This window comes from Sodalis sp. C49 (assembly GCF_046352915.1).
Lineage (GTDB): Bacteria > Pseudomonadota > Gammaproteobacteria > Enterobacterales > Enterobacteriaceae > Acerihabitans.
In genome coordinates this window covers 2,421,011-2,651,696 of record NZ_CP163303.1, presented here as the reverse complement: position 1 = coordinate 2,651,696, position 230,686 = coordinate 2,421,011, and the positions used below count along the sequence as shown (strand labels likewise).

Annotated in this window: 187 protein-coding genes, 6 tRNA genes, 3 rRNA genes, 2 pseudogenes, 1 riboswitch and 1 other annotated feature (1 of these 200 only partly in view); of the genes and pseudogenes, 120 read left to right on the top strand and 78 right to left on the bottom strand. The window is 57.2% G+C overall.

What is annotated here, in order from left to right; all coding sequences use genetic code 11:
- Positions 1-1,466: the end of a carbamoyl-phosphate synthase large subunit gene (gene carB, locus ABUK12_RS11970; protein WP_410016456.1), read on the top strand. The gene continues 1,759 nt to the left of window position 1, outside the view; 1,466 of the gene's 3,225 nt are visible here — the last part of the coding sequence; the start codon falls outside the window, past its left edge; the stop codon is at positions 1,464-1,466.
- A gap of 95 nt (positions 1,467-1,561) precedes the next feature.
- Here carB and ABUK12_RS11965 read toward each other — a convergent pair whose 3' ends face one another.
- The 5 genes from ABUK12_RS11965 to speFL all read right to left on the bottom strand — a co-directional run bounded on the left by ABUK12_RS11965 (position 1,562) and on the right by speFL (position 6,494).
- The gene (locus ABUK12_RS11965) at positions 1,562-2,176 is read right to left on the bottom strand and encodes a LysE family translocator (RefSeq protein ID WP_410016455.1); all 615 of its coding nucleotides are present in this window, start codon (positions 2,174-2,176) and stop codon (positions 1,562-1,564) included.
- Between the two features lie 165 nt (positions 2,177-2,341).
- Positions 2,342-2,545: a type II toxin-antitoxin system Phd/YefM family antitoxin gene (locus tag ABUK12_RS11960; protein ID WP_410016454.1), complete on the bottom strand. Its 204-nt coding sequence runs from the start codon at positions 2,543-2,545 to the stop codon at positions 2,342-2,344.
- Between the two features lie 51 nt (positions 2,546-2,596).
- The gene (gene potE / locus ABUK12_RS11955) at positions 2,597-3,916 is read right to left on the bottom strand and encodes a putrescine-ornithine antiporter (protein ID WP_410016453.1); all 1,320 of its coding nucleotides are present in this window, start codon (positions 3,914-3,916) and stop codon (positions 2,597-2,599) included.
- A gap of 18 nt (positions 3,917-3,934) precedes the next feature.
- Positions 3,935-6,097, bottom strand: a complete 2,163-nt coding sequence (speF, locus tag ABUK12_RS11950; RefSeq protein WP_410016452.1) for an ornithine decarboxylase SpeF — start codon at positions 6,095-6,097, stop codon at positions 3,935-3,937.
- Between the two features lie 313 nt (positions 6,098-6,410).
- A complete protein-coding gene (speFL, locus tag ABUK12_RS11945; protein WP_410016626.1) occupies positions 6,411-6,494 on the bottom strand; it encodes a leader peptide SpeFL in 84 nt (27 codons plus the stop codon).
- Positions 6,495-7,296: 802 nt separating this feature from the next.
- Between speFL and ABUK12_RS11940 the strand changes: the two genes are divergently transcribed.
- From ABUK12_RS11940 to folA, 3 genes are all read left to right on the top strand, one after another.
- The gene (locus ABUK12_RS11940; RefSeq protein ID WP_410016451.1) at positions 7,297-8,085 is read left to right on the top strand and encodes a threonine/serine exporter ThrE family protein; all 789 of its coding nucleotides are present in this window, start codon (positions 7,297-7,299) and stop codon (positions 8,083-8,085) included.
- The gene (locus ABUK12_RS11935; protein WP_410016450.1) at positions 8,082-8,546 is read left to right on the top strand and encodes a threonine/serine exporter; all 465 of its coding nucleotides are present in this window, start codon (positions 8,082-8,084) and stop codon (positions 8,544-8,546) included. Before ABUK12_RS11940 ends, ABUK12_RS11935 begins: the two co-directional genes overlap by 4 nt.
- Before the next feature lie 106 nt (positions 8,547-8,652).
- A complete protein-coding gene (folA, locus tag ABUK12_RS11930) occupies positions 8,653-9,135 on the top strand; it encodes a type 3 dihydrofolate reductase (RefSeq protein ID WP_410016449.1) in 483 nt (160 codons plus the stop codon).
- A 58-nt stretch (positions 9,136-9,193) separates the two neighbouring features.
- Here the strand turns inward: folA and apaH are convergent, their stop codons facing one another.
- The 6 genes from apaH to lptD all read right to left on the bottom strand — a co-directional run bounded on the left by apaH (position 9,194) and on the right by lptD (position 15,934).
- Complete coding sequence (apaH, locus tag ABUK12_RS11925; protein ID WP_410016448.1) at positions 9,194-10,042, bottom strand: bis(5'-nucleosyl)-tetraphosphatase (symmetrical) ApaH; 849 nt, start codon at positions 10,040-10,042, stop codon at positions 9,194-9,196.
- 2 nt (positions 10,043-10,044) lie between these two features.
- On the bottom strand, positions 10,045-10,422 hold the full coding sequence (gene apaG, locus ABUK12_RS11920) for a Co2+/Mg2+ efflux protein ApaG (RefSeq protein ID WP_410016447.1): 378 nt from the start codon (positions 10,420-10,422) through the stop codon (positions 10,045-10,047).
- 14 nt (positions 10,423-10,436) lie between these two features.
- The gene (gene rsmA / locus ABUK12_RS11915; protein WP_410016446.1) at positions 10,437-11,255 is read right to left on the bottom strand and encodes a 16S rRNA (adenine(1518)-N(6)/adenine(1519)-N(6))-dimethyltransferase RsmA; all 819 of its coding nucleotides are present in this window, start codon (positions 11,253-11,255) and stop codon (positions 10,437-10,439) included.
- Positions 11,248-12,240, bottom strand: coding sequence for a 4-hydroxythreonine-4-phosphate dehydrogenase PdxA (gene pdxA / locus ABUK12_RS11910; protein ID WP_410016445.1), 993 nt, complete (start codon positions 12,238-12,240; stop codon positions 11,248-11,250). Before pdxA ends, rsmA begins: the two co-directional genes overlap by 8 nt.
- Complete coding sequence (gene surA / locus ABUK12_RS11905) at positions 12,230-13,525, bottom strand: peptidylprolyl isomerase SurA (RefSeq protein WP_410016444.1); 1,296 nt, start codon at positions 13,523-13,525, stop codon at positions 12,230-12,232. Before surA ends, pdxA begins: the two co-directional genes overlap by 11 nt.
- A 66-nt stretch (positions 13,526-13,591) precedes the next feature.
- The gene (gene lptD / locus ABUK12_RS11900) at positions 13,592-15,934 is read right to left on the bottom strand and encodes an LPS assembly protein LptD (RefSeq protein WP_410016443.1); all 2,343 of its coding nucleotides are present in this window, start codon (positions 15,932-15,934) and stop codon (positions 13,592-13,594) included.
- Between the two features lie 182 nt (positions 15,935-16,116).
- On the opposite strand from lptD, the gene djlA reads away from it, so the two are divergent.
- Entirely contained in the window at positions 16,117-16,932 is an 816-nt protein-coding gene (djlA, locus tag ABUK12_RS11895) for a co-chaperone DjlA (protein WP_410016442.1), read from the top strand.
- Positions 16,933-16,962: 30 nt separating this feature from the next.
- Here the strand turns inward: djlA and rluA are convergent, their stop codons facing one another.
- The 3 genes from rluA to ABUK12_RS11880 form a co-directional block, all read right to left on the bottom strand.
- A complete protein-coding gene (gene rluA / locus ABUK12_RS11890; protein ID WP_410016441.1) occupies positions 16,963-17,616 on the bottom strand; it encodes a bifunctional tRNA pseudouridine(32) synthase/23S rRNA pseudouridine(746) synthase RluA in 654 nt (217 codons plus the stop codon).
- Between the two features lie 43 nt (positions 17,617-17,659).
- Positions 17,660-20,566 (bottom strand): RNA polymerase-associated protein RapA, encoded by a 2,907-nt coding sequence (gene rapA, locus ABUK12_RS11885; RefSeq protein WP_410016440.1) that lies wholly within the window; start codon positions 20,564-20,566, stop codon positions 17,660-17,662.
- 170 nt (positions 20,567-20,736) lie between these two features.
- The gene (locus ABUK12_RS11880) at positions 20,737-23,109 is read right to left on the bottom strand and encodes a DNA polymerase II (protein ID WP_410016439.1); all 2,373 of its coding nucleotides are present in this window, start codon (positions 23,107-23,109) and stop codon (positions 20,737-20,739) included.
- Positions 23,110-23,306: 197 nt separating this feature from the next.
- Between ABUK12_RS11880 and ABUK12_RS11875 the strand changes: the two genes are divergently transcribed.
- Positions 23,307-24,074 (top strand): DedA family protein, encoded by a 768-nt coding sequence (locus ABUK12_RS11875; RefSeq protein ID WP_410016438.1) that lies wholly within the window; start codon positions 23,307-23,309, stop codon positions 24,072-24,074.
- A 9-nt stretch (positions 24,075-24,083) separates the two neighbouring features.
- Here ABUK12_RS11875 and ABUK12_RS11870 read toward each other — a convergent pair whose 3' ends face one another.
- From ABUK12_RS11870 to sgrR, 5 genes are all read right to left on the bottom strand, one after another.
- A complete protein-coding gene (locus ABUK12_RS11870) occupies positions 24,084-25,490 on the bottom strand; it encodes a S8 family serine peptidase (protein WP_410016437.1) in 1,407 nt (468 codons plus the stop codon).
- 1,137 nt (positions 25,491-26,627) lie between these two features.
- Complete coding sequence (thiQ, locus tag ABUK12_RS11865) at positions 26,628-27,365, bottom strand: thiamine ABC transporter ATP-binding protein ThiQ (RefSeq protein WP_410016436.1); 738 nt, start codon at positions 27,363-27,365, stop codon at positions 26,628-26,630.
- Positions 27,349-28,938, bottom strand: a complete 1,590-nt coding sequence (gene thiP / locus ABUK12_RS11860) for a thiamine/thiamine pyrophosphate ABC transporter permease ThiP (protein ID WP_410016435.1) — start codon at positions 28,936-28,938, stop codon at positions 27,349-27,351. The genes thiQ and thiP overlap by 17 nt, the downstream gene beginning before the upstream one ends.
- Positions 28,939-28,948: 10 nt before the next feature.
- Positions 28,949-29,929 (bottom strand): thiamine ABC transporter substrate binding subunit, encoded by a 981-nt coding sequence (thiB, locus tag ABUK12_RS11855; RefSeq protein ID WP_410016434.1) that lies wholly within the window; start codon positions 29,927-29,929, stop codon positions 28,949-28,951.
- A gap of 47 nt (positions 29,930-29,976) precedes the next feature.
- Positions 29,977-30,094: riboswitch (TPP riboswitch) on the bottom strand.
- Between the two features lie 122 nt (positions 30,095-30,216).
- Positions 30,217-31,896 (bottom strand): HTH-type transcriptional regulator SgrR, encoded by a 1,680-nt coding sequence (gene sgrR / locus ABUK12_RS11850; RefSeq protein WP_410016433.1) that lies wholly within the window; start codon positions 31,894-31,896, stop codon positions 30,217-30,219.
- A 95-nt stretch (positions 31,897-31,991) separates the two neighbouring features.
- Between sgrR and sgrT the strand changes: the two genes are divergently transcribed.
- Positions 31,992-32,165, top strand: a complete 174-nt coding sequence (sgrT, locus tag ABUK12_RS11845) for a glucose uptake inhibitor SgrT (RefSeq protein ID WP_410016432.1) — start codon at positions 31,992-31,994, stop codon at positions 32,163-32,165.
- Positions 32,166-32,883: 718 nt separating this feature from the next.
- Here sgrT and leuD read toward each other — a convergent pair.
- From leuD to leuA, 4 genes are read right to left on the bottom strand one after another with little or no spacing between them, the layout of a single operon-like run.
- Positions 32,884-33,486 carry a 3-isopropylmalate dehydratase small subunit gene (leuD, locus tag ABUK12_RS11840; protein ID WP_410016431.1) on the bottom strand — a complete coding sequence of 201 codons (603 nt, stop codon included), beginning with the start codon at positions 33,484-33,486 and terminating at the stop codon, positions 32,884-32,886.
- A 12-nt stretch (positions 33,487-33,498) separates the two neighbouring features.
- The gene (gene leuC / locus ABUK12_RS11835; RefSeq protein ID WP_410016430.1) at positions 33,499-34,899 is read right to left on the bottom strand and encodes a 3-isopropylmalate dehydratase large subunit; all 1,401 of its coding nucleotides are present in this window, start codon (positions 34,897-34,899) and stop codon (positions 33,499-33,501) included.
- Between the two features lie 5 nt (positions 34,900-34,904).
- On the bottom strand, positions 34,905-35,996 hold the full coding sequence (gene leuB / locus ABUK12_RS11830; RefSeq protein ID WP_410016429.1) for a 3-isopropylmalate dehydrogenase: 1,092 nt from the start codon (positions 35,994-35,996) through the stop codon (positions 34,905-34,907).
- Between the two features lie 2 nt (positions 35,997-35,998).
- A complete protein-coding gene (gene leuA / locus ABUK12_RS11825; RefSeq protein ID WP_410016428.1) occupies positions 35,999-37,576 on the bottom strand; it encodes a 2-isopropylmalate synthase in 1,578 nt (525 codons plus the stop codon).
- Positions 37,577-38,166: 590 nt separating this feature from the next.
- On the opposite strand from leuA, the gene ilvI reads away from it, so the two are divergent.
- Together ilvI and ilvN are read left to right on the top strand one after the other, a co-directional pair.
- The gene (gene ilvI, locus ABUK12_RS11820) at positions 38,167-39,885 is read left to right on the top strand and encodes an acetolactate synthase 3 large subunit (RefSeq protein ID WP_410016427.1); all 1,719 of its coding nucleotides are present in this window, start codon (positions 38,167-38,169) and stop codon (positions 39,883-39,885) included.
- A gap of 2 nt (positions 39,886-39,887) precedes the next feature.
- Positions 39,888-40,385: an acetolactate synthase small subunit gene (gene ilvN / locus ABUK12_RS11815; RefSeq protein WP_410016426.1), complete on the top strand. Its 498-nt coding sequence runs from the start codon at positions 39,888-39,890 to the stop codon at positions 40,383-40,385.
- Between the two features lie 779 nt (positions 40,386-41,164).
- Here the strand turns inward: ilvN and ABUK12_RS11810 are convergent.
- Positions 41,165-41,443, bottom strand: a complete 279-nt coding sequence (locus ABUK12_RS11810) for a hypothetical protein (protein ID WP_410016425.1) — start codon at positions 41,441-41,443, stop codon at positions 41,165-41,167.
- Positions 41,444-41,577: 134 nt separating this feature from the next.
- On the opposite strand from ABUK12_RS11810, the gene cra reads away from it, so the two are divergent.
- On the top strand, positions 41,578-42,582 hold the full coding sequence (cra, locus tag ABUK12_RS11805; RefSeq protein ID WP_410016424.1) for a catabolite repressor/activator: 1,005 nt from the start codon (positions 41,578-41,580) through the stop codon (positions 42,580-42,582).
- A 103-nt stretch (positions 42,583-42,685) separates the two neighbouring features.
- Here the strand turns inward: cra and ABUK12_RS11800 are convergent, their stop codons facing one another.
- Entirely contained in the window at positions 42,686-43,129 is a 444-nt protein-coding gene (locus ABUK12_RS11800) for an L-alanine exporter AlaE (RefSeq protein ID WP_410016423.1), read from the bottom strand.
- 859 nt (positions 43,130-43,988) lie between these two features.
- Here ABUK12_RS11800 and mraZ point away from each other — a divergent pair.
- The 15 genes from mraZ (at position 43,989) to lpxC (ending at position 60,978) form a co-directional block, all read left to right on the top strand.
- Positions 43,989-44,447 (top strand): division/cell wall cluster transcriptional repressor MraZ, encoded by a 459-nt coding sequence (gene mraZ, locus ABUK12_RS11795; protein WP_331119622.1) that lies wholly within the window; start codon positions 43,989-43,991, stop codon positions 44,445-44,447.
- 2 nt (positions 44,448-44,449) lie between these two features.
- Positions 44,450-45,394: a 16S rRNA (cytosine(1402)-N(4))-methyltransferase RsmH gene (rsmH, locus tag ABUK12_RS11790; protein ID WP_410016422.1), complete on the top strand. Its 945-nt coding sequence runs from the start codon at positions 44,450-44,452 to the stop codon at positions 45,392-45,394.
- Positions 45,391-45,711: a cell division protein FtsL gene (gene ftsL / locus ABUK12_RS11785; RefSeq protein WP_410016421.1), complete on the top strand. Its 321-nt coding sequence runs from the start codon at positions 45,391-45,393 to the stop codon at positions 45,709-45,711. The genes rsmH and ftsL overlap by 4 nt, the downstream gene beginning before the upstream one ends.
- A 24-nt stretch (positions 45,712-45,735) precedes the next feature.
- Positions 45,736-47,499, top strand: a complete 1,764-nt coding sequence (locus ABUK12_RS11780; protein WP_410016420.1) for a peptidoglycan glycosyltransferase FtsI — start codon at positions 45,736-45,738, stop codon at positions 47,497-47,499.
- Positions 47,486-48,973 (top strand): UDP-N-acetylmuramoyl-L-alanyl-D-glutamate--2,6-diaminopimelate ligase, encoded by a 1,488-nt coding sequence (murE, locus tag ABUK12_RS11775; RefSeq protein WP_410016419.1) that lies wholly within the window; start codon positions 47,486-47,488, stop codon positions 48,971-48,973. The genes ABUK12_RS11780 and murE overlap by 14 nt, the downstream gene beginning before the upstream one ends.
- The gene (gene murF, locus ABUK12_RS11770; protein WP_410016418.1) at positions 48,970-50,331 is read left to right on the top strand and encodes a UDP-N-acetylmuramoyl-tripeptide--D-alanyl-D-alanine ligase; all 1,362 of its coding nucleotides are present in this window, start codon (positions 48,970-48,972) and stop codon (positions 50,329-50,331) included. The genes murE and murF overlap by 4 nt, the downstream gene beginning before the upstream one ends.
- The gene (mraY, locus tag ABUK12_RS11765; protein WP_410016417.1) at positions 50,325-51,407 is read left to right on the top strand and encodes a phospho-N-acetylmuramoyl-pentapeptide-transferase; all 1,083 of its coding nucleotides are present in this window, start codon (positions 50,325-50,327) and stop codon (positions 51,405-51,407) included. The genes murF and mraY overlap by 7 nt, the downstream gene beginning before the upstream one ends.
- Before the next feature lie 5 nt (positions 51,408-51,412).
- Complete coding sequence (gene murD / locus ABUK12_RS11760) at positions 51,413-52,726, top strand: UDP-N-acetylmuramoyl-L-alanine--D-glutamate ligase (protein ID WP_410016625.1); 1,314 nt, start codon at positions 51,413-51,415, stop codon at positions 52,724-52,726.
- On the top strand, positions 52,726-53,928 hold the full coding sequence (gene ftsW / locus ABUK12_RS11755; protein WP_410016416.1) for a cell division protein FtsW: 1,203 nt from the start codon (positions 52,726-52,728) through the stop codon (positions 53,926-53,928). The genes murD and ftsW overlap by 1 nt, the downstream gene beginning before the upstream one ends.
- A complete protein-coding gene (gene murG / locus ABUK12_RS11750) occupies positions 53,925-55,016 on the top strand; it encodes an undecaprenyldiphospho-muramoylpentapeptide beta-N-acetylglucosaminyltransferase (protein ID WP_410016415.1) in 1,092 nt (363 codons plus the stop codon). The genes ftsW and murG overlap by 4 nt, the downstream gene beginning before the upstream one ends.
- A 64-nt stretch (positions 55,017-55,080) precedes the next feature.
- Complete coding sequence (murC, locus tag ABUK12_RS11745) at positions 55,081-56,556, top strand: UDP-N-acetylmuramate--L-alanine ligase (protein WP_410016414.1); 1,476 nt, start codon at positions 55,081-55,083, stop codon at positions 56,554-56,556.
- A 79-nt stretch (positions 56,557-56,635) separates the two neighbouring features.
- A complete protein-coding gene (ftsQ, locus tag ABUK12_RS11740; protein WP_410016413.1) occupies positions 56,636-57,469 on the top strand; it encodes a cell division protein FtsQ in 834 nt (277 codons plus the stop codon).
- Between the two features lie 2 nt (positions 57,470-57,471).
- Complete coding sequence (gene ftsA / locus ABUK12_RS11735; protein ID WP_162363969.1) at positions 57,472-58,728, top strand: cell division protein FtsA; 1,257 nt, start codon at positions 57,472-57,474, stop codon at positions 58,726-58,728.
- 71 nt (positions 58,729-58,799) lie between these two features.
- Positions 58,800-59,960 (top strand): cell division protein FtsZ, encoded by a 1,161-nt coding sequence (gene ftsZ, locus ABUK12_RS11730; protein ID WP_410016412.1) that lies wholly within the window; start codon positions 58,800-58,802, stop codon positions 59,958-59,960.
- 100 nt (positions 59,961-60,060) lie between these two features.
- On the top strand, positions 60,061-60,978 hold the full coding sequence (lpxC, locus tag ABUK12_RS11725; protein ID WP_410016411.1) for a UDP-3-O-acyl-N-acetylglucosamine deacetylase: 918 nt from the start codon (positions 60,061-60,063) through the stop codon (positions 60,976-60,978).
- A 30-nt stretch (positions 60,979-61,008) separates the two neighbouring features.
- Here the strand turns inward: lpxC and ABUK12_RS11720 are convergent, their stop codons facing one another.
- The gene (locus ABUK12_RS11720) at positions 61,009-61,536 is read right to left on the bottom strand and encodes a DUF721 domain-containing protein (RefSeq protein WP_410016410.1); all 528 of its coding nucleotides are present in this window, start codon (positions 61,534-61,536) and stop codon (positions 61,009-61,011) included.
- A 27-nt stretch (positions 61,537-61,563) separates the two neighbouring features.
- Here ABUK12_RS11720 and secM point away from each other — a divergent pair, with 27 nt between their 5' ends.
- The 3 genes from secM to mutT all read left to right on the top strand — a co-directional run bounded on the left by secM (position 61,564) and on the right by mutT (position 65,371).
- Positions 61,564-62,085, top strand: a complete 522-nt coding sequence (gene secM, locus ABUK12_RS11715) for a secA translation cis-regulator SecM (RefSeq protein ID WP_410016409.1) — start codon at positions 61,564-61,566, stop codon at positions 62,083-62,085.
- Positions 62,086-62,173: 88 nt separating this feature from the next.
- On the top strand, positions 62,174-64,891 hold the full coding sequence (gene secA / locus ABUK12_RS11710) for a preprotein translocase subunit SecA (protein WP_410016408.1): 2,718 nt from the start codon (positions 62,174-62,176) through the stop codon (positions 64,889-64,891).
- Between the two features lie 87 nt (positions 64,892-64,978).
- Positions 64,979-65,371: an 8-oxo-dGTP diphosphatase MutT gene (gene mutT, locus ABUK12_RS11705; RefSeq protein WP_410016624.1), complete on the top strand. Its 393-nt coding sequence runs from the start codon at positions 64,979-64,981 to the stop codon at positions 65,369-65,371.
- A gap of 35 nt (positions 65,372-65,406) precedes the next feature.
- On the opposite strand, the gene yacG is transcribed toward mutT, so the two are convergent.
- The 3 genes from yacG to coaE all read right to left on the bottom strand — a co-directional run bounded on the left by yacG (position 65,407) and on the right by coaE (position 67,058).
- Entirely contained in the window at positions 65,407-65,589 is a 183-nt protein-coding gene (gene yacG / locus ABUK12_RS11700) for a DNA gyrase inhibitor YacG (protein ID WP_410016623.1), read from the bottom strand.
- 93 nt (positions 65,590-65,682) lie between these two features.
- Positions 65,683-66,438 carry a cell division protein ZapD gene (zapD, locus tag ABUK12_RS11695; protein ID WP_410016407.1) on the bottom strand — a complete coding sequence of 252 codons (756 nt, stop codon included), beginning with the start codon at positions 66,436-66,438 and terminating at the stop codon, positions 65,683-65,685.
- Positions 66,435-67,058, bottom strand: a complete 624-nt coding sequence (coaE, locus tag ABUK12_RS11690; protein WP_410016406.1) for a dephospho-CoA kinase — start codon at positions 67,056-67,058, stop codon at positions 66,435-66,437. The genes zapD and coaE overlap by 4 nt, the downstream gene beginning before the upstream one ends.
- 191 nt (positions 67,059-67,249) lie before the next feature.
- Here coaE and ABUK12_RS11685 point away from each other — a divergent pair, with 191 nt between their 5' ends.
- On the top strand, positions 67,250-68,293 hold the full coding sequence (locus ABUK12_RS11685) for a GMP reductase (RefSeq protein WP_410016405.1): 1,044 nt from the start codon (positions 67,250-67,252) through the stop codon (positions 68,291-68,293).
- Between the two features lie 135 nt (positions 68,294-68,428).
- Here ABUK12_RS11685 and hofC read toward each other — a convergent pair whose 3' ends face one another.
- From hofC to nadC, 4 genes are all read right to left on the bottom strand, one after another.
- On the bottom strand, positions 68,429-69,634 hold the full coding sequence (gene hofC, locus ABUK12_RS11680) for a protein transport protein HofC (RefSeq protein WP_410016404.1): 1,206 nt from the start codon (positions 69,632-69,634) through the stop codon (positions 68,429-68,431).
- Entirely contained in the window at positions 69,631-70,854 is a 1,224-nt protein-coding gene (locus ABUK12_RS11675; protein WP_410016403.1) for an ATPase, T2SS/T4P/T4SS family, read from the bottom strand. Before ABUK12_RS11675 ends, hofC begins: the two co-directional genes overlap by 4 nt.
- A gap of 3 nt (positions 70,855-70,857) precedes the next feature.
- Positions 70,858-71,298 (bottom strand): prepilin peptidase-dependent pilin, encoded by a 441-nt coding sequence (ppdD, locus tag ABUK12_RS11670; RefSeq protein WP_410016402.1) that lies wholly within the window; start codon positions 71,296-71,298, stop codon positions 70,858-70,860.
- 212 nt (positions 71,299-71,510) lie between these two features.
- Positions 71,511-72,401 (bottom strand): carboxylating nicotinate-nucleotide diphosphorylase, encoded by an 891-nt coding sequence (gene nadC / locus ABUK12_RS11665; protein ID WP_410016401.1) that lies wholly within the window; start codon positions 72,399-72,401, stop codon positions 71,511-71,513.
- A gap of 93 nt (positions 72,402-72,494) precedes the next feature.
- On the opposite strand from nadC, the gene ampD reads away from it, so the two are divergent.
- Both ampD and ampE read left to right on the top strand, forming a co-directional pair.
- Positions 72,495-73,073: a 1,6-anhydro-N-acetylmuramyl-L-alanine amidase AmpD gene (ampD, locus tag ABUK12_RS11660; protein WP_410016400.1), complete on the top strand. Its 579-nt coding sequence runs from the start codon at positions 72,495-72,497 to the stop codon at positions 73,071-73,073.
- Positions 73,070-73,924 (top strand): beta-lactamase regulator AmpE, encoded by an 855-nt coding sequence (ampE, locus tag ABUK12_RS11655; protein WP_410016399.1) that lies wholly within the window; start codon positions 73,070-73,072, stop codon positions 73,922-73,924. The genes ampD and ampE overlap by 4 nt, the downstream gene beginning before the upstream one ends.
- A 39-nt stretch (positions 73,925-73,963) precedes the next feature.
- Here the strand turns inward: ampE and ABUK12_RS11650 are convergent, their stop codons facing one another.
- The 3 genes from ABUK12_RS11650 to ABUK12_RS11640 form a co-directional block, all read right to left on the bottom strand.
- Positions 73,964-74,923, bottom strand: coding sequence for a family 43 glycosylhydrolase (locus tag ABUK12_RS11650; RefSeq protein WP_410016398.1), 960 nt, complete (start codon positions 74,921-74,923; stop codon positions 73,964-73,966).
- 27 nt (positions 74,924-74,950) lie between these two features.
- A complete protein-coding gene (locus ABUK12_RS11645) occupies positions 74,951-76,354 on the bottom strand; it encodes a glycoside-pentoside-hexuronide (GPH):cation symporter (RefSeq protein WP_410016397.1) in 1,404 nt (467 codons plus the stop codon).
- A gap of 198 nt (positions 76,355-76,552) precedes the next feature.
- Positions 76,553-77,929 carry an amino acid permease gene (locus tag ABUK12_RS11640; protein ID WP_410016396.1) on the bottom strand — a complete coding sequence of 459 codons (1,377 nt, stop codon included), beginning with the start codon at positions 77,927-77,929 and terminating at the stop codon, positions 76,553-76,555.
- A 580-nt stretch (positions 77,930-78,509) separates the two neighbouring features.
- On the opposite strand from ABUK12_RS11640, the gene pdhR reads away from it, so the two are divergent.
- From pdhR to ABUK12_RS11595, 9 genes and pseudogenes are all read left to right on the top strand, one after another.
- A complete protein-coding gene (pdhR, locus tag ABUK12_RS11635; RefSeq protein ID WP_162363949.1) occupies positions 78,510-79,274 on the top strand; it encodes a pyruvate dehydrogenase complex transcriptional repressor PdhR in 765 nt (254 codons plus the stop codon).
- 262 nt (positions 79,275-79,536) lie between these two features.
- Entirely contained in the window at positions 79,537-82,206 is a 2,670-nt protein-coding gene (gene aceE, locus ABUK12_RS11630) for a pyruvate dehydrogenase (acetyl-transferring), homodimeric type (protein ID WP_410016395.1), read from the top strand.
- Between the two features lie 15 nt (positions 82,207-82,221).
- Complete coding sequence (aceF, locus tag ABUK12_RS11625; protein WP_410016394.1) at positions 82,222-84,138, top strand: pyruvate dehydrogenase complex dihydrolipoyllysine-residue acetyltransferase; 1,917 nt, start codon at positions 82,222-82,224, stop codon at positions 84,136-84,138.
- 232 nt (positions 84,139-84,370) lie between these two features.
- A pseudogene (gene lpdA, locus ABUK12_RS11620) lies at positions 84,371-85,799 on the top strand (dihydrolipoyl dehydrogenase).
- 720 nt (positions 85,800-86,519) lie between these two features.
- Positions 86,520-89,390 carry a M66 family metalloprotease gene (locus tag ABUK12_RS11615; protein ID WP_410016393.1) on the top strand — a complete coding sequence of 957 codons (2,871 nt, stop codon included), beginning with the start codon at positions 86,520-86,522 and terminating at the stop codon, positions 89,388-89,390.
- Between the two features lie 375 nt (positions 89,391-89,765).
- A complete protein-coding gene (gene acnB, locus ABUK12_RS11610) occupies positions 89,766-92,363 on the top strand; it encodes a bifunctional aconitate hydratase 2/2-methylisocitrate dehydratase (protein WP_410016392.1) in 2,598 nt (865 codons plus the stop codon).
- Between the two features lie 451 nt (positions 92,364-92,814).
- Positions 92,815-94,116, top strand: coding sequence for an ankyrin repeat domain-containing protein (locus tag ABUK12_RS11605; protein ID WP_410016391.1), 1,302 nt, complete (start codon positions 92,815-92,817; stop codon positions 94,114-94,116).
- Positions 94,117-94,365: 249 nt separating this feature from the next.
- Positions 94,366-94,728, top strand: coding sequence for a YacL family protein (locus tag ABUK12_RS11600; protein WP_410016390.1), 363 nt, complete (start codon positions 94,366-94,368; stop codon positions 94,726-94,728).
- Positions 94,729-94,899: 171 nt separating this feature from the next.
- Positions 94,900-96,684: an ankyrin repeat domain-containing protein gene (locus tag ABUK12_RS11595; RefSeq protein ID WP_410016389.1), complete on the top strand. Its 1,785-nt coding sequence runs from the start codon at positions 94,900-94,902 to the stop codon at positions 96,682-96,684.
- Positions 96,685-96,709: 25 nt separating this feature from the next.
- On the opposite strand, the gene speD is transcribed toward ABUK12_RS11595, so the two are convergent.
- From speD to ABUK12_RS11580, 3 genes are all read right to left on the bottom strand, one after another.
- On the bottom strand, positions 96,710-97,504 hold the full coding sequence (gene speD / locus ABUK12_RS11590; protein ID WP_410016388.1) for an adenosylmethionine decarboxylase: 795 nt from the start codon (positions 97,502-97,504) through the stop codon (positions 96,710-96,712).
- Positions 97,505-97,532: 28 nt separating this feature from the next.
- Entirely contained in the window at positions 97,533-98,396 is an 864-nt protein-coding gene (speE, locus tag ABUK12_RS11585) for a polyamine aminopropyltransferase (protein ID WP_410016622.1), read from the bottom strand.
- Between the two features lie 124 nt (positions 98,397-98,520).
- Complete coding sequence (locus ABUK12_RS11580; protein ID WP_410016387.1) at positions 98,521-98,868, bottom strand: YacC family pilotin-like protein; 348 nt, start codon at positions 98,866-98,868, stop codon at positions 98,521-98,523.
- Positions 98,869-99,168: 300 nt separating this feature from the next.
- On the opposite strand from ABUK12_RS11580, the gene hpt reads away from it, so the two are divergent.
- Positions 99,169-99,702, top strand: coding sequence for a hypoxanthine phosphoribosyltransferase (gene hpt, locus ABUK12_RS11575; RefSeq protein ID WP_410016386.1), 534 nt, complete (start codon positions 99,169-99,171; stop codon positions 99,700-99,702).
- A gap of 51 nt (positions 99,703-99,753) precedes the next feature.
- On the opposite strand, the gene can is transcribed toward hpt, so the two are convergent.
- The gene (gene can, locus ABUK12_RS11570) at positions 99,754-100,410 is read right to left on the bottom strand and encodes a carbonate dehydratase (protein ID WP_410016385.1); all 657 of its coding nucleotides are present in this window, start codon (positions 100,408-100,410) and stop codon (positions 99,754-99,756) included.
- A gap of 109 nt (positions 100,411-100,519) precedes the next feature.
- Here can and ABUK12_RS11565 point away from each other — a divergent pair, with 109 nt between their 5' ends.
- Positions 100,520-101,455 (top strand): ABC transporter ATP-binding protein, encoded by a 936-nt coding sequence (locus ABUK12_RS11565; RefSeq protein ID WP_410016384.1) that lies wholly within the window; start codon positions 100,520-100,522, stop codon positions 101,453-101,455.
- Positions 101,455-102,222 carry an ABC transporter permease gene (locus ABUK12_RS11560; RefSeq protein ID WP_410016621.1) on the top strand — a complete coding sequence of 256 codons (768 nt, stop codon included), beginning with the start codon at positions 101,455-101,457 and terminating at the stop codon, positions 102,220-102,222. The genes ABUK12_RS11565 and ABUK12_RS11560 overlap by 1 nt, the downstream gene beginning before the upstream one ends.
- Before the next feature lie 49 nt (positions 102,223-102,271).
- Here the strand turns inward: ABUK12_RS11560 and panD are convergent, their stop codons facing one another.
- The 9 genes from panD to thpR form a co-directional block, all read right to left on the bottom strand.
- Entirely contained in the window at positions 102,272-102,652 is a 381-nt protein-coding gene (gene panD, locus ABUK12_RS11555) for an aspartate 1-decarboxylase (RefSeq protein ID WP_410016383.1), read from the bottom strand.
- Positions 102,653-102,769: 117 nt separating this feature from the next.
- Positions 102,770-103,624: a pantoate--beta-alanine ligase gene (gene panC, locus ABUK12_RS11550; RefSeq protein ID WP_410016382.1), complete on the bottom strand. Its 855-nt coding sequence runs from the start codon at positions 103,622-103,624 to the stop codon at positions 102,770-102,772.
- A gap of 15 nt (positions 103,625-103,639) precedes the next feature.
- On the bottom strand, positions 103,640-104,434 hold the full coding sequence (gene panB, locus ABUK12_RS11545) for a 3-methyl-2-oxobutanoate hydroxymethyltransferase (protein WP_410016620.1): 795 nt from the start codon (positions 104,432-104,434) through the stop codon (positions 103,640-103,642).
- 132 nt (positions 104,435-104,566) lie between these two features.
- Positions 104,567-105,073, bottom strand: a complete 507-nt coding sequence (gene folK, locus ABUK12_RS11540) for a 2-amino-4-hydroxy-6-hydroxymethyldihydropteridine diphosphokinase (RefSeq protein ID WP_410016619.1) — start codon at positions 105,071-105,073, stop codon at positions 104,567-104,569.
- Positions 105,074-105,108: 35 nt separating this feature from the next.
- Complete coding sequence (gene pcnB, locus ABUK12_RS11535; protein WP_410016618.1) at positions 105,109-106,530, bottom strand: polynucleotide adenylyltransferase PcnB; 1,422 nt, start codon at positions 106,528-106,530, stop codon at positions 105,109-105,111.
- 48 nt (positions 106,531-106,578) lie between these two features.
- Positions 106,579-107,499: a tRNA glutamyl-Q(34) synthetase GluQRS gene (gene gluQRS / locus ABUK12_RS11530; RefSeq protein WP_410016381.1), complete on the bottom strand. Its 921-nt coding sequence runs from the start codon at positions 107,497-107,499 to the stop codon at positions 106,579-106,581.
- Between the two features lie 82 nt (positions 107,500-107,581).
- A complete protein-coding gene (dksA, locus tag ABUK12_RS11525) occupies positions 107,582-108,037 on the bottom strand; it encodes an RNA polymerase-binding protein DksA (protein WP_162363932.1) in 456 nt (151 codons plus the stop codon).
- Positions 108,038-108,234: 197 nt separating this feature from the next.
- The gene (gene sfsA, locus ABUK12_RS11520) at positions 108,235-108,942 is read right to left on the bottom strand and encodes a DNA/RNA nuclease SfsA (protein ID WP_410016380.1); all 708 of its coding nucleotides are present in this window, start codon (positions 108,940-108,942) and stop codon (positions 108,235-108,237) included.
- Positions 108,943-108,986: 44 nt separating this feature from the next.
- A complete protein-coding gene (gene thpR, locus ABUK12_RS11515; RefSeq protein WP_410016379.1) occupies positions 108,987-109,514 on the bottom strand; it encodes an RNA 2',3'-cyclic phosphodiesterase in 528 nt (175 codons plus the stop codon).
- A 125-nt stretch (positions 109,515-109,639) separates the two neighbouring features.
- Here thpR and hrpB point away from each other — a divergent pair, with 125 nt between their 5' ends.
- From hrpB to fhuB, 5 genes are all read left to right on the top strand, one after another.
- Positions 109,640-112,105: an ATP-dependent helicase HrpB gene (hrpB, locus tag ABUK12_RS11510; RefSeq protein WP_410016378.1), complete on the top strand. Its 2,466-nt coding sequence runs from the start codon at positions 109,640-109,642 to the stop codon at positions 112,103-112,105.
- 83 nt (positions 112,106-112,188) lie between these two features.
- Positions 112,189-114,738 carry a bifunctional glycosyl transferase/transpeptidase gene (gene mrcB / locus ABUK12_RS11505; RefSeq protein WP_410016377.1) on the top strand — a complete coding sequence of 850 codons (2,550 nt, stop codon included), beginning with the start codon at positions 112,189-112,191 and terminating at the stop codon, positions 114,736-114,738.
- 186 nt (positions 114,739-114,924) lie between these two features.
- On the top strand, positions 114,925-115,743 hold the full coding sequence (gene fhuC, locus ABUK12_RS11500) for a Fe3+-hydroxamate ABC transporter ATP-binding protein FhuC (RefSeq protein WP_410016376.1): 819 nt from the start codon (positions 114,925-114,927) through the stop codon (positions 115,741-115,743).
- Positions 115,743-116,747: a Fe(3+)-hydroxamate ABC transporter substrate-binding protein FhuD gene (fhuD, locus tag ABUK12_RS11495; protein WP_410016375.1), complete on the top strand. Its 1,005-nt coding sequence runs from the start codon at positions 115,743-115,745 to the stop codon at positions 116,745-116,747. The genes fhuC and fhuD overlap by 1 nt, the downstream gene beginning before the upstream one ends.
- Positions 116,748-116,751: 4 nt before the next feature.
- Entirely contained in the window at positions 116,752-118,740 is a 1,989-nt protein-coding gene (gene fhuB / locus ABUK12_RS11490) for a Fe(3+)-hydroxamate ABC transporter permease FhuB (protein ID WP_410016374.1), read from the top strand.
- An 11-nt stretch (positions 118,741-118,751) separates the two neighbouring features.
- On the opposite strand, the gene hemL is transcribed toward fhuB, so the two are convergent.
- A complete protein-coding gene (gene hemL, locus ABUK12_RS11485) occupies positions 118,752-120,032 on the bottom strand; it encodes a glutamate-1-semialdehyde 2,1-aminomutase (protein WP_410016373.1) in 1,281 nt (426 codons plus the stop codon).
- 274 nt (positions 120,033-120,306) lie between these two features.
- Between hemL and clcA the strand changes: the two genes are divergently transcribed.
- Both clcA and erpA read left to right on the top strand, forming a co-directional pair.
- A complete protein-coding gene (gene clcA / locus ABUK12_RS11480; RefSeq protein WP_410016617.1) occupies positions 120,307-121,671 on the top strand; it encodes a H(+)/Cl(-) exchange transporter ClcA in 1,365 nt (454 codons plus the stop codon).
- 107 nt (positions 121,672-121,778) lie between these two features.
- A complete protein-coding gene (erpA, locus tag ABUK12_RS11475) occupies positions 121,779-122,123 on the top strand; it encodes an iron-sulfur cluster insertion protein ErpA (RefSeq protein ID WP_162363924.1) in 345 nt (114 codons plus the stop codon).
- An 89-nt stretch (positions 122,124-122,212) separates the two neighbouring features.
- Here the strand turns inward: erpA and ABUK12_RS11470 are convergent, their stop codons facing one another.
- From ABUK12_RS11470 to mtnN, 3 genes are read right to left on the bottom strand one after another with little or no spacing between them, the layout of a single operon-like run.
- Entirely contained in the window at positions 122,213-122,830 is a 618-nt protein-coding gene (locus ABUK12_RS11470) for a TRIC cation channel family protein (RefSeq protein ID WP_410016372.1), read from the bottom strand.
- Complete coding sequence (gene btuF / locus ABUK12_RS11465) at positions 122,830-123,813, bottom strand: vitamin B12 ABC transporter substrate-binding protein BtuF (RefSeq protein WP_410016371.1); 984 nt, start codon at positions 123,811-123,813, stop codon at positions 122,830-122,832. The genes ABUK12_RS11470 and btuF overlap by 1 nt, the downstream gene beginning before the upstream one ends.
- Positions 123,813-124,517, bottom strand: a complete 705-nt coding sequence (gene mtnN / locus ABUK12_RS11460) for a 5'-methylthioadenosine/S-adenosylhomocysteine nucleosidase (protein WP_410016370.1) — start codon at positions 124,515-124,517, stop codon at positions 123,813-123,815. Before mtnN ends, btuF begins: the two co-directional genes overlap by 1 nt.
- Positions 124,518-124,690: 173 nt before the next feature.
- Between mtnN and dgt the strand changes: the two genes are divergently transcribed.
- The 3 genes from dgt to ABUK12_RS11445 all read left to right on the top strand — a co-directional run bounded on the left by dgt (position 124,691) and on the right by ABUK12_RS11445 (position 129,149).
- Positions 124,691-126,205, top strand: a complete 1,515-nt coding sequence (gene dgt, locus ABUK12_RS11455; RefSeq protein WP_410016616.1) for a dGTPase — start codon at positions 124,691-124,693, stop codon at positions 126,203-126,205.
- 157 nt (positions 126,206-126,362) lie between these two features.
- Positions 126,363-127,808, top strand: a complete 1,446-nt coding sequence (gene degP, locus ABUK12_RS11450) for a serine endoprotease DegP (RefSeq protein ID WP_410016369.1) — start codon at positions 126,363-126,365, stop codon at positions 127,806-127,808.
- A 183-nt stretch (positions 127,809-127,991) separates the two neighbouring features.
- Positions 127,992-129,149: a CdaR family transcriptional regulator gene (locus ABUK12_RS11445; RefSeq protein ID WP_410016368.1), complete on the top strand. Its 1,158-nt coding sequence runs from the start codon at positions 127,992-127,994 to the stop codon at positions 129,147-129,149.
- Between the two features lie 69 nt (positions 129,150-129,218).
- Here the strand turns inward: ABUK12_RS11445 and ABUK12_RS11440 are convergent, their stop codons facing one another.
- Entirely contained in the window at positions 129,219-130,565 is a 1,347-nt protein-coding gene (locus ABUK12_RS11440) for an enolase C-terminal domain-like protein (protein ID WP_410016367.1), read from the bottom strand.
- A gap of 42 nt (positions 130,566-130,607) precedes the next feature.
- Positions 130,608-131,945 carry an MFS transporter gene (locus tag ABUK12_RS11435; RefSeq protein WP_410016366.1) on the bottom strand — a complete coding sequence of 446 codons (1,338 nt, stop codon included), beginning with the start codon at positions 131,943-131,945 and terminating at the stop codon, positions 130,608-130,610.
- A gap of 558 nt (positions 131,946-132,503) precedes the next feature.
- Between ABUK12_RS11435 and gudD the strand changes: the two genes are divergently transcribed.
- Complete coding sequence (gudD, locus tag ABUK12_RS11430; RefSeq protein WP_410016365.1) at positions 132,504-133,829, top strand: glucarate dehydratase; 1,326 nt, start codon at positions 132,504-132,506, stop codon at positions 133,827-133,829.
- A 156-nt stretch (positions 133,830-133,985) separates the two neighbouring features.
- Here the strand turns inward: gudD and garD are convergent, their stop codons facing one another.
- Positions 133,986-135,560: a galactarate dehydratase gene (gene garD, locus ABUK12_RS11425; RefSeq protein ID WP_410016364.1), complete on the bottom strand. Its 1,575-nt coding sequence runs from the start codon at positions 135,558-135,560 to the stop codon at positions 133,986-133,988.
- A gap of 487 nt (positions 135,561-136,047) precedes the next feature.
- On the opposite strand from garD, the gene ABUK12_RS11420 reads away from it, so the two are divergent.
- The 4 genes from ABUK12_RS11420 to ABUK12_RS11405 all read left to right on the top strand — a co-directional run bounded on the left by ABUK12_RS11420 (position 136,048) and on the right by ABUK12_RS11405 (position 140,385).
- Positions 136,048-137,379, top strand: a complete 1,332-nt coding sequence (locus ABUK12_RS11420; protein ID WP_410016363.1) for an MFS transporter — start codon at positions 136,048-136,050, stop codon at positions 137,377-137,379.
- A 60-nt stretch (positions 137,380-137,439) separates the two neighbouring features.
- A complete protein-coding gene (garL, locus tag ABUK12_RS11415) occupies positions 137,440-138,210 on the top strand; it encodes a 2-dehydro-3-deoxyglucarate aldolase (RefSeq protein WP_410016362.1) in 771 nt (256 codons plus the stop codon).
- 55 nt (positions 138,211-138,265) lie between these two features.
- A complete protein-coding gene (garR, locus tag ABUK12_RS11410; protein WP_410016615.1) occupies positions 138,266-139,159 on the top strand; it encodes a 2-hydroxy-3-oxopropionate reductase in 894 nt (297 codons plus the stop codon).
- An 83-nt stretch (positions 139,160-139,242) separates the two neighbouring features.
- Positions 139,243-140,385 carry a glycerate kinase gene (locus tag ABUK12_RS11405; protein WP_410016361.1) on the top strand — a complete coding sequence of 381 codons (1,143 nt, stop codon included), beginning with the start codon at positions 139,243-139,245 and terminating at the stop codon, positions 140,383-140,385.
- A 90-nt stretch (positions 140,386-140,475) separates the two neighbouring features.
- Here ABUK12_RS11405 and barA read toward each other — a convergent pair whose 3' ends face one another.
- Positions 140,476-143,223, bottom strand: coding sequence for a two-component sensor histidine kinase BarA (gene barA, locus ABUK12_RS11400; RefSeq protein ID WP_410016360.1), 2,748 nt, complete (start codon positions 143,221-143,223; stop codon positions 140,476-140,478).
- 59 nt (positions 143,224-143,282) lie between these two features.
- Between barA and rlmD the strand changes: the two genes are divergently transcribed.
- The 5 genes from rlmD (at position 143,283) to eno (ending at position 150,928) form a co-directional block, all read left to right on the top strand.
- Positions 143,283-144,617 carry a 23S rRNA (uracil(1939)-C(5))-methyltransferase RlmD gene (gene rlmD / locus ABUK12_RS11395; RefSeq protein ID WP_410016359.1) on the top strand — a complete coding sequence of 445 codons (1,335 nt, stop codon included), beginning with the start codon at positions 143,283-143,285 and terminating at the stop codon, positions 144,615-144,617.
- 9 nt (positions 144,618-144,626) lie between these two features.
- Positions 144,627-146,861, top strand: coding sequence for a GTP diphosphokinase (relA, locus tag ABUK12_RS11390; RefSeq protein ID WP_410016358.1), 2,235 nt, complete (start codon positions 144,627-144,629; stop codon positions 146,859-146,861).
- A 1-nt stretch (position 146,862) separates the two neighbouring features.
- Positions 146,863-147,681 carry a nucleoside triphosphate pyrophosphohydrolase gene (gene mazG / locus ABUK12_RS11385; protein ID WP_410016357.1) on the top strand — a complete coding sequence of 273 codons (819 nt, stop codon included), beginning with the start codon at positions 146,863-146,865 and terminating at the stop codon, positions 147,679-147,681.
- A 221-nt stretch (positions 147,682-147,902) separates the two neighbouring features.
- Entirely contained in the window at positions 147,903-149,540 is a 1,638-nt protein-coding gene (gene pyrG / locus ABUK12_RS11380; protein ID WP_410016356.1) for a glutamine hydrolyzing CTP synthase, read from the top strand.
- Positions 149,541-149,626: 86 nt separating this feature from the next.
- Positions 149,627-150,928 carry a phosphopyruvate hydratase gene (gene eno, locus ABUK12_RS11375; protein WP_410016355.1) on the top strand — a complete coding sequence of 434 codons (1,302 nt, stop codon included), beginning with the start codon at positions 149,627-149,629 and terminating at the stop codon, positions 150,926-150,928.
- A gap of 132 nt (positions 150,929-151,060) precedes the next feature.
- On the opposite strand, the gene ABUK12_RS11370 is transcribed toward eno, so the two are convergent.
- The 5 genes from ABUK12_RS11370 to ABUK12_RS11350 all read right to left on the bottom strand — a co-directional run bounded on the left by ABUK12_RS11370 (position 151,061) and on the right by ABUK12_RS11350 (position 155,923).
- Positions 151,061-151,855, bottom strand: coding sequence for a lytic polysaccharide monooxygenase (locus ABUK12_RS11370; RefSeq protein WP_410016354.1), 795 nt, complete (start codon positions 151,853-151,855; stop codon positions 151,061-151,063).
- A 191-nt stretch (positions 151,856-152,046) separates the two neighbouring features.
- The gene (locus ABUK12_RS11365; RefSeq protein WP_410016353.1) at positions 152,047-152,862 is read right to left on the bottom strand and encodes a lytic polysaccharide monooxygenase; all 816 of its coding nucleotides are present in this window, start codon (positions 152,860-152,862) and stop codon (positions 152,047-152,049) included.
- A gap of 205 nt (positions 152,863-153,067) precedes the next feature.
- Positions 153,068-153,793 carry a lytic polysaccharide monooxygenase auxiliary activity family 9 protein gene (locus ABUK12_RS11360; RefSeq protein WP_410016352.1) on the bottom strand — a complete coding sequence of 242 codons (726 nt, stop codon included), beginning with the start codon at positions 153,791-153,793 and terminating at the stop codon, positions 153,068-153,070.
- Between the two features lie 53 nt (positions 153,794-153,846).
- Entirely contained in the window at positions 153,847-154,635 is a 789-nt protein-coding gene (locus ABUK12_RS11355) for a lytic polysaccharide monooxygenase auxiliary activity family 9 protein (RefSeq protein WP_410016351.1), read from the bottom strand.
- A 433-nt stretch (positions 154,636-155,068) separates the two neighbouring features.
- The gene (locus ABUK12_RS11350; RefSeq protein WP_410016350.1) at positions 155,069-155,923 is read right to left on the bottom strand and encodes a lytic polysaccharide monooxygenase auxiliary activity family 9 protein; all 855 of its coding nucleotides are present in this window, start codon (positions 155,921-155,923) and stop codon (positions 155,069-155,071) included.
- Positions 155,924-156,185: 262 nt separating this feature from the next.
- Between ABUK12_RS11350 and queE the strand changes: the two genes are divergently transcribed.
- Positions 156,186-156,857 (top strand): 7-carboxy-7-deazaguanine synthase QueE, encoded by a 672-nt coding sequence (gene queE / locus ABUK12_RS11345; protein WP_410016349.1) that lies wholly within the window; start codon positions 156,186-156,188, stop codon positions 156,855-156,857.
- A 100-nt stretch (positions 156,858-156,957) separates the two neighbouring features.
- On the opposite strand, the gene queD is transcribed toward queE, so the two are convergent.
- A complete protein-coding gene (queD, locus tag ABUK12_RS11340) occupies positions 156,958-157,326 on the bottom strand; it encodes a 6-carboxytetrahydropterin synthase QueD (protein WP_410016614.1) in 369 nt (122 codons plus the stop codon).
- 108 nt (positions 157,327-157,434) lie between these two features.
- Here queD and ABUK12_RS11335 point away from each other — a divergent pair, with 108 nt between their 5' ends.
- The 4 genes from ABUK12_RS11335 (at position 157,435) to ABUK12_RS11320 (ending at position 162,743) form a co-directional block, all read left to right on the top strand.
- Positions 157,435-158,331 carry a hypothetical protein gene (locus ABUK12_RS11335; RefSeq protein ID WP_410016348.1) on the top strand — a complete coding sequence of 299 codons (897 nt, stop codon included), beginning with the start codon at positions 157,435-157,437 and terminating at the stop codon, positions 158,329-158,331.
- Between the two features lie 156 nt (positions 158,332-158,487).
- Positions 158,488-160,293, top strand: a complete 1,806-nt coding sequence (gene cysJ, locus ABUK12_RS11330) for an NADPH-dependent assimilatory sulfite reductase flavoprotein subunit (protein WP_410016347.1) — start codon at positions 158,488-158,490, stop codon at positions 160,291-160,293.
- Positions 160,293-161,993, top strand: coding sequence for an assimilatory sulfite reductase (NADPH) hemoprotein subunit (gene cysI, locus ABUK12_RS11325; RefSeq protein WP_410016346.1), 1,701 nt, complete (start codon positions 160,293-160,295; stop codon positions 161,991-161,993). The genes cysJ and cysI overlap by 1 nt, the downstream gene beginning before the upstream one ends.
- A 15-nt stretch (positions 161,994-162,008) precedes the next feature.
- Positions 162,009-162,743 (top strand): phosphoadenylyl-sulfate reductase, encoded by a 735-nt coding sequence (locus ABUK12_RS11320; protein ID WP_410016345.1) that lies wholly within the window; start codon positions 162,009-162,011, stop codon positions 162,741-162,743.
- Positions 162,744-162,803: 60 nt separating this feature from the next.
- Here ABUK12_RS11320 and agaR read toward each other — a convergent pair whose 3' ends face one another.
- Complete coding sequence (gene agaR / locus ABUK12_RS11315; protein ID WP_410016344.1) at positions 162,804-163,601, bottom strand: transcriptional repressor AgaR; 798 nt, start codon at positions 163,599-163,601, stop codon at positions 162,804-162,806.
- Between the two features lie 383 nt (positions 163,602-163,984).
- Here agaR and kbaZ point away from each other — a divergent pair, with 383 nt between their 5' ends.
- From kbaZ to ABUK12_RS11290, 5 genes are all read left to right on the top strand, one after another.
- Positions 163,985-165,271 carry a tagatose-bisphosphate aldolase subunit KbaZ gene (gene kbaZ / locus ABUK12_RS11310; RefSeq protein ID WP_410016343.1) on the top strand — a complete coding sequence of 429 codons (1,287 nt, stop codon included), beginning with the start codon at positions 163,985-163,987 and terminating at the stop codon, positions 165,269-165,271.
- Positions 165,272-165,287: 16 nt separating this feature from the next.
- The gene (locus ABUK12_RS11305) at positions 165,288-166,445 is read left to right on the top strand and encodes an SIS domain-containing protein (protein WP_410016342.1); all 1,158 of its coding nucleotides are present in this window, start codon (positions 165,288-165,290) and stop codon (positions 166,443-166,445) included.
- Positions 166,446-166,516: 71 nt separating this feature from the next.
- Positions 166,517-167,389, top strand: a complete 873-nt coding sequence (locus ABUK12_RS11300) for a tagatose bisphosphate family class II aldolase (RefSeq protein WP_410016341.1) — start codon at positions 166,517-166,519, stop codon at positions 167,387-167,389.
- Complete coding sequence (locus ABUK12_RS11295; protein ID WP_410016340.1) at positions 167,386-168,354, top strand: N-acetylglucosamine kinase; 969 nt, start codon at positions 167,386-167,388, stop codon at positions 168,352-168,354. The genes ABUK12_RS11300 and ABUK12_RS11295 overlap by 4 nt, the downstream gene beginning before the upstream one ends.
- Position 168,355: 1 nt before the next feature.
- The gene (locus tag ABUK12_RS11290; RefSeq protein WP_410016339.1) at positions 168,356-169,261 is read left to right on the top strand and encodes a DMT family transporter; all 906 of its coding nucleotides are present in this window, start codon (positions 168,356-168,358) and stop codon (positions 169,259-169,261) included.
- 306 nt (positions 169,262-169,567) lie between these two features.
- Here ABUK12_RS11290 and ABUK12_RS11285 read toward each other — a convergent pair whose 3' ends face one another.
- Positions 169,568-170,593, bottom strand: a complete 1,026-nt coding sequence (locus ABUK12_RS11285) for an aminopeptidase (RefSeq protein ID WP_410016338.1) — start codon at positions 170,591-170,593, stop codon at positions 169,568-169,570.
- A 271-nt stretch (positions 170,594-170,864) separates the two neighbouring features.
- Here ABUK12_RS11285 and cysG point away from each other — a divergent pair, with 271 nt between their 5' ends.
- From cysG to rpoS, 13 genes are all read left to right on the top strand, one after another.
- Positions 170,865-172,280: a siroheme synthase CysG gene (gene cysG, locus ABUK12_RS11280; protein ID WP_410016337.1), complete on the top strand. Its 1,416-nt coding sequence runs from the start codon at positions 170,865-170,867 to the stop codon at positions 172,278-172,280.
- Between the two features lie 10 nt (positions 172,281-172,290).
- On the top strand, positions 172,291-173,199 hold the full coding sequence (gene cysD / locus ABUK12_RS11275; RefSeq protein ID WP_410016336.1) for a sulfate adenylyltransferase subunit CysD: 909 nt from the start codon (positions 172,291-172,293) through the stop codon (positions 173,197-173,199).
- 12 nt (positions 173,200-173,211) lie between these two features.
- Positions 173,212-174,639, top strand: coding sequence for a sulfate adenylyltransferase subunit CysN (gene cysN, locus ABUK12_RS11270; protein WP_410016335.1), 1,428 nt, complete (start codon positions 173,212-173,214; stop codon positions 174,637-174,639).
- A gap of 2 nt (positions 174,640-174,641) precedes the next feature.
- Positions 174,642-175,271 (top strand): adenylyl-sulfate kinase, encoded by a 630-nt coding sequence (gene cysC, locus ABUK12_RS11265; RefSeq protein ID WP_410016334.1) that lies wholly within the window; start codon positions 174,642-174,644, stop codon positions 175,269-175,271.
- A gap of 91 nt (positions 175,272-175,362) precedes the next feature.
- Positions 175,363-175,680 (top strand): DUF3561 family protein, encoded by a 318-nt coding sequence (locus tag ABUK12_RS11260; protein ID WP_410016613.1) that lies wholly within the window; start codon positions 175,363-175,365, stop codon positions 175,678-175,680.
- A 159-nt stretch (positions 175,681-175,839) separates the two neighbouring features.
- Positions 175,840-176,157: a cell division protein FtsB gene (gene ftsB, locus ABUK12_RS11255; protein ID WP_331122399.1), complete on the top strand. Its 318-nt coding sequence runs from the start codon at positions 175,840-175,842 to the stop codon at positions 176,155-176,157.
- Positions 176,157-176,882: a 2-C-methyl-D-erythritol 4-phosphate cytidylyltransferase gene (ispD, locus tag ABUK12_RS11250; protein WP_410016333.1), complete on the top strand. Its 726-nt coding sequence runs from the start codon at positions 176,157-176,159 to the stop codon at positions 176,880-176,882. Before ftsB ends, ispD begins: the two co-directional genes overlap by 1 nt.
- Positions 176,883-176,912: 30 nt before the next feature.
- A complete protein-coding gene (gene ispF, locus ABUK12_RS11245) occupies positions 176,913-177,389 on the top strand; it encodes a 2-C-methyl-D-erythritol 2,4-cyclodiphosphate synthase (protein WP_410016612.1) in 477 nt (158 codons plus the stop codon).
- Positions 177,386-178,435, top strand: coding sequence for a tRNA pseudouridine(13) synthase TruD (gene truD, locus ABUK12_RS11240; RefSeq protein ID WP_410016332.1), 1,050 nt, complete (start codon positions 177,386-177,388; stop codon positions 178,433-178,435). The genes ispF and truD overlap by 4 nt, the downstream gene beginning before the upstream one ends.
- Before the next feature lie 205 nt (positions 178,436-178,640).
- A complete protein-coding gene (gene surE / locus ABUK12_RS11235) occupies positions 178,641-179,411 on the top strand; it encodes a 5'/3'-nucleotidase SurE (RefSeq protein WP_410016331.1) in 771 nt (256 codons plus the stop codon).
- On the top strand, positions 179,405-180,031 hold the full coding sequence (locus tag ABUK12_RS11230; RefSeq protein WP_410016330.1) for a protein-L-isoaspartate(D-aspartate) O-methyltransferase: 627 nt from the start codon (positions 179,405-179,407) through the stop codon (positions 180,029-180,031). The genes surE and ABUK12_RS11230 overlap by 7 nt, the downstream gene beginning before the upstream one ends.
- A gap of 243 nt (positions 180,032-180,274) precedes the next feature.
- Positions 180,275-181,459, top strand: coding sequence for a murein hydrolase activator NlpD (gene nlpD, locus ABUK12_RS11225; RefSeq protein ID WP_410016611.1), 1,185 nt, complete (start codon positions 180,275-180,277; stop codon positions 181,457-181,459).
- Positions 181,460-181,513: 54 nt separating this feature from the next.
- Complete coding sequence (rpoS, locus tag ABUK12_RS11220) at positions 181,514-182,503, top strand: RNA polymerase sigma factor RpoS (protein ID WP_410016329.1); 990 nt, start codon at positions 181,514-181,516, stop codon at positions 182,501-182,503.
- Between the two features lie 83 nt (positions 182,504-182,586).
- On the opposite strand, the gene mutS is transcribed toward rpoS, so the two are convergent.
- Both mutS and ABUK12_RS11210 read right to left on the bottom strand, forming a co-directional pair.
- Positions 182,587-185,151 carry a DNA mismatch repair protein MutS gene (gene mutS, locus ABUK12_RS11215; RefSeq protein WP_410016328.1) on the bottom strand — a complete coding sequence of 855 codons (2,565 nt, stop codon included), beginning with the start codon at positions 185,149-185,151 and terminating at the stop codon, positions 182,587-182,589.
- A 360-nt stretch (positions 185,152-185,511) separates the two neighbouring features.
- Positions 185,512-185,964: a MarR family winged helix-turn-helix transcriptional regulator gene (locus tag ABUK12_RS11210; RefSeq protein ID WP_410016327.1), complete on the bottom strand. Its 453-nt coding sequence runs from the start codon at positions 185,962-185,964 to the stop codon at positions 185,512-185,514.
- 183 nt (positions 185,965-186,147) lie between these two features.
- Here ABUK12_RS11210 and ABUK12_RS11205 point away from each other — a divergent pair, with 183 nt between their 5' ends.
- The 4 genes from ABUK12_RS11205 to ABUK12_RS11190 all read left to right on the top strand — a co-directional run bounded on the left by ABUK12_RS11205 (position 186,148) and on the right by ABUK12_RS11190 (position 191,225).
- Entirely contained in the window at positions 186,148-186,906 is a 759-nt protein-coding gene (locus ABUK12_RS11205) for an alpha/beta hydrolase (RefSeq protein WP_410016326.1), read from the top strand.
- 230 nt (positions 186,907-187,136) lie between these two features.
- Positions 187,137-187,478 carry a zinc ribbon domain-containing protein YjdM gene (locus tag ABUK12_RS11200; RefSeq protein ID WP_410016325.1) on the top strand — a complete coding sequence of 114 codons (342 nt, stop codon included), beginning with the start codon at positions 187,137-187,139 and terminating at the stop codon, positions 187,476-187,478.
- Positions 187,479-188,015: 537 nt separating this feature from the next.
- Entirely contained in the window at positions 188,016-189,392 is a 1,377-nt protein-coding gene (locus tag ABUK12_RS11195; RefSeq protein WP_410016324.1) for a hypothetical protein, read from the top strand.
- A gap of 819 nt (positions 189,393-190,211) precedes the next feature.
- On the top strand, positions 190,212-191,225 hold the full coding sequence (locus ABUK12_RS11190) for a hypothetical protein (protein ID WP_410016323.1): 1,014 nt from the start codon (positions 190,212-190,214) through the stop codon (positions 191,223-191,225).
- Positions 191,226-191,295: 70 nt separating this feature from the next.
- Here ABUK12_RS11190 and ABUK12_RS11185 read toward each other — a convergent pair whose 3' ends face one another.
- Both ABUK12_RS11185 and ABUK12_RS11180 read right to left on the bottom strand, forming a co-directional pair.
- Positions 191,296-191,955: an amino acid ABC transporter permease gene (locus ABUK12_RS11185; protein WP_410016322.1), complete on the bottom strand. Its 660-nt coding sequence runs from the start codon at positions 191,953-191,955 to the stop codon at positions 191,296-191,298.
- Positions 191,956-191,981: 26 nt separating this feature from the next.
- Entirely contained in the window at positions 191,982-192,752 is a 771-nt protein-coding gene (locus ABUK12_RS11180; RefSeq protein ID WP_410016321.1) for an amino acid ABC transporter substrate-binding protein, read from the bottom strand.
- A gap of 288 nt (positions 192,753-193,040) precedes the next feature.
- On the opposite strand from ABUK12_RS11180, the gene pncC reads away from it, so the two are divergent.
- From pncC to luxS, 12 genes are all read left to right on the top strand, one after another.
- Positions 193,041-193,529 carry a nicotinamide-nucleotide amidase gene (pncC, locus tag ABUK12_RS11175; protein WP_410016320.1) on the top strand — a complete coding sequence of 163 codons (489 nt, stop codon included), beginning with the start codon at positions 193,041-193,043 and terminating at the stop codon, positions 193,527-193,529.
- 109 nt (positions 193,530-193,638) lie between these two features.
- A complete protein-coding gene (gene recA / locus ABUK12_RS11170; protein WP_410016319.1) occupies positions 193,639-194,709 on the top strand; it encodes a recombinase RecA in 1,071 nt (356 codons plus the stop codon).
- A gap of 51 nt (positions 194,710-194,760) precedes the next feature.
- The gene (locus tag ABUK12_RS11165; RefSeq protein ID WP_410016318.1) at positions 194,761-195,252 is read left to right on the top strand and encodes a regulatory protein RecX; all 492 of its coding nucleotides are present in this window, start codon (positions 194,761-194,763) and stop codon (positions 195,250-195,252) included.
- A gap of 142 nt (positions 195,253-195,394) precedes the next feature.
- The gene (alaS, locus tag ABUK12_RS11160; RefSeq protein ID WP_410016317.1) at positions 195,395-198,022 is read left to right on the top strand and encodes an alanine--tRNA ligase; all 2,628 of its coding nucleotides are present in this window, start codon (positions 195,395-195,397) and stop codon (positions 198,020-198,022) included.
- Between the two features lie 250 nt (positions 198,023-198,272).
- Positions 198,273-198,458, top strand: a complete 186-nt coding sequence (csrA, locus tag ABUK12_RS11155) for a carbon storage regulator CsrA (RefSeq protein WP_132926210.1) — start codon at positions 198,273-198,275, stop codon at positions 198,456-198,458.
- Between the two features lie 275 nt (positions 198,459-198,733).
- A tRNA-Ser gene (locus ABUK12_RS11150) sits at positions 198,734-198,826 on the top strand.
- Positions 198,827-198,838: 12 nt separating this feature from the next.
- A tRNA-Arg gene (locus tag ABUK12_RS11145) sits at positions 198,839-198,915 on the top strand.
- Between the two features lie 49 nt (positions 198,916-198,964).
- A tRNA-Arg gene (locus ABUK12_RS11140) sits at positions 198,965-199,041 on the top strand.
- Positions 199,042-199,083: 42 nt separating this feature from the next.
- Positions 199,084-199,160, top strand: a tRNA-Arg gene (locus ABUK12_RS11135).
- A gap of 248 nt (positions 199,161-199,408) precedes the next feature.
- Positions 199,409-199,975, top strand: coding sequence for a fructose-1-phosphate/6-phosphogluconate phosphatase (gene yqaB / locus ABUK12_RS11130; protein WP_410016316.1), 567 nt, complete (start codon positions 199,409-199,411; stop codon positions 199,973-199,975).
- 299 nt (positions 199,976-200,274) lie between these two features.
- Positions 200,275-201,837: a glutamate--cysteine ligase gene (gene gshA, locus ABUK12_RS11125; RefSeq protein WP_410016315.1), complete on the top strand. Its 1,563-nt coding sequence runs from the start codon at positions 200,275-200,277 to the stop codon at positions 201,835-201,837.
- A gap of 159 nt (positions 201,838-201,996) precedes the next feature.
- The gene (gene luxS / locus ABUK12_RS11120) at positions 201,997-202,512 is read left to right on the top strand and encodes an S-ribosylhomocysteine lyase (RefSeq protein WP_410016314.1); all 516 of its coding nucleotides are present in this window, start codon (positions 201,997-201,999) and stop codon (positions 202,510-202,512) included.
- 94 nt (positions 202,513-202,606) lie between these two features.
- Here luxS and ABUK12_RS11115 read toward each other — a convergent pair whose 3' ends face one another.
- Together ABUK12_RS11115 and ABUK12_RS11110 are read right to left on the bottom strand one after the other, a co-directional pair.
- Positions 202,607-203,896 (bottom strand): HlyC/CorC family transporter, encoded by a 1,290-nt coding sequence (locus ABUK12_RS11115; protein ID WP_410016313.1) that lies wholly within the window; start codon positions 203,894-203,896, stop codon positions 202,607-202,609.
- Positions 203,897-203,967: 71 nt separating this feature from the next.
- A complete protein-coding gene (locus ABUK12_RS11110; RefSeq protein WP_410016312.1) occupies positions 203,968-204,759 on the bottom strand; it encodes an inner membrane protein YpjD in 792 nt (263 codons plus the stop codon).
- Positions 204,760-204,925: 166 nt separating this feature from the next.
- On the opposite strand from ABUK12_RS11110, the gene ffh reads away from it, so the two are divergent.
- From ffh to tyrA, 7 genes are all read left to right on the top strand, one after another.
- The gene (gene ffh / locus ABUK12_RS11105; RefSeq protein ID WP_410016311.1) at positions 204,926-206,287 is read left to right on the top strand and encodes a signal recognition particle protein; all 1,362 of its coding nucleotides are present in this window, start codon (positions 204,926-204,928) and stop codon (positions 206,285-206,287) included.
- A gap of 124 nt (positions 206,288-206,411) precedes the next feature.
- Positions 206,412-206,660 carry a 30S ribosomal protein S16 gene (gene rpsP, locus ABUK12_RS11100; protein WP_162363866.1) on the top strand — a complete coding sequence of 83 codons (249 nt, stop codon included), beginning with the start codon at positions 206,412-206,414 and terminating at the stop codon, positions 206,658-206,660.
- 18 nt (positions 206,661-206,678) lie between these two features.
- Entirely contained in the window at positions 206,679-207,227 is a 549-nt protein-coding gene (rimM, locus tag ABUK12_RS11095; RefSeq protein WP_410016310.1) for a ribosome maturation factor RimM, read from the top strand.
- 40 nt (positions 207,228-207,267) lie between these two features.
- Positions 207,268-208,020, top strand: coding sequence for a tRNA (guanosine(37)-N1)-methyltransferase TrmD (gene trmD / locus ABUK12_RS11090; protein WP_410016309.1), 753 nt, complete (start codon positions 207,268-207,270; stop codon positions 208,018-208,020).
- A gap of 66 nt (positions 208,021-208,086) precedes the next feature.
- Positions 208,087-208,437, top strand: coding sequence for a 50S ribosomal protein L19 (gene rplS / locus ABUK12_RS11085; protein ID WP_331123114.1), 351 nt, complete (start codon positions 208,087-208,089; stop codon positions 208,435-208,437).
- A 690-nt stretch (positions 208,438-209,127) separates the two neighbouring features.
- Entirely contained in the window at positions 209,128-210,204 is a 1,077-nt protein-coding gene (locus tag ABUK12_RS11080; RefSeq protein WP_410016308.1) for a 3-deoxy-7-phosphoheptulonate synthase, read from the top strand.
- Positions 210,205-210,210: 6 nt separating this feature from the next.
- On the top strand, positions 210,211-211,332 hold the full coding sequence (tyrA, locus tag ABUK12_RS11075) for a bifunctional chorismate mutase/prephenate dehydrogenase (protein WP_410016307.1): 1,122 nt from the start codon (positions 210,211-210,213) through the stop codon (positions 211,330-211,332).
- 67 nt (positions 211,333-211,399) lie between these two features.
- Here tyrA and pheA read toward each other — a convergent pair whose 3' ends face one another.
- The 4 genes from pheA to bamD all read right to left on the bottom strand — a co-directional run bounded on the left by pheA (position 211,400) and on the right by bamD (position 214,243).
- Positions 211,400-212,557 carry a bifunctional chorismate mutase/prephenate dehydratase gene (gene pheA, locus ABUK12_RS11070; protein ID WP_410016306.1) on the bottom strand — a complete coding sequence of 386 codons (1,158 nt, stop codon included), beginning with the start codon at positions 212,555-212,557 and terminating at the stop codon, positions 211,400-211,402.
- Positions 212,558-212,582: 25 nt separating this feature from the next.
- Positions 212,583-212,708 (bottom strand) — a sequence feature (Phe leader region).
- Positions 212,660-212,707, bottom strand: a complete 48-nt coding sequence (locus ABUK12_RS11065) for a hypothetical protein (RefSeq protein ID WP_218586196.1) — start codon at positions 212,705-212,707, stop codon at positions 212,660-212,662. It overlaps the preceding feature by 48 nt.
- Before the next feature lie 154 nt (positions 212,709-212,862).
- The gene (raiA, locus tag ABUK12_RS11060; RefSeq protein ID WP_410016305.1) at positions 212,863-213,198 is read right to left on the bottom strand and encodes a ribosome-associated translation inhibitor RaiA; all 336 of its coding nucleotides are present in this window, start codon (positions 213,196-213,198) and stop codon (positions 212,863-212,865) included.
- A gap of 313 nt (positions 213,199-213,511) precedes the next feature.
- Complete coding sequence (gene bamD, locus ABUK12_RS11055; protein ID WP_410016304.1) at positions 213,512-214,243, bottom strand: outer membrane protein assembly factor BamD; 732 nt, start codon at positions 214,241-214,243, stop codon at positions 213,512-213,514.
- A gap of 130 nt (positions 214,244-214,373) precedes the next feature.
- On the opposite strand from bamD, the gene rluD reads away from it, so the two are divergent.
- From rluD to ABUK12_RS11010, 9 genes are all read left to right on the top strand, one after another.
- The gene (gene rluD / locus ABUK12_RS11050; protein WP_410016303.1) at positions 214,374-215,348 is read left to right on the top strand and encodes a 23S rRNA pseudouridine(1911/1915/1917) synthase RluD; all 975 of its coding nucleotides are present in this window, start codon (positions 214,374-214,376) and stop codon (positions 215,346-215,348) included.
- Between the two features lie 2 nt (positions 215,349-215,350).
- Positions 215,351-216,082 carry a purine nucleoside phosphorylase YfiH gene (gene yfiH, locus ABUK12_RS11045; RefSeq protein ID WP_410016302.1) on the top strand — a complete coding sequence of 244 codons (732 nt, stop codon included), beginning with the start codon at positions 215,351-215,353 and terminating at the stop codon, positions 216,080-216,082.
- A 129-nt stretch (positions 216,083-216,211) separates the two neighbouring features.
- Positions 216,212-218,785 carry an ATP-dependent chaperone ClpB gene (clpB, locus tag ABUK12_RS11040; RefSeq protein WP_410016301.1) on the top strand — a complete coding sequence of 858 codons (2,574 nt, stop codon included), beginning with the start codon at positions 216,212-216,214 and terminating at the stop codon, positions 218,783-218,785.
- A gap of 556 nt (positions 218,786-219,341) precedes the next feature.
- Positions 219,342-220,884, top strand: a 16S ribosomal RNA gene (locus ABUK12_RS11035).
- A 179-nt stretch (positions 220,885-221,063) separates the two neighbouring features.
- Positions 221,064-221,139, top strand: a tRNA-Glu gene (locus tag ABUK12_RS11030).
- 399 nt (positions 221,140-221,538) lie between these two features.
- Positions 221,539-224,452: ribosomal RNA gene (locus tag ABUK12_RS11025) — 23S ribosomal RNA — on the top strand.
- Positions 224,453-224,578: 126 nt separating this feature from the next.
- A 5S ribosomal RNA gene (gene rrf, locus ABUK12_RS11020) occupies positions 224,579-224,694 on the top strand.
- The 16S, 23S and 5S rRNA genes sit together here with 2 tRNA genes alongside, the layout of an rRNA operon.
- Positions 224,695-224,968: 274 nt before the next feature.
- Positions 224,969-225,045: transfer RNA gene (locus tag ABUK12_RS11015), tRNA-Asp, on the top strand.
- A gap of 405 nt (positions 225,046-225,450) precedes the next feature.
- Positions 225,451-226,296 (top strand): endonuclease/exonuclease/phosphatase family protein, encoded by an 846-nt coding sequence (locus ABUK12_RS11010; RefSeq protein ID WP_410016300.1) that lies wholly within the window; start codon positions 225,451-225,453, stop codon positions 226,294-226,296.
- 72 nt (positions 226,297-226,368) lie between these two features.
- Here ABUK12_RS11010 and mltD read toward each other — a convergent pair whose 3' ends face one another.
- Positions 226,369-227,772, bottom strand: a complete 1,404-nt coding sequence (gene mltD, locus ABUK12_RS11005; protein ID WP_410016299.1) for a murein transglycosylase D — start codon at positions 227,770-227,772, stop codon at positions 226,369-226,371.
- 71 nt (positions 227,773-227,843) lie between these two features.
- Positions 227,844-228,596, bottom strand: coding sequence for a hydroxyacylglutathione hydrolase (gene gloB / locus ABUK12_RS11000; protein ID WP_410016298.1), 753 nt, complete (start codon positions 228,594-228,596; stop codon positions 227,844-227,846).
- A gap of 49 nt (positions 228,597-228,645) precedes the next feature.
- Here gloB and ABUK12_RS10995 point away from each other — a divergent pair, with 49 nt between their 5' ends.
- Positions 228,646-229,356, top strand: coding sequence for a class I SAM-dependent methyltransferase (locus ABUK12_RS10995; protein ID WP_410016297.1), 711 nt, complete (start codon positions 228,646-228,648; stop codon positions 229,354-229,356).
- Between the two features lie 8 nt (positions 229,357-229,364).
- On the opposite strand, the pseudogene rnhA reads toward ABUK12_RS10995, so the two are convergent.
- Positions 229,365-229,933, bottom strand: a pseudogene (gene rnhA, locus ABUK12_RS10990) (ribonuclease HI).
- On the opposite strand from rnhA, the gene dnaQ reads away from it, so the two are divergent.
- On the top strand, positions 229,878-230,645 hold the full coding sequence (gene dnaQ / locus ABUK12_RS10985) for a DNA polymerase III subunit epsilon (RefSeq protein WP_410016296.1): 768 nt from the start codon (positions 229,878-229,880) through the stop codon (positions 230,643-230,645). The pseudogene rnhA and the gene dnaQ sit on opposite strands and share 56 nt — an antisense overlap.
- The last annotated feature ends 41 nt before the right edge of the window (positions 230,646-230,686 follow it).

The following is a 230,686-nucleotide window of genomic DNA, read 5'->3' as shown; positions in this document are numbered from 1 at the left end:
TGGCGCTGCGCGAGGACGGTTACGAGACCATTATGGTCAACTGTAACCCGGAGACGGTCTCCACCGATTACGACACGTCCGATCGCCTTTATTTTGAACCCGTTACGCTTGAAGATGTGCTGGAAATCGTGCGCATCGAGCAGCCGAAAGGGGTGATTGTCCAGTATGGCGGCCAGACCCCGCTTAAACTGGCCCGGGAGCTTGAAGCGGCGGGCGTGCCGATTATCGGCACCAGCCCCGATTCCATTGACCGCGCCGAAGATCGCGAGCGCTTCCAGCAGGCGGTGGAACGCCTGGGACTCAAGCAGCCGGCCAACGCCACGGTGACCACCATCGACCAGGCGGTGGAGAAGGCGGCGACCATCGGTTATCCGCTGGTGGTGCGTCCTTCCTATGTACTGGGCGGCAGGGCGATGGAAATCGTCAACGACGATGTCGATTTGCTGCGCTACTTCCAGACCGCCGTCAGCGTCTCCAATGACGCGCCGGTGCTGCTGGACCGTTTCCTTGACGACGCGGTGGAAGTGGACGTGGACGCCATCTGCGACGGCCAGCAGGTGCTGATTGGCGGCATTATGGAACATATCGAGCAGGCAGGCGTGCACTCCGGCGATTCAGCCTGTTCGCTGCCGGCCTATACCCTTAGCCAGGAAATACAGGACGTGATGCGCCGGCAGGTCGAGCAACTGGCGTTTGAACTGCGGGTGCGCGGGCTGATGAACGTGCAGTTCGCGGTTAAGGCCAATGAAGTTTATCTGATCGAGGTCAATCCGCGCGCCGCGCGTACGGTGCCGTTTGTTTCCAAAGCCACCGGCGTGCCGCTGGCGAAGGTTGCCGCCCGGGTGATGGTGGGGCAATCGCTGGCCGACCAGGGCATTACCAAAGAGGTTATCCCGCCGTATTACTCGGTCAAGGAAGTGGTGCTGCCGTTTAATAAATTCCCCGGCGTCGACCCCATCCTGGGGCCGGAAATGCGCTCCACCGGCGAGGTGATGGGCGTGGGCCGCACCTTTGCCGAAGCCTTCGCCAAAGCCATGCTGGGCAGCCAGTCCCGCATGAAAAAATCCGGCCGGGCGCTGCTGTCGGTGCGCGCCGGCGACAAGGGCCGGGTAGTGGATTTGGCGGCGAAACTGCTCAAGCACGGCTTTGAACTGGATGCCACGCACGGCACCGCGGTGATATTGGGCGAAGCGGGAATCAATCCCCGGCTGGTGAATAAAGTGCATGAAGGGCGGCCGCATATCCAGGACCGCATTAAAAACGGCGAATATACCTATATCGTCAATACCACCGCCGGACGCCAGGCAATCGCGGACTCGAAGCTTATCCGCCGCAGCGCGCTGCAGTATAAAGTGCACTACGACACCACCATGAACGGCGGCTTCGCCACCGCCATGGCGCTAAACTCGGACCCCACCGAACGCGTGATTTCAGTTCAGGAAATGCATGCGATGCTGAAGGGATAGCGGCATATCGCCGTATCCTGGCCAGGCGCGTGGCCGGGATACGGCGGCAAAATACGCTTATCCGTGCGGGACGCTCCAGGAGCGTCCCGATTTTTTTATCCCAGGGCGACCTTGATTCCCAGGGCAATCAGCACCCCGCCCAGCAGCTTGTCCACCAATTTTTGCGTTTTGGCGAGGGCGCGGCGCACGGGACCGCTTTGGATTAATAGCACCAGCAGCGGCCACCAGACCAGCGCCAGCAACAGGATAATACCCGCGTACCAGAGTTTTTCGGCAACGTCCGATTGCACCTGCAGCACTTGGGTAAACACCGCCAGGAAAAACAGTGTGGCCTTCGGATTGAGTAAGTTATTCAAATAGCCCTGGATAAAAGCGGTTTTCAGGCTTACCGGCTGATGCGGGGCATCGTTGAGGCTTATTCTGCCGGCGCCGCGGGATAGCAGCGCCTGGATGCCGATCCAGATCAAATATCCGGCGCCGGCGTATTTCAGCAGGTTAAACAGCCAGGGTGTGGTAGTAATCAGCACTGCCAGTCCGGCGACGCAATACGACATATGGGTGGCGACGCCGCAGATCACACCAAGGGATGTCATCATGGCGGCCCGTTTGCGATAGCGGGCGGCATTCCTGATCACCAGGAAAAAGTCGGGGCCGGGAGAAAGCATGCCAAGGGTGGCGATGGAGGCGACAAACAGTGAGGTTTCTAACATGACGGACTCGGCAATCAACCAGTAAGCGCTACAGGATAACGCTGGCGCAGGGGAAGCGCACCCTCGATTTGGTTCAGCACTTATGTACCGTATCGCGGCAGCGCAGGAACGCGGCGGGACGGGCGCGATCCCGTTGCCGGGAGAACGCCGCGCCGCCGCCGGCGTTTACAGCAGATCCTCCATCCTGAAGCTAAAACCTCCCGTCCGGGACGGTGGTTCCGTCGTTTGCCCGCGTGTTGCCCCATTTTCGCCTTTAAGGATCACATCCGCCCGGCCGCGCCGGGTAACGCACAGGACTTGCCCTTGTTCCAGGGACTCAAGCGCTTGCGCCAGGTTGTTGCGCAGCGCGGTGTAACTGATGGTTTGCATATCAGCATCCAATATAATGATGAATTATCCCTTAGGTTGGCCTTGCTTTGTTCAGTTAAGCTTAACATCGGGCATTTCAAAGCGCGGCGAAATGATGCCGTATAATGTCCAGCCGAGGAACGTGACGATCGCACCCCACATCATCGCCTCTTGCCCGGAGCTGTAGAGCGCATAAAAGCTGTATAGCGCGCCGAGAAAGGCGATGCCGTTGGTGACTCGCGCCCTGGCCGGCGGCAGGCCCGCGGATTTCTGGATCACCACGGTGGCCGCCATCGACAGGATATAAGGAATAATGTTGGTGACCACCGCCAGGTTCACCAGCACGTTGAACTGTTTGTTCAGTGACGGGCTGATGGTCATCAGCGACAGACCGGTCTGGATGGCGACGATGATAAGCATGCCTTTCACCGGCGCGTCCGCCTTATTCGTGTGGGAAAACACCTTGGGAAAATAGCCGGCGTCGGCGGAGGATTTGAAGACCTGGGCGATGGTAAACTGCCAGCCCAGCAGGGAACCGACGCATGACATGATCATCAGCGCCATGATGATTTTGCCGACGAAAGGCGTAAACATATAGGAAAACGCCAGCCCGAACGGCGCGGTGGAATTCGCCAGCGCCAGGTTGGGCACGATACCGGCGATAACATTGGTGGAGACCACATAGATAACCGCTGCCCCGAGCGTGCCGCCCAATACGGCGATCGGCACGTTGCGTTCCGGGTTTTCCACCACGTCCATATTGGCGCAGGCGGATTCCAGCCCCAGGAACGCCCAAAGCGTCATGGCGATGGAGGAGCCTATGGCCTCGAAGGTGGGGATGGCATGGGGATTCCAGGCGGCCATGTAGGCGGCGCCGCTAAACCAAAACCACCCGATCAGGGAAATGCCAACAACTGGAATAATGACGCCCCATATAGTGATACTGCTGATGTTCCCGGTAATGCGCGCGCCGCCAAAATTGGCCATGGTGGCCAGCCACAGCACCACGATGGTGGCCAGGCAGATGCCAAGCGGCGTGAGGGTTTGTCCCACCAGCTCCGTACCGTAGCCAACGGCTGATATGGCAATGGCGACATTGGCGATCAGCAGGGAAACGCCATAGGTGTAATTGGCCATGAAGTTACCGGATTTGCCGAAGGCATATTCCGCATAGCCGCCCATCCCGCCGGGCTTGCGGCTGAACATGCCGCATTTGGCGAACGCGTAGGCCAACGCCATCGACCCCAGGGCGGTAACCAGCCAGGAGACAATGGACAGGGTCCCGACCTCCGCCAGTTTGGTGGGCAGCATGATAATGCCGGAACCCATCATATTCACGGCGGTCAGGACGGTGAGCTGCACCACGCCCATTTTATTTTTCGTTTTATTCATGATCATGGTCCTTTTTGTTTATTGTTTAACGACATAACCATAGGCGTGCTGTATTCCATCCCGATCGCGCTCAAGATAAACCCCCTGCAGCTCCGGCGAGAAGCCGGGCAGCAAATTGATGCCTTCCTCCAGCGCCAGGAAATACCGTTGCACGGCGCCGCCCCACACTTCGCCGGGCACCATGCAAAGCACTCCCGGCGGGTAGGGCAGCGCGCCCTCGGCGGCGATGCGGCCTTCCGCCTTGCTCAGCGGCACCAGTTCAACATGACCGCGCACGAACTCGCCGTTGGCATCCTGCGGATTCATCGCCACCCGCGGGAAGTTCCCCTGGCGGAACATGTCCTTTTGCAGTTGTTTAACGTCGTAACTGACATATAAGTCATGCATTTCCTGGCACAGGCGTCGCAGGGTATAACCCTGGTAGCGTTGTCCATGGCTGGCGACAATGGCGGGCAGGACGTCGGATAAGGGCGCATCTTGCAGTATAAAACGTTCAAAACGGGCGATCTGGGCGACCAGGTGCTGCATTTTAGCCATATCTTCCGCCGGCGTAAGCAGGAACAGAATGGAGTTCAGATCGCATTTCTCGGGCACGATGCCGTTTTCACGCAGAAAGTTGGCCAGGATGGTCGCGGGGATGCCGAAATCGGCATACTCGCCGCTGGCGGTGTCAATACCGGGGGTGGTCAGCAGCAGTTTGCAGGGATCGACAAAATACTGGTTTGGCGCATACCCGTCGAACCCATGCCATTTTTCACCGGGCACGAAATTAAAGAAACGCAGGTCCTGCGCCATTTCGCCGGTGTCAAAATCCTGCCAGGGACGCCCTTCCACGCTTACCGGTACAAAGGGCCTGATCATCGAGCAGGTATTCAGCAGGATCTTTCGGGTCTCGATGCCCAGGGCGACACAATCCGCCCACAAGCGTCGGCCGCTTTCGCCGGCATGCATCCTGGCATTGACATCCAGCGCCGCGAACAACGGATAAAAAGGGCTGGTGGAGGCATGCAGCATAAAGGCATTGTTAAAACGCTTATGATTGCAATATCGCGCCTGCCCCTTGATATGCCGGTCCTTTTTATGAATTTGCGAGGTTTGGGAAAATCCGGCCTGCTGCTTATGCACCGACTGGGTCACGATAATGCCCGGATCGTTTTCGTTTAGCTCCAGCAGCAGCGGGGAACAATCCTTCATCATGGGAATAAACTGTTCATAGCCGACCCAGGCCGAATCAAACAGGATGTAATCGCAGAGATGGCCGATCTTATCCACCACCTGGCGCGCGTTATATATCGTGCCGTCATAAGTCCCCAGTTGGATAACCGCCAGACGGAACGGCCGGGTTTCGCCTGCGCGTGCGGGGGCCACGCGGCGAATTTGCGCGCGCAGATAATCCTCCTCGAAACAGTGGGCATCGATGCCGCCGATAAAACCGAACGGATTACGGGCGGTCTCCAGGTAAACGGGCGTCGCGCCCGCCTGGATCAAGGCGCCGTGATGAACGGATTTATGATTATTGCGATCGAACAGTACCAGGTCGCCCCGCGCCAGCAGGGCATTGGTCACCACTTTATTCGATGCCGAGGTGCCGTTAAGGACAAAATACGTTTTATCGGCGTTAAAGACTTTGGCCGCATGCTGTTGCGCCGCGCAGGGCGCGCCTTCATGAATTAACAAATCGCCCAGCTTAACGTCGGCATTACACATATCCGCACGGAACAGCGTTTCGCCGAAAAAATCAAAAAACTGGCGTCCCACCGGATGCTTACGGAAAAACTGCCCGCCCTGATGACCCGGGCAGGCAAAGGAGGAATTACCCATTTCCACATATTTCTTTAACGTGGAAAAGAAAGGCGGCAATAATTCTTTTTCATATTTTGTCGCCGCGGACTCCACCTGTTTGCCGTAAAAATCGGCATTGCCGTCGCCCAGCTCAAATACGCCGTTAACCCTTGTCAGGTCATGATTCGCCAGCTCTTCGTGGCAGCCGATGGCGACAAAAATAGGGATGTCGAGACCGGTAAGTTTGATGGCGTCAATGGCGCCGCCATGGGTTTCTGATAAGGATAATACTACCGCCGCAATATCTGAAAAATCTGTATTAAGTATATCAACCGTCTCCCTTTCGCTGTTAAAACATGATTTTACCGCGGCATTGGCGACAATTTTCAAGGGTTTCATTCTATTATATTCTCCTGGAACAGGGACAAAGGATTGCCTTCGGTTAAATAGGAATCGACAGTCCCATAGTTATTTTTTAAGCATAATGATGCGTAATAGTACCTGCCGTACTATTAATAAAATGATGGCCAGAATCATGGCGAATCATCATCTCACAGCCGTGGCGGGCTGAAGATCTTCCGGATGCTGTTCAGTACGGTTCATGGACAATAGCAGCCCGTCAGGATGCGTTAAAACATCTGGCTGGCGGTATTATCTATGGAGAGACGGCAATGACAGTCCCGCAGAAGAGGGTGCCATGTCCAAGGGAAATTTATCTGAAAGAGAAAAAAGAGAAAGAGAAATAGTCACGGCATCGGGGCATCATTAAATGCCTCACTCTGCGTATATGCGCCATTTTCCGGTTATTGTTTTCCATTATGGTTACCTGTTAGTGGGTAAGCAACGAACTGACAGGCGCTATACTATCGGCCATGGAGCCGTTTTCTGTGATCAATCTCATGATTATGGCGGTTCTTTATGGCCGCTATTTAGGCTTTAAAAATAAAAATCCAGCGGCGGCAAGATTGTCTTTTTTAAAACGAAATAAATGGACCGCATGATAATTCATTTCATTTTGGCGGGGGAAATTTCTGAAAAACGAGTGCGTAAATTTAAGCAGTTGAATATGATTAAAGACATGTACAGGTAAGGCACCAAAACAGGATTAAATCGCCTCAGCGCCCGTGATATTGGATTATCGACCAGGCTATCGTCCCTTGGACGGTCGCCAATGCTGTTTAACGCGGGATGCCCATAGAAGATCATCTGCATGATAATACGTAATTATTGCATATATCGGAAATATGAATATCCAGGCTTTGGCGCTGCGCAGGCGTGGATCGGCCCACGCCGGGGGGATAACGCCACACGCCCGATAGCACGAAATGCTAAACCCTAAAACGCGCCGGTAGATCAGTGTCATGTACAGCATCGGCGTTGAGGAGAAAGCCGGAGGAGTATTGTTTGCCGGGGTAGTTAATTTTATGTAGATATTAAGTTAATTTTTTAAAAGCCCCGCGGCGAATATCACCCGCCGGTATTTAGAACATTATGGCTTTCGTCATGGCATAATTATGGCTTGCCGCCGTTTTTGTTACATGTTAAGAAAAGAGCGTCCATTAAGCGTAGGGTTATCGGAGTGTGGTTGGGTATGGTGCATGTCGATGGGTAGTGAAATAACGCAAGATCAGCAGCGGGTTATCACCCGGCTGTGTATTGAATGCGCGCTCCTGCTGCTGCAGCATGGCGCGGAAAGCATGATCGTGGAGCAGTTGTCGACACGCCTGGGGCGGGCTTTGGGTGTCCAGCGGGTGGAAAGCTCTATTTCAGCCAATGCCATAGTATTGACCACCATTATCAATGATTTTTGCCTGACATCGACGCGCAAAAATAACGATCGCGGCATTAATATGCATGTGGTCACGCAGGTGCAGCATATCGTCATTATGACCGAGCATCGTTTGCTGGATGTCGCCGACGTGACCAAACGCCTGGCCAATATCAAAGCGATGCGCTACCCCCGCTGGCTGATGGTCATCATCGTCGGTCTCTCCTGCGGGTGTTTCAGCCGCCTGAATGGCGGGGGATGGGATGCCTTTGCCGTGACGCTGTTTGCCAGCGGATTGGCCATGTACGTGCGCCAGCTGTTGACCGCCCGGCAAATGAATCCGCTGATCAATTTTTGTATTACCGCGTTTGTCGCCACCTCCGCCTCGGGGCTGCTGATGCGGCTGCCGGTGTTCCAGGGCACGTCGCTGGTGGCGATGCCGGCCAGCGTCCTGCTGCTGGTGCCGGGTTTCCCGCTGATCAATGCGGTGGCGGATATGTTCAAGGGCCATGTCAATACCGGCCTGGCGCGCTGGACCATGGCCAGCCTGCTGACGTTATCGATTTGCATCGGTATTGTCCTGGCGATGGCGGTGTGGGATTTCCGGGGATGGTCATGAATCTGTTGCTGGCGTTACTGGAGGATATGCTGCTGGCGGCCGTACCGGCCCTGGGTTTCGCCATGGTGTTCAACGTGCCGGTAAAAGCGCTGCGCTATTGCGCGCTGCTCGGGGCCATCGGCCACGGAACGCGCATGTTGCTTATCCATTTCGGCATGAATATTGAATGGGCTTCCCTGCTGGCCGCGATCCTGATAGGCATCATCGGCATTCATTGGTCGCGCTGGCTGCTGGCGCACCCGAAGGTGTTTACCGTGGCGGCCGTGATCCCCATGTTTCCCGGCATCTCCGCCTACAGCGCGATGGTGGCGGCGGTGGAAATTTCCCATTTAGGCTATAGCGACGCGCTGATGTCGATCCTGGTTACGCAATTCCTCAAGGCGGGTTTTATTGTCGGCGCGCTGTCGATCGGGTTGTCGCTGCCGGGATTATGGCTATACCGAAAACGCCCGGGAGTATAGGTGTTAGGCGCTTTCTGAATTTTGTGATGGACGTCTGCCGAGGCGCTCGACGGTCGGCGGCAGTTTCCGTATAGTGGCAGCAATTTGACAGCTTGTAAGAGTTTATATGAAAATTAGCCTGATTGCCGCGCTGGCCGTCGATCGCGTGATTGGCCTTGAGAACGCCATGCCCTGGCATCTGCCTGCCGATATGGCCTGGTTTAAGCGCAATACCCTGCATAAACCGGTGATCATGGGCAGGCGTACCTATGAATCCATCGGCCAGCCCCTGCCGGGGCGGTTGAATATCGTCCTTAGCCGCCATCCGGCGGCGGACGACCGCGTCACCTGGGTGACCACGCCGGAACAGGCCCTGGCCGCCGCCGGTGAGGCACAGGAAGTGATGGTGATTGGCGGCGGCAAGATCTATGCGCATTTCCTGCCGCAGGCCGCGCGTCTTTACCTGACGCATATTGATGCCGAGATTGACGGCGATACCTATTTCCCGGAGTACGAACCGGATCAGTGGCAGTCCACTTTCAGCGAATTCCACGATGCCGATGAGAAGAACAGCCACAGTTTCTGCTGGGAAATACTCGATCGCCGCTAAGCGCAGACGTCGGCGTTAACGCCGAATCAACGGCCATCCGGTCGTTGATTCCCTCCCCTTACATAAGCGACGTCGCCTCGACGCCGCTCTCATCCTGGCGATTGGAGGGCTGGATAAAGTAGCGTTTATCTTCCCAGCGCAGCATGGTCAGGTGGCCGCCCCAGCAGCAGCCGGTGTCCAGCGCATACACATTCGCCGGCGTGCCTTTACCCTCAAGCGACGCCCAGTGACCGAAGGCAATGCTGTAGTTCTCCGCCACCGGTCCCGGGATCATAAACCACGGCCGCAGCGGGGCAGGGGCGCTGCCGGGGGCATCCTTGGCAATCATGTCCAGCTGGCCGTTGGGGAAACAGTAGCGCATCCGGGTCAGGGCATTGGTGCTAAATCGCAGCCGCGCCAGGCCGCTTAGCTCGGGCGACCAATTGCTGGGCATATCCCCGTACATAGCGTCCAGAAACAGCGGGTAGCTGTCGCTGCTGAGTATCGCTTCCACTTCCCGGGCGCAGGTCTTGGCGGTGTCCAGATCCCACTGCGGCGTGATGCCGGCATGGGCCATCACCAGTTTTTTTTCTTCGTCCACCTGCAGCACCGGTTGCCGGCGCAGCCAGTTGATCAGCGTATCGGCGTCGGGGGCTTCCAGCAACGGGGTAATACGATCACGGGGTTTATTACGGCTGATGCCGGCGTAGACCGCCAGCAGGTGCAGATCATGATTGCCCAGCACCATCCGCACGCAGTCGCCGAGTTCGCGCACAAAACGCAACACTTCCAGCGAAGCGGGCCCGCGCGCCACCAGATCGCCGGTGAGCCAGAGGGTATCCGCCGCGGGATTGAAGGTCACTTGGGACAACAGTGACGTCAGCTCGTCGTAGCAGCCATGAATATCCCCGATTAAGTATGTCGACATAATTAGTGTATAAGTGTTGGGATTGCTAAGCGAAAGACGGGAATGGCAATACGAAAAGACTGCCCCTCATGATCCAGCATTTCATAGTGGCCTTCCATCGTGCCCAAAGGCGTTTCGAGAATGGCCCCGCTGGTATATTGAAACTCGCTGCCGGGCAGGATGATCGGCTGCTCGCCGACCACGCCCTCGCCCTGGACCTGTGTTTCCTTGCCGTTGGCGTTGGTTATCAGCCAATAACGCCCGACCAGCTGTACGTTATGCCGCCCGAGATTACGTACGGTAATAGTATAAGCAAAGACATAACGCTCCTGTTCGGGCATAGACTGTGTCTCGACATACATACTTTGAACCTGTACACAAACGCGTGGCGAATTAATCATGACAGCTGCTCCTGTTATTCCTGTTGCGAAGGGTGCTCCGCCAGCCAGTTCGCCAGTTGGCAGTACTGCGCCACGGTAATATTTTCAGCGCGCAGGATCGGGTCGATGCCCAACGCCTTTAATTGCTCCGCGGTAAAAAGGTTACCCAGGCTGTTACGCACGGTTTTGCGGCGCTGGTTAAACGCCTGGCTGGTAATGCGCGCCAGCACCTGCAGGTCGCTGACCGGGTAGGGCAGCTCGGCGTAAGGCACCAGCCGTACCACCGCGGAGTCCACTTTTGGCGCCGGCCGGAATGAGGTCGGCGGCACTTCCAGCACGGGAATGATCTGGCAATAATACTGCGCCATCACGCTCAGGCGGCCATAGGCTTTGCTGTCCGGGCCGGCGACCAGCCGGTTGACCACTTCTTTTTGCAACATAAAATGCATGTCGCGGATTGCCTGAGTATAGCCGAAAAGGTGAAACATCAACGGCGTGGAAATATTGTACGGGAGATTGCCGAATACCCGCAACGGCTGCCCCAGCTGTCGCGACAGTTCGGCAAAATCCACCGTCATGGCATCCTGCTGCACAATGGTCAGCTTGCTGTTCAGGAACGGATGCGTCGCCAGGCGGGCGGCCAGATCGCGATCCAGCTCGATGACCGTCATATGATCGATGCGTTCCGCCACCGGTTCGGTCAGCGCGCCGAGGCCGGGGCCGATTTCCACCATGGCCTGATCGGGCAGGGGATGGATGGCGGAGACGATGGAATCGATGATATTGCCGTCATGAAGAAAATTCTGACCAAAACGTTTGCGGGCCAGATGGCCCTGGTGAACAAGTTTACTCATTACGGTTATTTATCATTTTAATGGCGAGATTTAACGCCGTTTTGATGCTGCCGGCCTCCGCCAGACCAGTGCCGGCCAGTTCCAGCGCGGTGCCGTGATCGACGGAGGTACGTATAAAAGGTAAACCGAGGGTAATATTGACCGCGCGGCCAAAACCCTGGTATTTCAGTACCGGCAGGCCCTGGTCGTGGTACATCGCCAGCACCGCGTCGGCATGTTGCAGGTATTTGGGCTGAAACAGCGTGTCGGCCGGCAACGGCCCGACCAGGTCATAGCCTTCCCCGCGCAGGGCGTCCAGCGTGGGGATGATGATATCGATCTCTTCCCGGCCCATATGCCCGCCTTCGCCCGCATGGGGGTTCAGTCCGCAGACGTAGATACGTGGACGGGGAATGCCGAACTGCGCGCGTAAATCATGATCGAGAATGGCGATCACTTCCCGCAGGGTTTGCGCCGTGATGGCCGCCGGCACCGCCGATAATGGCAGGTGGGTGGTCGCCAGCGCCACGCGCAGCGATTCGGTGGCCAACATCATGACCACCCGTTCGCGCCGGCTGCGCCCGGCGAAAAATTCGGTATGGCCGGTAAAGGCCAGACCGCCGTCGTTAATAATGCCCTTGTGCACCGGGCCGGTAAGCAGGGCGGCAAACTCGCCGTCCAGGCATCCGTCGCAGGCGCGCGCCAGGGTGTCCACAACATAGCCGCTGTTGGCGACATCCAGCGCGCCGGGCGTAACCGGCGCGGGGGCGGTAATGGCCAGTACGCTGACGCTGCCGGCAGGCCTCGGCGCCGCCGGCTGCTGCGGCTGATAAGGGTAAAGCCGCAGCGGCAGCCCGAGGCGGCGCGCGCGGGCGAGCAGGACATCCGGATCGGCGCAGACCACCAGTTCCACCGGCCAGGCCTGCTGCGCCAGCATGGCGACCAGATCGGGACCAATCCCGGCGGGTTCGCCGGGAGTGATCGCCAGCCGCGCTTTATTGCGCATCGCCATCCATGATTTTGACGTAGGCGCCGGCACGCTGTTCCTGCATCCAGGTCTGCGATTCTTCGGCGAATTTGCGGTTGAATAGCAGGCGATAGGCCTGATCTTTTTTGGTGGCGTCGGTACGGTCAACCTGGCGCGTGTCGAGCAACTGGATCAGATGCCAGCCGAAAGAGGAATGCACCGGCTGGCTGATTTCGCCTTTCTTCAGGCGCATAAGCGCGTCCTGGAACGCGGGATCGTAAGCCTGCGGAGCGGCCCAGCCCAGATCGCCGCCCTGGTTGGCGGAGCCGGGGTCCTGTGACAGCAATTTGGCCTGGGCGGCGAAATCGGTCTTGCCGCTTTTAATCAGCGCCAGCACCTCGTTAAGCTTGGCTTCGGCCTGCTGGTCGGTCAAGACCACCGACGGGCGCAGCAGGATATGCCGGGCATGGACTTCCGTGACCGAGACCTTTTCATCGCCGCCGCGGATATCGTTGACCTTCAGGATGTGGAAGCCGACGCCGGAGCGGATAGGACCGATAACCGCCCCTTTGGGCGCTCCCTGCAGGCGTTCAGCGAACAGGCTCGGTAATTCTTCCAGCTTGCCCCAGCCCATTTGGCCGCCTTTCAAAGCCTGCGGATCCGCTGAGTAGCTGATGGCCAGCTTGCCGAAATCGGCGCCGCCCTTGATTTGCTGCACCAGCGAGCCGGCCATGGCTTCCGCTTTATCCACCTGCTCCTGCGTCGGATTTTCCGGCAGCGGGATCAGGATATGGCTTAAATTGTATTGCGCGCCGTTGCCGGTTTGCGCCGCAATCTGCTGGGCCAGGGAATCCACTTCCTGCGGCAGGATGGTCACGCGGCGGCGTACTTCGCCGTTGCGCACTTCGGCAATCAGCATCTCCTTGCGGATTTGCTTACGATAGGTGTCGTAGCTGATGCCGTCATAGGCCAGGCGGCTGCGCAACTGATCCAGCGTCATTTTATTTTGCGCGGCAATGTTGGTAATGGATTGGGTCAGCTGTTCGTCCGTGACGGTAACGTTATTGCGCTGGGCGATGGACAGGATGATATTGTCCATGATCAAACGTTCGATAATCTGACGACGCAGCGTCGCGTCATCGGGCAACTGCTGTTTTGCATCCTGGGCATTGCGTTTCACCGATTGCAGCAGTCCGTCCACATCACTTTCGAGAACGACACTGTTATCGACCACGGCAGCAACTTTGTCCACCACTTGGGGCGCTGCGAACGCGGTTCCGGCGCACATCGCCATGCAGAGAATAAGCGTTCTCCAGTTTTTCATAACTTTTCCATTTATATCAGCCGCATTCGCGGATTCTAGATTAACGTTCGCTGGTCCGAAACGGCCTTAAAACGCCCGTTGGTACGGCAGTATGCCGGAACCCAGCAACTTGTCGGTACCGAGACCGTAATCGCTGCTCAGACCGCGCAGTTGTATATTAAACGTCACGGCATTGTCGTAATTACTGGTGTTACTGTTGTAGTTCCAACTGGTGATCTTGCGATCGTAGCCCACCGTCGCCGCCCAGCAACAGGTGTTGTACTGCACGCCAATCAGCTGTTCGGCGGGCTGGCTTGCCTTGGTATCATAATAATACGCGCCGACAAGCGACCACCGGTCGCGGATTGGCCAGCTGGCGATGGTGCCAATCTGCGCGATCCCCTGCTGATAGCCCGGATGCGAAATATTGGGCAACATGGCCTGGATATATTCGGGACTGGCATAACGGTAGTTCAATTGAACCATCCGGTTATCGTCGCGACGGTATTCCAGGACCGCGTCGCCCAGCGCCACGCTGTTCAGCCGGGTATCATACTGTACGCCGCCGCGCGCGGCCCACTGGTTATTGATCTGCCAGAAGGTGTCGCCGGCCCAGACGACGCTGCCCGTTTCGGCATCCTGATCCAGGCTGCTGTTGGTCGAACCGGTGCGCGGACGGGTAAAGTAATAGATTTGACCCAGCGAAGCGTTAAAACGTTCAACCAGGGCGTCATCATAAAGCCGGGTGGTGACGCCGCCCGATACCTGGTTGGCGGAGGCGATGCGATCGAGGCCGCTGTAGCTGCGGTCGCGGAACAGGCCCGTATAGTCGGTCTGCAGCAGCGTGGAATCGTACACGTTGATATTGCTCTGGTCGCGGTAGGGCACATACAGGTATTGCACCCGCGGTTCCAGGGTCTGGGTATAATCCTGCGCCCAGTCCATATTCCGTTCAAAAATCATTTTGCCGTCGGTCTTGAACTGCGGCATCACCCGGTTGACCGTGCCATCCAGCCGGCTGTCGGGATTATTGGTATTGTAAGTATCGAGATTGTCCTGCTGATAATGGGTGGCCATCAGCTTGGTTTCGGTGTTCAGGCTGCCCCAGCGGTTGGCCAGCGGCAGGCTGATGGTCGGTTCGACATGCAGCCGCGTGGCCTCGGGGTTATTGCTGCTGACGCTGGTAAACTTGGCGGCCTGGCTGACGATGCGGGTATCAAACGGGCCGACATCGTTCTTGTAATAGGTGACGTCAAGCTGCGGCGCCGCGCGGTAGGCGCTGCTGTCGCCGAAATTAGAGAATATCTGGAACTGCTTGCTGGCCAGGGTGACGTCCCAGTTCTCGTCGGAATAACCGACGCTGAATTTCTGCGTGGCGTAGCCGTCGGTAGTGGAACCGTACTGCGAGGTCAGATCGGTAAAATAATAGGGATCGCTGACCCGGGTATAATCGACGTTGAAACGCCAGACGTCATCCATCACGCCGTTGTGCCGCCAGTACAGCATCCAGCGGTCGGTATTGCTGTCGGAGGGATGATCGGTGGCGTATTCCGAATCGCTGGGCAACCAGTCGAACTGCACCAGACCCATCCCCGGCGCGGTCAGGTAGCGGAATTCGTTTTGCAACTGGGTGCCGCGTTTACTCATATAATGCGGCGTAATGGTGGCGTCGTAGTTTGGCGCCAGGTTCAGGTAATAGGGGGCGGAAAATTCAAAACCGCTCTTGGTGCCGTATTTGGCATTGGGGATCAGGAAGCCGGAACGGCGCTTATCGCCCACCGGCAGCTGAAGGTAAGGGCTGTAGAACACCGGCACCTTGCCGATCCTGAAGCGGGCGTTATAGATTTCCGCCACCTGTTCTTCACGGTCGTGGATGACTTCCGAGCCTTGTACGCTCCAGCTGTCGTCCCCGGGCAGGCATGAGGTAAAGGTGCCGTTTTCCAAGACCGTGTAGCGGTTTTGGCCGCGCATTTTCATGGTATCGGCATCGCCGCGTCCCTGGCGTCCCACCATCTGGTAGTCGCCCTGGTAAACGTCGGTGTCCTTGGTATTCAGGTTTGACCAGGCCTTAGGTCCATTGAGTTTGATCTGGTTATCGCTGTAATGGACGTCGCCGGTGGCCGTGGCGGTACGCACCGGGTCTTGCTGGCCGGACTGTGTCTGCTGTAGCTCCACCTGTTTGGCATTGAGCGTGCTGTTGCCCTGTTCCACGTCCACGTTGCCGGTAAACAGCGCGTTATCCGGGTAATTGGCCGTCGTATGGTCCGCCTGGATATGCACCGGCAGTTGATTCGGGTCGCCCGTGACCAGCGGCTTGGTATAGGCAGGCACGCCCAGCATGCATTGATCGGCAAAATCCGCCAACGCATGATGGCTATAAAGCGCCGACCAGATCAGGCTGGCCAGCAATGTAGGGAAACGTTTCTTCATATGCTTTTCGGGTGTTCCGTCATCTTGGGCTTCATGCCGTCAAACGGTCAGAGACTATCTCACTCACCGGAGTTGCGCCAGTGTTAAATCCTGCCGTTTATCCGCGCACCGTTAGGCACAGCGATAAATGACAGGTATGATAAAGCAAATTTGCAGTGACGGCATGATGAATTGAGGAGTATATGCGGTATTGGGGTAAGGTGTTGGGCGTTATTCTGGGTTTTCTATCCGGAGCAGGGTTTTGGGGCGTGGTGTTAGGCTTCCTGATTGGCCATATGATTGATAAGGCGCGCGGTGCACGCGGCGGCGGCGGTTTTTTCGCCGATCAGCAGACCCGGCAGAATGTCTTTTTCCGCACCACCTTTCAGGTCATGGGGCATCTTACCAAATCAAAGGGGCGCGTTACCGAGGCGGATATCCAAAACGCCAGCCTGATGATGGATCGCCTGCGGCTTGACGGCGCCGCGCGCACCGCGGCGCAGCAGGCCTTCCGTGAAGGCAAGGAAAGCCAGTTTCCGCTGCGCGCGTCGCTGCGCGAGTTTCGCCAGGTCTGCTTCGGGCGTTTTGATCTCGTCAGGATGTTCCTGGAAATCCAAATCCAGGCCGCGTTCGCCGATGGATCGCTACATCCCAACGAGCGGCAGGTGCTGTATGTGATTGCCGAGGAACTGGGCATCTCGCGGGTGCAATTCGATCAGTTCCTCAGCATGATGGAGGGCGGCCAGCAGTTTGGCGGCGGCGATTACGCGCAGGGCGGCTACCGGCCCGGCGGCGAGCGCGGTCCCACGCTTGAGGACGCCTGCAAGGTGCTCGGCGTCAACAGTACCGACGACGCCATCGTCATCAAGCGCGCCTATCGCAAGCTGATGAGCGAACATCATCCGGATAAGCTGGTGGCGAAAGGGCTGCCGCCGGAAATGATGGAAATGGCCAAGCAGAAAACGCAGGCCATTCAGGCGGCCTACGATCTGATTAAGCGCGAGAAAGGGTTTCACTGATCGTCCGCCGCATGCATTACGGCGGGCCGCTCAGAAATCCGCTTCGCAGCGGAAATGAATGGGCGAGTGGAAGGCCGGGTGGGTAATCGCCAGCTCCTGGGCATGCAACAGCAGCCGGCCGGCCATCGCCTTGGCCTGCGGCGTGGCGTAAAAACCATCGCCCAGGATCGGATGACCGATAGCCTGCATATGCACCCGCAGCTGGTGCGAGCGCCCGGTGACCGGCATCAGCAGCACCCGCGCGGTGAGATCGGCGTCATAAGACAATACCCGGTATTGCGTTTGCGCCGCCTTGCCGGTGGCAAAGCACACCTTTTGCAGCGGCCGGTTGGGCCAGTCGCATATTAACGGTAAATCAATCAATCCCTCTTCCTGGGCGGGGTGTCCCCATACCCTGGCAATATAGGACTTGCGCGGCTCGCGTTCGCGGAACTGGCGTTTCAACTCCCGCTCCGCCGCCTTGGACAAGGCCACGACCATTACGCCGCTGGTGGCCATGTCCAGCCGGTGCACGGACTGCGCCAGCGGGAATTGCGCCAGGACCCGGGTCATCACGCTGTCGTTATGCTCAGGCAGGCGGCCGGGAACCGACAGCAGGCCGCTGGGTTTGTTGACCGCCATAATATGCGCGTCCTGGTACAGGATATGCAGCCAGGGTTCGGTGGGCGGATTATAGGGTTCCATGCTGCTCCGGTTTGCCCGGGGCGTCGCCCCGGGTGCGTCATGCTTACTGATGGGTCACCACGATCAGGCGAATGGCATCCAGCCGCCAGTTTGCCTGGTCCAACTGCTCGAGCACCTGCTGGCGGTTGGACGCCAGCGTCTCCAGCTCGTCCTCGCGAATCGCCGGATTGACGGCCTTTAACGCCTCCAGGCGATGCAGTTCGGCGCTCAGGCTTTCGTCCGCCTGCCGCCGGGCGTTGTCTATCAATACCTGGGCCTGTTTCGCCACCAGCGCTTCGCTGCTTTGCAACAGCTTATGCACCTCCGGCTGTACCGCGCTGACCAGTTTACCGGCGGTATGACGCTTCACCGCGTTGAGCTGGCGATTAAACTGCTCGAATTCAACCTGGCCGGCCAAATCATTGCCGTTCTGATCAAGCAGCAACCGGACCGGCGTGGCGGGCAGGAAGCGGCTCAACTGCAGTTTTTTCGGCGCGGGCGCCTCCACCACATACACCAGTTCCACCAGCAGGGTGCCCGCCGGCAGCGCTTTATTGCGCAGCAACGATACCGCGCTGGTGCCGCTGTCACCCGATAATACCAGATCCAAACCGTTGCGGATGATCGGATGCTCCCAACTGATAAACTGGGTATCTTCCCGGGACAGCGCCTGCTCGCGGTTAAAGGTAATGGTGCATCCTTCCTCGGGCAGGCCCGGGAAATCAGGCACCAGCATATGCTCCGAGGGTGTCAGCACGATCAGGCTGTCGCTGCGATCTTCCTGGTTGATGCCCACGATATCAAATAAGTTAAGCGCGAAATTCACCAACTGGGCGTCGCTGTCCTGGCCGGCTATGGCATCGGCCAGCGCCTGCGCCTGTTCACCGCCGTTGGAATGCTGCTCCAGCAGACGGTCGCGTCCCTGTTCCAGTTGCAGCTTCAACAGGTCGTGCTGGCGGCGGCAGGCGTGGATAAAGTCATCCAGGCCGTCGAGTTTGGCGGGTTCGCCCAGGTAGCCGATCAACTGCTGGTAGTATTGATCGTACAACGTCCGGCCGGTGGGACAGGTATGTTCAAACGCGTCCAGGCCTTCATGATACCAGCGGATCAGCACCGCTTGGGCCGTTTGCTCCAGATAAGGCACGAAGATTAGGATATCGTGGTTCTGGCCGATGCGATCCAGGCGGCCGATGCGCTGCTCCAGCAGATCCGGATTGAATGGCAGATCGAACATCACCATCCGGCTGGCGAACTGGAAGTTACGGCCCTCGGAGCCGATTTCCGAACAGAGCAGCACCTGGGCGCCGTCGTCTTGCGCGGCGAAATAGGCGGCGGCGCGGTCGCGGTCGAGCAGCGACAGACCTTCGTGGAACACCGCGGCGCGGATCCCTTCGCGCTCGCGCAATACCTGTTCAAGCTGCAGCGCGGTGGCGGCATGGGCGCAGATCACCAGCACTTTCTCCTGACGGTTTTGCAGCAGGAAATCCATCAGCCATTCGACGCGGGGATCGAAGTTCCACCAGGTGGCGTTCTGGCCTTCAAACTGCTGATAAATCTGTTCGGGATACAGCATGTTGCGCGCCCGATCGTCCAGCGTCAGTTTACCGCCCATGATGCCGGCCACTTTAATGGCGGTCTGGTATTGCGCGGGCAGCGGCAGCCTGATTTGATGCAGCAGCCGGCGCGGGAAGCCTTTCACCCCCTGGCGGGTATTGCGAAACAGCACCCGGCTGGTGCCGTGGCGATCCATCAACATGGCGATCAGTTCATGACGCGCCGCCTGGGCGCGCTCATCCTCGCCATTGGCGACGGAAAGCAGGGGTTCGATGCTTTGCTCGCCTATCATATCGGCCAGCAGGTTCTTGGCGTCCTTGTCCAGCGCCTTGCCGTTCAGCAGCAGGGTCACCGCGTCGGCTACCGGGCGGTAACGCTGTTGCTCCGCCACGAACTCCTGGTAGTCATGGAACCGATCGGGATCCAGCAGCCGCAGCCGGGCGAAATGGCTTTGCAGCCCCAGCTGCTCCGGGGTGGCGGTCAGCAATAAGATCCCGGGAATACTGCGCGCCAGCTGTTCGATGACCTGATATTCGCGGCTGGGGGCCTCCTCGCTCCAGGAAAGATGATGGGCTTCATCCACCACCATCAGGTCAAAATCGGCGTCGGCCAGCTTTTCCAGCCGCTCGTGGTTACGGCGGACAAAATCCAGCGAGCACAGCACCAGTTGTTCGGTTTCAAACGGATTATCGCTGTCCTGCATGGCCTCGGAGTAGCGCTCGTCATCGAACAGCGAGAACAGCAGGTTGAAACGGCGCAGCATTTCCACCAGCCATTGATGCATCAACGACTCGGGAACGATGATCAGCACCCGCTCGGCGCGGCCGGTGAGCAACTGCTGATGGATAATCATGCCGGCCTCGATGGTCTTGCCCAGGCCCACTTCGTCCGCCAGCAAAACCCGGGGAGCGTAGCGCTGTCCCACTTCGGAGGCGATATGCAACTGGTGGGGAATCAGGTTGGCGCGGATGCCGCGCAGTCCGTTCCAGGCCTGGCGGAACTGCTCACTGTGAAACTTGCGCGCCCGATAACGCAGGGCAAAACGGTCCATGCGATCGATCTGGCCGGCGAACAGTCGGTCCTGGGGTTTGCTGAAGGTCAGCTTGCTGTCGAGCAGGACTTCCCGCAGGGCCGTATCGGCCTGGCCGTTATCCAATCGGGTGCCGATGTAGGTCAGCAGGCCGTCTTCTTCACGCACGGATTCCACGCTGAGCTGCCAGCCCTCGTGGCTGGTGATGGTATCGCCGGGATTAAATATCACGCGGGTGATAGGCGCATCCGCGCGGGCATAAAGACGGTTTTCACCGATAGCGGAAAACAGCAGGGTGACCATGCGGGCATCCTGTGCCACCACGGTTCCCAGTCCTAATTCACTTTCCGTATCGCTGATCCAGCGTTGACCTAAGGTAAAAGGCATAAATTCTCGGCTCGGTGTTATGTTAGGCAAAAATACCGGCAATAGCGCGGCTTACCGCGGCCTGGTGCCACGGCGGTGAAAAATGCGGCAAGAGTGATGCTGAGGTCTGAAAAGGCGCTATGTTAATGGATGAGTGTCGCTTCGTCACCTACCAATCCATCACTTTCGCATCAAAACAGTCCCATCTGACCTGATATAAGCGTAGCAAAGTCATCGCGCAGGAAGGGGAGGATGGCATCCGCCACCGGCTGGAGCTGTTTGGCCAGGTAGTGATTATAGTCCGGCACGCTTTGCCGGATTTCCAGGGGCTCGGGACCGTGGGCGGTCATGATATAGCTTATCCACCCGCCGTTTTGGTACTGCTGCTGCCGGCCGTGACGGGCGTTATACTCATCGGCGATAAGCGCCGCGCGGGCCTGGGGCGGCACGTTTTTCTGGTATTCGCTTAACCTGCGCCGCAGGCGTTTGCGATACACCAGCAGGGCGTCCAGCTCGCCGGACAGGGTGCGGCGGACATAATCGCGGACAAAATCCTGATACGGCTGGCGCCGGAAGATGCGCTCATACAATTGTTGCTGGAACTGCTGGGCCAGGGGCGTCCAGTCGCTGCGCACGGTTTCCAGGCCTTTAAATACCATGCGTTCGCCCTTGTCGTCCTGTACCAGGCCGGCATAACGTTTTTTGCTGCCCAGCTCCGCGCCGCGAATCGTAGGCATAAGGAAACGGGTGAAGTGTGTCTCGTACTCAAGTTCCAGCGCGCTTTCCAGCCCCATGGTGTCGCGCAGGTGCGTTTGCCACCATTGATTGATATCGCTGACCAGGCGTTGACCGATGGCATTGGCCGCTTCGCTATCGTGGGCGTGCTTCAGCCAGACAAACGTGGAGTCGGTATCGCCGTAGATTACCGGATAACCCCGGGCTTCGATAAGCTCGCGGGTGCGGTGCATAATGTCATGGCCGCGCAGGGTAATGGAGGAGGCCAGCCGGGCGTCGAAAAAACGGCAGCCGGGCGCGCCCAGCACGCCGTAGAAAGCGTTCATGATAATTTTCAACGCCTGCGATAAGGGCCGGTTATTTTCCCGTTTCGCCCGCTCGCGCCCGAGCCAAAGCTCCCGAACGATGTCCGGCAGGCAGTGATGGGTGCGGGAGAAGCGCGCGCCGATAAAACCCGCGACCGTCCCGTCCGGCGCGTCCCCGGCCATGCCTTCGATCAGCCCCACCGGATCAATGAGAAAGGTGCGGATAATAGAGGGATAAAGGCTTTTATAATCCAGCACCAGCACCGAGTCGTACAGGCCGGGGCGGGAATCCATGACATAACCGCCGGGGCTGGCCTGCATCGGTACATCGCCAAGATTGGGCGCCACAAAACCCGCCCGGTGCATTCTGGGCAGGTAGAGCCAGGTAAACGCGGCCACCGATCCGCCGCTGCGATCGGCGGCCAGCCCGGTGACGGTGGCGCGTTCCAGCAGAAACGCCAGCAGGCGGGTATGGTCAAAAATACGCGTCACCAGCTCACAGTCCTTGAGATTGTAGCGGGCCAGCGCCGGCTTATCTTCCTGGTACAACCGGTCGATTTCGTCCATGCGCTGGTAGGGCGTCGAGATATCCTTTCCCTCGCCCAGCAGCGTCTGCGCCACGTTTTCCAGGCTAAACGAGGAAAACTGCCAGAAGGCGGATTTCAGCGCCTCGATGCCGTCGATAATCAGGCGGCCGGCGGCGCTGGCGAAATAATGTCCCGCCTTGGCGCCATGTTCGCGCCATTCCAGCGCCGCGCCGCCGCGCCCGAGCAGCAAAGGCTGATGGTAGCGTTCCGCCTGTTTTTGCAGGATACGTAAATCAAACTGCACCAGGTTCCAGCCGATAACGGCATCGGGGTCATGGTCGGCGAACCACTGGTTCAGGCGCTGGATCAACGCCGCGCGGGTGGGTACGTATTCAAGGAATCCGGACGACCCGGCGCCGGCGGCCGGGGGCTCGCCCAGCATATAAACCCGCCGCTGCCCGCAGCCTTGCAGACCGATGCAATAGAGTTCGCCAAAACGGTTGGTTTCAATATCCAGCGAAACCAGTTTCAGCGCGGGCCGGTAATCAGGCGACGGCTTAAGCCGCGCGTGGGTGATAACGCCGTTTTCCTGCACATGGCCGTCAAACCAGACCGGGGCGGTGATAAAACGCTCCATCAGATAACGCTCCGGTGGGCGAATGTCGGCTTCATACAGCGGTATGCCGGACTCGTGGCACCGTTTTTCCAGCCGGCCTAAATCGCGATAGTGCCGGCAGTAAACGCCGACCACCGGGCGACGATGAAAGTCACGCAGCGCCAGCGGACGCAGCTCGCAGCCGGGGATGGCGGCCGCCAGGGTTTGCGCGCGCGGCAGGCACTCCGCGGGCATAAACGCCACCGCTTGCTGCGGCGGCAGGCTGATTTTCCGCGCGCCGCCATCGGTCGCCAGCCAGAAATCGATGACGGCGCCTTCGGGAGTATCCCGCCAGTGGCGGGTAAGGACAAAACCCTGGCCGGGCAGGGATTGGTCTGGCATGGCGTCTGGATATCCGGTTAAAGTAAATGAAGCGTCGCCTTATCTCGGGCAACCTGATAATTATGATTATTTATACAGTATTTGTCCAGTTGCGCGGCGTCCGGACAAGCGCAGCCAAATCTTCATACAATTGTTACGTTGACCGGCGGGCCTTCTAGCCCTGACAATCCATCGGCTTATAGAAACCTGAGGGGGTTATGCTGGCTTTTTTCGAACACTGGGTTACGCAGTCATTGGCTTTTTCGCTTTTTGCCGTCTCGTTGGTGGCATTTCTTGAATCCCTGGCTTTTGTCGGGCTGTTATTACCGGGTACGGTGATGATGGCGACGCTGGGCGCGCTTATCGGCAGCGGCGCGATGGGATTTTATCCCGCCTGGGCGGCCGGCATTATCGGATGCTTTCTTGGCGATTGGATTTCCTATGTTATCGGCCATGGCTGTAAAAAATCGCTGAAACGCTGGTCTTTCCTGAAAAAAAACCGCGCCACGTTGAATAAAATCGAACATGCCCTGCACCGGCATAGCGTGTTGACGATCCTGGCCGGCCGGTTTATCGGCCCTACCCGGCCGTTGGTGCCGATGGTGGCCGGGATGCTGGACCTGCCGCCCCTGAAATTCGCCTTGCCCAATGTTATCGGCTGCCTCACCTGGCCACCTGCGTATTTTATGCCCGGCATCCTGGCCGGGGTGGCTATTAATATCCCAGACGGACAGCACTCCGGGCAATTCCGTGGCCTGCTGTTAGGCGTGGCCCTGTTGGGCTGGCTGGCCGGCTGGCTTGGATGGCGCTGGTTGCGAACCGATAAACGCCAGGCCGATCGCCTCACCCGCTGGCTGCCGCTGTCGCGATTGCGCTGGCTGGCCCCCCTTTGCCTCCTGGCGATGGCGGCGGCGCTGGTTGCGCTTATCCAGCATCCGCTGATGCCGATCTACGCGGCTCAATTCTGGAAAGTGGTCAGGGTGTGACCGACGGCTTCAGTATTTGGAGAATAAGGTATATATCGCCTTACCTAAATCCGGCTGCGTTCCTATAATCGAGGAAAAATTCTCCGCCAGCACCGTTCCGGTACTGGTGAGTAATTCACGGAACTGCGGGGCGGTAAGGTTTTTTTTATTGGCGATGGCAATACTTGACAGGCATGCCGCCACACCCGCCACGATGGGATTGGCCGGCGAATTGCCGGAAAAATTATTGATGTACCAGGCATTGGTTTTATTGAGCAGCGTGGCATAACCGTATGAGGTCGTTACCACAAAATCACCCCAGCTCGAACTGTCTATGCGCGAACCAAAATTACTGTAGGCGGCCCTTAGTCCCGTCCTTGGGTCGAGGGCTCCGACAATAATAGCGCCTGAATCCCTTTGATGACGATTGAATTTGCCGTTAAGTATCGGATGGTCTAAATTAATCGCGCCATTCCCCGCCGCCTCAATAACGTGGATACCTTTGGATGTTAACGCGGAGATCATATCAAACCAGGCAGGTTCAAATTCGACCGGAAGATAACATTCCTGATTATAATAAGATCTATTTCCTCCTTGATGCTGCATACCTATTTGGATAACGTCTCCCGCCTTAAGACGGTGATAAAGGTTATAGAGATATTGCAGGCCCCGGGCGGCATAACCCACCTTCGCCCGGCTGGCGATCCCCATAATGCCATACCCCAGCTCCAGCCCCGCCATCACACCCACGGACGCGGTATTGTCGCAGCCGACGGTGACGGCGCCTTCGACAATAGCGCGCTCCGGAGGAAGGTTATTATGACCGGTGAACCAGGCATCAGGCTCGTTGGTAATGATGGTGACATTTTCGCCCCTGCCCCCGGCGTAACTTAGACCGGCGGTGCCGTCGACACCGCCGAGCCTGAAGCTATTGAAACAATGCCGGGCAGGCCAAAGATAATATTGTAAAGGGACGAAGTTATAATTTTCCACGCCGTTAAGCGTTTTTGGCTCATCATCAAGGGTGGGTTGCTCGGTGTGAAGAGCGTTATAACTTCTTGCGCCCCGTAGCGATACGGGTTCGGTAGTGGGATAAACCGTCTCGACTGAGCTGAATAGCGCAATGGCGTGAAGTATTTCATTAATATATTCAACAGCGTTGACATTCTCATTAAAAAATTTGATTTTGAAATAGCGATCCAAGCCAAATGTTTTATTCATTCCTTTGGCCGCATCATCACGAGGACTGCCGGATATGTCAAATAAAGGGGAAACTCCCATGGTTTCAAAGTTAAATTTGAGCTCGTGCTCAATTTTTTGCGCTTCTGAAAAGTAATACGCGCCGGCATTGTTTCGTTTAAGTTGAAACACGATGTTAGTGTATTTGACGCCCTGCTGGGCAAAGAAGTCAATTTTTTTAAGAATTTTGTCACTCATTATAGTTAACCCCCGATAATAAAATCGTATTTGACGGTTGACGAATCATCCCGTCATTTATGATGTTTGGTCTGATAAGAAGTAAAATTTGCACAAAGGCATTGCTGCCGCGGTGATTCAGTTTCTCCTGATGTTTAAATTAATGGTTTGCATAAATTTTTAATGAGAAAAAGATGACAGTCACTATTGTCCCTTCTTGCGCAGGGTGCATGACCTACTGTCGCGTAAAGTTAAATTCAGCTGTGTTAAATAAGATTCTTTAAAACTTAATGCAGATTGTACTCAATATACAATAATCGAAGTGGATGTTTAATAAGTGATTTTTATATATGATTTTTATTTAATATAAACTCTAATTGCAATAAATCAAACAACATTCTCAAATAATAGTGTGAAGCAAGTCAATATTTATTCTAATGTTAAATTATCTTAACTTTAAAATGCTATTTATACGTAATTTCTTATTTTTCATTAAATTCAAAGAAAAAAACATGGATAATAATAAAAAAAAGCTTATGTGTGGCGAAAAAACGGCGACCAGCAAAAGTGCAGGCCGGTTTTTCTTCCGCCGCGGAGGGACGTAACAGCAGTGGTTGTAAAACGTAATGGGGGGTGGTGTGATATGTTTGACAATATAATCATGATGTTGTGCGTGGGGTATTCAGTGGGGTGATACCGGGATGGGGCCGGATGGCGGCTTTTTGGCGTGAAAGGCCAGCATCCCAACTCCCTTATAGGCGGGCTGAAACGCTGGCGATAAAAATCACTACTCGTAAATTGCGGGCATTGCCAGGCGGCATGCGAAAACGCATGACGCTTTTCTGCCGTATCTTGATTATTTTATTTATGAGTTTCCCCAGCATTGACGATAAGCTGTTTACAAATACGTTCATTAGTACAACATAATTAAAATGCTATTACTGCCGATGCCTGTAACCACTGGGGTGCAACAATAAGCCCTTACCAATGGATGCTCTGTGGCATTTCCAGGCGACATTTAATTCCATCTCATAATAGTAACAATTTATTTGGCAAAATGTGAATCGGCTCAAGAATGCTATTTTTGGCTATTTGCCGCGATCTTATTCCAGCACGGGAAGCCATCGCGTCATTATGCGGCGCCGGGCATCGGTGATGTTAATCCTCTCCGGCCAACCGCGGGCGCGGGTCCGGCGCGTGCGGCGCAATACCCAGGACGGCGGCTTCGCCGGCTTCGCCGCTCGCCAGGCGCGCGGTCGGGCCGTCGTAATAAATGCGGCCATCGACAATCAGCAGGGTGCGCGGCGCGATGCGCACGGCGTCATCCAGGTTGTGCGATACCATTAACAGGGTCAGGCCGCGGCTGGCGCACACGTCGTCCACCCGTTGCAGCATATCGACACGCAAGGCGGGGTCGAGCGCGGAAAACGGCTCATCAAGCAGCAGGATGGGGCGGTCGCGCACCAGACAACGCGCCAGGGCCGCCCGCTGCCGTTGCCCGCCGGACAGTTGCCCCGGCAGGCGGTCCAGCAGTTTCTCCAGCCCTACCTGTGCCGCCACCGCATTTAACGCTTCCCGTTGCGCCGGAGTCAACGCCAGCCCCGGATGCAGCCCAAGGCCGATGTTTTCCGCCACCGTCAGGTGAGCGAACAGGTTATGCTCCTGGAACAGCATGGAGACGGGGCGCCGGGCGGGCGGGGTGGCACTGTGATCCTGGCCGTTTAACCACAGGCTGCCGCTGTGCAGGGGCAGAAAACCGGCTATCAGGTTGAGCAGGGTGCTTTTGCCGGCACCGCTGGGGCCCAGAACGGCGACCTTTTCTCCCGCCGCCAGCCGCAGGTCAAAACGCATCGGCAAATGTTGGTAAAGATAGGTCGCTTTATCCAGTTTTATCATGCAGCCCCGTGAGTTTCTCGATTAGCGTAAATAATAAAAAGCACAGCGCCAATAGGAACAGCGCGGTAACGGCCCCGTCCTCGCTGCGATAAGCGCCGATTTGCTGGTAAAGATAGAGCGGCAGGGTCCGGAAATGTTCATTGCCGAACAACGCTACCACGCCAAAATCACCTAGCGACAGGATAGAGGCGAATGCCATGGCGCGGCCAATCGGCTGGCGCAGCGCGCGCCATTCCACCCAATGTAGCCGAGTCAGGCCGCGCATATCCAGGGACAGGCATAAACGATTATACCTTTCCGCCAGGTCCAGCATCGGCGTTTCCAGAATTTTCAGGGCGTAGGGAATGGCCATCAGCGCATTGGTCAGTATGACCAATGCATAGGGGGAACGGGGCAATCCCAGGGTATGGGTGGCGATCAGGAAGAAACCCGTGGCCAGCACAATGCCCGGCATCGCCAGGATCAGCATGCCGCTAAGATCGAGCAGCTGCGCGGACCAGGGACGTTGACGCAGCCTCAGCTCGCGGCTGCTCCATAGCAGCATCAGCGTTAGCACCACGCACAGCAGGCCCGCGCCCAGGGCAATGCGCAGCGACGTCAGCAATGCCGACCACAGCGCCGGCTGCGACAGGACCCGCGCCATGCCCGTATTGACACCGCCGGCCACCACGGCCAGCAGGGGCGGCGCCAGCAGCGCCAGCGTCAGGACAATAACCAGCGCGTCGGTCAAACGGCGCGCCAGATTATCGCCGGGATTGCGCCACTGGGAAAAATGCGTCGCGCCGACGGGAAACGCGCGGGTCAGCCGTTGGCTGGACAAGACCAGCCCCAGGCAACAGATCATTTGCACCAGGGCCAGCAGCGCCGCGCGGCCGGGATCGTAGTCATAGCTTAAGGCCTGGTAAATCGCCAGCTCAATGGTGGTCGCCCGCGGTCCGCCGCCCAGCGACAGCACCGTGGCAAAACTGGCGAAACACAGCATAAATATCAGCGCCGCCGCAGGCAGCAGTTGACGGCGCAGATAAGGCCACTCAAGAATGCGGAAGAAATGCCAGCCCGCCATGTCCAGCTGCGCGGCCAGCTGGCGCTGCTCCACCGGAATGCCTTCCAGCGCCTGCAACAACAGGCGGGTGGCCAACGGCAGGTTAAAAAATACATGGGCCAGCAGGATCCCCCGCAGGCCGTAGGGTGAAAAACCGTAGGGAATATGCAGCCAGAGGCATAGCTGCGCCAGCCAGCCCTGGCGACCATACACGCTCAGGATGCCGAACACGGCCACCAGCACCGGCAGCACCAGCGTCATGGCGCAAAAGCGCAGCAACAGCAGGCGTCCCGGAAACCGCCGGCGGTAAAGCGCCCGCGCCAAAAAAACGGCGGGCAGCACCGATAGCAGCGCCGACAGCAGCGCCTGCCAAAAGGTAAAACGCAGGACATGCCACAGATAGCTGTCCGACAGCACGTCGCGCCATTGGAGCGTCGGCGCGTTCAGCCACAAGGCGCCGACCGCCGTCAGGGCCACGGCCGTCAGCATCAGCGCGGCCAGCAGTCCCGGCCATAACCAGCGCGGTATCATCGGCCAGGCATCATTGGCTGACGGAACGCAACCAATCCTGGGTCCACGCGCCGCGTTTGGCCGCCACGTCATCCGCGCTGAAATTCAGCGTCTTGGCCGGCCATACGTCAAAGCCGGCCGGCAGCGCGGTTTTGATCACCGGATACATCCAGTTGCCTGTGGGAATGGTCTGCTGGAAAGCCGGGGAAACGACAAAACGCATAAACTGCTGCGCCAGCTGCGGATTTTTACTGGCGGCTAATTGTCCGGCCACCTCGACCTGGAGATAGTGGCCTTCGCTGAAGGTCGCCGCCGCATAGTTATCCTTCTTTTCCTCGTTGATATGATAGGCCGGCGACGTGGTATAGCTGAGCACCATGTCCGCTTCTCCTTTCAGGAATAAGCCATAGGCTTCGCTCCAGCCCTTGGGCACGGTAACGGTTTTTTTCGCCAGCCGTTGCCAGGCCTGGGGCGCTTTATCGCCATATACCTGCTGCACCCAGAGCAATAAGCCTAGTCCCGGGGTACTGGTGCGCGGATCTTCGTAAATGATTTTCAGCGCCTGCGGCCCGTCTATCAGCTCATGCAGGCTTTTGGGCGGATTTTTCAGCTTGTTCTTGTCATAGACAAACGCAAAATACCCGTAATCAAAAGGCAGGAAGGTGGGATCATGCCACGCCTGCGGCAAGGTCAGATGAGCGGTATCGACGTTATGCGCCGTAAAGAGATGCGTATCCTGCGCGGGCTTAAGCAGGTTGTTATCCAGGCCCAGCACCACATCCGCGTCGCTGTTCTTGCCTTCGATGCGCAAACGGTTGAGCAGGGCGACGCCATCTTCCTGCACGACATATTTCAGCTCGCAGCCACAGTCTTTTTCAAAGGCGGTTTTTATCGCCGGCCCCGGGCCCCATTCGGAGGCAAAGGAATCATAGGTATAAACCGTCAGGACGGGTTTTGCCAACGCCGGGGCGGCGGCGAGCAATAGCAGGCAGGGTAACCATTTTTTCAACACTTTGCGCTCCTGGAAAAAAAAAGGCGGCAAAGGCGTTTGAGGCGGCAGCGGGACGCACTCTCAAATCCCTTCGCCGGTATTAGCCGGATCAGGTTCGACGGGTATACTCTCAGCTTGCGCGCCGGCTAACGCTATGCCGGACGCTTCGCACCCCGTTGAGAACAAATGCAAGTGTAATGGTTTTATCCCTGGCTTAACAGCCTGTCTTACGTGTCTAACGTATCTAACGTATCTAACGTGTCTAACGTGTCTTATGTGTCTTATGTGTCTTATGTGTCTTATGTGTCTTATGTGTTTTGCGGGTCTTGCGGGTCCGGCGGGGCGAACCAGGCGGATTTGAAATCAAACCATCCCAGCGTATTCATCCTGACCCCGCGCATGCTGCGCTGGCCCTGTAGAATCAGCCAATGATGGAACAGCGGGTGCAGGCGATGGCCGGTGATAAGCGATTGGCACCATTGCGCCATGGACAGGCCCTTGCCGCGCCATTTCTCCAGCGCGTCGCTAAGGTCGGCCGGCAGGCAATGATGCATCAGCGGCATCTCGTAAAAGCTGGCGAACAGGGAATAATCCAGCGGCAGGTAAAAATTAGCGCTGCCGAGCCATAAATCGCTCTCGGCCTCACCGTTATGCCAGGTGGCATAATCCACGGTATTGATCACCAGCGCGATGTCCTGCCGGGCCAGCACCGCACCGAGCGCGCGGCAAAGATCATCGAATTCCGAATGGGCGCGATAAACCGTCAGGGTGATGCTGCGCAGCTCCGCGGGCCTTGGCCGCGGTTGCGCGACCCGGCTATGGCGCCAGCGCGGCAGGATACCGTAGGCCGGCGACCAGTAATGCTGGTAGGCCGATCCCGCCTCGGTCAGCATGGCGATGGGATCGATATTTTCACTCAGCCAGCGGCGGGTATCATCGTTTTGCATCAGCGGCGAACGGGCATCAAACAGCAGGAAATAGCAGCCTTCCTCCAGCCGGGTTTCCAATTGACCCGGGGTGCTGTTATCCGCCTGGAGCTGGACGCCGGAATAGCTCAGCTCGGCGGTGAGTTCCGGCAAGATCCAGATATTCACTTCATCAATCAGTGCGCGATAGCCGAAATAATCATCAAAGGCGCGAATCTTCAATAAGCTTTCCCGGTTGTCGATCACCGCATAGGGTCCGGTGCCGACGGGACGGCGGACGAAGTCCGGCATCGTCTCCCATTCCTGCGGCAAAATCATGGCCGGCACGCTGCCCAATAGCCAGGGCAGCCAGTCGTCCGCGGCGGTCAGGGCGACATCAACGGTATTGGGGATGGCGGACGAGACGGCTTTTATATGGCAAAACAGCGGATTTCCCCGCAGGCGCAGCAGCGAGCTGCACACATCCTGCGGCGTCAGTTCCCGCCCATGATGAAAATGGATCGCCGGACGCAGGTAAAAGCGCCATAACAACGGCGAAATTTGCTGCCAATGATGGGCGAGGTCCGCTTCCAGTTCCCCATTTTCCTCATTTATTTTGGTCAGGCCGCTGAAAATCTGCCGCACGATGTGGTTCTCAGAACGCCGCAAAGGACTGCCGGGCAGCAGGTTCAGCAGCGGGCGATAATACAGTACCCGCAATATGTGCTTGCCCTGGCGGAAGCTGCGGCCCAGATGGGAAAGCAGCATCTGGCGTACCCTGTCCTTATCGCCCACCAGTTGGACCAACTGCTCGATGCGATCCTGCTCCAGCAGATCCTCCGCCCGCTGCTGTTGCAACGCCAGGCCGGTATAGTGAAAGGTCAGCTGCGAGCGCTTGCCGCGCCCGGCTGTCGCCTGCCACTGCAGCCAGCCCATTTCCTGCATGGTTTTCAGCAGAGTACGCACATGCCGGCGCGTACAGCTCAGCGCCTGCGCCAGTTCGTTCAGGGTGGTTTCCTGTGTCTTGCCCTGGCAGCTTTGCCACAGGCGGATAAATTGTTGCTGCAGGCGTGGCGAGGACATAAAAGAGGAACACTCCTTAAAAAGTCATCTGTTTTTCTTCCGGTATCTTAAGCCGATACTGGTCGTGTCGAAAGGGCAGAATAGGGATTGTAACGATGAAAATAGCCAATTTGCGCCGGTTTTATCAGCATTATTTTACCGCCATTTGCGGGCGCGGCGTGATCCGTCCCGACAGGGGCCGCAGCGGACAGCGCATGGCGCTGTTGTTACAGGTAACCCAATGGCATACGGATTCACTGTCCGAGCAGGAATACCGGGAGTGGATGTGATGTCTCGTGGCGGGGGGTGATATAAAAGTCCTGCGGTATTTTCGCTTGCCGTAAGTTTGGTTTTATATGTTGAGCCGGGCGCTGGCAAGCGACAAGGGGATGGCAGTCGCGCCATCCCCTTGACCCCGCGCTCCCGGCAGGTCGCGCGCCGCAAGCGGTGCCTTCCTGCGCCGGATCCACCTTTTCGCACCGGCCCGTACGCGCTCCCGGCGCGAACGGGCCTCTCGCCGCGTCCAGCGGCTCGTGCCGGTGGAACCGGCTCCGTCAGCGCGCTCAATGCCGGCCAAAGGGCCGCTCCCCTTATCACCGGCGTTCACATTCCAGGCATTTAAGTTACCGGCGTATAAATTCCCGGCATTTAAGTTACCGGCATACAAATTCCCGGCGTTCAAATAAAGACTTTTTAATTACAGACGTTGGTTTTGACGTTGTACCGGCATAAAGTGCGCTGGCGGCACAATGCCCGGCTGGATGAGCCGCCGGGAGCGGCGAAAGCTAAGGGTCGCGCCGGGAGCGCGTCCCGTGCGGTCCATAAGAAGGGATATTGTGACGCCAGGGACCGCGCAGCGGCGCACGATCTGCCGGAAGCCCGGGAGACAAGAGGGATGGGCTAGCATCCCTCTTGTCGCTTGCCTGCACCAGGCAACAGGGAACGCCGCTGCTAGCGGCAAGAGAAACCTGCTCCCAGCGTACCCACGCCGTCGCCAGCAATCGACACTTAGTGCAAAAACGCCGGCTGGCTCGCCTCATAATCCGCAATCGCGCCTTCATGCTGCAACGTCAGTCCGATACTGTCCAGCCCGTTGATCATGCAATGCTTGCGAAACGCATCGATCTCGAACGGATAGCTCTTCTCGCCGGCAATGACCCGCTGGTGTTCCAAATCCACCGTGAAGGTGATGCCTTCATTGGCCGCGACCAGGAGGAACAGTTCATCCACCTGCTGCGGCGACAACGTAATGGGCAGCAGTTGGCTGTTAAAGCTGTTGCCGTAAAAAATATCGGCAAAGCTTGGCGCGATGATCGCCTGAAAGCCGTAATCGGCCAACGCCCAAGGCGCATGTTCACGCGACGAGCCGCAGCCGAAGTTTTCCCGCGCCAGTAAAATGCTGGCGCCGCGATAGCGCGGTTTATTCAGTACAAAGTCGGGATTGGGCACCTTGCCGGCGTCGTCGAGAAAACGCCAGTCGTTAAACAGATGTTGGCCGAAACCGGTGCGGGTGACCTTTTGTAAAAACTGTTTCGGAATAATGGCGTCGGTATCCACGTTAGCGGCATCCAACGGCGCCACCAGCCCGGTATGTTGGGTAAATTTTGCCATAAAACTGTCTCCTTAATTCAATTCGCGAATGTCGGCAAAATGACCGGTAACCGCCGCCGCCGCCGCCATGGCCGGACTGACCAGATGAGTTCTGCCGCCGCGACCCTGGCGCCCTTCGAAATTACGATTGCTGGTGGATGCGCAACGCTCGCCTGGGTTAAGACGATCGTTATTCATGGCCAGGCACATGGAGCAGCCGGGTAAACGCCATTCAAAGCCGGCGTCCAAAAAGATTTTGTCCAGGCCTTCGGCTTCCGCCTGGGCCTTGACCGGTCCGGAACCCGGCACCACGATGGCCTGTACGCCGGTGGCGACGCGGCGCCCCTTGGCTACGGCGGCGGCCGCGCGTAAATCCTCGATGCGCGAGTTGGTGCAGGAACCGATAAACACTTTATCGATAGCCACGTCGGTCAGGCGGATGCCGGGCTGCAAATCCATATAAGCCAGCGCCTTGGCGGCGGAGTTGCGTTCCGCCGGATCGCTGAACGAGTCGGGCGACGGGATTATCTGGTTAATGGCAATCACCTGACCCGGATTGGTACCCCAGGTGACCTGCGGAGCGATATCGTCGGCGCGCAGGGTGACCACGCTATCGAAGACCGCGTCGTCGTCGGACTTCAGGGTATTCCAGTAGGCGATCGCCTGCAGCCAGTTATCGCTTTTCGGCGCGAACTGGCGGCCCTGCAGATAGGCGTAAGTCGTGTCGTCCGGCGCCACCAGACCGGCCTTGGCGCCCATTTCTATCGCCATATTGCACAGCGTCATGCGGCCTTCCATGCTCAGGGAGGTGATCGCCTCGCCGCAGAATTCCACCACATGGCCGGTACCGCCGGCGGAGCCGGTTTTACCGATGACCGCCAGCACGATATCCTTGGCGGTAATGCCGGGGGCGGCGCGGCCGGTAACTTCAATCTTCATGGTCTTGGCCCGGCCCTGTTTCAGGGTCTGGGTGGCCAGCACGTGCTCCACTTCCGAGGTGCCGATGCCGAAGGCCAGCGCGCCGAAGGCGCCGTGGGTGGCGGTATGGGAATCGCCGCAGACGATGGTCATGCCCGGCAGCGTCATGCCCTGCTCGGGACCGATCACATGTACGATGCCCTGGTAGGGATGATTCAGGTCATACAGCTGGACGCCGAATTCCGCGCAGTTTTTTATCAGTTCCTGCATCTGGATACGGGCCATCTCGCCGCTGGCGTTAATGTCCCTGGTTTGGGTGGAGACATTATGGTCCATGGTGGCAAAGGTTTTTGACGGCTGGCGCACGGGACGGCCCATGGCGCGCAGGCCGTCGAACGCCTGCGGCGACGTCACCTCATGCACCAGGTGACGATCGATATACAATAAAGGCGTTTCTTCCGGCGCTTCGTAGACGACGTGCGCATCATATAATTTTTGATATAACGACTTGCCCATACTCTTCATGCCCCCTGGGTAATATAACCGGCGATAATACTGCCCATCTCATCGGTGCCGACCGCGGCGCCGCTGCCGGCCAGATCGGCGGTACGGTGTCCGGCTTCCAGCGCCTGGTTGACCGCCCGTTCAACGGCGGCGGCGGCTTCATCCAGGCCCAGGCTGTAGCGCAGCAACAGCGCGGTGGACAGGATTTGCGCCACCGGGTTGGCCAGGTTCTTGCCGGCGATATCCGGCGCCGAACCGCCCGCGGGCTCGTAGAGACCGAAGCCTTGTTCATTGAGGCTGGCGGAGGGCAGCATGCCCATCGAGCCGGTGATCATGGCGCATTCATCGGACAGGATATCGCCAAACAGATTGGAGCACAGCAGCACGTCAAACTGGGACGGGTCCTTGATCAACTGCATGGTGGCGTTATCGATATATAAATGCGCCAACGCCACGTCCGGATAATCCTGGGCGATTTCAGTGACGATTTCACGCCACATAATCGAGCTTTGCAGCACGTTGGCTTTATCGATCGAGGTCACTTTGCCGCGGCGCTTGCGGGCGGATTCAAAGGCGATGCGGGCGATGCGCTCGATTTCAAAGCGGTGATAGACCTCGGTATCGAACGCGCGTTCATGCATGCCGCTGCCTTCCCTGCCTTTCGGCTGGCCGAAATAGATGCCGCCGGTCAGCTCGCGTACGCACAGGATATCAAACCCGCGGGCGGCGATATCGGCGCGCAGCGGACAGAAATCCTCCAGACCCGGATACAGCCGCGCCGGACGCAGGTTGCTGAACAGTTTGAAGTGTTTACGCAGCGGCAACAGCGCGCCGCGCTCGGGCTGCTGGGCCGGCGGCAAGTGTTCCCATTTCGGGCCGCCCACCGAGCCGAACAGAATGGCGTCGGCCTGCTCGCAGCCGTTGACCGTGGCGGCGGGCAGCGGGCTGCCGTGGCGATCGATGGCGGCGCCGCCGACGTCGTATTCGCTGGTGGTGATGCGTACGTCAAAACGCTGGCGCACGGCGGTTAAAATTTTGTAGGCCTGCGCCATGACTTCAGGGCCAATGCCGTCGCCCGGCAATACCGCTATATGATATGTCTTACTCATGTTCACACCGTTTCCTGGTAATCCCGTTTATTGTTTTGCCCTTGCAGACGCTGCAGTTCGATTTCGACCTGCCGCGCGCGCCAGATATTGTTCATCACGTGTATCATTGCCTTGGCCGAGGATTCGATGATATCGGTGGTCAGGCCGACCCCGTGGAAGCGGCGGCCGTGATAATCCACCACGATATCCACCTGGCCCAGCGCGTCGCGGCCGTGGCCTTTTGCGGTCAGCTGATATTTCTGCAGCGTGATGGGATAGTCGGTGATCCGGTTCAGCGCCTGGTAGACCGCGTCCACCGGACCATTGCCGGTTGCCGCTTCGGATTTGGTTTCCTCGCCGCACACCAGCTTAACCGACGCCGTGGCCATATCGTTGGAGCCGGACTGGACGCTGAAATAGTCCAGGCGGAAATGTTCGGGTTCTTCCTGCTGCTTGCTGATAAACGCCAGCGCTTCGAGGTCGTAATCGAATACCTGGCCTTTTTTGTCCGCCAGCTTGACGAAGGCGGCATACAGTTCGTCCAGATTATAATCCTGTTCCTGATAGCCCATTTCCTGCATGCGATGCTTCACCGCCGCCCGGCCGGAACGCGAGGTCAGGTTTAACTGCACTTCCTTCAGACCGATGGTTTCCGGCGTCATGATTTCGTAGTTCTGGCGGTTCTTCAGCACGCCGTCCTGATGGATGCCGGAGGAGTGGGCAAAGGCGTTGGACCCCACCACCGCCTTGTTGGCCGGGATGGGCATATTGCACAGCTGGCTGACAATCTGGCTGGTACGGTAGATTTCCTGATGATTGATATTGGTGTGCACGCCCAGGATATCGGCGCGCACTTTAATCGCCATGATCACTTCTTCCAGCGCGGTGTTGCCGGCGCGCTCGCCGATGCCGTTCAGGGTGCCTTCGACCTGCCGGGCGCCGGCCTGCACCGCGGCGATGGAATTGCCGGTCGCCATGCCCAGATCGTCGTGGCAATGCACCGAGATAATGGCTTTATCAATATTGGGCACGCGTTCATACAGGGAGGTGATGATGCCGCCGAACTGCACCGGGGTGGTGTAGCCGACGGTATCGGGAATATTGATGGTGCGGGCGCCGGCGTTAATCGCCGCTTCGACGATACGGCACAGGTTATCGATCGGGGTCCTGCCGGCGTCTTCGCAAGAGAATTCCACATCGTCGGTGTAGTTGCGCGCGCGTTTGACCGACTGCACCGCCATCTCCATCACCTGTTCGAAGCTGCGCTTGAGCTTGGATTCAATATGCAGCGTGGAGGTCGCCAGGAACACATGGATGCGGAACGCCTCGGCGACGCGCAAGGCTTCGGCGGCCACATCGATATCTTTTTCCACGCAGCGGGCCAGGCCGCAAACCCGGCTGTTCTTGATTTGACGGGCAATGGTCTGGACCGACTCAAAGTCGCCGGGAGAGGACACCGGGAAACCCACTTCCATTACATCGATGCCCATTCTTTCCAGAGCCAGGGCGATTTGCAGTTTCTCTTTCACACTCAGGCTGGCCTGCAATGCTTGTTCACCGTCGCGCAGCGTGGTATCAAAAATTATAACTTGTTGGCTCATGATTAATCCTATCTTCGTTTTTGGACGCGGTTTCTGGGCACGTTGCGCGGGCAAAAAAAAACCCGCGCCATGCGCGGGTTCTTTATCTGGGACGTATGAGTCAGCTCTGAACTCCGTGTACCAGCGTACCGCGCATCGACAGTGCGAGTAGTAGTAGGCCTAGTAGACGGAAAGAAGCGAACATGTTAGAGCGGCGTCCCAGTTCATGAATGAGTCATTGTATTTATAGGTACAGGATTCATTGGCGGGTGTCAACCATTCATACGCAATGCTTATCACCGCGCGCATTTCGCGGTTAATCCATGCAAATGTTAAGATGCTGTAATTATCCCGTCCAGCAGCGCGGTGGGTTTTGTGCCGCGTTAAAAGCAGTGTTTTATAGCGTCAATCTCGAGAACGGTAGCGTAAAAATTATTAGCGCCGCCGCGGTGCTGATTTTTGCTATTTGCCTGCCTTATCATCTGGCGTTATCGTTACCGGTCATAAATTAATAACAAAAATATTTCAGGGGCAGCTTTTCCCATCCCTGTGCCAAGCGACAGCGGCCTGTTGCTGCTGCGAAGAACCTACGTAAGCCTGGAGGCAAACCCATGGAGATGTTGTCAGGAGCCGAGATGGTCGTCCGATCGTTAATCGACCAGGGCGTGAAGCATATATTCGGTTATCCCGGCGGGGCCGTGCTGGACATCTACGATGCGCTGCATACGGTAGGCGGGATCGATCATATCCTGGTGCGTCACGAGCAGGGCGCGGTGCATATGGCCGACGGCTATGCGCGCGCCACCGGCAAGGTGGGCGTGGTGCTGGTGACCTCCGGCCCGGGCGCCACCAATGCCGTGACCGGCATTGCCACCGCCTATATGGATTCCATTCCCCTGGTGGTGATTTCCGGCCAGGTGGCCAGTTCGCTTATCGGTTTCGACGCTTTTCAGGAATGCGATATGGTGGGCATTTCCCGCCCGGTGGTGAAACACAGCTTTTTGGTGAAGAAAACCGAAGATATCCCCGGCATCCTGAAAAAAGCCTTTTACCTTGCCGCCACCGGCCGTCCCGGCCCGGTGGTGATTGACGTGCCCAAGGATATCGTTAATCCGGCCAATAAATTTCCCTATCTTTACCCGGACTCGGTATCGCTGCGTTCCTATAATCCGACGGTACAGGGCCATAAAGGGCAAATACGCCGCGCGCTGCAAACCCTGCTGGCCGCCGAGCGTCCGGTTATCTATACGGGCGGCGGGGCGATAACCGCCGGTTGCCATCAGGAGCTGCGTCTGCTGGCCGAAAAACTCAATATACCGGTGACCAGTTCTTTGATGGGATTGGGCAGTTTCCCGGGTACACATCGCCAGAGCCTGGGCATGCTGGGGATGCACGGCACTTATGAAGCCAATATGGCGATGCATCGCGCCGATGTGATTTTTGCAGTCGGGGTGCGTTTTGACGATCGCACCACGAATAATTTATTAAAATACTGTCCGGATGCCACGGTGCTGCATATCGATATCGATCCGGCCTCGATTTCCAAAACCGTTACGGCGGACGTGCCAATAGTCGGCGACGCCCGCCAGGTGCTGGTGCAAATGCTGGATCAGTTGGAGCTGGGCGAGAATACGCAGCAGTTCGACGCGTTGCGCGACTGGTGGCAGGATATCGAACAGTGGCGCGCCCGCCATTGCCTGGACTACGATCACCGCAGCGGCAAGATCAAGCCGCAGGCGGTGATCGAAACCTTGTTCCGCCTGACCGGCGGCAAGGCGTATGTGACTTCGGATGTCGGCCAGCATCAGATGTTCGCCGCGCTCTATTATCAATTTGACCAGCCGCGCCACTGGATTAACTCCGGCGGCCTGGGCACCATGGGCTTCGGGTTGCCCGCCGCGCTTGGCGTGAAGTTGGCGCTGCCCGACGAAACGGTGATTTGTATTACCGGCGACGGGAGTATCCAGATGAATATTCAGGAGCTGTCCACGGCGCTGCAATATGATCTGCCGGTGGTGGTGGTGAGTCTGAACAATCGTTATCTGGGTATGGTGAAGCAGTGGCAGGATATGATCTATTCCGGCCGTCATTCCCAGTCCTATATGGAATCGCTGCCGGATTTCGTCAAGCTGGCGGAAGCCTACGGCCATGTGGGCATTTCCATCCAGTCGCCGGATGAGCTGGAAAGCAAGCTGGCCCAGGCGCTGGCGCAAAAGAATCGTCTGGTGTTCGTGGATGTGATGGTTGACGGTACGGAACATGTCTATCCCATGCAGATTCGGGGCGGCGGCATGGACGAAATGTGGTTAAGCAAAACGGAGAGGACCTGATCATGCGCCGGATTTTATCAGTATTGCTGGAAAACGAGTCGGGCGCGTTATCGCGGGTGATCGGGTTGTTTGCCCAGCGCGGTTACAATATCGAGAGCCTGACCGTGGCGCCGACCGACGATCCCACGTTGTCGCGCATGACCATCCAGACCATGGGCGACGCCAAGGTGCTGGAGCAAATCGAGAAACAGCTGCATAAGCTGGTGGATGTGCTGCGCGTGAGCGAGCTTGGGCAAGGGCAGGGTACTCATGTCGAGCGGGAAATCATGTTGGTGAAGGTGCAGGCCGAGGGCGGCGCGCGCGAGGAAGTGAAGCGCTGCGCCGATATTTTCCGCGGGCAGATCGTGGATGTGACCTCGTCGCTGTATACCGTTCAGCTGGCGGGGACCAGCGATAAGCTGGATGCTTTTTTGTCCACTATTCGCGACGTGGGCAGTATCGTCGAAGTGGCCCGGTCAGGGATCGTCGGGCTGGCGCGCGGCGATAAGGTGATGCGCTGAGCATCGAGTCGTAGGGGCGCTCTCCCTTTAACACGCTTTATGCGGCATCGGTGATGGCGGGCATAGCCTGCCATGGGGCCCCGGTCGGGCGGGCACACCACGCCCGATTCAACCCCATCGGCATGCTCTCCCTTTAACAGGTTTTATGCGGCATCGGTGATGGCGGGCATAGCCTGCCATGGGGCCTCGGTCGGGCGGGCACACCACGCCCGATTCAACCCCATCGGCATGCTCTCCCTTTAACAGGTTTTATGCGGCATCGGTGATGGCGGTCATAGCCTGCCGTGGGGCCTCGGTCGGGCGGGCACACCACGCCCGATTCAACCCCATCGGCATGCTCTCCCTTTAACAGGTTTTATGCGGCATCGGTGATGGCGGGCATAGCCTGCCATGGGGCCTCGGTCGGGCGGGCACACCACGCCCGATTCAACCCCATCGGCATGCTCTCCCTTTAACAGGTTTTATGCGGCATCGGTGATGGCGGGCATAGCCTGCCATGGGGCCTCGGTCGGGCGGGCACACCACGCCCGATTCAACCCCATCGGCATGCTCTCCCTTTAACAGGTTTTATGCGGCATCGGTGATGGCGGGCATAGCCTGCCATGGGGCCTCGGTCGGGCGGGAAAAGCACGCCCGATTCAACCCCATCGGCATGCTCTCCCTTTAACAGGTTTTATGCGGCATCGGTGATGGCGGGCATAGCCTGCCATGGGGCCTCGGTCGGGCGGGCACACCACGCCCGATTCAACCCCATCGGCATGCTCTCCCTTTAACAGGTTTTATGCGGCATCGGTGATGGCGGGCATAGCCTGCCATGGGGCCTCGGTCGGGCGGGAAAAGCACGCCCGATTCGACCCCATTGGCACGCTTTCCCTTGAACACGTCTGCTTTAAGTTCGGCGTTGGCGGGCCTAGCGCACCATGGGGCGCTCGGTCGGGGGGGAACACCACGCCCGATTCGACCCCCTTGGCACGCATTTCCTTGAACACGTCTGCTTTACGTTTGGTGTTGGCACGCTCTTCCTTGAACAAAACGGTTTCTGCTTTGTGTACCGCCATTTCCCCGCCTTACTCGCGCGTCTATTCGCTTCTTGGCGTTTTATGCTGATAAAAGTTGTAGCATAATGATATACCCCGATGAGAATATGGATATATTGGGTCACTGTTAAATCTTTCAGCGCAAAGGAGTCTCTGTGAAACTGGATGAAATCGCGCGCCTGGCAGGCGTTTCGCGCACAACCGCCAGTTATGTGATCAACGGTAAAGCGAAACAATACCGCGTTAGCGATAAAACCGTGGAAAAGGTGATGGCGGTGGTTCGGGAACATAACTACCATCCCAACGCGGTTGCCGCCGGTCTCAGGGCAGGGAGGACGCGTTCCATCGGCCTGGTGATACCCGATCTGGAGAATACCAGTTATACCCGCATCGCCAACTATCTGGAGCGCCAGGCGCGCCAGCGCGGCTATCAGTTGCTGATCGCCTGTTCCGAGGATCAGCCGGATAATGAAATGCGCTGCATTGAACATCTGCTGCAACGGCAGGTGGACGCCATTATCGTTTCCACGGCCTTGCCGCCGGAACATCCATTTTACCAGCGCTGGGCCACCGATCCTTTTCCTATTATCGCCCTCGATCGCGCGCTTGATCCCGATCATTTTATCAGCGTGGTGGGCGCGGATCAGGATGATGCGGAAATGTTGTCGCGGGAACTGCGCAGTTTTCACGGCGCGTCGGTTTTGTATTTAGGCGCTTTGCCCGAGCTGTCGGTGAGTTTCCTGCGCGAGCAGGGCTTCAGGCGCGGATGGGAAGGCGACGCCAGGCAGCCTGATTTCCTGTATGCCAATAGTTATGAGCGCTCGTCTTCGGCGGCGTTGTTCAGCCAGTATCTGGAGAGCCATGACATGCCGCAGGCGATTTTTACCACGTCGTTTTCCCTGCTGCAGGGCGTGATGGACGTGACATTAAAGCGTAGCGGCAGGCTGCCGCCCGATTTGGCGATCGCCACTTTCGGCGATAATGAACTGCTGGATTTCCTGGAGTGTCCGGTGCTGGCGGTGGCGCAGCGTCATCGTGAGGTGGCGGAGCGGGTGCTGGAATTGGTGCTGGCAAGCCTGGACGAGCCGCACAGGCCGAAACCGGGATTGACCCGTATCAGGCGCAGCCTGTTTCGCCGCGGCTCGCTCAGCCGCGCCTGAGGGCCTTGCCCGCCCTCGCCCGCAAGGTGGTTAAGCCCGGTGAAGCCGGGCTGTCGGGTTCCGGCCCGGCGCCAATGCTGCCGGACCGGGTTTGCGGGGTAAATCAGTTAACGTAGCCTTTCACGTGGAACAGCCGGCGGCAATACTCAAGAAAATAGCCATATGCCACGCCCAGAATCATCGACCCTACCGCATTGGACGTGACCGCCGTCAAAATCTGTTGTGAATCCGCGCCGACCGCCAGCAGGATCAGGACATACACCGGCGATTGAAAACTGACATAGGCCAGCAAATCGGCAATGTTACGCGCCCAGAACCGGTTCGGGCCGTGACGGCGCGCCAATCTCAGCACCGCATCGCGATACTGGCCGAACGGCCAGGCAATGACAATGTTGACCGGAACGGAAAGCAATCTGGAGGATAAGGATTGTTGAAGTGTCATGCCGGACAGCAACACCTCAATAAACATCCCCGCGATAAAGCAATACACCACCAAAGCAAATGTGTCAGCCGCAGCCATGCGCAGACGAGATGAGCGCGAAAACATAACGGGTAGCTCCAAAGGAAAAAGGTCGCCGGGTGATGCGTTTACGCATCGGTGATAGTGTTTTGTGGTGTGTATTCTATGTGGCATAGAGTACATCACTGGATGTAAGTAGTTAACTAGCTAATAGTTTTTATTTCAATCATATGAGCAGCTCCTTATGCTTAATTTCCAGCGTTGATGTTCACGTTAAGCTATTTCATTCGGCCTGGAAACTTTAATGATTTATTTTCAATAAGTTATGTAGCGGTCGTTGGCGGAAGGTTTGGATTTGGCGGCAATTGTTCGCGAAATAAATGACAGTCAGCCAATTTCTACAGGCAAAATTTGCGTTAGGAATATTCTGGATTGGCTAATTAAGCTGGACATTCATAAATAAAATTGCGGATAAAATCGCCAGTTTTATCGGTAAATAAAAGTAAAGACCACATTATTAATGTCGGCGCATCTTTATATTTCAAAGCCTGTTTAGGATGGCTTGCGCGACGGCAATTATAAAAAAATTGCGCTAAAACAAATGCACCGCCGTCCAGGCCGATCTGGCGATTGAGCGAGGCGCCGCGGTAAGCGTATAATCGGCGCCGGCGACCCGACGCTCCCTCAGGCGGCTTGGTCTGGGTTTATATCAAAAAATTGCTAATTTTTAATCGAAACACCGCATTTATGAATATCATGATGTTATTAGTGTACTTTTTTGCCCCTCTGCAACTAATTCCCGTCAGAGTTTCTTAATTGATGCATAAATAATCCCATTCTTGCTCGTTAGTAGCTTGACAATGTTTTAATACCATTCGTACACTCTTTTGCGTGGGAATAAGTGGGGTTTCGTGGTGAAAAGGGTTTTTCGGGGGTAAATCGACATATGTTCCGTGGGGCAACGTTGGTTAATCTCGACAGTAAAGGCAGGCTAGCCGTGCCAACCCGCTACAGGGAAAAGCTGATCGAGGAAACGGAAGGATTGATGGTGTGTACCATCGACCTCCACCAACCATGCCTGTTGCTTTATCCCCTGCCGGAATGGGAAGTGATTGAACAGAAGCTTTCCCGTCTGTCGAGCATGAACCCCGCCGAACGCCGAGTGCAGCGCCTGTTGTTGGGACATGCCAGCGAATGCCAGATGGATGGCGCCGGGCGGCTGCTTATTGCGCAAACATTACGGCTCCACGCCGGACTTACCAAAGAAGTGATGCTGGTTGGACAATTCAATAAATTTGAATTGTGGGATGAACAGACCTGGTATCAACAAGTCAAGGATGATATCGACGCTGAACTGTCGGCGCAGGAACCACTCTCTGTGCGACTACAAGACTTGTCACTATAGCTATGGCAGAAACTTATCAACATACCACCGTCTTGCTGGATGAAGCGGTTAACGGCCTGAACCTGCGCCCCAATGGCATTTACATTGACGGCACGTTCGGTCGCGGTGGTCATTCGCGCCTGATCCTGTCCCAATTGGGGGCGGAGGGACAACTGCTGGCTATTGATCGCGATCCCCAGGCCATTGAAGCCGCCCGCGCCATAGACGACCCCCGGTTCAGCATTATCCACGGCCCGTTTTCCGCCATCGCGGACTATATGTCCGAGCGCGGGCTGACCGGCCGCGTGGACGGCATCCTGCTTGATTTGGGCGTGTCGTCGCCGCAGCTTGACGATCCGCTGCGCGGGTTTTCCTTTATGCGCGACGGTCCGCTGGATATGCGCATGGATACCTCCCGCGGGCTGTCCGCCGCCGAGTGGCTGGCCAAGGCCGGCGCCGACGATATCGCCTGGGTGTTAAAGACCTTCGGCGAAGAGCGCTTTGCCAAACGCATCGCCGAGGCCATCGTGGAAAAAAGTAAGCAGTCGCCGATGACGCGCACCCATGAACTGGCCGAGCTTATCGTTAACGCCAGCCCGTTTCGTGAAAAGCATAAGCATCCGGCGACCCGCAGCTTCCAGGCGATCCGCATTTATATCAATAGCGAGCTGGAAGAACTCGAACGGGCGCTGGATAGCGCCCTTGGCGTATTGGCGCCCGGCGGGCGCCTGTCGGTCATCAGCTTTCACTCGCTGGAAGATCGGCTGGTCAAACGTTTTATCCGCGACCATAGCCGCGGACCCCAGGTGCCTGCGCGCATGCCGTTGACCGAAGCGCAGATCGCCGAGCAGGGCGGCCAGGCGCAGCTTAAGCCGGTGGGCAAAATGCAGCCGTCGGAGCGGGAAGTGGCGGATAACCCGCGCGCGCGCAGCTCGGTGTTACGTTTTGCCGAGAGGCTGCCGTCATGATCGGCGGCGAACGGCACGGCCTGGTCGGCATTATCGGCGGCGATCTGCTGCGCCAGGGGAAAATCCCGTTTATTTTGCTGGTCGCCGTACTGGTGTCCGCGATTCTGGTGGTGACGACCACCCATGAAACGCGGCGCCTGACCGCCCAGCGCGAGCAGCTGGTCCTGGAACGGGACGCGCTGGATATCGAATGGCGCAACCTGATCCTGGAGGAAAACGCCCTGGGCGACCATAGCCGGGTCGAACGTTTCGCCACGGAAAAACTGATGATGCAGCATGTGGATCCTTCACAGGAAAATATTGTGGTTCAACCTTAACGCAACCGGATAACTAAACATTTAATGAAAGCCGCGCGAGCGATAAAATTGAAACGCTATGTAGATCAGGCCAGCTTTGTCAGCTGGCGTTTTGCGTTGTTGTGCGGCTGTATTTTACTTGCGTTGCTGGGTCTGGTTTTTCGCGTGGGCTACCTGCAGGTTATCAATCCGGACATGCTGGTGCGCGAGGGCGATATGCGGTCGCTGCGTGTGCAGGAAGTGCCCACCGCGCGCGGCATGATAAGCGACCGTGCCGGGCGCCCCCTGGCGGTCAGCGTGCCGGTCAACGCCATTTGGGCCGACCCGAAAGAAGTGAACGAACATGGCGGCATCACCGTCGACAGCCGCTGGAAGGCGCTGTCCGACGCGTTATCCATCCCCCTCGATCAGATGTCCTCGCGCATTAACGCCAATCCCAAGGGACGCTTTGTTTACCTGGCGCGTCAGGTCAATCCGGCCATTGGCGACTACATCCACAAGCTGAAGCTGCCCGGTATTTATTTGCGCCAGGAGTCGCGGCGTTACTATCCGGCGGGGCAAGTTACCGCCCACCTGATCGGTTTTACCAATATCGACAGCCAGGGCATCGAAGGGGTGGAAAAAAGCTTCGACCGCTGGCTGACCGGCCAGCCCGGCGAGCGCACGGTGCGCAAAGACCGCTTCGGCAGGGTGATCGAGGATATCTCCACCGTCGATAGCCAGGCGGCGCATAACCTGGTCCTCAGTATCGACGAACGGCTCCAGGCGGTGGTCTACCGGGAATTGAACAACGCGGTGGCCTTTAATAAAGCCGAATCGGGCACCGCGGTGCTGGTGGATGTCAACACCGGCGAGGTTCTGGCGATGGCCAACAGCCCTTCCTATAACCCTAATAACCTGAGCGGGACGACCAAGGACGTGATGCGCAACCGCGCCATCACCGATATTTTCGAACCGGGTTCCACGGTGAAGCCGATGGTGGTAATGACCGCCTTGCAGCGCGGCGTTATCAAGGAAAATAGCGTACTCAATACCGTGCCTTATTACATCAACGGCCATGAGATCAAAGACGTGGCCCGTTATGCCGAGCTGACCCTGACCGGGGTTTTGCAAAAATCGAGTAACGTCGGCGTTTCCAAGCTGGCGTTAGCGATGCCCTCCTCGGCGCTGGTAGATACCTACTCGCGTTTTGGCCTGGGTAAGGCGACCAATTTGGGGTTGGTCGGAGAAAGCAGTGGCTTATTTCCCCATAAACAACGGTGGTCTGACATAGAGAGGGCCACCTTCTCTTTCGGCTACGGGCTAATGGTAACGCCGTTACAGTTAGCGCGTGTCTATGCCACGGTCGGCAGCCTGGGCATTTTGCGCCCGCTGTCGATTACCAAGGTCGATCCGCCGGTGGCGGGCGAGCGTGTATTCCCCGAGACCCTGGTGCGCACCGTGGTGCATATGATGGAAAGCGTCGCGCTGCCCGGCGGCGGCGGCACCAAGGCCGCCATCAAAGGCTATCGCATCGCCATCAAGACCGGCACCGCGAAAAAGGTCGGTCCCGACGGACAATACATCAATAAATACATCGCCTATACCGCGGGCGTGGCGCCGGCCAGCCAGCCCCGCTTCGCGCTGGTGGTGGTCATCAACGATCCGCAGGCCGGCAAATACTACGGCGGCGCCGTATCCGCGCCGGTGTTCGGCGCCATTATGGGCGGCGTGTTGCGAACGATGAACGTGGAACCGGATGCTCTTCAGACCGGAGATAAAAATGACATGGTAACTAATCGAAAAGAGGGATCAGGTGACCGATCGTAATTTGCGCGAATTGCTCGCTCCGTGGGTGCCCCAGGCGCCGGAGCGCGCGCTGAGGGAAATGACGCTGGACAGCCGCACGGCGGCTGCCGGGGATCTGTTTGTGGCCGTAGCCGGCCATAAAGCGGACGGGCGCAGCTATATTTCCCAGGCTATTGCGCAAGGTGTTGCCGCCGTGGTGGCGGAAGCCGACGGCGAGGCCGCGGATGGCGAGCTGCGCGAGCAGCATGGCGTCCCGGTTATCTACCTTGCCGGACTGAACGCGCGGTTATCGGCCCTGGCCGGCCGTTTTTACGGCCAGCCGTCGCAGGCGCTACGGCTGGCCGGCGTCACCGGCACCAACGGTAAAACCACCACCACCCACCTGCTGGCGCAATGGGCGCAGCTGATGGGTGACACGAGCGCCGTCATGGGCACCGTGGGCAACGGTTTATTCGGCCAGGTCGTCCCGGCGGAAAATACCACCGGCTCGGCCGTTGATGTGCAGCAGACGCTGTATCAGCTACATCAGCAGGGCGCGGAGTTCGCCGCCATGGAAGTCTCTTCCCATGGCCTGGTGCAGCACCGGGTGGCCGATGTGCATTTCGCCGCCGCCGCGTTTACCAACCTGAGCCGCGATCACCTGGATTACCATGGCGATATGGCCCATTACGAAGCGGCTAAATGGCAGCTGTTCGCCAGCCCTAATGTGGCGCAGCGCATTATCAACGCCGACGACGAGGTGGGCCGGCGCTGGCTGGCCCGGCTGCCTGAGGCGGTGGCGGTATCCGTCAGCCAGCGCCTGCCGTCGCCCTTGCCCGCCCGTTGGCTGCAGGCCACCCGGGTGCAGTATCACGCCACCGGCGTGGAAATCCAGTTTGATTCCAGCTGGGGCGGCGGGCAAATCCGCAGCCGGCTGATTGGCGAGTTTAATGTCAGCAACCTGCTGTTGGCCTTTGCCACCCTGCTGGCGCTGGGCTATCCGCTGGCTGAACTGGCCCGCAAAGCGGGGCAGTTACAGTCGGTAAACGGTCGTATGGAAGTATTTCATGCCGCCGGCAAACCCACGGTGGTGGTGGACTACGCCCATACGCCGGATGCGCTGGAAAAGGCGCTGGCGGCGGCCAGGCAGCACTGCCACGGTAAGCTGTGGTGCGTGTTCGGCTGCGGCGGCGATCGTGATAAAGGTAAGCGCCCGCTGATGGGCGGCATCGCCGAACAATACGCCGATCGGGTGGTGATCACCGATGACAATCCACGCGGCGAGGCGCCGATGGCCATCATCAACGATATCCTGGCGGGGCTGCTGAATGCGGGCGGCGCCATGGTGATCCCGGGCCGGGCCGAAGCGGTAACCAGCGCCGTGATGCAGGCCGGCGAGCAGGACGTGGTGCTGGTGGCGGGCAAGGGCCATGAGGATTACCAGCTGATCGGCAAGCAACGCCTGGATTACTCCGATCGCACCACCGTGGCGCGTTTATTGGGGGCGCTCGCATGATTAGCGTATCCCTCGCAACGCTGGCCCCGGTGCTGAACGCGGAATTTATCGGCGCGGACAGCGTTATCAGCGCCGTATCCACCGATTCGCGCGCCGTGGCGCCGTCCGGTTTATTCGTGGCGCTCAAGGGCGAGACGTTCGATGCCCATGATTTTGCGCGGCAGGCTATTGCCGGCGGGGCTATCGCCCTGCTGGTGAGTAAGCGCTTACCGGTGGACGTGCCCCAACTGCTGGTGGCCGATACCCGCCGCGCCCTGGGATTGCTGGGCGCCTGGGTGCGCAGCCAGGTGCCCGCGCGGGTCGTGGCCCTGACCGGCTCGTCCGGCAAGACGTCGGTCAAGGAAATGACCGCCGCCATCCTGCGCCAGTGCGGACGGGTGTTATATACCGACGGCAATTTCAACAATGACATCGGCGTGCCGCTGACGCTGCTGCGCCTGACGCCCGCGGATGATTTTGCGGTTATCGAGCTTGGCGCCAACCATATCGGCGAAATCGCCTATACCACCGATCTGGTCAGGCCGGAAACGGCGCTGGTAAACAACCTGTCCGCCGCGCATCTGGCGGGTTTCGGTTCGCTGAGCGGCGTGGCGCAGGCCAAAGGCGAAATTTTCGGCAGTCTGCCGCCCCAGGGCCGGGCCATTATCAATGCCGATAGCCACGATTGGCCGCACTGGCAGGCGCTGCTGCAGCATAAGCAGGTATGGCGCTTCTCGCCGCAGGCGGGCGACGCGGTGGATTTTTACGCCAGCGACGTTTGCGCTACCCAGGGCGGAGTCGATTTTACGCTGCATTGCCCGTTGGGCGAATGCCGGGTGAAACTCCCCTTGCCGGGGCGCCATAACGTGGCGAACGCGCTGGCGGCCAGCGCGCTGGCGCTGTCGGTCGGCGCCACCCTTGAAGCCGTGGTTCTCGGCCTGGCGCAGCTGAGCGCCGTGCCGGGCCGGCTGTTTCCCATTACGTTGGGCCAGGGCCGGTTGTTGCTCGACGACAGCTATAACGCCAACGTCGGCTCGATGACCGCCGCGGCGCAGGTTTTGGCCGACATGCCGGGTTACCGGGTGATGGTGGTGGGCGATATGGCCGAGCTGGGCGACGGGGAAGAAGAATGCCATCGCCAGGTGGGCGACGCCATACGTATGGCGGGCATTGACAAAGTTTTAAGCGTCGGCAGGCTGAGCCAGGCAATAAGCGAAGCCAGCGGCCGTGGCGAACATTTCCAGGATAAAGCGTCGCTGACTTTCCGTCTGACGCAGTTACTGTCTGAACATGCGGTAATTACCCTATTAGTCAAAGGTTCACGTAGTTCCGCAATGGAGCAGGTAGTGCGCGCGTTACAGGAGAAAGCAACATGTTAGTTTGGCTGGCCGAACATTTGGTCCAATTTTATTCGGGCTTTAACGTCTTTTCGTATTTGACGTTCCGCGCCATCGTCAGCCTGCTGACCGCGTTATTTATTTCGCTGTGGATGGGACCGCATCTGATCGCCTGGCTGCAAAAATTGCAAATCGGCCAGGTGGTGCGCAGCGACGGACCGGAGTCGCATTTCAGCAAACGCGGCACTCCCACCATGGGCGGGCTGATGATTTTAACCTCCATCACCATTTCGGTGCTGATGTGGGCTTACCCGTCGAATCCGTATGTATGGTGCGTGCTGTTTGTGCTGCTGGGTTACGGCGTGGTCGGATTTATCGATGACTACCGCAAGGTGGTGCGCAAGGATACCAAGGGACTGATTGCCCGCTGGAAGTATTTCTGGCAGTCGATCATCGCCATTGCGGTGGCGTTTACCATGTACCAGGTGGGCAAAGGGACGCCGGCCACCCAACTGGTGGTGCCGTTTTTCAAGGACATCATGCCCCAGCTCGGGCTGCTGTATGTCCTGCTGGCCTACTTCGTCATCGTCGGCACCAGCAACGCGGTAAACCTGACCGACGGGCTGGACGGCCTGGCGATCATGCCGACGGTGTTTGTCGCCGCCGGGCTGGCGCTGGTGGCCTGGGCCACCGGGAATATGAATTTCGCCAACTATCTGCATATCCCCTATATCCGTTACGCGGGGGAACTGGTGATAGTCTGTACCGCCATCGTCGGCGCCGGGTTGGGTTTTTTATGGTTTAACACCTACCCGGCCCAGGTATTTATGGGCGATGTCGGCTCACTGGCGCTGGGCGGGGCGCTTGGCACCATTGCGGTACTGTTGCGCCAGGAGTTCCTGCTGGTGATCATGGGCGGCGTGTTTGTCATGGAGACCATGTCGGTAATCCTGCAGGTGGGGTCGTTTAAACTGCGCGGCCAGCGGATTTTCCGCATGGCGCCGATTCATCATCATTATGAGCTGAAAGGCTGGCCGGAACCGCGCGTGATCGTGCGCTTTTGGATAATCTCGCTGATGCTGGTCCTGATTGGACTGGCGACGCTGAAGGTGCGGTAACTATGATGACCGACTATCGGGGTAAAAATGTTGTCATTATCGGGTTGGGACTGACCGGTCTCTCCTGCGTTGATTTTTTTATCAGCCGAAACGTCACGCCCCGGGTGATGGACACCCGTTTTACACCGCCAGGGCTGGATAAGCTTGCCGATAAGGTGGAACGGCACCTGGGCGGCCTGAATGAAGACTGGCTGCTGGAGGCGGATCTGATCGTCGCCAGCCCCGGCATCGCCCTGGCGCATCCGGCCCTGGCCGCCGCCGCCGCGGGCGTGGAAATCGTCGGCGATATTGAACTGTTTTGCCGCGAGGCCCGGGCGCCAATCGTGGCGATTACCGGTTCCAACGGCAAAAGCACCGTCACCATGCTGGTGGGCGAGATGGCGAAAAGCGCCGGCTGGCACGTGGGCGTGGGCGGTAATATCGGCTGGCCGGCGCTGATGCTGCTCAACGAGCCTTATCAGCTGTACGTGCTGGAACTGTCGAGCTTCCAATTGGAAACGACCTCCAGCCTGCGTGCCGCCGCCGCCACCATCCTCAATGTTACCGAGGATCATATGAACCGTTATCCGCTGGGTATGCAGCAGTACCGCGCGGCCAAATTAAAGATTTACGAACAGGCGCGGGTCTGCGTGGTGAATGCCGATGACGCCCTGACCATGCCGGTGCGCGGCAATGACCCGCGCTGCGTCAGTTTTGGCGTCGGCGCCGGGGATTACCGGCTCGATTTGCGTCCGGACGGCCAATGGCTGAGCGTCCGGGGCGAGGATGTGCTCAATACCGCCGCGATGAAGCTGACCGGACGCCATAACCATACCAACGCCCTGGCGGCGCTGGCCCTGGCCGATGCCGTATCCGTCCCGCGCGCGGCGAGCCTGAAGGCGCTGGAGACGTTTACCGGCCTGGCCCATCGTTTCCAACTGGCCTATGAACACCGCGGCGTGCGCTGGATCAATGACTCCAAGGCCACCAATGTCGGCAGTACCGAGGCGGCGCTGAATGGCCTGGCGGTCGACGGCACGCTGCATTTATTGCTGGGCGGCGACGGCAAATCGGCGGACTTTAGCCCGCTGCTGCCGCTGCTGCAGGGCGAACGGATAAGACTGTACTGCTTTGGCCGCGACGGCGCGCAGCTGGCCGGCCTGCGTCCGGAAGTCTCGACGCTCACCGAGACCCTGGAACAGGCAATGAAACTGATTGCCGGCCAATGCGGGGCAGGGGACATGGTCCTGCTGTCGCCGGCGTGCGCCAGCCTCGATCAATTCCGTAGTTTTGAACATCGCGGCGATGAATTCGTGCGGCTGGCAAAGGAGTTAGGCTGATGCATATGCCGGGGCTGAGCCGTTTTGGCGGACTGAAAGATTGGATTATGGGCGTGCGCGATGTCGAGGCGCCCACCAACGTGCTCTACGATCGCACTTTGCTTTGGCTGACGCTGGGTCTTGCCTGCCTCGGTTTTATCATGGTCACCTCGGCGTCGATGCCCATCGGCCAGCGGCTGTCCGACGACCCGTTTTATTTTGCCAAGCGCGATGCCTTTTACCTGGCGCTGGCGTTCGGCCTGTCGCTGGTGACGTTGCGCATACCGATGGAAGTCTGGCAGCGCTACAGCTCGGGCATGCTGTTGATCACCATGGTGATGCTGCTGGTGGTGTTGGTGGTGGGCAGTTCGGTCAACGGCGCCTCGCGCTGGATAGCGCTGGGACCGCTGCGTATCCAGCCGGCGGAATTATCCAAACTGTCGCTGTTTTGCTATCTCGCCAGTTACCTGGTGCGCAAAGTGGAAGAAGTCCGTACCAACTTCTGGGGCTTTTGCAAACCGATGGGCGTGATGGTGGTTCTGGCGGTGCTGCTGCTGGCGCAGCCCGACCTGGGCACCGTGGTGGTGCTGTTCGTGACCACGCTGGCGATGCTGTTTTTGGCCGGCGCGAAGCTGTGGCAGTTCCTGTCGATTATCGGCTCGGGCATTTTTGCCGTGGTGCTGTTGGTTATCGCCGAACCCTACCGTATGCGCCGCGTCACCTCGTTCTGGGATCCCTGGCAGGACCCCTTCGGCAGCGGTTACCAGCTGACCCAATCGCTGATGGCGTTCGGCCGCGGCGAATTCTGGGGACAGGGGCTGGGGAACTCGGTACAGAAACTGGAATATCTGCCCGAGGCGCATACCGACTTTATCTTTGCGATTTTAGGTGAGGAACTGGGGTATTTCGGTGTGGTTTTGGCGCTGTTGATGGTATTCTTCGTCGCTTTTCGCGCCATGTCCATCGGGCGCAAGGCGCTGGAGATCGATCAGCGCTTCTCCGGATTCCTGGCCTGCGCCATCGGGATCTGGTTCAGTTTCCAGGCGTTGGTCAACGTGGGGGCGGCCGCGGGCATGCTGCCCACCAAGGGGCTGACGTTGCCGCTTATCAGTTATGGTGGGTCGAGTTTGCTGATTATGTCTACCGCCATCGTATTATTATTGCGTATCGATTATGAAACGCGCCTGACCAAGGCGCAGGCGTTTGCAAGGGGGCCCCGATGACCGGCAAAACCAGGCGTTTAATGGTGATGGCCGGTGGTACCGGCGGCCATGTATTCCCGGGGCTGGCGGTGGCGCATTATCTGATGGCGCAGGGCTGGCAGGTACGCTGGCTGGGCACCGCCGATCGCATGGAAGCCGATCTGGTGCCGAAAAACGGTATCGACATTGATTTTATCCGCATCAGCGGATTACGCGGCAAAGGATGGCGGGCACAGCTGTATGCGCCGGTGCGCATCTGGCGGGCGGTGCGGCAGGCGAAAGCCATTATGCGCGCCTACCGGCCGGATGTGGTGCTGGGCATGGGCGGTTATGTTTCCGGTCCCGGCGGCCTGGCGGCGTGGCTGTGCGGGGTGCCGGTCGTCCTGCATGAGCAAAACGGCATCGCCGGCCTGACCAACCGCTGGCTGGCGAAGATAGCGACAAAAGTATTGCAGGCGTTTCCCGGCGCGTTTGCCAACGCCGACGTGGTGGGCAACCCGGTGCGCACCGATGTGCTGGCGCTGCCGTTGCCCGCGGAACGCCTGCGGGACCGGCAGGGACCGGTGCGGGTGCTGGTGATTGGCGGCAGCCAGGGCGCGCGCGTTTTGAACCAGACCATGCCCGGCGTGGCCGCCCGGCTGGGCGAGCGCATCACGCTTTGGCACCAGGTGGGCAAAGGCGCGCTGGACGAAGTTAACCAGGCTTATGCCGCGCTGGGACAGACCGGGCATAACGTGACCGAATTCATCGACGACATGGCGGCAGCTTACGGTTGGGCGGATGTGGTGGTTTGCCGCTCCGGCGCCCTGACGGTAAGTGAAATCGCCGCCGCCGGCCTGCCCGCGATTTTTGTGCCGTTTTTGCATAAAGACCGGCAGCAGTACTGGAACGCCCGTCCGCTGGAACAGGCGGGCGCGGCGCGGATTATCGAACAGCCGCAGTTCTCGGTGGACAGCGTGAGCGAGACGCTGGCCGGATGGGATCGATTGACGCTGCTGGCGATGGCGCAGAATGCCCGCAAAGCGGCGATTCCGGACGCGACGGAGCGGGTGGCGCGGGAAGTGGCGGCGGCGGTGAAGGCGGATAACCGCTACGCGCCGGCAATGTGACATTAACCGGACGGGGCCATGGCGCCGTCTGTTGAGAAATCATAATACTTTAAGTGGTTAAAACGTGAATACACAACAACTGGCGAAACTGCGAACTTTTGTACCCGAGATGCGGCGTGTGCGGCAAATCCATTTTGTCGGCATCGGCGGCGCGGGTATGGGCGGTATCGCGGAAGTGCTGGCGAACGAAGGCTATCAAATCAGCGGCTCCGATCTGGCGCCGAATGCCGTGACGCAGCAATTGACGGAACTGGGGGCCACGATCTTTTTTAACCACCGCCCGGAAAATATCAGCGAGGCAAGCGTCGTCGTCGTCTCCAGCGCCATCGCCAGCGACAATCCGGAAATCGTGGCGGCCAAAGAGGCCCGGATCCCGGTTATCCAGCGCGCGGAAATGCTGGCGGAGCTGATGCGTTTTCGCCATGGCATCGCCATCGCCGGCACCCATGGCAAGACCACCACCACCGCCATGGTGGCCAGTATTTACGCCCAGGCCGGGCTGGACCCGACCTTTGTCAACGGCGGGCTGGTAAAGGCGGCCGGCGTGCACGCCCGGTTGGGGTGCAGCCGCTACCTGATTGCCGAAGCGGATGAAAGCGACGCCTCGTTCCTGCACCTGCAGCCGATGGTGGCGATTATCACCAATATCGAAGCCGACCATATGGATACCTACCAGGGCGATTTCGAACTGCTGAAACAGACGTTTATTACGTTTTTACATAATTTGCCGTTTTATGGCCGCGCGGTGATGTGCATGGACGATCCGGTGATTCGCGAGCTGCTGCCGAAAGTGGGCCGTCATATCACTACCTACGGCTTCAGCGATGACGCGGATGTGCGCATCACCGATTACCGCCAGCAGGGGGCCCAGGGCAGCTTTAATCTCCATCGGCAGGATAAGCCGGTGCTGGCGGTAACCCTTAACGCGCCGGGCCGCCACAACGCGCTCAACGCGGCGGCGGCGGTGGCGGTGGCTACCGAGGAAGGCATTGAGGACGACAGTATTTTGCAGGCGTTGTTCCAATTCCAGGGTACGGGGCGCCGTTTTGATTTCCTCGGCAGCTATCCCCTGGATAATGTGAACGGCAAGACGGGCGAGGTGATGCTGGTGGACGACTATGGCCACCATCCGACCGAGGTGGACGCCACCATCAAGGCGGCGCGCGCCGGCTGGCCGGATAAACGCCTGGTCATGGTGTTCCAGCCGCACCGGTATACCCGCACCCGCGATTTATATGAGGATTTCGCCAACGTGCTGTCCGGGGTGGATGTGTTGCTGATGCTGGATGTCTATCCCGCCGGCGAGTCGCCAATTCCGGGCGCCGACAGCCGCTCATTGTGCCGGACCATCCGTGGACGGGGAAAGATCGACCCCATCATGGTGCCGGACATGGAGTCGCTGCCGGAAATGCTGGCGCTGGCGTTGCAGGATAATGATCTGGTGCTGATGCAGGGCGCCGGAACCGTAGGCAAAATCGCGCGCAAAGTGGCCGATAACCATTTGCAGCCCCGACCAATCGCAGAGGGACGACATGCCTGATAACAACCATCCGCCGGGCGGCGTTTTCGTCAACCACCGCGTGCCGTTGCGGCCCGCAGATAGCGTGGCGGGCTGATATATGTCCCAGGCAGCGATAAACATCCGCAGCCGCGAGGCTGAAAGCGCCGCCACAGGGCGCAGCAACGGCGGCCAGCTGGCGGGGCTGATATTCCTGATGATGGTGCTCGCCACCATAGTCTGGGGCGGCTGGATGGTGGTCGGCTGGATGAAAGACGCGCATCGTCTGCCGCTTTCCCGGCTGGTGGTTACCGGACAACGTTATTACACCACCAACGATGATATCCGCCAGGCGATACTGGCGCTGGGCGCGCCGGGCACGTTTATGACCCAGGACGTCAATGTCATCCAGCAGCAGATAGAACGGCTGCCGTGGATCAAGCAGGCCAGCGTGCGCAAGCAGTGGCCCGATGAACTCAAAATCCACCTGGTGGAATATGTACCGGTGGCGCGCTGGAACGATTTGCATATGCTGGACGCCAGCGGCAAGGCCTTCAGCGTTCCCGCCGAGCGTATCGGCAACCAGCCCATGCCGATGCTGTACGGACCGGAAGGCAGCGAACAGGATGTGCTGACGGGCTACCGCACCATGAATGACGTGATGACCGCCCATAAATTTCAGTTAAAAACGGTCAGTATGAGCGCACGGCACTCCTGGCAGCTGACGCTTGCGGATGATATCCGGCTGGAATTGGGCCGCGACGACCGGGCCCGGCGTTTGCAGCGCTTTATCGGGATTTATCCGGTGCTACTCCAGCAGGCCCGGACCGATAACAAACGCATCAGCTATGTGGATTTGCGCTATGACGCGGGAGTCGCGGTAGGCTGGGCGCCGGCGTTTATCGATCAGCAGCAAAATAGTATTTCGCAACAGAATCAGGTACAGGCTAAATAATAATGATCAAGTCGACGGACAGAAAACTGGTAGTTGGACTGGAGATCGGTACGGCAAAGGTCGCCGCATTGGTAGGGGAAGTTCTGCCCGATGGCATGGTCAATATTATCGGGGTGGGCAGCTGCCCTTCCCGGGGTATGGATAAAGGCGGCGTAAACGATCTCGAATCGGTGGTGAAATGCGTCCAGCGCGCCATCGATCAGGCCGAGCTGATGGCGGATTGCCAAATCTCCTCGGTTTACCTGGCATTATCCGGCAAGCATATAAGTTGCCAGAACGAAATAGGGATGGTTCCTATTTCAGAAGAAGAAGTTACGCAGGAAGATGTGGAGAATGTGGTGCATACCGCCAAATCCGTGCGGGTGCGCGACGAACACCGGATTTTGCATGTGATACCCCAGGATTATGCCATCGACTACCAGGAAGGCATCAAAAATCCGGTCGGTTTATCCGGCGTGCGCATGCAGGCTAAGGTTCATCTGATAACCTGCCATAATGATATGGCGAAGAACATTGTTAAAGCCGTCGAGCGCTGCGGCCTGAAAGTGGATCAGCTGATTTTCGCCGGCCTGGCGTCCAGCTACGCGGTACTGACCGAGGACGAGCGCGAACTTGGCGTCTGCGTGGTGGATATCGGCGGCGGCACCATGGATATCGCGGTCTATACCGCGGGCGCCCTGCGGCATACCAAGGTGATACCGTACGCCGGCAACGTGGTGACCAGCGATATCGCCTATGCCTTCGGTACGCCGCCGGCCGACGCTGAGGCCATCAAGGTGCGCCACGGCTGCGCCCTGGGCTCGGCGGTCAGCAAAGACGAAACCGTCGAAGTCCCAAGCGTTGGTGGCCGTCCGCCGCGCAGTCTGCAACGGCAGACCCTGGCGGAAGTGATTGAGCCGCGTTATACGGAATTATTGAACCTGGTGAACGACGAAATCCTGCAACTGCAGGAGCAGCTTCGCCAGCAAGGGGTTAAGCATCATCTGGCCGCCGGTATCGTGTTAACCGGCGGCGCGGCGCAAATCGACGGCCTGGCGGCCTGCGCCCAACGGGTGTTCCATACGCAGGTGCGTATTGGACAACCGCTGAATATTACCGGTCTGACGGATTATGCGCAGGCACCGTACTATTCTACCGCTGTCGGGTTATTGCATTACGGTAAAGAGTCTCATTTGAGCGGTGAGATTGAAGTGGAAAAACGTACCTCGGTAAGCAACTGGGTCAAACGCATCAGCAGCTGGCTGAGGAAAGAGTTTTAATTGTTTACTTGCGGGGTCATGCTGTGCAGGCGGCTGGCTCCGATGCGACAGGCACAAAACGGAGAGAAACTATGTTTGAACCTATGGAATTAACCAACGACGCGGTGATTAAAGTCATCGGCGTCGGCGGCGGCGGCGGCAACGCCGTTGAGCATATGGTGCGCGAACGCATCGAAGGCGTGGAATTTTTTGCGGTCAACACCGATGCCCAGGCATTGCGTAAAACCGCGGTCGGCCAGACCATCCAGATTGGCGGCGGCATCACCAAAGGTCTGGGAGCGGGCGCCAATCCCGAGGTGGGTCGCAATTCCGCCGAGGAAGATCGCGAAGCGCTGCGCGCGGCGCTGGAAGGCGCGGATATGGTGTTTATCGCGGCCGGCATGGGCGGCGGCACCGGCACCGGGGCTGCGCCCGTGGTGGCGGAAGTGGCCAAGGAATTGGGCATTTTGACCGTGGCCGTGGTGACCAAGCCGTTTAATTTCGAAGGCAAGAAGCGCATGGCGTTTGCCGAGCAGGGGATCGCCGAGCTGTCCAAGCACGTGGACTCGCTTATCACCATCCCCAACGACAAATTGCTCAAGGTGCTCGGACGCGGTATTTCGCTGCTGGACGCCTTCGGCGCCGCCAACGACGTACTGAAAGGCGCGGTGCAGGGTATCGCGGAATTGATCACCCGTCCCGGTCTGATGAACGTCGACTTCGCCGACGTGCGCACCGTCATGTCCGAAATGGGCTATGCCATGATGGGCTCGGGCGTTGCCTGCGGCGAAGATCGCGCGGAAGAAGCGGCTGAAATGGCGATATCCAGCCCGCTGCTGGAAGATATCGATTTGTCCGGCGCGCGCGGCGTACTGGTCAATATCACCGCCGGCTTCGACCTGCGTCTGGATGAGTTTGAAACCGTGGGTAACACTATCCGCGCGTTCGCCTCCGACAACGCGACCGTGGTCATCGGCACCTCCCTTGACCCGGATATGAACGACGAACTGCGTGTGACGGTGGTGGCCACCGGTATCGGCATGGACAAGCGTCCTGAAATTACCCTGGTGACCAATAAGCAAAACAGCCAGCCGATAATGGAAAACCGCTATCAGCAGCATAATCACGGCATGTCGCCCATACAGCAAGAGCAGAAAATTGCGGCCAAGGCGGTCAACGAGCAAAACTCGCAGGCCGGCAAGGAACCCGATTACCTGGATATCCCGGCGTTTTTGCGCAAGCAGGCCGACTAAATCAGACGAAATTGGGAATCTCCGCTCTTTGTGCTAAACTGCCCCACCGACGTTAGCCTATAATGTGTCGGTGGTATGGATAACATTGCGAGATAAACTGATGATCAAACAGCGGACACTGAAACGTATTGTGCAGGCCACAGGCGTTGGTTTACATACCGGTAAAAAGGTAAAACTGACCCTGCGCCCTGCATCGGCTAACACCGGGGTCATCTATCGCCGCACGGATTTGAATCCTCCGGTGGACTTCCCGGCGGATGCTAAATCGGTGCGGGATACCATGCTTTGCACGTGTCTGGTCAATGAGCATGATGTTCGTATCTCCACCGTCGAACATCTTAACGCCGCATTGGCAGGTTTGGGCATCGACAACATCATCGTTGAAGTCAATGCGCCTGAAATTCCTATTATGGACGGCAGCGCCAGCCCCTTTGTCTATCTGCTGATGGACGCCGGAATCGAGGAGCTTAACTGCGCCAAGAAATTCCTGCGCATCAAGGACAAGGTTCGCGTTGAAGATGGCGATAAATGGGCTGAACTGACGCCGTTTAATGGTTTCAAGCTCGATTTTACCATTGATTTCAAACATCCTGCGATCGATGCAAGCTCGCAACGTTATTGCCTGAATTTTTCCGCCGAGTCTTTCGTGCGGCAAATCAGCCGCGCGCGCACCTTCGGGTTTATGCGCGACATCGAATACCTCCAGTCCCGGGGCCTGTGCCTGGGCGGTAGTTTCGACTGCGCCATCGTGGTTGATGACTATAAAGTGCTGAACGAAGATGGGCTGCGTTTTGAGGATGAGTTTGTCCGCCACAAAATGCTCGACGGTATCGGCGATCTGTATATGTGCGGCCACAATATCATTGGTTCGTTTACGGCGTTCAAGCCGGGCCATGCATTAAATAACAAATTGCTGCAGACCGTCCTGGCCCGCCAGGAAGCCTGGGAAATGGTGACCTTCGAAGACGAAGCCGAAATGCCGCTGGCATTTGCCGCGCCCTCGTTTGTGATTGCCTGACGCACAGGTATTTAGCGCTCTAACGGACTGTTATTTCCCACGACGGGTGGGGTTGGCACCTTCTCCGGCCAGCCCTGCCAGCCGTTCGAGCAGCTTTTGCAGCTTCTCGGGGCTGCGGGCCGCCAGGTGGCGAATCGCCTCGGCGCTCTGCGGGCTTAGCCTGCGTCTTTTTATGTCCTCCCCCTGATCCTTTATCTGCCGCTCGCTGCTGTTTTGCGTGATCAAATGCCCTTTTGTTGCCAGTGTCGGGTTAATCCTGATGTCGATGGATGACAATGATGGTAGAATCTGCGCTCGTAAAGCGGATAATAACCGTGATTGTTCATAGCGTAACCTCATCATCCAACTGGCATTGGCGGTTTCAAGCACCAATACCCCTTGCCTGAAATTGGCTACGCGACACCAGGGTTTCATCGGCGCGGGAAGCAGCGCGGCCACTGCCTGGTTCAGCTTTAACAGCGCCACGGCGCGTTGCTGGATTTGCTGCAGGGTCTGGCGCTCCGGCGTCGCAAGAACAGTAAACAGGGTATCAATGGATTGTGGACGACTGTCGCGCATAACAACTCCGGCGGAATGCATTAAGTAATGGGTATTTTAAATTGTTGGCGACAATTTGGCAGACGTTATTTCTGGCCGCATCTCCTGTTGGGGATGGTCGCGGCCGGCTTTGGCGTGCCTTATGCCCTCAACAGCGGGCAGGAGCAGGCGCAGCTGGCCAATACCCTGCCAAGCCTGAGCCGGCAAAACGCCTGTCACGCCGGCTTTACCCACCTGGCCCTGCTGAAGGACGCGCAGCGCCGTCCGTCGTTTTCGGTGGATTATTGGCATCAGCATGCCATTCGCACGGTCATCCGCCATTTGTCCATTGCCTGGGTGGCGCAGCACGCCGGCGTTCCTGCATTGACGGCGGACAATGCCGCCCCGTTAAACCTGCAGCGCCAGGTCCTGTTAAGCTCCCTTAGCGCCCTGCTGACCCACGAGCCCAAGCTGCCGGCCGTCATTCGTCATATCGCCCGGGCGGACTACCGGCCCGTTATCGATCATCGTACAGGAATTCGCCTGGCGCAGGTACAGGGAATTCGCGCCGGACCCCTCCGCCTCAGCTAACCGTATATCACGGACTTTTTATACCCCTTACGCATCTATTGGCCGCTGCCTGATAATCAGCGCCGGCCGTGACGAGATTTAAATAATTATGTTATCTAAACTGCTTACAAAAGTTTTTGGTAGTCGCAACGATCGTACCCTGCGCCGCATGAGCAAAACCGTTGAACTGATTAACCGGATGGAGCCGGAGCTGGAAAAGCTGAGCGACGCGCAGCTGGCCGCCAAGACCGTGGAGTTCCGCGCCCGTCTGGAGAAGGGCGAAAGCGTCGACAGCTTACTGCCGGAATCCTTTGCCGTGGTGCGCGAGGCCAGTAAACGCGTCTTCGGCATGCGCCACTTCGATGTCCAGCTACAGGGCGGCATGGTGCTTAACGACCGCTGCATCGCGGAAATGCGCACCGGTGAAGGTAAAACGCTGACCGCCACCCTGCCGGCGTACCTGAACGCCCTGAGCGGCAGGGGCGTCCATGTGGTCACGGTCAATGACTACCTGGCCCAGCGCGATGCCGAAAACAACCGTCCGCTGTTTGAATTCCTCGGGCTGACCGTCGGCATCAACCTGCCGAATATGCCGGCTCCGGCCAAACGCGCCGCCTATGCCGCCGATATTACCTATGGCACCAATAACGAATACGGTTTCGATTACCTGCGCGACAACATGGCGTTCAGTCCGGAAGAGCGCGTACAGCGCAAACTGCACTACGCGCTGGTGGATGAGGTCGACTCCATCCTTATCGATGAAGCCCGTACGCCGCTGATTATCTCAGGCCCGGCGGAAGACAGCTCCGAAATGTATATCCGGGTGGATAAACTCATTCCCCACCTGATCCGCCAGGATAAAGAAGACTCCGACTCGTTCCAGGGCGAGGGGCATTTTTCGGTGGATGAAAAATCACGCCAGGTCAATCTCACCGAGCGCGGCCTGGTGCTGATTGAAGAACTGATGGTCCAGGCCGGTATTATGGAAGAGGGCGAGTCGCTCTATTCCCCGGCCAATATCATGCTGATGCATCACGTCACCGCCGCGCTGCGCGCCCACGTGCTGTTCTCGCGCGATGTGGACTATATCGTCAAGGACGGCGAGGTGATCATCGTCGACGAACATACCGGCCGCACCATGCCGGGACGCCGCTGGTCCGACGGGCTGCACCAGGCGGTGGAGGCCAAGGAGCATGTGGCGATCCAGAACGAAAACCAGACGCTGGCCTCCATCACGTTCCAGAATTACTTCCGTCTGTATGAAAAACTGGCCGGCATGACCGGTACCGCCGATACCGAGGCCTTTGAATTCAGCTCGATCTATAAGCTCGATACTATCGTGGTGCCGACCAACCGGCCGATGATCCGCAAGGATTTACCGGATCTGGTCTATATGACCGAAAAAGAAAAGATCGACGCCATCATCGATGATATCAAGGCCTGCTCCGCCAAAGGGCAGCCGGTGCTGGTGGGGACCATCTCCATCGAAAAATCCGAAGTGGTGTCGCGCGAGCTGGAAAAAGCCGGCATCGAGCATAAGGTGCTGAACGCTAAATTCCATGCCATGGAAGCGGATATCGTGGCCCAGGCCGGTTCGCCCTTTGCCGTGACCATCGCCACCAACATGGCCGGTCGCGGTACGGATATCGTGCTCGGCGGCAGCTGGCAGGCGGAGATTTCCCACCTGGAGAACCCGAGCGAAGAGGACATCGCCGCAATCAAAGCCGCCTGGCAGATTCGCCACGACGCGGTGCTGGCCTCCGGCGGCCTGCATATCATCGGTACCGAACGCCATGAATCGCGCCGTATCGATAACCAGCTGCGCGGCCGTTCCGGCCGTCAGGGCGACGCCGGCTCCTCGCGTTTCTACCTGTCGATGGAAGATGCCCTGATGCGTATCTTCGCGTCCGACCGCGTCACCGGCATGATGCGCAAGCTGGGCATGAAACCGGGCGAGGCCATCGAGCATCCCTGGGTGACCAAGGCTATCGCCAATGCGCAGCGCAAGGTGGAAAGCCGCAACTTCGACATCCGTAAACAGCTGCTGGAATACGATGACGTCGCCAACGACCAGCGCCGGGCTATCTATAGCCAGCGCAACGAACTGCTGGATGTGGCCGATATCAGCGAGACCATTATCAGCATCCGCGAGGACGTGCTGAAAACCGTGCTCGACAATCATATCCCACCGCAGTCCCTGGAAGAAATGTGGGACGTGCCGGGACTGGAAAAACGGCTGAAGGACGATTTCGATCTGGATATGCCGATTGCGGAATGGCTGGATAAAGAGCCCGGCCTGCACGAGGAAACCCTGCGCGAGCGCATCCTGGAACAAACGCTGGAACAGTATAAGCGTAAAGAGGAGGTGGTCGGCACCGAGATGATGCGCAGCTTTGAAAAAGGCGTGATGCTGCAAACGCTTGATTCCTTATGGAAAGAACATCTGGCTGCGATGGACTATCTGCGCCAGGGTATCCATCTGCGTGGTTACGCCCAGAAAGATCCCAAGCAGGAATACAAGCGTGAATCTTTCGCCATGTTTGCCGCCATGCTGGAATCGCTGAAATATGAAGTCATCAGCACCCTGAGCAAGGTCCAGGTGCGCATGCCCGAGGAAGTGGAAGCCCTGGAGCAGCAGCGTCGTGAAGAGGCGGAGCGCCTGGCGCGCCAGCAGCAGCTTAGCCACCAGCCCGAGCCGATGCTTGCCGACGTGGGTGCCTTGGCCAACACGCCGGTGCATGAGGGACGCAAGGTCGGGCGCAACGATCCGTGCCCCTGCGGTTCCGGTAAAAAATATAAGCAATGCCACGGCAAATTACAGCAATAATATAATAGTGATAGGCTAGGGACGCTGTCGCCTTAGGGTGACGGCGTTGAGCCGTGCTGAGATGATTTTATCGGAGTACCTGTGACAATAACTATTCGCACCATTGCCGTAGGCATTATCCGTAATGCGCAACAGCAGATCTTTATCGCCCAGCGGCCGGCGGACTCGCATATGGGCGGTTTCTGGGAATTCCCCGGCGGCAAAATGGAAGAGGGCGAAACCCCCGAGCAGGCGTTAAAACGGGAACTGCTGGAAGAGACCGGCATCAGGGTCGAACGGGCCGAACTGCTGGCCACCAGCCAGCACCAGTTTGCCGATCGGGATATGGCCTTCTATTTTTTCCTGGTCGAGGACTGGCAAGGCACGCCGTACGGCAAAGAGGGACAGCCGGTGCGCTGGTGCCCCCAGGCGGAACTGCGGGCCGATGAATTCCCGCCCGCCAATGCGTCAATCATCCGCCAGCTTATCGCCGCGACCTGACCTGCATCCGGCCCCGCCCCGGGGCCATATCACTTTCAGCGCTGATCTTCGCTCCAGTCTTCGCTATCGGTAAGCTGCGTATCGCTGGGGATAACTTTTTCCTCATCGGCCCATTCGCCGAGATCAATCAGCTGGCAGCGTTTACTGCAAAAAGGCCGGAACTTGCTCTGCGCAGTCCACTCAACGTCCGCGCCGCAGGTGGGGCAGTTTACTACCATGATATCGTCACTCAATGTTAACTCCTGAAACCTTGCAAATCGGGTCGGCTGTCACGCCAACCGGTGCTCGACCCGTTATCTTAACGCAATTGATCAACAGCAGGCCAATTCAAAGGACAAACGGTTCGGCACCACGCCGTTTTCGCTGTCCAGGGATAAGAACCGGATGGCGTAGCGGGTTTTATGGCCGGAAACCTGCGGGTAAAGCTGGGACACCAGCGGGATGCGCATACGCAGCAAATCGGCGTCCTCGGCGTTATCCTGAAAAAAGCCGTTCAGGCTGATCTGGTTTTTAAAGGGTTCCGAATGCCGGACCAAATCCAGCGTAATGGTTAACGCGCTGTGCAGCGGGTCAAATGTTTTCAGCCACAGATTCACCTGCTGATCGCGCACGGTCTGCGGCAGATGAAGCCAGATATGCAGGCCGGGCAAATCAAAGCTGCAGCAGCCGCCGGGAATGGACAGGCGCTGGCGCACCGAGCCGATTAAACGGTCCTCGCGTACCGCCTGTCCCAGGCGCGGCGCGGCCATCAGTACTGCGGCGCACTGTTTGAGTTCGCTGCGGAGCGCCCTGACGCGCTCACTGTCGACGCCGGGCACGCCGTCCCACTGCAGCATTTTCTGCTGCTGGCGGTCCAGTTCCTTGAGCATTTCAGTGCGTACATCGCCACGCTCAAGCACATCCAGCAAATCGGAGACGCTGCGAAAAAACGGCAACGCGCTTGAGATGTCAGTCAACGTCGGATAGTTATACAGTTGCTGCAGTAAAAATTCCAAACGCAGCCAGGTGCGCATTTTTTCATTTAACGGATGCTCAAACAGCACCGTGGTCGAGTAGACGTCACTCATTTTAATTCATCCTGTCGGGTTGCTGATGCCGCAAGCTGAAGGTAACGGCGGTGCAGTTTTGCCACCTCGGCCGTTAGCGCTTCGGGACGCCCGCTATTATCTATAATATCGTCGGCACAGGCCAGACGCTGTTGGCGTGAAACCTGCGCGGCAAGAATGCTTTTGACCTGGTCGGGGCTGATGCCGTCGCGGCTTAGGGTGCGGGCAATCTGGATCTCTGTCGGCACATCGACCACCAGTACCCGGTCCGCCTGGGACTGCAATTGGTTTTCAATTAACAGCGGCACCACCCATAATACGTAATGTCCATCGGCGCGGGCCAGTTGTTGCCGGGTTTCTTGTTGGATAAGCGGATGCAGCAAACGGTTAAGCCAGTCCTTGTCGGCGGGTGAACTGAACACGCGCTGGCGCAGCAATGCGCGGTCAAGTCGTCCGTCGGGCAGCAGGATCCCGGCGCCAAAACGGGCCTGTATGGCACGCAGCGCGTCGCTGCCCGGTTCTACAACCTGGCGGGCGATAACATCGGCGTCGACAATCGTGGCACCCAGTGCGGCGAAGGCATTGGCCACGGTACTTTTGCCACTGCCGATTCCCCCTGTTAATGCAACAATATAACGCATACAGTCTACTGACTCCTTACTGTATTCCTTTCTGCCCGTTTGCAGGTAAATTGCTACGATTGTAGCGTATATCGGGCGGTTTTCGCAGTCTTGCCGTAAGAATAATCCGGCGTATGATACCGTCACTGGAATTGGCATTCTGTACCCGAAACTTATAAGCGACCCGTCGCCATTGACCAGGAAAAACCGTTATGCGTATTGAAGAAGATATCAAGTTAGGTTTTAAAGACGTCTTGATCCGCCCCAAGCGTTCTACCCTCAAGAGCCGCTCCGACGTCGAACTGCAGCGTGACTTTACCTTTAAGCACCCCGGGTGCTCCTGGTCGGGCGTGCCCATCATCGCCGCCAATATGGACACCGTCGGCACCTTTCGCATGGCGGAAGCCCTGGCATCCTTTGATGTCGTGACCGCGGTGCATAAACATTATAGCGTGGAGCAATGGCGCGCTTTTGTTGCGCGGGCCCCTGAATCGGTATTGCGGCATGTCATGGTCTCGACCGGCACCTCGGAAGCGGACTTCGTGAAAATGAAGCATATCCTGGCCCTGTCGCCGTTATTGACCTTTATCTGCATCGACGTGGCGAACGGCTATTCCGAGCATTTCGTTAATTTTGTGCAAAAAGCGCGCGCGGCCTGTCCCAATAATGTCATCTGCGCCGGCAACGTGGTCACCGGTGAAATGGTGGAGGAATTGATCCTGTCTGGCGCCGATATCGTCAAGGTGGGTATAGGACCGGGCTCGGTATGCACCACCCGCGTCAAGACCGGCGTAGGGTACCCGCAATTGTCGGCGGTGATTGAATGCGCGGACGCCGCCCATGGCTTAAGCGGCCAGATTGTCAGCGACGGCGGCTGCTCGGTGCCGGGCGACGTGGCGAAAGCCTTCGGCGGCGGGGCGGACTTTGTCATGCTGGGCGGCATGCTGGCCGGCCATGACGAATGCGAGGGCACGCTGGTGGAGGAAAACGGCGAAAAATTCATGCTGTTTTACGGCATGAGCTCCGAGTCGGCCATGAACCGCCATGTGGGCGGCGTGGCGCAGTACCGGGCGGCGGAAGGTAAAACCGTCAAGCTGCCGCTGCGCGGGCCGGTCGAACACTCCATACGCGATATCCTGGGCGGATTGCGCTCGGCCTGTACCTATGTCGGCGCGTCCCGCTTGAAAGAACTGACCAAACGCACCACCTTTATCCGCGTGGCCGAGCAGGAAAACCAGGTGTTTACCCAGCTGTAGCCTGTTGCGGTCCCATAGATGGCTATCATGCGAATGATAGCCATCCTGCGGCCCCACGCCTGAAGTCTGCATCCGCCTGCCTCAGATCCGGTCCGGCGTGTTCCTGCGTATTACCATCCCATCACCGGGACGGCGTCAGCCGTGGCCAAACAGATCGCCCATTTGCAGCAGCGGCAGATAAAGCGCCATCACCAGCGCGCACACCAGAGCGCCCATGATCAACAGCAGCAGGGGTTCGGCCAGCTGCGCCAGCGCGTCGGCGCGCCGTTGCGCCTGTTCCTCATGCATGCTGGCCAGCCGGCGGAATACCTCGTCCAGCGTGCCGGAAAACTCGCCGGTCTTGATAAGCTGGTGGCAATGGCGCGGGAACAGGCGATGGCGATAAAACGCCTGATGCAGCGCATATCCCCGCTGTATATGCCGCCGTAATTGCAGCGCCGCCTCGCGGTACAAGGGATGGCCGAGGGTGCGCGCGGCAATCTCCAGGCCATTATCCAGCGGCACGCCGGCAGGGTGGGTCATGGCCAATGTCTGGAACAACTGGTAAAGCGCGTGATGACGCAGCAGCGTCCCCACCGCGGGCAAATATAACACCCCCGCCTGGAGGCGCCGCCGCCATCGGTCATGGTAATGGCAGAACCGCCGGTAAACCAGGGACAGCAGCGCTACCCCGGTAAACAATGCCGGCGCATGCTCTTCCACGCCTGCCGCTGCGGCCAGCAGGCAGCGGGTCGGCCAGGGCAGGGGCAGATTGATGGCGGCATAGAGCCGGGAGAATTCCGGCAGAATCCATGCCAGGAGCAACCCCATGACCATCGTTGCCATCAGCAGGATAAACGCCGGATAGCGCAGCGCGCCCGTCACTTTTTTTGTTAACCTGCCGAGCCGTTCCTCATGGTCGGCGAGCGCCAGGCAGCAGCGATCCAGCCGGCCGGTCAGCTCGCCGAGCGCCATCATGGCGCAATAAACCGGTGGGAAGACCTGGGGAAAGTCGGCCAGGGCCTGGGACAGGGTGTGGCCCTGCTCGATCTTTTCGCCCAGCAGGCGCAGCAGGCACCGCCAGCCGGCGCGCGGGTGATCTTCCGCCAGCAGCTCCAGACTCTCGCGCAGCGGCAGCCCCGCGCCGAGCAGCGTCGCCAATTGGGCGGTCAGCGCGGCAAGCTGATGCCTGCGCCAATAGCCGGCCCCCAGATAGCCGGCGGTACGCAGGTGAAACGGTTGCAGATCCCGGCGGATCAACTGCCGGCGCGCCGAGGTTTTATCCCGCCCGAGGATCTGCCCGGCACAGGCTTCCCCGGCGGAGGTAACGCCGCGCCAGGAGTAAAGCCAGAAGCCGGTCATGCCGGTTCACCCAGTACCCGCGCCAGCTCATCAAGGGAGGTCACTCCCCGCGCCGCCAATACCAGGCCCGCGCGCCAAAGTCCCGAGGGACCTGGCCGGCCTTTGCGGTTGAACGCCGCGTCGTTCATGGCGCGCCCTGCCGCCTGTGCGGCATTGCATGGGCCGCTTTGGCGACTTTCCCCGGGGTACGCACCGTCATGGGGGGAGGGCTGCGCCGGCAACAAATGAAAAATGCCGCGCCGGCCGGCATAACCCTGGTGGCACTGTTCGCAACCCACGGCATGCCATTGACGGCGAGGCGCCCAGCCCGGCGGCAGCCGCAGCGCCGTTTGTTCCGGCGCGCCTGCCTCGCGGCGGCATAGCGGGCAGAGCTGCCTGACCAGCCGCTGTGCCATCACCAGCAGCAGGGCGGAGCGCGCCAGCTCGGCGTCCAGCCCGAACTGGCTAAGACGGGCCACGGCATCCGCGGCGGAGCGGGTATGCAGGGTTGCCAGCACCAAATGACCGGTCTGGGCGGCGTTAACCGCCATGGCGGCGGTCGCGCGATCGCGGATTTCACCCACCATGACCACATCGGGATCCTGGCGGAGCAGGGCGCGCAGCAACGCCGGAAAATCCAGCCTGGCCTTGGCGTTGACCTGGCATTGGGTCATGCCCGGCAGCGACATTTCCACCGGATCCTCCACGCTGCAAATATTCAGCCTGTCGCGCGCCAGGGTATTCAGCGCGCTGTAAAGCGTCATGGTTTTACCGCTGCCGGTCGGCCCCGTGAGCAGAATCAATCCCTGGGGACGGTGCAGCAGGCGCAGGAACCGCCGGCGCAGGGCCGCCGGCATGCCCAGTCGCTCCAGGGCGAGATCTTCCGGCGCCCCGCGCAACAGACGCAGCACCAGCTTCTCGCCGCGCAGCGTCGGCAGTGTGGAGAGCCGGCACGAGCAGTGCCTATCAGGCGGTCCGAAGACAAATTGCCCGTCCTGGGGCAGGCGCCGCTCGGCGATATCCAGCCGGGCCATCATCTTTAAGCACACCAGCAGGCGCGCAGCAAGTATTGGCATGCAATGGGCGCTTTCCCGCAGCAGGCCGTCTACGCGCAACCGGATGCGATACTCGGCCGCGCCCGTGGGTTCGATATGGATATCCGACGCCTTGAGCGCTTGTGCCTGGTTGAGCAGCGCGTCGATATAATCCCGCAGCGCCGTGTCATCGTAGGTTGCCGTCACCCGCTACTCCTCCGCGCCATCCATGTGAAACAGCGCCTGGCAAGGCCCGAGCAGATGCCGGGCGTTCTCCATGGCGCGGCAGTCGCTGCCCCAGCGCAGCCCGTCGCCGTGCCGTTTGGGCGTCAAGGCCAGGGTCAGGCCCTTCAGCGCCTGTCTGCCGGTCAGGCTGATGACGCCGTCCTGCACCGTGACCCGGTCGACATAACGCGAGGCCATGCCCTCGGGTATGCCGTCCTGGCCCGCCTGGCACTCCCGGACCTCGCCGCGCTGCAACGCGCACAGCTCCACCGCCGATTTATAGGGGGCCAGCATCTGCAGCATATCCGTCATGGCGGCTTTATCCAGATAGCGCTGGTAGCCGGGCAGGCCGATAGCGCTGAGCATGGCGATAATGGCGATTACCACCATTAATTCCACCAAGGTAAATCCCTGTTGATTAAACATGCGTTTCCCTCGCAGCCGATCCTGCCCCGACCTTACCGGCAACGCCTTCGGCCGGCCAGCGGCGGGTCGCCATACGGGATAATGGTTGGCAAAAAAAACGCGATGAGTGACCTGAGGTTTAGGAATTTTGCGTAGGATGCCGCAAAATTAAGGATAAGGAGGGGGGAAAGGCCTTCGGAGATGACCGAAGGCCTGTGGTATGGGATGCCCGGCTACTGGAACCGCATCGACAAGTCCAGCGCGCGGATATGTTTGGTCAGCGCGCCCACGGAGATATAGTCCACCCCGGTTTGGGCAAATTCACGGAGCGTGTCCAGCGTGACATTGCCCGAGACTTCCAGCAGGGCGCGCTTTTGTGTGGCCGCCACCGCCCGCTGCATATCGGCCGGCGTAAAATTATCCAGCATGATGATATCGGCGCCGGCGTCCAGCGCCTGGCGCAGCTCGTCCAGGGTTTCCACTTCCACCTCCACCGGCACATCGTCGCGCAGGGCCAGTGCGTTGGCCACCGCGTTGGCGATAGAGCCGGCGGCGATGATATGGTTTTCCTTGATCAGGAAGGCGTCCGCCAGCCCCAGGCGGTGATTGCCGCCGCCGCCGCACAGCACGGCGTACTTCAGCGCGGTGCGCAGGCCGGGCAGCGTCTTGCGGGTATCGAGCAGTTGGGTCCCGGTGCCGGCCAGAAGATCAACGTAACGTTTGACCTCGCTGGCCACCCCGGACAGCGTCTGCACAAAATTCAGCGCGGTGCGCTCGCCGGTGAGCAGCAGATGCGCGGGGCCGCTTAAACGGCACAGCGGCTGGTTGACGCGGATCGCATCGCCGTCCTGTACCTGCCACGCGACGGAAACACCGCCGCCGAGCTGGGCAAAGACTTCCTCAAGCCAGCGCTGGCCGCAGAAAATACCGTTTTCCCGGGTGATGATAACCGCGCTGGCCTCGCTCTCCTGCGCAAGCAAACGGGCGGTGATATCGGCTTTGGCGTCGGTGGTGCCGCCCAGGTCTTCGCGCAGGGCCTGGGTGACGGATAAGGGGATATCATGCTGAATACGCTCAAGCAATTCGGCCCGGCGGCGTTCGACGTTATAACGGCGTGTCGGCATAAAAAACTCCGAAATAGCGGATAAAGGGAATCGGAGAAACATGCTACTCTGTTGCTGGGATAAGTACCACCGCCGGTCTGCGCGAGGTGAATAATGCGGTTGGAAAATGGCTGGGTGCGGGGGGTCAGGCACGTGTTGTCGCCGCATTGCGATGAGCGGCCCGCGCACGAGGCGCCATCGCTATTGGTCGTGCATAATATCAGCCTGCCGCCGGGCCGCTTCGGCGGCGGGGATATCGACCGGCTCTTTACCGGCACGCTCGATCCCGCGGCGCATCCCTTTTTCCGCCAGGTTTATCAGTTGCGGGTTTCCGCGCACTGCCTGATTCGCCGCGACGGCGAAATTGTCCAGTACGTGCCGTTTGATAAACGCGCCTGGCATGCGGGCGTATCGACGTTCGACGGCCGGGAACGCTGCAATGATTTTTCCATTGGTATCGAGCTTGAAGGCACCGATAATATCCCTTACACCGACGCGCAGTACCACCGGCTGGCCGCGCTGACCGCCTTGTTGATGCGGCATTATCCGATTACGCCGGCGCGCATTACCGGCCATAGCGCTATCGCCCCGGCGCGTAAAACCGATCCCGGGCCGTCGTTTCGGTGGCAACATTACCTGCGGCTGGTTGCTGCGCGCTGCGGGGACATAAAGAAGGAGAGTCAGGGTTCATGACGCTGTTTACGCTACTATTGGTTTTGGCCTGGGAACGCCTGTTCAAGCAGGGCGAGCACTGGCAGCTGGATCACCATCTGGAACGGGTGTTTGTCCGCATCCGTCATGCCTCCCTGGCCCTGACCGTTTTAATGGCCCTGGGCTGGATGATTATCGTGGCGCTGTGCCTGCGGCTGCTGGCTAACTGGTTTTTTGGCGTGCCGTTGCTGGTGCTGTGGATCATCATTTCCCTGTTATGCATCGGCGCCGGCGGCATCCGTAAGCACTATCGGGCCTATTTGCGGGCCGCGGCCGCCAGCGACGGCCACGCCTGCGACGCCATGAGCGAAGAACTGGCCTTGATCCACGGCCTGCCGGTGGATTGCGATAAAGAGGAGCGTCTGCGCGAACTGCAGAACGCCCTGTTGTGGATAAACTTCCGTTTTTACCTGGCGCCGCTGTTCTGGCTGGTGGTCGGCGGCCCGTACGGTCCGGTGGCGCTGGCCGGCTATGCTTTCCTGCGCGCGTACCAAACCTGGATGGCGCGCCGCTCCACGCCACTCAAGCGCGCGCGTTCCGGCATCGATATGCTGTTGCACTGGCTGGACTGGATTCCGGTGCGTCTGGCGGGGGTGGCCTACGCGCTGCTGGGACACGGTGAAAAAGCGCTGCCCGCATGGTTTGCGTCCCTGGCGGATGTGCATACCGGCCAATATCAGGTATTAACCCGGCTGGCACAGTTCTCGCTGGCGCGGGAACCGCATCTGGACGACGTGCTGACGCCGCGCGCGGCGGTATCGCTGGCGAAAAAAATCACCCAGGTGATTGTGGTGGTGGTGGCGCTGCTGACCATCTACGGCGCGCTGGTTTAACGCCGTCAGCGCCACCGCCCGGCGTGGTTATCCGCCCGGCTAACCCGCGGTGTCCGCCGGTGGTTCGCCAAAGCGGGGCATGCCGTCCTCATCCCAGTCAAAGGCTTTAACCCGGGTATGCCGGTTGGGGTCGTACAACGGATCGCCGGTAATTTCCGTATACGGGCGGGCGTGATAGACCAGCACATCCTCGCCCCGTTCCCCAATGGTAAAGCTGTTATGGCCCGGCCCGAACTGCCGGTGTCGCCTATGGGTGCGGAACACCGGCTGCGGCAGCTTATGCCACTGCGCCGGGTCGGTAATATCGGCGTCAGCGTCGGCCCACAGCAAACCGATACAATAATTCTCGTCGGTGGCGCTGGCCGAATAGGTAATAAACAGCCGTCGCCCGTGGCGGATAAACGCCGGCCCCTCGTTAACCCAAAAACCGATGGTTTCCCACGGCAGTTCAGGACGGCTAATCATCACCGGCGCGGTGTTAAGCGAGGTGGGCGTCGCCAGTTCGGCCAGGTAAAGATTGGAGTTGCCCCGAATAGCCGGATCTTTCTGCGCCCACAGGTAATAATGCTTGTCCCGGTGGACAAAATGCGTCGCATCCAGCGAAAAGGTATCGAGCGGCGTTATGATGCGGCCTTTTTCACGCCATCGCCCGGTTAATGGATTGTCATCGGCGCACTCCAGCGCAAACATACGATGCTGGAACAGCCCGTCGACAATGTCAGGCGTTTTGGCGGCGGCAAAATAAATAATCCATTTCCCGTCGATAACATGCAGTTCAGGCGCCCAGATCAACGCGCTCATTTCGCCGGTGGCCGGCTTGCGCCATATCACCGCCGGCTCGGCCCGCGCCAGGCCGGCAAGCGTGGTCGCGCGGCGGATCTCCAGCCGGTCGTATTCCGGCACCGAGGCGATAAAATAGTAGTACCCGTCGTGATGGCGGTAGATAAAGGGGTCGGCGCGCTGCTCTATCAGTGGGTTCGGCCAATGTCCTTCGGTCATGATAGCGTCTCCTGTTTATTCTGCGGTTTACGGATGTTTGGTTTCCAGCAGGGAGTCCTCGCGCCAGGCGCCCAGTTCATGATAATTCTCCCGGCGTTTTTCCAGATCGTCCTGGATTTGCCGCATCAGTTGCCGATCCACTTTCAGCAGCCTGACCACGCCCGCGGTGATAAGATAACCGACGCCCGGGATCACGGTAAACAGCAGCACGATGCCCTGGACGGCGCCGGGACTTTGCGTGATGGCGTCACCGCGATAGCCATAGGCGGACAGGATAAAACCGACAAAGGCGCCGGCCACCGCCAGTCCGACCTTCAGGAAAAACAAATTGCCGGAAAAGCTGATGCCGGTAATGCGTTTGCCGGTTTTCCACTCGCCGTAGTCATCGACGTCCGCCATGAGCGACCAGTGCAACGGCGAGGGGATCTGGTGCAGGATATTGAGCAGGAAATACATCACCAGGATAAGCGTGGTCAGATGCGGATCAAGGAAATAGAAACCGCAGGAAAACAGCGCCAGGATAATATTGGTCCAGAAAAATACCTTCAGCTTGCAAAAGCGGTCGGTCAACGGTTTGGCCAGCCAACTGCCGATCATCATGCCCACGACCCCCAGGCTGATAAACATACTGGCGAACCCGGAGGTTTTATCCATGGCATAGGTCACGTAGTACATGGTGGCCGCCATGCGGATAAAACCGGGACAAACGTTAAAGAAGGTCAGCAGCAGAATGCGTACCCATTGGTCGTTTTTCCAGATATCGCGCAGATCGGCCTTCAGCGCGTCATGGGTCGGGATCGCCGGTTTAACGCGTTCGCGCACGGTGGCGAAGCAGAATAAAAACATCAGGCAACCGATAATCGATAACACCGTCATCGCCCATTGAAACCCCTTGGCCCGGTTGCCGCCGCCAAACCAATCCACCATCGGCAGCAGGGTGAGCGAAATAATCAACGTCGCCACGCCGACCAGGATAAAACGCCAGGACTGGCAGGAGACCCGCTCCTGCGGATCGCTGGAAATCACTCCGCCGAGTGAACAGTAGGGAATATTAATGGCGGTGTAAATCAGCGACATCAGGAAATAGGTGGCGAAGGCATACACCACTTTGGCGCCGTAGCTCCAGTCCGGCGTGGTGTACATTAAAATGCTGAACACCGCGAACGGCACCGACAGCCACAGCAGATAAGGCCGGAACCGGCCCCATTTGGAGCGCGTGCGATCGGCGATGGCGCCCATGATCGGGTCGGTGACCGCGTCTATAATGCGCACCGACAGCAGCAATACGCCCACCAGGGCCGGCGCCAGGCCGAAAACGTCGGTGTAAAAATAGGCCAGGAACATGGTAATGGAACCCCATACCATATTGCAGCCGGCATCTCCCATGCCGAAACCAATTTTTTCCGTTAATGACAAAGCCTGTGTTTTCATGGATCTACTCTCCGTTGTAAACAAGACATGAAGTACAACAGGCAGTATTGGCCTATTCGGCGTGAAAGGATCGGCAGGATCGGGTTGATGAAATGGACAAACGGGTCATAACGGGAAATTTGTGAAGGCGCCGGCATTTTGTCGCGCAGGCCGGCGGAAAGAACTTTGCGCGGCCAGCCAGGCCGCGCAGAAGGCGGCTTAACGGCTCAGTTCGCCGGACGCGCGCTGATTTTTCTGTTTAAAATAAAAGCCGATGCCGAGCAGGCAAAGCCACACCGGGATCAGGTAGACCGAAATTTCCATGCCGGGGGTCATCAGCATCACCACCAGGATCGCCGCCATAAACAGCAGGCACAGATAGTTGCCGAACGGGTACCACAGCGCCTGGAATTTCGTCACCCTGGCCTGGCGGGCCATGGCGCGGCGAAACTTCAGGTGCGCCAGGCTTATCATGCCCCAGTTGATGACCAGGGCGGAAACCACCAGCGCCATCAACAGGCCGAAGGCTTTTCCGGGCATCAGATAGTTGATCAGCACGCAAACGGCGGTCGCCAGGGCCGACACGCCGATCGCCATGACCGGTACGCCACGACGATCGACCGCCGCCAGCAGCCTTGGGCCGTTGCCCTGGCGCGCCAGGCCGTACAGCATACGGCTGTTGCTGTAGACGCAGCTGTTGTATACCGATAGCGCAGCGGTCAGCACCACCAGGTTAAGGATGGTCGCCACCCAGTCGCTGTTGAGCGCATGGAAAATCAGCACAAAGGGACTGCCGCCTTCCACCACTTTGCTCCAGGGATACAACGACAGCAGAATAGCCAGCGAGCCGATATAAAACAGCAGGATGCGATAGATGACCTGGTTGGTGGCTTTGGGTATGCTTTGCTCCGGGTTATCGGCTTCGGCGGCGGTAATGCCCACCAGCTCCAGGCCGCCGAACGAAAACATGATGACCGCCATCGCCATAATCAGGCCGCTGACGCCATTGGGGAAGAACCCGCCCTGGGCCCAGAGGTTGGTCACGCTGGCGTCCGGGCCGCCGTGGCCGCTTATCAGCAACCAGGCGCCAAACACAATCATCGCGATAATGGCGACGACTTTGATAATGGCAAACCAAAATTCCATCTCGCCGTACACCTTGACGTTGGCGAGGTTGATGACGTTAATGACGATAAAAAATAGTGCCGCTGAGATCCAGGTCGGCAGGCCCGGCCACCAGTAATTCATATAAATGCCCACGGCGGTCAGTTCCGCCATGGCGACCAGTACGTACAGCACCCAGTAATTCCAGCCGGAAGCAAAGCCGGCAAAATCGCCCCAGTATTTATAGGCAAAATGGCTGAACGAACCGGCTACCGGTTCCTCGACCACCATTTCCCCTAATTGACGCATAATGAGAAAGGCGATAAAGCCGCCGATGGCATAGCCCAGGATCACCGACGGACCGGCCATTTTAATCGTTTGGGCAATCCCCAGGAACAAGCCCGTGCCGATCGCGCCACCTAAGGCAATAAGCTGAATATGGCGGTTTTTTAGCCCGCGTTTCAGCGTCTCTCCGCGCTGTTTACCATCCATCGAAAATCCTCTTTTAGTACGGTCTGCGGACCATCCCAGTGTAAAATTGCGGTCTGTAATCCCTGCATTACGTTTTATGTACGTTATATTTTACGTTAGCCGTCGAGCTATTTTTTGTCGCGGGCTGTCGTTGGCACAAGAATAGTGGTATGCAAAAAAGTTTGCACCTGATTTATGGGGTCGGACGGGAAAATACAAAACCCGCATGATCTGACGCATTTTCCAGGAGAGGCGGTAAAAAAAGGATGTTGTAAAAAAAGATGTAGCAACAATGTTATTGTTACACTTTGCCAGGCAATATTTGCTTATTATTTAATCTAAAATATTGGCTCAAACGGTTCAGCTTGGAGGATTGAACGTTGCAAAATGGTTAAATATGTCATTTCTCAAATTCAGTGGATGGAACTGGATAGTTATCAAATTGCAGCACAAGCTTAGTGCAATTGTTTAAATGTGCGGTGTTTCATGATTTAGGTCAAAGCCGTCATGGACAGGAGGTGAATACTTTGTTACTTTAGCGTCACGTTTATGAAATTGGTATTACCAATTGACTCCGCGCCAATCGCAAAGATGATTATAAATGGCCTATAGTAAAATCCGCCAGGCAAAACTTTCGGATGTCATCGAGCAGCAACTGGAATATTTGATTCTGGAAGGGACGTTGCGTCCCGGTGAAAAGCTGCCGCCGGAGCGCGAACTCGCCAAACAGTTCGACGTTTCCCGTCCCTCCCTAAGGGAAGCCATCCAGCGTCTCGAAGGCAAAGGCCTGCTCCTGCGCCGCCAGGGCGGCGGGACATTTGTTCAAAGCAATCTTTGGCAAAGCTTCAGCGACCCACTGGCTGAACTGCTGGCCGAACACCCGGAATCACAATACGATCTGCTGGAAACGCGCCATGCCCTCGAGGGGATTGCCGCTTATTACGCCGCGCTGCGCGGTACGGAAGAGGACCTCGACCGCATTCGCGATTGCCACCAGATTATCCAGCAGGCCCAGGAAAACGGCGATCTCGACGCCGAAGCCGATGCCGTACTGCAGTATCAAATCGCCGTCACCGAAGCCGCCCATAATGCGGTTTTATTGCATTTGGTGCGCTGTATGGGGCCGATGCTGGAAAAAAACGTACGTCAGAATTTTGAATTGCTCTACTCGCGCCGGGAAATGCTGGCGCAGGTGAGCAGTCACCGCGCCGGGATCTTCGCGGCGATAGTGGCACGCGAGCCGGAAAAAGCGCGCGAAGCTTCTCACCGCCATCTGGCGTTTATTGAGGAAATTTTGCTGGACCTCAGTCGGGAACACAGCAGGCGCGAACGATCGCTGCGCCGGCTCCAGCAACGCAAGGACTAAGCCTCCGGCGACGGGAGCTATGCCCTAAATAATTCGAGTTGCAGGAAGGCGGCGACACAGCGAATCCCCGGGAGCTTACTCAAGTAAGCGACCGGGGTGAGTGAGGAATGCCAACGCACCTGCAACTTGAAGTATGACGGGGATAAAACGGCAACGAAATAATGAGCCTGTCTTCGTGTGTTCTAACGCATCGGCGCCAACGAGCACAGGAAGACAGGCTCCAACTAAATCAATTTAATAGCGATAGATAAGGAACACCACCATGTCAGAACGTTTATACAATGACGTGGATCCGATCGAAACACGCGACTGGCTACAGGCGATCGAATCGGTTATCCGTGAAGAGGGTATTGAGCGCGCACAGTTCCTGATTGATCAGGTACTTGATGGCGCGCGTAAAGGTGGCGTCAGCATCGCTGCCGGTGCCTCGGGCCGTAATTATATCAACAGCATTCCGGTTGAAGACGAGCCTGAGTATCCCGGCAATCTGGAATTGGAGCGCCGCATTCGCTCTGCTATCCGCTGGAACGCCGTTATGGCGGTACTGCACGCATCGAAGAAAGATTTGGATTTGGGCGGCCACATGGCGTCGTTCCAGTCGTCCGCCACCATTTATGAAGTCTGCTTCAACCACTTCTTCCGTGCGCGCAACGATCAGGACGGCGGCGATCTGGTGTACTTCCAGGGCCATATTTCCCCCGGGATCTACGCCCGCGCCTTTATCGAAGGCCGCCTGACCGAAGACCAGATGAATAATTTCCGCCAGGAAGTCCACGGCAAAGGCCTGCCTTCCTATCCGCATCCCAAGCTGCTGCCTGAGTTCTGGCAGTTCCCGACCGTTTCCATGGGCCTGGGGCCGATCAGCGCCATCTATCAGGCTAAATTCCTCAAATACCTCAACCACCGCGGCCTGAAAAACACCACCGCGCAGACGGTATACGCTTTCCTGGGCGACGGTGAAATGGACGAACCGGAATCCAAGGGCGCGATCACCATCGCCACCCGCGAAAAGCTGGACAACCTGGTCTTTATCATCAACTGTAACCTGCAGCGCCTGGACGGCCCGGTTACCGGCAACGGCAAAATCATCAACGAGCTGGAAGGTATCTTCGGCGGCGCCGGCTGGGAAGTCATTAAGGTCATCTGGGGCAGCCGTTGGGATGAACTGTTGCGCAAGGATACCAGCGGCAAGCTTATCCAACTGATGAACGAAACCGTCGACGGCGACTACCAGACCTTTAAATCGAAGAACGGCGCCTATGTGCGCGAGCATTTCTTTGGTAAGTATCCGGAAACCGCCGCGCTGGTCAAGGATATGAGCGACGACGAAGTCTGGGCATTGAACCGCGGCGGCCACGATCCGAAAAAAGTTTTCGCCGCGCTGCAAAAAGCGCAGAAGACCACCGGCAAGCCTATCGTCATCCTGGCCCATACCATTAAAGGCTACGGCATGGGCGAGACCGCGGAAGGCATGAACATTGCCCACCAGGTCAAGAAAATGAACATCGACGGCGTGCGCTATTTCCGCGATCGTTTCAATCTGTCCCCGGTGGTGTCCGATGAGACCATCGAGCAACTGCCCTATATCACCTTCAAGGAAGGTTCGGAAGAGTATGAATACCTGCATGCCCGCCGCAAGGCGCTGCACGGTTACCTGCCGACCCGCCTGAAGAACTTTACCAAGCCGCTGGAGCTGCCGACCCTGGCGGACTTCGGCGCGCTGCTGGAAGAACAGAAAAAAGAAATCTCCACCACCATCGCTTTTGTCCGTGTACTGAACGTGATGCTGAAGAACCCGTCGATCAAGGATCGCCTGGTGCCGATTATCGCCGATGAAGCGCGTACCTTCGGTATGGAAGGGTTGTTCCGCCAGATCGGCATCTACAGCCCGAACGGCCAGCAGTACACCCCGCAGGACCGTGAGCAGGTCGCTTATTACCGTGAAGACGAGAAAGGCCAGATTCTGCAGGAAGGGATTAATGAACTGGGCGCGGCGTCGTCCTGGCTGGCGGCGGCAACGTCCTACAGCACCAACGACTTGCCGATGATCCCGTTTTATATCTACTACTCCATGTTCGGCTTCCAGCGTATCGGCGATTTGTGCTGGGCGGCGGGCGACCAGCAGGCGCGCGGCTTCCTGATCGGCGGCACGTCGGGGCGCACCACCCTGAACGGCGAAGGTCTGCAGCACGAGGACGGCCATAGCCATATCCAGTCGCTGACCATCCCGAACTGTATCTCCTACGATCCGGCGTACGCCTATGAAGTGGCGGTCATCATGCATGACGGCCTGACCCGTATGTACGGCGAGGCGCAGGAAAACGTCTATTACTACCTGACCACGCTGAACGAAAACTACCATATGCCGGCCATGCCCGAAGGCGCGGAAGAGGGGATCCGCAAGGGTATCTATAAACTGGAAACCCTTGACGGCGCCAAAGGCAAGGTTCAGCTGATGGGCTCCGGCGCCATCCTGCGCCACGTGCGCGAAGCCGCCGGGATCCTTTCCCGGGACTACGGCGTCGGCTCCGATGTCTATAGCGTGACCTCCTTTACCGAACTGGCGCGCGACGGGCAGGATTGTGAACGCTGGAACATGCTGCACCCGGCTGAAAAACCGCGTGTGCCTTATGTCGCCCAGATCATGAGCGATGCGCCGGCGGTGGCCTCCACCGACTATATGAAACTGTTTGCCGAACAAATCCGCAACTTTATCCCGGCCAGCGAATTCCGGGTATTGGGTACGGATGGCTTCGGTCGTTCCGACAGCCGCGAAAACCTGCGTCATCATTTTGAAGTGGATGCGTCTTACGTGGTCGTGGCGGCGCTGGGCGAACTGGCCAAGCGTGGCGAAATCGACGCCGATGTGGTCGCCAAGGCGATCGCCAAGTTCGGCATCGACGCGGACAAAGTTAACCCGCGTTTGGCATAAGAGGTAGAGAAATCAATGGCTATTGAAATTAACGTACCGGATATCGGTACCGATGAAGTTGAAGTCACCGAAGTGCTGGTCAGCGTGGGCGACAAGGTTGATGCCGAACAATCGCTTATCACCGTCGAAGGCGACAAGGCCTCTATGGAAGTACCCTCGCCGCAGGCGGGGGTGGTCAAAGAGCTGAAAGTGGCGGTGGGCGATAAAGTCACCACCGGCAAGCTTATCATGGTCTTTGAAGACCAGGGCGGCGCGACGGAAGACAGCGCGCCGGTCAAGGCCGAGGCGTCAAACGATGCCAAGCCCGCCGAGGCGAAACCGCAGTCGGGCGGCGCAGCGGAAAGTAAAAATGTCGAGGTGCCGGATATCGGCGGCGACGAAGTGGAAGTGACCGAAGTGCTGGTCAAGGTCGGCGATACCGTGGCGGCCGAACAGTCGCTGATCACTGTCGAAGGCGACAAAGCCTCGATGGAAGTCCCGGCGCCGTTTGCCGGTAAAGTCACTGAAATCAAGGTCAATACCGGCGATAAAGTCAGCACCGGTTCGTTGATTATGGTGTTTGAAGTGGCGGGCGCGGGTGGCGCATCCGCCGCGCCGGCCCAGGACAGCAAGCCGGCCGCTGCCGCGCCGGCTCAATCCGGCGGCACGAAAGACGTCAATGTGCCGGATATCGGCGGCGACGAAGTGGAAGTGACCGAAGTGATGGTTAAGGTCGGCGACAAGGTCAGCGCCGAGCAGTCGCTGATTACCGTTGAAGGCGATAAAGCCTCGATGGAAGTCCCGGCACCGTTCGCCGGCACGGTTAAAGAGATCAAAATCAGCACCGGCGACAAGGTTAGCACCGGTACCCTGATCATGGTCTTTGAGGTGGAAGGCGCGGCTCCGGCCGCGGAGAAGACCGAGACCGCCGCCGCCGCCGCGCCGGCGCCCGCATCGCAGGCCAATAAAAACGCCGCGGCGGCGGCCCAGCCTAAAACCGAGGGCAAGAGCGAGTTTGCCGAAAACGACGCCTATGTGCACGCCACGCCGGTTATCCGCCGTTTGGCGCGTGAGTTCGGCGTTAATCTCGGCAAGGTGAAGGGGACCGGACGTAAAGGCCGTATCCTGCGCGAAGATATCCAGGCCTACGTCAAGGATGCGGTAAAACGCGCCGAGGCCGCTCCCGCAGCCGGCGCCGGCGGCTCTCTGCCGGGCCTGCTGCCGTGGCCGAAGGTGGATTTCAGCAAATTCGGCGATACGGAAGAAGTCGAACTGGGCCGCATTCAGAAAATTTCCGGCGCCAACCTGCATCGCAACTGGGTCATGATCCCGCACGTCACGCAATTCGACGAGGCGGATATCACTGAAGTTGAAAACTTCCGTAAACAGCAGAACGCCGAAGCGGAAAAGAAAAAGCTGGATGTGAAAATCACCCCGCTGGTGTTTATCATGAAGGCCGTGGCCAAGGCGCTGGAGGAACTGCCGCGCTTTAACAGCTCGCTGTCCGAGGATGCGCAGAAGCTGACGCTGAAGAAATACATCAATATCGGCGTGGCGGTGGATACGCCGAATGGCCTGGTGGTGCCGGTGTTCCGCGACGTGAATAAGAAGGGTATCTTTGAGCTGTCGCGCGAACTGGCGGAGATCTCGAAAAAGGCGCGTGACGGTAAACTGACGTCCTCCGATATGCAGGGCGGATGTTTCACCATCTCAAGCCTTGGCGGCATCGGCGGCACGGCGTTTACGCCTATCGTCAACGCGCCGGAAGTAGCGATCCTCGGCGTGTCCAAATCGGCGATGAAACCGGTATGGAACGGTAAGGAATTTACGCCGCGCCTGATGCTGCCGCTGTCCCTGTCCTATGACCATCGCGTCATCGACGGCGCGGCGGGTGCCCGGTTTATCAGTTTCATCAACAACGTAATGTCCGATATTCGTCGTCTGGTGATGTAAGCCCGAGGCCGGCCCCAGGGCCGGCCTGATTGTTTAATGTGACGCTGCCGGTTGGGCGCATTTTCCCCCGGCAGGGCAAACAGGTCACGCGCCGTCCGAACCCGCTTTGCAGATTATTAACATTTCTGTAAACTGGTTTTGATGGAGGCGTCCCGGTGGTATCGGCGCGTTATGCCTTTAATTCGTCAGAAAATTAACGCCTTACCGCTGGTCAAACAACTAAGAGGTCATGATGAGTACTGAAATCAAAACCCAGGTCGTGGTACTTGGGGCGGGCCCGGGGGGATATTCCGCCGCCTTCCGTTGCGCCGATTTAGGTCTGGAGACCGTGCTGGTCGAACGTTACGCGACACTGGGCGGTGTTTGCCTGAACGTGGGCTGTATTCCTTCCAAGGCGCTGCTGCATGTCGCCAAGGTGATTGAAGAAGCAAAAGCGCTAAGCGAAAACGGCATCACCTTTGGTGAACCGAAAACCGATATCGATAAAGTACGTACCTGGAAAGAACGGGTTGTCAACCAGTTGACCGGCGGACTGACCGGTATCGGCCAAAGCCCGTAAAGTGAATGTTGTGCACGGCGTGGGTAAATTTACCGGCGCCAACACCCTGGTGGTGGAGGGCGAAAAAGGCACCACCACCATCAATTTCGACAATGCGATCATCGCCGCCGGCTCGCGGCCGATCACCTTGCCGTTTATTCCCCATGACGACCCGCGCGTATGGGATTCCACCGACGCGCTGGCGCTGCGCACCGTGCCGGAAAAGCTGCTGGTCATGGGCGGCGGCATTATCGGCCTGGAAATGGCCACGGTGTATTATGCGCTCGGCTCCAAAATCGACGTGGTCGAAATGTTCGATCAGGTGATCCCGGTGGCGGATAAGGATATCGTCAAGGTCTACACCAAACGCATCAGCAAGCAGTTCAACCTGATGCTGGAAACCAAGGTGACCACGGTGGAAGCCAAGGAAGACGGCATTTACGTCACCATGGAAGGCAAGAAGGCGCCCGCCGAGCCGCAGCGCTACGATGCGGTGCTGGTGGCTATCGGCCGCGTGCCGAACGGCAAGCTGCTTGACGCCGGCAAGGCCGGGGTGGAAGTGGACGATCGCGGTTTTATCCGCGTCGATAAACAGCTGCGCACCAATGTGCCGCATATCTATGCTATCGGCGATATCGTCGGCCAGCCGATGCTGGCGCACAAAGGCACTCACGAGGGCCACGTGGCGGCGGAAGTTATCGCCGGCAAGAAACATTACTTCGATCCCAAGGTCATCCCCTCGATTGCCTATACCGAGCCGGAAGTGGCCTGGGTCGGCGTGACCGAGAAAGAAGCGAAGGAAAAAGGCATCAGCTACGAAGTGGCCACCTTCCCCTGGGCGGCGTCCGGCCGCGCCATCGCTTCCGACTGCCAGGACGGCGTCACCAAGCTGATATTCGATAAAGAAAGCCATCGGGTGATCGGCGGCGCGGTGGTCGGTGTCAACGGCGGCGAGCTGCTGGGCGAAATCGGCCTGGCCATCGAGATGGGTTGCGACGCTGAGGATATTGCGCTGACCATCCATGCCCATCCGACGCTGCACGAATCGGTCGGCCTGGCGGCGGAAGTGTATGAAGGCAGCATTACCGACCTGCCGAACGCCAAGGCCAAGAAAAAGAAATAATCAAGTCTGATTAAGATTGGCTGATGGCTCCCTCAGCTCAGGAGCCGCGCCGGAAATCTTGAAAAATTTTTATACTGTGCAAAAATCCGGGAAAGTTTGTGTTCCTGGATTTTTTTACGCCTATTTTGCCTGGTCCTGCTCTTATCCCCCTTGGAAGCTACCCGAAATCCTCTCTTTGATTAAAAGTTTTCAAGATTATTAAAGATCGGGCAGCGGGCCTTGGAACATACATTTCAATAAACCAGGCATCCGTGGCATAACAGCACATCACGCCCGGCAAGCGTGACCTGACCTTGCATGACATAGCCATGCAGGTTTTACCACCACCCGACGCATCTGCAAATACTGTTATTTTTCAGTGGAATCGCAGCGCAGATATATTAAGAGAAGTCGAAATCCATAATCAGGCTGGATGCCGGTTATACTTGGCCTCCGGGTAATAAAGGTCCGAGCGCCACTAATTTAGCTAACGCATTCCGGATAAGCGTCCAATCTGAATACAGAATAGTTTTGTCTCTGATCACGAATTTAAGCATGATCGTCTCGAATTGCATATATTAGCAGAGGATAACATAGAGATACTAAATTTTGAAATTGATTAGAATGCAACCAAATGCCATACTCACTGAATATAAACACTTAATATAGCCATGGAATATAAGCACTGTCATATGCCTTTATCCATCTATTTAATTAGAGATGTTATATGAGGTAAGCATAATGGAAATATTAAATAACTTTGCATTTGATGAATTACCGGCAACAAGTGATCTCACTGGTAATTTTGAAGCCAGAATATGTTATGCGCAAAATATTACGTTGTATCAAAGAGCAACCCCGCATGATATCCGTCCGCGTTTGGTGGCCCAACGAGATACCCTATTACTGGTACAGCCCCGAGTAACGCTTCCGCCATCGATTTCCGTAACTGGAACGCGTGCTGATGGCGTTAGACTCGGTGTTTTGGACCTGGTACCCCCTGCTCAGTTGCCGACGGTTGATTCACCTGCGATCACAAATATAATTTATGCTCGCAATATGTGGTCGGTTATATTACCCGCGACTTGGATAAACCCTGGTCTAAGGCTTTTATTTGAAGCCGGCAATCAATCTGGTAGTCTACATAATATTGTTATTGGTGCTCCCAATGAAGTGATTATCCAAACAATCGATATCGGAATGTTGGTAACCCCCCGCGATCGTTTTGATTTTGCTAATCAGCCCAGTTTACATCGAGATTATTATCAAAAAATTCCCGTTAGCCGTCTTATTGTTGGAGAATACGAACCCATCCATCTTACACGAGTAGTCATGCCAAATGGTGTCATCTATACAAGCCAATCGGCGGACAATGGTAGTTGGCATACAGGGGATATGCGTGAATATATTGGTAAGTTTCTGATATCCCAAGGTATCAATTGCGCAAATTATGGTATTAATAGCTCTGATGGGTCTATTGAAATACCTGATAATTATGTTGCATTTCAAATTACTGCGCATAATTCACGTGGGCGCTATCAGAATGGAATTATAGTACATGGTGGAAGCGGTGGAAATGGAATGCTTACTATCGAAGATTCTTCAGGAGAAGAATGGAGTCATGAAGCAGGCCACGCATATAGCCTCGGTCATTATCCTGGACAATGGCGAGGTTCATCCCATCAACGCCCTAGTGTTAATGGTGTTAACGCCGCATGGGGTTGGGATCGCGATCTTAACCGATTTATCGCCAACTTTTTCTGGGATAAAGGAGGAAACCAAAATTGTTGCGGCGGTAGTATTCCCCCCTTCCAAGGCAACCGTTTTAATACTGATGTGATGGCATCAGGACATGCAAGTTCTCCTTTATCTTATTATGCGTTACATACGCCATATGTCCTTAATGTCATACAAAATTTTATTGAGCGGCACGCTGTTTTCTCAAGCAGTTCACCGACTGGTTTTAAAATTTGGGATCCACAAAGTCTGAGATATATTAATTACGTTAACTATGTCAGGCCACCTAGTGTTATTATTTCCCATCAAGCGCAGTTTAATGCTATAGCCAATGATACCAGTGGCAACTTTATCAGAACACAGCTTATACGTATGGGCATTGTGCAACTAATACCCAGTAACGGTAATTGGATTCGTAATGTTCATCTCCCTACGGCAGACGCACAACTCGAGGGTAGCATCGTTTGGGTAGATAGTGATGCACAATCAGATATGTTTATTATTATTGGTAATCAATCTCATCGAGTCTCATACAGGAATAGTAGTATTTTTATAGTAAGAAATAGGAATTGGATAATACTCGCTGACAATTTACCCTTTAACTCGAATACTCTTGAGATTATTTTACAACAAGAAGAAAAGAGAGCGTGCCCCCATCGTAATAAAAATAATTGTGAAGATAAATGCGATTGTGAGCGTGGCTGCGGTTCAGTGTCAAATAAAAATGAAGGAGATTTTGAAAATGCCAATTGTGGCGTTAAAACTGTAAATGGCTTAATTGATCCAAATGTCATGTTGCCCTTTTATCCACCTATTTACACAGATGATACTATTTATCGCATCGACACTCAACAACAATTGACGCGGCTGGGGAATGATCCTTCTGGTGCTGAACTAAGCACTATTTTACAAAGATTTCAAGAAGTTGAAATTATAGTTCGTGATGGTGCATGGACCAGTAATATTAGCTTTCCTGCTGCAAGAGCGATTAGCCTTGGTCGGATTATTTCTTTCACTAACCGGGCAACATGGGACGTGACGGTGATGGTTAATAATACTCCCATTATCTATAGAACTGGGGATTCGACACGCTATGTGGCTGAAAATAATCTTTGGCACTCGCGTGAAAAAAATGATGCGTTAGGAACGCGGGTACCTCGCCAATTTGGCGTTCCGGTAACAACGGTAGTAGGTTATTATGACCCCGAGAGAATTCTACCTACAACTATTTATCCTGCTTTGCATGGTGGTTATGGTTTTATTTATTCTTCCTCCCAAAATGTCAGTCCGCTTGAATGCTATTTGCGGGTGACTACGTCAACAGATATTATTCATTATCAATTAGCAAGAGGCCGTATTAACCCTGCTGGAATGAATAAATTCCATATCAATATCAGGCAGATAGACCGGACCGTCAGAGCGGATGTTATTATAAGAAATGTTATTGTTACCTCGTTAACGCTCAACCCTCCAACAACCAGATTGGGTTACACAGTCAATGGATTATCCTCTCGTTCAATGAAGTTTATAAATGGTAAGGCTAATATTAATGAATTAAATAATTTCCCGGAGAAATTATTTGGTTACTTAGCGGAAAATTTTACTGTCAATATTCAGCTCACTAAGACCGATCGGTTGGATATGTTGAAATTGCCTCCTTTCGCGTTCAATGGTCAACGTGTGGAGATCGCAGGAAATTCTGGTTCTCCAACAAACGTGATTTTAGACGATAAACAGCAATATATTATTGCGCGTGGTGAAGTCGCAAAATTTATTTTTATAGAGGATGCCTGGCAAAAGGAGATAGATAGCCCAATGAGTTCTCAGGAAAACGCCGCTCTGAATACTGAAAATGATTTATCGTCAGATACCTAAAATCGGCACTCATAGCCGACAACTTCGGGTATATTGGCTGCGATGAGTGTATTTTAATTCAGGTCAAGACTTTTTAAAAACTAACTGAGGTAAATTTTGAATTAACGCACTTATCCATTTTTTGTGGCATCCAAAAATTCGATGCTGCCTATGTCGCTTTCGGGTAGGCGTCCACATCGTATTTTTGGCAACGGTCTGTAGTTGTAACTATAAAATAGTGTTAATTTAACACAGTAAAATCAGCGCCATAGCCTTAACGTTTCAGCTAAAAATTATGTTGCTTAGTTGTAAACAAATTAACAGTACGGTCAAATTCTGTTAGACTGCCGAGAGCAATAAAAGTGAGCAATGACTTATTAAAGCGAGGAGATCGTCGTGCTAGAAGACTACCGTAAGCACGTGGCCGAACGTGCTGCCCAGGGGATTGTGCCAAAACCTCTTGACGCTGCGCAAATGGCGGCGCTGGTGACACTGCTGAAAAATCCGCCGACCGGCGAAGAAAATTTTTTACTGGATCTGTTAACTAACCGTGTTCCCCCAGGCGTAGACGAAGCGGCCTATGTCAAGGCCGGTTTCCTGGCCGCCGTCGCCAAAGGCGACGCGCACTCTCCGCTGCTTACGCCCGCCCGGGCGGTTGAATTGCTCGGCACCATGCAGGGCGGATACAATATCCAGCCGTTGGTTGACGCGCTGGATAGCGAGACCCTGGCGCCGATTGCTGCCGATGCGTTGAAACACATGCTGCTGATGTTTGACAGCTTTTTTGATGTTGAAGCCAAGGCCAGGGCCGGCAATGTCCACGCTCAGCGGGTGATGCGGGCCTGGGCCGACGCCGAATGGTTCCTGTCGCGCCCTGCGCTCGCGGAAAAAATCACCGTGACGGTATTTAAAGTCACCGGTGAAACCAATACCGATGACCTGTCGCCGGCGCCCGATGCCTGGTCCCGGCCGGATATTCCGCTGCACGCCCTGGCGATGCTGAAAAATGCCCGCGACGGTATCGATCCCGATCAGCCCGGCAGCGTCGGACCTATCAAACAAATTGAAGCGCTGAACCAGAAAGGCTTCCCGCTGGCCTATGTGGGCGATGTGGTCGGCACCGGCTCCTCGCGCAAATCCGCCACCAACTCGGTGCTGTGGTATATGGGCGACGACCTGCCTTACGTGCCGAATAAGCGGGGCGGCGGCGTGGTGCTGGGCAGCAAGATTGCGCCGATTTTCTTTAATACCATGGAAGACTCGGGCGCGCTGCCCATCGAGGTTGATGTCTCCGAGCTGAACATGGGCGACGTGATTGATATCTATCCGTTCAAGGGGGAGATTCGCGCCCATGATACCGACCGGCTGCTGGCCACCTTCGCGCTCAATACCGAGGTGCTGGTGGACGAAGTGCGCGCCGGCGGCCGCATTCCGCTTATCATCGGCCGTGGATTGACCGCGCGCGCCCGTGAATCCCTGGGCCTGCCGCCCAGCGAAATATTCCGCCATGCCCGGGCCGTGGTCGCCAGCGACAAGGGATTTACCCTGGCGCAGAAAATGGTCGGCCGCGCCTGCGGCGTGGAGGGCATCCGCCCCGGCCAGTATTGCGAGCCTAAAATGACCTCCGTCGGCTCGCAGGATACCACCGGCCCGATGACCCGCGATGAGCTGAAGGATCTGGCCTGCCTGGGCTTCTCCGCCGATCTGGTTATGCAGTCGTTTTGCCATACCGCCGCCTATCCGAAACCGGTGGATGTGGAGACCCACCATACCCTGCCGGACTTTATCATGAACCGCGGCGGCGTTTCGCTGCGCCCCGGCGACGGTATTATCCACTCCTGGCTGAACCGTATGCTATTGCCCGACACCGTCGGCACCGGCGGCGATTCCCATACCCGCTTCCCCATCGGCATTTCGTTCCCGGCGGGTTCCGGCCTGGTGGCGTTTGCCGCCGCCACCGGCGTCATGCCGCTGGATATGCCGGAATCGGTCCTGGTGCGTTTCAAGGGGAAGATGCAGCCCGGCATCACGCTGCGCGATCTGGTGCACGCCATTCCGTATTATGCCATTCAGCAGGGACTGCTGACGGTGGAAAAGAAGGGCAAGAAGAACATCTTCTCCGGCCGTATTTTGGAAATCGAGGGCCTGCCGGAGCTGAAGGTGGAACAGGCGTTTGAACTGGCGGACGCCTCGGCGGAACGTTCGGCGGCGGGTTGTACCATCAAATTGGATCAGGCGCCGATCGTCGAATACCTCAGTTCCAATATTGTGCTGCTGAAGTGGATGATAACCGAAGGCTACGGCGATCGCCGCACCCTGGAGCGCCGCATCAAGGGCATGGAAAGCTGGCTGGCCGATCCTCATCTGCTGGCGGCGGATGCCGACGCGGAATATGCCGCCGTGATTGAAATCGATCTGGCGGATATCAACCAACCGATCCTGTGCGCGCCGAACGACCCGGACGATGCCCGTCTGCTCTCCGAGGTGGCCGGCAATAAAATCGACGAAGTGTTTATCGGCTCCTGCATGACCAACATCGGCCACTTCCGCGCGGCGGGTAAATTGCTTGACCAGCACAAAGGCCAGCTGCCGACCCGTCTGTGGGTGGCGCCGCCGACCAAAATGGATGCCGCCCAGTTAACGGAAGAAGGCTATTACAGCATCTTCGGTAAAAGCGGGGCGCGCGTCGAGATCCCCGGCTGCTCATTGTGCATGGGCAACCAGGCGCGTGTGGCCGAAGGCGCGACGGTGGTTTCCACCTCTACCCGCAACTTCCCCAACCGATTGGGCAACGGCGCGGATGTCTACCTGGCTTCGGCGGAACTGGCGGCGGTAACCGCGCTGCTGGGACGTTTACCAACGGTGGAGGAATATTTGCAGGCCATTGCTCTGGTGGATAAAACCGCTGCCGATACGTATCGCTACCTGAACTTTGACCGGTTGACGGAGTATACCGACAAAGCCGACGAGGTGATTTTCCAGACGGCGGTGTAACTGGGTAATGCCTGGGATACGCAAACGTAACCCCCGGCGCTTCGATCCCACGGCCAGCCATTGCGGCTGGCCGTTTTTTTAGGGTTGAAAAGCAGAAGCGACTTTAAATTTTCAACGTAAGCTATGTGAAACAACCACCGCAATTCTAAAGTGGGCAAATAGGGTTTATATTTTATGTCACTTTTGATTTACCCGATAAAGTGCAAGGCACGGAGGTCTCTCTATGAATGCAGGCGTTTATCCTTGTTTATTAGCGAACGGCGCAAATTGCGCGCCGGGCGATAATTCCGCACAAAGTTATACCGGCGTTAATCGAATAGGGAATATTTTGAAAAATGTTTCCCATTCTGCAATTTCCTTGCAAAACCTGCCGGTCTCTTTTCCTTTTACTCTGCCGGACGCGCCACCTTGCGCGACGCCCGGAAATGATCACCATGAAGCGACCTCCGCTATGCCGCTGGATCCTGACGCGATGGCGGAAATAGTATTAGCCCGCAAAGATAAAATTATGTATGCCGGGCATTATGCCGCAAGAGGGCGTAAGCAGAAAAGAGAAACCGAGTTGGAAGCAGCCCTGGCGCTCGCCAATAATAATCCGTACGGAGAAGTACCGTTAATTTATGCGGCCAGCGTGGGCATGGGCGAAGTGGTCAAAACGTTTATATCGCAAGGGGTAAGCGTTGAAATAGCCGCAATCAGATGGCCGCATAAAGGGATGTTGCCGATACATGTCGCCACGGTTAATAACCAAAGTGCAGTGGTGGAAATATTACTGGATGCCGGCGCTCAGATCAATGCATGCTGGGTGGGGATGACGGCGTTAATGCTTTCTGAAGAATTCGCCGAGAGTGATATTTCAGTCACCCGGCTGCTTCTGGACAGAGGCATCGATTATGACGCCAGTGATTTTAAGGGCAACACCGCCCTGATGTATGCCGCGCGCTTGAATCTTTATGATCATTTTATGGCGATATTCGCTGCAGGCGCGGACCTTTGGTTGCTGAATAACCGTGGCGAGAGCGTATTTTTGGTGGCTTCACGCGCCTGTGATATGCGCATTGCCGCTTTTTTGCTGACGCAAGGCGCGGATGTCAATGAAACCGACAATACCGGTTCGACGGCCATGGATTCCGCAAGGGCCATGCATCAGCTGGATATGATTACGCTATTGACGCAAGCGTATCAGAGTAATGACGCGGCGCCGGCGACGGCCGCTGTCGAGACCACCCGTCGCAAGCCGCCGACCACCAGCGCGCCTGCGCCGCCGCAGACTATCCTGCGCCCGCGCGGACGCTCCCCCGGCATTGTACCGCAAACCGGGCTGCCCCATACCCCGGCCAGGCCCGGCATAAGCGACGATATTCCAGACCGGCCCGCGGAACCGCTGACCCCTTTTATGATGGCGGCGAAAAAAGACGATTTGAAATTGATCGATGCCCTGCTGGCAAACCGGACGGATATTAACGAAGTTAACGCCATTGGCCGTACGGCGCTGATGCAAAGCGCCGAACGCGGCGCCAAGGTGACGGTCAATGCGCTATTGCTACGCGGCGCGAACGCTACGCTCGTTGATAATAACGGCCGGGACGCATTATTTTACGCCGCGCGGCGCGGTCATACGCCGGTCATGGCGTTGCTGCAACATCATAGTGCCGCGACGTCCGGCGCCGCGGGTCCCTCCGGCATTAACGGCATAAGGTTTGCTAATTTAATCAATAAAATAAAGCGTTTGAGCCAGTTATTTTTCCAGTAGCTGTGGCTTTTTTCAGGGATAGGTTTTTGTTCGCGGCCAAACGGGTTATACCAATGGTTTATACCTGGCGATGTGGCTGAAGGGCGGGCCGGCGCGTCATTCTCCGCCCTTTAACGCTCACGAGCGCGGTAAAACACAACATAGCTAACGATCTTATGCCGGTAAACGGGTAAAATAACCGTTACTGTACGGGCCTGCGCAGAAATTATCTGCCATCTCCCGCAATTGGCTGAGTATGGGCGGACGGCTATGGATTACGCATTTCAACGGGATATCACCGGTCAGGTAAGAGTGACCTTTTCCATGGGGCATGAAGCCGTGGGACATTGGCTTAACGAAGAGGTCAAGGGCAATCTCGTGTTATTGGACGAGGTGGAGGGGCATATCAAGCGGTTGGCCGGCGGCCAGGACAGTTGGCAATGCGTCGGGCATGAGTACACTTTCTGGACCGATGGCGATGAGGTGATAATCCGCGCCAATGAACTTGCCTTTGTGAACGACGAACTGGAGGAAGGCATGAATTATTATGATGAAGAAAGCCTGTCGTTATGCGGGACCGATGATTTTTTGCAGGTTTTACGGCATTATCGCGATTTTAGTCTGTCCCGCTAACCCGCTGGGTATCATCCGATCCGGCTGCGACGTCGTTTGTTTTATTTATAAATAAGAACGTAACGATAAAAGTTATTCCCAGATTATCCGCCATGGCAACGAGTAGTGAAATTCAAAAAATAGTGTGCCTATGACATGATGGCGATGAAAAAATGATCATCAGGTGTCGCTATGAATTCTAACTCAATTAATTCAGGTGAAATTAATCAAGCTCACTTGGAAGGAACATATGATTCTGCTGATGGCGAAATGCCAGAAAAAGCATATTGGACAAAATTAAAGAAGCTTTCCGCCTGTGTTAATTTGTCTGTCAACGTACACACAGTAACAAACCCTCCTGCCGGTAATGATGGCGCACATCCGCTTAACCTTTGCCACGACGGCGGTCTAAAACGTCCCGCCGTCGTGGCGCCGGCGGCGCCCGCCGTTTCTTGCGCCGTGACGGCGCAAACGCCATGCGTGCCTGACCACTCGCCCGCCAAAAAAAACAGGCTTGGCCAACCCACGGCGCCGCCCGGTGTGCAGCACCGCGGCCATCAGGTCAATATTGCCCGCATAACGCCGTTGACCGGCCAACCCTCTCCCATATTCCCGCCTGTGGAGGGGACCTTGCCGGCCTTGGGGGGGGAGCATCGCCAGGAAAAAAGCCTGAGTGTGCTCGTGGCGGCGGCCTATCTGGGCAGGGCGGATATTATCGCGGACATGGATAACCATGGCGTCAACCCCGAGATTTGGCATGGTCTGTTAAGGCGGGCGTTGTGTCATGCCTGCCTCTGCGGCGATGAGGCCTTGGTCCGCTTGTTCCTGAGTCATGCCGGTGCGGAAATCATCAATAGACCTGACTGCGAGGGTATAACGCCGCTGATGTATGCGATTTCTCACAATCAAATACCTGTGGTACGCCTGTTGCTGGCAAACGGGGCCAATCCAGATGCTAAAACCAAACAGGGGTTGACCGCCATGATGTTGGCCACCATGACCGGCAACGATAAGATAGTAGGTTATTTATTGGATTATCACGCCGACATCAACGCCGTTAATTTGATGGGCGCCTCGGCGCTGATGATATCTATTCAATATAATACTGAGCAACTTTTTTATTTATTACTGTCACAGGGTGCCGACCCTTTGCAAAGCGATTACCTGGGCCACGACGCTATGATATATGCCGCCATTTATGGTCGGCCAAGTATAATGATTCATTTGCTTAATAAAAATATCCGCCCTGACATGACGGATAGGAGGGGGTTTACACCTTTAATGCATGCCATTGGACAGCATCAGGAAACAATAGTAAAAATATTGATAAGCAATGGCGCCAATGTGAATGCGCAGGATAATTTAGGCACCACGCCTTTGATGTTGGCGGCTCATGCCTCCTGTGAAGATATCATCAAAAGACTTATCGAACACCAGGCCGATGTTTCCCTGACGGATTGTCTAAATCGCACGGCGCTGATGTATGCCGCCGTCAATGTCAATGACGTCATTTTAGCTACCCTTTCGCGTCAACCCTGCAATATCAATGCCGGCGATATCTATGGTGACACGGCGCTGGCATTTGCTTTGCAGCGCGGCGATGCCGCGATCATTAATGTCTTGTTGGAACGCGGCGCCGACCCCTTTATCAAAAACGCTTTCGGCTATACCAGCCTGATGTATGCGGCGCGCTATGGTGATAGCGACATTGTCAGGTCACTGCTGGACCGGAATCTTAACGTCAATGATATCGGCTGTGATGGCAGGACGGCGCTTAGCATTGCCGCTGCGCGGGGACATGTCGATATTGTCCGGCTGCTGATTGCGCACGGCGCCAACGGCGCAATAGCCGATAGCCATTGCCAGACCGCCATGGATTATGCCCGCTGTTATGGCCATAGGGCGGTGATTAAATTGCTGGCGGCAGGGGCTCCGGAGAGCGCAGGTAGGGAGGAATATTCCGGCTACGAAGCCTGAGCCGGTCCGAACACCTACCGGCGGGTCATACCACCGGCAGGTTGCGTCCGTAATAAATTTCCCGCATTTCTTTATACAGCAGGTCCGTGATCTCCTTGCGTTCGCTGGGGCTCAGATCTTCCGGCCTGGCATTGAACAGATAATGCTTTAAATCAAAATCCTTCAGCATCATCTTGGTATGGAAAATATTTTCCTGATAGATATTGACGTCCATCATGTGATACTGCGCCTTCATATCTTTCGATAGAAAGTTCTGTATTGAATTGATTTCATGATCAATATAATGTTTTATGCCATTGATATCCCGGGTAAAGCCTCTCACCCGATAATCCATGGTAACTATATCCGATTCTAATTGATGTATCAGGTAATTGAGCGCCTTCAACGGCGAAATCACGCCACAGGTTGAAACTTCAATATCGGCGCGGAACGTGCAAAGGCCGCCTTCCGGATGGCTTTCCGGATAGGTATGCACGCAGATATGGCTTTTATCCAGGTGCGCCACCACCAATTCCGGCAACGGCCCCGGGTGCTCCGATTTATCGATGCTGAGCGGATCGATAGGATCTTCGCTGACCAAAATGGTGACGCTTGCGCCTTGGGGTTCATAGTCCTGCCGCGCGATGTGCAGGATGTTGGCGCCGATCATCGCGCAGGTATCGCTCAGGATCTCAGTCAGGCGATTGGCATTATATTGTTCGTCAATGTAAGCGATATATCCATCACGGTCGTCCGCCGTTTTGGCATAACAAATATCGTAAATACAAAAACCCAGGCTCTTGGTTAAATTATTAAAGCCGTGTAGTTTTAACTTCTGCAATTGAGTTCACCCCCTTATGGCTTGCGTCTCAGCGTGCTGACGACAAGGCATTGAGTAAATACTGCGGCAGGGCAAAGCTGCCGTGATGAATAGCTGCATTATAATAGCGACATTCTAATTTCGCAGCGGAGAAGCGCGCCTTCAGCGTGGCGGCGTCCAGCTGGCGCAGCGCCGGGTCCTGACTGGCCCAGGCGAAGGTCATCAAACCGCCGTAGTAGGTCGGTATCGCCGCCTGGTAGAAGCTGACATCGCTGAAGTAATGGCTGAGTTTGCGGTGGCTGTGTACCGCTTCGTCCTGCTGTAAAAAACACACCCCGTTTTGGGCGACAAAAATGCCGCCTTCATTCAGGCACCGCGCGCAGCCCTGATAAAAATCAGACGTAAACAGGCTCGATCCCGGCCCGATAGGATCGGTGCAGTCGGAGATGATCACATCAAAGGTGTCGTCGGTGGCGCCGACAAAATTCACGCCGTCGTCGATAACCAGATGAAAACGCGGATCGTCGAACGAGCCGGCGTTGTGCCCCGGCAGATATTGCCGGCAGAAGGTGACGACGCCGGCGTCGATTTCCACCATGGTCACGCTTTCTACGCCGGGGTGCCGGCAGACTTCACGCAGCATGCCGCCGTCGCCGCCGCCGATAATCAGCACCTTGCGGGCGTTGCCGTGGGCGATAAGCGGTACGTGGGCCATCATTTCGTGATAGATAAATTCATCGCGTTCGGTGGTTTGCACCACGCCGTCCAGCGCCATAACGCGGCCAAACGCGGCGTTGGCGAAAATCACCAGATCCTGATGCGCGGTTTTTTCCCGGTACAAGATAGCGTCCACGTGAAAATACTGCCCGAAATTATCATGCAGCGTTTCGTACCAGATGTCGTGTTGTGGCATGTTGGGATGTGACATGTTGAGCTAACCCTCGGCGAAAACCGCCATGAGAAAACGGCGCAACATAATAGCTAACTCCGCCCCACCTTGCACGGATGATTTTCACACAAACAGGATTTAAAACTCTTTATTTTGCGTAGGCGAGCAAACTAAGGGAATTTGTCGCCAGGCTTTCGCATTTCTTCGGCGTGGGAATGGCGATGCCGCTAAGATCGCGATAGCTGTCTTCTCCCAGGGCGCGCATGTCGAAACTGGCATAGTTGCTGAGGTCCCAACGGTTTTGTTGGGCAAAAATCAGGATGGCACGCCGGATTTGTTCATTGGGCATGTCGGTATAACCACAGTTGTTCTTCAGATAAACAAACACGGCGGTTAAATCGGCCATGTCTTCGGCTTCGGGTTCGGATAAGGCTTGTGACGCGGTTGAAAAACCCAGCAGCCCGAGCAACAGCGTCACCAATAGGGTGTATTTCATGTGAAAACCTGAATCATTCGTTATAGGTTGACGTTATCATATTTAATGATTTTCGCCCTAAGTTTTATTCTGTAGCCGCATTTTTGGCGGTGAAAACCGCTTGATGAAAGTATGGAGCAAACCTGGCGGATTGTCCCGCGCGCGGTGGGTAAAACCGCTAAGATTGCTGATACGCGCGGTGGGCTTGAGCGGGAAGGGCGGGCACGAAGAGCCGTGCAAACCTTGTGTCCGCGCATCGCATGCGCCTGGCGGTTATGCTAAAATTCGCCTCTTTTCAACTTTCTGTAATGTGATCCCGCTATGAAACACACCGTGGACGTCATGATTTCCGCCGGGGAAATCGCTGACCGGGTCGCGCAGCTTGGCCATGATATCAGCCTGCATTACCGCGACAGCGGCAGTGAGATGGTCCTGGTCGGCCTGTTGCGCGGCTCTTTTATGTTTATGGCCGACCTTTGCCGCGCCGTGACGGTGCCGCATGAAGTGGATTTCATGACCGCCTCCAGCTATGGCAGCGGCATGAGCAGCACGCGCGACGTTAAGATTTTGAAGGATCTTGATGAGGATATCCGCGGCAAGGATGTGCTGATCGTGGAAGATATCATTGATTCCGGCAACACGCTAAGTAAAGTGCGCGAGATCCTGCAACTGCGCCAGCCGAAATCCCTGGCTATCTGCACCTTGCTTGATAAGCCGGATCGCCGCGAGGTGCAGGTGCCGGTGGAGTGGGTGGGCTTTGCCATCCCCGACGAGTTCGTGGTGGGATACGGTATCGATTACGCGCAGCGCTACCGGCATTTGCCTTTTGTCGGCAAGGTCGTGCGTCAGGATTGACCGCCAGGCGGCGGTCCTTGGCGGTCTCAGGGATGACGCACGGGTAGCCGGCTATTTGCCGTGCTGTTGCAAAAGCGTGGCGATGCCCTGGCGGTAGCGCTGTTCCAGCGTCTCCCGGCTGGTGGCGGAGACGTCCATATTACGCAGCAGGCCGTCGTGTATGCTGTATACCCAGCCGTGCAGCTGCACCTTCTGGCCGCGTTTCCAGGCCGAGCGCATAATGGTGGAGTGCCCCAGGTTGTAGACCTGCTCGATAACGTTGATTTCACATAAGGTGTTGAGGCGATCCTCGGGATGAAGCTCCCCCAGCATTGAGCTATGCTTGTACCACAAATCGCGGATATGCAGCAGCCAGTTGTCGATCAATCCCAGTTCCGGATTGTCGATGGCGGCCTGTACGCCGCCGCATCCGTAATGGCCGCAGATAATAATATGCTCGACTTCCAGTACGTCCACGGCGTACTGCACCACCGACAGGCAGTTGAGATCGGTATGGATAACCAGGTTGGCCACGTTGCGGTGCACAAACAGCTCCCCCGGCTCCAGGCCGGTCAGCCTCTCCGCCGGCACCCGGCTATCGGAACAGCCTATCCAAAGGAATCGCGGCTTCTGGGCCAGCGCCAGACGCTCGAAGAAACCCGGGTCTTCTTCTTTGAGATGCTTAGACCAGGTTTGGTTGTTGCTGATAAGGTCCGTGATGTCTTTCATTGTGGTTTTTAGCCCGTAACGACGTAGTGCGATGCGTTAATATAGGTCAACCGTGCGTTTTTTTAAATCAGTTCGTCACATCCATTGAGAATAAGGTAAGTCGTTATCTATGACATATGCATTGGAGTTGGAGAAGTTGACCAAGACCTACGCAGGAGGCGTACAGGCGCTAAAAGGGATAGACCTTAATGTGGAAGCGGGGGACTTTTATGCGTTGCTGGGACCCAATGGCGCGGGTAAGTCCACCACCATCGGCATCATCAGCGCGCTGGTCAATAAAACCTCCGGCAAGGCGCGCGTATTCGGCTACGACATCGATAAAGATATTGTGAATGCCAAACGCCAGCTGGGCCTGGTACCGCAGGAATTTAATTTTAATCCGTTTGAAACCGTCTGGCAGATTGTGGTGCACCAGGCCGGTTATTACGGCGTGGAACGCAAAGTGGCGGAGCAGCGCGCCGAGAAATACCTCAATCAGCTGGATTTATGGACCAAGCGCGACGAGCGCGCGCGCATGCTTTCCGGCGGGATGAAACGCCGCCTGATGATCGCCCGCGCCCTGATGCACGAGCCTAAGCTGCTCATCCTCGATGAACCCACCGCCGGCGTGGATATCGAGCTCAGGCGTTCGATGTGGGGTTTCCTGCGCGATTTGAACGGCAGCGGCACCACCATCATCCTGACCACCCATTATCTGGAAGAAGCGGAAATGCTGTGTCGCAATATCGGCATTATCCAAAGCGGCGAACTGGTGGAAAATACGTCTATGCGGCTGCTGCTGTCCAAGCTGAAATCAGAAACCTTTATTCTCGATCTGGCGGCCAAGAGCCCGTTGCCGCAATTACAGGGGTATCGCCATCAGCTGCTGGACACCAGCACCCTGGAAGTGGAGGTGATGCGGGAACAGGGGCTGAACAGTTTGTTCGGCCAGCTCAGCTCCCAGGGGGTGCAGGTGTTGAGTATGCGTAATAAAGCCAACCGGCTGGAAGAGCTGTTTGTCACGCTGGTAAAAGACGACCGGGCCAGCAGGAGGGCCAAATTATGATGCATCTTTATTGGATCGCCTTAAAGAGTATCTGGCGTAAGGAAATAAACCGCTTCGGCCGGATCTGGATCCAGACGCTGGTGCCGCCGGTGATTACCATGGCATTGTATTTTATTATTTTCGGCAATCTTATCGGATCGCGCATCGGCGAAATGCATGGCTTTTCGTATATGCAATTTATCGTGCCGGGCCTGATTATGATGGCGGTGATTACCAATGCCTATACCAATGTGGCCTCCTCGTTCTTCAGCGCCAAGTTCCAGCGCAATATCGAGGAACTGCTGGTGGCGCCGGTGCCCACCCATATCATCATCGCCGGTTACGTGGGCGGCGGGGTGGCGCGCGGTATTTGCGTCGGCATTTTGGTTACCGCGATTTCGTTGTTTTTCGTGCCTTTCCATGTGCATTCATGGTGGGTGGTGGCGGTGACGCTTATTTTGACGGCGGTGCTGTTCTCGCTGGCCGGCCTGCTGAACGCGGTGTTTGCCAAAAGCTTTGACGATATCAGCCTGATCCCGACCTTTGTGCTGACGCCGCTGACCTACCTGGGCGGGGTGTTTTATTCCCTGACGCTGTTGCCGCCCATATGGCAGGCCATATCCAAGCTCAACCCCGTCGTCTATATGATAAGCGGCTTTCGTTTCGGTTTTCTGGGCATCAGCGACGTGCCGCTGGCGTTTACGCTGTCGGTGCTGGTGGTGTTTATCGTGGTGTTTTATGCCTGGTGCTGGTATTTGATCCAGCGCGGCAGCGGGCTGCGGACATAGGTAAAGGACGGCGGCGCATTTTTGCCAGAGGATGCGCCGCCGGGCGGCGTCAGGCCACCTGTACCGGTACCGCCTTGGCGGTGCGTTTCAGCTGGTTCTGGTCGTCGAAATAGGCCACCAGAGGCCGATGGCCGCGCGCCTCTTCATCCGGCATCTGCACGTAGGCGCAAATGATCAGCAAATCGCCGACGCAGGCGCAGCGGGCGGCCGCGCCGTTGACGGAAATAATGCGCGAGCCGCGCTCGGCGGCGATGGCGTAGGTGGAAAACCGCTGGCCGTTGTCGACGTTGTAGATATCGATAGCCTCATACTCCAGGATACCCGCCGCTTCCAGAAAGTCCTGATCGATGGCGCAGGAGCCTTCATAGTGCAAATCCGCCTGGGTCACGTGGACCCGGTGCAGCTTACCTCTTAGCATGGTGCGTTGCATAACGTTAAACCTTTGTACTTTCCCCGCCGGGGAGTGAAAACGCAAAATCGCCTTGGGACATCCACGCCAGTATTGACGATAGCCTCCCGGCTGTCCACAGGCCTGAGTGCTGCCCCATTACAACGTTAAATCCACCTGGGCGTTGTCAATTAAACGCGCCTTGCCCAGCCAGGCGGAAAACAGCACCACCGCGCGCGCGCTGTCCACCGTGAGCGGCTGCAAGGTATCGGCGTCGCGAATATCCAGGGCATCCGGCTGCAGGCCGGCCTGGCGCAGCCGTTCCGCCGCCTGTTGCAGCAGGGTATCGGTTTGGCGTTCGCCGTTTTTCATCTGCCCGATAAGCTGTTCCAGCACGCTGTGCAACCGGGGCGCTATCTGGCGCTCCCCGGCGGTGAGATAGCCGTTGCGCGAGCTTAGCGCCAGGCCGTCGGCGGCGCGCACCGTCGGTACGCCGACTATCTCGATGTCATAGCCCATATCCTTCACCATTTGGCGTATCAGCGCCAGCTGCTGGTAATCCTTCTGGCCGAAACAGGCGATATCCGGCTGCACCAGGTTAAACAGCTTACTGACAATGGTGGCTACGCCGCGGAAATGGCCCGGGCGGATGGCGCCTTCCAGAATAGCGGAAAAACGCGGCACATCCACAAACGTCTGGCTGGCGAGTCCGTCCGGATAAATCACCGCCGCCGCCGGCGCAAACACCGTATCAACGCCGCGCCGGGTCAGCTTTTCGCAATCTTCCTGCAGCGTGCGCGGGTACGCCGTGAGATCTTCGGGGCGATCGAATTGCATCGGATTGACGAAGATACTGACGATAACAATATCGGCACGGGCGCGGGCTTCATCCACCAGGGACATATGCCCATCGTGCAGATTCCCCATGGTCGGCACCAACGCAATACGTTTACCTTCCTGCCGCCACTGCTTAACAGCCTGACGCAGTTTCGGCGGGGTTTCGATAATCAACACGCCTATCTCCTGTCGTTATTGAAAACTGTGTTCCAGGCCGGGGAAAATACCCTGCTCGACCTCTTCGATATATAAACGCACCGCCGGGCGGATATCACCTGCCTGGGCCAGGAAATTCTTGACGAATTTTGGCGTCCCTTGGCCGGTAATGCCCAACGCGTCCTGCATCACCAGGATTTGCCCGTCGGTGACATTGCCCGCGCCGATGCCGATCACCGGTATGGCCAGCGCCTCGGTGACCCGCTGCGCGAGCGCCACGGGCACGCATTCCAGCACCAGCAGCTGCGCGCCGGCCTGCTCAAGCGTCAGCGCGTCCTGTAATAACCGTTCCGCGCTGTCGCTGTCGCGGCCCTGCACTTTATACCCGCCGAAGATATTCACCGATTGCGGCGTCAATCCCAGGTGGCCGCACACCGGCACCGCCCGTTCGGTCAAACCGCGCACGGCGTCAGCCAGCCAGCCGCCGCCCTCCAGCTTGACCATATTGGCGCCGGCACGCATCAGCACGGCGGCGCTGTCAAAGGCCTGCGCCGCCGTCGCATAGGACATGAACGGCAAATCCGCGAGCAGCAGGCACTGGGGCGCGCCGCGGCGCACGCACCGGGTATGGTAGGCAATCTCTTCCACCGTCACCGGCAGCGTGGAAGTCTGGCCCTGCATGGTCATGCCCAGAGAGTCGCCCACCAGCATTACCTGAATGCCTTCTTGCTCAAACAGGCGGGCAAAGCTGGCGTCATAGGCGGTCAGGGTGGCGAACTTGCGTTGCTGCTGTTTCCAGGCGCGCAGATGCGAAATGGTGGTCGGTTTCATCATAACCTCGGTCAGGCCGGTAACGCATAATTGAAATGAAGTGGCGCGTTATTCTAAATGAAGGCGGGGACAGGAGATAGTATTGTCTGAGCAAAACGTGCGGCAATGGGGGGATGCGCGGAGAATGGGAGCTTACCAGCGGCGCGCCCGGTGTTCATTATCCCAGAATTCCAGGCCGTTGCGCCCGGTGCGCGCCAGCAGGTCCGCCAGCGCCTCGCCGTCGGGCAATACCAGGTCGGGGGCGAGCTCCGCCAGGGGATAAAGCACGAATTCACGGTGCTTCATATCATAGTGCGGCACCGTCAGCCGGGCGGTATGAAGCCGCAGGCCGCCGAACAGCAGGATATCCAGATCGAGCGTGCGCGGCCCCCAGCGGTCGGCTTTGCGCACCCGCCCCTGCCGCCGTTCGATGCGCTGGGTGTGATCGAGCAGCTGTTCCGGCGTGAGCGCGGTGTCAAGGGCGACGACGGCGTTGAGGTAATCGGGCTGGTCCTGCGGTCCCAGCGGCCGGCTGCGGTAAAAAGAGGAGCAGGCGTTCAGCCGGGTTTGCGGCAATTGGGCGAGGGCGTCCAGCGCGGCGTTAACCTGGTCAAGCGGATCCGCCAGGTTGCTGCCGATAGCCAGCCAGACTCGCGTCATCGGCACGCCGGACAGCGGCGCTGCGCCAGCCATGGTTAAGCCGGATCGCGATGCGGCGTGCGGCGGCGCGGACGGCGCGGACGCGGACGGGCGGTGGCGTCGTCGTCAAGGGTGGTGAGCAGGGACTTCTGCCGCGGCGGCGCGGCTTCCTGGAACTCGCGCCACCATTGGGTCAGCCGTTGCAATTCGGCGCTGTTTTCGACGTCGGCGCGCAGCGCCAGCAGATCGAAGGCCGCGCGGAATTTTGGATGCTCCATCAGCTTGAAGGCGCGTTTGCCCTGGCGGCGCGACAGGCGCAGCTGCAGCTGCCAGATATCGCGCATCAGCGTGGTCAGGCGTTTGGGAATGGCGAGCGAGCGGCACTGTTCGTCAAGAATATCGTTCAGCGCCAGCGAAAACGCGTCGAAATAGGCCAGGCCTCCTTCCTGCGTCAGCTTCTGCGCCTGTTCGAGCAGGGGATACCACAGCATGGCGGAGAACAGGAATGCGGGATTGACCCGCATGTCGTTCTGGATGCGATGATCGGTGTTTTTCAGTACCTGGGTGACCATCTGCTCCATAAAACTGTCACCCTGTTCGGTGAAGTTGCGGCTGATGAGCGGAAACATGGGCTGGAACAGCTGATATTCGCACAGCAGGCGGTAGGTCGGTTCGCCGTAACCGGCCTGCAGCAGTTTAAGCGATTCCTCGAACAGCCTGGCCGCCGGGATATCGCGCAGCAACGACGCCAGGCGCGGGATCGGCTCGGCGGTGGCCGCATCGACGGTCATGTTCAGCTTGGCGGCAAAACGCACCGCCCGCAGCATGCGCACCGGATCCTCGCGGTAGCGCGTTTCCGGATCGCCAATCAGGCGCACCACGCCTTCCTGCAAATCGCGCAGGCCGCCGGTATAGTCGCGCAGCGTAAAGTCGGCCACGCTGTAATAGAGGCTGTTGATGGTGAAATCGCGGCGCTGGGCGTCTTCCTCGATGGAGCCGAAGATATTGTCGCGCAGCAGCATGCCGTTTTGTCCTTGCAGCGCGGCGGCGGGGGCCTGCACCGCCGACCCGGCATCAACGTCATCGGGCACGTGGGTCAGATGATGGCCGCGAAAGGTCGCCACTTCGATGATTTCCGGTCCGAACATGACATGGGCGAGGCGAAAACGCCGGCCCACCAGACGGCAGTTGCGAAATAACTTGCGCATCTGTTCGGGGGTGGCATCGGTGGTAATGTCGAAATCCTTCGGTTTTCTACCCAACAGCAGGTCGCGCACGCCGCCGCCGACCAGATAGGCCTCGTATCCCGCTTTATTCAAGCGGTAAAGCACTTTCAGTGCATTTTCACTGATCTCTTTACGGGAGATGGTGTGCTGGTCGCGCGGGATAATCGTCAAAGGGCGTCTATCCTCTGGTGCCGCCGCCACGGTTTCCCGGCTCAGCACCTTACGGCAGAAGTTGGCTACTCGGGTAAAAATAGTACACCTCAATAGTAACAAATAAACGGGAGCAACAAAAAACAGCGGCTAATCATAGCTCACCCCGGGTGTTTTGAGAACGTCTGGGGCGCATGTCGTGCCCGATGGCGAAATCGGTATGGATGCCAGGGACCAATGCATAATAGCCCAGTCTAACATACTCTCAAGGGTCAAATCCCGCCACCCTTGCGCTACCGGTTGATTTAAAAAAACTAATGCGTCGGCAAGCGTTGGCCGGGGGTCCCCCTGCGGCAACGGCGGCGCATGATTCTGCTTGGATAATTTGGCGCCCGTGGGCGTCAACGCCAGCGGTAAATGAATATATTCCGGTTCTTTATAACCTAATTGACGGTAGAGTGCCAATTGCCGCACGGTAGGCTCGATTAAATCGGCCCCGCGCACGATTTCGGTCACGCCGAGCGCCGCGTCGTCCACCACGACCGCCAGATTGTAGGCAAACAGACCGTCGCGGCGGCGGATAATAAAATCTTCCCGGGCCAGATCGGGGTCGGCGTAGATATCACCGCGCAAACGGTCATGGAAATGTGACTCGGGGGCTATCTGGCGCAGGCGGATGGCGGCATTTTGCGCCGGCAGGCCGAGCGTGCGGCAATGACCGTCGTAAATGCCGCCCAGTTCCTGAATGCGGGCGCGGGTGCAGCGGCAATGATAGCTTAGCCCGCGCGCGCGCAAATCCGCCAGGACGTCAAGGTAAGCCGCGTGGCGTTGGGATTGGAAGCATACGGGTCCGTCCCAGTGCAGGCCGTAATGGGCCAACTGGCGTAAAATGGTATCGGCGGCGCCGGGGACTTCGCGGGGAGGATCGATATCTTCGATACGCACTCGCCACTGCCCATGCGAGGCGCGGGCCTGGAGAAAACTCCCCAGGGCCGCGACAAGCGAGCCAAAATGCAAGGCGCCTGAAGGCGAGGGGGCAAAACGCCCCATGTAGGTGCTGTGCGCAGCCATAACTCAGGAAAGGCGAATCCGTACAGTTACCGCGATGCCGTGGTCCGTTCCATGGGCGACATCGCGGCAATCTGGATTGATTTTACCCTGCCATCTGCTTTTCGCGGATTTCAGCCAAGGTCTTGCAATCAATGCATAAATCAGCGGTCGGCCGCGCTTCCAGGCGGCGAATGCCGATTTCCACGCCGCATGAGTCGCAGAAGCCGAAATCTTTGTCTTCTACTTTCTTCAGCGTTTTTTCGATCTTCTTGATCAATTTTCGTTCCCGATCGCGGTTACGCAGTTCAAGGCTGAATTCCTCTTCCTGCGCGGCCCGGTCCACGGGATCCGGGAAGTTGGCCGCTTCATCCTGCATATGCGAAACGGTACGACCCACTTCATCTCTGAGCTGGTTGCGCCATGCGTCGAGGATGCGCTTGAAATGCAGCAACTGGGCCGCATTCATATACTCCTCGCCCGGTTTCTGCTGGTACGGTTCCACCCCGGCGATGGCGAGAATGCTCAAGGAGGATGTCTTACGGTCTTGCCCTTCTTGCATGTTGCTTCTCCTTCATAACACGCACTATCGATCCCCAACGTGGGGAAAAAAACAGGCCGCTATAAATAACAGATGACGTTGAGGTTGGCAATTATTCCTGACGCCTACTTGACAAGAGTGTGAAGAAAGGCGTATCTGGCGGGCGGTTAAACTAAGGAAAAACGGGATGATTTATCCTTTTTTTCCAGAAAAGCCGCCTACGAAATAAATAACGGTAAAGCATTTTTCAGCACAATACCGTCCGGGGATAACTGCGCGCCATAGCAAAATACTTCCACGCCATGTTGCTGCGCCTGCAATACTAAATCGGCATAATGGGGGTCGATGTGCCGGGCGGGCGCCACCCGGGTGATTCCGGAGTGCAACACCGCAAAAAACAGTACGGCACGGTGACCCATTTCTGCCATTGCTTGTAGTTCTCGTAAATGTTTTTGTCCGCGTATCGTTACCGCATCGGGAAAATACCCCCACTCCTGTTGCAGTAATGTGACGGATTTCACCTCAATATAGCAGTTTGCGCGATTTTCCGCTGCTAATAACCAATCAATCCGACTATTTTCTACGCCATAACGCACTTCGGCAGTAAGTGTAGTATAGCCCGACAATTCGGGAACGGCGTCGGCGCGCACCGCCTCCGCCAGCAGGGCGTTGGCGCGCAGAGTATTCACTCCTATCCATTGACCACCGGCGGTTTCAGTTAGTTCCCAGCTATGCGGATATTGACGTTTACGGTTGTCTGAAGTCGAATACCACACTGTATCCCCGGGCACGGCGCAGCCGGTCATGGCGCCGGTGTTGGCGCAATGGATAGTCAGCTCCTCGCCCTCCGGGGTGACCACATCCGCCAGGAAACGTTTATAGCGCCGCACCAGGCGGGCGGATTTTAATTCTGGACTGAATCGCATGACATTTCCGTATAAGAGTTTTGCCGTCTCCCCCTCTCGCCAGGTCAGGCGAGCGGCCAGCTATCGAGCAGCATATAGCGGGCGCGCCCGTTGTCAAATAGCGAGGCGTACAGGCCGAAACTCCCGACCGCCATTTCCCATCCCGGCGTGCTGGACGGCAGCGCCACCGCCTGATGGGCCTGGCGCAGCAGCGTGACATGGGGATGGTACGGCAGCGGGCTTTGATAGCAGCCGTTGCGGGCCGCCTGCGCGCGCAGCCACTGCGCCAACTGCAATAACCCGCGCGGCGCGCGCTTCATGCCGAGCCACACCACGCCGGAGCCGGGCCAGTGTCCGCAATCGTCCAGGGTCAGGGTAAAGGGCTTTTGTTGCAATCTCATGGCGGCGGCGCGCAGGGCCTGTTCTTTGCCGGCGCCCACCTCGCCCAGGAACGCCAGGGTGATATGCAGGTTGGCCGCCGCCACCGGCCTGCCGGCCTCATAGGGAAAACGGGCGGCGCGCCAGTCGATAACCGCCTGGCGGACGCTATCGGGCAGGGCAATGGCAAAAAACAGGCGACGGGTGGAGGTCATGGCGGTCCCGGCTGGTATCGTGGATGATTGACCGTTTCCCCTGGCCGGCCTCGGTCGCCGATACCAGGGAAACGCGGCGAAGATTCTGTTCTTCAATCAAGCGATGCTACAATGCCCGGCCCTGAATGTTAATCTTTAACGGAGATGTCGTGACGTCATTACCGGTCGCCGCCGTAGTCGATGAGTTGCTGCAAGCGTTGCAAGGCGCCGCGCAGGTTCTGCTGCACGCGCCCACCGGCGCCGGCAAATCCACCTGGCTGCCGCTGGAAATCCTGCGGCGCGCCGGCCTGCCCGGGCGTATCCTGATGCTGGAGCCACGGCGGCTGGCCGCCAAAAACGTGGCGCTGCGCCTGGCCGAACAACTGGGCGAAACGCCCGGCCAGACCGTCGGCTACCGCATGCGCGCCGAAAGCCGCGTGGGGCCGCACACCCGGCTGGAGGTGGTGACCGAAGGCATTCTGACGCGCATGTTGCAGCAGGATCCGGAGCTGTCCGGCGTCGCCCTGGTTATCCTGGATGAATTCCATGAACGCAGCCTGCAGGCCGATCTGGCGCTGGCGCTGCTGCTGGATGTGCAGCAGGGACTGCGCGCCGATCTGCGGCTGCTTATCATGTCCGCCACCCTGGACGACCGGCGCCTGCTGGCGCTTCTGCCCGCCGCGCCGGTTATCCGTTCCGTCGGCCGCAGTTTTCCGGTGGAGCGGGTTTTTCATCCGCTGCCCTCACAGTCCGTCCCCGTCCAGGCGATTGCCGCGGCGGTCAGCGAGATGCTGTCATCCCATACCGGCTCGCTGCTGTTGTTTTTACCCGGCGTGGGGGAGATCAACCGCGTGCAGGCTTTGCTGTCTCCCCGGATCGGGGCGGAGGTCGATCTTTGCCCGCTGTATGGCGCCCTGACCCTGGACGAACAGCAGCGGGCCATCCGGCCGGCCCCGGCGGGGCGGCGCAAGGTGGTGCTGGCCACCAATATCGCCGAGACCAGCCTGACGATCGAGGGCATTCGCCTGGTGGTGGACAGCGGGCTGGAGCGGGTAAGCGAATTCGATGCCAGGAACGGGCTCAGCCGCCTGGTCACCCAGCGCGTCAGCCAGGCGTCCATGGTGCAGCGCGCCGGCCGTGCCGGCCGCCTGTCCCCCGGCGTGTGCTGGCACCTCTTTAGTCAATCGCAGGCGGAACGCGCGCCGGAACACGGCCGGCCGGAAATTCTGCAAAGCGATCTCAGCGGTTTTTATCTCGAATTACTGCAATGGGGCTGTACCGACCTGCTGACGCTCTGCTGGCTCGACCTGCCGCCAGAACCCAACCTGGCCGCGGCCCGCCGCACCCTGCGCCAGTTGGATGCCGTCGATGGGGCGGAACGCCTGACGTCCCTGGGGCGCAAAATGGCGCAAGCAGGCTGCGAACCGCGCCTGGCGGCCATGCTGTGCCATGCGCGCGACGATGACGATAGCCTGGCGACGGCCGCGCTGCTGGCGGCCATTATCGAGGAACCGCCGCGCGCGGGGTCGCCCGATATGCGCGATGCGCTCGCGCGCCCGCAGTCCCACTGGCTGCGACGCGCCAGGCAACTGGCCAAACGGCTGTCGCCCCGCTGGGGCCGGCCGGACGCGGCGCTGGCGCCCGCGCTGCTGGCCTGGGGATTTCGCGATCGCATCGCCCGCCGGCGCGACGCCACCGGCCGGTATCAACTGGCCAACGGCCTGGGGGCGGCGCTGGCTCCCGACGAGGCGCTGTCGGCGATTGAATGGCTGATCGTGCCGGGGCTGATGCAACTGGGGCAAAATGCCGACGCGGCCATCCGGCTGGCGCTGCCGGTGGATATCGCCGCGCTGGTGGCCGCCCGTCCCGACTGGCTGACGGTCACCACCGCCATGCGCTGGGATGAGGAAAAGGGCAGCCTGCGCGTGCTCAGGCGTGAACAGCTCGGACAATTGATGTTACGCGAGCAGCCGCAGGCCAGGCCTTCCGGCGAGGTGATGCAGCAGGCGCTGCTCAACTGGATTGGCGAGCAGGGCCTGTCGGTGCTCAACTGGGACGGCCCGGCGCAGCAGCTGCGCCAGCGCCTGCTGTGCGCCCGCGACTGGTTGCCGGAGGCGGACTGGCCTGTGGTGGACGACGACGCGCTGCTGGCGGCCCTGCCGCTATGGCTGCAGCCGTCCCTGCAGGGCGTGCATGACGTGCGCGCCCTGCGCCAGGTGAATCTCGGCGAGGCGTTATTGCGCCTGCTGGACTGGCGATTGCGTCAACGACTGGATACTGCGCTGCCCAGCCACTACACTGTGCCCACCGGCAGCCGGCTGCCGGTGCGTTACCAGCACGGCGAGCCGCCGGTGCTGGCCGTAAGGATGCAGGAAATGTTCGGCGAGCAGGCCAGTCCGCTGCTGGCCGAAGGCCGCGTGGCGCTGGTGCTGGAGTTGTTATCGCCCGCCGGGCATCCGTTGCAGATTACCCGCGATCTGGCGGCGTTCTGGCAGGGGGCCTACCGCGAGGTGCAAAAAGAAATGAAGGGGCGTTACCCCAAGCATGTCTGGCCGGATAATCCGGCCATTGCGGTACCCACCCGGCGCACCAAAAAGTATCAGCAGGGTTGATTTCAGAGGTTTCCTCTTCCGGATAAGATGGTGGAGGAACAGAGTAGGCGGGGAATCCGTCGGAAGTATGGAGAATCATAACGATGTCTGGGGATGATCGCGAACCTATTGGACGTCATGGAAGACCGTCCGGCCGTAAAGTGACAAATAAACCGCCAGTGCGACGTCACCGGGACGACGACTACGAAGAAAATGACGATGCTCAGGACGACTATGACGATCAAGAGGAATACGTAATGCCGCCGCGCAAGCCGCCTGCGAAAGGCAAAGCGCGCCCGCCGCGCAAAAGCGGCAAGCGGCGCCTGCTGGGATTGCTTATCAAGATTTTCCTGGTGGTGGTGATTTTACTGGTGATCTACGGCGTCTACCTGGATGCGCAGATCCGCAGCCGCATCGACGGCAAGGTCTGGCAACTGCCGGCGGCGGTCTATGGCCGCATGGTGAACCTGGAGCCGGGCATGCCCTACAGCAAAAGCGAGATGGTCAACCTGCTGGAAGGGATGCAGTACCGCCAGGTGACCCGCATAACCCGCCCGGGCGAATTCAGCGTGCGCGCCAACAGCATCGATATGCTGCGCCGTCCCTTTGATTTCCCCGACAGCAAGGAAGGGCAGATCCATGCGGTGCTGACGTTTGATCGCGATCATCTGCTGCAAATTCAAAACCAGGATACGCAGCGGAACTTCGGCTTTTTCCGCCTCGATCCGCGCCTGATCACCATGCTGCAATCGCCCAACGGCGAGCAGCGGTTGTTTGTGCCCCGCGCCGGATTCCCCGATCTGCTGGTGGATACCCTGATAGCCACCGAAGACCGCCATTTTTACCAGCATGACGGCATCAGCATCAGCTCCATCGGCCGCGCCTTCCTGGCGAATATTACCGCCGGGCGCGCGGTGCAGGGGGGCAGTACGCTGACCCAGCAGTTGGTCAAGAATTTGTTCCTGACCAATGAGCGTTCCCTGTGGCGCAAGATCAACGAAGCCTATATGGCCGTGATCCTCGATTACCGCTACAGCAAGGATCGCATCCTTGAGCTGTATCTGAACGAAGTCTACCTCGGCCAGAGCGGCAGCGAACAGATCCGCGGATTCCCGTTGGCAAGCCTTTATTATTTCGGCCGGCCGGTGGATGAACTCAGCCTGGATCAGCAGGCCATGCTGGTGGGCATGGTCAAGGGCGCATCGCTGTACAATCCCTGGCGTAATCCGCAAATGGCGCTGGAGCGGCGTAACCTGGTGCTGAAGCTATTGCAAAACCAGCAGGTTATCGACGAGGATTTGTATAATATGCTGAGCGCGCGTCCGCTGGGGGTGCAGCCGCGCGGCGGGGTGATTACGCCGCAGCCGGCCTTTATGCAAATGGTGCGTCAGGAGCTGCAGGCGAAGCTGGGCGACAAGATTAACGATTTGTCCGGCGTGAAAATATTCACCACCCTGGATCCGATTTCGCAGGACGCGGCGGAAAGAGCTGTGGAGGCCGGTGTGCCGGCCCTGCGCGCCGGGCGCGGCGTCAGCGACCTTGAGAGCGCTATGGTGGTGGTGGACCGCTTTAGCGGCGAAGTGCGCGCCATGGTCGGCGGTTCCCAGCCGCAATTCGCCGGATTTAACCGCGCCATGCAGGCACGGCGTCCGGTAGGGTCGCTGGCAAAACCGGCCACCTACCTGACCGCGCTGAGCCAGCCGGATAAGTACCGCCTGAACACCTGGATCGCCGATGAGCCCATTTCACTCAAGCAGCCGAACGGGCAGCTGTGGGCGCCGAAAAACTACGATCGTCAGTTTCGCGGCAAGGTGATGCTGGTCGATGCGCTGGCCAATTCGCTTAACGTGCCGACGGTCAACCTGGGGCTGGCGGTGGGCCTGCCGGATATCGTCGCCACCCTGCAAAAACTGGGCATCCCGAAAGAGGTGATTAACCCGGTGCCGGCCATGCTGCTGGGGGCCATCAGCCTCACGCCGATGGAAGTGGCGCAGGAATACCAGACCATTGCCAGCGGCGGCAATCGTGCGCCGCTGTCGGCGGTGCGCTCGGTGATAAGCGAGGACGGCAAGGTGCTTTACCAGAGCTTCCCGCAGGCGGAGCGCGTGGTGCCGGCCCAGGCGGCGTATCTGACGTTATACGGTATGCAGCAGGTGGTGGCGCGCGGCACGTCGCGTTCGCTGGCGGTGAAATTCCCCAATTTCCATCTGGCCGGGAAAACCGGTACCACCAACGATTTGCGCGATAGCTGGTTTGCCGGCGTGGACGGTAAAGAGGTGACCATCAGCTGGGTAGGGCGCGACAACAACGGCCCGGCCAAGCTGACCGGCGCCAACGGCGCGCTGACGATTTACCGCCGTTACCTGGAAAACCAGCCGCCGCTGACGCTTAACGTGATACCGCCCGAGGAGATCAACCAGATGTCCATCGACTATGCCGGCAATTTCGTCTGCAACAGCGACAGCAGCATGCGCGTGATCCCGGTCTGGACCGACAGTCCGCAGGCGCTGTGCCAGGCCAGCCAGGCGGTGGCCCAGCAGCCGGCGCAAACGCCGCCTGACCAGCAGCAGTCGGGCCAGCAGCCGCCGCAACAGGAGCAGCAGGAGGGCAGCGACGGCGTCGCCGGCTGGATCAAGGATATGTTCGGCAAATAGCTCGTCACCCCGGCTTGCCGGGGTGGGTTTGTTGACCAGGCGAAGGAACGCCGGCGATAGGCATTCTGTCGCCGCGCGATGCCTGGCGGCGACCTGCGAGGAAAAATCAGTTGCGATGCTGCTAATTATTGAGGGAAACTGCTATTATTGCTTCTTTGAATAATTATCATTTGCTTTATTGGGCTTATGCAAGATATCGCCACACCTTTAGCCAACACCGCCGCCGCCAGGAACGCTACTTTTGCCCTGGATCAGGTGAGTTTCTCGGTACCCGGACGGGTACTACTCCAGCCGCTGTCCTTCACTTTTCCCCAGGGCAAGGTCTGTGGCCTGATAGGTCATAACGGCTCCGGAAAATCCACCCTGCTGAAGATCCTGGGCCGTCATCATGAGGCCAGCGGCGGCGTGGCGCGCCTGAATGATAAACCGCTGGCGGACTGGGAAAGCAAGGCTTTCGCCCGGCAGGTGGCGTATCTGCCGCAGCAACTGCCGGCGGCGGAAGGCATGACGGTGCGCGAGCTGGTGGCCCTGGGGCGTTATCCCTGGCACGGCGCGCTCGGCCGCTTCGGCAGCGCCGATCGCCGGCATGTGGAGGACGCCATCGAGGTGGTCGGCCTGCCCTCGCTCGCCCACCGTCTGGTGGACAGCCTTTCCGGCGGCGAGCGTCAGCGCGCCTGGCTGGCGATGACCCTGGCGCAGGACAGCCGCTGCCTGCTGCTGGATGAGCCCACCTCGGCCCTGGATATCGCCCATCAGGTGGACGTGCTGGCCTTGATTAAGCGCATGAGCCAGGAGCGCGGCCTGACGGTTATCGCGGTATTGCATGATATCAATATGGCGGCGCGCTACTGCGATTACCTGACGGCGCTGCGCGGCGGCGCAATGATTGCCCAGGGATCGCCGCTGGAGCTGATGCGCGGCGACGTGCTGGAAACCATTTACGGTATTCCTATGGGCATCCTGCCGCATCCGGGCGGCGGCGCGCCGGTGAGTTTCGTGTTTTAATGCGCCGGCGTGATCAGACCCTGGGACGTCTGCGCCCCCAGCGCGCGCCCGGCGCCATTGCGACGGATGAGAGTCCGGGTATTGACGGCGGCCGCCGACGGCTGCTGGCCGCCCTGCTGCTGTCGCCCTTGTGCTGCGGTCTCGCGTCCTGGGGGACCGCGGCCCGGGGTGCGACCGATCGGACGGCAATGGGCGGATCCGTCCCGTCGCTGCCCTATCAGCGCATTATCGCCCTTGAATGGCTGCCGGTGGAGCTGCTGTTCGCCCTCGGCGTTACGCCGCTGGCCGTCGCCGGCACCCGGGATTACCGCTTATGGGTACAGGAGCCGGTGCTTCCGGCCTCGATTGTCGATGTCGGCCAGCGCACCGAACCTAATTTCGAACTGATCACCGCGCTCAAGCCGGACTTGATCCTGTATTCCCAGGGCTACGGGCCGCGCCCGGAACAATTGCGCGCCATTGCCCCCGCCATGGGGTTTAGTTTCACCGACGGGCAGGGGCGGCCGCTGACCACCGCGCGCGCCGGGCTGCTGGCCCTGGCGCAGCGCCTGGACAGGATGCCCGCCGCCCTGGCCCATCTGGCGTCTTTCGACCGCGAACTGGCCGAAGCCTGGCCGCAGCTGGCGTCATATCGCCGCCAGCCCCTGCTGATATTTTCCCTGATGGACGATCGTCACGCCCTGATCATCGGCGGCACCAGTTTATTCGGCCAGGTCATGGACCAACTGGCGCTAGCCAACGTCTGGCAGGGAGAAAATAATTTCTGGGGCACGGCGGTGGTGGGAATTGAACAACTGGCGACGCTGCCCCTGGCGCGGGCCATATGCCTGGATCACGGCGACGCAGCGCTGACGGCGCGCGTGGCCGCCACGCCGCTGTGGCAGGCCATGCCTTTTGTGCGCCGGAATATGTTGCGCACCGTGCCGGCCATCTGGATTTATGGCGCCACTCTTGCGGCCCTGCGTTTTTGCCGCATGCTGCAGCAGATGGAAAAACAATGGTGAGGCCATGAACCGTCGTAGCGCGCTTTTCCCGTTTAGTCTGCTGACGCTGCTGGCCCTGGGCGCGCTGGCGCTCAGCGCCTATAACGCCCAGCAGGTGCTGCCGGGCCAGCTATGGGCCGGGGCGCTGTGGCGGCCCGATATGCTGGATATCCGCCAGGTTATCTTCCACTACAGCACCTTGCCGCGCCTGGCGATAGCGCCGCTGGTGGGCGCCGGCCTGGCGCTGGCCGGCGTGCTGTTCCAGCAGGTGCTGCGCAATCCGCTGGCCGAACCCTCGACCCTGGGCGTCGCCAGCGGCGCGCAATTGGGGGTCACCGTCACCACGCTGTGGCTGCTGCCCGGCGGAGCGCTGACCCAGCAGCTGGCGGCCCTGCTCGGCGCGCTGGTCATCGGCGCGTTGGTTTTCGGCGTGGCTTGGGGAAAACGCATGTCGCCGGTGACCCTGATCCTGGCGGGCCTGGTGCTGAGCCTGTACTGCAGCGCCGTTAACAGCCTGCTGGCCATCTTCCATTACCAGCAGCTGGAAAATCTGTTTTTATGGAGCAGCGGGGCGCTTAACCAGCAGGACTGGGGCCAGGTAAGGTTCCTGCTGCCGCGTCTGGGGCTGGGGCTGCTGCTGGCCCTGCTGCTGATTCGCCCCATGACCTTGCTGGGCGTGGACGACGCCGTGGCGCGCAATCTCGGCCTGGGGCTGTCAACCGCCCGGCTGGCGGCGCTGGTACTGGCTATCGTGCTCAGTGCGGTGTTGGTTAACGCGGTGGGCGTGGTGGGGTTTATCGGCCTGTTCGCGCCGCTGCTGGCGAAGCTGCTCGGCGCCCGGCGCCTGCTGCCGCGCCTGCTGCTGGCGCCGCTTATCGGCGCGCTGCTGCTGTGGTTTACCGATCAGGTCATGGTCTGGCTGGCGCGCGCGTGGCGTGACGTGCCCACCGGCGCGGCCACCGCGCTGATTGGCGCGCCGATCCTGCTCTGGCTGCTGCCCCGGCTGCGCCATGCCGTGGCGCCGGCGCAGCCGGGGCATGACGACGCGCCCCGCCCGGAGCGCGCCAATCCCGCGCTGTGGGCCGCGGGCGGATTGGCGTTGCTGCTGGCGCTGTTGTGCGTGGCGCTGATGCTGGGCCGTAACAGCCTGGGATGGAACTGGGCCGGCGGCGACGAGCTGCTGCGCCTGCTGCCCTGGCGCTGGCCGCGTACGCTGGCGGCATTAAGCGCCGGTGTGATGCTGGCCGCCGCCGGCACCCTGATCCAGAAACTGACCGCCAATCCCATGGGCAGCCCGGAAGTACTGGGTATCAGCGCCGGCGCCGCGTCGGCGGTGGTGTTGATGATGTTTTGGCTGCCCGGCGATGTCTTTATTTGGTTATTGCCTGCGGGTAGCCTGGGCGCCGCGCTGACGTTGGCGGCCATTTTGCTGGTGGCGGGACGGCGGCATTTTTCCACCCAGCGCATGCTGCTGGCGGGCATAGCCCTGGGCACCGCGTTCACCACGCTGGTGACCCTGCTGCTGGCCAGCGGCGATCCCCGCCTCGGCGGCCTGCTGACCTGGATTTCCGGATCGACCTATGGCGTGCAGGCGCCGCAGGCGGTAACCAGCGCAGTGACGGCGCTGGTACTGTTGCTGCTGGCGCCCTGCTGCCGCCGCTGGCTTAACGTGCTGCCGCTGGGCAGCGCAACCGCCCGGGCCCTGGGCCTGCCGCTGGCGCGCGCCAGGCTGGCTATCCTGTTGCTGGCGGCGGTGCTGACCGCCGGCGCCACGCTCACCGTCGGTCCCTTGAGTTTTATCGGTTTGATGGCGCCGCATATGGCGCGGATGCTCGGCTTTCGCCGGGCGATGCCGCAGCTGGTTATGGCTGCGCTGCTGGGCGCGATGCTGATGCTGCTGGCCGACTGGGCCGGGCGCATGGCGATGTTTCCCGACCAGATCCCGGCGGGCCTGCTGGCGACCTTTATCGGCGCGCCGTATTTTATCTTTCTGCTGCGCCGCCAGGGTCGCTGATGGGAGGGGGCTTACAGCCGGGCAAAACTGCGGCGGGCGGCGCCGATGGTCTGCGTCAGATCCTCGTCGCTGTGCGCCAGCGACATAAAACCGGCTTCAAACGCCGACGGCGCCAGGTAAACCCCTTCCTCCAGCATCATATGGAAAAAGCGTTTAAACCGTTCCACATCGCAGGCCATGACATCCTGATAGCCGGTCACCGCGGGCGCGTCGGTAAAGAAGATACCGAACATGCCGCCGACGTGGTTTACCACCAGGGGAATGTTTTCCGCCCGCGCCGCCTCCAGCAATCCCCGCGCCAGGCGATCGGTCAGATCGGTCAGCGCCGGATAAATGCCGGGGCGTGAAATCTCGGTCAGGCAGGCATAGCCCGCGGCCATGGCAATCGGATTGCCCGACAGCGTGCCGGCCTGGTAAACCGGGCCGGTGGGCGCCAGCACCTGCATCACCTCGCGCCGGCCGCCAAACGCCCCCACCGGCATGCCGCCGCCGATGATTTTACCCAGGCAGGTCAGGTCCGGCACCACGCCGTAATAGGACTGCGCGCCCGCCAGGGCCACCCGAAAACCGGTCATGACCTCGTCGATAATCAGCAGCGCGCCGAATTCATCGCACAGGGCGCGCAGGCCGGGCAGGAACGCCGGCAGCGGCGGTACGCAGTTCATATTGCCGGCCACCGGCTCGACGATAATGCAGGCGATCTCGCGCGGATAGAGTTCAAATACCTGCCGCACCGAATCCAGATCGTTAAAGGCGCAGGTGAGGGTGTGTTTGGCGAAATCCGCCGGCACGCCGGGAGAACTGGGCTGGCCGAGGGTCAGCGCGCCGGAGCCGGCCTTGACCAGCAGGCCGTCGGCATGGCCGTGATAACAGCCTTCGAATTTGATGATTTTATCGCGGCCGGTATAGCCGCGCGCCAGGCGAATGGCGCTCATGGTGGCCTCGGTGCCGGAGTTCACCATGCGCACCATATCCATGGACGGCACCAGTTCGGTCACCAGGGCGGCCATTTTGACCTCGATTTCGGTGGGCGCGCCGAAGCTCAGGCCGCGCCCGGCCGCCTCGATAACCGCCTCGCGTATCGCCGGATGGTTATGGCCCAATACCATCGGCCCCCAGGAACCGACATAATCGATATAATCCTTTCCGTCCACATCATACAGCCTGGCGCCGTCCGCCCGCGCGATGAACAGCGGCGTGCCGCCGACGCCGTTAAACGCGCGCACCGGTGAATTAACCCCGCCGGGGATTAGTTTTTGCGCCTGGGCGTACAGATTTTCGGAATGGCTCATGAAACGGCTCCTGAAGAAAGAATAAAACGTTAACCCCGATAGTGTAATAAACTGGCAGGCAATAAGACATCTTTGTTGGGTGCAAAAACGCAAAACCGCCAGCGGCCTTGTCAGCACGGATTGACAAGTATTTTTGTAATACAATTATGCCTGACAGACAGTGTGATAGCGTAAAGTCCGTCGAATACTATGCCAAATAAGGTAGATTGCTCCGATGCCAGAACCCTTTCCTGCCGCGACCTCAGTGCCGGCCGGACGCCTTGCCCGCGTCCAGATGTTCAGCCGGCTCCTGTATCAAGATAAAACCCCGGTAACCGTACTCGCCATGGCCGCTCTCGTCGGTACCCTGGTGGGCGGGGTGGGCGTGGCATTTGAAAAAACGGTTGACTGGATGCTCGCCTGCCGTATCGCCGCCCTGGCCGACTTGCCGCAGCGCTGGCTGGTGCTGGTGCCGGCTGCGTTTTTTGCCTCAGGGGCGTTGGCCATGATCGGCTATTACCTGGTGCGTAAATATGCGCCCGAGGCGGGAGGCTCAGGTATTCCGGAAATTGAAGGCGCGCTGGAGGAACTGCGTCCGGTGCGGTGGTGGCGGGTGATCCCGGTTAAGTTTTTCGGCGGCATGGGTACGCTCGGCGCGGGCATGGTGCTGGGGCGCGAGGGACCGACGGTCCAATTGGGGGGAAATATCGGTCGCATGGTGCTGGATATGGTTGGCATGCGCAGCGCCGAGGCCCGGCATTCCCTGCTGGCAGCCGGCGCGGCGGCGGGATTAACGGCGGCGTTTAACGCGCCCCTGGCGGGGATCCTGTTTATCCTGGAAGAGATGCGGCCGCAGTTTCGCTATAACCTGATTTCAGTCAAGGCGGTATTTATCGGCGTTATCATGTCGAGCATCGTATTTCGCCTGTGCAACGGCGATCGTTCGGTCATCGACGTCGGCAGGCTGGCCGGCGCGCCGGTCGGTACTCTCTGGCTTTACCTGGTGCTGGGAATGCTGTTCGGCGTGGTGGGCGTGGTATTCAATACATTGATATTCCGCGCGCAAGATATGTTTTTACGCTTGCATGGCGGCAAATGCGCCAGATTTGTGATCATCGGCGGTATACTCGGCGGCCTGTGCGGTATTTTGGGTCTGATGCATCCCGAGGCCGCCGGCGGTGGTTTTGCCCTGATTCCCCTGGCAGCGGCGGGGCATTTTACCGCCGGCACCTTGTTGTTTATCTTTCTGGCCCGTATGTTGACGACCCTGTTGTGTTTCGGTTCCGGTGCGCCGGGCGGCATTTTTGCGCCCATGCTGGCGCTGGGAACCTTATTGGGCACGGCTTTCGGCATGATCGGCTGCCAATTATTTCCTGAGTATGCCTTGCAGCCCGGCACTTTTGCGATTGCGGGCATGGGAGCCTTATTTGCCGCCTCGGTGCGCGCGCCCTTGACCGGGATCGTGCTGGTGCTGGAAATGACCGACAATTATCAATTAATATTGCCGATGATTATCACCTGTCTGGGCGCAACGCTGCTGGCTCAGTTTTTAGGCGGCAAACCGCTCTATTCAGCAATCCTTGCCCGTACCTTGCAACGACAAACGCCCCCGCTGCCGGCGGATGCGCGATCGCACGCAGCGATAAACAAAATATCCTGAACGCGCAATACTTGAACGTAATTGACAGGTAGCGGATAATGAACATCCACATCGGGTTGTTATGCCTTCAGCCTGATGATTCTGGTTGGCGCGTTGGGAGTAGAGTAATGAGTGAAACTGCGGTACTGCCTTTACAATTTACCGATTCAGCGGCGAAAAAAGTGAAGCATCTGATAGCGGATGAAGAGAACCCGAACCTGAAATTGCGGGTTTATATCACCGGCGGTGGCTGTAGCGGCTTCCAGTATGGTTTTACTTTTGACGATAAAATCAACGAAGACGATTTGACCATTGAAAAACAAGGCGTTGCGCTGGTGGTAGACCCCATGAGCCTGCAATACCTGATCGGCGGTTCGGTGGATTATACCGAAGGGCTGGAAGGATCACGTTTTATCGTGACCAACCCGAACGCCAAGACCACCTGCGGCTGCGGATCGTCGTTCAGTATCTAAACCCCCGTCGGCACGCGTTCGATGATACCGGTACGGCGCGCCGCACCGGTTTTTTTATGTCCGCGTTTCGAGCGCGCGGGTCGGGCCGTTTATTTCCGGTCCTCAAGCGCAAAGGTCGGCAGCTTGAGATGCCAGCGGATCGCCGCCAGCCGGATGCCGAGCGTTATCGCCATGCCCAATACCGACGCGTGCTGGGCGCTGAGGTGGAAAACATGGAAAGCGGTGGTGTGGGCGATGCCGCCGATAATGCAGGCGGTGGCGTAGACCTCGGTACGCAGTATCATCGGGATTTCCCGCGCCAGCACATCCCGGATAATGCCGCCGCCCACGCCGGTGATAACGCCCATGCATACCGCGATCAGCGGGCCGGTGCCGCTGGCGAACGCCTTGTTGACGCCGATGCCGACAAATACCGCCAGGCCGATGGCGTCCAGCACCGGCAGGATCCATGTCGGCAGTTGGCGGGGTTGCCTTATCACCAGTATGGCGACAAAACAGGTAACCATCGCCACCACCAGATCGGTGGGATCCCGCACCCAGAACACCGGGCCATTATTCAGCGCCATATCCCGGATGGTGCCGCCGCCCACCGCGGTGACCACCCCCAGCACCAGCACCCCGAACGGGTCCATGCGCAGTTTGCCGGCCAGCAGCACCCCGGACACGGCGAATACCGCCGTGCCGAGCACATCAAGAAAACCGAGCATCAGCGCGCTCCCGTGGCGGCGGCATCCGCCAGTTGCCGGCACAGCGCCTGCGCCGCAAGCAAAATGCGCGGCCCGCTGCGGTTAAACCAATCCTCGTTCAGCGCTATCACCGGCACGTCCAGCTGCGGCTGCCAAAAGTTCCTGATGGCGGTGACGCGCTCCTCGCCGCCGGCGACGACAATCACCTGCGGTTTACGGCCCAAGACCTGTTCGCGGCCCACCTGCGGCCAGGGAACCGGGCTGTCGGCAAAGATATTGCGCGCGCCGCACAGCGCCAGAATCTGGCTTTGCAGCGTCTGCTTGCCGGCGGTAAACAACGGCTGGGTGCCGAACTGCATGAACACCCGCGCCGGCGGATTGCCGGCGTAGCGGCGTTTCAGGTCCGCCGCCTGCTGGCGCACGGCGCGGGCGGCCTGGTGAGCCTGTTCGGGATGGGGGCTGTAGCGCGCCAGGCCATCAAGCGCGCGCGCCATATCTTCCACGCTCAGCGGATCGAGATAGACAATCGGGATACCGAAGGCGGCCAATTGATCCAGTTCACGCTGCGGATTGCCGCCGCGCCAGGCCAGGATAAGATCCGGCTTTAGCGCCAGCACCCGCTCCACGTTGATGCCCTGCCAGGAGGCGACCTGCTCGAGCTTTTGCGCGGCGGGAGGATAATCGGACCAACTGCTTACCGCCACCAGGACTTCTCCCATGCCGGCGGCATACGCCATTTCGGTGGCGTGGGGCGCCAGGCTGACGACCCGATGCGCCGCCCAGGCCGGCGGGGCGGCCAACAGCGCCAGCAGCAACGCGGCCAGGCCGCGCGCGCGGCTATCGCGCCGGGCCCGCGATCCCAGGGCCGATGCGTGCTTACGGATAGCAAACCAGGCCGGCAGCAGCATGGCCAGCGCATGCCTGCGGATAATAAACCAAGTCGGCGCCGGCATGGCCAGCGCGCGCGTAGGGATAGCCGGGCGCGTCACCCGGATGGGCGACATTACTGCCGCTGTCCGGCCAGGGTCTGCAGCATGGCCGCCACCAGGCGGCTGGACTGTTTGGCCGCCACCGCCAGGAATTCGTCAAAGCTCAGGTGGGACGCCTTGTCCGCCACATCGGAAATGGCGCGCACCACCACGAACGGCACCGCGAACTGGTGGCATACGTGGGCAATGGCCGTGGCTTCCATTTCCACCGCGATAGCCTGGGGAAAGGTGGCGCGGATACGGCTCAGAGGGTCGGCGCCGTTGATAAACGCGTCGCCGCTGACCACCAGGCCGCGCACGGCGTGCTGATCCAGCCGGGCGATGCAGCTCTCCGCCAGCGCGATCAGCGACGCGTCCGCGGCGAAGGCCGCCGGGCACTGCGCCATTTGCCCCGGTGCGTAACCAAAGGCGGTGACATCCACATCGTGGTAACGCACCTCGTCGGACACGACGATGTCCCCGACATTCAGGGATGCGTCCAGACCGCCGGCGGAGCCGGTGTTGATAACATAATCCGGCTGGAAATGATCCAGCAGCAGCGTGGTGCCGAGCGCGGCCGAGACCTTGCCGATACCGGATTTCACCAAGGCCACGTCGACGCCATGGAGCCGGCCGCTGTAAATATCGCATCCCGCCTGCTGCCAGGTGGTGCGGCCTTCTATCTGGTCGCGCAGCAGGGCCACTTCCTGTTCCATCGCGCCGATAATGCCTACTCTCATCTGGTTGTCCTTCTGGTTAAGAAACAGTGGATAATAAATAGTGAATAGTAACGTAGCCGTTTAATCGGCGCCGCCATTCTATCACGGCCGCGGCCGGGAAATAATTGTCGCCGCTGTTGCATTTAGCGGCGGGTATGGGTATCACGGTATAAGAAATCATCCCGGGGAACATGATGTCCGCAATCGACTTTAGCAAGAAACTCAGTTTTCAGCGCCCGTTCAGCCATCCCATCGTCGCCGAGGATGAATATAGCGTCATCCGCCAGTTTGAAAGCGATCGGGGGCGGATTATCAATTCCGCCGCCATTCGCCGCCTGCAGCAGAAAACCCAGGTCTTTCCCCTGGAACGCAACGCGGCGGTGCGCTCCCGGCTGACCCATTCCATGGAGGTGCAACAGGTCGGACGGCATATCGTCAAAGAAATCTTCCACCAGCTCAAACGCGAGCGGCGCATCGCGCCGCTGGGGCTGGAGCAGTTGGAGGCGCCGTTTGAAAGCATCGTGGAAATGGCGTGCCTGATGCATGATATCGGCAATCCCCCGTTCGGTCATTTCGGCGAGGCGGCCATCAACGACTGGTTCAGCCAGCGCCTGGACATCGCCGGCCTGGGCAACGAGGCCCAGGGTAACGATCGTTGCCGGGTCGAGGTATTGCGCCTGCGCGCCGGCGAGGATGACGACAACGCGCTGCGCAGCCGTATCCGGCTCGATTTGTGTCATTTCGAAGGCAATGCCCAGGCCATCCGCATGGTGCACAGCCTGCTGAAGCTGAACCTGACCTATGCCCAGGTGGGCTGTATTTTAAAATATACCCGTCCGGCCTATTGGCGCGGCGCGATACCGGACGAATTCAGCTATCTGATGAAAAAACCGGGCTACTATCTTGCCGAGGAAGAGTATGTCAAAGCGTTGCGCGAACAGCTGGGGCTGGGGGAATTTCATCGCTTCCCGCTGACGTATATCATGGAAGCCGCCGACGATATTTCTTATTGCATCGCCGATCTCGAAGATGCGGTGGAAAAAAAGATCTTTACCGTCGAACAGCTTTATAACTACCTGCAACAAGAATGGGGCGGCGTGGAGAAAGGCGATTTATTTGAAAAGGTGGTCGGCCAGGCATTCGATAAGATAATGCGCAACCAGGGGCTGCGCAGCGGCGATCAGTTTTTTATGTATTTGCGGGTAAATACCGTGGCACGGCTGGTGCCCCATGCGGCAAAACGGTTTCTCGATAATCTGTCGCCGATATTCGACGGATGCTTTAACCAGGCGCTGCTGGAAGATTCCAGTCCGGCTTACCGCTTATTGAAAATATTCAAAGGCGTGGCCTTCAAACATGTGTTCAACCATCCGGAAGTAGAACAGCTGGAATTACAGGGCTACCGGGTTATCAGCGGCCTGCTGGAAATCTACAACCCCCTGCTGGATATGCCGCTGGCGGCGTTTCGCGAGCTGGCGGCGCAGGATGACCACCGGGACTACATGATCCCCACCCGCCTGTTTCATAAATTATCCACCAAACATCGTCTGGCTTATGGTGAAGCGGTAGCCGGGTTAAATCGCTACCCGTCGCGCCAGCAGCCCATGATGGAATTTTATTATCGGGCGCGTTTAATTCAGGACTATATTAGCGGCATGACCGATCTTTATGCCTGGGATGAATACCGCCGCTTAATGGCCGCGGAGTAAGTCAGGGTTAGCGCAGTATTTGTAAATACGCCCAATACTTTTTTACCATTATGGTTTTTTTGCTACTGAACTTCGGGTTATTTGATTAATCTCACAGATACGACCACAGCAATGGGTCCGCATCATTACCTGATACTTACAGTTGAGACAATGTTAAATGAAAAAAACTTCTTTGGTCCTGAGTGCGCTGGCATTGTGTCTGGGTGTGGCGCTGGCGCCTGTTTCATTGTATGCGGCGGAAACCGCCTCGACCAATCAGCAGCTCCCAAGCCTGGCGCCGATGCTGGAAAAAGTCATGCCATCGGTGGTCAGCATCAGCGTCGAAGGCAGCACCGCCGTCAGTTCGGCGCGCGTGCCCGAGCAGTTCCAGCAGTTCTTTGGCCAGGATTCCCCGCTGTGCCAGGAAGGGTCGCCTTTCCAGGCGTCGCCCCTGTGCCAGGGCGGCGATGAGGACGGCGGCGGCGACGGCGAGGGCAATACCCCGCCGGCCAAGGAAAAATTCATGGCGCTGGGCGCGGGTGTGATTATCGATGCCCAGAAAGGCTACGTGGTGACCAACAATCATGTGGTCAACGACGCCACTAAAATCCAGGTGCAGCTGTATGACGGCCGCCGGTTCGACGCCAAGATCATCGGCCGCGATCCCCGTTCCGATCTGGCGCTGGTGCAGCTGATCGACTTTAAAAACCTCACCGCCATCAAGATGGCCGATTCGGACCAACTGCGGGTCGGCGATTATACCGTGGCCATCGGCAACCCTTACGGCCTGGGGGAAACCGCCACCTCGGGTATTGTGTCCGCGCTGGGGCGCAGCGGGCTGAATATTGAAAACTATGAAAACTTTATCCAGACCGATGCCGCCATCAACCGGGGCAACTCGGGCGGGGCGCTGGTTAACCTCAACGGTGAGCTTATCGGCATCAATACCGCCATACTGGCGCCGGACGGCGGCAATATCGGTATCGGCTTCGCCATTCCCAGCAACATGGTGAAAAACCTGACGGCGCAGCTGGTGGCCTATGGCCAGGTCAGGCGCGGCGAAATCGGCATTCTCGGCACCGAGCTCAATCCGGAGCTTGCCAAGGCGATGAAAGTCGACGCCCAGCGCGGCGCGTTTGTCAGCCAGGTGATGCCTAAATCCGCCGCCGAAAAGGCCGGGGTGAAAGCCGGCGATGTCATCGTCACCATGAACGGCCGGCCCATCAACAGCTTTGCCGCGTTCCGGGCGGATGTCAGCTCGCAGCCGGTCGGCACCAAGGTCCAGCTCGGCCTGCTGCGCGACGGCAAGCCGGTAACCGTCGATGTGATCCTGGAGCAGAGCACCCAGCCGCAGCTTGATTCGGGCAATGTCTTTACCGGCATCGAAGGCGCGGAATTGAGCAACATGGATACCGGCGATCAGCAGGGCGTCAAGGTGGACAATGTCAAGGCGGGCAGCACCGCGGCGAAAGTCGGCCTGAAGAAGGGCGATATCATCCTGGGCGTCAACCAGCAGCCGGTGCAGAATATCGGCGAACTGCGTAAAATCCTGGATGCCAAGCCGCCGATACTGGCGTTAAACGTCAAACGCGGCGATACCACGCTTTACCTGCTGGCGCAGTAATCCCCCGCGTCCGGCTCTCGCCACCAAGACGGCGTCATCACGACGCCGTCTTTTTTTGCCCGAAAGAATGTGATATCCCGCACAAAATAAGCGAGCAAGATCACGCTTTGTGCTTCTGCACAATGTATGAGCGCCAACACCCGGGTATAATAGGGCAAAGGGCTTAACAGAACCGAGGCGGGGATGGCAACGTATCATCTTGATGCGAAATTGGCGCAAGAAATTGTGGCAAGAACGATGCAGATTATCGACAGCAATATCAACGTGATGGATGCGCGCGGCCGCATTATCGGCAGCGGCGATGAAGAGCGGGTCGGTGAACTGCACGAAGGCGCGTTATTGGCCCTGTCGCAGGCCCGGGTCGTGGATATCGACGACGGCGTGGCCCGGCATTTGCACGGGGTACGGCCCGGTATCAACCTCCCGCTGAAAATCGACGGCAATATCGTCGGCGTTATCGGCCTGACCGGCAATCCCAGTCAACTGCGGCAGTATGGCGAGCTGGTCTGCATGACGGCGGAAATGATGCTGGAGCAGGCGCGCTTGCTGCATATGCTGGCGCAGGACAGCCGGCTGCGCGAGGAACTGGTGCTGAATTTAATCCGCGCCGAGGAAGTCACGCCGGCGCTGATCGAATGGGCCCAGCGGCTGGGCATCGATATCAACCAGCCCAGGGTGGCGGCGGTGGTGGAGGTGGACAGCGGGCAGTTCGGCGTCGACAGCGCCATGGCGGAGCTGCAGCAGTTGCAAACGCTGCTCACCACGCCGGAGCGCGATAATTTGATCGCCATCGTATCGCTGACGGAAATGGTGGTGCTGAAACCCGCGCTGAACAGCCACGGGCGCTGGGATGCCGAAGAGCATCGCCGGCGGGTGGATACGCTGTTTTCGCGCATGACCGAAAGCAGCCGCCTGCGGGTACGTATCGCCCTGGGCAATTTTTTCCCCGGCGCCGGCGGTATTGCGCGCTCCTGGCGTACCGCGCGCACCACCATGTCGGTGGGCAAGCAGCGGCTGCCCGAGCAGCGCCGTTATTTTTATCCCGACCTGATGCTGCCGGTACTGCTCGACAGCCTGCGCGGCGGCTGGCAGGCCAGCGAGCTGGTGCGCCCGCTGGCCAAACTCAAGGCCATGGATAACAACGGCCTGCTGCGCCGCACGTTGATTGCCTGGTTCCGCCATAACGTTCAGCCCACGCCTACCTCCAAGGCGCTGTTTATCCACCGCAACACCCTGGAGTACCGCCTCAATCGCATTTCGGAAATGACCGGCCTGGATTTGGCCAACTTTGACGATCGGCTGCTGCTCTACGTGGCGCTGCAGCTGGATGACGAAGCCTGATCCCATCGTCCGCGGCCCACCCCATGTCGCCGGCAAACTCAGGGTACGGCTGGCCGTACCCTTGATGTGTTAACGCAGCATCGCCGGCCGTTTCCGGTCAAAGGTCCAGCCGGGAATCAGATACTGCATCGCCTGCGCGTCATTGCGCGCGCCGGACGGCATGCGCTTGTAAAGCTCATGCTGCCGTTCGATTTGCGCCATATCGATTTCCACGCCGAGCCCCGGTTTACCGTTGAGTGTGATCGCGCCGTCGACGATTTGCAGCGGTTCTTTGGTCAGATGCTCGCCTTCCTGCCAAATCCAGTGGGTATCCAGCGCGGTGGGCTTACCGGGCGCGGCCGCGCCGACATGGATAAACATCGCCAGCGAAATATCAAAATGGTTATTGGAATGACAGCCCCAGGTCAGGCCCCATTCATCGCACAGCTGCGCCACGCGTATCGCGCCCTGCAGGGTCCAGAAATGCGGGTCGGCCAGCGGAATATCAATGGCGTTAAGCTGTACCGCGTGGTTTAGCTCGCGCCAGTTGGTGGCAATCATATTGGTCGCCACCGGCAGCCCGGTGGCCCGTTTGAATTCCGCCATCACCTCGCGCCCGGAAAAGCCCTGCTCGGCGCCGCAGGGGTCCTCGGCATAGGCCAGCACGCCGCGCATATCCTGGCACAAATCGATGGCTTCCCTAAGCGACCAGGCGCCGTTGGGGTCGATGGTAATACGCGCGTCCGGAAACCGCCTGGCCAGCGCCGTCACGGTCTCTATTTCGCTGGCGCCGGCCAGCACGCCGCCCTTGAGTTTGAAATCCTTGAAGCCATAACGATCCTGCGCGGCTTCCGCCTGGCGCACCAGGGCGTCGGTGGTCATGGCCGTTTCGCGGCGCAGCCGGTACCAGTCATGGGACGGCCGGCTGGGCCCGGCCTGATAGGGCAGGTCGGTAAGGCTCCTGTCGCCGACATAAAACAAATACCCCAGCACAGGCACGCTGTCGCGCTGCTTACCAGGACCGAGCAGCTCCGCCACCGGCACGCCGAGATGTTGGCCCATCAGATCCAGCAGCGCGGCCTCGAGAGCGGCCACCGCGTTTACCCGCAGTTCAAAGGTCCAGGCGCCCTGGGCGAAAGAATCAAAATCGTTGCTGACATGCCCCTGGTGCACGTCGTGCACGATGCGGTTAAGCGTCGCCAGCGGCTGGCCCACCACCCGTTGCCGGGCGGCCAGCAGCGTGTTTAAAATCACCTCGCCGCCCGGGGCCTCGCCGACGCCGGTATGCCCGGCATTGTCGGTAAGGATGACAATATTGCGGGTAAAATAGGCGCCGTGGGCGCCGCCGATATTCATCAGCATGCTGTCATGGCCCGCGACCGGGATAACCTGCATGGCGGTCACCGTCGGCGCACCGTTAAAATCGCTGTGATCCATTCCCTACTCCTGCGGTTGCAAACTGCTATGTCAAAAAAAACCTTACGCCGTCAGCGGCTTAAGCACCAGGCGTTGAATCTTGCCCACGATAAACAGATAACTCAAAATCACCACCAGGCCGTTGGCGGCGACATAAATCAGGGCGCCGTCAAAGGATCCGGTTTTATTCAGGATATAACCGATGACAATCGGCGTGGTGATGGCGCCGATTTGCGTCACCAGGTTCAGTACGCCGCCGCTCAGGCCGACGATTTCTTTCGGCGCGGTGTCCGCGTTGACCGTCCAGCCCAGCGCGCCGATGCCTTTGCCGAAGAACGCCAGCGACATGGCCGCCACCACCACCACGTCGGAAGTGGTGTAGTTGCAAATCACCATACTGGTGCACATCAGCATGCCGATAATGATCGGCGTCTTGCGCGCCACCGACAGCGAAAATCCTTTGTTAAGCAGATAATCGGAGAAAATACCGCCGAGCACGCCGCCGATACAGCCGCAGATCGCCGGCAGCGCGGCGACAAAACCGGCCTGCAGGATGGACATGCCGCGTCCCTTCACCAGATAGATGGGGAACCAGGACAAGAAGAACCAGGTGATGGCGTTAACGCAATAGTTGGCCAGGTAAATACCCAGCAGCATCCGGCTGGAAAGCAGCTGCTTGATATACCCCATCTGCGGTCCGGCCTCGGTTTTCTGGTGGGCCGCCGCGTTATCCATATCCACCAGGCCGCCGCCGGCGCGGATATACTCCAGCTCCTGCTTGCTGACCTTCGGGTGGTCGAGCGGGCTGTACATGGTCTTGAACCAGACCAGGGATAGCACCACGCCCACCACGCCCATGACGATAAATACGTATTCCCAGCTTACTTCCTGGGTAATCCATCCCAACAGAGGATTGAAGATCACCAGCGCGGCATACTGGGAAATATTAAATATCGCCGAGGCGGTGCCGCGTTCCCTGACCGGGAACCAGGCGGAGACGATGCGGCTGTTGGCCGGCATCACCGGCGCCTCGGCGAACCCGACCATAAAGCGCAGGATAAACAGCATCATCGCCGCGGAGGCGAAGAAGTGCACAAACCCCTGCATAAAGGTAAATATCGACCAGATCAGAATGGCGGCGCCATAGATGATTTTTGAACCAAACCGATCCAGCAGCCAGCCGCCCGGCAGCTGCGCCAGGGTATAAGCCCAGCCGAACGCCGAGAAGATATAGCCCATTTGCAGCGGGTCGAGCCCCAGGTCGGCGGCGACGTGTGGACCGGCAATGGACAGGGTGGAACGGTCGGCGTAATTAACCGTACTGATGATAAACAGGATTGCCAGGATCCAAAACCTGGAGCGGGTTTTGTGGGTGGCGACGGAAATTGAGTTTTCGGCCATGATTCCTCTTCCCGGTAGGGGAATGTGATCGGGATATCGGGTACGTGGGTAGGGCGTCCCGCGTTGCTTTATAGCTATTATCGTCTTATGGTAGCGCTGACATTTTTGTGGCCGATGACTTCCGGCACGGGTAAGCAAGAGCTGAGTATAAGGGGAAGGGGTTGGCTGTACATTGTGCTGATGACTGAATGAAAAGTGGCAAAACAAGGGGTTTTAAGGCGAACGAACAGGGCGATGTGACCTGGGTCGAAGATCCAGGGAAATTTGTGATCGGTATAACATATCAGTGCAAGCGACTGTCGGTCCTTTTTTAAAATGACGTTTCATTTCAAGAAGTTATTATTTTTTCCATTTCAGGATCGGGGTCACATAAAAGAATCCCGATTAGTGAGATGGCTCACGGCAGGTCATTAAAACGGCAATTTCAGTCCAGATTCTTCGTCAAGGCTTATGCATCTGCATAATGTCAGGGGCTTGCCATGACGTTATAGTCATGCCAGCGTTTCCGTTTGCGACGGTTCTCCGTCTCCGTATTGTGCCCTTTGCCAAGGAAAAAATATGACTCCTGTTATCACCACGATGCAAGTCATCCCGGTTGCCGGCCATGACAGCATGTTGCTTAACCTCAGCGGCGCCCATGGCCCGTTTTTCACCCGCAATATCGTTATTCTTACCGACAACGCCGGGCATACCGGCGTGGGAGAAATCCCAGGCGGAGAAAAAATACGCCAGACCCTGGAGGACGCCGCCGCGCTGGTGGTCGGCCAGCCCCTGGGCGAATATAAAAATGTCATGAGCGCCGTGCGCCGGCAATACGCCGATCGGGATGTCGCCGGCCGGGGCCTGCAGACGTTCGATTTGCGCATTACCATTCATGTCGTCACCGGCATCGAGGCGGCGATGCTTGACCTGCTGGGCCAGTTCCTGGAAGTGCCGGTGGCGGCGCTGCTGGGCGAGGGGCAACAGCGCGACGAGGTGGAAATGCTCGGCTACCTGTTTTATATCGGCGATCGCCTGCGTACCGATTTACCTTACCGCAGCCAGGCGGATGAGACCTGCGATTGGTATCGGCTGCGGCATGAACAGGCGCTGACGCCGGCGGCGGTGGTGCGCCTAGCCGAATCCGCCTATGAAAAATACGGTTTTAATGATTTCAAGCTCAAGGGCGGGGTGCTGGCCGGGCAGGAGGAAGCCGCGGCGGTTACCGCCCTTGCGGCGCGTTTTCCCCAGGCGCGCATCACCCTGGACCCCAACGGCGCCTGGTCGCTCGCCGAGGCCATCGCCCTGGGCAAACAACTGCGCGGGGTGCTGGCCTATGCCGAGGATCCCTGCGGCGCCGAGCAGGGCTTTTCCGGCCGCGAGGTGATGGCGGAGTTCAAGCGCGCCACCGGCCTGCCCACCGCCACCAATATGATCGCCACCGACTGGCGGCAAATGGGGCATACCCTGGCGCTGCAATCGGTGGACATTCCCTTAGCCGATCCGCACTTCTGGACAATGCAGGGGTCGGTACGGGTTGCGCAGCTGTGCCACGAATGGGGACTGACCTGGGGCTCGCATTCCAACAATCATTTCGATATTTCGCTGGCGATGTTCACCCACGTGGCGGCCGCCGCGCCGGGAAACATCACCGCCATCGATACCCACTGGATCTGGCAGGAAGGGGACCAGCGCCTGACCAGGGAGCCGCTGCAAATCGTCGGCGGTAAAGTCAAGGTGCCGGAAAAACCGGGGCTCGGTATTGAACTGGATAGGGATCAGCTGATGAAGGGCAATGCGCTCTATCAGCAACATGGCCTTGGCGCGCGTGACGACGGCATCGCCATGCAATACCTGATCCCCAATTGGCGCTTCGATAATAAACGTCCGGCGCTGGTGCGCTAGCGCTGGGCGGCGCCCCGGTCCGCCTTGGGCGTGGGCGCCGTGGCGACAGCCGCAGGCTAATCCTGGGGTAAAAAAAAAGGCCGGGAGCGATTCCCGGCCAACCTATCAAAGTTCATTCACACATAGCAAAGGGTGGTTCAGTGGTGGTAAGGGTAATCAGGTCACCGGCGCCGGGTTGAATACCGACAGGGCGTTATGAATGCCCCATTGATCGGACCAGGTTTTTTTGCGGCCGCTGGCGATATCCAGGATCAGTTCAAACAATTGCCAGCCCACGTCTTCAATGGTTGCCCTGCCGGTGGCGATGGAACCGGCGCTGATATCCATCAAATCAAACCAGCGGTCGGCCAGCGCGTCGCGCGTCGCCATCTTGATCACCGGCACGGCCACCAAACCATAGGGCGTGCCGCGCCCGGTGGTAAATACCTGTATGGTGATGCCGGAGGCAAGCTGCTGGGTACCGCAAATAAAATCACTGGCGGGGGTGGCGGCGAAAATCAGCCCCTTTTTCGTCGGACGCTGGCCGGGGGAGAGCACCTCCACAATGGCGCTGGTGCCTGATTTGGCGATGGAACCGAGCGATTTCTCAACAATATTGGCCAAACCGCCTTTTTTATTGCCCGGGGTGGTATTGGCGCTGCGATCGCTTTTACCATCGTCAAGGTAATTATCATACCAGGCCATTTCCTCCAGCAACCGGCGTCCCACCTGTTCGTCAGCCGCCCGCGGCGTCAGCAGGTGGATGGCGTCGCGCACTTCGGTCACTTCCGAAAACATCACCGTCGCGCCGCAGCGCACCAGCAGATCGGAAGCAAAGCCCACCGCCGGATTGGCGGTTACGCCGGAGAACGCATCGCTGCCGCCGCACTGCGTGCCCACCACCAGATCGGATACCGGGCAGGTTTGACGCTGGCGGGTGTTCAGACGCTGCAGATGATCTTCCGCTACCTGCAGAATATCATCCACCATGGACTTGAAGCCCACGTGTTTTTCGTCCTGGAGACGGGTGATGCTCACCCCCGGGCGTTCCACCGCGATGGGAATTTGATCCTCGGTGCCGGCCAGCAGGCGTTCGGGCGGCAATTTTTCGCAGCCCAGGCCGATCACCATGATTTCGCCGCCGAAATTCGGGTTGAGGGAGATATTATGGATGGTGCGAATCGGCACCACCGCGGCGGGCGCATTAATGGCCACGCCGCAGCCGTACAGATGGCTTAGCCCGACCACGCCGTCGACGTTGGGGTATTTTGGCAACAGATCGCGTTCAATCAGTTTCACCACGTATTCAACCACGCCGGCCACGCATTGTACGCTGGTGGTAATGCCCAGCAGGTTTTTAGTGCCGACGCTGCCGTCGGCATTCCGGTATCCTTCGAAGGTATAGCCCTCCAGCGGCGGCAACGTCGGCGGGACCTTGGTGGCCAGCGGCAGGGTTTCCAGCGCCGGGGCCTTGGGCATCTCGACCAGCGATTCATCAATCCAGCTGCCCTGTTTGATTTCACGCAAGGCATAGCCAATCACTTCGCCATAACGGACGATATCGCCGCCGATAGCGATATCGCGCAGGGCGACTTTATGCCCTTGCGGAACATGCTCGATTAATTTCAAGCCGTCCGCGAATTGAGTGCCGGCCGGCAAACCATTATTGTTCACGATAATCGCGACGTTATCGTCGACGTGAACTTTGATATACAATGCCTTTTCCGCATTGGTCATTATTGTTGATGACATAAACGTCTCCGCAAATACTAATCTGTTGTTATAACCCGAACCAGCGTTCAGCCAGGATAACAATACGGGTGATGAGGATATTATATGCGGAATAGGGGCACTTCTCATTGTGCAAATGCACGATTTTATAGCGGCTATACCCGGGATTTATTTGTCATATGTTCAGTATAATGTGATAAAGGTCACCCTTCATTCGCGGCAGAATCCACGCCAAAAAATAACGTGACGACCGTCGTGCTTTCACGTGCTCATGTCCAAAAAATCGGTTATTTTAGGCTTAATTGTTGTGCTTATGCACAGTGCCATTTTTCACGATGGTTTTTATACTATGCAGGTCAGTTAAATAAGACACCAACCGGCCTACCGGTGAAATAAAAAGACTCTTACGAGAAAATATTAACTCACGATAAAAAAGCGCAACGCAAAAAATAGTGTGGTAATGATTTTTTGTGTTCCCGAAGTTTATCGCCTGATTAGAGCGTATTCAATGAGCACGACACCTCTGGTTTCAAGTAGAACAAAAACACATGTCCGTTATGTGATTTTATTAATTATCTTCCTGGTCACCGCGGTTAACTACGCCGATCGGGCAACCCTGTCCATTGCCGGTTCCGATGTCGCCAAGACGCTGGGGCTGGACGCCGGGCAAATGGGGCAGATATTCGCCGCGTTTGGCTGGGCCTACCTTATTATGCAAATTCCCGGCGGCTGGCTGCTGGACCGTTTCGGGTCCAAACGCGTTTATACCTACAGCCTGTTTTTCTGGTCGCTGTTTACGCTGCTGCAGGGATTCGTCGGCTTTTTCCCGGTGGCTTACGCGGCGATGACGCTGTTTATCCTGCGCTTTATGCTGGGTTTCTCCGAGGCGCCGTCTTTCCCGGCCAATGCGCGCATCGTCGCCGCCTGGTTCCCCACCATTGAACGCGGCACCGCGTCGGCGATTTTTAACTCGGCGCAGTATTTCGCCCTGGCGATATTTTCTCCTATCCTGGGCTGGCTGACCTATGCCTGGGGATGGGAACATGTCTTCACCGTCATGGGCGTGCTGGGTTTCATCATGACGATGGTGTGGATCAAATATATTCAAAACCCGAATAAACACCCCCGCGTTTCGCAGCAGGAGCTGGATTACATCGCCGCCGGCGGCGCCATGGTCGATATGGACACGCCGAGAGACGGTAAAAAAGACGGCCCGCGCTGGGATTATGTCAAACAGATGCTGACCAACCGCATGATGCTCGGCGTATTTTTCGGCCAGTATTTCATCAACAGTATTACTTGGTTCTTCCTGACCTGGTTCCCGATTTACCTAGTGCAGGATAAGGGCATGTCCATCCTGAAAGTGGGCCTGATTGCCTCGATCCCGGCGTTGTTCGGTTTTGCCGGCGGCGTCCTGGGCGGCGTGGTTTCCGATATTCTGATCAAGCGCGGCCACTCGCTGACCGTGGCGCGTAAGATACCGATCGTCGTGGGCATGCTGCTGGCCACCAGCATTATCCTGTGCAACTACACCAACAATACGGTCATCGTGGTGGCGCTGATGGCGCTGGCGTTCTTCGGCAAAGGCTTCGGCGCCCTGGGCTGGCCGGTGATTTCCGATACCGCGCCAAAAGAAGTGATCGGCCTGTGCGGCGGCATATTCAATGTGTTCGGCAACGTGGCTTCCATCGTTACGCCGCTGGCTATCGGTTATATGGTCAAGGAATTGCATTCATTCAACGCCGCGCTGATCTTTGTCGGCTGTTCCGCCCTGGCGGCCATGCTGTGCTACCTGGTGGTGGTCGGCGAAATCAAGCGACTGGTGCTGGTTAAATCCTGATATCGCGGGCCCGGCGTTTTGGGGCCCGCTACTTTCTGTTTCATTGCATAGAGGTAAATTATGAACACTCCACTACTGCCTAACCGTTTTCGCCAGGGGTTACTTCAGGGGGAAACCCAGATTGGGTGCTGGTGCGCGCTGGCAAATCCCATTACCACGGAAGTGTTGGGCCTGGCGGGATTCGACTGGCTGGTACTGGACGGTGAGCACGCGCCTAATGATGTCGGCACTTTTGTTCCGCAGCTGATGGCGCTTAAGGGCAGCCACAGCGCGCCGGTGGTGCGTCCGCCAACCAATGAGCCGGTGATTATCAAACGCCTGCTGGATATTGGTTTTTATAATTTCCTGATCCCGTTTGTCGAAACCGAAGAGCAGGCCCTGCGCGCGGTATCCTCCACCCGGTATCCTCCCGCCGGCATCCGCGGCGTGTCGGTTTCCCATCGTTCCAATATGTTTGGCACCGTGCCGGACTATAACGCCACCATCAATGACAATATCACCGTGCTGGTGCAGATCGAAAGCCAGGAAGGCGTGGACAATATCGACGCCATCGCCGCGGTTGACGGCGTCGACGGTATCTTTGTCGGCCCGGGCGATTTGTCCGCGGCGCTGGGTTACCTGGGACAGCCGGGCCATGAAGCGGTGCAAAGCGTCATCCGCCATATTTTTGCCCGCGCCAAGGCCCATGGCAAGCCGAGCGGCATCCTGGCGCCGGTGGAAGCCGACGCCCGCCGTTATCTGGAGTGGGGCGCCACCTTCGTTGCGGTCGGCAGCGATCTCGGCGTATTCCGCGGCGGCACCCAGGCGCTGGCCGACAAATTTAAAAAATAACCGACATGGCGCGTCTGACGCGCCCTACACTTTTTATAGCAAGCGTTAAGAGGTAATAGTAATGAAAATTGGATTTATTGGCTTGGGCATCATGGGAAAACCAATGAGCAAAAACCTGCTGAAAGCGGGTTACTCATTAGTGGTACTGGATCGCAATACCGAAGCGGTAGCGGAAGTGGTTGCGGCCGGAGCCACCTCAGCCGACACGGCGAAGGCCGTGGCCGAACAAACCGATATCATTATCACCATGCTGCCGAACTCTCCGCATGTTAAAGAAGTGGTGCTGGGTGAAAACGGCGTGGTAGAAGGCGCCAAAGCCGGTACCCTGGTCATTGATATGAGCTCCATCGCGCCGTTGGCCAGCCGCGAAATCGCCGCCGCCCTGGCGGAAAAAGGCATCGACATGCTTGATGCCCCGGTCAGCGGCGGCGAGCCCAAAGCCATCGAAGGCACCCTGTCCGTGATGGTCGGCGGTGATAAGGCTTTATTCGACAAGAGCTTTGAACTGCTGAAGGCCATGGCGGCTTCCGTGGTGCATACCGGTGATATCGGCGCCGGTAACGTCACCAAACTGGCCAACCAGGTGATCGTGGCGCTGAATATCGCCGCCATGTCGGAAGCGCTGGTGCTGGCAACCAAGGCCGGCGTCGACCCGGAAAAAGTATTCCAGGCCATTCGCGGCGGACTGGCGGGCAGCACGGTGCTGGAAGCCAAGGCGCCGATGGTATTGGATCGCAACTTCAAGCCGGGTTTCCGCATTGACTTGCATATCAAGGATCTGGCCAATGCCCTGGATACGTCGCATGGCGTCGGCGCGCAACTGCCGTTAACCGCGGTGGTAATGGAAATGATGCAGGCCCTGAAGCAAGACGATTTGGGCAATGCGGATCACAGCGCCCTGGCTTGTTATTATGAAAAATTGGCCAAGATTGAAGTTAAGCGGCAATAAATTGGTCGGGCGCCGGACCGGCGCCCTGCGAGGCGGCAAAATAGCTATTTTGCCGGCTTCAGCTCAACAGGCGCAGGTAGTCTATGAAGATAGTAATCGCACCGGATTCTTACAAAGAAAGTTTGTCTGCCTTGGAGGTCGCAACGCAGATCGAACAGGGATTTCGTGACGTGTTTCCCGATGCCCATTACGTCAAATTGCCGGTGGCGGATGGCGGTGAGGGCACCGTGGAGGCCATGGTGGCGGCCACCGGGGGTGAAATCGTCAAGGTCAGGGTCACCGGCCCCCTTGGCGACCAGGTGGACGGCTTTTTCGGCCTGTCCGGCGATAAACAAACCGCGTTTATCGAAATGGCCGCTGCCAGCGGGCTGGAATTGGTGCGCGCCTGCGACCGCAATCCGCTGTTAACCACCTCTTTCGGCACCGGCGAGCTGATCCGCTGCGCGCTGGATCACGGCGTTAAACATTGCATTATCGGCATCGGCGGCAGCGCCACCAACGACGGCGGCGCCGGCATGGTGCAGGCGCTGGGCGGCGGGCTGCTCGACGCGCAGGGTCAACAGATCGGTTACGGCGGCGGCGAGCTGGATAAGCTGGCGCGTATCGATATTACCCATCTGGATCCGCGCATCAGGGAATGCCGTTTCGAGGTGGCCTGCGACGTCACCAATCCCCTGACCGGCGATGAGGGCGCCACGGCGATATTCGGCCCGCAGAAAGGCGCGACGCCTGCCATGATCCGGCAACTTGACGCCTCGCTTGGGCATTATGCCGCCATTATCAAACGCGATTTGGATAAAGATGTCGAACATATCCCCGGCGCGGGCGCGGCCGGCGGCATGGGCGCCGGTTTACAGGCGTTTTGCGGCGCGGAGCTGCGCAAAGGTATCGAAATCGTTACCGAGGCGCTGGGACTGGATGCCCTGGTCAGGGACGCTACCCTGGTGATCACCGGGGAAGGGCGCATCGACAGCCAGACCATCCACGGTAAAGTGCCGATTGGGGTGGCGCTGGTCGCCAAACGCTATAACAAGCCGGTGATCGGCATCGCCGGCAGCCTGACCGCCGACGTGGGGGTGGTGCATCAGCACGGCCTGGACGCGGTGTTCAGCGTGTTATATGAAATCTGCACGCTGGAGGACGCGCTGGAAAACGCCGCCGCCAATGTGCGCATGACCGCGCGCAATATCGCGGCTACCATCAAGCTGGCCCGCGAGATGGCCTGATTTACAAGACGCCGGCTAAACGCCGGGGTAAAGGGTGGCGCAGCTTCACGGCGGCCACTCTTTTTTTTTGCGCGGCCTGGCCGGCGGCGCCTAAGCCGTAAGAAAAGGCGCGGACGCCAGGGTGACATTTTCAATTTCATCCAGCATTTCCAGCCACTCCGGCTCCAGCGCCGCCAGCGGCGTGCCCGCGCGCAGTTGGCGTTCGATATCGGCGCAGAGCCGCCTGAGCCTGGGCACGCCGCTGTAGCTGCAACTGCCGTGCAGTTTGTGCACCAGCTCACCGATATGCGGGTCCTCGACGCCGTTTACCACGGCGGTCACCCGTTGTTTTACCTCGATTAAAAAGCTGACCAGCATCCCCAGCAGGTCTTGGGCCAAATCCGGTTTGTCGGCGGCCTGGCGCAGCGCCAACTGCCAATCCAGGGTGGCGTCCTGATTGTCCTGCTCCGCGGTCGCGTCCGCCGTTTGCGCGTGCGGCGAGCGGCGTACCTCTTCGGCGCCATAACGCGCCAGCAGCCGCTGCAATCTGTTTTCGTCGATGGGTTTGGCCAGGTAATCATCCATGCCGGCCTCAAGCAGTTTTTCCCGCTCATTGCCCAGCGTATGGGCGGTAACCGCCACGATGGGCGTTTGCGCGTGGCGCGGCAACTGCCGCATCAGCTCGGCCGCGCGCAGGCCGTCAATTTCCGGCATCTGGATATCCATCAGGATCAGATCCAGCGGATGCCCGTCGGCGTAGGCCAGCGCTTCGCGGGCGTTTTGGCATAAAATGGTGTGTTCCACCTGCTCTTGCAGCAGCGCGCCGATAAGCTTCAGGTTGGCCGGATTGTCATCCACCGCCATGACGGTCAGCGGCAGGCGCGCGGCGCGGGGCGGCGTGACTTGGCTTACCACGGGCCGCGGCCGCGCGCGCAGCAAGGGTAAAAACCGGTTGGCGGAGACCGGCTTCGCCAGGCAGGCACAGGCGCCCATGCGTTTGATCTGCTCAGCCTCCACCATGGCGGGGCTGGGCAAGGCCAGGATCACGCAGCCGGCAATCCCGGCGGCTTCAGTCAGCTCGCGCTTGATATCGATTAACGAGAGGCGCTGCGTCACCGGTTTGCCGATAAGCAAAATATCATAGTGCCCCGCCGGCAGTTGCGTCAGCGTCGGACTGAAACTGACCGTCAGCGGCGTGGCGCGCAGCATATCCAGCGTCGCCTGGGCGGCGGCGGGGTTGGCTTCGACAAACGCCAGGCTTTTATCGCGCAGATGGGCATAATCCGGCGCGCCGTCGGCCCCGCTCAACTGCAGGGGGATATGAAACCAAAAGGACGAGCCGCGGTCGACCTGGCTGTGGAAATTGATATCGCCGCCCATTTCCTTGATCAGTTTCTGGGTAATCACCAGCCCCAGGCCGGTGCCGCCGTGGCGGCGGGTAATGCTGGCGTCCGCCTGGCGAAACGCCTGGAACAGCTGCGACTGCTGACGTTCGGCGATGCCGATCCCGGTATCGTGGATCTGCACCTCCAGCTCCATTTGATGATTCCCGGTGCCGTGTTTTTCAATGCGGATATCGATATTGCCCTGTTCGGTAAACTTGATGGCGTTGCCCAACAGGTTGGTAATGACCTGCTGCAGGCGCAGGGGATCGCCCACCACGCCGTCCGGCACATCCTGCTGCACGTTCAGAGTAATCTCCAGTCCCTTCTCATGGGCGGTCTGCGCCAGCAGGACAATCACCTCATCCAGGGTGGCGCGCAGCGCGAACGGAATGGCCTCCAGCAGCAGCTTGCCGGCTTCCAGTTTGGAAAAATCCAGCACATCGTTAATAATGCTAAGCAGGTTATTGCCCGAACGTTCTATGGTCTGCAGGTAATCCCGCTGCGTCGGCGACAGCGGCGTTTTTAACGTCTGCCGGGTAAAACCGATGACGCCGTTAAGCGGGGTGCGCAGTTCGTGGGACATATTGGCCAGGAATTCCGATTTGATGCGCACCGCCTCCTGGGCGCGTTTTTTAGCCAGATCCAGCTCGACGTTCTGGATCTCCATCTGCTCCAGGGTTTCGCGCAGGTCCGAGGTGGCCTGATCGATATTCTGCTGCATTTCCTCATGATATGCCGTCAGCGACATGGCCATTGAGTTGATGCCGTTTTTCAGCATATCCAGCTCACCGAGCATATACCCCTCCACCCGGCTGTCGAGCTGGCCGCGCCGGATGCGATCGACCGTGCTGACCATATTGCGGATGGGGCCGGTAACATCGCGCATCAGGCGATAGGCGAACAGCATGGCGATACACAGGCACAGCAGCAGCAGCAGCGTCGAGACAAAGGCTTCTTTATATTGCTGCAACCGTACCGAATCCAGGTCCAGCTCAATGGTAATATAGCCCAGCGGCGCGATGCGGGCGTCGGCCTGGTTTGCCGGGTCGGGCAAATCATCCTCCGACCAGATGGGCGCGCGCATGATAAGCGTACCGCCCAGGCGCGCCAGGGTCAGTTCGCCGGGCGGCGGACTGCCCGGCGGCAACTGCTGTTGGTTGATATTCTGGTGGTAGTTGGAGGTGGCGAAAAGTTTATTATTGGCATCGAACACGCTTATCGAGCGTACAATATCGGAGTGATGGCGATGCAGCAGGTTGACGAGATGGCGCACCGAGTCGCGGTCATGAAGGGTCATGCCGTAGACGGTTGATACCGCCAGCGGTTCGATAATGCTCGTGCCGGCAGCCACAAGCTGATTCTGCAATTCGTTATAACGATGAACGACAAAAAATGCGCTTAGCAGCAAACCGATCAATAACGTCGGCGCCAGAATCAGTATCATCATCCGCGCGCGCAAGCTGTATTTGGTCATAGCGTTCCAATATGGGAGAATGATAACCCGGCTATTCAGGAAACCTGTAACAAGCAATTATGGCGCAATTCTACTCTGCAAACCGTCGCGTGGCGACACAGCAAACCCTGACCGTGACCTGTCACGATCTGGATGGTTTCGGCCAGGGTGTGGCGCGCCACCAGGGGAAAACGATTTTTATCCCCGGTCTGTTGCCGGGTGAGCAGGCCGAGGTGCGCATCACCGAGGACAAACGCCAGTTTAGCCGGGGCCGGGTGACCAAAAGGTTAAACGACAGCCCGGAGCGGGTCGCGCCGCGCTGCCCGCATTTCGGCGTTTGCGGCGGATGCCAGCAGCAGCACATCAGCCAGGCGTTGCAACAGCAAAGCAAGGCCGCCACGCTGCGCACGCTGCTGACGCGGGAAATCGGCGCGATTCCGGGCGCTATCATTCGCGTGGGCGCGGACGCCTACGGCTACCGGCGGCGCGCGCGCCTGGGGCTGGAATACCGCCAAAAGTCCCGCTCCCTGGCCATGGGCTATCGCCAGGCGAAGTCCAGCGATGTGGTGGACATTACCCATTGCCCCATCCTGATCCCGGGCCTGGAGCAACTGCTGGCGCCGTTGAAAGCGGCGCTGGCGCAGCTAAAGGCGGCCAAGCGCCTGGGGCATGTGGAACTGGTGATGGCGGACAACGGGCCGCTGGTGGTGCTGCGCCATCTTGATGTGCTTGACGACGGCGACCGGCGGCGGCTGCTGGACTTCGCCGCGCGCCATCAGGTGATGATGTGGCTGGCCGCGGACAGCGAGTCGCTGGAATGCCTGCATGGCGAGCCGCCGGTATACCACATTGACGATTTGCGTCTACAGTTCAGCCCAAGGGATTTCATTCAGGTCAACGCCGAGGTTAACCGCCGCATGGTGGCGCTGGCGCTGGAATGGCTGGCGCCCGGGGCGGATGAGCGGGTGCTGGATTTGTTCTGCGGCATGGGCAACTTTACCCTGCCGCTGGCCAAACGCTGCGCCGAGGTTATCGGCGTGGAAGGGGTTGCGGCGCTAGTGGCGAATGGGCAATATAATGCACAACAGAATTTATTGAATAACGTCACCTTCTTTCATGACAATCTGGAAGAGGACGTGACCACACGGCCCTGGGCCAACCGGGGATTTGATAAAATATTGCTCGACCCGGCACGTGCCGGCGCCCTGGGCGTCATGTCCCATATTGCCGCCTGGGCGCCCCGGCGTATCGTCTATGTGTCTTGTAACCCCACAACACTTGCGCGGGATAGCACTGTGTTGATGGCGTCGGGGTATGTCCCGGCGCGCGTGGCTATGCTGGATATGTTTCCGCATAGCGGACATCTTGAATCGATGACGTTGTTTGTAAAAGATGCCGGCGTCTGTGCAAAGTAGGGAGTGGATATGGTTGCGGTAAGAAGTGCGCATTTGAATACAGCGGGCGAGTTTGTCCCCGAAGACTGGGTTGCCAGTCTGGGTCTTTCCAACCCGCAGTCAAGTGAGCGGCTGGCCGAAACCTGGCGTTATTGCGAGCAGCAATGTAAAGAGCACCCCGAGGCGGCGCTGATCCTCTGGCGCGGCATCGAGATGGTGGAGATCCTGTCCATGCTCAGCATGGACAGCGACAGCCTGTGCGCGGCGCTGCTGTTCCCCCTTGCCGACAGCGAGGTGGTCGAAGAATCGGTGCTCGAGACGCAGTTCGGCAAGAAAATCGTCGATCTGGTGCACGGCGTGCGCGATATGGACGCCATCCGCCAGTTAAAAGCCACCACTAACGACTCCATGGCGCCGGAGCAGGTGGATAACGTCCGGCGCATGCTGCTGGCCATCGTCGAAGATTTCCGCTGCGTGGTCATCAAGCTTGCCGAGCGTATCGCCCATTTGCGCGAACTGAAGGACGCCCCTGAGGACGAGCGGGTGCTGGCGGCGAAAGAAAGTTCCAATATCTACGCGCCGCTGGCAAACCGGCTGGGGATCGGCCAGCTCAAGTGGGAACTGGAGGATTTCTGCTTCCGTTACCTGCATCCGGACGAGTACAAGCGCATTGCGCAGCTGCTGCATGAGCGGCGCATCGATCGTGAGCAGTATATCGATGATTTTGTCGCCTCGCTGCGCGATGCGATGAAAGAGGAAGGGCTGAAAGCGGATATCTACGGGCGGCCCAAGCATATCTACAGCATCTGGCGCAAGATGCAGAAAAAATCGCTGGAGTTCGACGAGCTGTTTGACGTGCGCGCCGTGCGGGTGGTGGTGGAGCGGCTGCAGGATTGTTATGCCGCGCTCGGCATCGTCCATACGCATTTTCGCCATTTGCCCGATGAGTTCGACGATTACGTCGCCAACCCCAAACCCAACGGCTACCAGTCCATTCACACCGTGGTGCTGGGGCCGCGCGGCAAAACGTTGGAAATCCAGATCCGTACCCGACAGATGCATGAAGACGCCGAACTGGGCGTGGCGGCGCACTGGAAGTACAAGGAAGGCGCCACCGCCACCGGCGGCGTGCGCTCCGGTTACGAAGAACGCATCGCCTGGCTGCGCAAGCTGCTGGCCTGGCAGGAAGAAATGGCGGATTCGGGGGAAATCCTCGACGAAGTGCGCAGCCAGGTGTTCGACGATCGGGTCTATGTCTTTACCCCGAAAGGCGATGTGATCGATTTGCCCGCCGGCTCCACGCCGCTGGATTTCGCCTACCATATCCACAGCGATGTCGGACACCGCTGCATCGGCGCCAAGATAAGCGGGCGCATCGTGCCCTTTACCTACCAGCTGCGCATGGGCGACCAGGTGGAGATCATCACCCAGAAGCAGCCGAACCCCAGCCGCGACTGGCTGAATCCCAACCTGGGATATGTCACCACCAGCCGCGGGCGCTCGAAGATCCATAACTGGTTCCGTAAACAGGACCGGGACAAGAATATCCTGGCCGGCCGCCAGCTGCTGGACGATGAACTGGAGCATTTGGGCCTGAGCATCAAGGAAGCCGAAAAGCTGCTGCTGCCGCGCTATAACGTCAATACCCTCGACGAGCTGCTGGCGTCCATCGGCGGCGGCGACGTGCGCATCAACCAGATGATTAACTTCCTGCAGGGCAAGCTGAACAAGCCCAGCCCGGAAGAGCAGGATCGCGCGGCGCTCAAGCAACTGACGCAAAAGCCGTCCGCGGTGCCGCGCTCGAAGGATAACGGCCGGGTGGTGGTGGAAGGGGTCGGCAACCTGATGCACCATATCGCCCGCTGCTGCCAGCCGATCCCCGGCGATGAGATTACCGGTTTCATTACCCGCGGCCGCGGCATCTCCATTCACCGCGCGGACTGCGAGCAATTGGCGGATTTACAGGCCAACGCCCCCGAACGCATTGTCGACGCCGTCTGGGGCGAGAGTTATTCCAGCGGCTACTCGCTGGTGGTGCGGGTGGTGGCCAACGATCGCAGCGGCCTGCTGCGCGATATCACCACTATCCTGGCCAATGAAAAGGTCAACGTGCTGGGCGTGGCCAGCCGCAGCGACATCAAACAGCAACTGGCGACCATCGATATGGATATTGAAATCTATAACCTGCAGGTACTTGGCCGGGTATTGTCCAAACTTAATCAACTGCCGGACGTGATCGACGCGCGCCGGCTGCACGGAGAATAATATGACCGCGAACGCCATCGATGCCTCGGCCGCCGCCCAGGCCAGGCTGCTGGCCATCATGACCCGCCTGCGCGACCCGCGCACGGGCTGTCCGTGGGACAAGCGCCAGACGTTCGACACCATCGTCCCCTACACCCTGGAGGAGACCTACGAGGTGCTGGACGCCATTGCCCGGCGCGATTATGACGATTTGCGCGACGAATTGGGCGATTTGCTGTTCCAGGTGGTGTTTTACGCTGAAATAGCGCGCGAGCAGGGACTGTTCGATTTTGCCGGCGTCTGCGACGCCATCAGCGATAAACTCGAGCGCCGCCATCCGCATATTTTTGCCCGGCAGCCCGGCGAGGACGGCGCGGCGCCTCCCGGCCAGTGGGAACAGCTCAAGGCGCGGGAACGGGCGGAAAAAGAACGCCTGTCGCCGCTCGACGATATTCCCGACGCCCTGCCGGCGTTGATGAAGGCGCAGAAAATCCAGCAGCGCTGCGCCACGGTGGGTTTTGACTGGACCACGCTCGGCCCGGTGGTGGACAAGGTCTACGAAGAAATCAATGAGGTGATGCACGAAGCCCGCCAGGCGGTGGTGGATGAAGATAAGCTTGAGGAAGAACTGGGCGATCTGCTGTTCGCCACCGTCAACCTGACCCGCCATTTGGGCAAGAAAGCGGAAACCGCTTTGCAAAAAGCCAACCGTAAATTCGAGCGCCGGTTTCGCCAGGTGGAAGAGATTATCCAGGCCCAGGGGCAAACCCTGCCCCAGGCCAGTCTCGAGCAGATGGAAGCCGCCTGGCGGCAAATAAAAAAACGGGAAATCGCCGGGTAAACTCATCATTGCCGCTATGTTAACGATAACGCCGTTTTCGTAGCTAATATACTATAAAATAAGGTATTTATGGCAAGCGGTCATCGACTGGGCCAGCTGATGCGGCCGTTATGCCGCCTGCGCGATTTGCAAAACGAACGTTTGTGGCCGATTCGCGCTTCAGGTATACTGTTTTCCCGTCTTGGTTATTCCGTCTTTACACCTAAATTCTCAGGTTCAGCATGACAACAAATTATATTTTTGTAACCGGCGGGGTCGTTTCCTCATTGGGTAAAGGCATTGCCGCGGCCTCCCTGGCGGCTATTCTCGAAGCCCGGGGACTCAACGTTACCATCATGAAGCTGGACCCCTACATCAATGTGGATCCGGGTACCATGAGCCCTATCCAGCACGGCGAAGTGTTTGTCACCGAGGACGGAGCGGAAACCGATCTGGATCTGGGTCACTACGAGCGCTTTATCCGCACCAAAATGTCGCGTCGTAATAATTTCACCACCGGCCGCATATACTCCGACGTGCTGCGCAAAGAGCGCCGCGGCGATTATCTCGGCGCCACCATCCAGGTCATTCCGCATATCACCAACAACATCAAGGAACGCATCCTTGAAGGCGGCGAAGGCCACGACGTGGTGCTGGTGGAAATCGGCGGCACCGTGGGCGATATCGAATCCCTGCCGTTCCTCGAGGCCATCCGCCAGATGGCGGTGGACGTGGGCCGCGAACACACCATCTACATGCACCTCACCCTGGTGCCCTATATGGCCGCGTCGGGCGAGGTGAAAACCAAGCCGACCCAGCATTCGGTCAAGGAACTGCTTTCCATCGGCATCCAGCCGGACGTGCTGATTTGCCGCTCCGATCGCTCGGTACCCAACAACGAGCGGGCTAAAATCGCTTTATTCTGCAATGTGCCGGAAAAAGCGGTAATTTCCCTGAAAGATGTTGATTCCATTTATAAAATCCCGGCCCTCTTGAAATCCCAAGGCCTGGACGATTATATTTGTAAACGATTCAGCCTGAACTGTCCCGAGGCTAACCTGTCTGAATGGGAACAGGTGGTGTACGAGGAAGCCAATCCGGGCGGCGAAGTCACCATCGGCATGGTCGGTAAATATGTCGAACTGCCGGACGCGTATAAATCGGTTATCGAGGCGCTGAAGCACGCCGGGCTGAAAAACCGCCTGACGGTGAATATCAAGCTTATCGATTCGCAGGATGTGGAAACCCGCGGCGTGGAGATCCTGAAAAACCTCGATGCCATCCTGATTCCCGGCGGTTTCGGTTATCGCGGCGTCGAAGGCAAGATCCTGACCGCGCAGTACGCGCGTGAAAAGAAAATTCCCTACCTGGGCATCTGCCTGGGGTTGCAGGTGGCGTTGATCGAATTTGCCCGGCACGTGGCGGGCATGGAAAACGCAAACTCCACCGAATTTGTGCCAGACTGTAAGTACCCGGTGGTCGCGTTGATTACCGAGTGGCGCGACGAAAACGGCGTCGTGGAAACGCGCACCGAGCAAAGCGATCTGGGCGGCACCATGCGCCTGGGCAGCCAGGCTTGCCAGTTAACCGACGGCAGCCTGGTGCGCAGCATGTACGGCGAGCAGACCATCGTCGAGCGTCACCGCCACCGCTATGAAGTCAACAATATGCTGTTAAAGCCGATCGAAGCCGCCGGCCTGCGCGTTGCGGGGCTGTCGGGGGATAACCGCCTGGTGGAGATTATTGAATACCCGGATCATCCGTGGTTCGTGGCGTGCCAGTTCCATCCCGAGTTTACCTCGACGCCCCGTGACGGCCATCCGTTGTTCACCGGCTTCGTCAAGGCGGCCGGCGAGTACCAGAAGCGTCAGCTGAAATAAATTTGAACAGGCGGGCGGCGCGCGGTCAGGGTATCGCGGGCGGGTCGTCAGGAATTTTGTTTTAACTTGTACTGAGGAAATACTAAATGTCCAAAATTGTTAAAGTCATCGGCCGTGAAATCATCGATTCACGCGGCAATCCGACTGTAGAAGCAGAAGTGCATCTGGAAGGTGGTTTTGTAGGTTTGGCCGCTGCGCCGTCAGGTGCTTCCACCGGTTCGCGCGAAGCGCTTGAACTGCGTGACGGCGACAAATCGCGTTTTCTGGGTAAAGGCGTGACCAAGGCGGTTGCCGCGGTTAACGGTCCCATCGCTGAAGCGGTGCTGGGCAAAGACGCGAAAGACCAGGCCAATATCGACAAGATCATGATCGATCTGGACGGCACGGAAAACAAATCCAAATTTGGCGCCAACGCCATCCTGGCCGTTTCCCTGGCCGCGGCCAAGGCCGCCGCCGCGTCCAAAGGCATGCCTTTGTACGAACACATCGCTGAACTGAACGGCACCGCCGGCAAGTTCTCCATGCCGTTGCCGATGATGAACATCATCAACGGCGGCGAACATGCCGACAACAACGTCGACATCCAGGAATTCATGATCCAGCCGGTTGGCGCTAAAACCGTCAAGGAAGCGATTCGCATGGGTTCTGAAGTGTTCCATAACCTGGCGAAAGTGCTGAAGGCCAAGGGCCTGAATACCGCCGTTGGCGACGAAGGCGGCTACGCGCCGAACCTGGAATCCAACTCCGCCGCCCTGGCCGCCATCAAGGAAGCCGTGGAAAAAGCCGGTTATGTGCTGGGTAAAGATATCACCCTGGCCATGGACTGCGCCGCGTCTGAATTCTACAGCAAGGAAACCGGTAAATACGAACTGAAAGGCGAAGGCAAATCCTTCACCTCCGAAGAGTTCACCCACTACCTGGAAGGCCTGACCAAGACCTACCCGATCGTCTCCATCGAAGATGGCCTGGACGAATCGGATTGGGACGGCTTTGCCTACCAGACCAAAGTGCTGGGCGACAAAATCCAGCTGGTCGGTGATGACCTGTTCGTGACCAATACCAAGATCCTGAAAGAAGGTATCGATAAAGGCATCGCCAACTCCATCCTGATCAAGTTCAACCAGATCGGTTCGTTGACCGAAACCCTGGCGGCGATCAAAATGGCGAAAGATGCCGGTTACACCACCATCATCTCTCACCGTTCCGGCGAAACCGAAGACGCCACCATTGCCGATCTGGCCGTGGGCACCGCCGCGGGTCAAATCAAGACCGGTTCCATGAGCCGTTCCGACCGCGTTGCCAAGTACAACCAGCTGATTCGCATCGAAGAAGCCTTGGGCGCACGCGCACCGTTCAACGGTCTGAAAGAAGTGAAAGGCCAGGCATAATTGCCCATTCCCGACTCAGTGCGTCGTTTGCCGGCATGCTGACAGGAAATGCGGATGATGTTTTTATCACTTTTCGCATCTTCAAAAGCCCCATCGTAAAGATGGGGCTTTTTCTTGTCGTTTAATAGGGATTCAGCCGAAATCCACATCTAGCGCCTGATAGACGGCATAGTATGTGTCAGTAGTTAGCCATAATAAAAGAATGACATGGTAACCGCTTTTATTCCATGGCAGTGGAATAAGCATGTTATCTCTTGGTTTTAATGCCGCCGCGTGCTGCCAGTAGGGGGTTTGCGGGTTCAGCATTTCCCAGAACGGCACCGGTTCAAACTGGTCGCGAGAATAAGGCCATCGTTGCGACCAATCATCCTTGGTGATAAACGCCCGATAGCCCCTGGTGGCGCGCAGGACGTAATATAACCATTCTACATATAATTCCTGACCGCGGTTTACCCTGATCCTGGGCCAGGTAAAGGGAATGCCTAAATAGAAAGTCATATCCTGGTCGTCCAAAGACACCAGGCCCCGCCTATCCTGGTGACCACCGCTAAGGATGTAAAAGTCAGAGGGTGGCGTTGAGCTTTCTACATCATCCTGAAATGGTTGGCGAACAGGCCCCGGGAACCGGTCGGGAAAATTTTTGCCCCCGGTTATGGCTTCGGCAAACCAGACTTCAAGATATCCCTGATTGGCAAGAAACTGGGCACGTGAGGGTGGGACCGTCAAGCGGCCAAGGCGGGCCCCATAATCAACGTTTGATTCGCCGGAACATAGCGGGCACTCGGCGCGCTGGATTTTATCTCGCTGACAATGGGCATAGGGTGGGTTAAAGAGACGATGGCCATTACCGATATGATTCACCCTATAAAAACATTTAATATTTGAATTTTTTTTAGGTGGGTCAACTGTTTTTGCTTTATGGTACATAAGCGTCTCCAGATTTACTCGCAACGGAAAATCTTATTATTAGTGTAAGCGTCAGCGAAATGAATGATCTTTTACATTAAGTTGAAAAACCTGATAGCAAAAATTTCTATAGTTATCTGTATAATTAATTTACTTTTATATGTATGATTAAACCCGGTAATTGTTTTTAAATTGCAGGGCTTATTTCCATGTTAATATACAGTGTTTGAATCAATATCAATATCGAAAGCCTGATAAACGGCATCTTCAAAATCAGCTATAAGCCATAATAAGACGATGACATGATGCCCTCTTTTATTGAAGGGAATGGGAATTGAATGATGCGTTCTTGGTTGTAACTGCGCCGGGAACTGCCAAAAGGGGAACTCTTGGTTGATATTCTCCCAAAACGGACGCAGCTCCAACTGAGCTCGCGTAATACGGGCATTGGGATTCCAGTCGTCGCGGGTAATAAACGCCCGATAGCCTCTGGTGAGCCGTCGCCTATCGTAAAGCCATTCTATGTTTAATATCTGACCGGCGCTCAACCGTATCCTGGGCCATTGACGAATAGCGAACAAGGTGAAGATGGCGATTTGATTATCGGTAAAATTAACTGCACTAATCTCCCCACTTTGGCCGCCACTGAGAATAAAGCCATCCTCGGGCGGAGTTGCACTCCAGACATCATCCTGGAAAGGCCAAAAAACAGCTCCGCCATTGAGATCTGGGAAATTTTTTCCGCCGGTTGCTGTATTGACTTGCAGGGGGCTAAGCCTGCCTAAATCGACCAGGGTTTGCGCACGCGAAGCCGGAGTAACGATAGGCAAGGGTGGCACTGGCGTATCGTCGACGGTCGAGTTTATACAACAGCCTCTGTTGTTATAGCGAATATTATTGGACTGATCCCAATAAGGTGATAAAGAATAACCATCGCGCCAGTTACAACTGTTGCGATAGTCCCTTGAGTAATTGTCGTTAGGATTAACTTTCGATAAATGATCTTTAAGGGTATAATTTTTATTCATGATTTACTCCTGATAAAGCGGAACCGGTATAAATATATGTTGTTTTGATATTTAAGAATTTTGCTGCCAGTTTAAATATCATCGAATAGACAGTGAACAAAATCTTTTAAAAATATGGGATATAATAGGGTCAATGAGCAATAGTTCCGGCCCAGCTATAGGCAGATATGTCCGCAGCTGGACCTTTGTTCCAGTAATGGATAACCTAACCGAAATCGACGTCAAACGCCTGATAGATAGCAATAGGCTGATTGGCTACCAGCCAGAGTAAAATAATGACATGATGACCCCTTTTGTTAAAGGGGAGCACTAAAGGCAACGTTATTCGAGGTTGTAAATCGCCTAGGTGCTCCTGCCAGGGAACTCCCTGATTGAGCGTATTGAAGAACGGAACGGGCTCCAGCTGATTACGCGCAATGCGAACTCTGGAATCCCAATTATCACGTGTGATAAACGCGCGATACCCCCTGGTGACTCTGGGTATGGTGTTCACCCACTGAATGGTCAAGGATTGCGCCGGGTTAACCCGTAATCTGGGCCATTGGTTGAAATTGCCGCCAGTCAGGACACGTAATTCCTCATCTGTGGCATTGACGATATCGCGTGCGTCCCCATTACCGCCGCTGACGATCCGTCCATCAGGCGGGGGATTTGAACTTTCTATATCTGTGTGGAAAGGGAAAAGTACCGGGCCGGCAAATAAGTCAGGGAAATTTTTGCCCCCGGTCATTTCATCAACCAGGAACGGTGGTAAATACCCATTATTGAGCATAATCACCGCGCGCGAAGCCGGTGATACCACACGACCGCTTTGCGGATCGATTGGCTCGTAAAAAGGGTAGGGAGGAGGATAGCCATAATTCTGCCGGTAATCTCCACCCTGACAGTGATCAGGCCGGTAGGGAAGTTGATTATTGTCTATATAACTCATGATGGGTTCCTTGTTATCAGGTAATTGGGGGAAAATGTAATAAGCCGGTTACATTAGCCAAAATCAACATCAAATGCCTGATAAAAGGCAAAGGGTTGATCGGCAACGAGCCAAAGCAATAGGATGACGTGATGGCCTCGTTTGTTAAAAGGTAACGACATATCAAATGTTAAACGTGGCGGTAGACTACCCTGATGAGCGAACCAGGGGCTCGCCTGATTTATTTCATCAAAGAATGGGGCGGGTTCAATCTGCGCTCGCGTTAAGCGTACATTTTGCACCCAGTTATCTCTGGTAATAAAAGCACGGTAACCACGAGTAATTCGAGGGGCATCTATCAGCCATTGGATGCGCAATACCTCAGCGGGATTTACCCGCAGTCTTGGCCATTCCGTAAACTGAGGGCGAAAATTAGCAAATTCCGCATCGGTGAAATTAATTCTACCGCGCTGATCAAGATGACCGCCACTAAGTATAAAATTATCCGGGGGAGGCGTTGCGCTTTCAACATCCTCCTGAAACGGAAAGGGTACTTGCCCACCAAATAAGTTGGGAAAATTTTTGCCACCGGTGGTTTGATTTACCGTAAAGAATTCCAAGCCGTTCACATTCAGAAGAATTTGGGCGCGTGAAGCCGGCGACACTACGCGACCGGTTAGCGGGTCGAGCGGCTGGTAAAAAGGGTAGGGCTCCGGATAAATACCGCCACAGGGCGGTTTGACGGGATAAGGATGAGGCGGCTGTTGCGGACAGTCAGGGCGGTAATTTTCAACCGAATTGTGATCGGCGTTGCGATAGGCATCAGGGCGATTGGGATCTTGATTATAATCTACATGGCTCATAGTTCACTCCTGAAATGAAAAGTAATATATTTAGAAATAGTAGGGCCGTACCATTTTCAAAATTATTACACGGTCATTGTGATTGACGGTTCATGATTAATATGTGATTGCAATCATGAATGTTTTTTGTTGCCAAATGCCTTTTATGCTTGATAACCCTCTCGGCTCAACATTGGAATGAGCGTAAATAACGTTAATCCCGCGCCCGGTTGATATAGACGGCGGCAGGACATAATTTCGTTGCGCATTTAATTTGATTAATATCCACATCAAAGGCCTGATAAAAGCCATTATCAATATCCATACGCGGTCGGTTTGGGATTATAGCCTGTATAATTAATTGCAGAGTTGCTGCGATCCTGGTGCTGATCTGATTGGTAATATTAATATGCCGCCGCAGCGCCATCGGCCAGCGGCGGAGTGTTTATTTGGCTTAACCTATATCCACATCAAAACCCTGATAGAATCCGTTCGGCGAATCGGCAGTTACCCACACCATGACAATAATGTGATGACCTCTTTTGTTAAACGGTATCGGGGCGCTATGAAAAACCCGCGGGATCAACTGGTCACGAAAATTATTGAAGGGAACCAGCGGACTGATATCCTCATAGAAGGGTCTTGATTCGAGCTGCTCGCGGGTAATACGCTGATTGGGGTTCCAGCCGTCACGGGTGATAAACCAGCGATAGCCCCGGGTGACATGCGCCTGTTGATAAAACCATTCCACATTAAATCGCTGGCCCGGCGCTACCCGTAGCCTGGGCCAGCCGGCAAACCGGGGCGCCAGTTGGTTTAGCTCGGCATCGGTAAAATTGACCCTATTACGGTTACCGGTCCTGCCGCCGCTGATGATAAAGCCATCAGGCGGCGGCGCGGCGCCCCAGGCATCGGTTTGAAACGGTGGGGGAGGTGTTCCGCCTGTGGTGGCGGGAAAGTTTTTGCCCCCTTCCATTTCATTGGCTTCCCAGGCCGCCAACAAACCCTCATTGACCAGAAACTGGGCGCGTGATGGCGGGTTTATCACGCGTCCGTGGCGCGCCTCGACTTCCCGGTAATAGTTTTTATCAATGTAGCTGTAACAGTTATCGCGCGGGAAATCCTGCTGGCAAAGCGGAGGCGGATAGTCATGACAGCCGCTTCCTCCCCGGTGAGGGACGTGGCCGCCGTGCCCATAATGATGGGGATCCCGGTAACCGTCCTCATTCCGAGGGTAATTGGCGTAGTCATTCTCATGCTCGCGTTGATCAGGATAATTATCTGGTCTTTCGTTATCATAAGTGCCCATATCTGGCTCCTGTTAGGTCTCAAAAAGAAAAGCGGAATGGCATCCGCGGACTTACCTCTGATACAGGGCAGTATCGTTGAACGCGCGCGAGCGGGGTGTGATGACGCCGGGGAATGGTTTTTATTGCCAGTTGCCTTTTGTGGGGGTAACGCGGCAGTGAGGAAACATTAGGTATTGTGCCGCCGGCAAGAGAAATTTGGTCTGCTTCAGCTAAAATGTAATAATCACCGCCCTTATAGCTAGGCAATTAATCGAGAACATCATGCAGTACCCGCTTAACGAGATTTTCCAGACGCTTCAGGGCGAAGGCTATTTTACCGGCGTGCCGGCGATATTTATCCGCCTGCAGGGTTGCCCTGTGGGCTGCAGCTGGTGCGATACCAAACATACCTGGGAAATGGACCCGCTTCGGGAGGCCCCTCTGGGGGACATTACGTTAAAAACCGCCGACAGCGACCGCTGGGCCACGGTTACGCCGGAGGAACTGCTGGCGATGATTGAACAACAGGGCTATACCGCGCGGCATGTGGTGATTACCGGCGGCGAGCCGTGCATCCACGACCTGTATACGCTGACGCAGGTGCTGGAACAGCAGGGGTTCAGCTGCCAGATTGAAACCAGCGGTACCCACGAGGTGCGTTGCACCAGCCAGACCTGGGTAACGGTGTCGCCTAAAGTGGGCATGCGCGGCGGTATGGCGATTCTGCCCCAGGCGCTGGAACGCGCCGATGAGATTAAACATCCGGTGGCGCGGGAGCGGGATATCGAACAGCTTGATGCGCTGCTGGCCACACTTGAAGACGATAAACCGCGTATTATCGCCCTGCAGCCCGTCAGCCGGCAGGACGCCGCCACGAAATTGTGCATCGCCACCTGCATCGCCCGCAACTGGCGCCTGTCCATGCAAACCCACAAATACCTGAATATCGCCTGATCCGGCGAAACGACAGGCCCGGGCCGGCACCGCCGGGGGCTAAGCCGTTATCCGGCGCGCCGCCGATAGCGCGACTTTGCCAGGCGGATGCCGGAGCCTGTTATTGATCGCCGCGATAGATGCAGCCGGCGGTACAGGTTTCTTTCACCATGATGCCGCTCAGCAGGGGCAGGCGGGGTTTAAGCTGTTGCCAAATCCAGTGGGCCAGTACTTCGCTGGTGGGGTTTTCCAGGCCGGGGATATCATTAAGATAATAATGGTCAAGCTGGTCGAGGATCGGCCGAAACAGCGCCTTGAGCTCGGCGAAGTCGATCACCCAGCCGGTGAACGGATCCACTTCACCGGTGATTTCCACGCGCACCATAAACGAATGGCCGTGCAAACGCCCGCATTTATGACCGTCGGGCACATGCGGCAAACGGTGCGCCGCCTCAAAAGTAAATTCTTTAAATAACGTGGTTACCACTATAGGGCCTCTTGTCAAAACAAACGCTGCATGGTACCGAAATGCGGCTTATGATTCTATGTTATGTGCCGCCAACCCGTAATAAGTTGGCTAAGGGGCCATCAAAACACCATGAACGCGGTCCAATCCTTGCTTTTATTCCTCTCGCCGCGGCGAACCGCCGGGCTGTGGCTGTTATGCGCCCTGACGGCGTGCGCGTGCCGCGTCAGCGCCGCCGGGGGAGAAACGCTCGCCATACCCACGGCCGACGGCGCGATGAGGGTCTATCTCTATCGTCCGATGGCCGATGCGCGCGATATGCCGGTGGTCATGGTGCTGCACGGGGTCAAACGCGACGGCGCCCAGGCGCGGGATCAATGGATCGCCGCGGCCAATCATTACCATTTCCTTATTATAGCGCCCGAATTCCCCGGCACGCGTTATCCCGGCGCGCGGGGCTATATGTTGGGCAATACCGCGGCGGGTCCTGCGGTCCTCCCGGCAGCGCAATGGTCCTATTCCCGTATTGGCGATGTTTTCAACGCGCTGCGGCGCGAGGGCATTACGCGCCGCAGCGACTATCTGTTGTACGGCCATAGCGCCGGCTGCCAGTTTGTCCACCGGATGCTGATGGCGCTGCCGGATATGCCGGCCAGGGCGGTGGTCTGCGCCTCGGCCGGCTGGTGGACGCCGCCGGATCCGCGCCGGTCCTGGCCCTACGGGCTGGCGCGCGCGCCTTTTACCCTGGATGCCGCCCAGGAAGCCCGCTTCTTTGCCCGGCCGACGCTTATCATGGTCGGAGAGCAGGATAGGCGCACCCGGCGCACCGCGATGCGCAGCACCCCGCAGGCCCAGGCGCAGGGAAAGAACCGGCTTGAACGCGCCGGCTGGTATTTCCGGCGTGCGCAATCCCTGGCGGAACAGCAGAAGATGCCGTTTCACTGGCAATTTATCAGCGTATCCGGCGCCGGGCATCAAAGTCCGTTGCTGGTGGATGAGGCGGCCCGCTTTCTTAACCAGTTTAAGTAATAAGTTTTACCGAAATAACTCTTTAGGCTATTTAGTTATTTATTATTGCCATCGCATCCTTTATTGATTGCGTCGCACTGAGTAACCTTACAAACTCTGGTGATCCCTTAATACACGCCCGGCCCTACTGGTACGCACAAGGAAATTCGAACAGCAATGACGACTCAGGCCCCACCAACTTCTTTGCTCCCGCTGAATCCGGAACAACTCGCCCGCCTGCAGGCTGCAACCGGTGATTTTTCGCCGCTGCAGATGGCCTGGGTATCCGGTTATTTTTGGGGGCAGGTCAACCAGACGCCCGTCGCCGGTACCCCTCCGGCGCCCGCGCCGACGCAGGCGCACGCCATTACGCTGCTGTCCGCGTCGCAAACCGGCAACGCCCGGCGGGTGGCGGAACAGCTGCGCGACGATTTGATCGCCGCCAAACTGGATGTCACCCTGGTAAACGCCGGCGATTATAAATTTAAACACATCGCCCAGGAAAAGCTGCTGGTGATCGTCGCCTCCACCCAGGGCGAGGGCGATCCGCCGGAAGAGGCGGTGGCGCTGTATAAATACTTGTTTTCGAAAAAAGCCCCCCGGCTTGCCGATACGCGCTTTGCGGTATTGGGCCTCGGCGATACGTCCTATGAGCACTTTGCCAAGATAGGCAAGGATTTTGACGCGCGTCTGGCCGAGCTCGGCGCCCAGCGCCTGCTGGACAGGGTTGACGCCGATGTTGAATATCAGCCGGTGGCGCAAGCCTGGCGCCGGGATATCGTGGCGCTGCTGAAAGCGCGGGTGCCGCAGGAAAGCGCGGCCCGGCACGAGATAACCCTCAGCGGCGCGGTAGATGAAGTCGATTCCACGCCTTATACCAAAGAACAGCCGCTGGTGGCCGCCATTGCGGCGTCGCAAAAAATTACCAGCCGCAGCTCGCTGAAAGACGTGCGCCATATCGAAATCGATCTCGGCGACTCCGGCCTGCGTTACCAGCCGGGAGACGCCCTGGGCGTCTGGTATGAAAACGACCCGGCGCTGGTGGACGAACTCTTGACGCTGCTATGGCTGGACGGCGGACAAACGGTGGCGGTGGAAGGACAAACCTTATCCCTCGCCGATGCGCTGCGCGCTCATTACGAACTGACCCAGAACACTACCCTTATCGTCGGGGAGTATGCCGCCATGGCCCGCGACGAGGCGCTGCTGGCGCTGACGGCGGACAAGGAACGCCTGCAGCGGTACGCCCAATCGACGCCGATCGTGGATATGGTGCGCCAGGCGCCGGTGGAACTGGGCGCGGATCAGCTGCTGGCGCTGTTGCGTCCGCTAACGCCGCGGCTGTATTCCATCGCCTCGTCGCAGGCGGAGGTCAGCGACGAGGTGCATATCACGGTGGGCGTGGTGCGTTATGAGGTGGATGGCAGGCCGCGCACCGGCGGCGCCACCGGCTATCTGGCCGACCGGCTGGCCGAGGACGATCGGGTACGCATTTTTATCGAGCACAATAACAATTTCCGCCTGCCGGCCGATACCGACGCGCCGGTCATCATGATTGGACCCGGCACCGGCATCGCGCCGTTCCGCGCGTTTATGCAACAGCGGGAAGCGGATGGCGCCGCCGGCAAGAACTGGCTGTTTTTCGGCAATCCGCATTTTACCGACGATTTTCTCTACCAGGTGGAATGGCAGCGCTACAAAAAAGAGGGCCTGCTGACCGCGATTGATTTAGCCTGGTCGCGGGATCAGCCGGAGAAAATCTATGTACAGGACCGGCTGCGGCAAAAAGGCGCTGAAGTCTGGCGCTGGATCGAGCAGGGGGCGCATATTTATGTTTGCGGCGATGCCAACCATATGGCCAAAGACGTAGAGCAGGCATTACTGGACGTGGTAGCCGAGCACGGTGGCATGGACACCGAGCAGGCCGATGAATTTTTAAGCGAGCTGCGCATCGAGCGCCGCTATCAGCGGGACGTCTACTGATGAGTGAAAAACAACCTACTCCCCCCTTATCCGATAATGAACGGCTGAAAGGGGCAAGCAATTTTCTGCGCGGCACCATCGCCGAAGATTTGCACGACGGGCTGACCGGCGGCTTTAACGGCGATAATTTCCAGCTGATCCGTTTTCACGGCATGTATCAGCAAGACGATCGCGATTTGCGCGCCGAACGCACGGAACAAAAGCTGGAGCCGCTGATTAATATGATGCTGCGCTGCCGCCTGCCGGGGGGGATCATAACGCCGCGGCAGTGGCTGGGCATCGAGGCGTTTGCCGCCGAGCATACCCTGTACGGCAGCGTGCGCCTGACCACCCGTCAGACTTTTCAGTTCCACGGCGTGCTCAAACCCGACCTGAAGCAAATGCATCAACTGCTGCACAGCCTGGGGCTGGACTCCATCGCCACGGCGGGGGATGTCAATCGTAACGTGCTGTGCAGCGCCAATCCGGTGGAATCGGTGTTGCATCAGCAGGCCTATGAGTGGGCGAAAAAAATCTCCGAACATTTACTTCCCAAGACCCGCGCCTACGCCGAGATCTGGCTGGACGGCGAGAAAAGCGAAACCACCGACCAGGAGCCGATCCTGGGGCCTACCTATCTGCCGCGTAAGTTCAAGACCACGGTTGTGGTGCCGCCGCTAAACGACGTCGACGTGCATGCCAACGATCTGAACTTCGTCGCCGTCAGCGACAACGGACAACTGGTCGGGTTTAACGTGCTGGTGGGCGGCGGCCTGGCGATGACTCACGGTGATAATACCACCTATCCGCGCAAGGCCAGCGAATTTGGTTATATCGCGCTTGAACATACCCTGACCATCGCCGAGGCGGTGGTGGGCACCCAGCGCGACTGGGGTAATCGTTCCAACCGTAAAAACGCCAAGACCAAATACACCCTGGAGCGGGTCGGGGTCGACACCTTCAAAGCGGAGGTGGAACGGCGCGCCGGCATATCCTTCGCGCCGATCCGGCCTTATCACTTTACCGAGCGAGGCGATCGTTTCGGCTGGGTGAAAGGCGTGGAAAACCTCTGGCATTTAACCCTGTTTATCGAAAACGGCCGTATCCTGGATTATCCGGATCGGCTGCTTAAAACCGGCATGGCGGAGATTGCCCGCATCCATAAAGGGGATTTCCGGCTCACCGCCAACCAGAACCTGATCGTGGCCGGCGTGCCCGCGCGGGACAAGGCCAAAATCGAAGCCCTGGCGCGCAAGTACGGCCTGATTAACGACAGCGTCACCCCGCAGCGTAAAGCGTCCATGGCCTGCGTGGCGTTTCCCACCTGCCCGCTGGCGATGGCCGAGGCCGAGCGCTTCCTGCCGCAGTTTGTCACCAAGGTGGAGGATATCATGTCCGCCCACGGCCTGGGCAACGACGAAATCATCCTGCGGGTGACCGGTTGTCCAAACGGCTGCGGCCGCGCGATGCTGGCGGAAATCGGCCTGGTCGGCAAAGCCATCGGCCGCTACAACCTGTATCTGGGCGGCGATCGCGCCGGTGAGCGTATTCCGCGCATGTACCGGGAAAACATCACCGAAGACGAGATCCTGGCCATTATCGACCAGACTGCCGGACGCTGGGCGGCCGAACGCCATCCGCAGGAAGCCTATGGTGATTTTGTTATCCGCGCCGGTATCGTCAAGCCGGTGGTTAACTCAGCCCAGGATTTTTATGACTAACCCGAGGGGCCACCTATGAGCAGCCTGAACCTGACCGAACTGAACCTGTTGCCGAAAGAAGAACAAACGGCGGCGCTCGCTGATACGAACCGTCAGCTTGAAACCCTGACGGCGCAAGAGCGGGTGGGCTGGGCGCTGGCAAACCTGCCCGGCGAAACGGTATTGTCATCAAGCTTCGGCATCCAGGCCGCGTTATGCCTGCATCTGGTGACCCGCCAGCGGCCGGATATCCCGGTGATCCTGACCGATACCGGCTATCTGTTCCCGGAAACCTATCAGTTTATTGATGAGCTGACCGACAAGCTGGGCCTCAATCTGCGGGTATTCCGCGCGGAACTTTCCCCCGCCTGGCAGGAGGCCCGTTACGGCAAACTGTGGGAGCAAGGGGTGGAGGGGATCGAAAAATACAACCAGATCAATAAAGTCGAACCGATGAACCGCGCTTTAAGCACGCTGAAAGCGCAAAGCTGGCTGGCGGGGCTGCGCCGCGAGCAGTCCGGCAGCCGCGCCCATCTGCCGGTGCTGGCCATCCAGCGCGGGGTATTTAAACTGCTGCCGATCATCGATTGGGACAATAAGCAGGTGTACCAGTATCTCAAAGCCCACGATCTTGGCTACCATCCCTTGTGGGAGCAGGGCTACCTGTCGGTGGGCGACACCCACACCACCCGCAAATGGGAACCGGGCATGAGCGAGGAAGAAACGCGCTTTTTCGGCCTCAAGCGCGAGTGCGGGCTGCACGAAGGTTAACAGCGGCTTCGCCGATAACCAACAACGCCGCCGGAGGCTTAACGTTTCCGGCGGCGTTGGCTATTCGGCATCGACGAGGAGGACGTCAATACCTTTATCGGCGAAAAAATCCAGCAGGGAGGACGGAATGTTATTGTCGGTGATGATTTTATCCACCCGTTCGATACTGATAATCTTATGCAGGCTAATGCGATGGAATTTCGAAGAGTCGGTAACGACGATGATTTTTTTCGAGGCATCGCACATACAGCGGTTCAGCCTGGCTTCGTCTTCATTATGCGTTGTCACTCCCATCAGGGGGTCCAGCCCATCCACGCCTAAAAACAGCATATCGAAATGATAGTTTTGCAACGCGATTTCGGCCTGGCCGCCAAAAAATGATAAGGAGTGCCGCCTGAGCCGCCCGCCGGTCACTAATAAATCCACCCCGGGGGCATCAATCAACGCTTCCGCCACATTCATGCCGTTGGTCATCACGATGACCTCCTCATGATTATGCAGTTGCCGCGCAATTTCATACGTGGTGGTGCCGGAGTCCAGGATAATGGTGCTTCCCGGCGTGATGAGCGACGCGGCCAGTTTGCCGATGCGCTCCTTGATGGTGGCATTTTCCGAACGCTTGGCTTCGATTGACCGCTCCGCTTCCGCCGGGGACGCGGGAGACAGCATCGCCCCGCCATAAGCGCGGGTGGCGACGCCCTGTTTTTCGAGAAAAGACAGATCGTTACGGATGGTCACCGTCGACACATTAAAATCCGCCGCCAACACATTCACCTGCACGCTTCCCTGCGCCTTAAGTTGACTGACAATCCGCTCGCGCCGCGCGCTGGTCGTCATCGTTCTATTGCCAGGGCTCATCACATCGCATCCCTCATCACCACCTCCACTGCCGAAATTTGCCCCGTTGCGCTATAGAACCGCAAAGGAATCCGCCTAATTTCATCACCGCCAAACCTTTCATTCCCTTATGTCTTTCTTATTAACGCTATTGTAGCCACCCCCCAAGATGATGTCGACTGTTTAACCTTTCTTCATCCCCGCGGTGAAACGACGGAATCCAGACCCGACGCCGGCCTTATCCATCCGGCGGCACGTTACCTCCAGGAAAGGGAGGGTAAAGCTATCCATTTCGTTTTCTTATTTTTTGATCTTTATCACAGAGATTGATCTTTCATTTTCTTTCTTTATGGTCATGATGTAATCTTTTTACAACACAACGAAAGATATAAAAGGCAATACTCATGGAAACACAAAGCGCGGCGCTGCAAACGCTGCTGGCCCGGCATAAAGCAGGCCATCCGGTCGGGATCTATGCGGTTTGTTCGGCGCATCCCCTGGTGATTGAAGCCGCCCTGCGGCATGCGCAGGCGGAAAATACGCTGCTGCTGGTGGAAGCGACGTCCAACCAGGTCGACCAATATGGCGGTTATACCGGCATGACGCCGGCCGATTTTTATCACGCCATCATGGACCAGGCCGCGGCGATAGGTTTTGACGCCGGCCGGCTGATTCTGGGCGGCGATCATCTGGGACCCAACCGTTGGCAGGGACTGCCGGCCGCGCAGGCCATGAGCAAAGCGGAAGTGCTGATCGCCGCCTATGTGGCGGCGGGATTTAAAAAGATCCATCTCGATTGCAGCATGGCCTGTCAGGATGACGCCGTACCCCTGAGCGATGAGATTGTCGCAACGCGTTCGGCGCAATTAGCGCAAGTGGCTGAAATCACCTGCCATGACACCTTCGGCTGCCAGGATATTGTCTACATTATCGGCACGGAAGTGCCGATTCCGGGCGGCGCCCAGGAGAATCTGCGGCAGCTGGACGTCACTGCGCCGCAGGCCGCGGCGCGCACAATTACCGCCCATCGCGACGCCTTTGCGCGGCAGGGTCTGGCGGACATCTGGCCCCGGGTCATAGGGCTGGTGGTGCAGCCCGGCGTGGAATTTGATCATACCCAGGTGATCGATTACCAAGCCGGGCCTGCCGCCGCGTTAAGCCGGATGATTGATGACTATCCCTATCTGGTCTATGAAGCCCATTCCACCGATTACCAACGGCCCCAGGCTTACCGGCAACTGGTGCGGGATCATTTCGCCATACTTAAGGTGGGTCCCGCGCTAACCTTCGCTTTGCGCGAAGCGTTGTTTGCCCTGGAGTGCATCGAGGAAGAAATTATCAGCCAGGACCGCTCTGAATTACGCGCCACCCTTGAACAGGTGATGCAAGAGCAGCCCGGGTATTGGCAGCAACATTATCACGGCGATGAAGAGGCTAAGCGATTATCGCGCCGGTATAGTTATTCGGATCGCATCAGGTACTACTGGCCGCATGACAGGGTGCAGCGCAGTTGCCAAAAGCTCATGCAAAACTTGGGGAATCAGGTCATTCCGCTGCCGTTGTTAAATCAGTATTTGCCGGAACAATACGCCAAAGTAAGGGATGGGAAATTAGTTCTCAATCCGAAAGATATTATTATCGATAAAATTATCGATGTGATTAAAGCATATTCATCAGCCTGTCATGAATAATCAAAGGCACGAAAAAATGACTGATTCTGTAAAAGCACCTTATCACCCGGAGCACGCCACGGCGCAGGAAATTATGCAGCAGCCGGCGACCTGGCGCAAAACCCTATTACTGATTGAACAGCAACGGGACCGCATCAATACCTTTTTAACGCCCTTATTGGCCCGTACGGATCTGCGGATTATCCTCACCGGCGCCGGAACTTCGGCTTTTATCGGTAAAATCCTGGTACCGGCGCTGCTGCCAAAATTAAACCTGCGCGTAGAGGCCATCGCCACCACCGACCTGGTCAGTAATCCCCGTGAATACCTGTCCGCTAACTGCCCCACGCTGCTGGTCTCCTTCGGGCGCTCGGGCAACAGCCCGGAAAGCGTGGCGGCAATAGAGCTTGCTAACCAGATGCTGGGGCAATGTTTCCATCTCATCATCACCTGTAATGAACGCGGCCGGTTACACCAGAATTTTGCTCAAAGCGCTAACACCTTGTCATTACTGACGCCGCCCGAAACGCACGATCGCGGCTTTGCCATGACCAGCAGCGTCAGTAACATGATGCTGGCCTGCCTGGCGGTATTTGCGCCCAGGCAGTATAACCTTGCCAGCTTTTTGCCCATTATCGAAAATAGCCAAAATATTATTGAGCAATATCTGCAACGGCCGACCTCATTATTTGGCCAAGATGAATATCATCGCGTGGTATACCTCGGCAGCGGTGGATTGCAAGGTATCGCGCAGGAATCGGCGCTCAAGATTCTTGAGCTTACCGCCGGAAAGATCAGCACCTTTTTTGATAGTCCCACCGGTTTCCGCCATGGACCGAAATCTATCGTGGACGGAAATACCCTGGTCGTGGTGTTTATTTCTAACTCGCCCTACACCAGAAAATACGATCTGGATCTGTTAGCCGAATTAAGGAATGACAACGTGGCGCGCCGGGTGGTTGCCATCGCCGACAGTCCTGTCCCGGGAATAGGCAAGGGCGAATATCTGTATTTGCCAAAGACCACTCATGCCGATGACGCCCATATTGGGTTTTGTTATTTACTCTATGCGCAAATATATGCCTATTTGACATCGCTGCAATCAGGCGCCTCGCCGGATAATCCTTCTCCCAGCGGCGTGGTAAACAGAGTCGTCGAAGGTGTGGTTATTCATAGGCTGGAAATAGAGAAATAAGCTAACCCGCTGCCGCGGTGACCGAATAATACAGCACATGACAGATAATGTCGTTAATCAGGGTATAAATCATGCGTATGGTATCCACAAAATATTTATTGGCACGGGCAAAAACTGAGAATTTTGCCGTGCCCGCGTTTAATATCCATAATGCCGAAACGATACAGGCGGTGCTCGAGGCCTGTCACGAACGTCAATCGCCGGTGATCCTGGCCGGCACGCCCAGTACCTTCAGACATATCTCTTTTAAGGATTTGCACGCCCTTTGCCAATCCTTTGCCGGTACCTTTGATATCCCCATCGCGCTGCATCTGGATCATCATGAGGCCCTTAGCGATATCCGCGATAAAGTTTTTGCCGGCGCCCGCAGCGCAATGATTGACGCCAGTCATTTGAATTTTGCCGACAATGTCGCCTTGGTGCAGGAGGTGACGACGTTTTGCCATAAATATGACTGTAGCGTGGAAGCGGAGCTGGGCAGGCTGGGCGGCATTGAAGATGATAAAAATGTCAGCGCCGGCGCGAGCTTTCTTACCGACCCGGATGAGGCGGTGGACTTTGTTAATCTTACCGGCATCGATAGCCTGGCCATCGCTATCGGCACGGCGCACGGTCTGTATAAAGACACGCCGAAAATAGATTTTGAGCGGCTGGCTATCATCAACGGCAGGATTGACATCCCGCTGGTATTACACGGCGGCAGCGATGTGCCCGATGACTATATTATCCGCGCCGTCAAGCTGGGTATCTGCAAAGTGAATGTCGGGACTGAATTGAAAATTGCCTTTGCCGGCGCGGTAAAAAAATACTTCGCCGCGAATCCGCAGGCGAACGATCCCCGCTTTTACATGCGGGAAGGCATGGATGCCATGAAAGAGGTGGTTTACAGTAAAATCCGCATTTGCGGTTCTGCCGGAAAATTGGCTATCGGGAGTGAATCATGATCTTTCTCGGGGTTGATGGGGGAGGCACCAAAACAGCCTTCGTGCTGATAAACTCGGATGGCGAGATATTGGCGCAGCATGAAGCTTCCACTTGCTACTATTTAAACGTCGGCCGGGAAAACAGCAAAACCATTATCGTCAACGGTATCGCGGAAGTTTGCCGGCGCGCCGAGATCGCGCCGGACATGATTGATTATTCTTTTTTCGGCCTGCCGGCCTACGGCGAAGTCTCGGCGGATGTGCCTTTTCTGGATCAGATTCCCGCCGTGTTGCTTAGCCCGGAAAAATATCGCTGCGATAACGATATGGTTTGCGGCTGGGCGGCAAGCCTTGGCTGCCGGGACGGCATCAATATCGTTTCCGGCACGGGCTCGATCGCCTATGGCGAGCATAATGGAAAAACCTCCCGCTGCGGCGGTTGGGGGGAGCTGTTCAGCGATGAGGGCAGCGCCTATTGGATCGGCTGTAATGCCCTCAATTTGTTTTCAAAAATGTCCGATCATCGGCTGAAAATGGATATTCTCTATGATCTGATTAAAAGCAAATACCACATTGATGTTGATCTTGATATCAATGATCTGGTGTTTAATAAATGGCAAGGAGACCGGACAAAAATCGCGTCGGTTGCCAGGGTCGCCTATGAAGCGGCGGTCGAGGGCGATAAAGAAAGCTATAAACTTTTTTGTACCGCAGCCCGTGAACTCGCCATGATGGTGGATTCGGTGCGCAAAGATCTGGCGTACTCACCCGATGAGACCACCCTGGTTTCGTTTACCGGCGGTGTTTTTAACTGCGGGGATATCATCCTTGATCCTTTTATGCATGAGCTGGCAAATCTCAGCGGTAGCTATTTAGTATGCCAACCAAAATATAATCCCTCTATGGGGGCCGCTATTTATGCCGCAAAGATAAGCGGTAATCCCCTGGCGAACGCTGTTCTCAATAAGCTTAAAATTGGAGAATAAAATGAAAAGCAACTCGTGGATAATCTATACCTTGATGGTGGTATTAACCTGGGGTGTGTGGGGCGGCGTGAGCGCATATCCGACCCAAAAATACAGTTTTCCTGATCAATGGGTTTATATCATATGGTCAATTACCATGCTTATCCCCTGCTACTTTACGCTAAAAGGAAAAAAGATTGATTTTTCCCCGCAGGCGGTACTTTATGGGCTGGCGATCGGGTTTACCGGTGCGGGCGGGCAGTTATTGCTGTTTAAAACCCTCGGCATGGGTGCTCCGGCTTATCTGGTATTCCCCATTATCTCGATTTCGCCCGCAATCACGGTGATAATGTCGCTGGTGCTGTTGAAAGAAAGAATTAATTTTCTCGGTACTATCGGTATTATCCTGGCGCTATTGTCGATACTCGCCTTCAGCATAAGCCAGGGCGACGGTACGACAGTAAGCGGCTCATTGTGGCTGGTGTTTTCAGTGATTATTTGCCTGGCGTGGGGGTTGCAAGCGTTTTTTATGAAAAGGGCGTCCAACAATCACATTGAGGATAGCGCTATCTTCTTTTATATGACGCTAACGGGCCTGATCCTGGCGCCCATCGCCTATGCCATGATTCCTGATAAAAGCGGCAGTTATCCGGCGGCCGCCTATCTTATTACCGCCGCCACCCAGGTATTGAATGCCGTCGGCGCCTTATTCCTGGTGATGGCATTGTCCAGGGGGAAGGCTATCATCGTGGCGCCTTGCACCAATGCGCTGGCCCCGGTCCTTACGGCGGTAATATCATTATTATTGTACCAAACCCTGCCAACCGCTTACGCATTGATAGGCATTATTCTAGCCATTACAGGTTCCACTATTATGGTTTATTCTGAGGAGAAAAGCAGTACCGCGACAATACAGCCCACGCTTTAATAAAAAGCATGGTTTCATTTTATTATTAATTTGCGGACAGTATTGATACCGATTATCTCCGTTGCCACTCAGATCTGATATATGCAAAGGGTAACTGTTTAAAATCAGCCGTTTTACTTTATTATTATGCGCTTTAGGGTAATTGAAACTATTCTTATGGTTGGTTACTGTCATTAATTATAATTTGCTTTCGCTGTAATTCCCGCCATAGAACCGGATTGAATTATGGCGGCCCGGGTATGGGCCTCACCTCGCTGTGATACCGGCATGCGGTTTTCTTACCGCATGCTCCTTATTTCCATCGGGCTAGGATTTAGCCCCCTGCGTCAGTCCTTGCAACAGCGGCCACAACAGTTTCATGCTGTCGCGCGCGCGTTTACCGATTTGTCCGGTCAGGTGAGTATCAAGATACTGGATATTATCGCGCTGGCTCTGGTAACGCGCCATGCCCTGGGGAAAGTTACGACTGGGCTTGCGCTGCAGGCAACTGTCGCCGTTTGTGCCCGAGCCCACATCCAGCACCGCGAATCCCGCCTTGGCAAACGGCAGCGCGTCGCTGGCGCAAGCGGCCGAGGTCCTGATGCCGGGGCTTAAGATCAGTGGGATACCCGCCTGGCGCGCCTGGGCGCCCAGGTTTTTAACCAGTTCCTGCAGGCGGGCGTCGCCGCTGTCCGGGCTGTAATTGACCCGCAGCTTTTCGCCGGCCACCAGGCTGTCGAGGTTGATCACCAGCAGCGTATTGCGTTTTTCCTGCGCGGACATGCGTTGCAGATAATCATCCACGCCCAGGGTTTCCGGCTCCCCGGCGCTGAGCGCCACAAAACGCACGCCCACCGCCAACGTGCCGCGCCCCAACTGCTGCGCCAGACCCAGCATCACGCCGAGGCCGGACGCGTTATCGTCTACCCCCTGTAGCGTCAGGCCGCCCAAATTGTCATTCAGGTCCTTATCGCTGCGCGGCATAAAGGTATCGGCGTGGGCCACTATCAGCACTTCGCCGGGCGCCGCGCCGGCACGGGCGGCGATAACCGAGGTGGCGGTAATTCTGCGCCAGTCGGCTTTGCCGGCGCTGCCGTGGAACAGATAACGGGTATTGAAGGCGCGCAGATCGCTGTGGAAGCCCAGCTCGGTGAACCGACGCTGAAGATAATCCGCCGCCATCAGTTCCGCCGGGCTGCCCGCCATGCGGCCGGGAAAATAGGTAGCGATATAACGAATCTGCTCTTGCGCGTATTGGCTTGGAGTGAAGGCGGCGGCGGGGGCGGAAAACGCCAGCAGGGCGCCGAGGCACAGCGTTAAACGGGCGCGCTTGCTGCGACCGGGGTGAAACATAAAACAGTATCCTTAATAGACGGGAACGGCATCGGTTTTCGCCGCTCAACCCAGCGCTATAGTATGGTACCGCCCCGCGGGCAATACAATTTGTACCCATGGCCGCGACCGGCTGATCGCACGATTCGTTGCCCGCAATCCTCTTGGCGCGCGCGCAGGAAAGGCGCCGTTATTCCATTAAAGCAATTGTAATTCCAATTAACTATTTCATAGAACCTAATCGCAAGACGTATAGTCACATTATTGCTAAGCCAAATCATAAAAGGTAGCTGTGGATTATTTACCTCTTTTTGCCGATCTCAGGCAGCGTCCGGTACTGGTGGTCGGCGGGGGCGAGGTTGCCGCACGCAAGATCCTGCTACTGCAGCGCGCCGGCGCACAGGTCAGGGTGGTTGCGCGCCGGCTTTCCCCCGATCTCGGTCGTCAGGCGCAAGCGGGCTATCTCCAATGGCTCGGGGAGAGTTTTGCCGCCGACATGCTGGACGGCGTGTTCCTGGTGATCGCCGCCACCAACGATCGGGCGCTGAACGCCGAGGTTTATGCCGCCGCCGACCAGCGGCATATCCTGGTCAATGTGGTGGACGATCAGCCCCAGTGTTCGTTTATCTTCCCCTCCATCGTCGATCGTTCGCCCATCATGGTGGCGATTTCCTCCGGGGGAAAGGCGCCGGTGCTGGCGCGCATACTGCGCGAAAAACTGGAATCCCTGCTGCCGGCCTTTCTTGGCCCGATGGCGGAGATGGCCGGCGCTTTTCGCGAGCGGGTAAAACAGCATTTTCCGGTCATGGACGCGCGGCGGCGTTTTTGGGAGCGGGCGTTTAACGGGCGTTTCGCCGGCCTGGCGGCGCAGGGGCGGCATGACGACGCCCAGGCGGCGCTGGAGCGGGAGCTTGACGCGCCGGCCGGACAGGCCGGCGACGTGGCACTGGTGGGCGCCGGCCCGGGCGACGCGGGCCTGTTGACGCTGCGCGCCCTGCAACTGATGCAGCAGGCGGACGTGGTGCTCCACGATTACCTGGTCAGCGCCGAGGTGCTGGAACTGGTGCGGCGGGATGCCGAGCTGATTTGCGTCGGTAAACGCGCCGGCGACTTTTGCATGCCGCAGGAAGAGATTAACCGGCAACTGGTCGAACACGCGCGGCAGGGCAAACGCGTGGTACGCCTGAAAGGCGGGGATCCGTTTATCTTCGGGCGCGGCGGCGAAGAGCTACAGGCGGTGGCCGCCGCCGGCATCCCTTTCCAGGTGGTGCCGGGGGTCACCGCCGCCGCGGGCGCCACCGCCTACGCCGGCATTCCTCTCACCCACCGCGACCATGCGCAAAGCGTGACCTTTATTACCGGCCACGCGCGCCGCGGCGGCGGCGATCTCGATTGGCCGGCGCTGGCGGCGGGCCGCCAGACCCTGGCTATCTATATGGGATTGATGAAAGCAGGGGACATCAGCCGGCAGCTTATCCTGCACGGCCGTTCGCCCTTGACGCCGGTGGCGGTGATAAGCCACGGCACCCTGGCCTCCCAGCAGGTGCTGACCGGTACCCTGGGACAACTCGACACCCTGGCGCAACAGGCGTCCACCCCGGCTTTGCTGGTCATCGGCGAAGTTGTCACCCTTCATGATGAAATTGCCTGGTTTGGCGTCCAACAATCGGCGGCGCAACAGCGCGCGACGTTGGTTAACCTGGCTTAAGGATGTAAAAATGGATCAACAACGACATACTCATTTGCGGCAACTGGAGGCGGAAAGCATCCATATTATCCGCGAGGTGGCGGCCGAATTCGCCAATCCGGTCATGATGTACTCCATCGGCAAGGATTCCTCGGTGATGCTGCATCTGGCCCGCAAGGCGTTTTTCCCGGGCACGCTGCCGTTTCCGCTGCTGCATGTGGATACCGGCTGGAAATTCCGCGAAATGTATGAATTTCGCGATCGCACCGCCAAGGCCTATGGCTTCGAGCTGCTGGTGCACCGTAATCCGGACGGGGTGGCGATGGGCATTAATCCCTTTATCCACGGCAGCGCCAAACATACCGATATCATGAAAACCGAAGGCCTTAAGCAGGCGCTGAATAAATACGGTTTCGACGCCGCGTTCGGCGGCGCCCGGCGCGACGAGGAAAAGTCCCGCGCCAAGGAGCGCATCTACTCCTTTCGCGATCGGTTGCACCGCTGGGACCCGAAAAACCAGCGGCCGGAGCTGTGGCATAACTATAACGGCCAGATCAACAAAGGCGAAAGCATCCGCGTCTTCCCGTTGTCCAACTGGACCGAGCTGGATATCTGGCAATATATCTACCTGGAAAACATAGAAATTGTGCCGCTTTACCTCGCCAAACCGCGCCCGGTGCTGGAGCGCGACGGCATGCTGCTGATGGTGGATGACGACCGTATCGATCTGCAGCCGGGAGAAGTGATCAGCCAGCGCATGGTGCGGTTTCGCACCCTTGGCTGCTGGCCGCTTACCGGCGCGGTGGATTCCACGGCGCAGACCCTGCCCGAGATTATCGAGGAAATGCTGGTGTCCACCACCAGCGAAAGGCAGGGCCGGGTTATCGACCGCGATCAGTCCGGATCGATGGAACTGAAAAAGCGTCAGGGTTATTTTTAAGGAGCGATCGACATGAACACGACCATAGCTAAACAGATCGCCGAACAGGGCGGCGTGGAAGCCTACCTGCATGCGCAACAGTATAAAAGCCTGCTGCGCTTTCTCACCTGCGGCAGCGTGGACGACGGCAAAAGCACCCTGATTGGCCGCCTGCTGCACGATACCCGTCAAATTTATGAAGATCAGCTGACCACCCTGCACTCCGACAGCAAGCGCCTGGGCACCCAGGGCGAGAAGCTGGACCTCGCGCTGCTGGTGGACGGCCTGCAGGCGGAGCGGGAGCAGGGCATCACCATTGACGTGGCTTACCGCTATTTCTCCACGGAAAAGCGTAAATTCATTATTGCCGATACGCCGGGGCATGAACAGTACACGCGCAACATGGCCACCGGCGCGTCCACCTGCGATCTGGCGATCTTGTTAATCGACGCGCGCAAAGGCGTGCTGGACCAGACCCGCCGCCATAGTTTTATCAGTACGCTGCTGGGCATTCGTCATCTGGTGGTGGCGGTCAACAAGATGGATTTGGTGGACTACCGGCAGACTGTCTTTGAACAGTTCAAGCAGGATTACCTGCACTTCGCCGAGGAACTGCCGGTGGATCTGAGCATTACGTTTGTGCCGATTTCCGCCCTTGACGGCGATAACGTCGTCACGCCCAGCGTCGCCATGCCCTGGTATAACGGCCCGACGCTGCTGCAGGTGCTGGAAACGGTCGAAGTCATCAATCTTAATGAACAGCAGCCGATGCGTTTTCCCGTGCAGTACGTTAACCGGCCCAACCTGGATTTCCGTGGTTACGCCGGTACCGTGGCGGCGGGCGTGCTGCGGGTGGGACAGCAGATAAAAGTGCTGCCTTCGGGCGTCACGTCCTCCATCGCCCGTATCGTGACCTTCGACGGCGACGTGGCCGAAGCCTGGGCAGGCGAGGCGGTGACGCTGGTCCTGGCGGATGAAATCGATATCAGCCGGGGCGATCTGGTGGTGGATGGCGCTGAAACGCTGCGCCCGGTGCGCAACGCCCTGGTGGATGTGGTCTGGATGACCGACAACCCGCTGGTGGCCGGCCAAAGCTTCGACATTAAAATCGGCGGTAAAAAGACCCGCGCCCGGATAGAAAATATCCAGTATCAGGTGGAGATCAACAGCCTGACCCAGCGCGTGGTCGACAGCCTGCCGCTCAATGGCATCGGTCTGGTGGAGCTGGCGTTCGACGAGCCGATGGCGGTGGATAAATACCCGCATAACGCCGTGACCGGCGGCATGATTTTTATCGACCGCCTGAGCAACGTGACCGTCGGCGCGGGCATGGTGCGCGAACCCTTGGCGGAGGTCTTTACCGAGCCCCGGCGCCACAGCGAATTCGAGCTGGAATTGAACGCGCTGGTGCGCCGCCACTTCCCGCACTGGGGCGCGCGTGATTTGCTGGGTGGTAAATAACCATGGCCGATCGGCATACCCCATCCCCCGCGGCGCCCGACAGCAATATTGTCTGGCACGAACACCCGATAACCCGGGAGGATCGCGAACAGTTGCACCGGCATCAGGGAACGGTGGTCTGGTTTACCGGCCTTTCCGGCTCGGGCAAATCCACCCTGGCGGGCGCCCTTGAACAGGCTCTGCATCCGCTGGGCATCAGCACCTACCTGCTGGACGGCGATAACGTGCGCCATGGTTTATGCAGCGATTTGGGGTTCAGCGAAACGGATCGCCGGGAAAATATCCGCCGGGTGGGTGAAGTCGCCCGCCTGATGGTGGATGCCGGACTGGTGGTGCTGACCGCCTTTATTTCCCCGCATCGCGCAGAGCGCCGGATGGTGCGCGATCTGCTGCCCGCCGGACGCTTTATCGAAGTGTATGTGGACACGCCGCTGGACATTTGTGAAGCCCGCGATCCCAAAGGCCTGTATAAAAAAGCCCGCGCGGGGCGGTTGCCTAATTTTACCGGCATCGACGCGGTTTACGAGGCTCCCGAGCAGGCGGAAATTCATCTTGACGGCCAACAATTGGTAACACATTTGACCGGGCAATTGTTAGACCTGCTGCGTGGCCGCGTTATCATCAGTTCCTGAGAAGCCGCATCGGTATACCGGCCGTCCGGCCGCGTTACCACCAGCCCAGGAAGTGAGAGGTATGCTGAACGTCACCCAGACCAAGCGCGTCATGCCGGCCAAGGTTATCCCCGCCCCGGTAGCCGAACGCGCCGCCGAAGAGCCCGCTTATGGCTTTTGGGGGGCGATGGCGGGGTTTATCTTCTACTGGCTGGCCTTCGCCATTCCCATTCTTACCTATGGCGCCAATGCGCTATTCTTCCTGCTCTACACCTGGCCTTTTTTCCTGGCGTTAATCCCGGTATCGGTGCTGATCGGCCTGGTGTTCAGCGTTCTGCTGACCGGCCGGCTGATCCTGATGATCGCCTGCACCGGCCTGGCGGTTTTTTGCCTGTTCTGGCTGGTGTTCACCGCGCTCACCGGCTGGTAAAGCGTAAGAATGGGGTTACGACGGGTAACAAACCGTAAAAAAGCATTGGAAATGCGCGTAAAAAAGCAGCTTCAGCGTCTTTTCCCCGTCATTTTGGCGCCCGGTGTGGAGTCCTGGCCCAAGTTATGGGATGATTGGGCTGTCTTTTAGGGGGCGGGGATGGGAAAACTTACGCTGTTATTACTGGTATTGCTTGGCTGGCTGCAATATTCCTTGTGGCTGGGTAAAAATGGCGTGCACGATTTAGTCCGGGTCGAGGACGACGTGTCGGTCCAACAGGCCGGTAATGCAAAGCTTAAAGCGCGCAACGATCAATTATTCGCGGAAATCGATGATCTCAACGATGGACAAGAAGCCATCGAGGAACGATCACGCAATGAACTCGGCATGATTAAGCCGGGAGAGAGTTTCTATCGCCTGGTGCCGGATCAGTCTAAACGTCGGACGGCGGCGCCTGCTTCACAAGACAATCAATAATGACCACGTCGGCCGGGGCATTCCCCGCAACCATTGCTATTCTGCCGGCCGCCGGCATCGGCAGCCGCATGGGCACGGATTGTCCCAAGCAATACCTCGCCATTGGTGGTAAAACCCTGCTGGAGCATGCCATCGACGCGCTGCTGCGCCAGTCCTGCGTGCGCCATGTTATTGTCGCCATCAGTGCGGATGACCCTTATTTCACCTCCCTGCCCATCGGCCGCGACGCGCGCGTCAGTCATGTTATCGGCGGGCGGGAGCGCGCCGATTCAGTGATGGCGGGCCTGCGCGCGGCGCGCGGGCGGGCGGGCGACGAAAAATGGGTACTGGTGCATGACGCCGCGCGTCCCTGCCTGCATCAGGACGACCTGGCCCGCCTGCTGGCGATCACCGCCCATACCGCCATCGGCGGCATCCTGGCGACGCCGGTGCGCGATACCATGAAGCGGGCCGGCGGCGATGCCATCGACCATACGGTGGATCGCAACCATCTCTGGCATGCCATGACCCCCCAACTTTTCCCCCTGGCCCTGCTGGAATCCTGCCTGGCCCGGGCGCTGGCGGACGGCGCGCGCGTTACCGACGAAGCCTCGGCGCTGGAGCACTGCGGCTACCGGCCGCTGCTGGTGGCGGGCCGCGCGGATAATATTAAAGTCACCTGCCCGGAGGATTTAGCCCTGGCAGCATTCTATTTGACCCAATTGCAAAACAGCGCCATTGCATAAGCATAATAATAAGGAGAGCCGGTGAAACGTATCCGTATCGGTCATGGTTTTGATGTCCACAAGTTCGGCGGCGAAGGCCCGTTGATTATCGGCGGCGTGCGTATTCCCTACACCCAGGGACTGCTCGCCCACTCCGACGGCGACGTGGCGCTGCATGCGGTGACCGACGCGCTGCTCGGCGCCGCCGCGCTCGGCGATATCGGCAAGCTGTTTCCGGATACCGATGCGGCTTACAAGGGCGCGGACAGCCGTGCGCTGCTGCGCGAAGCCTGGCGGCGCATACGGGAAAAAGGCTACCTCTTGGGCAATATCGATATCACCATTATCGCGCAGGCGCCGAAGATGGCCCCGCATATTCCGCAAATGCGGATTCATCTGGCGGAAGATCTGGCGTGCCATATGGATGATGTCAACGTCAAGGCCACCACCACCGAACAGTTGGGTTTTACCGGGCGCGGCGAAGGCATCGCCTGCGAGGCGGTGGCGTTGCTGCTAAAAGACGCATGATCGCCGACCTCAACCCCCTGAATTTATTCTGGCTGCACGGCAAGCCCGAAGCCACCGGTATCATCAAGGCGCAGCCCGCGGATTTCCAGGTGCTGGAAGATCTCGGGTTCGAGCCTGACGGCGTGGGCGAGCACGTGCTGGTACGGTTGCGTAAAAGCGGCGCCAATACGGTATTCGTCGCCGAAGAGCTGGCCAAATTCGCCGCCATCCCCGCCCGGTCGGTAAGTTATGCCGGGCTCAAGGATCGCCATGCGGTGACCGAACAGTGGTTCTGCCTCCATCTGCCGGGCAAGGAAACCTCGGATTTCTCCGCCTTCAGTCTTGAGGGGTGTGAGGTGGTGCGCAGTACGCGCCATGGCCGCAAGCTGCGCATCGGCACATTGAAAGGTAATGCTTTTGACTTGGTATTGCGTGAGATAAATGATCGGGACGCCGTGGAAGATCGCCTGAATATCATTGCCCGCGAAGGCGTGCCCAACTATTTCGGCAGCCAGCGTTTCGGCCATCAGGGCAACAATCTCGATCGGGCGCTGCGCTGGGCGCGTGGCGAAATCAAGGTCAAGGAACGCGGCAAACGCAGTTTCTACCTCTCAAGCGCCCGCAGCGCGCTGTTCAATCTGGTGGCCAGCCAGCGTCTCGAGCGTCTTGGCCGCCGGCAGGTGCTGGCCGGCGACGCCCTGCAGCTTACCGGCCGGGGCAGTTGGTTTGTCGCCACCGATGAGGATATGCCGGACGCCCCCGCGCGCGTGGCCAGCGGCGAACTGAGCCTGACCGCGCCGCTGCCCGGGGACGGTTTGCCGGGCAGCGAGCGCGAGGCGCTGGCGTTTGAACAGCAGTGCCTGTCCGGCCAGCCGGAATTACTCGGATTATTGGCCCGGGAACGGCTGGAACCGGCGCGCCGCGCCCTGATGCTCAGGCCCGCCGATATGCGTTGGCACTGGCGCGACGACGCCACGCTTGCGTTGTCGTTCGCCCTGCCGGCGGGCAGCTTCGCCACCAGCGTTATCCGCGAACTGCTCGACGCGCCGGCGGACGTTGTCCTGTAAGCCCCCGTTGCCCGGGGCCATCCCGGCCACGGGTATTTTGCGGACCGGCCGGCACGGCAGGCTTCACCGCCGTAGCGTTTCATGCCATTATTACGGTTATTCCCGGCCTGCATCGCTGCCGTTCGTTTTGATGCGCAGGCCGATTTTGCCCAATGGGTGGGCGGCGCGTTAAAAACAATCAATAATTAATAAAGCTAATAATGATATGCGCATACTATTAAGTAATGATGATGGCATTCATGCGCCCGGCATCCAAGCGCTGGCGGCCGCCCTGCGCCAGTCTGCCGATGTGGACAGCGTGCAAATCGTGGCGCCCGATCGCAACCGCAGCGGAGCGTCGAACTCGCTGACCCTCGACCGGCCGCTGCGGGCGCTGAAAGAGGGCAACGGTGATATCGCGGTGCAATCCGGCACGCCCACCGACTGCGTCTATCTCGGCGTCACCGCCCTGATGCGCCCCGGTCCCGATATCGTGGTGTCCGGCATTAACACCGGTCCCAACCTGGGGGACGACGTTATTTATTCCGGCACGGTGGCCGCGGCCATGGAAGGACGGCACCTCGGCTTCCCGGCGCTGGCTATTTCACTGAACGGCGATACCTTTTATGATACCGCCGCGGTCATTGCATGCAGGCTTATCCGGGCGTTGACCCTTGAGCCGCTGCGTACCGGCAGGATCCTGAACGTCAATGTCCCCGACCTGCCAATGTCTGCCATCAAGGGTATCAAGGTCACCCGTTGCGGCAGCCGGCATCCCGCCGCCCATGCCATCCGGCAGCTGGACCCGCGCGGCCGTGAAATATTCTGGATCGGCCCGCCCGGTGAAACGTTCGACAAAGGGCCCGATACTGATTTTGCCGCCATTGAGCAGGGGTATGTTTCCATTACGCCATTGCAGGTGGATTTAACCGCCTATTCCGCTCAATCGGTACTCACGTCGTGGTTGGCCAATGCGGAGGTCAGTTGGACATGGTAAACCGTCGCACCCAGGCCCTGCTCGAACAGCTTCGCCAGCAGGGAATAAGAGATGAACGGCTGTTGCAAGCCATCGAATCGGTACCGCGCGAGCGATTTATCGACGAAGCTTTCGAACATAAGGCATACGACAATACCGCCTTGCCCATCGGCTCGGGCCAGACCATTTCCCAACCCTATATCGTGGCGCGCATGACGGAGCTGCTCAGGCTCCAGCCGACATCGCGCGTGCTGGAAATCGGCACCGGCTCCGGCTACCAGACGGCGATTCTCGCGCACTTGGTGCAGCATGTCTGTTCGGTCGAGCGCATCAAGAAACTGCAGTGGCAGGCCAAACGCCGCCTGAAGCAGCTGGATTTGCATAATGTGTCCACCCGCCATGGCGACGGTTGGCTGGGCTGGCCGTCGCGCGGTCCTTTCGATGCCATTATCGTCACCGCCGCGCCGCCGGAGATACCCTCGGCACTGATGGCCCAATTGGATGAAGGCGGCATTATGGTATTGCCGGTCGGCGAGGATACGCAGGATTTGACCACCGTCACGCGTCAGGATGGCGAGTTTAGGGTGGAAACCGTCGAAGCGGTGCGTTTTGTACCCCTGATCAGGGGAGAACTGGCATAATCGGCAGCATGTTTTTTACCCCTTCATCACTCCCATACGCCCGCGCGATGCCACCTGATATTTCTCTACAACTGTTTTATGGCGCCTTCCCCCGGATGTTGCTAGCATTAACAGCATAAAATTAACTTTTCGGAAATAGCTGAAAATACTCTCATTCATGAAGTAATGAGAGAAAATAGGATGTATAACGATAATGTCTGGCATGTTTGGAACGATGATTGGCTTTGCTGCCATAGGGGAGAGATGAGCATGGGAAGCCCGAAATGCTATTGGCGCCGCGTTGCGGTATGTTCAATGGCAAGTTTATGGTTGGCGGGTTGCGCCAGTGATGAGACAGCGGCACCAATCAGTAGCGTGGGCGGCGATAATAACAGCGGTATGACGACATCCGCCCCCGTCCAGAGACCACGGCCGCAACAGCAGCAATCGCAACCGCTGCCTACGCGGCAGCTGCAACCGGTACAGCCGGTACAGCCAGCCCAGCCGAACGTGGTTGGAAGCGTAAGTGCCGTTAACCAATCGTCTGAAGGTAATATTGTTTATAACCGCAGCTACACCTCTATTCCAAAAGGTTCCTATGGCGGTACTACCTATCAGGTCAAGCGCGGTGATACATTGTTTTATATCGCCTGGATTACCGGGAATGACTATCGTGATTTGGCAAAAAGGAATAATATTCCGGAACCTTATGGATTGAATGTAGGTCAAACCTTACAAGTGGGTAACGGAACGGCACCCCTAACCGGGAGCGGAACCGTGGCAGGCGGCGAAGTAAGCGGCGGAGGCATGCTGGCAAATCATAGCAGCGCTACCGTGGCTTCAGGCGCCACTGTCGCTCCAAATGCCGCTACGAATACGAAAATGATGAGCTCGGGTATTGATTCTCAAGCAAACAATGAGTATTCTGAAAATTCAGGTAAACAGAATGTAGGGAAAATGTTGCCATCTAACGGCGGCAAAATGTTACCCACATCGGGAGCAGTTGTTGCAACAACCGCCCCTGTTACCGCACCCGCTTCAACGTCCGGCACTATGATGTCGGGCGGCAGTACGGCGATAACCGGTTGGCGTTGGCCGACGGACGGAAAGATTATTGATAACTTCTCCGCTGCGGAAGGCGGCAATAAGGGTATCGATATTTCCGGTTCACGCGGACAATCCATCCTGGCCACCTCCGGCGGACGAGTCGTCTATGCCGGTAACGCTTTGCGAGGGTACGGTAATCTGATAATCATCAAACATAATGATGATTACCTGAGCGCCTATGCCCATAACGACACGATGCTGGTACGGGAACAACAAGAAGTGAGCGCCGGGCAGAAAATCGCTACCATGGGTAGCACGGGTACCAGCTCGGTTAGATTGCATTTTGAAATTCGTTACAAGGGGAAATCCGTAAACCCGCTGCGTTATCTCCCGCAGCGATAAATTGGTCGGAATATCCAGATATTCTGTCCTGGGATCACGGGTAGGAGCCATAGAATGAGCGAAAACACGCTGAAAGTAACCGAGTTACATGAAGAAGCCGAATTCGACGAGAACGGAGCCGAAACATTTGACGAGAAAGCGTTAATCGATGAGCCCGCTGATAATGATTTGGCGGAAGAAGAGTTGCTGTCTCAGGCGGCCAGCCAACGTGTGCTGGATGCCACGCAACTCTATTTGGGTGAGATCGGATACTCCCCATTGCTTACAGCTGAAGAAGAAGTGTATTTTGCCCGGCGTGCGCTTCGGGGTGATGTTGCCTCACGACGCCGTATGATTGAAAGCAACCTGCGGCTGGTGGTTAAAATCGCCCGCCGTTATGGCAACCGCGGACTGGCGCTGCTGGATTTGATCGAGGAAGGTAACCTGGGTCTTATCCGCGCGGTAGAGAAATTTGACCCGGAAAGAGGGTTCCGTTTTTCCACATACGCTACCTGGTGGATCCGCCAGACCATTGAACGGGCGATCATGAATCAAACCCGTACTATACGTCTGCCGATCCATATCGTAAAAGAATTGAATGTCTATTTACGCACCGCCAGGGAGTTGTCCCACAAGCTCGACCATGAGCCAAGCGCGGAGGAAATTGCCGAGCAGCTTGATAAACCGGTCGATGACGTCAGCCGTATGCTGCGCCTTAACGAGCGTATTACTTCAGTGGATACTCCGCTCGGCGGGGATTCTGAAAAAGCCCTGTTGGACATTTTGTCCGATGACAAAGACAGCGGGCCGGAAGATACCACGCAAGACGATGATATGAAGCAAAGTATCGTTAAGTGGTTATTTGAACTGAACGCCAAGCAGCGTGAAGTGCTGGCCCGGCGTTTTGGCTTGTTAGGGTATGAAGCCGCCACGCTTGAGGATGTAGGCCGTGAGATCGGATTGACGCGTGAACGCGTCCGCCAGATCCAGGTTGAAGGTCTGCGCCGCCTGCGTGAAATCCTGCAAGGGCAGGGGCTGAACCTTGAGGCTCTGTTCCGGGAATAACCGCCCGGAAATAAAAAACGGTGAAGGGTAAACCTTCACCGTTTTTTTTTGTTTTATGGTAACCCCTGCGGACCGCGGTGGACCTAAAGCATTCCCTTCAGGCGATAAATCCACTCCAGCGCCGCCCTGGGCGTCAGCGTATCCGGATCAATCCCCTCAAGCGCGGCAACCGCCGGCGGCGTTTCTTCCTCCACCGGCGCCAGCAGCGACAGCTGCGAACCGTCCACCTTGCTGGCCGTGGCGCTGGTGGACAGGTTTTCCAGCTCCTTCAGTTTTTGCCGCGCCCGTTTAATCACCTCGCGCGGCACTCCGGCCAGCGCCGCCACCGACAGTCCATAGCTCTTGCTGGCGGCGCCATCCTGCACGGTATGCATAAAAGCAATGGTCTCGCCTTGTTCAAGCGCGTCCAGGTGGACATTCACCACCCCCTCCATCTTTTCCGGCAGGGTGGTCAGTTCAAAATAGTGGGTGGCGAACAAGGTCATGGCCTTAATCCGCCCGGCCAGGCTCTCAGCGCAGGCCCAGGCCAGCGATAAACCGTCATAGGTGGAGGTGCCGCGGCCGATTTCGTCCATCAGCACCAGGCTTTGCGGCGTGGCGTTGTGCAGGATATTGGCCGTCTCGGTCATCTCCACCATAAAAGTGGATCGTCCGGAGGCCAGATCGTCCGCCGCCCCCACCCGGGTAAAAATACGATCCACCGGTCCTATTACCGCCTGTGCGGCGGGGACAAAGCTGCCGATATAAGCCATCAGCACGATCAGCGCATTTTGCCGCATATAGGTGCTTTTGCCGCCCATGTTCGGGCCGGTAATGATCAGCATGCGCCGCTGGGCGGACAGCGCGAGCGGATTGGCGATAAACGGCTCGCTTAACACCCGCTCCACCACTGGGTGGCGTCCCGCCGAAATCCGGATCCCCGGCTGGTCGGTGAGCGTCGGACACACATAATTCAGCGTTTCGGCCCGTTCGGCCAGGTTGCTGAGCACGTCCAGCTCGGACAGCGCCGCCGCGCATTGCTGCAAGGGGCCGAGATGGGGCAATAGCAGATCAAATAACTGATCATAGAGCGCCTTTTCCAACGCCAGCGCTTTACCTTTGGAGGTCAGCACCTTGTCCTCGTACTCTTTGAGTTCCGGAATAATATAGCGTTCGGCGTTTTTCAGCGTCTGGCGGCGGACATAGTGCATCGGCGCCTGATGGCTTTGTCCCCGGCTGAGCTGGATATAATAGCCGTGCACAGCGTTAAAGCCGACTTTCAGGGTCTCAAGGCCGGTTTTTTCGCGCTCGCGGATTTCCAGGCGGTCGAGATAATCGGTGGCGCCGTCGGCCAGCGCCCGCCATTCATCCAGTTCCTCATGATAACCCGGCGCAATCACGCCGCCGTCGCGCACCAGCACCGGCGGCGCATCGACTACCGCCCGCTCGAGCAAGGTCCTTAATTCGTCAAACAGCCCCACCTGCGCGAGCAGATGGCGAATGTGCTCCGTCGGCTGCGGCGCCAGCAACGCATGGATAGCCGGAAACTGCTGGAAGGCATGGCGCATGCGCGCCAGATCGCGCGGGCGTGCCGAGCGCAGCGCCAGGCGCGCCAGGATACGCTCCAGGTCCCCAACCTGACGCAGCAGCGGCTGCAGCTCGGCGCAGGTCTCCTGCAGGCTGCTGATGGCCTGCTGGCGATGGGTCAGTACGGCGGTATCGCGGGTAGGCATATGCAGCCAGCGTTTCAGCATCCGGCTGCCCATCGCCGTCACGGTATGATCCAGTATTTCCGCCAGGGTATTGTCAAACCCGCCGCTAAGGTTTTGCGTTAACTCCAGATTGCGGCGCGTGGCGGCGTCCATCACGATGCCGTCCTGCTGGCGTTCAAGCGTGATGGCGCGGATATGGGGCAGCGAGGTGCGCTGGGTGTCCTTGACATACTGCAGCAGGCAGCCGGCGGCGCGCAGCGCGGCGCTGGCGCGCTCGATGCCGAAGCCATGCAAATCCCGGGTGCCGAACTGCAGATTAAGCTGCTGGCGGGCGGTATCGAGCTCAAACTCCCAGATCGGCCGGCGGCGCAGTCCACGGCGATGCTCAATCAGCCCCATTTCCTGCAATGTTTCGGGAAACAGCAGTTCAGCGGGGTTGGTGCGCTGCAATTCAGCGGCCATGGCCTCGCGATCGGCCGGTTCGCACACCAGAAAACGCCCGGAGCTAAGATCAAGGGTGGCATAACCGAACCCGGACGCCTCCTGCCACATGGCCGCCAGCAGATTATCCTGGCGTTCGTTTAACAGCGCTTCATCGCTCAGGGTTCCCGGCGTGACGATGCGCACCACCCTCCGCTCCACGGGGCCTTTGGTGGTGGCCGGATCGCCGATTTGCTCGCAAATGGCCACCGACTCGCCCAGCTGTACCAGCTTGGCCAGGTAGGTCTCCACCGCATGGTAAGGCACCCCGGCCATGGGGATCGGTTCGCCGGCGGATTGGCCGCGCCGGGTCAGCGAAATATCCATCAGCTGCGAGGCGCGCCGGGCGTCGTCAAAGAACAGCTCGTAGAAATCGCCCATCCGATAAAACAGCAAGATGTCAGGATGCTGCGCCTTGAGGCGCAGGTACTGCTGCATCATGGGTGTATGGCTGTCTAAAACATCTGGTGTACTCATGGAGTTATGATATCCATTTCTTTGAATTCAATAGGGTGAGTGATGATGGTTGTTCTCATGAATTATTACTCTATCCCAAGGAAAATCGCTACATCTTACATTCAGGTGCAGCGCCCATGATAACGGAGTCTCCATGGCAGGGAAACCAGCGGGAATGCCCTATCGTCAAAACCGGCAACGTCCCGCACGTCACCCGACCGTGGTGTGCATCCAGCCCGGTGAGTTGCGACAGCGTCGCCGGCAGGGGCGCTGTGCCGCCGCCGGGCTGAAACCGAAAAATAGCCCAGGTAAATAGCCCGTGCTTTAAGCTGCGCCGTCCCAGGGAGGCGATGGCACCCCCTACGCCGGATAGCGCGCCGTTCAGGCCGGTTTTTTCGCGCCGTGCCGGCTGACGATATTTTCCCGCAGCCTATTAATTTCCTGATTGAGCCTCTGCAACTGGGCAAGCTCCATATCGGCGTTGCAAAACAGCGCCTCGGACAGGCACGATGACGGCTCTTCCAGCCGTTGTCCTTTGTCGGTGATGGAGATCATGACCTGCCGCTCGTCCTCGGGATTGCGCACGCGTTCGATAAATCCCTCCGTTTCCAGCCGTTTTAGCAGCGGCGTCAGTGTACTGGTTTCCAGCCCCAGCGCGTCGCCGATGCTGCCGATCGATTGTTTGCCCTGTTCCCACAAGACATTCAGCACCAGATACTGCGGATAGGTCACGCCCATGGCGTCAAGCATCGGTTTATAAAGCCGCTTGATGGCGATGGAGGTGGAGTAAATGGCATAGCAAAGCTGCTCCGCCAGACGGGGACGATGTACCACGGCATGCTCCTTAAGCACCAGTCTGAACGGTATCATACCACCGTTAATCGCTTATTAGCTATCGCGATAACAAATAGCTTGACATCAAAGGGTGCGCTGCTATTGTTAATAGCATATTACTTATCGCGATAAATGTTATTGAGATAATTAATATTCACACCAACTATTAACGAGGAAAACTTTATGCTGAAGAAAACGCTGACACGTCTGGCCGCCGTCATGGCATTGTCTTTCGCCACCCTGGGCACCGCGCTGGCAAGTCCCGTTAAAAATATTGTCCTGGTCCATGGCGCTTTTGCCGATGGTTCCGGTTGGCAAGAGGTGACCCGCATCCTGGACAAGGCCGGCTATCATGTTGCGATTGTGCAGGAGCCGCAAACGTCTTTGGCCGACGACGTCGCGGCCACCCGCCGGATTCTCGGCCAGCAACAGGGCAAATCGCTGCTGGTCGGGCACAGCTATGGCGGCTTTATTATCAGCGAAGCCGGCCAGGATCCTTCCGTTGCCGGCCTGGTGTACATTGCCGCTTTACAGCCTGAAAAAGGGGAAACGCTCGCCGGTCTGTCAGGCAAAATCCCTCCGGCCACGAAAGGCATCGCCGAAACCGCCGACCATTTCCTCTACCTGAAACCCGAACTTTATCACGCCGATTTCGCAGCCGATCTGCCGGTGGGCCAGGCCAGCTTTATGGCACGCTCCCAGGTCATGCCCGCCGCCGCTATTTTCACCACGCCTGCGGCGGAACCGGCCTGGAAAACCAAACCCAGCTGGGCGTTGGTCGCGACGCAGGACCGGGCCATTAATCCGGATCTGGAGCGGTTCATGGCCAAACGCGCGCAAAGCCATGTCGTTGAAGTCAAGGCCAGCCATGCGGTCTTCGCCTCACAGCCGCGGCAGGTCGCGGCGCTGATTGAGAAGGCCGCGCAAAGCCTGTCCGAGTAACGCCGGCCGATAACGTCACCGCAAATCCAAGCCATTATCCCGGCGGTAAACGGGAAATGGCTTCAACCCCACTGAGTGAAATGCCAAGGCAACACGGATAACCACCGTCGCCATCCGCCAGGCCATGCTGTTCTCCGGCCCGGTAAACAAGGTAGAATCCCCGCGTGCCGTCATGGTGACGGCTCATCAGCAAGAGTTTGTCTCGTTATTGTTCTTATTAAGGAGTTAAAGTGAATCAATTACCCCATTGCCCCCAATGCGGATCCGCCTTCACCTGGCAGGACGCGGAGCACTACAACTGTCCGGAATGCGGGCATGAATGGTCGGCAACGGCGGATGCGACTGCCGCCGGGGAAGGGTTGATCGTTAAGGATGCCAACGGCAACCTGCTGGCGGACGGCGACACGGTTACGGTTATAAAAGATTTAAAGGTGAAAGGCAGCGCCTCGTCGCTGAAAATCGGCACAAAAGTAAAAGGCATTCGACTGGTTGAAGGCGATCATAATATTGATTGCAAAATCGACGGCTTCGGTGCGATGAAGCTGAAATCGGAATTTGTCAAAAAAAGCTGAACGGCAACCGTCGGTTATCCCTGGTTTGCGCCAGTATCGGGGATGGACGGGACCTTGATGGTAAACGAGACGATACCTGGGCGGCGGCTCGGGTTGTTGCCCGTGACCCAAGATTGCCTGCACGTACCCTGTGCAGTGCATGCTCTATCTTAAGATTAATTATTATTTATTTTAAATTACATTCATACCAACTGAAATATATATCTCTGTTCAGGTACATAAGTTATTTCAAGGCAAAAAAGTTTAATTGCATGACAAAAATTAAATCCCACGCCATGATACGCATCGCCCAGACGGGCATGGCCGATATATAATTTCAGGATCTGCCTTTTGCGGACATGATATGTGGAATAAAATAGTATGTTACCTTGCTATCAGATAAATACAGCAGGTTATGGCGCACTGCCTATAAAAGAAGACACGGATGAGGATAAGGTTGATAGCCGGTTTCAGGACAATTCCCATGCGTCACATGCGCTAGAACAATCCCTAAAGTTACAGCAAGACCTCGCCGGTATAGAGGTTGCCACCGAACCATTGATAAAACATGCAACCAGTATTTGCCGCCAGCTGGATGCATTGGCGGGCGATTTATTAGCGACGCTGAAGGCCGATGAATTACCGGACGCGGAACGTATGCTGGATAGCGTAACGACTCTGCTTGAAAAGGGAGGAGACATTACGTTATCCACCTGCCCGGGCACGGCGGAGCATCAACTGGCGCTGCATCTTCGCCATGAGCTGCGTCAGCATCCCGGGGCGACGTTTTATGACCGCGGGCGTGTAATGATTGATTTTATCGGCGCCGTCATGAGCAATGATTATACCATTGTGACCGGTACCGGTGCGCGCCGCATCGCTAATGTTATTACCGTGGCGACGCGCACCGGCACTATTGTTGCTTTTACTACCCTGCTGCGGCAAATGGTCGGTTTTGCTGTGGAAAAGAATTTCCTCTTGCTGGGCGCGACAGCCTCGTTACCGCCACGCCTGGTCGCGGGCATTGTCTCGATGTTGTTGGGACCCGCGCTTAACCTGGCCGGCGCGGTGCGTGATGAAAGGAACGGCACCGCCACCATCGTCTCGCGCGCCTCCCGTATTGCCATGGGATTATTAAGCTCCGGCGCGCTGATGCTGGTGGCAAGCCACCGGCCAGGTTTTACTCTTGGAACGCTGATGGGATCCGTGGGGGCGCAGACGCTGACCTATACCTTGATGCGGGATCTGCTTCAACTGTTTTTTCCCTTGCACGATAATGGCGGTCTGAATGCCGGCGGCCTTATCTGTTCCAGCCTGTTTTACGGCCTGGCGCAGGGGGTGCTGGGTGTCGCCATGACGGGGCTCGCGCCGCATTCGGGCGCCGGCTATGTCATGGATGAAGCCGAACGGATCACCAAACAGATGATGGATTGGGCTTCCGCCGCCAGTGCGGCCGCGGTGGTTATACAGCCGAATATTGTCCATGACCTCCTGCGCGGCGCGTTGAATGCCCTAACCGAGGTATTTGACGATCTGCAGCGCCCGGCGCTGATGCGCTGGTTCGCCGCTACGCCGGCAACGCCACTGCTTCGTCGTCGCACCGGCCATTCTTGCGCCCCCAATACACCGACGTCGCGCCGGGAAGGGGTACGCATCGGGCTAAGCCGGCCGCGCATCGGCAACGGCCACTGGCCGACCGCCGGGCAGGCCGCAGAACAATTTCTCACCACCAATGCCATGCGTACCTCCTTCTTTACCGCAGTGACCAGCATCGCCCTGACGGCGGCCTCGGTATTGGGTACCACCCGTTTGACCAATACCGATCAGCTTTTGGTGGTCAATACGCTTATCGCCGCCGTGGTGATGGTGGGCTATCCGGCTTTTATCGCGGCCCATGATAAGCCAGAGGCAACACCTGTCGCCGCGAAGGTGTGAGCAATGCTAATGTGTTCTTTTGAAAGACGTCGATGTCTGCCCATCCGCTGGCACAGGCCAATCGGCTTTCTCCCGCTGTTGCGACGCGCTGGCTTTCAGCGACGATAGCGCTAATGGTTAAAAAAAAAGCATAAATCTTAACAGTTATAACGTCTCTGCCGGTACAGGACGGGCTGCTATGGTAAATGAACAGCCCGTTCCCCTTCGACCTGGCGCCGCTTGGCTAAAATACTATAATTTTTCAATAAACTGATATTAAAAGACTTAATGTAAGTTACTTGCATAGCCATTTGATTAAATTTATTCATCATTTTTTTGATGGAAAAGTTTGAATGGTCCGTTTATGGTTATCTGATAACCTCCGGAAAATAATGACCGGCCCTATTTTTTGATATTCACTGTCCGCTGGAGAATGCCATGGGGTAATATTAATACAGATACAGGCATCCAGCTTGATGCGGCGCGCTGATTAGCCACAAAAGCAAGTTGCATTAATTGATACACCAAAATATGTCGCAGCAGCGTAAGAGGCAATCATCCCTGGATTTTTTTGCCGGTCACACCTGCGCCATCGGATAATATCGATCGCGGAAATGTGATGTGGGCTTAAGTTTTTCCGCCCGTGGGAGCCGATATGTCCATGGCGAAAGTAGTGGGCGTGAAAAATTAATGCGCCCTTTGTTATATATTCTCTGATTTGGCAAAATACGCATTTGACAGGCACGCGAAGACTATAATACAACCTATAAATATTGTTGATTTATCATCAGAAAGGGATGATCGGTCATGGCTATTTATTAACTGTTACTGGGGTGGGGCATGGACGGATCATTGATTTTCTGTAAAGATGCTATTTTGAGATTTCGTTCGGATTATGATGATTTGACGGCTATCCCATTGTTGTCTTTACAGTCGTGCCTGGAAGAAAATGATCCCTTTTTCTTGCTAAAATTTTTTCGTCATCCGGTTATCATTGAGCAAGATACCACCTTATCCCATATGTTGCTGGCTATTGAGCCTTGGGCAATAATGTTAGGCATCTATCTTGATATAGACGTTATGGCCTATATTGATGAAGTGAGAAAACCCTCCCAGGCGCAATCGATATTTGACTGGATCGGCCTGCAAAAAGTGACATCGATTCATCGCGCTTATCAGCACCAGGACAGTAAGCCCGGTGACGTTTTTCCAACCTATTCAAACCGCGAACGCATTCCAACCAAGCGGTTTGATATTGAAGTCAACTACAGCGCCAATGGTTATAAAAATAATGATAAAGAGCATTATAGTATCAGCGGCGATATCCATACCATCAAAAACGTACCTGTGGTGGTAAGCGACAGACAAGTCTTGGCCAGCTATGGTTATGAAAATGATAATCTCATGAATCGGGAATATGCAGGAGTGTCGGTTAATAATAAAATAAGATATATCCAGGGAGAAATGAATTTTTGTTTTTATGAGGTGATGGAAGCATTATTCAGTGATGGACTATTCTATTCATCCCCGCAGGCCGCAAATGCTAATCTGGCGATGATAAAAAAAATGGCGGAAATGCTGGACAGCAACGAACCCGATGGCCTGGAAGAACATGCCGATGAGAATTCAGATAATACTGACAACGTCTATACCGATAAAAAAATAGCCATCTCTATTGCGGAAGGCGTGCTGGATCCGCTGATCGACCATATCGAAGCAGAAAAAATGTATTGGCGCTACATAAAATCATTGTGTGATTCCAATAGCGAGCGGCCGGTAAGAATCGGCCGTATTGAGGAAGCCAGATTGCCGGAATATCGCTTTTCCAACTTTATCATGGAGGATGTCGATTGAGGCTATCGCGGCGTTGCGTATTCCAGCTTAAAAATATTGACGCCAGTGACGGCGTCAATACACAACAACTTTATTCGTAACGTCGGAAATAGACTTCCAGCCTGGCCTGTAGTTTGCTGAGCACGGTGCTGAACATGAGGTAAATAAATGCTGCCTCAATATACAGTATCAGGGGTTCATAAGTGACGGACACGATACGCTGCGCCGCCAGGAACATTTCCGGCACGGTGATCACCGCCGCCAATGAAGTATCCTTGATCAGCGAAATAAAGGAGTTGGCCAGCGGCGGCAGCGACACAAATACCGACTGCGGCAAGATTACGCGGCGCATGGCCTGGTTGCTGCTCATGCCGATGGCGTAGGCCGCTTCCCATTGTACCTTGGGGACCGACAGTATGGCGCCGCGGATAATTTCCGAGCTATAGGCGCCGACGCTGAGGATAAACCCTATCAGCGCAGCCGGAAAAGCGTCCAGGGTGATGCCGGCGCTGGGCAAACCATAAAAAATCAGGAATAACTGCACCAACAGCGGCGTACCGCGTATCACCCAGACATAAAAGTCCATTATCCCTTTTAGCGGCTGCGGACCGTACAGGCGGATCAGCGCCACCACGAAACCCACCGCCAGCCCGCCGATAAAGGAAAGTATCGCCAGCGGCAAGGTAAACATGACTCCAGCGGCGAACAATCGCCAGAAGGAGTCCAACATCAGTTGTAGCCACGGCGGCATCTGCTAGAACTCCTGCTGCAAAAACATTATTGAGAAATGTCCTGACCGAAGTAACGAATGGCGATGGTTTTATAGGTGCCGTCCGCTTTGACTTCATCCAGCGCGGTATTCAGCGCTTTCACCAGATCGGGCTGATTTTTGCGGATCAGGATGCCTGAAGGGGCGTTGGCGTCCTGGGTGGCGACGATTTTCAGCGGCGCGTCCGGTTTGTGTTTTTTGAAGTCCAGGAAGGACAGGTTATCGTTAAGCGTTGCGGTCGCGCGGCGGCTCAATACCAAATCCAGCGACTGGTTAAAACCGTCGGTGGGCACCAGCTCGGCACCGTACTTGGTGGCCACCTGGGAATAATTACTGGTCAGGCTTTGGGCGGCTTTCTGGCCTTTGAGGTCGTCGAAACTCTTGATGGTCGTATTGTCGTCACGCACGATCAGCACGACTTTCGAATCGATATAGGGCTTGGAAAAATCATATTTCGCCTGGCGTTCAGGCGTAATGCCCACCTGGTTTATCACGGCGTCATAACGCTTGGCGTCCAGGCCGGCGATCAGGCCGTCCCAGCGTCCTTCGATAAACTTCGCCTTAACGCCGAGTTTCGCGGCGACCGCCCGGCCGAGATCAACGTCAAATCCCACCAGCTTATCGCTGCTATCATGGTAGGTATAAGGCGCATAGGTACCTTCGGTGCCGAAGGTGATGGTGCCGGCGGCTTTAATCGCCGCGAGGCCGTCTTCCGCCTGCGCCTGTACTGCGGTGACAAGCAGCGAACCGGCTAAAAGTGCTAATGTCGTTTTTTTCATCGTTATTCCTGAAGTGACAAGGTAAAGGGCGCGCAACGCGCGCATGCCTGAAGATGTCGGGAATGCTAATCCACTTTGGATCTTCCAATAAATGTTATTAAGTAATTAGAAAGTACATAAAATTATAACAGATAGTTTAATAAGAACTTTAGTGCATCAATACAGTGGTTACAAGCGAAAAATGCGGCCTCCGTAACCCGGCCGGTTCAGGTTATACTCAATGGCAACGATAGCCGCGACAGGGGACCTTTTCCCGTTTGACACCCCTGTTATCAGGATGGGAGTATCATGAACGACAGCGATCTTTTAATGCTCAGCACCCGGATTGGGGCGGCGCTGAAACAGACCGGCAGTGTTATCACCTGCGCCGAGTCCTGCACCGGCGGGTGGGTGGCCAAGGTCCTCACCGACGTCGCCGGCAGTTCAGGCTGGTTCGAGCGCGGGTTTGTCACTTACAGTAACCAGGCCAAATCCGAGATGCTGGGCGTCAAGGCCAGTACCCTCGAACAGCATGGCGCGGTCAGCGATCCGGTGGTATTGGAAATGGCCCGTGGCGCGCTGGCGGCGGCGGGGGCGGATTACGCCGTAGCCATTAGCGGTATCGCGGGGCCGGACGGCGGAACGCTGGAGAAGCCGGTCGGCACCGTGTGGTTTGGTTTTGCCGGCCGGCACCGGACGGTGTTCTCGCAGTTGATGCATTTTGACGGTGAACGGGATGCGGTGCGGCGTCAGGCGGTACATTTCGCGTTAAAAACCGTCATAGACACATTTCTCTGAAAATGTACTTGATACTGTATGATTGTACAGTATAATTAGCATCAGTATCGGCATAGATGTTTGGCGAAAAGAGGGTAGCGATGTCGCTCCCTGCTTGATAGGAGTTGAAATGGCTATTGATGAGAATAAACAAAAGGCGTTAGCAGCAGCGTTAAGCCAGATTGAAAAACAGTTTGGCAAGGGCTCTATCATGCGCCTGGGTGAAGATCGTTCAATGGATGTTGAAACAATCTCCACTGGTTCTCTTTCCCTTGATATTGCACTGGGCGCCGGCGGCTTGCCCATGGGACGCATCGTTGAAATCTATGGGCCGGAATCGTCGGGTAAAACCACCCTGACCCTGCAGGTGATTGCCTCCGCGCAGCGTGAAGGTAAAACCTGCGCGTTTATCGATGCCGAGCACGCCCTTGATCCTATCTACGCAAAAAAACTTGGCGTGGATATCGACAACCTGCTGTGTTCGCAGCCCGACACCGGCGAACAGGCCCTGGAAATCTGCGACGCCCTGACCCGTTCCGGCGCGGTTGACGTTATCATCGTCGACTCCGTGGCGGCGCTGACCCCGAAAGCTGAAATCGAAGGCGAAATCGGCGACTCGCACATGGGGCTTGCGGCACGTATGATGAGCCAGGCCATGCGTAAACTGGCGGGTAACCTGAAAAACGCCAATACGCTGTTGATATTTATCAACCAGATTCGCATGAAGATCGGCGTCATGTTCGGTAACCCGGAAACCACCACCGGCGGTAACGCGCTGAAATTCTACGCTTCGGTACGTCTAGACATACGCCGCATCGGCTCCGTCAAAGAAGGCGAAGTGGTGGTGGGCAGCGAAACACGCGTTAAAGTGGTGAAGAACAAAGTCGCCGCGCCGTTTAAGCAGGCTGAATTCCAAATCCTCTATGGCGAGGGTATCAATATCCGCGGTGAACTGGTGGACTTGGGCGTTAAGCACAAACTCATCGAAAAAGCCGGGGCATGGTATAGCTACAACGGTGAAAAAATCGGTCAGGGCAAGGCCAATGCCTGCGTGTTCCTGAAGGAGCGCCCGGAAATTGCGGCGGAGCTGGATAAAAAACTGCGTGATATGCTGTTAAACAGCCCTGAAACGACCAGTTTTGCCGGCGAAAGCGACGATATTGATGAAAGCGCGGCCCGTGAGAGCAGTGAAGAGGCATAATACCGCCCGGGCAGGGGACCGGGGGCGGTTTGTCCCCTGGGTCGCCGGCCTATGAGCACATTGCTCGATCGCGCCTTACGTTTGCTCACGCTGCGCGATCACAGCGAAGCGGAGCTGCGTCGTAAACTGGCGACGCAGCCGGCCGCCAGGCAGAGATTCAAAGCAAGAGCGGTCGTTAAGGCGGCGGATGCGCTGGAGATCACAGAAGACGATATTCAGGAAGTTATTGACTATTGCCTGCAAAATGACTGGCTGGACGATGCCCGTTTCGCCCTGCGTTATGTGAACAGTCGCAGCAAAAGAGGCTATGGCGAACAAAAGATCCGCATGGAACTGTTGCAAAAGGGAATAGACAGGGAAATCATAGATAACGCCTTTACCGAAGCACAAATCGATCGGTCGGCGCAGGCGCAGGATGTTGCCTGGAAAAAATTCGGCCAACCGCTTCCCCCCGATCGGGAGGCCCGGGCCAAAGTGCAGCGTTACCTTCTTTCCCGCGGTTTTTCCTACGATGAGATTCGATCAATTTATATAAATTTTTAATTTGATGGCCTGTGGGATTTTACTTCCCCTCCAAGAAAATTTATCTTATTCCCACTTTTGAGTTCGTGAACGCTACTGTAGCGCCCCAATACTGCGCTATTCTGTTTCCGATCCGTTCGTTTAGCTTGATTCCAGGACAACTATGAGCAAGAGCACCGCTGAGATCCGTCAAGCGTTTCTCGATTTTTTCCATAGCAAAGGCCACCAGGTAGTTGCAAGTAGCTCCCTGGTGCCAGATAACGATCCGACATTGCTTTTTACCAATGCCGGCATGAACCAATTCAAGGATGTTTTCCTCGGGCTGGATAAACGCCAATACCGGCGTGCCACCACATCCCAGCGCTGCGTGCGCGCGGGCGGTAAACATAACGACCTGGAAAATGTCGGGTATACCGCGCGCCACCATACCTTTTTTGAGATGCTGGGTAATTTCAGCTTCGGCGACTACTTCAAGCAGGACGCCATCAACTTTGCGTGGGAACTCCTTACCGGCGCCGCCTGGTTCAACCTGCCGAAGGAAAAGCTCTGGGTGACCGTCTATGCCACCGACGACGAGGCCTATAACATTTGGGCGCGGGACGTCGGCGTGCCAGAAGAACGCATTATCCGCATTGGCGACAATAAAGGCGGCGCCTATGCGTCGGATAACTTCTGGCAGATGGGCGATACCGGTCCCTGCGGCCCGTGCTCGGAAATTTTCTACGATCATGGCGATCATATCTGGGGCGGTCCTCCGGGAAGCCCGGAGGAAGACGGCGATCGGTACATTGAAATCTGGAATTTAGTGTTTATGCAGTTTAACCGTCAATCAGACGGTACCATGCTGCCGCTGCCCAAGCCCTCGGTGGATACCGGCATGGGACTGGAGCGCATATCCGCGGTGCTGCAACACGTTAACTCGAATTATGACATCGACCTGTTCCGTACGCTTATCGAGGCGGTGGCGCAGGTGACCGGTTGCGCCGACCTGGGCAGCAAATCGTTACGCGTGATCGCCGACCATATCCGCTCCTGCGCCTTCCTGATTGCTGACGGCGTGGTGCCGTCCAACGAAGGCCGCGGCTATGTCCTGCGGCGCATCATCCGCCGCGCCGTACGGCATGGCAACATGCTGGGCGCCGGGGATGCCTTCTTCCATCGGCTGGTTGCGCCGCTGATTGACGTGATGGGTCCGGCCGCCGCGGAGTTGAAACAGCAGCAGGCAAGGGTTGAGCAGGTGCTGCAAACCGAGGAAGAACAATTCGCCCGTACGCTGGAGCGCGGCCTGGCCTTGCTGGACGAGGAACTGGGCAAGCTTAAGGGCGATACCCTGGACGGTGAAACCGCCTTTCGCCTGTATGATACCTATGGTTTCCCGCTGGACCTGACCGCCGATGTCTGTCGTGAGCGGCAACTGAAGGTGGACGAAGAGGGTTTTGAGCGGGCTATGGATGCGCAGCGCCGCCGCGCCCGCGAGTCCAGCGGTTTCGGCGCCGACTACAACAGCATGCTGCGCGTGGATAAAGCCACCCGGTTCTTCGGTTATGACGAAGCGCAGCATACCGGCACCGTGGTCGCGTTGTTTCGCAACGGTGAGCCGGTGCAGTCCATTCGCCAGGGTGACGACGCCGTCGTGGTCCTGGACGAAACGCCGTTTTATGGCGAATCCGGCGGCCAGGTGGGCGACAAGGGCGAGCTGAAGGCCACGCAGGGGCTGTTTACGGTCGACGATACGCAAAAGTACGGCCAGGCGTTCGGGCACGTCGGCCGGCTGGCCATGGGCGAACTCAAGGTCGGGGATGCGGTGAGCGCCAGCGTGGACGAAGCGCGCCGCTCCCGTATTCGCCTTAACCATTCCGCCACCCACTTGTTGCACGCGGCGCTACGGCAGGTGCTGGGCTCCCATGTGGCGCAAAAAGGCTCTCTGGTCAACGATCAATACCTGCGTTTCGATTTCTCCCACTTTGAAGCGATGAAACCCCAGCAGATCCGTGCCGTGGAGGATATCGTCAACCAGCAAATCCGCCGGAACCTGCCCATCGAGACCGAGATCATGGATCTGGAGGCCGCGCGCGGCACCGGGGCCATGGCGCTTTTCGGCGAGAAGTACGACGCCAAGGTACGGGTGCTGCGCATGGGTGATTTCTCCACCGAACTGTGCGGCGGTATCCATGCCAGCCGCACCGGGGATATCGGCCTGTTCCGCATCATCTCCGAATCCGGCACCGCGGCCGGCATCCGCCGCATTGAAGCCGTGACCGGCGAAGGGGCTTTAGCCAGCCTGCATCAGCAAAGCGATTTGATTCATGGCATCGCCCAGTTGGTCAAAGGGGATAACCAAAGTCTGGCGGATAAGGTAAAAGCCCTGATCGAGCGCTCCCGGCAGTTGGAGAAAGAGATCCAGCAGCTCAAAAGCCAGCAGGCGGCGCAGGAAAGTTCGGCGCTGTCCGGCAACGTTAAGCTGGTTAACGGCGTGAAGCTGCTGGTCAGCAAACTGGATAACGTTGAACCCAAGATGCTGCGCACCATGGTGGATGATCTGAAAAACCAGCTGGGGTCGGCGGTGATTGTGCTGGCGACCGTCGCCGATGATAAAGTCAGCCTGATCGCGGGCGTCACCAAAGACTTAACCGACCGCGTTAAGGCCGGCGACCTTATCGGCCAGCTGGCCCAGCAGGTGGGCGGCAAAGGCGGCGGCCGGCCTGATATGGCCCAGGCCGGCGGTACCGACGTCCAGGCGCTGCCCGCGGCATTGGCCGGCGTAGAGGCCTGGCTGGCGACTAAAATCTAGAGCGGATAAGAATACGTTATGATAAACGCCATAGCTTTCTGTTAAGTTATGGCGTTTGGATTCGTATTATCCGCTGAGTCAAAAGTTAGGCGCGAAGCTGGTCATATCGACTAAACTTATACCAGATGTTGAAAGTCGTCAGCCTGCTGGCATTTTATGTCGCTTACATGACTTACGTTTTCACGGTATATGATGGATAATGGCGGGAAACTGAGAGACCCGACTCTTTTAATCTTTCAAGGAGCAAAGAATGCTTATTCTGACTCGTCGAGTTGGTGAAACCCTCATGATTGGCGATGAGGTAACGGTTACGGTTTTAGGAGTCAAGGGCAACCAGGTACGTATCGGTGTCAATGCGCCTAAAGAAGTCTCTGTTCACCGTGAAGAAATATACCAGCGTATCCAGGCTGAAAAATCACAACAGAATCCCTTCTGATCTTTTCAGGCGCCTTGCTTGCGCGGGGCGCTAATCTCTCCTTTCCTGCTGTAAAATCATTTAATTTTTACTGATTATTTCTACATAAAATCTTTACCAACAGCTTGCATTTTCCCGGATAAGGGCGGTGCCGGGCGTTATTGTGCTGTCAATCTGGTCAAGTTGCATGGCTTTTGCGCAAACGCTCGCCAGACGGGAAAAATTGTTTGACTTATCAGGCCGGGAAAGTAATATGTGCGCCACGCAGTGCCGATGAGCTTTAACATCGGCGCGTAGGTGAGGTGGCCGAGAGGCTGAAGGCGCTCCCCTGCTAAGGGAGTATACGGTCAAAAGCTGTATCGAGGGTTCGAATCCCTCCCTCACCGCCATTATTTAAGAATGCATCCATAGCTCAGCTGGATAGAGTACTCGGCTACGAACCGAGCGGTCGGAGGTTCGAATCCTCCTGGATGCACCATTAATTGACCTGTTGCACGGTCAGGAAAAAGCAGTTCTATTACTACAATGCATCCATAGCTCAGCTGGATAGAGTACTCGGCTACGAACCGAGCGGTCGGAGGTTCGAATCCTCCTGGATGCACCATTTTTTATATTTAGACCCTCTGCTTTACGGCTTATCTTATTTGCATCCATAGCTCAGCTGGATAGAGTACTCGGCTACGAACCGAGCGGTCGGAGGTTCGAATCCTCCTGGATGCACCATGTCGGTGCTTCTGTTGTTCCCAGCGCTGCTCGCGCATTGTCTACGGCCTCGACGTTTCCCCCCTCTCTATGTTATTTGCCTGGCTTGCTTTCCCTGCGGCGTACCGGTGATATTCCTAATTTAACGCGTGCCACTCTTTCCCCCTACGGCATTCGCCCCCGGTCCGGCTCGCCGCAATACAGAAAAAGCGACAATTTTATGACTTTGCGTTACAGTAAAGGCTTATTTTTAGCATCAGGAAACGACGATGTACGATCGGTACGCAGGGTTGATCTTCGATATGGACGGCACGTTGCTTGATACTGAGCCGACCCATCATAAAGCCTGGCACCAGGTGCTTGGTAAACACGATATGCATTATGATGGTGCAGCCATGGCCGGCTTAAATGGATCGCCAACCTGGCGTATTGCCAAAACCATTATCGACAACCATGGATCCAGTATGGATCCTTACCTGCTGGCGCTTGAAAAAACCGCGGCGGTGGAATTGATGCTGCTGGACAATGTCCGGCCGTTGCCGTTAATCGAGGTGGTGAAAGCCTACCATGGCAAGCGTCCCATGGCGGTGGGCACGGGCAGCGAGCATCGCATGGCCGTGTCGCTGCTGGAACACCTCGGGCTATTACACTATTTCGACGCCATCGTCGGTGCCGATGATGTGACCCGGCATAAACCCTTTCCTGATACTTTTTTGCGTTGCGCCGAGCTGATGGGCGTGGCGCCAGGAAAATGCGTCGTCTTCGAAGACGCCGATTTTGGCATTCAGGCTGCCCGCGCGGCCGGCATGGCATTTGTCGATGTGCGGATGCCATAAAAAAACCTTGACGCCATGGTGGCCGGCTTGCCATTGTCATCGCCTGGCGTGCGGCGCCGGCATAAACCATGCTGCTGCCTTCTTATCGCCGCCGCCGTGGCGGCCTGGCGTCCGGTTAAGCGCAAAGCCCGTAATGATCTCTTTATAGTTGGGAAAAGCATTACATTAGGACCTATCAATCCGGTTAACATTTCCGGGACTCACCTGATGATGAATGCGTAAATGATAACGATAGATAGCGATAAACGAGCAGATTCAATTATGCTTACCCAATACAAAATTAACTGCGGGAGGTCAATTTGATCCCGGACGTATCTGAAGCACTTTCATGGCTGGAAGCCAATCCTCATGCGTTGGAGGGGATTCGCCGGGGTGTGGAGCGCGAAACCTTGCGCATCACCGCCAATGGCCGTTTGGCGCAAACCCCGCATCCGGAATCACTGGGCGCGGCGTTGACGCATAAATGGATTACGACGGATTTTGCCGAAGCATTGCTCGAATTTATCACGCCGGTGGACGAAGATATCGATCACCTGCTGGCCTTCTTGCGCGACATCCATCGTCATGTGGCGCGCAATCTTGGCGAAGAACGCATGTGGCCGATGAGCATGCCGTGTTTTATCGATCATAGCCAGCCGATCGAACTGGCTCAATATGGCTCGTCCAATATCGGGTGTTTCAAGACCCTGTACCGCGAAGGCCTGAAGAACCGTTATGGCGCGCTGATGCAGATCATCTCCGGGGTACATTATAATTTTTCGCTACCCCTGGCGTTCTGGCAGGCACGGCTGGGCGTCACGGATGAGCTCAGCGGCAAAGCGGCGATTTCCGACGGGTATCTGCGCCTAATCCGCAACTATTATCGCTTCGGCTGGATAATACCCTATCTGTTCGGGGCGTCGCCGGCGGTCTGTTCTTCATTCCTTGACGGCCGCGAAACCGATTTGCCGTTTGAACGCTCGACATCCGGCATGATTTACCTGCCGTTCGCAACGTCGCTGCGACTGAGCGATCTGGGTTATACCAATAAGTCCCAAAGCCAGCTGGGGATTACCTTCAACCGGATTGACGAGTATATCGCCGCCCTGAAGCGGGCCATCAAGACGCCCTCGGCCGATTACCAGCGTATCGGGTTGGAAAAGAACGGCAAGCGGCTGCAAATCAACACCAACGTACTGCAGATCGAAAACGAACTCTATGCGCCGGTACGCCCCAAGCGTGTGACACAAAAAGGCGAATCACCTTCCGACGCGTTAGAGCGCGGAGGCATCGAATATATCGAAGTGCGGTCGCTTGATATCAATCCCTTCTCGCCGATCGGCATTGACGAACAACAGGCGCGCTTTCTGGATCTTTTCCTGATTTGGTGTACGCTGGCTGAGGCCCCGGAAATGAGCGCGGAGGAGGTGCTGTGCACCCGCACCAACTGGAATAAAGTCATTCTGGAAGGACGCAAACCCGGCCTGACCCTGGGGGTAGACTGTGGTTCACAGCAGGAGCCGCTGGCCGAGATCGGCAAGGCGCTGTTCCGTGATTTGCGCCGTGTGGCGGTCATTCTTGATGGCAATAACCATAATTATCACTACCGCCAGGCCTGCGATAACCTGGTGGCCGGCTTTGACGATCCGGCCCTGACCTTCTCGGCGCGCATTCTTGCGGCGATGAAGGAACATGGCATTGGCGGCCTGGGCTTGATTCTGGCGAATAATTATCGTCAGACCCTGTGCGATGAGCCGTTGGAAATACTGAATGAAGAGCTGTTGGCAAAGGAGCAGGCGCGTTCCTGGCAACGGCAGCGCGAGATTGAAGCGGGTGATAGCGTAAGTTTTGAGCAGTTTGTTGCGCAGCATAACGCTGGCTGAAAAAGAAAAGGCCACAGAGGACTGTGGCCAAATAAACATCTCTGAATACAGGGATGATGATAACAAATGCGCGTCTTTCACTAATTCAGACTCGCACCAAGGAAAAAAGTTTCCTTACAATGGTAAAAAAAATTAATTTTTTCTAAGAGGAGGTGACGTATGCCACTACTGGATAGCTTTACCGTAGACCACACCCGCATGGCAGCCCCAGCGGTTCGTGTTGCGAAGACCATGAAAACTCCCCATGGCGATACCATCACCGTCTTTGATTTGCGTTTTTGCCGGCCTAACCTGGAAGTGATGCCTGAGCGCGGCATTCACACCCTGGAACATTTATTCGCCGGTTTTATGCGTAATCACCTGAATGGCGACGGTGTGGAAATCGTCGATATTTCCCCCATGGGCTGCCGTACCGGCTTTTATATGAGCCTTATCGGCGCGCCGGATGAAGTGCGTGTCGCCAACGCGTGGAAAGCCGCCATGGCCGATGTGCTGAAAGTCACCGACCAGAACAAAATCCCCGAGTTGAATGAATATCAATGCGGCACCTATCATATGCATTCCCTACCGGAAGCGCAGGAGATTGCCCAGCATATTCTGGACAACGATATCCGGGTGAACCATAACGAGGAACTGGCGCTGCCGAAAGAAAAGCTGGCAGAGCTGCATATCTAAACCCGAGCAGTGCCCGCGGGTGTGATGGGCAAGACAGCTACGCTTCACCCTCCTTGCCCATGATACCCGCCCCCGGCCTGTGGGCCGGTTTAAGCTAGGCTTCGTCCACGCCCTTTTTAAAGGCCTTCAGCGGCGTAATGCGCACCTGCTTGATCATATTGTCCTGCACCGCCATGATTTCAATCTTGTAGCTATCTATCTGGGTATGCGTGCCCACCGGCGGGATATCCTGCAGCGCTTCGAGCAGCATGCCGTTAACCGTGCGCGCCTCGGCTTCCGGCAGCGTCCAGTTAAAGGCTTTATTCAGTTCGCGGATATTGGCGCCGCCGTCGATCAAGACCGACCCGTCGCTTTGCGGTATCACTTCCTCCGCCAGGGTGGGGGACATGGACGTGGTAAAGTCGCCGACAATCTCCTCCAGTATGTCCTCGACCGTCACCAGTCCCTGGATATCCCCGTATTCATCGACGATAAGACCGACCTTTTCCTTGTTCCGCTGGAATTTCACCAACTGGATATTCAGCGGCGTGCCCTCGGGAATGTAGTAGATCTCATCGGCGGCGCGCAGCAGGTTTTCCTTGGTGAATTCCTGCTTCTCCGTCATCAGGCGGTAGGCTTCGCGCACCCGCAGCATGCCGATGGCATCGTCGAGATTATCGCGGTACAGCACGATGCGTCCGTGGGGCGAGTGGGTCAGCTGGCGGATGATATTGCGCCATTCATCGTTGACGTTGATACCGACAATTTCATTGCGCGGCACCATAATGTCGCCGACGCTCACCTTTTCCAAATCCAGTACCGAGAGCAGCATGTCCTGGTTGCGCCGCGAAATCAGCGAGCGGGACTCATTGAAGATGGATCGCAGTTCATCCTTGCTCAGGGCGTCGTTCAGATTAGACGGGACTTTAATGCCCATGATGCGCATCAGGAGGCGGGTAATGATATTCAGCAGCCAGACCAGCGGCATCATGATTTTTTGCAGCGGCGCCAGCAGCAGGCTGCTGGGCAGGGCAATATGCTCTGGGTACAGCGCCGCCACCGTTTTTGGCAGCACTTCGGCGAACAGCAGGATGACAAAAGTCAGGATGCCGGTGGCGATCGCCACGCCGATATCGCCGTACAGGCGCATGCCGACGATGGTGGCCAGCGCCGAGGCCAGGATATTCACCAGGTTATTGCCAATCAATACCAGGCTCAACAGTCGGTCGGTACGGCGCAGTAACTTCTCGACGCGCCGGGCGGCGCGGTTGCCCTGTTTGGCCAGGTGTCGCAGGCGGTAACGGTTGAGCGTCATCATGCCGGTTTCAGAGGCCGAAAAATAGGCGGACACCAGTACCATAATCACCAGGATAATTATCAGCGTACTGGTTGAAACATGTTCCAACGTGGGCATTCCTTGTAGGGGTGAATAAAGCGGTTAACGACCAGCCGTAACGGGTGGTCGTTGACTTCTCGCTAGCCGGCCAGAATATTCTGCCAAATGCGGCTGCCGAAATAGGCCAGGGTCAGCAACAGCACGCCGACCAAACTCAGCCATACCACGCGGCGCCCGCGCCAGCCTTTACGATAATGGCCCCACAATAAAACAATATAGACCAACCAGGCGACGAAGGAGAGCACTGCTTTATGCAGATTCTCACCGCTGAACATATTTTGCATATACAGCAGGCCGGTGCTCAGGGTCAGCGTAAGCAGCACCACCCCGACCTGGGTAATATGGAACATCTTGCGCTCAATGCCCATCAGCGGCGGCATATCGGCGCTGAATGTCAGCCGTTTTGTCTTGAGCAGATGATCCAGCCAGGCCAGTTGGAAGGCGTATAAAGCGGCGATGATCAGCACCGCATAAGAAAACAGCGCCAGGCCGATATGGATCAGCAGCCCCGGAGTGGCCTCGAGATGGGTGATAAATTCGCCGGGCATCAGGGTGGAGGCGGCCAAATGAATCATGGCGAAAATATACACCACCGGCAGCAGAAACCAGCCGCGGTTACGCGCGGCGACGATGGTCATGACAATGGCTATCAGCAGGCTCACCAGGGAGCCGATATTCAGCAGGCTCAGGTTCTGGCCGGCATGAACGCCGAATATACGCAAATACAACGTGCAGGCGTGGCAAATCAGCGCCACCGCGGCGGACAGCAGCGCCAGACGGCGATAGGCGTCGTTCCTGCGCAAAACGGTGGGCAGGATCAGGCCGAGACTTACGGCGTAGGCAACAAAAGCCAGTAGGGCAATCCAGGACATATCGCAAATAGGCTTTGGCAAGGAATAAAGAGGCGACCAGTATAGCCTCAGCGGCGTCCCGCACCAAACGTTCTCGTCGCGGGGCAGCGATCTGCCGCTGCTTCGTGTTATACTCGCCGGCAATAATGTCGCACAAGCGGCCGGACTCCAGGTTGAGTAAAGAACGATGTTTGAAAATTTATCCGACAGATTATCGCGCTCGTTGCGCAATATCAGCGGCCGGGGCCGCCTGACAGAAGAGAACATTAAAGACACCCTGCGCGAGGTGCGCCTGGCGCTGCTCGAAGCCGACGTGGCGCTGCCCGTGGTGCGTGATTTTATCAATCGGGTAAAAGAGCGCGCGGTCGGGCAGGAAGTCAATAAAAGCCTGACGCCGGGCCAGGAATTCGTCAAAATCGTGCGTACCGAGCTGGTCAGCGCGATGGGCGAGGAAAACAGCGAGCTCAACCTGGCGGCTCAACCGCCGGCGGTGGTGCTGATGGCGGGCCTGCAAGGGGCCGGTAAAACCACAAGCGTCGCCAAGCTTGGCAAATACCTGCGCGAAAAGCATAAGAAAAAAGTGCTGGTGGTGTCCGCCGACGTTTATCGGCCGGCGGCCATCAAACAGCTGGAAACCCTGGCTGAGACGGTGGGCGTGGATTTTTTCCCGTCCGATGCCGGCCAACGGCCCATTGATATCGTCAAGCAGGCGTTGCAGCAGGCAAAGCTGAAATTCTACGACGTGTTGCTGGTGGATACCGCCGGCCGTTTGCACGTCGATGAAGCCATGATGGACGAGATCAAGCAGATCCACGCGGCCGTGGTGCCGGTGGAGACGCTGTTCGTCGTCGACGCCATGACCGGCCAGGACGCCGCCAATACCGCCAAGGCGTTTAACGAGGCGCTGCCCCTCACCGGCGTGATTCTGACCAAGGTCGACGGCGACGCGCGCGGCGGGGCGGCGTTGTCCATTCGCCATATCACCGGCAAACCGATTAAATTCATGGGCGTGGGGGAAAAAACCGACGCCCTGGAGCCATTCTACCCGGAACGCATCGCCGGACGGATCCTGGGCATGGGCGACGTACTGTCGTTAATCGAGGATATCGAAAGCAAGGTCGACCGCGTCCAGGCTGAAAAGCTGGCTAATAAGCTGAAAAAGGGCGATGGTTTCGATTTAACCGATTTTCTCGACCAGCTTAAGCAAATGCGCAGTATGGGCGGCATGGCCAGCATGATGAGCAAGCTGCCCGGCGCCGGCCAACTGCCGGCCAATGTGAAATCGCAAATGGACGACAGCGTCCTGGTGCGCATGGAGGCTATCATCAATTCCATGACGTTCAAGGAGCGCGCGCAGCCTGAGATTATCAAAGGGTCGCGTAAACGCCGTATCGCCACCGGCTGTGGTTTGCAGGTGCAGGACGTAAACCGTATGCTCAAGCAGTTCGACGATATGCAGCGTATGATGAAAAAGATGAAGAAGGGCGGAATGGCGAAAATGCTGCGCGGCATGAAAGGCATGATGCCGCCGGGATTCACCGGACGTTAACTATCGATTGCTTTTTGCCCCAAAACGCGTAGAATTTCGGAGCTTTTTATACTACTGCTTTAAATGGCAACTGGGCCCCGTTCCTCGATGGGGCCCGGTTGTTTTATTAACTAAAGAGGATGTTATGGTAACAATTCGTTTGGCACGTGGCGGCGCAAAAAAACGCCCGTTTTATCAAATCGTCGTGACCGACAGCCGCAATGCGCGTGATGGTCGCTTTATTGAACGTATTGGCTTCTACAACCCGATCGCTTCCGGTCAGGCTGAAGGCCTGCGTTTAGACCTGGATCGCATCGAGCATTGGGTCGGTCAGGGCGCCACCGTTTCAGAACGCGTTTCTGGTCTTATCAAAGACGCGAAGAAAGCGGCTTAAAGGATCTCGGTGGCGGCTATGAGCAAACAAATCCGTACCGCAATTCCCACCAACCCCATTATCGTGGGCAAAATGGGATCGACGTATGGCATTCGCGGTTGGCTCAGAGTGTTTTCTTCCACTGAAGAATCCGAAAGCATTTTTGATTACCAGCCCTGGTTTATCAAACGGGCGGGTGAGTGGCAGTGTATCGAGCTGGAAGGCTGGAAGCGCCACAGTCAGGATTTGATCATCAAGGTCAAAGGCATGGAAGACCGGGAAGCGGCGTCTCTGCTGACGAACTGTGAAATCGTCGTGGATTCAACGCAGCTGCCGGCTCTGGACGCGGGTGATTATTACTGGAAAGACCTTACGGGTTGCCGGGTAGTAACCACTGCGGGCTACGAGCTGGGCGGCGTCATTGATATGATGGAAACCGGCTCTAACGATGTCATGGTGGTAAAAGCCAACCTGAAAGATGCCTTCGGTATCCAGGAGCGGTTGATTCCGTTCCTCGACGGACAGGTTATCAAAAAGGTGGATCTCGGCGCTCATGTGATTGAGGTCGATTGGGATCCAAGTTTTTGAGCCCCGGTGGTAAAACAGTGATAATGGGTGGAACGGCGTTATGTGGATTGGTGTTATCAGCCTGTTTCCCGAAATGTTTCGCGCCATCACTGATTACGGGGTAACTGGCCGGGCAGTGAAAAACGGCCTGCTGAGTATGCAGTGCTGGAGTCCGCGTGATTTCACGCACGACAGGCATCGTACCGTGGACGAACGCCCGTATGGCGGCGGACCGGGCATGCTGATGATGGTGCAGCCCTTGCGGGACGCGATTCACGAGGCAAAAAAACAAGCAGGCGCCGGGGCGAAGGTTATTTATCTTTCCCCGCAGGGACGTAAGCTCGATCAGCAAGGTGTGAGCGAGCTGGCCGCCAACCCGAAGATGATTCTGGTGTGCGGCCGTTATGAAGGTATAGACGAGCGGCTGATAGCCACCGAAATTGATGAAGAATGGTCAATCGGTGATTATGTGCTCAGCGGCGGTGAATTGGCGGCCATGGCGCTGATTGATTCCGTCTCCCGGTTTATTCCGGGGGTATTGGGTCATGAGGCCTCGGCGGCGGAGGACTCGTTCGCCGAGGGCTTGCTGGACTGTCCGCACTATACCCGTCCCGAAGAGTTGGCAGGCATGGAGGTTCCGCCGGTGTTACTGTCGGGCAACCATGCGCAGATACGCCGCTGGCGTTTGAAACAGTCACTGGGCCGTACCTGGCTTAGAAGACCTGAACTTCTGGAAAGCCTAGCTCTGACTGACGAGCAAGCAAAGTTGCTGGCTGAGTTCCAACGGGAATATCAGCCCGAGCGACAAAACTAATAGGGGTATGCCAGCCTTGTTGCTGACAGCCCGAACACTCAGTTTACCTAGGGTAAGAGACCTATTATGAGCAACATTATTAAACAGATTGAAGAAGAACAGATGAAGCAGGACGTACCTGCATTCCGTCCGGGTGATTCCGTGGAAGTGAAGGTATGGGTTGTTGAAGGCAGCAAAAAACGTCTGCAGGCATTCGAGGGCGTGGTTATCGCTATTCGTAACCGCGGTCTGCATTCTGCATTCACTGTTCGCAAAATTTCCAATGGCGAAGGTGTTGAGCGTGTGTTCCAGACTCATTCACCGGTTATCGACAGCATCACGGTTAAACGCCGTGGCGCCGTGCGTCAGGCCAAACTGTATTACCTGCGTGAACGTACTGGTAAGTCTGCGCGTATCAAAGAACGTCTTAACGCCTAGTACGCTTTCGCAACATCCGAAAGCATTTAGTTATCAAAGGCCGGCCGGTAGGCCGGCCTTTTTTCTCTTTTTTACCTTACCCTGCAAAAAATTTCTGTATTGGTTCATTACGTGATCCAGCGACCTGTAATCCTCGTCTGCGCTGTTTTCACTGTCCCGCGCTAAGGCCTCTCAGGCAATCGACAGGGTCGATTTGCGCGCTGCAGGACCCTCACCCCGCCATATCGTTAGCGCACGATAGACATTCCTTCGGCGCTATCGGGAATACTCCTGTTTTGCAGCGGATGGCGAAAGCTGATTAAAGGGAGTGGCCGAAGGTGATCACCGATTCCGATCTGACTTTGCGGCGTGCGCGGCGGCACGTTGTTCAATGGGTTTATCGTAAATATATATTTACATTAAAATGATTTTAGCCTGAAGTTTACGTCCACATAGAGGATGGGTAAAATCACCCTATGCGGTAAATTTGTTATAATATATTGTAAATAAAGGATTTTTGTTTGATGGGGTAGGGCGGTGTTCGCGCGGTATCGCCCCGTTTACGCGGATGCTAAAAAGGAATACGATTGGTACCATAATATTTACACATATGGATTGAAAACTTTACGGAGCATGGTATGGTATAGCCCATACGCAGCGGGAATACGCTTTTGCGACCCGCGGCAATAACCTCTGGTCAGGACTTCTCTCATGCAAAAAGACGCGCTCAATAATGTTCATATCCTTGATGAACAAGTGATGATAACGCCGGAAGAACTAAAACGGCAGTTCCCTTTAACCGATGCCGAGCAGCAGGCTATCGCCGCGGCGCGGCAAACCATTGCCGATATTATCCACGGCCGCGATCCCCGGCTGCTGGTGGTATGCGGCCCCTGTTCCATCCATGACCTGGATTCGGCGCTGGACTATGCCCGGCGGCTGACGGAACTGTCGGCGGAGCTGAGCGATCAGCTGTATATCGTTATGCGCGTCTATTTTGAAAAACCCCGCACCACCGTGGGCTGGAAGGGCCTGATTAACGACCCGTACATGGACAACTCCTTCGACGTGGAGGCCGGCCTGAAAATTGCCCGCGGCCTGCTGCTGGATTTGGTGCGCATGGGCCTGCCGCTGGCCACCGAGGCGCTGGATCCGAACAGCCCGCAGTATCTTGGCGATCTGTTCAGCTGGTCCGCCATCGGCGCGCGCACCACCGAGTCCCAGACCCATCGTGAAATGGCCTCCGGCCTGTCGATGCCGGTCGGTTTTAAAAACGGCACCGACGGCAGCCTGGCGACCGCCATCAATGCCATGCGCGCCGCCGCCATGCCGCACCGCTTTGTGGGCATTAACCAGGCGGGGCAGGTAGCGCTACTGCAAACCCGCGGTAATCCTGACGGGCACGTCATTTTGCGCGGCGGCAAGCAGCCCAATTACCATGCCGCCGACATTGCCGACTGTGAACAGCAGATGGCCAAGGCCGGTCTTAACGCGGCGCTGATGATTGATTGCAGCCATGGCAATTCCAATAAAGATTATCGTCGCCAGGGCGAGGTGGCGCAATCGGCGCTGGCGCAAATCAAGGCGGGAAACCGTTCCATTATCGGCCTGATGCTGGAAAGCCATATACACGAAGGCAACCAGTCCTCCGAGCAGCCCCGAGCCGCTATGCGCTATGGCGTATCGGTAACGGACGCCTGTATCAATTGGCAAAGTACCGATACACTGTTACGACAACTGCACAATGAACTGCGCGGCGTCCTGGCGGGACGGCTGGCGGGAGAATAAGAGCGTATGGTAGCGGAGCTTAACGCGTTACGGGATCAGATTGATGAAGTGGATAAGTCCTTATTAGCTTTGCTGGCCCGGCGGCTGCAGCTGGTGGCCGAGGTGGGCGAGGTGAAAAGCCGTTACGGTCTGCCGATTTATGCCCCCGATCGCGAGGCGGCCATGCTGGCGTCGCGCCGGCAAGAGGCGGCGGCGCAGGGTGTGCCGCCTGATTTGATCGAGGATGTGCTAAGACGCGTGATGCGCGAATCCTATTCCAGCGAAAACGATAAGGGTTTCAAATCGCTTTGTCCGCAGCTGCGACCGGTGGTGATTGTCGGCGGCGGCGGCCAGATGGGCGGGCTGTTTAAAAAAATGCTGCAGCTCTCCGGTTACCAGGTCAGGATCCTGGAACAGGATGACTGGGCGCGGGCATCGGAACTGTTGGCGGACGCGGGCATGGTGATCGTCAGTGTGCCAATCCACCTGACGGTCGAGGTCATTGAGCGCCTGCCGCCGTTGCCGGAGGACTGTATCCTGCTGGATCTGGCGTCGATAAAAAACGCACCGCTACAAGCGATGCTGGCCGCCCATAACGGGCCGGTTTTGGGATTGCATCCGATGTTCGGTCCCGACAGCGGCAGCCTGGCCAAGCAGGTGGTAGTCTATTGCGATGGCCGGCAGCCTGAGGCCTATCAATGGCTGCTGGAACAAATCCAGGTATGGGGCGCCCGGCTGCACCGCACCAGCGCCGTGGAGCACGACCAGAATATGGCGTTTATCCAGGCGCTGCGCCATTTCGCCACCTTTGCTTATGGCATGCACCTGGCGGAAGAGAATGTCGAGCTGGAACAGCTGCTGGCCTTGTCGTCGCCGATATACCGCCTGGAGCTTGCGATGATCGGACGCTTATTTGCCCAGGATCCGCAATTGTATGCGGACATTATTATGTCCTCGGAAAGTAACCTGGCGCTGATTAAGCGTTATTACCAGCGCTTCGGCGAGGCCATTTCCTTGCTGGAGCAAGGGGATAAACAGGCGTTTATCGCCCGCTTTAAAAAGATAGAGCATTGGTTCGGCCGCTACGCCCAAAGCTTTCTGGAGGAAAGTCGCTTGCTGCTGCGCCAGGCCAATGATATCCGCAAATAGCCGGGTTCAACCAACGCAGGGCCATGTGATATGGCCCGTTTCATGTCAGCGCCAGTGAGCGCGCGATTTATTGTGGATCGACCGGCACCACGTTTTCCGACGGGTAGCAACCCAGCACTTTCAGCGACCGGGTGATGGCCTGTAGCCCGATCAACGCCTTTTGCATCGCCGCGCCGCGTAAATTAGCCTGTACGTCGATATAAAACATCTCTTCGCGCGGATTGCCGTGAATGGGCCGCGACTCCAGCCGCGTCATCACAATACCCTGATCGCGCAGCACCAGCAGCGCCTCCACCAGCGCGCCGGACTGCTGGCCGGTGGCCATAATCAGGGTGGTCTTGGCCGGTACCTGCTCGGACACGTCAATGGCCTTGCGCGCCAGCACAATAAAGCGGGTGAAATTTTGCTGTTGATTGGCCAGATTGTGTTCCAGCACCTGCAGGCCGTACAACGCGCCGCCAGGGCCGCTGCCGAGCGCCGCCGCATGCGGGGAGCGCAGCGCCGCCACTTTTTCCATGGCGGCGGCGGTGCTTTCGCAATACTCAATCTTCCACTGCGGATAGCGGCTGATAAACTGGCTGCACTGCTGGAACGGCTGCGGATGGCTATACACCACCTCTATTTGGTCGAGACTGCTCTCGCCGGTGACCAGCATACAGTGATCGATGGGATTGGTCAGTTCCCCCACCAAGGAGAGATGGGTATGTTGCAGCAGGTCGTAGACGTCGTTAATGGATCCTGAGCTGCTGTTTTCAATGGGCAGCACGCCATAATCGGCCTGGCCGGTCTCCACCATCTGGATGATGTCGGGAAACTTCTGGCAACCGCATTCCACCACCTGATCAAAATAGCGTGCGCCGTATTGCCGCGCGGCCAGATGTGAATAAGAGCCTTTCGGCCCCAAAAAAGCGACGCGTGCCGAGCGCTCCAGGGTTTGGTTCAGGTTGGATTGCAACAGTGCCTGCTGGGTCAGCACGGAATCTTCGATAATCAGCTGAAACAGCCGCGTAATATAAAATCCGTCGAGATTGAGTTTTTTGCCTTCCGTGACCAGGTGTTCCAGCAGCATCCGTTCACGTTCCTTATCGCGGATGGGACGGTGGGTGGTTAATTTGCTGCGCGCCACATCGAGCGCCAGCCCGCGTCTTTCCGCCAGCAGTGATAACAGCTTTAAATCCAGCGCGCTGATGCGTTCGCGCAGTGCCAATAATGGGTTGTCGCTCATGTTGTTAGCTACCTTTCAATCGGTCATAAAAAAAGCCTCCTGTTTTCAGGAGGCTTTTTTGTTCGTCTTCGTATTCTTTCTCATAGGACGACGGCCTCCCGTTCAGGGGAAGATAAAAAAGAAGGCGAAGAAAAACGGTGTGGTATGCATGGTATCGACTTTGTGGTTATCCGGAGGCTTACAGTAACCGCTGGCTTTTCATTCTGTCAATATAAAACGCGCCATTAAGGCGCGTTATGATCGTTGTATCGGCTATCCAGCCCTGCTCGCTGCCGGGATGGGATCATCGCCCGGCCGGCATGCGGTTATTCTTCGACAATGTTTGTCGCGGCGGTCTTGACGCATTCCGCGGCGCGGCGGGCTTCGCCCTTATGCTGTACCTTATTGAGCTGGCGTTCCAGCTTGGTAATCAGTTCGTTGATGGCAGCATACATGTCCTGGTTGCTGGCGCTGGCGACTAATTGCCCGTTAGGCGTATTGAGGGTGGCATCGGCCACAAATCCCTGAGGTTGCTTGGAGAGGATTATATGAGGATTTATCAGTTGGGTCTGCCATTTAGCCAGTTTAGCCAGGCGTTCTTCCGCATGTTGACGAATGGCCGGAGTAATATCCATTTGCTTACTGGTAATATTGATAATCATATCACTACCTCTCTACCTATTTCCGTCTACGTAATTTAAGCATACCCCCAGAATGACGGGAAAGTGTGATTTATGTCACTTATTTTTCGGGGTTGAGCGGGCGATCACAGGTTTTGTGACACCCTCGCGCTAAAGCGGGCGCGAGGCTTGAGTGTTGCGGATGAATGGGGCATTATCGAATGGATAAGTCAGGTGGCGTCCTGTCGATTTATCCCGCCCAAGCCCTCCCCAATTTCCTTTTTAATGCCCCGTCCTGACCAAAAAAAACGGTAGCCGAAGCTACCGGGATTTCGTTGTCGGCGTGCGCCGGTAATCAGGCTGGATTGGCGCTGATGACTTTTGCCACTTTGTCGGCCTGTCCCTGAAGCTGCAACTGCCGGTAAGCATTTTGCATCAAAGGCAGCGCGTCGCGTGTGGCCTGGGCGTCGGGGAAATCACGCAGCATCTGCTCGACCCGGTTGACCACCGCGACATAGGCGCCGCGTTTGGTGTAAAACTGTACGACGGCCAGCTCATACTTGGCCAGGCGATCCTTCAGATAAACCAGACGTTTGCCGGCATCCGTGGCATACTGACTGTTCGGATAGCCGCGAACCAGTTGCGTAAAATCACGATAGGCCGCGCGGGCATGCTCCGGGTCGCGGTCGGAACGATCCACGCCGAAGAACCCTTGCAATGCGCTGTCGTCCAGCGCCATATCTGTCAGGCCACGCATGTAGAGGACATAGTCGACGTTTGGATGCGTCGGATTCAGGCGCAGAAAGCGATCGATCGAGGCTTGGGCTAAAGTGAGATCCGCCGATTTATAATAGGCATAAATCAAGTCAAGCTGAACCTGCTGCGCATAGGGACCGAACGGATAGCGGTTATCCAGTGCTTCCAGTTCCCTGATGGCTCCCTTATAGTTGCCGTCCTGCAATTTGAGCTGTGCGGAAGCATAAATCTCGGCGGGCGGATTATCCGGAACGGGATCCTTGGAACTGGAGCAACCGACCAGCATCAGGCTCAATGTGGCTGCTGCCACCAGATATTTCATACGCATCATGACGTTTTGCTTATCCTCGAGTGTTATTCCGGGAGACTGTCCGTTAAGCTCCCGAATGAGACCAGCTACAATAGCATATTATTCTAAACGGCATTGCCGTGAAAACCCTTTGATAACGAAGAAGCTGCATATGGCACAACAACTACTACTCACCGGTGTGGTGAATGAATCACAACTCGGGCAACGATTAGATCAGGCTTTGGCCGAAATGTTCCCTGATTATTCCCGATCGCGCATAAAAGTCTGGATTCTGGATGGACTGGTCCAGGTTAACGGGATCGTGCTCCCAACGCCGAAAGAAAAGGTGCTGGGAGGAGAAAACATTGAAATCAATGCGGTTCTTGAAGAGGACACGCGCTGGGCGGCCCAGGATATCGCCCTGAATATCGTCTATGAAGACGACGATATCATGGTGCTGAATAAACCCCGCGATTTAGTGGTGCATCCCGGCGCCGGCAATGCCGACGGCACTATCCTGAACGCGTTGCTGCATTATTTTCCGCCGATTGCCGAAGTTCCCCGGGCCGGCATCGTCCATCGCCTGGATAAGGATACCACCGGGCTGATGGTGGTCGCCAAGACGGTTCCGGCGCAGACCCGGCTGGTGGAATCCCTGCAGGCGCGGGAAATTACCCGTGAATATGAAGCGGTGGCCATCGGCAATATGACCGCCGGCGGCACGGTGGAGCAGCCGATTTCCCGCCATCCCAGCAAGCGTACCCATATGGCGGTGAGCCCGATGGGCAAACCCGCGGTCACCCATTATCGCATCATGGAGCATTTCCGTGTGCATACCCGTCTGCGGCTGCGGCTGGAAACCGGCCGCACCCATCAGATCCGGGTGCATATGGCGCATATCAACCATCCTCTGGTGGGCGACCCTTTATACGGCGGCCGGCCGCGTCCGCCCAAAGGCGCCTCCGACGCCTTTGTCGCACTGTTGCGCGGCTTCGATCGCCAGGCGCTCCATGCCACCATGTTGCGCCTGTATCATCCCATCACCTCCATTGAAATGGAATGGCATGCGCCGCTGCCGCAGGATATGGTGGATTTGATCGCCGCGATGCAGGCGGACGTCGCGATGGCCAACGAGCAGATGGAATAACCATGAGCCGGCCGATCGTCCCCGACTGGCCCGCGCCCGCCAACGTGCGCGCCTGTTCCACCACCCGCCGTGGCGGGGTAAGCCATCCGCCCTACGACTCGCTTAACCTGGGCGATCATGTCGGCGACGATGCGGACGCGGTGGCGGAAAACCGGCAACGGCTGATTGCGCTGGCGGGACTGCCCGCCGCGCCGCGCTGGCTGCAACAGGTCCATGGCACCGACGTCGCTACGCTGACCGGGGACGCGCCGGCGCTTAACCAGGCCGATGCGGCCTATACCCGCGAGATCGGGCAGGTCTGCGCGATCATGACCGCTGATTGTCTGCCGGTGCTGTTCTGCGATCGCGCCGGCACGGAGGTGGCGGCCGCCCATGCGGGCTGGCGGGGTTTATGCGCCGGCATCCTGGAAAATACGCTGGCGGGATTCCATGCCGACGCCGGTTCGATCATGGCCTGGCTTGGACCGGCCATCGGCCCGACCTCGTTTGAGGTCGGCGCTGAGGTTAAGGCGGCGTTTGTTGACCGGGATCCGCAGGCCGCGGACGCTTTTCTTCCCCATGGCGATAAATATCTCGCCGATATCTATCACCTGGCCCGATTGCGGCTGCGCGCCGCCGGCGTTGGCCAGATCTATGGCGGGGATCGCTGTACTGTGACCCAGGCAGCATCATATTTCTCCTATCGGCGCGATGGTGTCACTGGACGTATGGCAACTTTGGTCTGGCTGATATAATCTCTTTCACCAAGACGGTCCATGGCGGATAAGCGGTATCTCCCACTTATTTGGCGAAATATCCTTGAATTTTAAATAAACGACCTTATTTAATCTCCAGTAGCAATTTTGACCAATATGGGAGGAGTTATGCGCTTGGATCGTCTTACCAATAAATTCCAGCTTGCCCTCGCCGACGCTCAATCACTAGCGCTTGGGCGCGACAATCAATTTATCGAACCGCTTCACGTCATGCAGGCCTTGCTTAACCAGGAGGGCGGCACGGTGCGTCCGTTGCTGCAATCCGCGGGCATCAACCCCGGGCCGTTGCGCACCGAGATTGAAAAAGCCATCGAGCGCCTGCCCCAGGTGGAAGGCACCGGCGGCGACGTGCAGCCTTCCCAGGATCTGGTGCGGGTACTGAACCTGTGCGACAAACTGGCGCAAAAACGCGCCGATAGTTTTATTTCGTCCGAACTGTTCGTGCTGGCGGCGCTCGATTCGCGCGGGACCCTGGCGGATTTGCTCAAATCAGCCGGCGCGAGCACGGAAAAAATCACCCAGGCTATCGAGCAAATGCGGGGCGGGGACAACGTGAACGATCAAGGTGCCGAAGATCAACGGCAGGCATTAAAAAAATATACCATCGATCTGACCGAGCGGGCGGAGCTCGGCAAACTGGACCCGGTTATCGGCCGTGACGAGGAAATCCGGCGCACGATCCAGGTCCTGCAGCGCCGCACCAAGAATAATCCGGTGTTAATCGGCGAGCCGGGGGTGGGTAAAACCGCCATCGTCGAAGGACTGGCGCAGCGTATCATTAACGGCGAAGTGCCCGAAGGCATGAAAAACAGCCGGGTGCTGTCATTGGACATGGGCTCGCTGGTGGCCGGGGCAAAATATCGCGGGGAGTTCGAGGAACGCCTGAAAGGGGTGCTGAGCGATCTGTCGAAACAGGAAGGCCACATTATCCTGTTTATCGATGAGCTGCATACCATGGTCGGCGCCGGTAAAGCCGACGGGGCGATGGATGCCGGCAATATGCTTAAACCCGCGCTGGCGCGCGGCGAGCTGCATTGCGTCGGCGCCACTACGCTCAATGAGTACCGGCAGTATATCGAGAAGGACGCCGCGCTGGAGCGCCGGTTCCAGAAAGTATTTGTCGCCGAACCGAGCGTGGAGGATACCATCGCCATCCTGCGCGGCCTGAAAGAACGCTATGAGCTGCATCACCATGTGCAGATCACCGACCCGGCCATCGTGGCCGCGGCGACGCTGTCCCATCGCTATATTTCCGATCGGCAACTGCCGGATAAGGCTATCGACCTGATAGACGAAGCGGCCTCCAGCATCCGTATTCAAATGGATTCCAAACCGGAGGCGCTGGACCGTCTTGAACGGCGTATTATCCAGCTTAAGCTTGAGCAACAGGCGCTGAAGAAGGAATCCGACGACGCCAGCATCAAACGGCTGGAGATGCTGGAAGCCGAACTGTCGCAGAAGGAACGGGAGTATTCCGAACTGGAAGAAGAGTGGAAAGCCGAAAAAGCCTCGCTTTCCGGTACCCAGTCCCTGAAAGCGGAGCTGGAGCAGGCGAAGCTTTCCATTGAGCAGGCCAGGCGGGTAGGGGATTTGGCGCGCATGTCCGAATTACAGTACGGTAAGATACCCGAACTGGAAAAACAGTTGGCGGCGGCGGCCCAGGCGGAAGGCAAAACCATGCGCCTGCTGCGCAACCGGGTCACCGATGTTGAGATTGCCGAAGTCCTGGCGCGCTGGACCGGTATTCCTGTCTCGCGCATGCTGGAAAGCGAACGTGACAAACTGGTGCGCATGGAACAGGAACTGCACCATCGGGTCATCGGCCAGAACGAGGCGGTGGAGGCCGTGTCCAACGCCATCAGGCGCAGCCGCGCCGGATTGGCGGACCCCAACCGGCCCATCGGTTCGTTTATGTTCCTCGGTCCGACCGGGGTGGGTAAAACCGAGCTGTGCAAAGCGTTGGCGACCTTCTTGTTTAGCAGCGACGACGCCATGGTACGTATCGACATGTCGGAATTTATGGAGAAGCACTCTGTTTCGCGGCTGGTGGGCGCGCCTCCGGGATATGTCGGTTATGAGGAAGGCGGTTATCTGACGGAAGCCGTTCGCCGCCGCCCTTATTCGGTTATCCTGCTCGATGAAATCGAAAAGGCGCATCCCGATGTGTTCAATATCCTGCTGCAGGTGCTGGACGACGGGCGCTTAACCGACGGTCAGGGGCGTACGGTGGATTTCCGCAATACGGTGGTGATCATGACCTCCAACCTGGGGTCCGATATTATCCAGGAGCGGTTTGGCCAGATGAACTATCAGGAAATGAAAGATATGGTGCTGGGTGTGGTCAGCCATCATTTCCGTCCGGAATTCATTAACCGGGTCGATGAAGTGGTGGTCTTCCATCCCCTGGGTCGCGAGCATATCGCTGAAATCGCGCAAATCCAGCTGCAGCGTCTGTACAAACGGCTGGAAGATCGCGGCTACAGCATGACGCTGAGCGCCGAGGCGCTGGCGCTGCTCAGCGAGGAGGGGTTCGATCCGGTATACGGCGCGCGGCCGCTGAAACGCGCTATCCAGCAGGAAATAGAAAACCCGCTGTCGCAGCAGATGTTGTCAGGTACGCTTATCCCGGGGGTCCCCATCCGGCTGGAAGTGGAAAACGGCCATATCGTGGCCAGGCAATAACCGCATATCGCAATAACCTGGCAAAAAAGCCCCGCCGTATTCACGGCGGGGCTTTTTTACTATGTCCGGCCTGCTGTTTGGTCGCACCGGGCATTCATATCCGTATCGATCGCCACCGTCCCCGTGATGCTTGGCTTGACCCCGGCCGCTTGACCGCGCCTTCTGCGGGCTGGATAAAACGCCGTTTACCCACGTTTTGCGCTAATATTGAGCACTTGAAATTTTTTTTCGAAATAGCCCTTGTCACCTGCGAGAAAGTCCCTATAATGCGCCTCCACTGACCGGGAACAAACGCTAACGCGATGCCGGGTCGGGAAGGGAAAAGCGCCCGGTTCGGGCAAATAAAAGCTTGACTCTTCAGCGGGAAAACGTAATATACGCAACCCGCGCCAGGTGAGATTGATGCACGCTGGCCATGCTCTTTAACAATTTATCAGACAATCTGTGTGGGCACTCACAAGACCGTATCGAAACACAAAAATACCAAGTCTTGAAGAGTGAACAAACAGTTAATTCATAAGATTAACAGTATGACAATCTTTGAGCATCAAGCTTTTAATTGAAGAGTTTGATCATGGCTCAGATTGAACGCTGGCGGCAGGCCTAACACATGCAAGTCGAGCGGCAGCGGGAAGTAGCTTGCTACTTTGCCGGCGAGCGGCGGACGGGTGAGTAATGTCTGGGGATCTGCCTGATGGTGGGGGATAACTACTGGAAACGGTAGCTAATACCGCATAACGTCGCAAGACCAAAGTGGGGGACCTTCGGGCCTCACGCCATCGGATGAACCCAGATGGGATTAGCTAGTAGGTGAGGTAATGGCTCACCTAGGCGACGATCCCTAGCTGGTCTGAGAGGATGACCAGCCACACTGGAACTGAGACACGGTCCAGACTCCTACGGGAGGCAGCAGTGGGGAATATTGCACAATGGGCGCAAGCCTGATGCAGCCATGCCGCGTGTGTGAAGAAGGCCTTCGGGTTGTAAAGCACTTTCAGCGGGGAGGAAGGCGATAAGGTTAATAACCTTGTCGATTGACGTTACCCGCAGAAGAAGCACCGGCTAACTCCGTGCCAGCAGCCGCGGTAATACGGAGGGTGCGAGCGTTAATCGGAATTACTGGGCGTAAAGCGTACGCAGGCGGTCTGTTAAGTCAGATGTGAAATCCCCGGGCTTAACCCGGGAACTGCATTTGAAACTGGCAGGCTAGAGTCTCGTAGAGGGGGGTAGAATTCCAGGTGTAGCGGTGAAATGCGTAGAGATCTGGAGGAATACCGGTGGCGAAGGCGGCCCCCTGGACGAAGACTGACGCTCAGGTACGAAAGCGTGGGGAGCAAACAGGATTAGATACCCTGGTAGTCCACGCTGTAAACGATGTCGATTTGAAGGTTGTGGCCTTGAGCCGTGGCTTTCGGAGCTAACGCGTTAAATCGACCGCCTGGGGAGTACGGCCGCAAGGTTAAAACTCAAATGAATTGACGGGGGCCCGCACAAGCGGTGGAGCATGTGGTTTAATTCGATGCAACGCGAAGAACCTTACCTACTCTTGACATCCAGAGAAGTTTGCAGAGATGCGAACGTGCCTTCGGGAACTCTGAGACAGGTGCTGCATGGCTGTCGTCAGCTCGTGTTGTGAAATGTTGGGTTAAGTCCCGCAACGAGCGCAACCCTTATCCTTTGTTGCCAGCACGTAATGGTGGGAACTCAAAGGAGACTGCCGGTGACAAACCGGAGGAAGGTGGGGATGACGTCAAGTCATCATGGCCCTTACGAGTAGGGCTACACACGTGCTACAATGGCGCATACAAAGAGAAGCGAACTCGCGAGAGTAAGCGGACCTCACAAAGTGCGTCGTAGTCCGGATTGGAGTCTGCAACTCGACTCCATGAAGTCGGAATCGCTAGTAATCGTGGATCAGAATGCCACGGTGAATACGTTCCCGGGCCTTGTACACACCGCCCGTCACACCATGGGAGTGGGTTGCAAAAGAAGTAGGTAGCTTAACCTTCGGGAGGGCGCTTACCACTTTGTGATTCATGACTGGGGTGAAGTCGTAACAAGGTAACCGTAGGGGAACCTGCGGTTGGATCACCTCCTTACCGAAATAGATACTAATTGTGTAGTGTCCACACAGATTGTCTGATAACTGTAATGAGCAAACAGCTCGTATGGTTTTTTGTCATGCCCTCTTCCTGAATGTTAAGGCAGGGTTGATAAAAAACGGTGGCATAAGAATTCGTTGCCTATTGACGACAACTTATCTCACAAACGCACTCCTGTCCCCTTCGTCTAGTGGCCTAGGACACTGCCCTTTCACGGCGGTAACAGGGGTTCGAACCCCCTAGGGGACGCCAAACTCTTTTTCATACGACCTGTTAACCAAACCAGACCCGCCTTTATTGTCTGATGATTTCAGAGCACATTGTTACGCAACCGCGTATCAGTATGCTGCGAAATACATGCTCTTTAACAATCCGGAACAAGCTGAAAATTTGAAAAAAACATGCTGAGCAAAATCAGTATGCGATTCTCTCAAAGCAAGCAAACCTAATGATTGCCGTGTCGATGGCAATCTTTGTAGCCCAGGCGAGGGTTTACTCTCACCAGGGTGAGACTGTGCGAACAGTGTCAGGGCAAGGCGCACGGCGCGCAGCCAGCGGAGTGGACTCAATGTCCATGAGCATGGCGAGCACCGCGCAACGATGCCATGGCAGTGTGCAGCCAGTCGCAACACAGACACTTTAGGGTTGTGAGGTTAAGTGAATAAGCGTACACGGTGGATGCCTAGGCAGTCAGAGGCGATGAAGGACGTGCTAATCCGCGAAATGCGCCGGTGAGCTGATATGAAGCGCTATCAGCCGGCGATGTCCGAATGGGGAAACCCAGTGCAATTCGTTGCACTATCATTACGTGAATCCATAGCGTATTGAGGCGAACCGGGGGAACTGAAACATCTCAGTACCCCGAGGAAAAGAAATCAACCGAGATTCCCCTAGTAGCGGCGAGCGAACGGGGAACAGCCCAGAGTCACCATCAGCATTTGCATCAGGAGAACGGTCTGGAAAGTCCGGCAACACAGGGTGATAGCCCCGTATCCGAAGGTGCAAGTGCTGTGAGCTCGATGAGTAGGGCGGGACACGTGATATCCTGTCTGAAGATGGGGGGACCATCCTCCAAGGCTAAATACTCCTGACTGACCGATAGTGAACCAGTACCGTGAGGGAAAGGCGAAAAGAACCCCGGCGAGGGGAGTGAAACAGAACCTGAAACCGTGTACGTACAAGCAGTGGGAGCCTTGATTTATCAGGGTGACTGCGTACCTTTTGTATAATGGGTCAGCGACTTATATTCTGTAGCAAGGTTAACCGAATAGGGGAGCCGTAGGGAAACCGAGTCTTAACTGGGCGTTAAGTTGCAGGGTATAGACCCGAAACCCGGTGATCTAGCCATGGGCAGGTTGAAGGTTGGGTAACACTAACTGGAGGACCGAACCGACTAATGTTGAAAAATTAGCGGATGACTTGTGGCTGGGGGTGAAAGGCCAATCAAACCGGGAGATAGCTGGTTCTCCCCGAAAGCTATTTAGGTAGCGCCTCGTGAATTCATCTTCGGGGGTAGAGCACTGTTTCGGCTAGGGGTCCACCCCGGATTACCAACCCGATGCAAACTGCGAATACCGAAGAATGTTACCACGGGAGACACACGGCGGGTGCTAACGTCCGTCGTGAAGAGGGAAACAACCCAGACCGCCAGCTAAGGTCCCAAAGTCATGGTTAAGTGGGAAACGATGTGGGAAGGCACAGACAGCCAGGATGTTGGCTTAGAAGCAGCCATCATTTAAAGAAAGCGTAATAGCTCACTGGTCGAGTCGGCCTGCGCGGAAGATGTAACGGGGCTAAACCATGCACCGAAGCTGCGGCAGCGATACCTTCGGGTATTGTTGGGTAGGGGAGCGTTCTGTAAGCCTGCGAAGGTGGCCTGTGAGGGTTGCTGGAGGTATCAGAAGTGCGAATGCTGACATAAGTAACGATAAAGCGGGTGAAAAGCCCGCTCGCCGGAAGACCAAGGGTTCCTGTCCAACGTTAATCGGGGCAGGGTGAGTCGACCCCTAAGGCGAGGCCGAAAGGCGTAGTCGATGGGAAACAGGTTAATATTCCTGTACTGGGTGTGACTGCGAAGGGGGGACGGAGAAAGCTAGGTTCGCCGGGCGACGGTTGTCCCGGTTTAAGCGTGAAGGTGGAAAGAGCAGGTAAATCCGCTTTTTCATTCAACACTGAGGCGTGATAACGAGCCACTACGGTGGTGAAGGAATTGATGCTACGCTTCCAGGAAAAGCCTCTAAGCTCCAGGTCACATCGAATCGTACCCCAAACCGACACAGGTGGTCAGGTAGAGAATACCAAGGCGCTTGAGAGAACTCGGGTGAAGGAACTAGGCAAAATGGTGCCGTAACTTCGGGAGAAGGCACGCTGGCATTAGGTGGAGGGACTTGCTCCCCGAGCTGAAGCCAGTCGCAGATACCAGCTGGCTGCAACTGTTTATTAAAAACACAGCACTGTGCAAACACGAAAGTGGACGTATACGGTGTGACGCCTGCCCGGTGCCGGAAGGTTAATTGATGGGGTTATCCGCAAGGAGAAGCTCTTGATCGAAGCCCCGGTAAACGGCGGCCGTAACTATAACGGTCCTAAGGTAGCGAAATTCCTTGTCGGGTAAGTTCCGACCTGCACGAATGGCGTAATGATGGCCAGGCTGTCTCCACCCGAGACTCAGTGAAATTGAACTCGCTGTGAAGATGCAGTGTACCCGCGGCAAGACGGAAAGACCCCGTGAACCTTTACTATAGCTTGACACTGAACATTGAGCCTTGATGTGTAGGATAGGTGGGAGGCTTTGAAGTGTGGACGCCAGTCTGCATGGAGCCAACCTTGAAATACCACCCTTTAATGTTTGATGTTCTAACTCCGGCCCATAATCTGGGTCGAGGACAGTGTCTGGTGGGTAGTTTGACTGGGGCGGTCTCCTCCTAAAGAGTAACGGAGGAGCACGAAGGTTAGCTAATCACGGTCGGACATCGTGAGGTTAGTGCAAAGGCATAAGCTAGCTTGACTGCGAGAGTGACGGCTCGAGCAGGTGCGAAAGCAGGTCTTAGTGATCCGGTGGTTCTGAATGGAAGGGCCATCGCTCAACGGATAAAAGGTACTCCGGGGATAACAGGCTGATACCGCCCAAGAGTTCATATCGACGGCGGTGTTTGGCACCTCGATGTCGGCTCATCACATCCTGGGGCTGAAGTAGGTCCCAAGGGTATGGCTGTTCGCCATTTAAAGTGGTACGCGAGCTGGGTTTAGAACGTCGTGAGACAGTTCGGTCCCTATCTGCCGTGGGCGTTGGAAGATTGAGAGGGGCTGCTCCTAGTACGAGAGGACCGGAGTGGACGCACCACTGGTGTTCGGGTTGTCATGCCAATGGCATTGCCCGGTAGCTACGTGCGGAAGAGATAACCGCTGAAAGCATCTAAGCGGGAAACTTGCCTCGAGATGAGTCTTCCCTGTGGCTTTAAGTCACCTGAAGGGACGTTAAAGACGATGACGTTGATAGGTCGGGTGTGTAAGCGCAGCGATGCGTTGAGCTAACCGATACTAATGACCCGTGAGGCTTAACCTTACAACACCTAAAGTGTTTGACGCGAAGAGAGCGTTGCCCCAAGGGGCGGCGAGAGAATTTTCAGCGAAGTTCCGGATAAAGGCCGATGGTCATCAGTAGCAGGATGACGGTTGGTAAACGAATTTGCCTGGCGGCACTAGCGCGGTGGTCCCACCTGACCCCATGCCGAACTCAGCAGTGAAACGCCGTAGCGCCGATGGTAGTGTGGGGTCTCCCCATGCGAGAGTAGGGAACTGCCAGGCATCCATTAAGACCAATACCTTGAGCGAAGCGAGAGGCGTTGTGAAGTAACCCTGGCAGTTCGCTACTCGAGTCAGAGAGCAGGACAACAGGCGGAGCCTGTTGAACGCCGCTTGCGGCGGCCCGAAAGGGGCCTGACGCAGTCAGGCATCAACTGCCAGGCATCCATTAAGACCAATACCTTGAGCGAAGCGAAAGGCGTTGGTCAAGCACCGCAAACGGTTTTAACATGCGTTGACCCCGCAAATGTTATGTTTGGGTGTAGTACCGAATCGTGGTGCGGTAGTTCAGTCGGTTAGAATACCGGCCTGTCACGCCGGGGGTCGCGGGTTCGAGTCCCGTCCGCACCGCCACCCTAAATAAGGCCCTGAACATATGTTCAGGGTTTTTTTTATGCCTGATGTTACCCCTGCTATCTCACGACAAATATTTTCCCTTCCTCACGCACCATCTCCGCTGGGCAAACTCCAGGGTAAAATCATTATTTATCATAGATCTTTGACTAATTAATGCGGCCCATTAATAACAGGCAAATCGTTAGGCGGCGGGGCAAACAGGCGCATGGCCCCGGTTAAAACAAATTTTATGGTACAATGAGTGAAACCGATGCCGTATTGTGCTTCGGCGTTGAATTTAAAAATTAAACATTCTATAAAAGATCATGATCATAACAATGTCTGTGGATAAAAAATAGCTGTCCAAATGAATCCATTAATCATGACACAGACGCAAAAGAAACAGTTAAATAGGCGGTAACCGTGGCAAAAAAAACATATTCAGTCAGGTATGTTGCGGGACAGCCGGTTGAGCGTATTTTCCCCCCACTTGCCTTCAGTCGCCTTGGTCAAGCGTTGCCTCCCGGCGAGCCGTTGCCGGGATCCAAGCTATTGCGGGTAATGGTCTGGAACATCTACAAACAGCAGCGTGCTGATTGGCTCTCCGTGCTGCAAGGGTTCGGCAAGGATGCCCAACTGGTATTATTGCAGGAGGCACAAACCACGCCGGAGCTGGTGAGGTTTGCTACATCAAATTATCTGGCGACCGACCAGGTGCCGGCACTGATATTTCCGCAGCATCCGTCGGGTGTCATGACATTGTCCGCGGCACATCCGGTTTATTGTTGCCCGCTGCGCGAGCGGGAACCGCTGCTGCGTTTGGCGAAATCCGCCCTGGTCACCGTTTATCCCCTGTATGACGGGCAACTGATGATGGTGGTCAATATCCATGCGGTTAACTTCAGCCTGGGCGTGGACGTCTACAGCAAGCAGCTGGGGCCGATTGGCGAGCAAATCCTGAATCATCAGGGACCGGTGATCATGGCGGGTGATTTTAATGCCTGGAGCCGGCAGCGGATTACGGCTTTATATCGTTTTGCCGATCGGATGACGTTGCGCGAAGTGAAGTTTATCGACGATCAGCGCCGCCGCGCTTTTGGCCGTCCGCTGGATTTTGTGTTTTACCGGGGGCTGAAAGTCACCGAGGCATCGGTACTGGTCACGCAGGCCTCGGATCATAATCCGCTGCTGGTTGAGTTTGAACCCCATAAGCGCACCGATAAATCGGTGCCGGAAACCAAAATCGTCGGAATACCGAATGCCGGTTAGGTGAGCGGGGCATGATCCAGGCATAAAAAAAACAAGCACCGCGGTGCTTGTTTTTTTATGTGCCGTAACCCGTCAGGAGTCGGTGGCTTTGCCGTTGACAAACAACGTCAGCTTCAGGCCTGGCTGCAAGGTGCCGGCATTATCCAGCGCGCCGTTCCAGCGCTTGACGTCCTGTATATCGACACCGTGCCGTTTGGCAATGCTGGACAAGGAATCACCCTTACGTACCCGGTAGGTGATGCTGCCGCCGTTATTGGCCACCGGCAGCGCCTGTCCGGCTTTGCCGCCGAGGCTATTGTCCGCCACCTGCAATGTTTGCCCGACTTTCAGGCTGCTGCTGGTACGCAGGTTGTTCCATTTCAACAAGTCGCTCGCCTTCACATTCAGACGTTTGGCAATGCCCGACAAGGTATCTCCGGAACGTACCTGGTATTTCGCGCCGCTGACTGCCGTATCCGCCAACTGGGTGGATTGCTGCACCGCTGCGATGTCGCCTACCGCCAGCGAATCCCTCAGCTGTGTGGCGTGGGCTTTGGGCAACATAATGTAATGCGGGCCGTTTGGCGCGGTTACGTTACGCTTGTAGCCGGTATTGAAGCTTTTCAGCTTCGTTAACGACAAACCCGACATTTCCGCCGCCTGGCTCAAACCTATTTGCTGACCCACTTCCACGCGCGCTAAAGCGCGGTCGTCATTGCTTTTCGGCAGGGCGACGCCGTATTGTTTGCTATTCTTAATAATATTACTAAGCGCAAGCATTTTCGGCACATAGATAGTGGTCTCGCGCGGCAATGACAGTGCCCAAAAATCGGTGGGTTTCCCCTTCGCTTTGTTGGATTTCATCGCCTGAATGACCCGTCCTTCACCGCTGTTATAAGCAGCAATCGTCAACAACCAATCGCCGTCGAACATGCGATTGAGACGTTGCATCATATCGAGTGCAGCGGTGGTGGACGCGACGACATCGCGACGACCGTCATACCATTGGTTTTGCTTTAGGCCATAATTCCTGCCAGTTGTGGGCACAATCTGCCAAAGGCCAGCCGCGTTTGAGGCGGATGTTGCCTTAGGGTCAAAAGCGCTCTCCACTATGGGTAGCAGTACCAGTTCCATCGGCATTTTTCGTTGCTTAATCTGCTCGACAATCCAGTACATGTACGGCTCTGCCCGTAATGTTACATCGTGGAGATAGCTCTTATTACTTAAATAACGCTTTTTTTGCTCGCGGATCCGGGCGTTTTCCGGTATCTGCATCTTCAGCTCGTCGCTAATGAAGTTCCACAAATCAGGCTGCGCGAGGCTTGAATCTCCAAGCCATCGCGCCGAGATCGCTCGGCCGTCTGTGTACTTTCCTGCTTCACCTTGACCTGCCGAAGAAACACTCTGTGCATGCTGTTCGGGAGGTGAGTCGGCCGACCTGGACGACTGACAACCCACGAGCAAGACCGAGGCGATTAAGATCGCATGAGTCTTCATTCTGTATGTCAATAGTTGCTTAAAAGACAAGCAATAATACTTTGAACATTCCGACATTACAACCTAAACCTTCAGAAATGATCCTTCTTCTCCCGTAATAAGGCAAAAATACGCCATTCCTCGTGCAGTGCATGATGTGGGTCTAACTTTCTTTGTAAATCAATGTCATGGCAACGTAAGAATAGGTTAATTTTACCCTCTAAATGTAGTTTTGAGGGCAGGCTGGCTTGGTTTTTTGCCCGTAACTGCTTAATTTCACGCTCATAAGCGGCGATCGTTGTATCTTCGGGTAATATCGACCGCGCAAAGGCCAGATTGGCTAAAGTATACTCATGCGCGGCGCAGAGCAATGTCTCGGGTGGTAGTTGTTTAACTTTTTGAAAAGACTCATACATTTGCTTTGGCGTGCCTTCGAATAAACGCCCGCAGCCGGCGGAAAATACCGTGTCGCCACAAAATAAATAGGGCGCGCTATAAAATCCGATATGTCCTAATGTGTGGCCGGGCAAGGCCAGCACGGAAAAGGACATATTAAGCGCTTCCACCCGATCGTTTTCCCCGACAATATGGTCGGCGCCCTTGGCGGCGGTCTCCTGCGGTCCATAGACCGGGACATCGAAATGCCGGCGCAGCTCCGGCACGCCGCCCACATGATCCTGGTGGTGATGGGTTAAAAAGATAGCTTTCAGCGTCAGGCGCCTGGCGGTCAGTTCAGCGATGACCTGCGCCGACTCGCCGGGGTCGACGATAATGCATTCCTGGGCGTCGTTATGCAAAAGCCAAATGTAATTATCCGCAAACGCGGGAATACTGATAAGATTCATTGATCACCTCTGTTCATTTTTTCTTATGGCACTTAGAAGATAGTCAAACATGAAACCAGCGCAAATTACGCAGCCTATCATCGCGCCAACCTCATGGGATGACCTCCCATACGGAGCTAACTACCGTCGGGCGCTGGAGACCAGCCTGTTGCCCTGGTGGCCCAAATTATTCGGTTTTCATCTCATTAAAATAGGCGCGCTCAGCGGGGACATCGATACCAGTGAATGCGCTATTTCACATCAGGTCAATGTCGGCATCAAAGGTGATAACCTGGACGTCATCGCCGATCCCTTTCAATTGCCGTTCGCCAACAAATCCACCGACGCCTGCCTGCTGGCCCACACGCTGTCCTACACCTCGGATCCGCACCGTCTGCTGCGGGAAATCGACCGGGTGTTGATTGATGACGGCTGGCTGATCATTACCACGTTCAACCCGGTGAGTCTGCTGGGCATCGGCAAACTCTGCCCAATCGTGCAGCGCCGGCAGCCCTATCGCAGCCGGATGTATACCCAGATGCGGTTACTGGACTGGCTTAGCGTGCTGAATTTTGAAGTGATGCACCGTTCGCGTTTCCAGGTGCTGCCGTGGCGTCGCCGGGGCGGGCGTCTGTTGAGCGAGCATCTGCCCGCTATTGGATGCCTGAGCATGATTGTCGCGCGCAAACGAACCTTCCCGCTCACGCTCAATCCCCTGAAAAGCAAAACCCTCAAGGCGTCGCTCCGGCGCACGGTAGGCGCCGCCAGCCGGAGCAACTGATGCGCCCGCTATTTTTCCGGCTGGTAACCGATATCGTCGAACGCCGGATTGCACGCCGCGCTGCGGGCAAGCTCGTCGCAGCGTTCGTTTTCCGGATGGCCGGCATGGCCCTTTACCCAATCCCAGCGCAGGACATGGGTTTGGATAGCTAAATCCAGCCGCTGCCACAGATCAACATTTTTGACCGGTTTCTTTTCGGCAGTTTTCCAGCCGCGCTTTTTCCAGTTATGAATCCATTGGGTAATGCCCTGGCGTACATACTGGCTATCGGTGCTGATAACCACTTCGCAGGGGTCTTTAAGCGCCTCCAGCGCGACAATGGCCGCCATGAGTTCCATGCGGTTGTTGGTGGTAAGCCGGTAACCGGCGCTGAATATTTTTTCATGCTGCTTATAGCGCAGTATGGCACCGTATCCGCCCGGGCCGGGATTGCCCAGACAAGATCCATCGGTGAAAATTTCTACCTGTTTCTGCATCTCTGGTAGACTACCTTCATGTTAAAAAAACCAAGTCTGACATAAATGAACGCAACGGGCACTGGAATTACGCGCCAGATTGTTCTGGATACTGAAACCACCGGTATGAACAAACTGGGGGTTCATTACGAAGGTCATAAGATCATCGAGATCGGCGCGGTCGAGGTCATCAACCGTCGGCTTACCGGCAGGCACTTCCATGTTTACCTGAAGCCGGATCGGCTGGTCGACCCGGAAGCCTATAATATCCATGGCATCAGCGATGAATTCCTGGCGGATAAACCCACGTTTGAGCAGGTGGCGGACGAATTTATCGAGTTTATCCGCGGCGGCGAGCTGGTCATCCATAACGCGCCCTTCGATATCGGCTTTATGGATTACGAGTTCGGCAAGCTTAACCGCGGGATCGGCAAAACCGATACCTTCTGTAAAGTCACCGATAGCCTGTTCCTGGCGCGTAAACTCTTCCCGGGCAAACGCAACAGCCTGGATGCGCTTTGCGATCGTTATTTGATCGATAATACCAAGCGCACCCTGCACGGCGCCTTGCTTGACGCCGAAATCCTGGCGGAAGTGTACCTGGCCATGACCGGCGGGCAGACGTCGATGCGTTTTTCCATGGAAGGGGAGAGCGGGCGGCGCAACGCTGACGGCGGCGAGAATATTCAGCGGGTGGTGCGCGCGCAGTCGCAGCTAAAGGTTATTTATGCCAGCGAGGAGGAAATGGCGGCCCATGAATCACGGCTCGACCTGGTGAAGAAAAAGGGCGGCAGCTGTTTGTGGCGACCGGAAAGCGAAGAGCAAACACACTGATATCCGCTATTCCGGCTGAATAAACAACGTTATGTCCAAAT

What these genes read in the sequence shown, in the direction of transcription:
- ABUK12_RS11965 (WP_410016455.1), bottom strand. Translation starts at nt 2,176, where the DNA reads ATGTTAGAAACCTCACTGTTTGTCGCCTCCATCGCCACCCTTGGCATG.
- ABUK12_RS11960 (WP_410016454.1), bottom strand. Translation starts at nt 2,545, where the DNA reads ATGCAAACCATCAGTTACACCGCGCTGCGCAACAACCTGGCGCAAGCG.
- potE (WP_410016453.1), bottom strand. Translation starts at nt 3,916, where the DNA reads ATGAATAAAACGAAAAATAAAATGGGCGTGGTGCAGCTCACCGTCCTG.
- speF (WP_410016452.1), bottom strand. Translation starts at nt 6,097, where the DNA reads ATGAAACCCTTGAAAATTGTCGCCAATGCCGCGGTAAAATCATGTTTT.
- speFL (WP_410016626.1), bottom strand. Translation starts at nt 6,494, where the DNA reads ATGGCGCATATACGCAGAGTGAGGCATTTAATGATGCCCCGATGCCGT.
- ABUK12_RS11940 (WP_410016451.1), top strand. Translation starts at nt 7,297, where the DNA reads ATGTCGATGGGTAGTGAAATAACGCAAGATCAGCAGCGGGTTATCACC.
- ABUK12_RS11935 (WP_410016450.1), top strand. Translation starts at nt 8,082, where the DNA reads ATGAATCTGTTGCTGGCGTTACTGGAGGATATGCTGCTGGCGGCCGTA.
- folA (WP_410016449.1), top strand. Translation starts at nt 8,653, where the DNA reads ATGAAAATTAGCCTGATTGCCGCGCTGGCCGTCGATCGCGTGATTGGC.
- apaH (WP_410016448.1), bottom strand. Translation starts at nt 10,042, where the DNA reads ATGTCGACATACTTAATCGGGGATATTCATGGCTGCTACGACGAGCTG.
- apaG (WP_410016447.1), bottom strand. Translation starts at nt 10,422, where the DNA reads ATGATTAATTCGCCACGCGTTTGTGTACAGGTTCAAAGTATGTATGTC.
- rsmA (WP_410016446.1), bottom strand. Translation starts at nt 11,255, where the DNA reads ATGAGTAAACTTGTTCACCAGGGCCATCTGGCCCGCAAACGTTTTGGT.
- pdxA (WP_410016445.1), bottom strand. Translation starts at nt 12,240, where the DNA reads ATGCGCAATAAAGCGCGGCTGGCGATCACTCCCGGCGAACCCGCCGGG.
- surA (WP_410016444.1), bottom strand. Translation starts at nt 13,525, where the DNA reads ATGAAAAACTGGAGAACGCTTATTCTCTGCATGGCGATGTGCGCCGGA.
- lptD (WP_410016443.1), bottom strand. Translation starts at nt 15,934, where the DNA reads ATGAAGAAACGTTTCCCTACATTGCTGGCCAGCCTGATCTGGTCGGCG.
- djlA (WP_410016442.1), top strand. Translation starts at nt 16,117, where the DNA reads ATGCGGTATTGGGGTAAGGTGTTGGGCGTTATTCTGGGTTTTCTATCC.
- rluA (WP_410016441.1), bottom strand. Translation starts at nt 17,616, where the DNA reads ATGGAACCCTATAATCCGCCCACCGAACCCTGGCTGCATATCCTGTAC.
- rapA (WP_410016440.1), bottom strand. Translation starts at nt 20,566, where the DNA reads ATGCCTTTTACCTTAGGTCAACGCTGGATCAGCGATACGGAAAGTGAA.
- ABUK12_RS11880 (WP_410016439.1), bottom strand. Translation starts at nt 23,109, where the DNA reads ATGCCAGACCAATCCCTGCCCGGCCAGGGTTTTGTCCTTACCCGCCAC.
- ABUK12_RS11875 (WP_410016438.1), top strand. Translation starts at nt 23,307, where the DNA reads ATGCTGGCTTTTTTCGAACACTGGGTTACGCAGTCATTGGCTTTTTCG.
- ABUK12_RS11870 (WP_410016437.1), bottom strand. Translation starts at nt 25,490, where the DNA reads ATGAGTGACAAAATTCTTAAAAAAATTGACTTCTTTGCCCAGCAGGGC.
- thiQ (WP_410016436.1), bottom strand. Translation starts at nt 27,365, where the DNA reads ATGATAAAACTGGATAAAGCGACCTATCTTTACCAACATTTGCCGATG.
- thiP (WP_410016435.1), bottom strand. Translation starts at nt 28,938, where the DNA reads ATGATACCGCGCTGGTTATGGCCGGGACTGCTGGCCGCGCTGATGCTG.
- sgrR (WP_410016433.1), bottom strand. Translation starts at nt 31,896, where the DNA reads ATGTCCTCGCCACGCCTGCAGCAACAATTTATCCGCCTGTGGCAAAGC.
- sgrT (WP_410016432.1), top strand. Translation starts at nt 31,992, where the DNA reads ATGAAAATAGCCAATTTGCGCCGGTTTTATCAGCATTATTTTACCGCC.
- leuD (WP_410016431.1), bottom strand. Translation starts at nt 33,486, where the DNA reads ATGGCAAAATTTACCCAACATACCGGGCTGGTGGCGCCGTTGGATGCC.
- leuC (WP_410016430.1), bottom strand. Translation starts at nt 34,899, where the DNA reads ATGGGCAAGTCGTTATATCAAAAATTATATGATGCGCACGTCGTCTAC.
- leuB (WP_410016429.1), bottom strand. Translation starts at nt 35,996, where the DNA reads ATGAGTAAGACATATCATATAGCGGTATTGCCGGGCGACGGCATTGGC.
- leuA (WP_410016428.1), bottom strand. Translation starts at nt 37,576, where the DNA reads ATGAGCCAACAAGTTATAATTTTTGATACCACGCTGCGCGACGGTGAA.
- ilvI (WP_410016427.1), top strand. Translation starts at nt 38,167, where the DNA reads ATGGAGATGTTGTCAGGAGCCGAGATGGTCGTCCGATCGTTAATCGAC.
- ilvN (WP_410016426.1), top strand. Translation starts at nt 39,888, where the DNA reads ATGCGCCGGATTTTATCAGTATTGCTGGAAAACGAGTCGGGCGCGTTA.
- ABUK12_RS11810 (WP_410016425.1), bottom strand. Translation starts at nt 41,443, where the DNA reads ATGGCGGTACACAAAGCAGAAACCGTTTTGTTCAAGGAAGAGCGTGCC.
- ABUK12_RS11800 (WP_410016423.1), bottom strand. Translation starts at nt 43,129, where the DNA reads ATGTTTTCGCGCTCATCTCGTCTGCGCATGGCTGCGGCTGACACATTT.
- mraZ (WP_331119622.1), top strand. Translation starts at nt 43,989, where the DNA reads ATGTTCCGTGGGGCAACGTTGGTTAATCTCGACAGTAAAGGCAGGCTA.
- rsmH (WP_410016422.1), top strand. Translation starts at nt 44,450, where the DNA reads ATGGCAGAAACTTATCAACATACCACCGTCTTGCTGGATGAAGCGGTT.
- ftsL (WP_410016421.1), top strand. Translation starts at nt 45,391, where the DNA reads ATGATCGGCGGCGAACGGCACGGCCTGGTCGGCATTATCGGCGGCGAT.
- ABUK12_RS11780 (WP_410016420.1), top strand. Translation starts at nt 45,736, where the DNA reads ATGAAAGCCGCGCGAGCGATAAAATTGAAACGCTATGTAGATCAGGCC.
- murF (WP_410016418.1), top strand. Translation starts at nt 48,970, where the DNA reads ATGATTAGCGTATCCCTCGCAACGCTGGCCCCGGTGCTGAACGCGGAA.
- mraY (WP_410016417.1), top strand. Translation starts at nt 50,325, where the DNA reads ATGTTAGTTTGGCTGGCCGAACATTTGGTCCAATTTTATTCGGGCTTT.
- murD (WP_410016625.1), top strand. Translation starts at nt 51,413, where the DNA reads ATGACCGACTATCGGGGTAAAAATGTTGTCATTATCGGGTTGGGACTG.
- ftsW (WP_410016416.1), top strand. Translation starts at nt 52,726, where the DNA reads ATGCATATGCCGGGGCTGAGCCGTTTTGGCGGACTGAAAGATTGGATT.
- murG (WP_410016415.1), top strand. Translation starts at nt 53,925, where the DNA reads ATGACCGGCAAAACCAGGCGTTTAATGGTGATGGCCGGTGGTACCGGC.
- ftsQ (WP_410016413.1), top strand. Translation starts at nt 56,636, where the DNA reads ATGTCCCAGGCAGCGATAAACATCCGCAGCCGCGAGGCTGAAAGCGCC.
- ftsA (WP_162363969.1), top strand. Translation starts at nt 57,472, where the DNA reads ATGATCAAGTCGACGGACAGAAAACTGGTAGTTGGACTGGAGATCGGT.
- ftsZ (WP_410016412.1), top strand. Translation starts at nt 58,800, where the DNA reads ATGTTTGAACCTATGGAATTAACCAACGACGCGGTGATTAAAGTCATC.
- lpxC (WP_410016411.1), top strand. Translation starts at nt 60,061, where the DNA reads ATGATCAAACAGCGGACACTGAAACGTATTGTGCAGGCCACAGGCGTT.
- ABUK12_RS11720 (WP_410016410.1), bottom strand. Translation starts at nt 61,536, where the DNA reads ATGCGCGACAGTCGTCCACAATCCATTGATACCCTGTTTACTGTTCTT.
- secM (WP_410016409.1), top strand. Translation starts at nt 61,564, where the DNA reads ATGGGTATTTTAAATTGTTGGCGACAATTTGGCAGACGTTATTTCTGG.
- secA (WP_410016408.1), top strand. Translation starts at nt 62,174, where the DNA reads ATGTTATCTAAACTGCTTACAAAAGTTTTTGGTAGTCGCAACGATCGT.
- yacG (WP_410016623.1), bottom strand. Translation starts at nt 65,589, where the DNA reads ATGGTAGTAAACTGCCCCACCTGCGGCGCGGACGTTGAGTGGACTGCG.
- zapD (WP_410016407.1), bottom strand. Translation starts at nt 66,438, where the DNA reads ATGAGTGACGTCTACTCGACCACGGTGCTGTTTGAGCATCCGTTAAAT.
- coaE (WP_410016406.1), bottom strand. Translation starts at nt 67,058, where the DNA reads ATGCGTTATATTGTTGCATTAACAGGGGGAATCGGCAGTGGCAAAAGT.
- ABUK12_RS11685 (WP_410016405.1), top strand. Translation starts at nt 67,250, where the DNA reads ATGCGTATTGAAGAAGATATCAAGTTAGGTTTTAAAGACGTCTTGATC.
- hofC (WP_410016404.1), bottom strand. Translation starts at nt 69,634, where the DNA reads ATGACCGGCTTCTGGCTTTACTCCTGGCGCGGCGTTACCTCCGCCGGG.
- ppdD (WP_410016402.1), bottom strand. Translation starts at nt 71,298, where the DNA reads ATGTTTAATCAACAGGGATTTACCTTGGTGGAATTAATGGTGGTAATC.
- nadC (WP_410016401.1), bottom strand. Translation starts at nt 72,401, where the DNA reads ATGCCGACACGCCGTTATAACGTCGAACGCCGCCGGGCCGAATTGCTT.
- ampD (WP_410016400.1), top strand. Translation starts at nt 72,495, where the DNA reads ATGCGGTTGGAAAATGGCTGGGTGCGGGGGGTCAGGCACGTGTTGTCG.
- ampE (WP_410016399.1), top strand. Translation starts at nt 73,070, where the DNA reads ATGACGCTGTTTACGCTACTATTGGTTTTGGCCTGGGAACGCCTGTTC.
- ABUK12_RS11650 (WP_410016398.1), bottom strand. Translation starts at nt 74,923, where the DNA reads ATGACCGAAGGACATTGGCCGAACCCACTGATAGAGCAGCGCGCCGAC.
- ABUK12_RS11645 (WP_410016397.1), bottom strand. Translation starts at nt 76,354, where the DNA reads ATGAAAACACAGGCTTTGTCATTAACGGAAAAAATTGGTTTCGGCATG.
- ABUK12_RS11640 (WP_410016396.1), bottom strand. Translation starts at nt 77,929, where the DNA reads ATGGATGGTAAACAGCGCGGAGAGACGCTGAAACGCGGGCTAAAAAAC.
- pdhR (WP_162363949.1), top strand. Translation starts at nt 78,510, where the DNA reads ATGGCCTATAGTAAAATCCGCCAGGCAAAACTTTCGGATGTCATCGAG.
- aceE (WP_410016395.1), top strand. Translation starts at nt 79,537, where the DNA reads ATGTCAGAACGTTTATACAATGACGTGGATCCGATCGAAACACGCGAC.
- aceF (WP_410016394.1), top strand. Translation starts at nt 82,222, where the DNA reads ATGGCTATTGAAATTAACGTACCGGATATCGGTACCGATGAAGTTGAA.
- ABUK12_RS11615 (WP_410016393.1), top strand. Translation starts at nt 86,520, where the DNA reads ATGGAAATATTAAATAACTTTGCATTTGATGAATTACCGGCAACAAGT.
- ABUK12_RS11605 (WP_410016391.1), top strand. Translation starts at nt 92,815, where the DNA reads ATGCCGCTGGATCCTGACGCGATGGCGGAAATAGTATTAGCCCGCAAA.
- ABUK12_RS11600 (WP_410016390.1), top strand. Translation starts at nt 94,366, where the DNA reads ATGGATTACGCATTTCAACGGGATATCACCGGTCAGGTAAGAGTGACC.
- ABUK12_RS11595 (WP_410016389.1), top strand. Translation starts at nt 94,900, where the DNA reads ATGAATTCTAACTCAATTAATTCAGGTGAAATTAATCAAGCTCACTTG.
- speE (WP_410016622.1), bottom strand. Translation starts at nt 98,396, where the DNA reads ATGCCACAACACGACATCTGGTACGAAACGCTGCATGATAATTTCGGG.
- ABUK12_RS11580 (WP_410016387.1), bottom strand. Translation starts at nt 98,868, where the DNA reads ATGAAATACACCCTATTGGTGACGCTGTTGCTCGGGCTGCTGGGTTTT.
- hpt (WP_410016386.1), top strand. Translation starts at nt 99,169, where the DNA reads ATGAAACACACCGTGGACGTCATGATTTCCGCCGGGGAAATCGCTGAC.
- can (WP_410016385.1), bottom strand. Translation starts at nt 100,410, where the DNA reads ATGAAAGACATCACGGACCTTATCAGCAACAACCAAACCTGGTCTAAG.
- ABUK12_RS11565 (WP_410016384.1), top strand. Translation starts at nt 100,520, where the DNA reads ATGACATATGCATTGGAGTTGGAGAAGTTGACCAAGACCTACGCAGGA.
- ABUK12_RS11560 (WP_410016621.1), top strand. Translation starts at nt 101,455, where the DNA reads ATGCATCTTTATTGGATCGCCTTAAAGAGTATCTGGCGTAAGGAAATA.
- panD (WP_410016383.1), bottom strand. Translation starts at nt 102,652, where the DNA reads ATGCAACGCACCATGCTAAGAGGTAAGCTGCACCGGGTCCACGTGACC.
- panB (WP_410016620.1), bottom strand. Translation starts at nt 104,434, where the DNA reads ATGAAACCGACCACCATTTCGCATCTGCGCGCCTGGAAACAGCAGCAA.
- folK (WP_410016619.1), bottom strand. Translation starts at nt 105,073, where the DNA reads ATGACGCGAGTCTGGCTGGCTATCGGCAGCAACCTGGCGGATCCGCTT.
- gluQRS (WP_410016381.1), bottom strand. Translation starts at nt 107,499, where the DNA reads ATGGCTGCGCACAGCACCTACATGGGGCGTTTTGCCCCCTCGCCTTCA.
- dksA (WP_162363932.1), bottom strand. Translation starts at nt 108,037, where the DNA reads ATGCAAGAAGGGCAAGACCGTAAGACATCCTCCTTGAGCATTCTCGCC.
- sfsA (WP_410016380.1), bottom strand. Translation starts at nt 108,942, where the DNA reads ATGCGATTCAGTCCAGAATTAAAATCCGCCCGCCTGGTGCGGCGCTAT.
- thpR (WP_410016379.1), bottom strand. Translation starts at nt 109,514, where the DNA reads ATGACCTCCACCCGTCGCCTGTTTTTTGCCATTGCCCTGCCCGATAGC.
- hrpB (WP_410016378.1), top strand. Translation starts at nt 109,640, where the DNA reads ATGTTAATCTTTAACGGAGATGTCGTGACGTCATTACCGGTCGCCGCC.
- mrcB (WP_410016377.1), top strand. Translation starts at nt 112,189, where the DNA reads ATGTCTGGGGATGATCGCGAACCTATTGGACGTCATGGAAGACCGTCC.
- fhuC (WP_410016376.1), top strand. Translation starts at nt 114,925, where the DNA reads ATGCAAGATATCGCCACACCTTTAGCCAACACCGCCGCCGCCAGGAAC.
- fhuD (WP_410016375.1), top strand. Translation starts at nt 115,743, where the DNA reads ATGCGCCGGCGTGATCAGACCCTGGGACGTCTGCGCCCCCAGCGCGCG.
- fhuB (WP_410016374.1), top strand. Translation starts at nt 116,752, where the DNA reads ATGAACCGTCGTAGCGCGCTTTTCCCGTTTAGTCTGCTGACGCTGCTG.
- hemL (WP_410016373.1), bottom strand. Translation starts at nt 120,032, where the DNA reads ATGAGCCATTCCGAAAATCTGTACGCCCAGGCGCAAAAACTAATCCCC.
- clcA (WP_410016617.1), top strand. Translation starts at nt 120,307, where the DNA reads ATGTTCAGCCGGCTCCTGTATCAAGATAAAACCCCGGTAACCGTACTC.
- erpA (WP_162363924.1), top strand. Translation starts at nt 121,779, where the DNA reads ATGAGTGAAACTGCGGTACTGCCTTTACAATTTACCGATTCAGCGGCG.
- ABUK12_RS11470 (WP_410016372.1), bottom strand. Translation starts at nt 122,830, where the DNA reads ATGCTCGGTTTTCTTGATGTGCTCGGCACGGCGGTATTCGCCGTGTCC.
- btuF (WP_410016371.1), bottom strand. Translation starts at nt 123,813, where the DNA reads ATGTCGCCCATCCGGGTGACGCGCCCGGCTATCCCTACGCGCGCGCTG.
- mtnN (WP_410016370.1), bottom strand. Translation starts at nt 124,517, where the DNA reads ATGAGAGTAGGCATTATCGGCGCGATGGAACAGGAAGTGGCCCTGCTG.
- dgt (WP_410016616.1), top strand. Translation starts at nt 124,691, where the DNA reads ATGTCCGCAATCGACTTTAGCAAGAAACTCAGTTTTCAGCGCCCGTTC.
- degP (WP_410016369.1), top strand. Translation starts at nt 126,363, where the DNA reads ATGAAAAAAACTTCTTTGGTCCTGAGTGCGCTGGCATTGTGTCTGGGT.
- ABUK12_RS11445 (WP_410016368.1), top strand. Translation starts at nt 127,992, where the DNA reads ATGGCAACGTATCATCTTGATGCGAAATTGGCGCAAGAAATTGTGGCA.
- ABUK12_RS11440 (WP_410016367.1), bottom strand. Translation starts at nt 130,565, where the DNA reads ATGGATCACAGCGATTTTAACGGTGCGCCGACGGTGACCGCCATGCAG.
- ABUK12_RS11435 (WP_410016366.1), bottom strand. Translation starts at nt 131,945, where the DNA reads ATGGCCGAAAACTCAATTTCCGTCGCCACCCACAAAACCCGCTCCAGG.
- gudD (WP_410016365.1), top strand. Translation starts at nt 132,504, where the DNA reads ATGACTCCTGTTATCACCACGATGCAAGTCATCCCGGTTGCCGGCCAT.
- garD (WP_410016364.1), bottom strand. Translation starts at nt 135,560, where the DNA reads ATGTCATCAACAATAATGACCAATGCGGAAAAGGCATTGTATATCAAA.
- ABUK12_RS11420 (WP_410016363.1), top strand. Translation starts at nt 136,048, where the DNA reads ATGAGCACGACACCTCTGGTTTCAAGTAGAACAAAAACACATGTCCGT.
- garL (WP_410016362.1), top strand. Translation starts at nt 137,440, where the DNA reads ATGAACACTCCACTACTGCCTAACCGTTTTCGCCAGGGGTTACTTCAG.
- ABUK12_RS11405 (WP_410016361.1), top strand. Translation starts at nt 139,243, where the DNA reads ATGAAGATAGTAATCGCACCGGATTCTTACAAAGAAAGTTTGTCTGCC.
- barA (WP_410016360.1), bottom strand. Translation starts at nt 143,223, where the DNA reads ATGACCAAATACAGCTTGCGCGCGCGGATGATGATACTGATTCTGGCG.
- rlmD (WP_410016359.1), top strand. Translation starts at nt 143,283, where the DNA reads ATGGCGCAATTCTACTCTGCAAACCGTCGCGTGGCGACACAGCAAACC.
- relA (WP_410016358.1), top strand. Translation starts at nt 144,627, where the DNA reads ATGGTTGCGGTAAGAAGTGCGCATTTGAATACAGCGGGCGAGTTTGTC.
- mazG (WP_410016357.1), top strand. Translation starts at nt 146,863, where the DNA reads ATGACCGCGAACGCCATCGATGCCTCGGCCGCCGCCCAGGCCAGGCTG.
- pyrG (WP_410016356.1), top strand. Translation starts at nt 147,903, where the DNA reads ATGACAACAAATTATATTTTTGTAACCGGCGGGGTCGTTTCCTCATTG.
- eno (WP_410016355.1), top strand. Translation starts at nt 149,627, where the DNA reads ATGTCCAAAATTGTTAAAGTCATCGGCCGTGAAATCATCGATTCACGC.
- ABUK12_RS11370 (WP_410016354.1), bottom strand. Translation starts at nt 151,855, where the DNA reads ATGTACCATAAAGCAAAAACAGTTGACCCACCTAAAAAAAATTCAAAT.
- ABUK12_RS11365 (WP_410016353.1), bottom strand. Translation starts at nt 152,862, where the DNA reads ATGAATAAAAATTATACCCTTAAAGATCATTTATCGAAAGTTAATCCT.
- ABUK12_RS11360 (WP_410016352.1), bottom strand. Translation starts at nt 153,793, where the DNA reads ATGAGTTATATAGACAATAATCAACTTCCCTACCGGCCTGATCACTGT.
- ABUK12_RS11355 (WP_410016351.1), bottom strand. Translation starts at nt 154,635, where the DNA reads ATGAGCCATGTAGATTATAATCAAGATCCCAATCGCCCTGATGCCTAT.
- ABUK12_RS11350 (WP_410016350.1), bottom strand. Translation starts at nt 155,923, where the DNA reads ATGGGCACTTATGATAACGAAAGACCAGATAATTATCCTGATCAACGC.
- queE (WP_410016349.1), top strand. Translation starts at nt 156,186, where the DNA reads ATGCAGTACCCGCTTAACGAGATTTTCCAGACGCTTCAGGGCGAAGGC.
- ABUK12_RS11335 (WP_410016348.1), top strand. Translation starts at nt 157,435, where the DNA reads ATGAACGCGGTCCAATCCTTGCTTTTATTCCTCTCGCCGCGGCGAACC.
- cysJ (WP_410016347.1), top strand. Translation starts at nt 158,488, where the DNA reads ATGACGACTCAGGCCCCACCAACTTCTTTGCTCCCGCTGAATCCGGAA.
- cysI (WP_410016346.1), top strand. Translation starts at nt 160,293, where the DNA reads ATGAGTGAAAAACAACCTACTCCCCCCTTATCCGATAATGAACGGCTG.
- ABUK12_RS11320 (WP_410016345.1), top strand. Translation starts at nt 162,009, where the DNA reads ATGAGCAGCCTGAACCTGACCGAACTGAACCTGTTGCCGAAAGAAGAA.
- agaR (WP_410016344.1), bottom strand. Translation starts at nt 163,601, where the DNA reads ATGAGCCCTGGCAATAGAACGATGACGACCAGCGCGCGGCGCGAGCGG.
- kbaZ (WP_410016343.1), top strand. Translation starts at nt 163,985, where the DNA reads ATGGAAACACAAAGCGCGGCGCTGCAAACGCTGCTGGCCCGGCATAAA.
- ABUK12_RS11305 (WP_410016342.1), top strand. Translation starts at nt 165,288, where the DNA reads ATGACTGATTCTGTAAAAGCACCTTATCACCCGGAGCACGCCACGGCG.
- ABUK12_RS11300 (WP_410016341.1), top strand. Translation starts at nt 166,517, where the DNA reads ATGCGTATGGTATCCACAAAATATTTATTGGCACGGGCAAAAACTGAG.
- ABUK12_RS11295 (WP_410016340.1), top strand. Translation starts at nt 167,386, where the DNA reads ATGATCTTTCTCGGGGTTGATGGGGGAGGCACCAAAACAGCCTTCGTG.
- ABUK12_RS11290 (WP_410016339.1), top strand. Translation starts at nt 168,356, where the DNA reads ATGAAAAGCAACTCGTGGATAATCTATACCTTGATGGTGGTATTAACC.
- ABUK12_RS11285 (WP_410016338.1), bottom strand. Translation starts at nt 170,593, where the DNA reads ATGTTTCACCCCGGTCGCAGCAAGCGCGCCCGTTTAACGCTGTGCCTC.
- cysD (WP_410016336.1), top strand. Translation starts at nt 172,291, where the DNA reads ATGGATCAACAACGACATACTCATTTGCGGCAACTGGAGGCGGAAAGC.
- cysN (WP_410016335.1), top strand. Translation starts at nt 173,212, where the DNA reads ATGAACACGACCATAGCTAAACAGATCGCCGAACAGGGCGGCGTGGAA.
- cysC (WP_410016334.1), top strand. Translation starts at nt 174,642, where the DNA reads ATGGCCGATCGGCATACCCCATCCCCCGCGGCGCCCGACAGCAATATT.
- ABUK12_RS11260 (WP_410016613.1), top strand. Translation starts at nt 175,363, where the DNA reads ATGCCGGCCAAGGTTATCCCCGCCCCGGTAGCCGAACGCGCCGCCGAA.
- ftsB (WP_331122399.1), top strand. Translation starts at nt 175,840, where the DNA reads ATGGGAAAACTTACGCTGTTATTACTGGTATTGCTTGGCTGGCTGCAA.
- ispD (WP_410016333.1), top strand. Translation starts at nt 176,157, where the DNA reads ATGACCACGTCGGCCGGGGCATTCCCCGCAACCATTGCTATTCTGCCG.
- truD (WP_410016332.1), top strand. Translation starts at nt 177,386, where the DNA reads ATGATCGCCGACCTCAACCCCCTGAATTTATTCTGGCTGCACGGCAAG.
- surE (WP_410016331.1), top strand. Translation starts at nt 178,641, where the DNA reads ATGCGCATACTATTAAGTAATGATGATGGCATTCATGCGCCCGGCATC.
- ABUK12_RS11230 (WP_410016330.1), top strand. Translation starts at nt 179,405, where the DNA reads ATGGTAAACCGTCGCACCCAGGCCCTGCTCGAACAGCTTCGCCAGCAG.
- nlpD (WP_410016611.1), top strand. Translation starts at nt 180,275, where the DNA reads ATGAGCATGGGAAGCCCGAAATGCTATTGGCGCCGCGTTGCGGTATGT.
- rpoS (WP_410016329.1), top strand. Translation starts at nt 181,514, where the DNA reads ATGAGCGAAAACACGCTGAAAGTAACCGAGTTACATGAAGAAGCCGAA.
- mutS (WP_410016328.1), bottom strand. Translation starts at nt 185,151, where the DNA reads ATGAGTACACCAGATGTTTTAGACAGCCATACACCCATGATGCAGCAG.
- ABUK12_RS11205 (WP_410016326.1), top strand. Translation starts at nt 186,148, where the DNA reads ATGCTGAAGAAAACGCTGACACGTCTGGCCGCCGTCATGGCATTGTCT.
- ABUK12_RS11190 (WP_410016323.1), top strand. Translation starts at nt 190,212, where the DNA reads ATGGACGGATCATTGATTTTCTGTAAAGATGCTATTTTGAGATTTCGT.
- ABUK12_RS11185 (WP_410016322.1), bottom strand. Translation starts at nt 191,955, where the DNA reads ATGCCGCCGTGGCTACAACTGATGTTGGACTCCTTCTGGCGATTGTTC.
- ABUK12_RS11180 (WP_410016321.1), bottom strand. Translation starts at nt 192,752, where the DNA reads ATGAAAAAAACGACATTAGCACTTTTAGCCGGTTCGCTGCTTGTCACC.
- pncC (WP_410016320.1), top strand. Translation starts at nt 193,041, where the DNA reads ATGAACGACAGCGATCTTTTAATGCTCAGCACCCGGATTGGGGCGGCG.
- recA (WP_410016319.1), top strand. Translation starts at nt 193,639, where the DNA reads ATGGCTATTGATGAGAATAAACAAAAGGCGTTAGCAGCAGCGTTAAGC.
- ABUK12_RS11165 (WP_410016318.1), top strand. Translation starts at nt 194,761, where the DNA reads ATGAGCACATTGCTCGATCGCGCCTTACGTTTGCTCACGCTGCGCGAT.
- alaS (WP_410016317.1), top strand. Translation starts at nt 195,395, where the DNA reads ATGAGCAAGAGCACCGCTGAGATCCGTCAAGCGTTTCTCGATTTTTTC.
- csrA (WP_132926210.1), top strand. Translation starts at nt 198,273, where the DNA reads ATGCTTATTCTGACTCGTCGAGTTGGTGAAACCCTCATGATTGGCGAT.
- yqaB (WP_410016316.1), top strand. Translation starts at nt 199,409, where the DNA reads ATGTACGATCGGTACGCAGGGTTGATCTTCGATATGGACGGCACGTTG.
- luxS (WP_410016314.1), top strand. Translation starts at nt 201,997, where the DNA reads ATGCCACTACTGGATAGCTTTACCGTAGACCACACCCGCATGGCAGCC.
- ABUK12_RS11110 (WP_410016312.1), bottom strand. Translation starts at nt 204,759, where the DNA reads ATGTCCTGGATTGCCCTACTGGCTTTTGTTGCCTACGCCGTAAGTCTC.
- ffh (WP_410016311.1), top strand. Translation starts at nt 204,926, where the DNA reads ATGTTTGAAAATTTATCCGACAGATTATCGCGCTCGTTGCGCAATATC.
- rpsP (WP_162363866.1), top strand. Translation starts at nt 206,412, where the DNA reads ATGGTAACAATTCGTTTGGCACGTGGCGGCGCAAAAAAACGCCCGTTT.
- rimM (WP_410016310.1), top strand. Translation starts at nt 206,679, where the DNA reads ATGAGCAAACAAATCCGTACCGCAATTCCCACCAACCCCATTATCGTG.
- trmD (WP_410016309.1), top strand. Translation starts at nt 207,268, where the DNA reads ATGTGGATTGGTGTTATCAGCCTGTTTCCCGAAATGTTTCGCGCCATC.
- rplS (WP_331123114.1), top strand. Translation starts at nt 208,087, where the DNA reads ATGAGCAACATTATTAAACAGATTGAAGAAGAACAGATGAAGCAGGAC.
- ABUK12_RS11080 (WP_410016308.1), top strand. Translation starts at nt 209,128, where the DNA reads ATGCAAAAAGACGCGCTCAATAATGTTCATATCCTTGATGAACAAGTG.
- tyrA (WP_410016307.1), top strand. Translation starts at nt 210,211, where the DNA reads ATGGTAGCGGAGCTTAACGCGTTACGGGATCAGATTGATGAAGTGGAT.
- pheA (WP_410016306.1), bottom strand. Translation starts at nt 212,557, where the DNA reads ATGAGCGACAACCCATTATTGGCACTGCGCGAACGCATCAGCGCGCTG.
- raiA (WP_410016305.1), bottom strand. Translation starts at nt 213,198, where the DNA reads ATGATTATCAATATTACCAGTAAGCAAATGGATATTACTCCGGCCATT.
- bamD (WP_410016304.1), bottom strand. Translation starts at nt 214,243, where the DNA reads ATGATGCGTATGAAATATCTGGTGGCAGCAGCCACATTGAGCCTGATG.
- rluD (WP_410016303.1), top strand. Translation starts at nt 214,374, where the DNA reads ATGGCACAACAACTACTACTCACCGGTGTGGTGAATGAATCACAACTC.
- yfiH (WP_410016302.1), top strand. Translation starts at nt 215,351, where the DNA reads ATGAGCCGGCCGATCGTCCCCGACTGGCCCGCGCCCGCCAACGTGCGC.
- clpB (WP_410016301.1), top strand. Translation starts at nt 216,212, where the DNA reads ATGCGCTTGGATCGTCTTACCAATAAATTCCAGCTTGCCCTCGCCGAC.
- mltD (WP_410016299.1), bottom strand. Translation starts at nt 227,772, where the DNA reads ATGAAGACTCATGCGATCTTAATCGCCTCGGTCTTGCTCGTGGGTTGT.
- gloB (WP_410016298.1), bottom strand. Translation starts at nt 228,596, where the DNA reads ATGAATCTTATCAGTATTCCCGCGTTTGCGGATAATTACATTTGGCTT.
- ABUK12_RS10995 (WP_410016297.1), top strand. Translation starts at nt 228,646, where the DNA reads ATGAAACCAGCGCAAATTACGCAGCCTATCATCGCGCCAACCTCATGG.
- dnaQ (WP_410016296.1), top strand. Translation starts at nt 229,878, where the DNA reads ATGAACGCAACGGGCACTGGAATTACGCGCCAGATTGTTCTGGATACT.